Below are 224,698 nucleotides of genomic sequence, written 5' to 3'. Positions count from 1 at the left end.
CTGCGCGCGATGGCGGACGCGGCGACCGAGCTGGGCGCCGACGCCGACGCCGTCGGCTCGGTGGCGACCTCCGACGTCGCCGCCGTGCTCGGCAAGAAGCCGCAGTCGCTCTCGCCGGCGCGCGACGCGCTGCTCAAGAAGGGGCTGATCTACTCCGGCGAGCGCGGCCGGATCGCGTTCACCGTGCCGCACTTCGGGCGCTACCTGCGCCAGCAGGGCTGAGGCGCCCCGACGTCGGCAGCACGTCGAGCGCGACTGCGCGTGCCATTTCCGCGCGAGGCGGTGATCGGGCCACAATTGGTGCCATGAGGCCCCAGGTCGTCGCCCATCGCGGCGCCAGCCACGAGATCGCCGAGCACACGTTGGGGGCGTACGTCGCCGCACTGGACGCGGGTGCCGAGGCGCTCGAGTGCGACGTACGGCTGACGGCCGACGGCCACCTCGTCTGCGTGCACGACCGGACACTGAAGCGCACCGCGCAGACCCCCGGTGTGGTCTCGACCATGGAGCTCGCCGACCTCGCGGAGCTCGACTTCGCGAAGTGGAAGAACCCCTGGATCGACCTCGACGACGAGGCGCCCGACCGTGACGAGGCCTTCGACCGGGTGCTCACGCTGCGCACCCTGCTCGAGACCGTGCGTGACTACTCGACACGCACCGGGCGGCGCGTCGAGCTCGCCATCGAGACCAAGCACCCGACCCGCTACGGCGGGCTGGTCGAGAAGCGACTGGTCGAGCTGCTCAGCGAGTTCGGCTGGATCGGGCCCGACGCGCCGGTGCGGGTGATGAGCTTCAGCTACACGGCACTGCAGCGGGTGGAGCGGCTCGCTCCGGACCTGCGGCTGGTGCAGCTGATCGAGCACGCGCGCAACTGGGCCATGCTCAGCCGGGCCATCGGGCCCGACTGGATCCTCGGCCCCGGCATCCAGATGCTGCGCGATCACCCGAAGGTGCGTGCCCGGATCGCCCACTCCGGCCACGACCTGCACGTGTGGACCGTCAACAAGAAGTCCGACCTGGAGCTCTGCCTGGACCTGGGTGCGAAGGCGGTCATCAGCGACCGGCCGGCCCACATGCTGGAGCTCCTCGACGGGTAGGGTCCGCGGGTGGCCAAGAAGTCTCGCAACCGCCCCGAAGAGCCCCTCCCGCTGTACGACGGCAAGGTCGTCGGCCCGCGTGAGCCCTGCCCTTGCGGCAGCGGCAAGCGCTACAAGGTCTGCCACGGCGTGCCGGGCGCCACGACGTTCGTGAAGCGGCCCTTCGCGGGGCTGCCGCAGGAGTGCGACCTGGTCGCGATGCGTGAGCTGGTGCCCTCGGCGACCGCCCCGCTGACGATCAAGGGCCACGAGGACCGCACCGTGCTGCTCGCCTCGCTGCTGCCGCTCGCGGCGCCGGCGATGGCGCGCGACAGCGGCCAGGTCTGGGCCGGCCTGCAGGTGCAGCACAGCTTCGGCGACCCGTCGCGCGAGGTCGCCGCGGCGCTCCTCCTGGCCCTCCAGGCCGAGGAGTCGGGCATCGTCGGCATGCTCGAGGCGCCCGGCCCGGGCCCGCGTCTGCAGGACATCGTCGTCAACGAGACGATCGACGTGACGGTGCACGACGGCTTCGAGTTCTGGATCGGCGACGTCGAGGACCGCACCGGTCTCGAGGACGCCCTCCAGCAGGCCAACGAGGCGGCCACGCCGACGGCTCGGCTGACCGGCGTCGAGGCGGCGTACTGGACCAACGTCGGCAGCAAGGAGCACCTGCGCTGGGTGATGCCGGAGCCCGAGGACGAGCTGCTCACCGCGCTCGCCCGGCTGCACGTCACGCGGGCCGACGTGATCGTCCCGGGGGCGCGGTTCGTCGGGATGTTCCGCGCGCTGGGGCTGCTCGCACCGGTGTGGGACCTGCCGGTCGGCACCGGCGCCGAGGCGCTCGAGGAGCCCGCCGCCGCGTTCAAGGTGGCGCTCGACGCGGCGCTGGCCGACGGGTCCGACCTGACGCCCGAGGAGCGCTCCGCCCGCGCCGGGCTCGCCAACCGGCAGGTGACGATCCGGTAGGGCTTCCGCGGATCAGCGCACCCGGCGCAGCGCGAACGGCTGCAGCCGGGAGTAGCCCTTGACCGACGTACGCCGGAGCCGGACGAGCGAGTAGCCGCCGGTGAGCACGTCGGCGGCTCCCTCGTCGACCACCACCCTGCCCGGGCGGGCGACGGCGGTGAGTCGCGAGGCGATGTTGACGGTCGGCCCGAAGACGTCGCCGAGCCGGGCGACCACGTCGCCGTAGGCCAGCCCGGCGCGGACCGCGGGGAACGTGTCGTCCGGGTCGTCGCCGCGCTCGGTGACGGTGAGCGCGATCTCGGCGGCGCCCACGGGGTCGTCGCAGACGAACAGCACCGCGTCTCCGAGCGTCTTGATGACCCTGCCGCCGTGGTCGACGACGAGACCGGTGCAGGCGTCCTCGAACTCCTCGACCCACCCGACCAGCTCGGCCTCGGTGAGCGAACGGCTGCGCGAGGTGTAGCCGACGATGTCGACGAAGCAGACCGCCATCGGGGCGCTGCCGGTCTCGGCGGTCGTCAGCAGGCGCGTCGCGGCGCTGGCCGCGTGCCGGCGCCACACGTAGGACTGCAGCGCCTCGAGGTCGGGCACCACGCCGCCGGCGAGCGACATGAGCTCCTCGACGGTGTCGCCCGGCCGCTCGGCCGCCAGCTCGGCGAGCAGTGCCGTCTGCCACTCCGCGAGCCGGGCGAACGACCGGCCCCAGGTCCGCACGAGGGCGGCCTGACGGTCCGGGCTGAGGATGCCGAGGCTGACCAGGTTGGCCGTCAGCCGCAGCGCCTCCACGTCGGCACGCGTGAACGCGGCCTCGTCCTCCCCGGCCAGCGGGAAGCCGAGCAGGCGCCAGAGCTCGTTGGCGAGCTCGACCGGCACGCCGGCGGCGTCGGCGACCTCGTGCTGGGTGAGGGTCGGCGTCTCGCCGAGCAGCACGGAGTCGACCAGCTCGCTCAGCCCGGGGCCGTCGTACTCGCTCAGTGGGACCTGAACCTCTCCGCCGCCACGTCCTCGAGTGCGTCGCGGAAGCGCGGCATCTCCACGGAGAGCCTCATCAGGGAGTCCGCGGAGAGGTGGATGAGCTCGAGCGGCGTGAGCGCGACGATGCTCGCCGTGCGCAGCGACCGGTTGAGGATCGCGGCCTCGCCGACGATGTCGCCCTCCCCGAGCTGGGCGACCTCCTGGCCGTCGCGTCGCACGGAGACGACGCCGGACAGGATGATGTACGCCTTGTCGGCAGGGGTGTCCTCCCAGATCGGCGACCAGCCCTCCGGCAGCGTCACGCGGGTGCCCGAGGCGCTGATCTTCGCGATCTCCTCGGGTGTGAAGAGCGAGTAGAACGACCCCGATGATGTCGGCACGAGGACCCCTTCGGACGAGCGGCGGCAGTGACGAACAGTCAACGAGCGAGCGCCCGGAGAGGTACGGCGACCAGGGCCGTCAGGCGTTCCGGAACGGGTCGGCGGGGTAGACGCCGAGCACCTTCACGTCGGTCGTGAAGAACGCCAGCTCCTCCAGCGCACGCTTCAGTCCGGGCTCCTCGGGGTGTCCGTCGACCTCGGCGAGGAACTGCGTCGCGGTGAACTCCCCCGCGACCATGTAGGACTCGAGCTTGGTCATGTTGACGCCGTTGGTGGCGAAGCCGCCGAGGGCCTTGTAGAGCGCTGCCGGGATGTTGCGCACGTTGAAGATGAACGACGTGACGACCGGTCCGTTGCCCGCGGGCGCCTCCACGAGGTCGCGGGAGAGCACGACGAACCGGGTGGTGTTGTGCTCCTCGTCCTCGATGTCCTCGGCCAGCACCTCGAGGCCGTAGATCTCGGCGGCGAGCGGCGGGCTGATCGCCGCCATCGTCGGGTCGCCCGCCTCGAGGACCTCCCGCGCCGCGCCGGCCGTGTCGCCCGAGATGACCGGGGTGAAGCCGTGCTCGCGGATGATCTTGCGGCACTGTCCGAGGGCGTGGACGTGGCTGTGCACGGTCCGGATCTCCTCGATGCGCGCGCCCGGCAGGCCCATCAGGTGGAACCGGATCCGCAGGAAGTGCTCGGCGACGATGTGCAGCGACGAGGCCGGCAGGAAGTGGTGGATGTCGGCCACCCGGCCGGCGATCGAGTTGTCGATCGGGATCATCGCCAGGTCTGCGTCGCCCCCCTCGACGGCCGCGAAGACGTCCTCGAAGGAGGCGCAGGGCACCGGCTCGGCGTCGGGGTAGTGCTGCACGCACACCTGGTGGGAGTTGGCGCCGGCCTCGCCCTGGTAGGCGATCCTCTTCACGGTGTCGGACACCGGCTCAGTCTAGGGTTCCGGATGTGCTCGCCCTGACGCTTCTCAGTCTGCTGACAGCCGCCGTCGCCCTGGTGCTGGCGGTCCTCGGCTGGCGGCGTACGCCGTCCGGCGCCGGCGCCGACTCGCTGCCGGCGGACCTGCGGGCCGACCTGCTCGGCCTGCGGCAGGAGGTGGCCACGCTCTCCGCCGAGTCGAGGCAGACCTTCCGCCACCTCGCGGTCGTCCGCTACGACGCGTTCGGCGACATGGGCGGCCACCTGTCCTGGTCGCTCGCGTTGCTCGACGACGCCGGGGACGGGGTGGTGCTGACGAGCATCCACGGCCGCTCGGACGCACGCACCTACGCCAAGAGCGTGAGCGGCTGGGCGTCCGACGCGCAGCTCTCGCCCGAGGAGGAGGAGGCGATCGCCTCCGCCCGCCCGAAGCGCTGAGCCTCGAGTGCCTCGGCCACCCAGGGGTGGCCCTGGCACTCAAGTGTCGGTCAGCGCGGGACGCGCACGAGCAACCGCCCGTGCACGTTGGTCATCCGCAGCTCGCGCCCGGACCCGATGGTGTCGCCGTCGAGCTGGCGGGGGGTGTCGCGGTCGGCGCGGATGACGACGGTCCGGCCGGTCATCCGGTTGACCAGGTCGTCGGTGCGCGGTCGCTTGGCGAGCACCCGGAAGGCGAGCGGGAGCCACGACCAGAACCGCTGCGGGTAGAGCAGCACGACGTCGAGGAGCCCGTCGTCGATCTCGGCGTCGGGCAGCAGCGGCATCCCGGCCGTGAGCGACCCGACGTTGCCGACGACGATCGTGCGGGCGCGGTGCTTGGTGAACTCGGCGTCGTCGACGGAGATCTCGACCTTGACCGCGGGGAACATCAGCGCCTTCAGCCCCGACAGCACGTACGCGACCCAGCCGACCCTCGCCTTGATGTCCTCGTTGACGCCCTCCATGATCGCGGCGTCGAAGCCCATGCCGGCCATCACCAGGAAGTGCGTCCGCTCGATCCCGTCGCCGTCGACCTCGACCATGTCGATCGCGCGGTCCTGGCCGTTGAGCGCGACGTCGATCGCGGCCCGCAGGTAGAGCGGGATCGCGAGGTTGCGGGCGAGCAGGTTGCCCGTGCCGGCCGGGATGATGCCGATCGGGACGCCGGTGCCGGCGAGCTCGGCGCACACCTCCCGGACGGTGCCGTCGCCGCCACAGACGAGGACCAGCTCGGCGCCGTCGACGGCGGCCTGCTCGGCCTGCCCGGTGCCGGAGTCATCGACGGTCGTGAAGTACCACCGCGGCTCCCGCCAGCCCGACTCGACGGCCATCGTGTTGACGATCGACTGGAACTGGCCGACGCTCTCCACCTTGCTCGGGTTGAGCACGACGGCGCAGCGCTTGTCGCCCTGGAAGACCTCCGGCAGCGGCTCCGCCTTGATGGCGTGCGCGAGCGGGAGCGGTGAGTAGACCGCCAGGCCGACCAGGACGAGCCCGATCCCGAGGAGGAGGGCTCCGACGACGTCGGTGGCGTGGTGGCGTCCGAGCACGAGCCGGTCGGCGCACACGACGAGCGTGACGAGCACCGACGCGGTGACGATGAGCCGCCGCAGCGCGGTCTTGCGGATGAAGATCAGCGCCAGCACGGACGTGACGCCGAAGAACGCGGCCGCGTGCATGACGTGGCCGCTGGGGTAGGCGAGGCCCGTGTACGGCGACATGGGGTCCTGCCACGCGGGGCGCGGCCGGTCGACGACGTGCTTGACGACCTGGCTGACGACGACCGCCGCGACGTTGACGCCCAGGGCGTAGATCGCCGCTCGGCGGTAGCCCTTCACCCAGAGCCCGATCGCCAGAGCGAGGTTGTAGACGACGAACGGCCAGAACTCGAAGGCCGCCTCGACCCAGCGAGCGAGGGTGTGCACCGGCCCGTGCGTGACGACGAGGGGCTCGCCGACGGCCTTGTCGAACGCGTCGGCCCAGCCGAGACCGACCACGACGGCCAGCACCAACCCGAGGACCAGACATGAGATCCCGGCGGCGAGCGTTGAGGTACGGCGGTCGGGCACGGGCGACAGGATACGGTCCGCTCCCGCGAGAGCCTGCGCTGACGAGTCTCGCCTCGCCCGCGTCGTCACCCGTCAGCGCAGGCTCTAGGCTCGTGCCGTGATCGACCCGCGCATCCTCCGTGAAGACCCCGACCGCGTCCGAGCCTCGCAGGCCAAGCGCGGGCTGAGTGACGCGGTGGTCGACCAGGCACTGTCCGCCGACTCGACGCGCCGTGCGGCGATCGTCGCCTACGAGGCCAAGCGCGCCGAGCAGAAGCAGCTCGGCGGCCAGGTCGCCAAGGCGCAGGGCGAGGAGAAGCAGGCGCTGCTGGAGCGGACCCGTGCACTCTCGGCTGAGGTGAAGTCGCTCGAGGAGACGCAGCGCGCCGCCGAGGACGCATGGTTCACCGCCCTCAAGAGCATCCACAACGTCGCCGCGGACGAGACCCCGGCCGGCGGCGAGGACGACTTCGTCGTGCTGGAGAGGGTGGGCACCCCGCGCGACTTCGCGGCCGAGGGATTCGAGCCCCGCGACCACGTCGAGCTCGGGAAGCTGCTCGGTGCGATCGACCTCGAGCGCGGCGCGAAGGTCTCGGGTTCGCGCTTCTACTACCTGACGGGCGTCGGGGCAGAGCTCGAGTTCGCGCTCATCAACCTCGCGATGGAGCAGGCCCGCGAGGCGGGCTTCACGCAGGTGATCGCGCCCGCTCTGGTCCGCCCCGAGGCCATGGAGGGGACCGGCTTCCTCGAGCAGGCGGAGGAGAACGTCTACCGGATCGACGGCGAGGATCTCTACCTGGTCGGCACCAGCGAGGTGCCGATGGCGGCGTACCACTCCGACGAGATCCTCGACCCCGCCTCACTCCCGCTGCGCTATGCGGCGTTCTCGTCGTGCTTCCGCAAGGAGGCCGGCTCCGCGGGCAAGGACACCCGGGGCATCATCCGGGTCCACCAGTTCGAGAAGGTGGAGATGTTCGTCTACACCACGCTGGAGGAGTCGTACGCCGAGCATGAGCGCCTGCTCGCGTGGGAGAAGGAGTTCCTCGACAAGCTGGAGCTCGCCTACCAGGTCATCGACGTGGCGGCCGGCGACCTCGGCAACTCCGCCATCCGCAAGTTCGACTGCGAGGCGTGGATCCCGACCCAGGGCAAGTACCGCGAGCTCACCTCGACCTCGAACTGCCTCGACTTCCAGGCCCGCCGCCTCGACATCCGCGGTCGGTTCGAGAAGGGCACCGCTCCGGTCGCGACCCTCAACGGCACGCTGACCGCTGTCACCCGCGCGATCGTCGCGATCCTCGAGACCCACCAGCAGGCGGACGGCTCGGTCCGGGTCCCCAAGGCGCTGCAGAAGTGGCTCGGCCGCGAGGTGCTCGAGCCGGTGGCCCGCTGAGATGGCGGTCTCGCCCGAGACCTCGTGGAGCCCGAAGGTCGTCGCACTCGACATCGACGGCACCCTGCTGAAGTGGATCGCGGGCCAGGGCGCGACTCTCGAGGAGATCGCACCCGCGGTGTACGACGCCGTCAACCGCGCCTACGACTCCGGCGCGCAGGTCGTGCTGGCGTCCGGTCGCTCACCGCACGGCATGACGAGGGTCGCCGACCTGCTCGACCTGCCGCGGGAGGGCGACGACAGGCTGTGGATCGTCGCGTCCAACGGAGCGGTGGTCCTGCGCTACCCGCCCGTCGACGTGGTCCACGAGGAGACGTTCGACGCCCGTGAGGCCGTCTACGCGATCCTCGACCGGCACCCCTCCGCGCTGGTGGCCGTGGAGGAGCGCGGCGTGGGCTACCGGCTCAACGACCACTTCCCGCCGGGTGAGCTGACCGGCGACATGATCGTCACGCCCGTCGAGGAGCTGGTCTCCCAGCCGGTCTCCCGTGTCATCATCCGCGACCCCGCATCGACCGCGGAGGACTTCGTCTCCCTCGGCCGCGAGCTCGGCCTGCAAGGCACGTCGTACGTCGTCGGCTGGACCGCCTGGCTCGACCTGGCGGCGGTGGGCGTCTCGAAGGCGTCCGGGCTGTCCTACGTCGTCGACCAGCTCGGCCTCGAGCCGTCGGACGTGCTCGCGATCGGCGACGGCCGCAACGACATCGAGATGCTCACCTGGGCCGGCCGCGGCGTGGCCATGGGGCACGCGCCCGACGAGGTCAAGGAGATCGCCGACGACGTCACCGGCGGCGTCGACGAGGACGGCGCGGCCGCGGAGATCTCGCGGTGGTTCTGACCCTCGCCGCGGTCACGAGCGAGCGCCTGGTGCTGCCGCTGTGGGACGCCCGGACGGTCGCGGCGATCCGCACCGGGGACCGGCTGGACGGCTGGCACCGCGACTTCCCCCGGGAGGACGACCGCGATGCCGCGTCGCTGTGGCACGAGGGCGACCCGTGGGGGCCACGGTCGATCGTGCGGGGCGCGACCGCACTCGGGTCGATCGGGTTCTTCGGTCCGCCGACACCGGCCGGCGACGGAGTGCCGGAGACCGAGATCGGCTACGGGCTGGTCGCCGAGGCGTGGGGCTGGGGGTTCGCCACCGAGGCGCTGCGGGCCCTGCTGGCGCACACCGACGAGGCCGGCGTACGGATCAGGGCGTCGGTGGCGCCCGAGAACGCCCGCTCCCTGCGGGTGCTCGCGAAGTCCGGGTTCACCCAGCTGCGCGGGCCGAACGAGGAGGGCGAGCTCGTGCTGGCCCGCCCGCTGCCCGCTCCCCGCCCGGGGGCCTGACGCACCCCCGTCGGACGAGTGCGCGCCGTCGGATGAGCGGCCGGTCGGGGGAGTGGGACAGAATGCGACGCGTGGTGGCAACAGGCGAGACGTCCCGGGCGCTGCCCAGGCTGGTGGCGACCGACCTGGACGGCACGCTCGTCCGCTCCGACGGCACCGTGTCGGCGTACACCGCCGACGTGCTCGCCCAGCTCGACGACCGCGGGGTGCACGTCGTCTTCGTGACCGGGCGCCCGCTGCGGTGGGCGCGTGACGTCTTCTCGTACGTCGGCAGCCACGGCCTCGCGATCGTCTCCAACGGCGCGCTGGTGTGGGACGTCGCGGAGGAACGGCCCTGGCTGGAGCGGCCGATGGCGCCGCAGGTGTCCCTCGAGGTGGCACGCGCCCTGCGCGAGACGATCCCGGGGATCCGGTTCGCCGTCGAGACCGTCGAGGGCTGGTCGATGGAGCCCGACTACCTGCGTCACCACGCCGACGACGACCGTGGCTTCCGGCCGCAGCGCGAGCTGCCGCTCGACGAGCTCGTCGACGCTCCGGTGCTCAAGCTGCTCGCACGCGGCAGCGGCCTGGACGCGGACGACTTCATGGCGGCGGCCGTCGCGGTCGTCGGCGACCGCGTGAACGTCACCCACTCGTCGTTCCCGCTGCTGGAGATCAGCGCGCTGGAGGTGACCAAGGCGTCGACGCTCGCCCTGATCGCGGAGAAGCTGTCCGTGGACGCCGCCGACGTGGTCGCGTTCGGCGACATGCCGAACGACCTGCCGATGCTGACGTGGGCCGGCACCTCGTACGCGATGGCCGATGCGCACCCGACCGTTCTGGAGTGCGCTACCCACGTGGCGCCGGGGCACGACGAGGACGGTGTCGCGCGGGTGCTGGCTGGAGTGCTGGCTGGAGTGCTGGACGGATGATCTGGTCTGATGGGCCCGTGCTCCGTCGTGCCCTCGCCCTCACCGTCACGGTCTGCGCCGTGGCTGTCTGCGCCGTGGCTGTCTGCGCCGTGCTCGGGGTCGTCCTCGGGCCGCAGACGTCGTACGCCGCCCCGGGGTGCCCCCGGCCCGCACCCGCGGTCGCCGTGCAGCGTGCGACCGTCGTCTTCACCGGTGTGGTGACCTCCGCGACGCCCAGCGGCACCTCGTTCGTGCACAACGTCAAGGTCGACCGGGTCTACAAGGGTCAGGTGACCACCGCGGAGGTGCGCGTGCGCACCACCGGCGGCACGTGCGGTCTGGGGAGGCTCACCCCCGACGAGCGGTACGTGGTCATGGCCATGCCCGACGGCGACAGCTGGCTCGCCGGCCCGCGCTCGGGGACCGCCCCGGCGAGCGATGCCCTGCTGGCGCGGGTCCAGTCACTGCTCGGCCAGGGCACCGCGCCGACGAAGGCGCCGACGACCCCGAAGCAGGTGACCTACCAGCAGGTCGGCGCGGACCACCCGCGACCGTTCCTGCGGGTCGCGGCGCCCGGCTTCGCGCTGATCCTCGTCGGCCTGCTCGGCCTCGTCGTCGCCCGGCGCTGGGGCCGCGTGCCCGCGTAGAGCGTCGCGCGTCGGGCGCTGCGCCCGCGCGCCAAAGTGTCACCGTGATAGTTCCGAACTATCACCGTGATAGTTCGGGCGGTGGGTGACAGTTCGTATGTGTCACCGGTGCCTCGAACTATCACCGTGACACTTTGGAGAGGGCGCGCAACCGCCTAGAGGTACATCCCGCCCGACTGCCCCTGCTGCCCGGGCTGGCCCGGCTGCTCGGGCGGCTGCTCGCCGGGCGGCTGCTGCGGCATCATGCCCGGCGGCAGGCCACGCCGGATCTGCTCGAACTGTGCGCGGGCCGCGACCTGCTGGGCGTAGATCGCCGTCTGGATCCCGTGGAAGAGTCCCTCGAGCCAGCCGACCAGCTGGGCCTGGGCGATGCGGAGCTCGCTCTCGGACGGCACCCGGTCGTCGGTGAACGGCAGCGCGAGCCGGTCGAGCTCCTCGACGAGCTCGGGGGCGAGGCCCTGCTCGAGCTCCTTGATCGAGGACTCGTGGATCTCCTTGAGACGGGTGCGGGAGGCCTCGTCGAGCGGCGCGGCCTTCACCTCCTCGAGGAGCTGACGGATCATCGAGCCGATCCGCATCACCTTCGCAGGCTGCTCCACGAGCTCGGTGATGCTGCGCTCGCCGTCGTCGTCCGCCTGCTCCGGGGCGGGCGGCGTGACGGTGACCGGGCGGCCGTCGGGACCGATGACCACTACCTGCTCCTCGCTCATGCGTCCACCCTAGAGGCCTTCAGCAGCAGCTTGCCGGTGTGATCTCCCGACGTCATCCGCTCGTGGGCGGCCGCGGCCTGCTCCAGCGGGAAGACGCCGTCGATGATCGGCCTGACCTTGCCCGCCTCGACCAGCGGCCAGACGTGCTCGACGACCTCCGCGCAGATGGCGGACTTGCCCCGCGGCCCGTCGGTGGGCCGGCTCCGCAGCGTCGTACCGATGACCGAGGCACGCTTGCGCATCAGCGCGTTGATGTCGAGCTCCGCCTTCGCGCCGCCCTGGAGCCCGATGATGGTGAGCCGCCCGCCGTCGGCCAGGGCGTCGACGTTGCGGGAGAGGTACTTCGCGCCCATGTTGTCGAGGATGACGTCGGCGCCGCCGCGTTCGCGTGCGATCTCGACGAAGTCCTCGTCGTGGTAGTCGATCACCTCGTCCGCGCCCAGCGCGCGGCAGAACTCGCGCTTGTCCGCCGTCCCGGCCGTGGTGAGCACCGTGGCGCCGAGCGCCTTGCCGAGCTGGATGGCGAAGCTGCCGATCCCGCCGGCGCCGCCGTGCACCAGCAGGGTGTCGCCGGGCCGGAGGCCGGCCGTCATGACGATGTTGGACCAGACGGTGCAGGCCACCTCAGGGAGCGCCGCCGCCTGGACGAGAGGTACGCCGGCCGGCGCCCGCATCACCTGGCCGGCCGGGACGGCCACCTTCTCGGCGTACCCCCCGCCGGCGAGCAGCGCACAGACCTCGTCGCCCACCGCCCAGCCGCTGACACCGTCGCCCAGCGCGGCGATCGTGCCGCTGCACTCCATGCCGATGATGTCCGACGCCCCGGGCGGCGGCGGGTAGAACCCCTGCCGCTGCAGCAGGTCGGCCCGGTTGAGCCCTGCGGCCGCGACTGTGATGAGGACCTCGCCCGGTCCCGGCACCGGATCCGGCAGATCGGCGACGGTGAGGACCTCGGGGCCTCCGGGCTCGGCGGTGACGATCGCTCGCATGCCCCCAGGCTAGGCGCTGGTCCCCGACCGCCCGGACGTCATACGAGTTGGTCGCTCTGACCGCCATCTCGTATGACGTCCCCCCGACCGCCCGGACGTCATACGACTCGGTGGTCCGGGCCGCCAGCTCGTATGACGTCCCCCCGACCGCCCGGACGTCATACGACTCGGTCGCTCTGACCGCCATCTCGTATGACGTCCCGCCGACCGCCGGCCCCGACGTCATACGAGTCGGTTGCTCTGGCCGCCAGCTCGTAGGACGTCCCGCCAACAGGAACCGTCAGCCCAGATCTCGCAGGTCGTCCCACGTGTCGACGTCGCGGTGTTCGTCGCCGATCGACGCCACCTCGACGAGGTCAACCGGCGCCAGCAACCGCCACAACGCGAGGCCGTGCTGGCGCTCGTGGTCGGGACGGATCTCCTGCAGCCGGGCGCTTGAGACGACCAGCGCGAGCTGGCGCCGGCCGTCGGGACCGACCAGGACCGCGCCGTCGCGGTCGGCGGCGGCGTCGGTCAGGCGACGCAGCGTCGCCATGGTCAGCCGCGGCATGTCGACGGCGACGACGGCGACGTACGCCGGCACGTCCAGCAGCGCGTCGAGACCGGTCAGCAGGCCGGCCGCCGGGCCGCCGTACCGCGGACTCTCCCGGGTGAACGTCACCGGCCGCTCGGTCGGCACCGGATCGCCGACGACGACGACCTCACGCGCGTCGACGACCGCGTCGAGGGCCCGGGCGAGCAGCGTGCGGCCGCCGACCTCGATGCCGGCCTTGTCGGCGCCCTCGAGCCGCGCGCCGCGTCCGCCGGCTAGCACGACGGCGGACCACGGCAGCAGCATGACCGTGGATCCTAGAGTGGCCACATGACCACGTGGGACCACCTCGACGTCGCCCTGGTGCAGGCCGCAGCCGACATCGCGCCCGGCAAGAACCGCGTACGCCTCGACGAGCTCGCCCCGAGGGACGTCGACCTGGTCGTCTTCCCGGAGGCGTTCGCGCGCGACTTCGGCTCCGCGGACGACGACCTGGCGCCCGACGCGGAGACCCTCGACGGCCCGTTCGCCACCGAGCTCGCCCGGGTGGCCGCCGACCGGGGCAGCACGGTCGTCGCGGGCATGTTCGAGGCGGCTGACGGCCACCCGTTCAACACGCTCCTGACGACCGACGGGGCGAGGTCGCGCGGATATCGGAAGATCCACCTCTACGACTCCTTCGGCTACCGCGAGTCCGACCGGCTCTCCGCGGGCCCCGTCGAGCCCGTGCTCGTCGAGGTCGGCGGCGCGACCGTCGGCCTGATGACCTGCTACGACCTCCGCTTCCCCGAGCTGGCCCGGGCGCTCGTCGCCGCCGGCGCGGAGATCCTGGTCGTGCCGGCGGCGTGGGTCGCGGGCGAGCGCAAGGTCGACCACTGGCGGACGCTGGCGCGGGCGCGCGCGATCGAGAACACCGCGTACGTCGTCGCGGCCGGCCAGCCCGCGCCCCGCTACTGCGGCCACTCGATCGTCGTGGATCCGCTCGGCGACGTCCTGGTCGAGGCTGGCCCGGACGAGGAGGTCGTGACGGCCCGGCTCGAGCGCTCGGTGATCGAGCGTGCCCGCGAGGTCAACCCCAGCCTCGCCAACCGCCGCATGTGACGAGCCCGGGGTCGCCGCCGACAGCGATACCTGTGGGTGCGTCCTCTAACCTTTCCTGCCGTGAGCAGAGCCGTTCCCCGTCGACGAGCCGAGCCGGCTCGTGGAGCCGGTGGACGGCGCGCGACCCAGCGCCACGGCACCGGTGGGCGTGCCCCCGGGACCCGGCGGGCGGACGCTCCGGCGATCATCGAGCACCTCGACCCGCCGGTGCGCCGCACCGTCGCGCTCGAGGGTCCTGCGGCACCTGCCGCGGTCGAGCCGGCGGAGAGCACCCAGGCGCCCTGGTTCGAGATCGTCCTCTGGGCGGTCGTCGTCGCGGCCGGGCTCGGAGCGCTCGTCGCCGGCATGCTGCCGGTCGGGCCGAGCTGGCTGCCGGGTGCCGGGGCGGTGGCCGTCGCGACGGCGTACACCTGGGTCCTCGCTGCCCGCACCGGCGGACGCCCGGTGGTCTTCAGCGTGCTGACGGCGGTTGCCGGGGTGGTCACGCTCGCCCTCGACAACGACGAGCTGTGCACTGGCGCGGCGGTCGTCACGGCCGCCATCTCGGCGGTGCTCGGCGTGGTCATCACCGTGCCGGCGGTGCGGTTCATCGATGCCGTACGTGAGACCTGCATCGCCGTCGGCGTCGCCGCGATCGGTGCGGTGGCGGTGCTCGGCTTCCAGCCGCAGGTCGACGTCACGAGGTTCGAGTACGCCGTCCTCGTGCTCTCCCTCCTCTGCGCGTTCACGCTCGTCTACCGGCTCGGCGCGGGCTTGCACGGGCTCGGCACCCGCGGCCTGTTCATCGTGCTCTTCGGTGCCCTCGTCCTCGTCGTGACGCTGCTCTACGCCGAGATGCTGCGTCGCTACGGCACTCCCGACCTGGTCACCACGCTCCTCGACGGCGTGCACTGGAGCCGCGATACCCTCGGCGCGTTCCCGCGGCCGATCGAAGCGGTGCTCGGCGTGCCCGCGCTGGTGTGGGGCACCCACATGCGGGCGCGACGCCGACAGGGCTGGTGGGTGTGCGCCTTCGGCGTGGCCGGCACCGCCGCGGTCTCCGACGCCCTCGTGAACCCGGCGATCACGGTCGTCGAGTCCGCGCTCTCGGTGTTCTACGGCCTCGTGATCGGACTCGTCATCGGCTACGTCGTGGTCCGCATCGACCTCGCCGTGAGCGGCGCGCGTGGCGGCGGTCGGGCCGTCGGACGCCGCGGGCGCCGTGCCGAGGAGGCCGAGAGCGCCGTACGACCCGAGCCGAAGCGGACCGACGCGCTCCTCTGACCGTCGCCCCCATGCGGTCATACGCGCCGGTAACGGATAACGTCCGTGGTGTGCCGAGGGAGAGTGTGACCGCGATCGTCGCGGAGATGGTCGCGAACGTCATCGAGGTGACGGTCGAGGTCGGCGCGTCCGTGGACGCCGGCGACGCCGTGGCGCTGCTGGAGTCGATGAAGATGGAGATCCCCGTCATCGTCGAGCACGGCGGTGTGGTGCGCGCCATCAAGGTCGCTCCGGGCGACGTCGTCCAGGAGGGCGACGTGCTGATCGAGCTCACCACCTGAGGGTTGACTAGTCTTCCGTCCTAGCACCGGGGATGGTTGGCAGAGCGGACGATTGCACTCGCCTTGAAAGCGAGCGTGCCGAGAGGCACCGGGGGTTCGAATCCCTCACCATCCGCCAAGGACCGAGCGTGCTCAGTCCTCCCCGCCGAGCTCCAGCTCGACGTCGTCGTACACGAGGTCGTGGACCCGTTGGACGTGGTGCGCGATGTCCATCACGAGCCGCTTGAGGTCGCGCCGGACCGCCTCGGCGTCGGGCACCTCGAGCACCGCCGGCGTGAGGTGGCTGAGCCGGGCGAGCAGCGCGTTGCGCTCGCGGAAGGCGGCACCGCCGCGGGCGGCGAGCCAGCCGTCCTGCGAGCCCATCGTCTCCGCGACGAGCCGGTCGCGGACGATCACGAGGCGCTGCCGCACCGACCACCGCCAGTTCCCGAGCGGTACGCCGGCACCGCGGGGTGCGTCGAGGGCGTGATCGAGAGCGCGCAGTGCGTCGGACGTGTCGCCGGCGACAGCCATGCCCACAGTGTGAGCCAGCGCACTTCGCCCCACAACCCCGATGCCGGCCCTGGGCGGCCTCCGGGGGACAATCGCGCCATGTCAGCGCAGGACCCGCAGCAGCAGACCGTCGACTACCGCCTCGCCCCCCTCGTGACGGCCCGGTTCGTCGGGCTCTACCTGGTGATGCTGGCCGTCCTCGTCTTCGCCGCCACCGCGGTCGTCTTCGCGACCGGCTGGTCCGGCGACATCCTGCTCGTCCTGGCGCTCGTGGGTCTGGTCGGCCTCGGCGGCGCAGGGTGGTGGCTGCGGACCCACGCGTACGTCCTGCGCGCCACCCCCGACGGCTACACGGTCCGGATGATCCGTGGCGCCGGCGTGAAGGCCGCCCGCTGGACCCAGGTCGAGGACGCCGTCACGACGACGATCCACGACGAGCCGTGCGTCGTGCTGCGGCTCAAGGACGGCGGCACCACCACGATCCCCGTCTCGGTGCTGGCCGTCGACAACGACCAGTTCGTCGTCGAGCTGCAGCAGCACCTGCAGCGCGGCCACCGCCTGAAGTAGCCCGCCCGGGACGTCATACGAGCTGGCTGTCAGAGCAACCACCCCGTATGACGTCCGGGCAGCGCTTCGCTCAGCCGGCGTGCAGGTGCGGCCTGCGGCTGCGGTCCGGCTCGGCCCGTCGCAGCACCTCCCGGGTCACCGGGGCGACCTCGCCGGCGCCGAAAAGCAGGAACTTGAGCAGGTTCAGCGCCGGACTGCCCTCGGTCCACTCGAAGTAGATGTGCGGGCGGGCGTGCGTCTTGTCGCGCAGGTCGAGCAGCAGCGCGGCGAGCGCGTTCGGCACCGACGGCGCCTCGACGGTCAGCACCCGGTAGTGGTCGTGCAGCACCTCGCCGCGCACCATCAGCGCGCCCTCGAAGTCGCTGTAGTCCTTGACGGTCACCTCGACGAAGACGAGGTCCGAGGTGTCGGGCAGGTCGTGGTCGTCGGCGATCTGGCGCAGCTTCTCGCGATACTCCTCGATGTCGCGGGGGCCGGGCTCGTTCGCGACCAGCCGGAGGGCGCGGCGGGAGCAGTCGCGGATGAAGCGCTCCGCCTTGGCGTCGTACTCGATCTCGATGGTGCGCAGCTCCAACGCCCTCACCAGGCGGGAGAGCAGGGAGACGAGGATGATCGCGGCGATGAAGCAGGCGCCGATCTTCAGGCCGTCGGGGCGCTCGGCCACGTTGGTGATGGTCGTGTAGACGAAGACCAGCGAGACGACTCCGAAGGCGATCGTCTGGAACCGCTGCCGGGCCTTCCGCGCCGCCAGCGTCACCGCCACCGCGGCCGACGTGATCAGGACGAGTACGCCGGTGGCGTAGGCGCCGCCCTGGGCGTCGACGCTGGCGTCGAAGATCCACGTGATCAGGAAGCCGACGGCGGTCAGCACCATGACGAGCGGACGTACGGCGCCCGCCCACTCCGGCGACATGCCGTACCTCGGCAGGTAGCGCGGGATCAGGTTCAGCATGCCGGCCATCGCCGAGGCGCCGGCGAACCACAGGATCGCGATCGTCGAGACGTCGTAGACGGTGCCGAAGCCCTCGCCGACGTAGGTGTGGGCGAGGAAGGCGAGGGCGCGGCCGTTCGCCTTGCCGCCGGCCTCGAACTGGTCGGCCGGGATCAGCACGGTGGTCAGCAGGCTCGAGCAGAGCAGGTAGACGCTCATGATGATCGCGGCGGTCGTGAGCAGCTTCTTGGTGTTGCGGATCCGCCCGGCGGGCGACACCTCGCGGTCGCCGGCGTCCCCGCGCACGTGCGGCATCACGGCGACACCCGTCTCGAAGCCGGACAGGCCCAGCGCCAGCTTGGGGAAGAGCGTGAGGGCGATCGCGATCATCACGAAGACGTTGCCGTGCTCGGTGACGAGAGCCGCCCGCCAGTCGGTGACCAGGTGGCCGTGCTCGACCAGGTGGACGGCCGAGACCACGATCACGACGAGGTTGAGGGCGAGGTAGATCACGACGAGGACGAGCGCGATCCCGATGGCCTCCTTGAAGCCCTTGAGGAAGACGCCGCCCAGCATCGCCAGCAGGACGAGGGTGATCAGCATCTGGTGACCGTCGAGGAACGACGGCGTGTGCGGGTTCTCGATGAGGTGCACGCTGGCGTCGGCCGCCGACAGCGTCGTGGTGACGATGAAGTCCGTGAGCGCGAAGCCCAGAAGCGCGAGGACGAAGAGCTTGCCGCGCCAGAACGGCAGCAGTCGCTCCAGCATCGCGATCGAGCCCTGGCCGTGCGGGCTCTCCTCGGCCACGCGGCGGTAGACCGGGAGGGCGCCGAGCAGGGTCAGCAGCACGAGGATGACCGTCGCCAGCGGGCTGAGCAGCCCGGCGGCCAGGTAGGCGATGCCGGGCTGGTAGCCGAGGGTGGAGAAGTAGTCGAGGCCGGTGAGGCACATGACCTTCCACCACGGCTCCGGCTTGTCGCCGTGCGCCTGGGTCGCGTGCGGGCCGGCGTGGCTGGTGGCCGCCTCGGGGCGGTAGAACAACCACTCCTTGAAGCCGGAGCGCGCGGGCTCGCGCAGCGAGATGCTCATATCTCCATCCAACTGTGGAGCGGGCTCGGCGCACTGTGCCCTAACGCGCTCCTAACACCGGCCCCGGCGTTAGGGGCACGTTAGCCCTCGTTAGCGACGCGTTAGCACCCCACCGCTCGGGCCCGGAGCGGCCTTGACTGGTGTCGTGTCCACCAGACCTCATCCTCTCGACCAGGTCGAGATCCGCTTCGGGATCGGCGGCGGCGTCCTCGTGCTGACCACGCTCGCCAGCCGCCTCGCCGGTCTCGACGAGCAGTACGCCGCCCTGGCGCTCCTCAGCGTCACGGCCGTCCTCGGCGCCACTGTCGGCCGTGTCCGGGCCGCCGTGCTCGGCCTGACCGCCTGGGCCCTGCTCACCGGCTTCGTGACGCACCGCTACGGCGTCCTCACGTTCGCCCCCTCCGACCTCCTGCTGATGACCGCGCTCGTCGCGACGGCCGTCGGAGGCAGCTCCGTCGTCCAGCGCGCATCACACCCGACGCGCTCGGTCCCGGCCCCGCGGTCGTCGTACGGGAGGACCGCATGAGCGACGTCCTCTACCTCGTCCTGACGCTCGCGTTCTTCGTGCTCACCTTCCTCGTCCTCAAGGCGTTGGAGCGACTGTGAGCGCCGAGAACCTGATCGCGCTGATCGTGAGCATCGCCCTCCTCGGCTACCTGCTGGTGGCCCTCGTCCTGCCGGAGAGGTTCTAGAGATGAGCGACACCTCGGCCGGCCTGCTCCAGGTCGGCCTCCTCCTCCTCGCCCTCGCGCTGTGCTACCGACCGCTCGGTGGCTACATGACGCGCGTCTTCACCTCGGAGCGCGACCTGCGCGTGGAGCGGGTGATCTACCGCCTCGTCGGGGTCGACCCCCGCGCCGACCAGCGCTGGCCGGCGTACGCCGCCTCCGTGCTGGCGTTCTCCTTCGTCAGCCTGGTCCTCCTCTACGGACTGCTCCGGATGCAGGCGCACCTGCCGCTCTCGATCGGCATGGCCGGCGTCGACCCGGCGCTCGCCTTCAACACCGCGGCGTCGTTCGTGACCAACACCAACTGGCAGGCCTACTCCGGCGAGTCCGCGATGGGCCACCTCGCCCAGATGGCCGGACTGGCGGTGCAGAACTTCGTCTCCGCCGCCGTCGGCCTCTCGGTGGCCGTCGCGCTGATCCGCGGGTTCACCCGCTCGCGCACCGACCGGCTCGGCAACTTCTGGGTCGACCTGACGCGGGCCTGCATCCGGATCCTGCTGCCGCTCGCGGTGGTCGCGACGGTGGTCCTCATCATCGCGGGAGCGGTCCAGAACCTCTCCGCAGGCACCGACATCTCCACGCTGGCCGGCGGGCACCAGACGATCACCGGCGGCCCGGTCGCCTCCCAGGAGGCCATCAAGGAGCTCGGCACCAACGGCGGCGGCTACTACAACGCCAACTCCGCGCACCCGTTCGAGAACCCGAACCCGTTCACCAACTGGTTCGAGATCCTCCTCCTCCTGCTCGTCCCGGTCTGTCTCACGCGCACCTTCGGCGAGATGGTGGGGGACAAGCGACAGGGGTACGCCGTCCTCGGCGTCATGGCGACCATCTGGGGTGTCCTCGTCGCCGCGGTCACGGCGCTCGAGGTCCACCACTCCGGAAGCGCGCTGCGGGCCGCCGGCGCGGCGATGGAGGGCAAGGAGACCAGGTTCGGCGAATGGGCCTCGGCCCTGTTCGCCGTCTCGACCACCGGTACGTCGACCGGCGCGGTGGACTCGTTCCACTCGTCGTACACGGGCGTCGGCGGCGGCCTGCTCATCCTCAACATGGGCCTCGGCGAGATCGCCCCCGGCGGTGTCGGGACCGGCCTCTACAGCATGCTCGTGCTGGCGATCATGACGGTCTTCGTCGCGGGCCTGATGGTCGGCCGCACCCCGGAGTACCTCCGCAAGAAGGTCACCGCGCGGGAGATGAAGCTGGTCGCCCTCAACATCCTCACGATGCCGCTCCTGGTGCTGATCGGCACCGGCGTCGCGATGTCCTTCGCCGGTCCGCGCTCCTCGATGCTCAACGGCGGACCACACGGCCTGTCCGAGGTGCTCTACGCCTTCATGTCCGCCTCGAACAACAACGGCTCGGCGTTCGCCGGACTGTCGGCCAACACCGACTTCTACAACGTCGCGCTCGGCCTGTGCATGCTCGCAGGCCGGTTCCTCCCGATCGTGCTCGTCCTCGCCCTCGCGGGCTCGCTGGCACGTCAGACGGAGGTGCCCCGCACCGGCGGCACGCTCCCGACCCACGGACCACTCTTCGTCGGGATGCTCGCCGGGGTCGCGGTCATCGTGGCCGGTCTGACCTTCTTCCCCGCTCTCGCACTCGGTCCTCTCGCGGAAGGCCTCGCATGACCACCCTGACCACGCACCCCGCTCCCGCTCCTGCCCAGGGCGCCTCCGCGCACCGGGTCGCCGGCGGCCTGCTCGATCCCCGGATGCTGCTGACGTCCCTGCCGGACGCGCTGCGCAAGCTCGACCCACGGGTCATGGCGCGCAACCCGGTGATGTTCGTGGTCGAGGTCGGCGCCGCCTTCTCGACGGTCTCGGCGGTGCTCCGACCCAGCGTGTTCGCCTGGACCGTGGTGGTCTGGCTGTGGCTGACGGTGATCTTCGCCAACCTGTCCGAGGCGGTCGCCGAGGGCCGTGGCAAGGCGCAGGCCGCCACGCTGCGGCGCGCCAAGACGGAGACGACGGCCCGCCTGGTGGCGAGCGCCGGCGAGCGGATCGAGACCTCGGAGATCCCGGCGTCCCAGCTCCGGGTCGGCGACCGGGTCGTCGTCGAGGCCGGACAGGTGATCCCCGGTGACGGCGACGTCGTCGAGGGCGTGGCGAGCGTCGACGAGTCGGCCATCACCGGCGAGTCGGCGCCGGTGATCCGGGAGTCGGGCGGCGACCGCAGCTCGGTGACCGGCGGCACCCGGGTCCTCTCGGACCGGATCGTCGTGGAGATCACCGCGAAGCCCGGCGAGAGCTTCATCGACAAGATGATCGCCCTCGTCGAGGGCGCCAGCCGGCAGAAGACGCCGAACGAGATCGCCCTCAACATCCTGCTCGCCTCGCTGACCATCGTCTTCCTGGCGGCGACCGCGACGTTGCAGCCGTTCGCGATCTACTCCGGCGCCGAGCAGTCGATCGTCGTCCTCGTCGCGTTGCTCGTCTGCCTCATCCCGACCACGATCGGCGCGCTGCTGAGCGCGATCGGCATCGCCGGCATGGACCGCCTCGTGCAGCACAACGTGCTCGCCATGTCGGGCCGTGCGGTCGAGGCGGCCGGAGACGTCAACACACTGCTGCTCGACAAGACCGGGACGATCACGCTCGGCAACCGTCAGGCGAGCGAGCTCCTGCCGGTCGGCGACTGCAGCGCGGCGGTCCTGGCGGACGCCGCGCAGCTCTCCTCGCTGGCCGACGAGACCCCCGAGGGTCGCTCGATCGTCGTGCTGGCCAAGCGTGAGCACGGCCTGCGCGAGCGGTCGGCGGGTGAGCTGCCGAGCGCGCAGTTCGTCCCGTTCACCGCGCAGACCCGCATGTCGGGCGTCGACCTGCCCGGGCGGCGTGTCCGGAAGGGCGCGGCCGCGGCCGTGATGAAGTGGGTCCGCGAGAACGGCGGTCACCCGACCGAGGAGGTCGGCGGGATCGTCGACGCGGTCTCGACCGCGGGTGGCACCCCGCTGGTCGTCGCCGAGCACGTCGAGGGCCGGCCGGCGCGGGCGCTGGGCGTCGTACACCTCAAGGACATCGTCAAGGAGGGCATGCGCGAGCGCTTCGACGAGATGCGCCGGATGGGCATCCGCACGGTGATGATCACCGGCGACAACCCGCTCACCGCGCGTGCCATCGCCCAGGAGGCCGGCGTCGACGACTTCCTCGCCGAGGCGACCCCCGAGGACAAGATGGCGCTCATCAAGGCCGAGCAGGAGGGTGGACGGCTGGTCGCCATGACCGGCGACGGCACCAACGACGCGCCCGCGCTCGCGCAGGCCGACGTCGGAGTCGCGATGAACTCCGGCACCTCCAGCGCCAAGGAGGCCGGCAACATGGTCGACCTCGACTCCAACCCGACGAAGCTCATCGAGATCGTGGAGATCGGCAAGCAGCTGCTCATCACCCGCGGCTCGCTGACGACCTTCTCGATCGCGAACGACGTGGCGAAGTACTTCGCGATCATCCCGGCGATGTTCGCGGGCGTCTTCCCGGGCCTCGACAGGCTCAACGTCATGAAGCTGGCGACGCCGGAGTCGGCGATCCTGTCGGCGGTCATCTTCAACGCGCTGATCATCGTCGTCCTCATCCCGCTGGCCCTGCGCGGCGTCCGCTACACGCCGTCGTCGGCCGCGGCGATGCTGCGGCGCAACCTCGGGGTCTACGGCCTCGGGGGACTGGCCGCGCCGTTCGTCGGCATCAAGCTCATCGACCTCCTGGTGTCCCAGATCCCGGGCATCGGCTGACCCCCACGAGAGAGACGAACATGCCCACCTCAGTCCTCAGGACCGCCCTGCGTCACGGCTGGGCCGGCGCACGGATGATCCTCGTGATGACCGTGATCCTCGGGATCGCCTACCCGCTGCTGATGACCGGCTTCGCCCAGGTCGTCGTCCCGCACCGGGCCGACGGCTCCCCGGTGAGCCGCAGCGGCCGGGACGTCGGGTCCTCGCTCATCGGCCAGTCGTTCGCCGGCAGGCCGGACTACTTCCAGTCCCGCCCGTCGGCCGCGGGCGACGGCTACGACCCGCTGGCCTCCTCGGCGTCCAACCTCGGACCGACCAGCCCCGAGCTGGTCAAGGCCGTCGAGGAGCGCCGGGCAGCCGCGTCCCGGCTCGACGGGACCGACCCGGCGAAGGTCGCCCCCGACGCGCTCACCGCGAGCGGGTCGGGCCTCGACCCCGACATCAGTCCGGCGTACGCCGATCAGCAGGTCGGTCGCGTGGCCGCGGCGCGCCACCTCGACCCGGGCGTCGTACGCCGCCTGGTGGATGCGAGCACCACGCCGCGCACGCTCGGCTTCCTCGGCGAGCCACGCGTCAACGTGCTGATGCTCAACCTGGCCCTGGACCGCGAGTCCTCCGCGGGATGATGGCTGCATGACGAGAGGACGGCTGCGGGTCTATCTCGGCGCCGCTCCCGGCGTCGGGAAGACCTACGCGATGCTCGGCGAGGCCCGCCGCCGGGTCGACCGCGGCACCGACGTGGTCGTCGGGTTCGTCGAGACGCACGGTCGGCGGCACACCGCCGAGATGCTCGGCGGTCTCGAGGTGGTGCCGCGCCGGACGGTCCCCTACCGAGGCACGTCGCTGGAGGAGATGGACGTCGACGCGGTGCTCCGCCGCCGCCCGCAGGTCGCGCTGGTCGACGAGCTCGCGCACACGAACGCCCCCGGCACCCGCAACGAGAAGCGCTGGCAGGACGTCGAGGAGCTGCTCGAGGCCGGCATCGACGTCATCACGACCGTCAACGTCCAGCACCTCGAGTCCCTCAACGACGTCGTCGAGAAGATCACCGGCGTGGCCCAGCGCGAGACGGTCCCGGACGCCGTCGTCCGTGCCGCCGACCAGGTGGAGCTGGTCGACATGTCCGCGGAGGCGCTGCGGCGCCGGCTGGCGCACGGCAACGTCTACGCGCCGGACAAGGTCGACGCGGCCCTGTCGAACTACTTCCGTGCCGGCAACCTCACCGCGCTGCGCGAGCTGGCTCTGCTGTGGGTCGCGGACCGGGTCGACGACGCGCTCCAGCACTACCGCCAGCAGCACGACATCAGCGGCACCTGGGAGGCGCGTGAGCGGGTCGTGGTGGCGCTCAGCGGCGGCCCGGAGGGGGAGCACCTGATCCGGCGCGCGGCGCGCATCGCGGCGCGGTCGGGCGCGGGTGACCTGCTGGCGCTGCACATCAGCCGGTCGGACGGGCTGACGGGCGCCGACCCGGCGTACCTCAACGCGCAGCGGCAGCTCGTCGAGTCGCTGGGCGGCAGCTTCCACCAGGTGCTCGGCGACGACGTGTCGGAGGCGCTGCTCGTCTTCGCGCGCGCCGAGAACGCGACCCAGCTGGTGCTCGGCGACAGCCGCCGTCCGCGCTGGCAGACCGTGTTCAGCGGCACCGGCATCGGGAGCCAGACGATCCGGCGGTCCGGGGACATCGACGTCCACATCGTGACCCATGCGCACGTGGGGCGCGGCCGGCTGCTGCCGGAGTCGCGCGGCAGCCTCAGCGGCACGCGCCGGGCCCGCGGCTACCTGCTCGCCGTGGTGCTGCCGCTGGTGCTGACCGGCATCCTCACGCTCGTCGACGACGCCTTCCAGCTGAACTTCGCGAGCGACATGATGCTGTTCCTCATCATCGTGGTCGGCGTCGCGCTGGTCGGCGGCCTCGGTCCTGCCCTCGTGGCGGCGCTGCTCGGCTCGATGCTGCTCAACTACTTCTTCACGCCGCCGCTCTACACGCTGACCATCCAGAGCCGGAACAACGCGCTCGCGCTGTTCGTCTACGTGCTCGTGGGGCTGATGGTCTCCTCCGTGGTCGACGTCGCGGCCCGGCGTACCCGTGAGGCGGCGAGAGCCGTGGCGGAGTCGCACGTGCTCGCGAACCTCGCCGCCACGCCGGTCACCGGGCGACAGGCGCTGGACGACATGCTCGAGCGCTTCCGCGAGACGTTCAGCCTCGACTCGGTCGCGCTGCTCGAGGAGGACGACGACGGCGCCCGCAGGCTGGTGGGCTCTGCGGGCCCCTCCCCGGCGAGTACGCCGGAGCTGGCCGACCAGATCGTGCCGGCGACCGACACGGCGGTGCTCGCGCTCCGCGGGCAGCCGTTGACCGACTCCGACCAGCGCATCGCCCTGGTGTTCGCGGCCCGCACGGGGCAGGCCGTCGAGCAGATCCGGCTCGCCAAGGCCGCTGCCGAAGCCGCCCCGCTCGCCGAGGCGAACCGCGTCCGCACCGCGCTCCTGGCCGCGGTCGGCCACGACCTGCGCACCCCGCTCGCGACCGCCAAGGCGGTGGTCTCCGGGCTCCGGAGCCCCGATGTCGAGCTCGCGCCCGAGGACCGGGCCGAGCTGCTGGAGACCGCCGACGCAGCCCTCGACCGGCTCGCCGGGCTCGTCGACAACCTGCTGGACATGAGCCGGCTGCAGGTGGGTGCGATGCCGGTCCACCTGCGCCCGGTCGCCGTCGAGGAGGTGCTGACACGCGCGCTGGACGACCTGGGCGTCTCGCCCCGCTCCGTCATGCTGGAGCTCGCGGACGCGCTGCCGGCGGTCGTGGTCGACCCCGGCCTGCTCGAGCGGGTCATCGTCAACCTGGTGTCCAACGCCCAGCGCTACTCGCCGGCCGGCTCCCCGCCGCTGATCAGCGGCAGCAGCGTGCCCGGCCGCCTGGAGCTGCGCGTCGTCGACACCGGTCCGGGGATCCCGCCCCGGGAGCTCGAGAACGTCTTCCTGCCCTTCCAGCGTCTCGGTGACACCGACACGAGCACCGGGGTCGGCCTCGGGCTCGCCGTGTCACGCGGCCTCGTCGAGGCGATGGGTGGGACCCTCGAGCCGGAGGAGACTCCAGGAGGAGGTCTCACGATGGTCGTCTCGCTGCCGACGATCGACGAGCCGGCTCTCGAGGCCGTGCCCGACCCTGTCCTGGAGATGGTGCAGGTCGCGGAGGAGGGCGAGGCGTGACCCGGGTGCTGGTCGTCGACGACGAGCCGCAGATCCTGCGGACGCTCGCCATCAACCTGCGCGCACGCGGGTACGAGGTGGCGACCGCGGGCGACGGCGCGGAGGCCCTGGAGTCGGCCGTCGCGCACCCCCCGGACGTCGTCGTCCTCGACCTCGGCCTGCCCGACATGGACGGGTCGGCCGTCATCGAGGGCCTGCGCGGCTGGTCGTCCGTGCCGATCCTGGTGCTGTCCGGTCGCTCGGACAGCGCCGACAAGGTCGACGCGCTCGACGCCGGCGCGGACGACTACGTGACGAAGCCCTTCGGCATGGACGAGCTGCTGGCGCGGCTGCGGGCCATGGTGCGTCGTACGGCGCCGGCGAGCCCGGACGAGCCCGCGGTCTCCTTCGGCGACGTCGTCGTCGACCTCGCGGCGAAGCGGGTGACGGTCGCCGGCGCGGAGGTCAGGCTCACGCCGACCGAGTGGCACCTGCTGGAGGTGCTCGTGCGGCAGCCGGGCCGGCTGCTGGGGCAGCAGCAGCTCCTCACCGAGGTGTGGGGACCCGGCTACGAGACCGCGCAGGGCAACCTGCGCCTCTACATGGCCCAGCTGCGCCGCAAGCTCGAGCCCGACCCGTCACGACCACGCTACTTCCGCAACGAGCCGGGCATGGGCTACCGGTTCGAGCCCTGATTGGCCGCGCGCGGCTGGTGCCTTGTAACGTGTCCCACGCTGTCGGGGAGGCGTCGCCTAGTCAGGTCTATGGCGCCCGCCTGCTAAGCGGGTTTGGGGCTACAACCCCATCGAGGGTTCAAATCCCTCCGCCTCCGCCAGTGTGATGTCGCAGTCGACATCCAGAAGGTCCGGACCCACAATGAACGGGTCCGGACCTTCTGCGTTCCCGGCCATGTTGGCGACTGCGGAAGTTTGCAACTTTATGCAGTGCAGATTTTTGAGGGACCAAGGTCCTGCCTGGATCCCCGAGCACCCAGGGAGACTTGTGGCTACAAGGCGTCTCGGGCTGACCCCACGAGCATGACAAGGACACAAAATGAAGTTCGTTCGCAAGATTGGTGTCGTCGCGGCCGCATGCGCTGTCAGCTTCGGCCTTCTCGGGATCACCGCGCCCGCCCACGCCGACATGAGCTGGGGCATGGGTTCCATCCGTAAGTGACGCACGAGGACTTGGACGGGGCCTCACCACTCGAACCCCCCGAATGGGGCCGCCCGTTCGTAACGACGAAGGCAGTGACCACCCCCGGGTCACTGCCTTCGTCGTTGGTGCGATCCAGCCGCCGTCAGCCGTCGGTGTCATCCTCGGCGGTCAGGCCGAGCTGCCCGATCGTGTAGCCGAGCTGGAACCGGGTCTCAGCGTCGAACTCCTCCTTGAGGTCGGCGACGTAGCCGGCGTACGTGCGGGGGCTGACGCCCAGCCGCTTGGCCGAGACCGGGTCGGAGTGGCCCTCGATGAGCATCCGCATCGTCATCGCGCGCTGCTCCCTGGCGATGTGGCGCATCACCGTCGCGTCGCGCGCAGTGAAGGCGCGGGCGCGTTCCCACGACCGCATGAAGACGTCGACCAGATAGGCGACCACGGTCGGCTCCTTGATCGCGAGCGCGATGGTGTGGTCCTCGGTCGAGGGGATCAGGGCGATCCGGCGGTCGACCACGATCATCCGGTTGAAGAACTCGTCCAGGGTGCGCACCTCGCCGCCGATCTCGGTGATCGCGGCGACGTACTCCCTCGTCGCCGTGCTGCGCCGGGCGCTGTGCTGGTAGAGGGTGAGCAGCGAGACCCCGCGGGCCATCATCTGCTGCTCGCGCTCGAGGGTCCGCTCGAGACCGCCGCCGGTGTCACGACCGGTCTGCGGCTGAGCGGTGAGCACCTCTTCCTGGGCCTCGGCGCCGAGTCCTTCGATGAAGGCCACGATGTTCTGGCCGCGCAGGTAGGTGAACGGCCCGCGGTCGTCGGTGGCGGACGACTTGCGCCACGCCTGCGTCAGGGCCGTGAAGTTGCGGGTCCACTGGGAGGACTCCTGGAGCAGGCGCGCACCCTCCGCGCTGAGCGGCGCCACGACGCGCGACTGCGCGACGGTCGGGTCCTCCGGGATCCAGCGCCTGGTCTCGGGGTCCTGGTGGACGAGGCCCATCTCGACGAGCATGTCGAGCGCCCCGCGCTTCGGCGCGCCGGGGGCGATCCGTGCGTCGTCCGAGGCGAATCCGCCCTCGGTCGCGAGCTCCTCGTAGAGCGGGATCGACTCGCTCTCGAAGTGGGCACGTTCCTCAGCGCCGTAGCTCGTCAAGGCTTCGCCCCCTTCTCGATCAGGGGGATCCTTCCACAACGCGGGTGCGGTCCGGGCCGGCTCCCGGCGATTTCGAGATCGCCTGAGCGGTCCGCTATCCTCGACCAGTCTTGTGCAGCGCACGGGACATGCGCCTGTAGCTCAACGGATAGAGCATCTGACTACGGATCAGAAGGTTTGGGGTTCGAATCCCTACAGGCGCGCAGATCGATGAAGCCGGAGGTCAGCACGCTGACCTGCGGCTTCTGTCGTTTCAGAGGTACGCGGAGCGCACAGACCCTCCATCCAGCGACGCTTTCCCCTCCACTCGCTTCGAGTTGCTATCCAGCAGGTTGCCCTCGCCAACCGGCTCCTCACCCAAGCGGCGAAAGGCGCCCGCGGCCACATCCCACTCGCGACAGCGATCAACGCCGACCGCTGGACATCCGCATCCTCACCGGACTGCGGCGACGAAGCACCGAACCACTGCGACGAACGCGCACGCCGGCGCGTTGACGCAGCTCGAGGCTGCTCCCGTTCAGGTCCCTTGCCCCCGCGCCGCACGTGTGTCGCCCGGACCGAATGCGGCAGTGTGACGCACCTCCGCGATCCGCGCTGCCGGCAGATCAGCGGGCCTCCGGACGGTACGAGAGGAGTGCCCACCAGCGGTGCATTTCCCGCTGCTGGGCTGGCAACGGGGTGTGCGGGCGCGGCGGCTGCTGCTTCACTGGTGAGGTGCTGGCGCACACGCAACGTTTGGGGACAGCCCCGCTGGACGGGGGCGGAAGCGTGGCGTACGGGGTGACCGGGTCCGGGCCGATACTGCTGGTCGTGCCGGGCTGGCTCAGCCAGCTCGACCTCGGCTGGTCCATCCCGGCCGAACGCATGTTCCATGAGGCGCTTTCATCGGGACGGACCCTGGTCCGTTACGACCGTCCTGGCTGTGGACTGTCCGATCCGTACGTCGGACCGCGGACCATGGCACTCGAGCTGGAGACGATCAGCGCGGTGCTCGAGGCCGTCGGCGCAACAGGCGTCGAGCTGTTCGGATGGTCGCTGGGAGCGGCGGTCGCCGCCCAGTGGGCAGCCGAGCGACCCGAGGCAGTCAGGCGTCTCGTTCTCTACGGCGGATGGACGTCGGGTGCTGCCATCGGTGATGCCGACAGCCGGCAGCATGTGCTGGGGCTGATCGCGACGCACTGGGGTCTCGGCTCCGACCTCCTCACCGATCTGTTCGCTCCTGACGCGGACCCGGGGACTCGCCGGATACTGGCCCAGTACCAGCGGTCCGCCTCGACTGCCGACACGGCGGTCGCACTGCTCCGCCTCGCCTACGAGCTCGACATCCGTGCTGCCCTCCATCGAATCTCCGCGCCGACGCTCGTGCTCCACCGACGGGGAGACCGGGCGGCACCCGTCGACGAAGGCAGGGCCCTCGCCGCTGGCATCCCTGGCGCCGACCTGGTGGAGATGGAGGGTCGGTCGCACCTGCCGGCCATGGGTGATGCCAAGGCGGTGGTGGACCAGGTGCGAGGCTTCCTGGGCCTGCCCCCGCTTCGGCGCGTGGTCGCGACCGGCCTGACTCCTCGTCAGATGGAGGTTGCGGCACTCGTGGCCGACGGCCTCACCAACCGGGAGATCGCGGATCGCCTCGGGATCACCGAGAGGTCCGCGGAGTCCCACGTGGAACGCATCCGCCTCCGGCTCGGGTTCAGGTCCCGGGCCCAGGTGGCTGCCTGGTACGTCGCACGGGAGCCGAGCAAGTGAGGTAGTTCCACGGCTGTGGCGGCCGACCCGACGGCGGAGCATGAAGTGGTGTCCCGAAACCGCGTGCATCTCCTCCTCCCGACCGCCGCCTGGATCACTGGTGTCGGCCTGATGGAGATGGCGCGATCCCGGGTCAACCAGGAGCGCAACGACCACCGCAGGAGGCAGCGCCATGCCCACATGCATCACTGAAGCCGTTCCCACAGCCGTCGGCACCGGGGCCCCCACCCGTTCGGGCGTCGAAGGAGTGAAGCTGAGACCCCTACGCCCCGACGACTCGGCCGCTGTGCTCGCAGTCTTCGCCGGAATGGGGCCGCGCTCGCGCGAGCTCCGATTCCTGGCATCGAAGACCCGGCTCACGGGGGCGGACCTACGGCATCTGAGCGCTGTCGACGGATGGGGCCACGTGGGAGTGGTGGCGGTGGCTCGACGCGCCCGGCCCATCGGCATCGCCAGGTTCATCCGGGACCGCGCCGACCACGACTCGGCCGAGGTCGCTGTGGAAGTCGTGGACGAGTGGCAGCACAGAGGTGTCGGAACGGCGCTGTTGCTCGAGTTGCGCCAGCGCGCGATCGACGCCGGCGTACGCCGGTTGAAGGTGTTCGTCTCACCCGACAACGCAGCTGTCCTCCGGCTGCTGGCCCGAACGCCCGGCGCTGTCACGATGCTGTCCACCGATCGATGGATGACCGAGTACGTCGTGTCGCTCGCCCGCTGAGCACCGGCGGTGTACGTCCGCGGAACGTCGCGGCTAGGTTGAGAGCCGTGACGGCAGCAACCGTCGAGGAGGTCGCTCCGGGCGATTCCGAGGCCAATCTGCAGGGCGCAGCGCGGATCGCCGCGTTCGCGCTGATCGCGGGCGGGATGCTCCTCGCGGCTCTGGACAGCACGATCGTCTCGACGGCACTGCCGACGATCGTCGGCGACCTCGGTGGAGCGAGCCACCTCTCGTGGGTCGTCACCGCCTACATGCTCACCGAGACGGTCGCGACGGCGCTCGGCGGCAAGCTCGGCGACCTGTACGGGCGCAAGACGATCTTCATGGTCTCGATCGTCATCTTCGTCGGCGCCTCCGCGCTGGCGGGCGCGAGCGGGTCGATGACCTGGCTGATCGTGGCCCGCGCGATCCAGGGACTCGGTGGCGGCGGTCTGACGGTCACGGCGACGGCGATGATCGCCGACATCATCCCGCTCCGCGACCGCGGCAAGTACCAAGGCGCCCTCGGCGCCGTCTTCGGTGTCACGACGGTGATCGGCCCCTTCCTGGGCGGCGTCTTCACCGACAACCTCTCCTGGCGCTGGGTCTTCTACGTCAACGTCCCGATCGCGATCGTGATCCTGATCGGTGCCGTCAAACTGCTGCCCTCGGTCAAGGGCGACGGCCGGCCGGTGATCGACTACTGGGGCATCACGTGGATCACGGCCGCCTCCACGATGCTGGTGCTCGGCACGACGTGGGGCGGCAGCGAGTACGCCTGGGGCTCGGCCACGATCATCGGGCTGTTCGTGGGTGCCGCCGTGGCGCTGGTGCTCTTCGTCTGGGCGGAGTCGCGGGCGGCCAGCCCGATCCTGCCGTTGCGCCTGTTCCGCGCCAACGTCTTCACGGTCAGCTGCGTGCTCAGCTTCATCGTCGGCTTCGCGCTGATGGGGACGATGACCTACCTGCCGACGTTCATGCAGTACTGCCTCGGGGTGTCGGCGACCGCGTCGGGCGTGCGCACGTTCCCGATGGTGGTCGGCCTCCTGGTCGCCTCGATCGTCGCCGGCAACGTCGTCTCGACCACGGGCCGTTACAAGATCTTCCCGATCGTCGGCGGAGCGGTGATGGCCGTCGGCGCCTACCTCCTCTCGCGGCTCGACCAGCACTCCGGCGTCTGGGCGACGTCGGTCGCCATGCTGGTGCTCGGCGTCGGCATCGGACTCTCGATGCAGGTCCTGGTCCTCATCGTGCAGAACACCGTCGAGTACGCCGACCTCGGCGTCGCGACCTCCGCCGTCAGCTTCTTCCGGACGATGGGCAGCACCTTCGGGGCGGCCGTGCTCGGCAGCGTCTACACCAACGCGCTGGGTGACCGTCTCCCGGGCGCGCTCGCGGCGGCCGGCGTACCGCCGTCTGCGGTCTCGACGCCGGATGCCCTGAATGCTCTTCCCGCCGAGGTCGCCGACATCGTCCGGACGGCCTACGCCGACTCCTTCCAGGTCGTCTTCGCCGCCGCGATCCCGCTGGCGCTTCTCGCGATGGTGCTGGCGATGTTCCTCAAGCAGGTGCCACTGCGTGGCCTGGTCGCGCCGACCGCCGGTGAGGTCGGCCGCGGCTTCGGAATGCCCGACGACCGGAGCAACATCGAGCAGCTCGAGGCGCAGATCGTCAGCGTGGTCCGCAGTCGCCGCGCCGTCGCGATCCGCGACCGCATCCTGGCCCGCGACGACATCCCGAACGACGCGATGGTCTGGGCGGTCATGGAGACCGCCATCCACACCTATCGGCACGGTGAGGGGCCGACGATCGAGCAGATGGCCGAGCGGCACCTGCTCCCGCCGGGAGTGCTGCGGCCGAGCCTGGACACCGCCATCGCCGACGGGCTGCTGGTCGAAGTCGGCGATGGGACCGACGGCTTCGCCCTCACGGACGAGGGCACGGCGACGGTGCGACGGATCCTGGCCGCCCTGCACGACGGGCTCGTCCGCGAGATCGAGGCCGAGTACGGCCGCACCCTCGACGAGACCGAGCGACGCGACGTCGGGCGGGTGGCCTGGCGGCTCGCGAACGAGAGGATGGCGCTCGAGTACGAGGCTCGACACCGCCGTGACCTGGTCTGACAGCGGCGCCCCTGGTCGGTGCCTCAGCCGTGCCGGGTCCACTGCTCGAGCACGACGAGGGTCTTCGTGCTGGCGATCGCGCCACCGGAGCGCAGGGAGCTGACGACCCGGCGCAGGTCCTCGACACCCTCGACGCGGATGCGCACGAGCGCGTCCGGGTCGCCGGCGAGGGTGAGCACCTCCTCGACCTCGGGGATCTGCGCGACGAACTCCATGATCTGCGCCAGGTCGAGGTCGTCGGAGAACTGAAGCTCGGTCATCGCCTCGATGCCGGTCGCGATCCGGCCGTGGTTGACCTGCACGGTGTAGCGCTCGATCACGCCCAGGTGCTCCAGCCGCGCGATCCGGCGCTGCACCGGCGCGACCGTCAGGCCGACGGCTGTCGCGATCTCGCGCAGCGGGCGTCGGGCGTTCTCGCGCAGGAGGTCCAGGATCGCACGGTCGGTGTCGTCGATGGTCGCCAGTTCCGCCACGCAACAGACTCTAATCGACACGTCCACTCTGTTGCGTGGAGAGCCGGCCGAAGACCGCAGGAGTTGCGGATCGTCGCCAAACCCGACGTCAGGAGTTGTGACCGGGCCCACGTGGGCCGCATGCTCGTGTCGCCGCACCCCCCGCGCCAGGAGAGCCAGCCGATGACCGTCACCGCCGACCGGCCCACCGCCGAAGCAGCTCCCGAGAGCCGCACGCCCTACGACCTCGACGACCGTTTCCGCCACGCGGCCCCGCCCGTCCTGCTGACCGGCGTCCAGGCGATCGCGCGCCTGCTCGTCGAGCACCGTGCGCTCGACCGGCGCCGCGGCCTGCGTACGGCGTCGTTCGTCTCCGGCTACCAGGGCAGCCCGCTCGGGGGCCTCGACAAGATGCTCGGCGACATGCGCGACGTCCTCGACGAGAACGACATCCGTTTCGTCCCCGGTCTCAACGAGGAGCTCGCGGCGACGGCGGTCTGGGGCAGCCAGATCGAGCTGCCCCTGGGCACCGGCACCCACGACGGCGTCACCGGCTTCTGGTACGGCAAGGGACCCGGCGTGGACCGCGCCACCGACGCGCTGCGGCACGCCAACATGTACGGCGTCAACGCCCGCGGCGGCGCCGTGCTCCTCGTCGGCGACGACCCGGCGTCGAAGTCCTCGACCGTGCCGGCGGTCAGCGAGCGGTCGCTCGCCGCGCTCGGCATCCCCGTCCTCTTCCCCCGCAACGCGGCCGAGATCGTCACGCTCGGCCTGCACGCCATCGAGCTGTCCCGTACGTCGGGCTGCGTCGTCGCGCTCAAGATCGTCGCCGACGTCGCCGACGGCGCGTGGGTCGTCGACTCCTCCGCGGCCGACGTGGACCCGGTCGTCCCCCCCATCGAGTGGGAGGGTGCTCCGTACTCCTACCAGCAGCGCCCGATGGTCGTCCGGCCGGACGCCATCGTCAGCGCCGAGGCCGACCTCGTCGGTCCTCGGACCGAGCTCGTCCGGGCGTACGCCGCCGCGAACGCGCTCGACGTCGTCGAGGTCGACCCCCCGAACGCCACCGTCGGCTTCCTGGCCTCCGGCAGCTGCTTCGACTCCATGCGGCAGGCGATGGCCGACCTCGGCGTGACCGACGAGGCCCTGGCCGCCGCCGGGATCCGGGTCCTGCGGCTCGGTCTGATGAGCCCGGTCGCTCCCGACACCATCCGCCGCTTCGCCGAGGGTCTGGACCGGGTCGTCGTGATCGAGGACAAGACCTCGTTCGTCGAGACCCAGGTCCGCGAGATCCTGTACGGCACCGCGAACGCGCCGCAGATCCTCGGCAAGCGCGACGCCGACGGCCGCACCCTCGTCCCGGCCAACGGCGAGCTCACCTCCGGCCGACTGCTCGCTCCGATGCGGCACCTGCTGCAGGACGTCGTGACGATCACGCCGCCGGCGGCGAAGCGCACGCCGCTCCCGCTGCTGTCGACCAGCCGGGGGGCGTACTTCTGCAGCGGCTGCCCGCACAACCGGTCCACGGCGATCCCCGAGGGCTCGATGGGCGGCGGCGGCATCGGCTGCCACGTCATGGTGACCATCTCCGACCGCGAGGACAGCGCCGTCACCGGCGTCACCCAGATGGGCGGTGAGGGTGCGCAGTGGATCGGCCAGGCGTGGTTCACCGACGCCGGGCACATCTTCCAGAACGTCGGCGACGGCACCTTCTTCCACTCCGGGCAGCTCGCGGTCCAGGCCTGCATCGCCGCCGGCGTGAACATCACCTACAAGCTGCTCTACAACGAGGTCGTCGCCATGACCGGCGCCCAGGACGCCGAGGGCGCCCTCACGGTGCCGCAGCTGACCCACAAGCTGCGCACCGAGGGCGTCAAGCAGATCGTCGTCTGCGCCGAGGACCCGAGCCGGCACCGCCGTCGCGACCTCGCGCCGGGCACCCTGCTCTGGGACCGCGACCGCCTCGACGAGGCCCAGCGGATGCTGCGCGACGTCCCCGGTGTGACCGTGCTGATCTATGACCAGCACTGCGCCGCAGACGCCCGGCGCCAGCGCAAGCGCGGCGGCCTTCCCGCCCGCACCCAGCGCGTGCTCATCAACGAGGCGGTCTGCGAGGGCTGCGGCGACTGCGGTGCGAAGAGCAACTGCCTCTCGGTCCAGCCGGTCGAGACCGAGTACGGCCGCAAGACCCGCATCGAGCAGACCTCGTGCAACACCGACTACAGCTGCCTCGACGGCGACTGCCCGTCGTTCGTGACCGTGGAGACGGCGCCGCGCAAGCGTCCTACCCGTGCCAAGTCGCAGCGCCAGAAGGGCGGCAAGCGGGCGGGCTTCCCGACCCCGCCGTCCGTCGCGCCCAGCGCGGCCGACGAGACGGTGACCGACACCCAGAACGTCTTCATGGTCGGCATCGGCGGCACCGGCATCGTGACGGTCAACCAGGTGCTCGCGACCGCGGCGCTGCGGGCCGGGTACGCCGTCGAGTCGCTCGACCAGACCGGTCTCAGCCAGAAGGCGGGACCCGTCACCGGGCACCTGCGGTTCGCCGCCGGTGACCTCGAGCCCGCCAACCGGCTCACGCCGGGCTCTGCGGACTGCTTCCTCGGGTTCGACCTCCTCACCCTCGCCGAGGACCGCAACCTGTCCTACGGCAGCGCCGCCTCGACCCGGACGGTGCTGTCGACCAGCCGCACGCCCACCGGCGCGATGGTCTACGACCCGACGGTCGTCCACCCCGACGAGGCCGACCTGCTGGAGCGGGTCCGCACGGTGAGCGCCGAGATGTTCGACTTCGACGCGCTCGAGGCTGCTGACCGCATCTTCGGCAACACCGTCGCCGCGAACTTCCTGCTCGTCGGCGCGGCCCACCAGACCGGCGCCCTGCGCCTGCCGGCGGCCGCCATCGAGGAGGCCATCGGGATCAACGGCACCGCCGTCGCGGCCAACGTCGCCGCCTTCCGCTGGGGCCGCGTGGCGGTCGCGGACCCCGTGGCCTTCGCCGCGGCCGGGACGGCCTCCGCGCCGGCGTCCCCGGTCCGCGAGCTGCCCGTCCCCGCGTCCGTCGCGTCCTCCGGCCTCGAGGGGGAGGTGCTGCGCCTGGTCGCCAAGCGCGCCACCGACCTCGTCGGCTACCAGGACGAGAAGCTGGCCGACTCCTACGTCGAGCTCGTCTCGCGGGTCGCGGCCGCTGAGCGCGCCGTGACCAGCGAGACCCGGTTCAGCGAGGCCGTCGCCCGCCACCTGTTCAAGCTGACGGCCTACAAGGACGAGTACGAGGTCGCCCGACTCCTCACCGACCAGGAGTTCCTCTCCTCCGCCGGTGAGTCGTTCCCGGGCGGCACGGTCTCGTTCAAGCTCCACCCGCCGGTGCTGCGGGCGATGGGCCGCAAGAAGAAGATCTCCTTCGGGCCCCGCTCGCACGGATCGCTCCGGGCGCTGGCCCGGATGAAGGCCCTTCGCGGCACCCGCGCCGACGTCTTCGGCTACGCCCACCTCCGCAAGGTCGAGCGCGACCTGCGCGACCACTACCGCACGATGGTCGCCGACCTGGCCGCGTCCTTCGGCGCCGGCTTCGACCAGGCGTCGTACGACCGGGCCGTTCAGCTCGCCGAGCTCCCCGACATGGTGCGCGGCTACGAGTCGGTCAAGCTGGGCAACGTCGAGCGGTACGCGTCCTCCCTGCGCGAGCTGGGTGTCGAGCCGCCGGTATCGGCGCGAGGCTGACGTGACTCCTGACGTGGCTCCGGACGCGCGCTGAGCGTGCGTCCGGAGCCACGTCAGCGCGCAGACGAAAACTGCCAGAAACTCGTCGACAACCGGCCAATCTGCCGCAGGGGGCAATAGCCACGCGAGTGCCGGGCGTTCTGCCAGGGAGGATCGGCGACGAGGAGGAGGACGCTGTGGTGGCCATGCGGTCGAAGCTGGGACTGATCGTCGTCGCTCTCGCGATCGTGTACGTCGTCTGGGGCTCGACCTACCTCGCGATCCGGGTCGTCGTGAAGGAGATGCCGCCACTCGTCGGCATGGGCAGCCGCTTCCTGCTCGCCAGTGCCGTCCTCGCCGTCATCCTCAAGCTCCGCGGCGTCGACCTCCGGGTCACCCGCGCCGAGCTGGCGGGCTCGGCGCTGCTGGGTCTCATGCTGCCCTTCCTCGGCAACGGCCTGGTCGCGGTCGGTGAGGACCACGGTGCACCGAGTGGCGTCGCCGCACTGCTGGTCGCCGCCGTGCCGATCTGGGTCACCCTCTACCGGTTCCTCTCCGGAGACCGGCCGCGACGGTGGTCGGTGGTCGGCGTACTCCTCGGCTTCGTCGGCCTGGCGTGGCTCGTGCTCGGCGGGCGGGGCGCCGGCGACGTCCCTCTCCTCGGCGCCTCCCTCGTGCTGGTCGCGAGCTCCTTCTGGGCGTTCGGCTCGTGGGTGCAGCCGCGGCTGACGCTGCCCCGCAACTCCTTCGTGATCACCGTCCACGAGATGTGGACGGGCGGCGCGCTGATGATCAGCGCAGGCCTGCTGCGCGGCGAGACGGTCAGCCCGGGGTCGTACGGCGTCCACACGTGGATCGCCTGGGGCTACCTCGTCCTCGTCGGCTCGGTCGTCGCGTTCAGCGCCTACGTGTGGCTCCTCGGCAACGCGCCGATCGGCCTGGTCGCGACCTACGCCTACGTGAACCCGGTGGTCGCGGTCTTCCTCGGCTGGCTGATCCTGTCCGAGCCGGTGACGAGCGCCGTCGTGATCGGTGGTCTCGTCATCGTCGCCGCGGTGGCCATCGTGATCACCGTCGAACGTCCGCGGGACCGGGACGAGGCCCCGGCCCTCGAGCCCGAGGCGGCCTGACGCAACCAGGCGCGGGCAGCGAGCCGGCGCCGTCGCGAACGTATCTGCGTGTTCGCATCCTGGTCCCGCGCCTCGAGGGACCCTGGCGGCGACTACCGCAGCACTCGCCTCAGGAACGAGAGCGTCGACCCGTACGCATCGCGCGCCGCGGGGAGGTCGAGGTGGAACTGGTACTCGTGCGGCAACGCTGGCTCCACGTCGTCCGCGTAGAACACCGCGGTGCAGTCGACGCCGAGCCGTTCGAGCCGGGCTGCGAGCGCCTTCGACTGCCTGGTGGTGAGGGGATCGCCGTTGCCTCCCGAGATCCAGGTGGCCGGGAAGTCGGCCGTGACCTGTTCGAGCGTCGACATCTCGTGCGCGGCGAGCAGCTGGCCGCCCGGCGAGCCGCGCCCGACGCGACGGCCCAGGTAGGCCCACAGCGCGATGCGGAAGCCCCAGCCGCCCAGGCCGGGCGCCTCCGGAACGCTGCTCACGTCGTAGATCCCGCAGTTGAGCACGACGCCACGCAGCTGGGCAGGCGTGAGCGCCGGCTGCAGCCCGGTCTCCTCGGCATAGCCGCGATTCGTGACCGCGGTCGCGAGCTGGCTCGTGAGGTTCGCGCCCGCGGAGTCGCCGGCGACGACGATGCGTGACGGATCGACCCGAAGCTCGTCGGCGTGCTCGAGGACGTGGCCGAGGGCAGCGTTCAAGCTGGTCACCGACGCTGGGTAGGTGCGCTCGGGCGCGAGCGGGTAGGACACCGCGATCGTGGTGAAGCCCTCGTGCGCCAGCCTCCGGACGTAGGGGCGCACGTCGACCTTGTCGCCGGAGATCCAGGCGCCCCCGTGGATCCACACGACAGTCGGCAACGCCCCGTCCGCTGGCTCCGGCGAGAACACGTCGAGGCGGGTGCGGGCGCCCTCGTCGCCGTACGCGATGTCGAGCGTCTCGGCCAACCCGCCGGTGGGCACGTGCCTCGCCATCTCGGCGCACGTCCTCTTCGCATCGCGTTCGAACAGCGCACGGATCACCATCGCCGCCGGCCACGGTGACACCAGCGCGACCCCGACCATCCCGGCGGTGGCGGCCCCTGCCGTGAGCGACAGGAGCCGGGTCAGGTGTCGATGCCGCGGTCGACGGATCCTCACGTGCCGACGATAGTCACCTGCCGACTGCTCGGACATCGGGCGCGGTCACGCTCGGACGCTGACGATCGTCTTCCCCCTGACACGCTCCCTGGAGTTGGAGGTTGCGATGGCATCGTCGAGGGATGCCGTGGCTCCGATGGTGGGCCGCAGTCGCCCGTCACGCACGCGGCTCACGATCTCGACCAGCTGCCCGCGGTCGGCCTCGACGACGCCGCCCGCCTGCCTATCCCGCCAGCGCAGCGGGCTCGGCCGGGGCCAGGAACTGACGAGCGATCGTGGCGGCCCGGGCGTGTGCGTCGCGACGACCGGGCTCGGGGTCCGCGGTCGCCAGGTTGGGGCGGAACGTGATGCTGTGGATGTCGTCGATGCCGGCCCAGCGCAGCCAGTCCTCGAAGTACGGCTGCTGGAAGTCGTTGCCGAACCCCGGGCCACGGTCGGGGCCGTAAACGGCGCCGGTGTAGATGACAGCCACTCGCTTGTTCTGGAGCAGGCCGGTGTAGCCCGTGGCGGGGTCGAATCCGAAGATCATGCCGGGCTGGCTGATGACGTCGATGAGCTGCTTGAGGATGTAGGGCACCGAGGCGTTCCACATCGGCACGGTGAAGAGGTAGTAGTCCGCGGAGTCGAAGCGCTCGAACGCGTCGCGCGCGGCCCGCCATGCGACGGCCTCGTCGCCCTCGGGGTCGGCGCCACCGAAGATCGCCATCTTGGCCGCAGCGGCGGGCGGCCCGAACTCGGGGAGGGTGCCGTCCCAGAGGTCCCAGTGCTCGACGGTGACGTCGGGATGGGTCGCGCGCAGCTCGTCGAGGAACGTCGTCGCGATGGCGAGCGACTCGGAGCGCTGGCCGCGGGGCGAGGCGGAGATGTGCAGCAGGGTGGTCATGGTCGTGCCTTTCGGAAGTTGTGTGCGTAGGCACATAGTTCTATCAAGGTGTGTGCGCACGCACAAGTCTTGGTATCCTGCGGTCATGCCGACGGACCTGTCCGACACCTGGGGTGCGTTGCTCAAAGTCCACGCCGCGCTGGTGCCGCGCGTGGACCGCGAGCTGCAGGAGGCCCACGGTCTGCCGCTGACGTGGTACGACGTCCTGCTCGAACTGAACGGCGCGCCGGACGGGCGGCTCACCATGGGCCAGCTCGGCTCGGTCGCCGCCGTGAGCCGCACCCGGGTCAGCCGGGTCGTCGACGAGCTGACGCGGGCCGGGCTGGTGACGCGCGAGCCGAACCCGGAGGACGGTCGATCGGCGTTCGCCGCCCTAACTCCGCCGGCCGGACGGCGCTGCGAAAGGCAGCGCCCACGTACGTCGCCGTGGTGCGACGCGAGTTCGCCGACCATCTCAGCGCCCGCGAGGCCGAGGTCCTGGCGGGGGCACTGCGCAAGGTGCTTGCCGCCGGGGCGCAGGGGCGGTGAACGCTCGCCACCTGTCGTACGCCGACGTCCCGAGCGTTGAAGTCGCGACTCGGCGACCACGCGGCCCGTCCGGTCCGTCAGTCCCGTCGTGGCCCTGCGTGACCGGCGAGGCACGTCCAGTGGGTCGCCACCCGCACCCAGACCTGCGTCATCGGCATGCGGAACGACTCGGCCCGGCCGTCCGTTGAGAGCACCACGTCAACCACGTCGGCGAGCAGGACGGCTGTGTCGCCGACGACGACGACCTCGACGTCGCTCAGGTCCTGCGAGCGCCAGACCCGCCCCTCGGTGTTCCGGCGGACGTACTCCGCTCTGTCGTAGGTCTCGCCCGCGTGCGTGGTCCACCTGAACTGCTCGTGCAGGAGAGCTGCGAGTCGCTCGGCGTCGCCCGCCACGAGTGCAGATGCCCGCTGGCGGGCCGCCTCGATGACTTCCTCCTGAGCGCCCACGGACATCAGCCTGACACGCGGCAGGGGCAGCCGGGTCCAGCACGATCCGGGCGTCGTGCCGCGGTCAGGCGGGCTTGACCGCGCGCGTCGCGAAGTAGCCAGGCATGTACTGCGACGTCGGACTGGCTTGGTGACGCGCCTCGGCGAACCCGGTGATGACGAACCCTGCGGCGAGCTGACCACCGAGCTGGTCGGCCATCGAATGGCTGTATTCCAGCGGCGCATGGGGACCGAAGGCCCGCTCGCGCTCGGTCGCCGTGAGATGGGTCAGGTCGGAGTACGGAAGGGCGTGCCGGACGACGAACTCGCCCCGCGCATCCAACGCCTCGGCGTCGAAGATGTAGGTGTCGGGATTGATGAACCCCGCCAGCAGGGCACCACCGGGTCGCAGCACCCGGAAGCACTCCGTCCAGACCGGCGCGAGGTCGGGGCAGAACACGTTGGACACCGGATGCAGGATCAGGTCGAAGCTGGCGTCCTCGAACACGCTCAGATCCCGCATGTCGCCCAGCACCGTACGCAGCGTCAGCTTGTCGCGGGCGGCCACCTCCTCGTCGCGCTCCAGCTGCCGGGGTGAGTTGTCGAAGACGGTGACCACGGCGCCGGTCGCCGCCAGCACCGGACCCTGCTGCCCGCCCCCGGCCGCGAGAGCCAGGACGCGAACGCCTGTCATCTCAACGGGAAACCAGTGTCGGTCCACCGGCTCGTAACCGATCAGCACCACCGACCACTCGCCGTGGCGGGCGCGCTCGACCACGTCCGACGAGACGGGCACCGTCCACTCGTTGCCCTCGTCGGCCTGGGAGTCCCACGCGGATCGGTTGTGCAGCACAGGGTCGAGTTCAGCCGCCACGGATCGACACTATCCGGCCCGCGGCCCGTGGGAGCCCGACCTCGCCACACTCGCGAACATCGGCATGAGCGACTGCGTCCTCGCGGCAGATCCGCACGCCGACGGTCTGCGACGATGCAGGCATGGACTCGGGGACCTCGCTGTACGACGCCGTCGGTGGCACCGACGGGTTGCGCAGGCTCAGTCAGACCTTCTACGAGCATGTCCTGGCGGACGAGGTGCTGGCCCCGGTCTTCGCCACCTTCACGCCGAGCCACGTCGAGCTCGTCGCCGTGTGGCTGGCCGAGGTGTTCGGCGGCCCTCCGGAGTTCACCGAGCTCCACGGTGGTCACCAGCGGCTGCTGCGGAGCCATCTCGGCCTGGGCATCCGCGACGAGCACCGGACGCGTTGGCTCGAGCTGATGGCGCAGGCGATCGATGAGGTGTTGCCAGGCGAGCCGCAGACCCGGGATGCGCTGATGGCGTACTTCGAGTGGGGCACTGCGATCGCACAGGAGGTGTCGCAGAGCCCGGTCGGCTCCGACCTCGGTGATCCCGGACCGGTCCCGCGGTGGACGAGGTCCGGCCTGGCGGAGTAGCCCGCCTCGTCGTTCAGGCGCCGAGCTCGGGACTCGGTTGCGGTCGGGCCCCGGCCGATCAGCCGGGCAGCCAGCCCGGCCACCAGGACGGGTGTCCGCCCGCACACGCGACAACGCCGCCGTCCGGGTAGTCCGGTGAAGGGGCCGTCACCTGGAGCGTCACGGCGACCACGACGGCGTAGGAGGCGAGCACCGCGAGTAGCGCCGTACCGACCGGCAGCACGTGCCGCCAGACGCCGCCGACCACGACGCAGCCGAGGACGAGGAAGGGCGTCGCCAGGGTGAGACCCATCATCGCGGAGCCGGCGTTGACGCCGACGTCGCACGCGATGGTGGCCTCCGCGCGCAACCGCCACGCGAGGTAGACCGCGGCGAGCGCGAACGGCACCACGATCGACCACGGCAGGCGCCGGGTGCGCGAGGTCTCGGCGTCGGCGCCGGGCACGAGGTCGGTCACGGGCCGATCCAAGCACGACTGCCGCCGAACCGGCGCAGATCGCGTATCAGCGGGATAGTGGTTGCGAGGGATTTCATCCAGCACGCCGGTGGTCCAGCGAGGGTCGCCGGTCCGGGTGCCTGGTGGCGTCGTGGTCGCCAGATTTCGACGAACCGGATCGGCCCGTCACCGCGTTACAGGTATGAGGAGGCACAGGAGGTGGGCGATGGATACCGACGAGGACTTCCGAGAGTTCGTCACCGTCCGCTGGGCGTCGCTCTACCGGCTGGCTTACCTGCTCGCGGCGTCCCCGACCGGCGCGGAAGACCTGTTGCAGACCGCCCTGGAGAAGGCGTACGTGAACTGGTCGCGGATCGGTCGGATGGAACACGCCGAGGCCTACGTACGCCGGATGCTCGCCAACGCACTGGTCTCGAGCCGGCGACGCGCCTCGTTCGGTGAGCGGCCGACCGATGAGCTGCCCGAGGCGATCGGCGACTCCGTCGAGGAGCCCGTCCTCGACCGGCGACTGATGTGGCCGCTTGTCTGCGCGCTCCCGGCGCGGCAGCGCGCGGTGATCGTGCTGCGCTACTACGAGGACCTGACCGAGGCGCAGATCGCGGACGTCCTCCGGTGCGCGCCCGGGACGGTGAAGTCTCAGTCGTCGGCCGCGATCGGGGCCCTTCGGCGGGCCTTGACCGCGTCGGGCATCGGAGAGGCGGTGAGCGAGTCATGAACCTCGACCAGCATCTTCGGGCTGAGCTCGGACGCGAGGCCGACCGACAGCACGCACCCGCACCCGATGTCGAGTCGCTCATCAGGGGAGGCAGGGCCCGCCGTCGCCGGCGTACGGCGGCACGGGTCGGCGTCGCCGCCGCCGTGGCGGTGCTCGTCGGGCTGGGTGCGTACGGCGTCGCGAGGATCGGTTCCGGGGGCACGGCCGAGCCGACCACGCCATCCCGTGCGGCGACCCCGAAGACCTACGAGGACACCGGGGGCGGCACGCTCGCGCCGGGCACCTATCGGATGCTCGTCGGCGTCGACGGCACGGGCGCCGAGATCCACGCCGACGTCACGTTCGACGACGCGAGCTGGGGGGCCGACGACTATCCGGTGCTGTACGACACGCTCGGCGGGGCCGGCAGTGGCGGCGTAGCCGTCTACGTGCCGCAAGGGCTGTCGGCCGGGACCGGCTGCCTCCTGAGCGCGCTGAACACGAACCTGGCCGACACACCCGCGTTGCTCGGGGATCAGCTCACCGAGCTCCCGCAGAGCACGGTCCTCCAGTCGCCCGGCCCGGTGCAGATGCTGGGTCGTCCGGCCGTGCACGTGCAGCTGCGGATCAAGAACCGCTGCGCCGATGTGTACCGGGTGGCGCAGACGCCGTACGGCGGCCACGGCATCACGTACGAGCCGGTGCGACCGGTCGTCATCGACTTCTGGGTCATGGACGTGCGCGGGGCGTCGGTCATCGTCGAGACGTGGCACGAGGTGGACGTGTCGAGCCAGATGGTCGATCGGCTCGCCCGCACCCGGGACTCAATCACCTTCGTGACCGGTGGGTGACCGGCGGGTCGGTCGCGAGACGGTGCAGCGACGTCGCAAACCACGACCTACGTGCCGTGGCCGGACTCGAGGATTCCTTGGATGAGCACCTGAGACCCGGCCCCGGCGTGGCGAAGGCCGTCCACGACGTACTCCGCGCTGCGCAGGCTGAGGGTGGCCGGCAAGGTCACCGGAGCGCTCTCCATCAGATCAGCGATCCCGGCGCAGTCGTGCCCACGCCACCGAGACCCTTGACCTCCCCACGATCGCAATACTGGAGCACCGATGCCCGCGCGGAGGGCCGTTTCCGGATGGCGGTGGACGTCGAGCGTCCTCCATGTCGAAGGCCCGCCGAACGACGGTCGGCGGGCACACGGCTGGCCGGGGACGTTGGTCCTCTCTACATGCGAAGTGCGCGACGCGGTCGAAGGCGTCTGCGAGGGTCCGCAAGTAAAGAGCCGGCCGAAGCTCGTGCCGTGGCTCCCGGCATCCCTGGATGGTCGTCTGCTGAACCCGCCTCTGCGGGCATCGCCGACAGGGCCATCCTCGACAACAGTCAGAAAGGTTGAACATCCGTGACCACTACCGTCACCGTTCCGACCCGTCGGGTCAACAAGGTCGTCTTCGTCCTGCTGTGCTTCTTCTTCGGCAGCCTCGGCGTCGACCGCTTCATGCGCGGCCAGGTCGGGCTCGGCCTCTTCAAGCTCCTGATCGGGTGGTGGGCGACGTTCGGCATCTGGCCGCTCGTCGACTTCATCATCGCGCTCGTCAAGCTCGGCAAGTACCAGGACGACTTCATCTTCGACAACGCCGGACGGTGGGTTGAGCCGACCGCGCTCTGAGCCCCTTCACCCCTGCGCCCACGGCAGCATTGCTGCCGTGGGCGCTGTCGTTCCCGCGAGGATCGCACCTCGGCTGCGGCCGATCCGACAACTCGAACTCGCCAGCGAGCGCCGGACCGACGCGTCTGCCCGATCCCGATCCTCCTGGCGGGTTGGCGTGCGGAAATCTCGCGAGCGCGTGGACTGGTCGTGCGGTACTGTCCCCTTCGCCGCGACGACCGTAGGAGGTGAGCACCATTTTCGTTTCCGTCTGCTGGGTGCTCCAGTCCACGGTGGCGCGTCGTTCGACCTGAGCTCGACGCCTTCCTGGCAGCGCCCGACCTCCAGGAAGGCGTCATGCCATGCACCTCTTCGCTCCCGACGGCACCCGGCTGTCCTACCGTCGCGTAGGAACGGGCGCTCCGCTCGTCTGCGTCCCGGGCGGCCCCCTGCTGTCAGCCGACTACCTCGGTGACCTCGGCGGTCTCGATGCCCACGCCGAGCTGATCCTTCTCGACCACCGCGGAAGCGGTGCGTCGGACTCACCGGCGGACGCGACCTCCTTCCGCTGCGACCGCGTCGTCGAGGACATCGAGGCTCTCCGTGTCCACCTGGGCGCGGAACGACTCGCTCTCCTGGGCCACTCCGCGGGCGCGAACGTCGTCTACCGCTACGCCGAGCGGTATCCCGAACGAGTCGACCGGTTGATCCTGGTGACGCCGAGCACGCGAGCGCTCGCGATCGAGATCAGCGACGAGGCGCGGTCCGAGGTCGCGCGCTCACGGGAGGGCGAGCCCTGGTATCCGGCCGCCTCGGCAGCCCTCGCCCGCATCCAGGCCGGTGAAGCAGGCGCGGCCGACTGGGCGATGCTCGCGCCGTTCAGCTACGGACGCTGGGACGAGGAGGTCGCCGCGTACGACGCCCGGATGGAGGCCGAGCGCGATGTCGAGGCGGCCCGGATGTTCGAGAGCGAGGGCGCCTTCGATCCGCCCCGCACGAGAGCAGCGCTCGCGGAGCTCGACATCCCCGTGCTCGTCCTTGCCGGCAGCGTCGACGTCGGGAACCCGGTGGGTGCGATGGTGGCCGTCGCCGCCCTCTTCCGCTGCGGCGAGCTGGTCGTCCAGGAGCAGGCCGGTCACTTCCCCTGGATGGACGAGCCGGCGACCTTCCGGACGATCGTGGCCGCTCGCCTCGACCGTGTCGCGTCGCCGACGGCTCGGCTCTCGAGCGGTCTTGCCGACGGTGGATGCCCCTAGGCTTCCGCCGCGATCGATGTCGCGGGACGAGCCGGGGTCTCGACGGAACCGCCCGAGCCGGGCAGAAGCCCGTCCCGCATCCGCTCCTCCTCCAGCTCGGCGTAGAGGTGTCGGATCAGGTCGCGCTGTTCGAGCTCAGACGACAGCTGCCCCCGATTGAGCCGGTAGATGATGCTGGCGTACCTCGCCCTGCGCTGGAGGTGCCACCGCCAGCGCCCGTCGAACGACAAGACCCGCGTCGCCGCGATGAAGAAGGCGGCCAGTGCGGCGAGGACCGAGGCGATGAGCGGTTCCACGGTGGCGACGACACCGGCTGCCCCGGAGGCGAGCAGCGAGCAGATGGTGCCCCAGTTGTACATGAGCGAATCGATGCCACCCGAGTGGCCCCGGAACAGCCTGGCGAGCTCGTCGTACAACGGCTTCGCCTCGGCAGGGAGGCCATCGGCCAAGGGCATCGGGACTCCGACGTACCTGTCATCACGCAGCGACATGACAGGTCCGCCCATCCCTGACCTGCACGGAGCCGATCTCGTGCAGCGCAACGACCATTGACATGTTTCCTCCCGAGGTTCGACCTGTCACGTGCGCGCGGCTGCGGGTGTCGACGGGGCGACCTGCTCGCGGCCTCACCTCCCTGTGCCATCGACACCTGCGAGCGGTTCTGCCGACGCGCCCGCGACGAGCTGACCGCGGGCGTCCAGCAGGGGTTCGAAGCTGCTTCCGTCCGGGCTCAGCCAGCCGGTGGCCGTGTCGCCGTTGTGGATCGAATGGATCGTCAGCAGGCGGGTCCCGTACCGGTGGACGGTGTAGTACCGCTCCCCGGTCGCAGCGTGGGTGATCGATCGCTCGCGTCCCGTGCCGAGGTCGAGCGCGTACACGTCGCTGACCCGGAGGAGGTCGAGCGGGGAGTCGCCGTCCCACCTCGCGTACGGCTTCGCGTCGCTCGCCGTGTAGTAGATGGCCGTGCCGTCCGCGCTCCACGCCGGTGTCTGGATCGCGCGGTGGGGCGGGCTCACCGTGTGCAGCGACGACAGTCCCTGACCGATGTCCATCGTGGCGACCACCGGTCTGTGGCTTCCGACGACGACGAAGGCCAGACGGTCGTCGTCGGCGGAGAACGCGACGTCGCTCAGCACACCGCGCCTCTCGAACTCGAGCTCGGAGCCCGTCGCCAGGATGCGCACGCGGATCTGCCACGTCGGCTCACCGGGCCTGGAGGTCATGAACGCCAGTCGGGTGCCGTCGTGTGACCAGTCGAGACCCCATCCGGGGACGCAGCGACGGCACAGGGGCAACTGCCCGGCGTTGCTGCCGTCGGAGTCGGCGACCCACAGGCCTTCGTCTCCGCCCGCACCGATGCCGACGTAGGCGACCTTCCTCCCGTCCGGGGACAGGGCGATGGGCGCGGTCAGCTTCACGTTCGGCATCAGCCGGCGCCGTCCGTCCGCACCGACGAGGATCAGCGCGCCGGTCGGACCCACGACGGTGACGCTGGGTGCCGGCGCTGAGGCGGGCTGCGTCCGGTGGCCTCCGTGATGGGTCACGGTGAACGCGGTCGCGGCCAGGATCCCGGCTGCCGCCACGGTGAGCCAGGTCGTACGCCGGTGCCCGCGGCGAGGGACCTCGTTGGTGAGGACCTCGTACGCCGGGTCGAGGTCGCCGTCGGGACGCTGCTGCTCGAACATCGTCAGTCCTTCACGGATGCGTCAGGTGCGGCCTGCGCCTCCACTGAGTAACTGGCTCGTACCCAGCTCGACCTTTACACCTGAACGGGCGGCCACGCCACCTCGAAGCGCTCGAAGACGAGCTCGAGCTGCTCATCGACGGTGGTGCCCAGCAGCGCTGGTGAGCGCTTGAAGTACCGGAGATGGGCATCGACCCACCACTCCCGCGTCCGGTCCCCTTCGCCCTCGTCCCAGGCGAACTCGTCGTCCACGCTGCTCAGAGGGCCGATGCGCAGCTCCGTGCTGCGCAGGATCACTCGGGGTCGCCCTGCGCCGTCCGCCACGATCCAGTGGTCGCCGATGCGAGGTAGCGGCTGCCCTTCGGCTCGAAACTCAGCCACCGCAGCCACCGTCGCCCGCTTCGGTCCCCGAAGGACGAGTCCGAGCAGCTCATCGGCCATGTCCGCGGAGTCGCCGAACCGGTCGACCGGTGGCATCGCTTCGTCTGCGTGCTCCGGATGCTCGCCGACGTACTCGGCCCAGATGGTCGCGGCGGACTGGAGGTCGAGCTCATCCATCGTCACAGCATGCACCGAGCCTGACCGGCGCCTGGTCCCCGTACGGGTCCGGAACCGATCAGTGTCGCTTCTGGATGAGCACGACGTAGCCGAGGGCGACGCCCAGACCTGCCACGATCGGACCGAACGCCTGGGGGGTGCCCGAGGCTGTGAACGTCCAGATCGCACCGAGGGCGATCATGGCCAGCGCGACCAGTGACCACATGATCTTCATCGCGATGTTCGGGCTGCCGTAGCGGTTCCCGAGATCCGGCTTGTTCATCGCGGCAAGGCTAACTCAGGCAGCGACGAGCACCGCCGTGGCGGGTCGCGGTCACGGGCGGCGGTGCTGTCGGATTCAGAAGCGGCGGCTGTCGGCTACGCGCCTCAACGAAAGTGTCGGCACGCACGCCTACAGTTCGTCGGGTGATCACACGATGAGCAAAGAAGCAGCAGTGCGGGCGATGCGGGAGGCGCGGTTTCGCGAGAGGTCAGCTGCTTCGGCCGGCGCCTCGACGTCGGCAAAGCCAGTGGTCAGGCCGGCGGTCCGGCCGGCGAAGGCCGAGCCAGCCAGCACGGCTGCTCCGGCTTCGCCCACCGACGCGCTGTGCGGGCACCGTTCGATGAACGGGCGCACGTGCACGCGCGAGCACGGCCACGCGTCGAAGAGTCACCGCTACTCCTAGCCGAGGCGATGCCTGGTGTCGCATTTGAGGGATATCCGCTGGCGGGCCTTCCGCTTAGTCGAGCCCCGTGGTTATCGTCCCGGGACGACGGCGGTCTGAGACAGAAGGCACTGGCGCCGCGACCGTCGACAACGTCTCGGGAGACGATATGCGGACTCGGTCGGCTGCACTGATCGCACTCACCACGGTTGCCGCTGTCGCGGTGACGGCCGCCGCTTCCTCAGCGGCCCCTCCCAGCTTCACCTACAAGGACCGACAGGTCAGCGCGTCGCTCAACGGCCCGGAGGATCCGACGGCGGCCTTGCCCACGGTCGAGCTGATCGCCGCAACGGGCTTGGACATCAGTGGCTACGACATCCTGGCCTACCGGGCAGACGGGCTTCCGTCCCTCGACGCATCGGCCACCCTGACCGGCGGGTGGGTGGGCTGCGACACCGCCTCCGACGAGCTGGTCAATGTCACCTACAACGGATCGGAGCCCCTGCCGGAGGGCAGCGTCACCGTCGACTCGAAGCTCACCAGGGGCAGCCTCGCCGCGACCTGGCCGGTCGGGGTGACCGTGGAGCGCACCCCGGGCTGTGCAGACCCGAACTTCGACCTCTCCCACACCGTCGAGCTCACCGAGACCGTGCACGTCGAGCTCACGGTCGTCCGCGACGGTGGCCCAGCGGTCTCCTCCTCCGAGCGTGACCCCAGCACGGGTGATCGCATGTCGACGACCTACCAGTCGGGCAACGTGGTTCGCGTCGTGCTCGACGGCGAGCTGTACGTACCTGACTGGACCGCAGACAACCCGTACAGCGCAGCGGCCGGCTTGAGCGCCACGAGCACTGTCCAGCGGTCCTGAGGGCGACCGCAGCGGCGGCCATCACCATGAGCTCGCTCGAGTCCTGGACCCTCGGCACCCACACGTACGACGGCGTCTCTCACGCGACGTACCGCAAGGGGGGCGGGCCCGGGGTGATCGTGATCCACGAGATCCCTGGCATCACGCCGGCGGTGCTCGAGTTCGCCGAGGACGTCGTGGCCCGGGGATTCACGGTGGTGATGCCGTCGCTCTTCGGCCGACCCGGGGCCGAGGCCACGGCGCTCGAGATCGTGCGAAGCATCGCGGCCGTGTGCGTCAGCCGGGAGTTCACGATGTTCGCCCTGGGGCGCACCACCCCGGTCGCGACCTGGCTGCGGTCGCTGGCAGGTGAGCTGCACCGGGAGCTGGGAGGACCCGGCGTCGGTGCTGTCGGCATGTGCCTGACCGGCGGCTACGCGCTTGCGATGCTCGCCGATGCGCCGGTGGCGGCCCCGGTGCTCGCCCAGCCGGCCTCGCCCGCCCCCGTGGGCAGGGCCCGACGAGCAGACCTCGGCCTCAGCCGCCGCGACCTGGAGTCCGTGAAGGCCAAGGTCGACGCAGGCTGCCAGGTCCTCGGACTGCGCTACGAGAACGACCCGGCTGTCGGCACGAGGTTCGACACTCTGCGTCGCGAGCTCGGTGACGGCTTCATCGCGGTGGAGTTCCCCGGGCGCAAACACGCGACTCTGACCGAGCACCGCCAGCAAGCGGGTGTGGACCGGGTCCTGGCCTTCTTCGAGGAGAAGCTGCAACCGCCTGCGGAGACCGCACCCTGACCGGGTGACGGCCAGCCGAGTGACGGCCAGCCGTGACACGGGAGCGGTCAGCGGACACAGGCCTCGCTGTTGTAGCGGCAGGCGACGATCTGCGGTGTCTCCAGGTCGCGCCCGGCCGCCACGTTGGCCGCGAGCCGCAGGAACTGCGCGTGCGTCCATGCCAGCGGGGTGGCGGAGAAGGTGGGCTCGCCCGGTGTGAAACCCGGCTGCCCGGCGGGCGGGTTGAGGTCCCAGACCTGCTCGGCCATGAGGTGGCTGTCGTCGGCAGCGGCGCGACCCATCGTGTCGAGCAGCTCCTGCGCGGAGGGTCGATCTCCTGCGGTGAGTGCATACTCGCCGCGCTCTCCGCCGAGGAGCGGCCATCCGCGGCCCACCGTGATGTTCGAGCCCGGGTCGGTGACCTCCCACTGGGTGCCGTCGCGCTTCTCGCCGTAGCCGTCGAAGCTCGCCCGGTGCCAGAAGCGCCCGTTCGCCGTCGTGTAGGACAGCTGACGGTCCACGACCGACAGTGAGTTGGTGATGACCGGATCATCGGCTCTCTTCACACCCAGCCGCACCAGGTCGAGGAAGCTCGGGTCGACGACGTAGCGCTCGTCGATCAGCGGCCCGCCGTCCGAGACCTGCATCTTCGTGCCGGAGTCCGGCTGCCCGGTCGCCGTGATCCGCAGGTAGTACGGGCTCGGGCTGTACGGCCCGGTGCTGGTCGCCGTCCAGCCCTGGACCTTGCGTTGCCACTCGTCGGCCGTCGCCTCGTACGTCGCCGCCCGCCCGGGATCCCCGTTCGCCCGCGCGACGTCCGCCGCGCACACCAACCCGGCGATCTCAGCCGCGATCGTGGCCGGCGACCAGCCCTTGGCGTTCTCCCACCGCTCCTGCGGGGTCTGGGGGCCGTGCCCCACGATGAAGTCCGCTGAGAGCTTGATGTGGCCCCAGTCGCTGGCGCCGGTGCGACCCAGCTCGTGGGCCAGCACGATCGGGAAGGCGACCTCGTCCAGCTGGAGATCGCCGAACACAGGGGTGCCGTCCAGCCTGCTGTTCTGGGGGAACGAGCCGTCGGGACGCTGCTGGACGTTCCACAGGAAGTCCAGCGCCCGCCCCGCCGCAGGCTTGTCGCCGACCGCGAGCAGCCCGGTGGCGATCTGGTAGAGGTCTCGTGACCACACCGCGTGGTAGACGGCGAGACTCTGCAAGGAGTTCGCCCATGCCCACGGTCGGGCAGGAGCCGCCACGAAGCCGCCTCGGACCGTCTTGTCCTCGCTGGCCGCCAGCACCATCGCAGACACGTTCCACTCGGTCTGCCAGCCGGCGGCGCTGGCCGGCGTCTGTGTCAGGTGCGAGAGGTAGTCGGCCCAGCCCGCGGCGTACGCCGCCCTCGTGGCTGCGAAGCCCTGGGCGAGGCTCGTCTGGGCGGTCGACAGGGCCGTCGACTCATCGGACCCGAAGCCGATGGCCACCGTGAGGTCCTGGTGGTTCTGCAGTCCGTTGACGATGACCCGACCGGTCTGCACGACGTTGCCGGGGGTCGACGCCGTGTAGTGCCCGTCGAGGTCGTGGTCGGAGGCGAGGTCGGTCCATCCGTCGGAGGTCCCGAGATAGCCGCTGGAGGTCTTGCCGAGGGCGGGGCGTACGACGACCGCGCTGCTCGTCGTGCCGTCCGTCGAGAGGAGCGCGCCGTCCTTCGTGCTGCGACCGGTGTCGTCGTCTCCGGTCATCGACAGCGCCGGGTCGTGCAGGAGGTAGAGCTGGTAGGGCTTCCCGGTGAGCGACTCGAAGCGCACCTGCTCCATCACGGTCGAGCGTGCCGGGTCGGTCACGAACGTCTTGGTCAGCCGCCACGCTCCGGACCGGGCCGTGTTGACCAGCTGGTACGTCAGGCTGCGGTTGTCGAGCAGCACGACCCGGTGGGTCGAGTCCCGGTCCTCGCGGTCGGTGAACGTCGCGCCGTCCGTCACGACGAACTGACTGTCCCGGATGCTCGGTGTGTCGATACGTGGGTAGTAGACGTCGGTCAGCATGCCGTCGTTGAGCGTGTACCAGACCTTGCTCGCGGTGCCCCTGGCCGTCCCGAAGCCGTCCTTGTCGCCCTCGTTCCAGGTCGACGGTGTGCCCGGCGCCCCGGGGGCGACGGCGTCAGCGGCATGGACCGCCTCGACAGCCTGACCGACGAGCAGTGGGGCGGAGAGCGACACGGAGGCCGCGAGGGCGAGGCTCAGGGCGGCGCGACGGTGCCGCCGACTGGGAAAGATGTGGTCGATCAGCACGGCACGCTCCTTCGCGACACGACGACGAACCGAAAGTAAAGGTGTACCCACCCGCGTCCCGGGACATGCCGTGCCTGTGGCGGGGCGACCACGTCCCTGGGCTCGTGGGTGACCTCGAACCCCCGTCGTGGGCCGCATTCGGCTGCGGCCGGGGACGGCGCGACGCAACACTTCTCCGGTGGACCCGAGGCCCCCGATCATCGATCCCGACGTCGCTCCCCGCGACGCCATCCACGTTGCCCTGACCTGGCTGGCCGAGATCTACGAGGGCGCAACGGTGATCCGGTCCAAACAGGCTCTGCGATGGACTCGAGGGACCGCGCAGCTGGAGCTGCACTTCCAGTCATCGACCTATTCGCGACGCGAGATCGGGGCATGGGCGCACCTGCGTGTCCAGGTGCTCGACCCTGGCTTCGGTCGGTGGCGCGCACGCAACCCCAACCTGACGTGGCGGACCGGTCCGCTCGTCCACAGCTCGGGGACGCTGCCGCCGAGCGTCGTCCTGTACGGCGACGGGGCCGGCAGCCGGCGTCTCGACGACCTGCCTGCCTTCATCGGGACCGACGTGCTTCCGCTGCTCGAGACGTTCGCGTCGCCCGCTCGCCTGGCGAGCGACTACGACCTCGGCGCCATGTCGGTGTTCTCATGCATCGAGTGGTCGGCGTACAAGGACGACATCGACGCCGCACGGCTGCTCCTGACGCGTCACGTCGATGGTGCCCATCCGGCCCTGCGCGCCCGCCTCGACCAGGCGCGCGCTGCTGGTCTCCCGGCGCCGGGCACGCCGATCGCCAACGACATCGATTGGTGGGGCCCCACGCTGGAGAGGCTCGGCATCCTCGCCCCGGGGGAGCCGCTGCCGGGCACCGCGGGCCCGGACGTCGCCATTCGGAACGAGAGCTCTCGCATCGCTGCGATCCTCAGCGAGTTCGGGCACGTCGTCGACGTGCAGGCCGACTGAACGACTCCGTCCCGGCCCGGGGGCAGGGCAGTCCCACCTTCCTGCCGGCTGCGCTAGCTGCGCGGGTTGAGGCGGCGCGAGAATCGTGCCCGGCGGAGGGACATGCGGCTCCACACGGTTTGCTGGAAGGCGAGGGTGACCCAGCCGGCGACAGCCATGCCGACGACGTTGACCACCAGTTGAGCGAGGCTCCCCCAGATCTCGTGGCCGACGCCGAACGCGAGGCCGAGCGCGACGTTGCCAGGGGCCGGGACGGTCGTCACGGAGATGAAGACTCCGGACAGTCCGCCTACCTTGGCCGACGTCAGGGACAGCACACCCGCGGCCGCCGCGACCACCGCAACGATCAACGACCACTTGTCAGGTGAGTAGACGAACGCCGTCTGCGGGCGTGGAGCCGTCACCTGGGCGAGGGTCACCCAGCCGAGTGCGCGTCCCAGCAGGGCGAGCAGGGTGACGACGACGATGGCAGCGCCGAAACCCAGCACCAAGCTGCGCGTCGCGAACCACAGCAAGGAGTAGCGCCGCCGTTCGGCCACGAGCCCGGCGCGGGAGAGCCACGTCGCCACCGGCTGGATGTGGATCGTGCCGGCAAGGTGCACACCGGTGCCGTGCAGTCGCTCGACGTCGTCGTCAAGTCGGAAGGAGAGGCCGCGACGTCCGACGTCGGCGCGGGCGATGTCGACCAGCGGAATGACCTTCAGCTCGAAGCCGAACCACCGGAGGAGCTCGATCCTGTCACCGAAGAGATCGATGCGTCCGCCCATGAGAAGGGCGGTGCCGAGTGCGGGTTGCAGCTCACAGCGGTGTCGCGTGAATGCCGTCGATCCGCACCGGCTTGCCCTTGGAGACGATCCTGATGACGAGTGTCGCGGTGCGTGCGGTCGGCAGGACGCCGAGGAGCACGTTCCGATACTCGTTGGAGCTGGTGCTGCTGCGCAGCGTGACCCGCTTGAGCAGTCGCCCGCCGAACCAGACCTCGACCCGTCCGCCTCCGGGCGTCGCGTCGGCCAGAAGGGCGAACCTCCGCGCATGCACGCCCGGGAGTCGGAGCGTGGCGCCCTTCCGCGACGTCGTCAGGAAGGTGTGCTGCCAGTAGTCGTGACGTCCTTCCCGCCATCCGCGGCTGCGCCGCATCTGCCGGTCATCGATCGCCGCCGAGTAGCAGGTCTGATTGCTCGACCACTCCCCGACGTTGCCCCCGGAGTCGACCGCGCGCACGCGGGTGCAGTAAGTGCGACCGGGCTTCTCGCTCGAGTGCCAGATGCCGCTGATCCCGTCGGTGTGCACGGTGTCGGAGCCGATCGATGACCAGCCGGTCCACGGACCGCCGCTCCAGCTCACAGACCTCGAGGCGAACTCGAAGCTCGCCGCACCGACCCCGCCGACATGGTCGAGCCCGGTCGCGAACACGCTGGGGGCGTACGTCGGCAGCAGCGTGCTGCCGAGCATCCGCGCGGTCGGACCCTCGACATCGAGTCGACGTCCGACCACGGAGTCGGTGCACCCGCCGATGATGTCGAGGCTTCCTCGGGGAGCCGCGGCGACCGCGTCGGCGACGAAGCAGGTGCTCCCGGCGTACTCCTCGCGCCACGTTCCATCGACGCCACGAAGGGAGGTCCAGGTCCCCTCCTCCGCGCTGGAGTCGCTCGACTGATGCCAGCTGACGAGCCAGCGACCGTCGGTCAGGGAGTGGATCCGCATCCCGTAGACAGACGTCGAGCCGAGCGTGGCGCTGTGTGCACGCCGCGGACTACTCCAGCGGCCCGCGACGTACTCTGCCGTGTAGACGGTGCGATCCTCGTGCCACGCGGCCACGATCTCACCGGTCGGGGACATGTCCACGATGGTGGTGTCATTGCCGGGAAGCTCGAACAGGACGTTGTCGACGCCGTCCGGCCCGACTGTCACCAGCGTGCCAGCTTCGCCGGTGTTGTAGGCGCGCTCACCCCCAGCGATGATGCGCCCGGTGGGGTCGACGCCGACGCGTGCCCATGTCGAGCCTTCCACGAGTGAGGACTCGCCGAGTGTCGCCCAGCCGTTCGCGCCGAGGCGAGCCACCCGGACCGTTCCGCCGGATGTGTAGCCCTCTCGCCAGGAAGCGACCAGACCGCGACCAGAGTCGGGGTCGCCGGTCACCGACACCTCGCTGCTCAAGGGCGAGAGCGCGAGGGACGGGAAAGCGGTCCAGTTGCCGGTGACGGGGTCGAGACGCCGTACGACGAGGCTTTCGGAGGTCTCCCAGACGAGAACCGACTCGCCGCCTTCCGCTTGAGCGAAACGAGGCTCGCTGCCTGAGCCCAGATCGACCGGTGGAGCCCACCCGCCCGACCGATCGCGAACCGTCGCACGAATCCGGGATTCACCGGTCGTGTCCCTCCAGGCGAGCGCCGCGGTGCCCGAGTCATCGAGCGCGAGGTCGAAGCTCGCGGGCCCGGTTGGGAACGTCGCGACCTGCTCGGAAGCGATCCATGTGCCGGTGGAGGCACGACGCGCAGTCCAGAGCGACCGCCCGCCGTCCGCTGATGACGCCTCCCAGGCCGCTGTTGCCTGTCCTTGCCGGTCGACGACGATCCGCATGCGGTTGCCGCTGATGTCCGGCAGCTTCCCCGTCCAGATCGTCTGGTATCCGGGCCATCGTGAGGTCTCGGCGCCGGCTGACGGCATGGTGGCCAGCGCAGCCACGAGGACACCGATCACGGCTGCGATGGTGAACGGCTTCCCGAGACGAGCCGACACACGTTCTCCTACCCTCGAAAGACAAGCAGCCGCAGGCTAGCCACGGTGCGGGTCCCGGCTCAGGCGAATCGACAACTCCGCTGTGACCGGGTGACTTGCGCGGGTCGCATCACGCCCCCGGAGGTGCGTCATCGCCTCGGCGACGCGCTTCCGCGCAGGAACGAGCCCTTCGGTCGGGGTGGCCGGTCTGTCATGCTGCAGGTCATGACCGACGTGACTGCCAAGGCGAGTGAGCTCCTGCGACTTCACCACACCGGGCGGACCCTGGTGCTGCCGACCGTCTGGGACGCGTGGTCGGCGCGAGCCGTGGTCGAAGCCGGTTTCCCTGCACTCAGCGTCGGCAGCCACCCGCTGGCCGACTCCCGCGGGCAGGAGGACAACGAGGGGATGACCCTCGAGGACGCCCTCGACGGCATCCGTCGCATCACCGCCGCCGTCGACGTACCGGTGACGGCGGACGTCGAGTCCGGCTACGACACCCCGGCGGCCGAGCTCGTCGAGCGCGTGCTCGAGGCGGGCGCCGTGGGCATCAACGTCGAGGACACCGTGCACAGTCAGGGGCGGTTGCGCGACGTGCAGGAGCACGCCGACTACATCGGCGCCATCCGCAGCGCTGCCGACGCGGCGGGGGTCGAGCTGGTCATCAACGCTCGGACGGACGCGTTCCTGGGCAAGTACGTCACCTTCGACGACCCGGCGGCTGAGGCCGTACGTCGGCTCCGAGCCTGTGAGGAGGCTGGCGCCCGGTGCGTGTATCCGGTGCGGGTGCCGGACAACGCGACGCTCCGCACGCTGCTCGCGGAGCTCTCCGGGCCGGTCAACGTCACCGCGCACCCGGTGGACGGTTCGATGTCCGGCTCCTTCGAGGAGCTGAAGGCGGCCGGCGTCCAACGGATCACCTTCGGGCCCCTCTTGATGATGGCGCTGACGCCGAAGCTGACGGAGCTGGTCTCTCCCTGGCTGTGACTCCCTCGGGTTCCGGTGCCGCCCGCCGCGGGTCATCCGTGGGGTGATGCGGCTTCGGATGCCGGCGCACCCCTTGCGGACCGGGCGACTGGGGCGAATGCTGGTCGTGGAGGCGATGACATGGCTCGAAACAGCTCGCCCGGCGGCATTCCGGTGCTCTCTCGTGGCAAGCACCGCAACCCGCGCCGCGGCGCGTGCTTCATGGAGATGGCGTCGGTGCTGGCAGGGGAGCCCTGGAGCGACGAGCCGAAGTGCACTCACCCGCTGCTGGCTCATCTCGCACGAATGGTGAACGACTACACCAGCGATGCGGGCCGCAGCCGACTGGCGCCGCACGTCCCGTCCGTCATCGGCGTCCACGGCGGCGGGCTTTCCTGGGAGGTCGCGCTGAGCGCGGGGGTCGCGGTGGAGGTGGTCCCGGATGCGCCCGAGCCGTTGCAGCGTGTGCTCGCCGTGGGCCTGCTGCGCTGCGAGGAGATGACGACCATCCTCGGTCCGAGCGCGGTCAACAGCGTCGACGAGATTCGCCGGGCGATGGCCGACGTGCCGCAAGCAACCGCGTGGGCTCGCCGGTTCGTCAAGGGTGTGCCGGTGACCGCGAAGCAGTTCCATACGCGCACGGCGCCGCAGCTGATGACGTGCGCGGTGCGGGGGATCGCCGAGGCCGGGAGGCCCGACACCGACGACAGGCTCTACCACCTGCTCACAGCCGCCATCGCCACTGCCCGACGGCTCGAGTCGCCGAACCCTGCGACCTTCGACGGCCCGATCATCGTGGCCGAACCGCGGCCTCGTGAGCGTCGGTTCGCCGGGAACCTCAGGGGATAGGCGCCCCGGCCGCTCGCCGTCAGTGCTGCACCAGCATGGGGGGCGAGCCATGGCTCGTGGAGTGCCTGCGCTGGTGGCGCCGCACCACCCAGACCCCCAGTGCCATGACGGCCAGCACGTCAGCGAACCCGGCGATCGAGGCCCAGGGCAGGTCGATGTCCCCGGAGTCGACGGCGTTGAAGAAGGAGCCGACCGGGGTGAGCAGTGGCCAGAGGACCAGTGCGCTGCGGGTCTGGGCGAACGCCACGGCGTAGACGATGCCCAGTCCGGAGAGGAAGACGAGCTCGCTGCCGCCCATGCCGTAGCCGACGTGGTAGAGGCCGTACAGGACGGCCGCTCCGCCGATTCCCCCGACCGGGCCGAAAGCCGCCTCCAGCCTGGTCTGGATGAACCCACGGAAGAAGATCGTCTCGAAGACCCCCACGACCAGGGCCATGACCAGCAGCGGGACCCAGTCGACAGGCGCGGGCAGGTCGTATCCCCACAGGGTGAGGCTGAACTGGACGCCCGCGAAGAGCAGTGCCAGGAGCCCGGTCGCTCGCCAGTCGCCGAGTCGGAGACCCAGGTCGGCGAGCGGGGCACCTCGACGCCAGACGGTGACATAGATCGGCCCGAGCACGCCGATGAGCAAGGCCGCCGCGAAGCACAGGAACAACCCCGCCACGTGGTCCGTGGTGAACCCGACGAACGCCAAGCGCATCAGCGCGACGATCGCGACGTACAGCACGGCGATCGCCAGCAGATCTGCGCGGGAACCCGTCCGCGGGACCTTCGGAAGTGCGCGTGGAACCGCGCACAGCATCAACGCACTGGCCGCCACCGCGACGCCGTACCAGGGTCCAGACACAACATCCAGCATCAGCAGGGCGACAACGACCCAGGATGACCACAGCACTTGCCGCCGAGTGCGGTCCGACCAACGCGACCTCATCATGACCACCGCCTCGATCCCACCGAACCGCGACCAGATCCGTGCCGACAGAGGCGTCCGGCTCTGACCCGAAGGCACTTGTGCCAGCTGCCGGATCAACCCCTCTTCGACGGATCCACGTCCGCTCGGGCGCCGACCGGCCGGCCGGACCGCGGGCCACCCGTGGATGGGATCGTCAGGAACCGGCGCGGAGGTGCCATCCAACATCTACGTTGGCTTCGTGGACGAGGGTGTCGAGACGACGGCGGTCCTGCATGTCAGGTTCGGTCGGGCGATGTACGCGCCACTGGTCCCGTTGGTCGCGCTCCTCACGGCCGTCGCGACCGGCGCGGATGCCGGCGGGGTCGCGCTGCTGCTCCTCGCGCTGCTGGTGACCCTGGGCGTGGCCACGCTCACGGCGTTCTCCCATCCGGTGGAGGTCCGGGGACAGATCTTGAGCGTCTGCGGGAGGGAGCAGGTCGCGCGAGGTCCCGGCGGCACCGTGGACCTGGGTCGGCTGAGCCGGGCTCGTTCGGTCTCCTACCGCGGCGGACTGTTGTCGGGCCGAGGACTGGCGTTGTTCCGGACTCAGATCGAGCTCCAGGACGAGTTCGGGCAGCGTGCGATGTTCGGGGCTTGGGGCTGGACGCCGAAGCGGGAGTTCCAGGCCGTCCTCCGTCGCGCCGTCGCGGACAGCCACGCTCGGATGGATCCCATGACCTGGTGGCGCCTCGGGTTCCGCAATGACCAGGGTGTCCGGGTCAGTCCCTTGCGGCGGTTCATCTAGTCCGGCGGTGGTGACTGCTCATCGGCTGCACCGTGCCGCGCGCTCTCGGCCAAGTGGCGTGCCTTTCGCTACCGTCGCGCAGGATCGCCGACCCGGCGCGACGGCTTCCTGAACGACACTGATGGTGTGACGTCTTGGAACCAGCTCCTGCGCGACCAGTTCGAGTGGCATTGGGAGCACCAGGTCCGCTCCCGCCTGGCGGGTCTGTCCGACGAGGAGTACTTCTGGGAGCCGGTCGCGGGCGCTTGGAGCGTCCGCCCCCGCGGGACGGCCACGACCCCGATGGCGGCCGGCGCTGGTGACTTCACCATCGACTGGGCCTTCCCTGAGCCGGCGCCGGCGCCGTTCACCACGATCGCGTGGCGCCTGGGACACGTGATCGTCGGGGTGCTCGCGATACGCAACGCGGCCCACTTCGACCGCGCGGAGGTCAGCTACTCGTCGTTTCCGTGGGCTGGCACCGCGGCCGGGGCGCTGGCTCAGCTCGACGCTGAGCTCGGATGCTGGCTGGAGGGTGTCCGCGGCCTCGGTGAGGCCGGGCTCAGTCGCCCCTGCGGTCCAGCCGAGGGCGGGTTCGCCGACGCGCCGCTCGCTGCTCTGGTGCTGCACATCCACCGCGAGCTGATCCACCACCTTGCCGAGGTGTCCTTGCTCCGGGACCTGTACGCCAGCGACCTCGTTCGAAAGAGGGAGTCGACCGGTTGATTGCGAGGGGCCGCATGCAGCGAGTCCGCTGAAGAGGCGGTCGTTCGGGCCCGGGGAGGTCGGCGGCACCTGTCCGACGGCTCATCCGAGTCGGGGGATGTATTCCGGGGCCGACCCGGATGAGGCTGTCTCATCGGCTGGCGGATCCACCTCCGCCGCCCTCGAGAAAGGTTCCCCGATGTTCAACGACAATGGCTCGTTCCTCCTGGCCCTCTTTGAGTTCTTCCTGTTCTTCGCGTGGTTCATGTGCCTGTTCTGGGTCCTCGGTGACATCTTCCGCAGCAAGGACATGGGCGGCGGAGCCAAGACCCTCTGGGTCATCTTCGTGATCGTCATCCCGTGGCTCGGCATCCTCGTCTACGTCCTCGTCAGGGGGCGCGGAATGCACGAGCGTCAGATGGAGGAGATCCAGGCGGCGCAGGCGGCCCAGAACGCGTACATCAAGTCTGTCGCCTCGTCATCAGGCGACGCCGCCAGCCAGATCACCACCGCCAAGAGCCTCCTCGACAGCGGAGCGATCACCCAGGCCGAGTTCGACCAGATCAAGGCGAAGGCGCTCGCTTCCTGAGCACCCTGCTCCACAGGCGGGACGCTCGCGGCGTACGACGTCGGTGCCCGAAGGGGAGGACCGTGACGGCCCAGGACGGCTAGCCTGACGCGCATGGCAGCACCGAGCATGACCATGAACAAGGTGATCCACGGCGCCGTACGCCGCGACCTCGACCGCTTCCGCCGGGCGCTCGGGGCGTTCCCGGACGGGGATCGCGACCGGGCCGCTGCCCTGCACAGGGCGTGGACGAACTTCGACGCCCAGCTCACCGAGCACCACGAGGGCGAGCACGAGATCGCCTGGCCGGCGATGGAGGCGATCGGGATCGACACGTCGACGATCAGCTCCTTCGACAGCGAGCACGAGGCGATGGCTGCGGACCTGGCAGCGACCCGGGAGTCGATGGCGACGCTGCGCCGGACCGCGACCCGGGCGGACGCCGACGCAGCGGCTGCCGCGATGACGAAGCTCCAGGCGACGGCAGTCGGCCACCTGGACCACGAAGAGCGGGAGACCGAGTCGGCGCTGATCGAGCACGACGGTGATCCCGCGATCAAGGAGATGGGCAAGAAGTTCAGCCGACGCGTCGGTCCGGCGAGGGCGGGCGTGTTCTTCGCGTGGGTGCAGGACGGCGCCTCCGCCGAGGAGCTCTCAGCACTTCGGCAGAGCGTCCCCGGTCCGGTGCTCGCGATCATGGGCGGGCTCTTCGGGCGCAGCTACCGTCGACGGGTCGCGCCGGTCTGGCGGTGAGCTCCGGCGTCCGTGCGGGACGCCGGGTCAGGACAGGTGCGCCGCCAGGGCAGCCTGCGCAGATGCCAGCAGCGACGTCGCGCGTGGGAAGTCCCGCAGCTCGGCCGCGAGGAGGCTCAGCGCGGGCGTCAGCGAGGCGGCCGGCACGCCACGTGCGGCAAGGATGTCGGCTGTCCACCTCACGAACGAGTTGAGCAGCGAGCCCTCGCCCACATACAGCGCGGCGGCCAGGAAGTCCACGATGTCCGCCAGGTCCCGTGCCGTCTGCTGGCGCTGCACGTCGGTGTAGTCGCGCATCTCGGGGAGGCGCTCCTCGAGGCCGGCGAAGACGGTCCGCACCAGCTGGGTCGAGGTGCGGCTGACCAGCGTGTACTCCTGGTCGGCCAGGTGCGGGAGGTCGTCGATCGGCTGGTGCGACGACGTGCGGGGCAGCGGGCCCTGCGCCAGGCGGTCGGCGGCTGCCCGGGCGTCGGGTGCCCACGCCTGGGCGCCGAGCAGGCTCGCGTAGCGCCCGCCCGGGCCGAACGCCGCGCCACCGACCATGACGGGCACGCCGGCGCTCTGGCAGGCGGTGATGGTGGCGTGGGCGACCGGGAGACGGGTCGGGATCGACCCGGACAGCGCGACCACGTCGGGGCTGGTCCGGTGCAAGTGGGTGATGAGGTGCGGCGCCGGCACCTGGGCGCCGAGGTAGTCGACGTGGAAGCCGCGCAGCGAGAGAACCTCGGCGAGCAGGCGGGCAGGCAGCGCGTGCCACTCGCCGTCCACGCACGCGACCGTGACCCGTCCGCGGGTCTGCTGTGGCCGGGGCAGCTGCCCGCCGATGGTGACGACCACACGCTCGTTGATCGCGGTCGCGGCATGCTCCTGGGCCACGCTGATCTCGTTCGCAGCCCAGGCAGCGCCGATCCGGCGCTGCACCCCGCCCACCACGTCCAGCAGCACGGTCTCGGGGTCGACCCCCTCCTCCAGCGCCGCGAGCACGGTGTCGACGGCGCGTCGCTCGTCGATCGCGATGACGGCGTCCCAGAGACGGTCGTAGTAGGTCGAGGCCGTCGACTGGGCCGGGGAGGCGGTGTCGGTCATCGGGCTGGGGTCGCCCCGTCCGTGCCGGCACCGTGCGGCTGCGGACCGGTCGGCGCGGTGATCGCCAGGACCGCCATGTCGTCGTGCGCGGCGCCGCCGAGCCAGTCGGTCGCCAGCATCAGCACGTGCGCCACGAGCGCCTCGGCGGGCATGCCGGCGCACTCGGTCAGCGCACGTCGCAGCCGGTCCTCTCCGAACATCTCGCCGCCGAGCGGACCTCCGACGGCCTCGATGATGCCGTCGGTGTAGAGCAGGCACGTCTCGCCGGGGGCGAGGTCGATGGTGTGAGTGGAGGTCTCGATGGCAGGCAGCACGCCGATGAGTGAGCCCTTCCCGAGCACCTCCTCGACCCGGCCGTCACCACGCACCACCAGCGGCGGCAGGTGCCCGGCCCGGGTCAGCCGCACCCGCACGGTGTCGCCCACTCGTGCGGTGGAGGCCAGCACGAGGGTGGCGAACCGGGTCTCGTGCGCGCTGCGCAGCGATGAGTTGAGCAGCTCGAGCATGTGCCTGTGGTCGTCGGCCATCGGCAGCAGCGCCTGCAGCGTGTTGCGGATCTTGCCGGCCAGGACGGCCGCCTCGAGACCCTTGCCGCACACGTCGCCGAGCAGCGCGAGCGACTCGCCCCCGCCCAGGCGGTGCACGTCGTAGAAGTCTCCGCCGAGCCGGGAGGTGTCCTGAGCGGGCCGGTAGATGCCGGCGAAGTCCACACCGTCGGCACGCTCGAGGGCCGGTGGCAGGAGCTGCGCCGTCAAGATGTCGGTGATCGAGCTCTGCTCCTCGAAGAGCCGGGCCGCGGAGAGCGCGGCGCCGACGCGAGCGGCGAACAGGCGGGCGACCGCCTCCTCGGGCTCGGAGAAGACGCGCTGCTCGGTGGTGCGGAGCAGGATCAGGGCGCCCGCGGGTACGCCGTGCCCCGGCAGTGCGGTCACGACCACCGACCCCATCGACCCGAAGCCGTCGGGCACGACCCACGCCGGCGCCAATCGCGGGTCGATCCACCGGGACGGGACCGGGGGGAAGCCCTGCAGCGCCTCGACGAGACCCGGGAGCTCCTGCGCCCGGACGTCGAGCATGACCCTCCTCGGCCGCTCGCCGCGAACGCACACGACCGCCGTGTGGCGCCCCCTGACATCGGGCTCGATGATCCAGGCGGCGTCGGCCAGACGGCCGGCGGCGAGCTCGGTCGCCACCTCCATCGTCCGCGCCACGTTGAGCGAGGTGAGGAGCTCGTCGGAGGCGATGCGCAGGAAGTCGGCGCGTTCCCGTTCGGCCCGCAGGTCCTCGCGCAGCATCGACACGTCGGTGGTCTCGATGAGCCACCACATCACCCCGCCGTCGGGGAAGCCGACGGGCTGGGCCAGGAAGGTCCGGTCATCGACGCGGCCCGCGTGCTCAGCGCCGTCCGCCTTCTCGTCGGCCCGGTCGCGGTGCGCCTGCGCGAGCCAGTCGGGTGCGCAGTCGTCGACGTGCCGACCCGGTGCCGCCGAGTGGAGGATCGCTCGCGCCGCCGCGTTGACCGCCACCAGGACCCCATCGGCACCGACGTGCAGTGCCGGGCTCGGAGCGCTGTCCCAGCCGAGGTCCGGCGCGGGCGCGGCGGAGCGCCGCGCGGGATCTGTCAGCATGCGGGCACCAGACGGTTCTCCTCGGCGGGTCGGCGCGACGGGGTCATTCGAAGAAGTCTCGCAAACTGAAGGGTGAATGCAAGCCGGTGGTGCGCGCGCCCGCCCGATGCCGCACCCACTGTGGCCGCATCTGCCGCGAGGGCCGCACCTGCCGCGAGCCGCGCGTTCGGTCGATCACGACACGACGGTGGCCGTGCAGGTGCGGTTCTTGAACGTCGCATGGGCGCGGATCCTGTCCGGGCCGGGCAGGTTCGCGATCTTCTTCTCGATCGTGAACGAGCCACTCCGCCCGGCGGTCCGGGCGTGGCGTGACACGACGACGGCGCCGTTGTCCGTGATCCGCACCGCCCACCTCTGGCCGGCCCGGTTCGAGTCGACCTCGAGCTCGATCTGGATCCTGCCGTCGTCGTGCTTGGCCTTCAGCTTGAGATGACCGCCGTGCGCGCAGGCGACGCTGGTCATGACGGCGTCGTTCCCCTTGGCCGATGCAGGGCCGGCCGCCGTCAGGGGAGCGGCGAGGCCGAGGGCGATCGCCCCGGTCCCGATCAGAACCCGGCTACGCAGTTGACGTGACATGGTGCCTCCTCCTCGTTGGTGAATCGATGCCATCAGCGTCACGACGCGCAGGTCGTAGTCGCAATCGGACGATGGGACTAGACCCCCGTCCGGGAGGGTCCTAGGCGAGCTGGGCGCTGAAGAAGCGGACCGCGTCGGCGGCGACGCTCGCACGTACGTCCGCTCGGTCGGGGGAGAGCGGTTCGATGAAGTGCTCGTGGCGAACTCCGCCACCGACCTCGCTGCCGTGCGCGTGCGGGACGTGGTCGAGGTACGGGCGAACGTCCAGCTCGTACGGGTTCGTGGTGTCCGAGTCGCCCCAACGCACCTCCACCGGGATGCGTATCGCGTTCAGACTCTCCCGGGTCGTCAGGGACCCGAGCCCCGGCGCGACCAGGAACGCAGCGATCACCCGCGGGTCTCTCAGGTCACGGGCCGCGTCGTCCGCGGCGGCCGACCAAGCCTCCGGCGGAGTGCTCGACTGCAGCTGCTGCAGAGCATCGGGGAACTCCTCGATCGGAGGCAGGGGGACCTCGCCCGACAGGATCGCCCCGATGATGCATCGGTCCAGTCGTGCCCCCGCCAACGCCGCGGCCGTGTAACCGCCCAACGAGAAGCCCGCCACGCCGACCCGGTCGGCCCCTCCCATCGAGTCCAGGGCGAAGGTGATGTCGCGAGGACGCTCCCAACCGAACAGGAAGCCCTGGGGGTGGTAGCCGTCCACGTGGTTGTTGCCGTGGTGGTCGAGACTCACGACGCGGAAGTCGGCAGCGACCAATGGTCCGGCGAGCCACCCCATGTCGCGCCCCGAGCCGCCGGTGCCGTGCGAGATCACGACGAGCGGACGGTCGTCGCCCCGCAGGGCCGGGGTCCAGTCGTAGACGCGGATCGGACGTCCCGATCCACGCCCGAACAGGTCAGGTCGGGACGTGTCGATGAGCGTCCGGACGGTCGGCTCGGAGACCTCGCTGCCTGCCACGGCGCCGAACCTATCGCCGCCGCGGCGGTCTCCATCAGCCGAGCCCGGTCAGGCACCGCCCTCGGTCAGCGTGGTGGAGGGCAGCCAGTCGGCGCCGAGGAGCTGGGCGAGGTCGGCGAGGCCGGTGGTGTCGCTTCCGACCGTGTCGGAGGCCGCGGCGATCCGCTCCACCATCACCTTGCCGACCTGCTCCTCGACAGTGCCCTCGGCGTACGCGATGTGCCACGGGGAGACCTGGTGGTCGCGGTGGGTGCGGCCGGTCACCTGCCGTCCTGCGATGCCGGAGAAGCGGGCCTGGTGGAAGACGCCGACCCGCGGCTCGCTGCTCGCGCGCCGGCCGTCGGGAAGGGTCTCGCCGGCGTGCAGGCTGATCGAGGCGACCGTGGTGAAGACGCAGACCTTCGCCTGCCCGGTCTGGAACCGGAGCCGCTCGGCCTCTGGGTCGAACCGGTCGCGGCCGTAGATCGTGGCGACCTCGATGCCGGCGTCGCGCAGCCGGTCGGCGATCGGGTCGGCGGCGGTCGCGACGAACTCGACCGAGCACGCCACCTGTCGCTCGGCCTGGACCTGCTGGGCGATCCAGTCGACCGTCGAGTCGACCCGGATCAAGCCGGCCTTCTGCCGGAACCGCAGCAGCGCGGCCCGCCCTTTGGCGACGTTGCGGCCGCGCCGGGCGATGTCCATCTCGCGACAGAACTCCCCCCACTCGGCCTCGTACGCCGTCCGCTCCGCCGGCGTGAGGGCCACCGGCATGCCGGAGATCGGCACGGGACCCCACGGCGCGGCCCGGTGCAGCATCGCCGCGGGCCGCTCGTCGGCGAGCCAACCGCGCACCAGCTTGAGGTCCGCGGCGCGCCGTCCCGAGTCGGCGGTCCACGTCGCGCCGTACCGTCCCTGCTCCACCCCGACGCCGTGGCGCTCGAGCGCGGTGGCGAACGCGGCGCCCGGCTGGGTCGCCGAGGTCCACTCCTGCATGGGCTCGCCGAGGACCTGGGCGTAGGCCGGCGCGAGGTACGGCAGCTCGAGCGGCGTGTGTCCGGGCGTCGCGGTCGTCGCGATGACGAACGGTGCCTTGTCGTGCGGCCGCCCGTGCCCCGAGATCCGGGCCCAGAGCTTCCACCGCTTGGTCGTCGTACGCCGCAGTGCGTGGGCCTCGTCAGCGATGATCACGTCCCACGCGTGGTCCTTGACCTTCTCCAGGCGGTCCCACGTGATCACGACCCACTCGAGACCGCCGTCGCCCAGCGCCGTGATCGTGCGGCACCAGTGGCCGATCGTGATCGCGGCGGGCCGGTCGGCGACGACCAGCACCCGTCGCGCACCGCGCAGGTCGCCCACGGCCGTCGCCCCGAGGACCGCGGAGATCGTCTTGCCCACGCCCGGCTCGTCGGCCAGCAGGAACTGCCGTCCGCCCGCAGCTGCGCGCGCGGCGATCGCATCGGCCGCCTCGAACTGGATCCTCCGCGGCTCGAGCGCGTCGGTCGGCTCGGGGCTGGGCGTCGGATCGTCGGGGTTGAGGGTGTTCTCGATGAACCGACCGAGCGTGTACGGACCCGGGGCGTAGGGCGCGAGGTGCGCTGGCAGGGCGCGCCCGACGTACAGGTGGGTCTTGACCCCCGGGTGCCACGTGGCGCCGTCGACCTGCGTGCCGTAGGGGACGTCGAGCACCCACAGCCGCTCGCCCGGTCCGGCCGCCGGCAACGGACGCTGTGGCTGTCGCGTCCCGCTCCGCCGTGCGGATCGGCCGCGTCGACGAGCACTGGATCGACGGGGACTGGCCACCCCCGGACGCTACCGGGATCTCCTTCACGAACAGGGCCGGCTCGCCCACGTCGGCGGCGGCGGGCGAGCCGCCTCGCGCGACCGTCCGCCACGACGTCGGCGCTATATCGTGCGGGAGTGCTGCCCGCCCCCACGCCGCGGCTCCGCTTCCGCGAGATGACGGAGGCGGATCTGCCCGACATCGCCACGCTGGAACTCGGTGGTGCGCGTGGCCCGGAGGGCTGGGTCGAGTGGAACCGCCGCAACTACGCCGAGCATGGCTTCGGCCTGTGGGTGGTCGAGACCCTCGCCGGCGAGTTCGTCGGCGACTGCGGTCTGACCATGCAGGAGGTCGAGGGTGAGTGGCTGGTCGAGGCTGGTTGGCACGTGCGGTCGTCGCTGCGCCGTCAGGGTTACGCGGCCGAGGCGGCCGGAGCTGTCCGCGAGGCCGCGCGTGACATGGGTGTCGAGCACCTGATCGCGATCATCCGACCGGACAACGTGGCCTCCCAGGGTGTGGCGGCGAAGATCGGGTTGGTGCTCGAACGCGAGGTCGTCAAGCACGGTGGCCCCGCCCTGGTGTTCGGTGCCGACCTGCGGTCGTCGCATCGGTGAGTGCCGGTCTTCGAGGCATCGCGTCGGGATCTGTGCTCACTGAGCAGCGGCTGGCGCTCGCGCCGGGGGTGGGCCACGCTGCGAACATGGGATTCACGCGCATCCAGACCGGCGCCGCGCCAGTCAACCCGCTGTTCGCCCAGGGGGTCACGGCCGGCGGGTTCGTCTACGTGTCAGGCACGGTCGGTATCGATCCTGCGACCGGTGCGCTGGCCGGTGACACGATCGGCGAGCAGACCACGCAGGCGCTCGCGAACTGCACGGCGATCGTCGAGGCGGCCGGCGGCTCGAAGGAGGACATCGTCGAGGTCGGCATCCTGTTGCACGACCCGGATGACTTCGCGGGCATGAACGCGGCGTACTCGGATTGGCTCCCCGACACGCCTCCGGCGCGCTACGCCGCCAAGCTCGGCGCCGTCATCCCCGGCGTGCTCGTGTCGATCAGGATGACGGCGTACGTGGGCTGAGCTCGCCTGCTCATCGACCTCGACCACGTCCGTCCCGAGGAGGAGTTTCACCACTATCGGTGAAATCACCCGCCGGGCTCCAGCGGATACTGGGCTGCATCGGTCACTTCATCCGAGAGGAAAGTGCCATGGTGACTCGGGTTCGCCTCTTCTGCCTTGTCTTCGCGACGACGATGGCCCTTCTCGTCGGGCTTCCTTCACCGGGCGATGCGGCGGTTGCGAAGCCGAAGGTCGGCCAGTGTCACCAGCTCGGTGCTCCGCTGCGAGCGGTGCCATGTTCGACGAACCACAATCTGCAGACCGTCGCCGTGGCGTTCTCGTCGACGAGTCTGGCCGGCTTGAGCAACGACCAGGCGTACGAGCTCGGCTACCGCCTGTGCCTGCCGAAGTGGGCCAAGGCGCTGGGGAGGTCGGCAGTGGTACGGGAGCAGACCGCGTACGACCTCTACTGGCTCTTGCCGTCACGGGCGCAGGTCGCCGCCGGCGTCCGTTGGGTGAGGTGCGACGTCGCGCTTCGGGCTGGTAAGCGCCTGGCTCCGCTACCCAAGCACCGGCTCTTCAGGCCGGTCATCGGCGCCCGCATCGACAACTTCGAGCGACGCTGCCTGACCGGACGTTTCTCGGTCACGACCTGCACCAGGAAGCACGTCTTCCGCTCCATCAAGGCGTTCATCATCTCGACGGCGAGCTACCCGACGACCCAACAGGTGTTGGCGCTGGCCGACCGGAAGTGTCCGGGACGGACGAACCAGGTGGTGTGGCCCTCGGAGGATGAGTGGGCGCACGGCAACCACGTGGCGGTCTGCTACGACAGAACCGGGAAGTAGGCCCGGGCGCTCCCGCCTCCCTTCGTCGCCTCGCGGGCCACCCGCCCATCGCGCGGTGGGCGGCTCAGGTAAAGGCCCACCTGATGGTCTGTGGTTGACTTCGCGCCAGCGGCCACAGCCTGTGGCGCGCGAGTGGTCGAGGACCTCGGGTTCGAGGGATCCGGCTGGCAGGTAGGCGCAGGCGCGACCCGACTGCGGCACACAGCACGGAGGCGGCATGGGTGACAGTGCGGTGACGGCTGCGGACTCTGCTGAGGGCCGCGAGCTGCTCACGGTCACAGTCGAGGACCGGGGCGGAGTCCTCGTGGTCGCCCTGGTCGGCGAGCTCGACTTCTCCTCGAGCGGGCTGCTGCGCCGGACGTTGGACGAGCTGGCCATGGGCGATGAGCCGTTCGTGGTCGATCTCGGGCGTCTGGACTTCATCGACTCCTCAGGGTTGGGGTGCCTGGTGCGGGCACACAGGAAGGCGCGGGTGTTGCAGCGGTCGATGGCGGTGGCATGTCCGCCCGCAGGTGCCGGGGGGCGGTTGCTGCAGGTGACCGGCCTGGACCACGTGCTGCGGACCTACGGCTCGGTCGACCAGGCCGTCAGCCAGTTGCGCGGCTCTTCTACGTCCGAGTGACCCGCGAGCTGGGCGCACGAGACGACCTTGCAGGGAACGTGAGGCGTTGTGACGTGCGAAGTGAGCGCTCGACTCGCGGCAGATCCCGTCGGCTATGGGGCGAGCGTCGGGAAGCTCCAGGCGCCGGAGAGGATCTCGGGGCGCGGACGGTAGAGGCGGACGAGGTAGTTCCAGCCTTCCGTGATCGGGACCGAGTTGTCACCATCGCCGCCGAAGCGGACAGTCGCACTGCCGTCGTCGTTGCGGGCGGCTGTGATGCTGTTGACGCTGTAGGCGCCTTGATCGTTCGGCTCGAAGAGCCCGTCGGCGTTGTAGACCGAGATCGACCAGAACCCATCGACCGGCACATCGCCCGGGACGGTGAGCTCGTATTCACCCACGGGCAGATTCGGCGCCACCCCGACGTAGGTCGCCTCGGCGTCCGGCAGTCCACCCCACCCGGCAGCCGAGCCGATCAGGTGGTGCACCGGGTCGACGTCCTCCTGCCGGCCGAAGCTGCGCTCGAACGACCCCTGCTCTGCGGCCAGGGCCAACAGGGCGTTGCGGGTGCGGTCGAAGCTGCCGGTCTCGTAGTCCGGCATCTGGAATGACCGCTCGGACGCCGCACTGATGCCGAGCTGGTCCTGGACGACGGCGACGTCGACAAGGTCGTCGGGGTCTCGTGGGTCGACCAGCGTCCGCGCTGCGACGACGACGTACGGGCTGCCGAACTCCTCCGTGGTGAGGTCGTAGCTGCCCGCGTCGTGGAAGATGCGATTGATGTAGTGGCTCTCGTTGACGACCATCACCGACAGGTAGCGGTCCCCAGCGTCCGGCACGGTGAGGACGGCCCCGGCAGAGATGTCGACCACCGCGAAGCTGTAGAGCGTGTCCCGGTTCATCCGGATCACGGTCTGCTTGTCGATCGCGGCCGGCTCCCGGTTGTGCAACAACCGATTCACCCCACCTGCGTCTCGCTGCAAGTCGGCCATCATGCGGTGGGTCTCGGCCATGGCGAAGTTGTCTGCGTTGACCTTCATCTCAGGCATGTCCTCAGCGTCCTGAACGCCGAAGGGCCTGTGCTCACCCCAACTGGGGGAACGCGCTGCCAAGGGCGGGTTGGTCAGGCGACGTCATCGCGGCCGAGGCGTCCGCACTCGCCGAGTACCTGGGAGACCGTTGTCCACACCTCCCGCGCCATGGACTTCAGCAGCAGCTCGGCGGTCCCGTCCTCACCAGGTTGAGGGATGGCGGGTGCGTGGCAGGAGGAGGAGTCTGGAGCGGCGCGCCACCACACGTCGTGGCGGCCGCGATCTGGCGGGCGAAGAGGTCAGATATGGGCAAGCGGACGATCTCGGCGCTCTCGGTCATCGCAGTCATCATGGGCACCTGGGCGATGCTCACGCCGCCGACGTACGCCGCCGGCACGGCGTACGTCAGTGCCGGCCCGGACGTCGTGGTCGGCGAGGGTCAGGGAAGCGTGACGATCCCTGTGACCCTGTCGGCGGCGGCCGACGCGACCGTCACGGTCAACTTTGCGACCAACGTCGACACCGCCGGCAGCGGCGACTTCACCGCGGCGGTCGGCTCGCTGACCTTTCCGGCCGGGGTCACCGAGAGGGACGTGACCATCCCCGTCACCGACGACGCCACCGTCGAGCAGATGGAGGACTTCGACCTCACCCTGATCAGCCCCTCAGCCAACGCCACCATCGGCAAGCGCGACACGCTGGTCTCGATCGTCGACAACGACACCGTCACCACCACCCCCGCCATCTACGCCGCCCCCGACCTCACCGTCGACGAGTCCGACGGCACCGCCCACATCCCCATCACCCTCGGCAAGACCCACGGCCAAGCCTCCAACACCCCCGTCACCGTCCACTACGCCACCAGCGACACCACCGGACCCAACGCCACCGCCGGCACCGACTACACCCCCACCTCCGGCACCCTCACCTTCGCCCCCGGCGACAGCGCCCAGACCATCCCGATCGACATCACCAACGACACCACCACTGAAGGCCCCGAACGGTTCCAGCTCGACCTCACCTCCCCCACCGGAGCGACCCTGGCCGAGGCGACCACGACCATCACCATCGGACCCAGCGACGCCACCGCCAGCACCAACACCACCATCAACGCCGGACCCGACACCGTCGTCGGCGAGGGCGACGGCTACGTCGAACTCCCTGTCACCCTGACCGCACCCGCCCAGAGCGTGGTCACCGTCAACTACGCGACCAACAGCGACACCGCTGGCAGCGGCGACTTCCGCAACTTCTCCGCCACCGGGCTCCTCTTCCAGCCCGGCGAGACCACCAAGACCGTCCGGATCCCCGTCACCGACGACGCCACCGTCGAGCAGATGGAGGACTTCGACCTCACCCTGATCAGCCCCTCAGCCAACGCCACCATCGGCAAGCGCGACACGCTGGTCTCGATCGTCGACAACGACACCGTCACCACCACCCCCGCCATCTACGCCGCCCCCGACCTCACCGTCGACGAGTCCGACGGCACCGCCCACATCCCCATCACCCTCGGCAAGACCCACGGCCAAGCCTCCAACACCCCCGTCACCGTCCACTACGCCACCAGCGACACCACCGGACCCAACGCCACCGCCGGCACCGACTACACCCCCACCTCCGGCACCCTCACCTTCGCCCCCGGCGACAGCGCCCAGACCATCCCGATCGACATCAGCGACGACACCACCACCGAAGGACCCGAGAGCTTCCGCCTGCTCCTCACCGATCCGGCCGGCGGGCTCCTCATCGACCCGACGTCGGTGGTGACGATCGGCGGGAGCGACGCGACGCCGGCGTCGTCTCCCGGAATCAGTGCGGGCCCGGACATCAGCGTCGGCGAGGGCGACGGGTATGTCGACGTTCCCGTCAGCCTGACCGCGCCCAGCCAGAACGCCGTCACGGTCAACTACGCGACCAACAGCGCGACTGCCGGCAGCGCCGACTTCCGCAACTTCTCCGCCACCGGGCTCCTCTTCCGGCCCGGCGAGACCAGCAAGACCGTCCGGATCCCCCTCAGGGACGACATCCTCACTGAGTCGCCGGAGACCTTCGACCTGGTCCTGAGCAGCCCCACGAACGCCACGATCAGCGACAGCACACGCGTCGTCACCATCGCGGACAACGACAGCCCAGCGACGGTGGCCGACTCCAACGTGACGGTCAGCCCGTCGTCGGTAGTGGCCGACGGACTGACGCCGACCTATGTGACGGTGACGCTGAACGACGCCTCGCCCCACCCCGCCGCCAACAAGTACGTCGTGCTCACCCCCTCGGGAAGCGCCCAGGTCCGGACCTGGAGTGGCGATTCCGACGGGCACGGCGTCGTCACGTTCGAGGTCACCGACACGGTGCAGGAGACGGTCTCCCTGACCGCCGATGACGTGACAGACAACGTGACACTGTCCGCGCACCCGAGCGTCACCTTCACCGCGGCGCCGAACGTCCCCGGGCCCCCGACCGGGGTCGACGGCACGGCCGGCGACGCACAGGTCGCGCTGAGCTGGACGGCTCCGGCCGACGACGGCGGCTCGGCGATCACCGGCTACACCATCACGCCGTACGTGGGCGGCAGCGCCAAGGCGACCTTGGCGGTCGGCAACGTCACCAGCACCGTCGTCAGCGGACTCGTCAACGGCACCACCTACACGTTCACGGTGGCCGCCACGAACGCCGCCGGCACCGGCGCGCAGTCGGCCGCCAGCCCCGCCCTCACCCCAGCGACCGTCCCGGCGGCACCGACCGGCGTGTCGGGCGCCTCGGGCAACGGACAGGTGGACGTGCACTGGACAGCCCCGACCGCGGATGGCGGGTCGCCGATCACCGGGTACGTCGTCACGCCCTTCGTGGGAGCCACCGCTCAGAGCCCGGCCTCCGTCGGGAACGTCACGAGCACGACGATCAGGGGGCTCAGCAACGGCACGGCGTACACGTTCAAGGTGCACGCGGTCAACGCGAAGGGTGCGGGACCCGACTCGGCACCGTCGCCCAGTGTCGTCCCGCAAGCGGGTGTCCCAGGACCGCCCACTGGCGTCGCGGGCACGCCCGGCGACGGCCGAGTCGCACTGTCCTGGTCCGGACCCGGGGACAACGGTGGCAGCCCGATCACGCACTACGTCGTCACTCCCTATGTCGGAGCGACACCACGGCCGAGCGTCACCGTCGGCAACGTGCTCAGGGCGACCATCACCGGCCTGACGAACGGCACCAGCTACACCTTCACCGTCGCGGCCCAGAACACCATCGGCACGGGGGCGCCGTCCGCGCACAGCGCGCCCCTGAGGCCGGTCCGGCCGACACTCTCGATCACGGTCAGTGCCAGCAGGATCCGGCATGGCAGGCCCGTCACGGTCAGCGGCGCAGCCTCCCCACCCTTCGACGGCACCGTTCACCTCCAGCGGCGGCGCGTGGTCGGCGGGACGACCGTCTGGGTCACGGTCGGGTCGGGCACGCTGAGTGCCGGCAGATACTCCCTCAGGCTCCGGCTGACCCGTCAGGGCACCTACCGGTTCCGTGTGATGACGGTCCCTTCCACCGGTCATCCGGCTCTGACCAGCGCGACCGGGACGGTCAAGGTGGTCTGACCGGACTCCGGTCCTTCCCCGCCTGCGGACGAAGCCCCCAGCGCCCCAGTTTCGACAGATCAGCGGGACCTCACCTTTGGCGGACGAGGCGCACATTGGTCGGGGCTATCCCCAACCCTGACGAAGCGCGCATGTGGGCTGGTGCGGTAAGCCTCAATTGCATCCGTTTCGGCCCTGCAGGGGGTCGTCATAAGAAGGGATAGTGCTGATGCGGAAATCAGTGTGGCTCGCGATCCCGGGGTCTCTTGCCCTTGCGGGGGCGCTCGCCGTGTCGCCGGGCCCGGCGACCGCGGCTGGCTCCAGCACGGCGTACACATGCACCGGGGGTGACATCCCATCCGGGAGCTACTCCAGCATCACCGTGACCGGGATGTGCGACGTGGTGCCCGATGCGGTGATCAACGTCGCCGGCAACCTGAACGTGGCGACCGGCGCCTTCTTCGACGCGCAGAGCGCGCCTTCGACCATCACCGTGGGAAAGAACGTCACGGCGGCCGCGGGCTCGCTCATGGGTCTGGGCTGTCAGCCGGACGGCGTACACGCGGGGCACCCGTGCGCGATCGAGCCCGACGGGCACTCTGTCATCACGGTGGACGGGAACATCACGACCACCGACGCGGACACCGTTCTGCTCAACGGCATCACGGTCAAGGGGAACGTCACGCTGACCGGAGGCGGCGGCGTGTACCCGTGGCCCATCAAGAACAACACGATCGGTGGCAACGTCACCGCGAGCGGCATCACGCCGGAGTGGTTCGGCCTGTTGTTCAACCACATCGGTGGCAATGCGACTCTGACCAACATCACGTCGACCGACCCCGAGGACGAGGGGTTCGCCTCGGTGAACGTCGTGCTCAACACGATCGGGAGGAACCTGAACTGCAACGGACTCGGCCCGCGCCTGTCAGGTGGCTTCATCCCCGGTGCGGTCAACGTCGTCGGCGGCAAGGCGACCGGCCAGTGCGTCGGTCTGGTCGGCGGATAGCCATCTGGTCCGTTCACCACCCCGCTCGGGATCAGGGGTGGTGAACGGGCGCCAAGGCACGCCGGCTCATCGTCAGATCCGCTCGGATCGCGGCTAGATGACTGCTCCGCACCTCAGACGCCGTCGATGTCCACGCTCCCGCCCGAGCGCCAGTAGAACCCGTCTCGCCGAGTGAGGAAGTGTTCGTCGACGAGGTAGCGGCGAAGTGCGGCAACGTCCGGATGAAAACGACCGAGACGTACGTTCACCTCGTCCTCGGGATACACGATCCCGAGCTCGAATGACTGGGCCAAGTGGTCGAGAACCACGAGCCTCTTCGAGTGCTTTGACGGGATGGTGACGAGGCGCCCGTCCGCATCGAGGAATCGGGACAACGTCCGGGCATCGCTCGGTTCCACGATCTCGAACCTACGACCGTGGCTGCAGCCAAGCGAGCGACTTTCGGCTTGAGCGGACAGTGTCATCGCGGCTACTAAGAGACTTCCCGCAGGGTCGAGGTCTGGCCAGACTGCGATCCAGGTGATCGGCGGGACGCTCCCAACGCGGCTGCCCACCAGTTCGGTGTGGCTCACATCTGGTCTGCTGCCCGCCGGTCACCGTGACGAGGCGTGGCTCAAGAGGGGACTGCCCAGCTCGTAGTAGCGCTGCCCACCTCGCCGTCCACTTCGGTACGAGGTTGGGAGCAGCACATGGGACAGGTGATCATCGGGGTCGATCCCCACAAGCTGTCGGCGACGATCGAGGTCGTCGACCCCGAGGGCGGTCTGCTGGGTGGTGGCCGCTTCGGCACCGACCAGGCTGGCTATGCCGCGATGCAACGTTATGTGAAGCCGTGGCCGCGCCGGCTCTGGGCGATCGAGGGCGCCAACGGTGCCGGCCGCCCGCTGGCCCAGCGCCTGGTCGAGGCCGGCGAGCAGGTCCTGGACGTGCCGGCCAAGCTGGCTGCCCGGGTGCGGCTGTTCGACACCGGTCACAATCGCAAGACCGACGCCCGCGACGCGCACTCGATCGCCATGGTCGCGGTCCGCACCACGGGGCTGCGGGTCCTCGTCCCGGACGGGGAGCTGGAGGCGCTGCGGATGCTCACCGAGCGCCGTGACGAGCTCGCCCGGCAGCGGGTGCAGACCGTCAACCGGCTGCAACGTCTACTGAGCGAACTGCTGCCTGGCCAGCGCAAACGCGATCTGTCCGCGGTCCAGGCCAAGGCGCTGCTGGCAGGCGTCCGGCCACGCGACATCGCCGGCAAGACCCGTCGGCGGATGGCGGCCGAGGAGATCGCCGATCTGGTGGTGCTGGACCGGAAGCTGAAGAGTCTCAAGGCCGAGCTGGCCGCGGTGGTCACCGAGCGCGGCTCGAGTCTGATGGAGGTCACCGGCATCGGTCCGGCCGGGGCCGCTCGGATTCTGGCCGACGTCGGCGACGTGGCCCGGTTCGCCGACCGCAACCGGTTCGCGTCGTGGACCGGGACCGCACCCCTGGAGGCATCCTCCGGGGACCAGATCCGGCATCGGCAGTCGCGGGCCGGGAACCGCCGGATGAACCACGTCATCCACGTCGCCGCGATCGTCCAGCTGCGCCACGACACCGAGGGCCGCGCCTACTACCGGCGCAAGCTCGCCACTGGGAAGAGCCCGCTGGAGGCTCTGCGATGTCTGAAGCGGCGACTGTCCGACGTCATCTACCGCCGGCTCATCGCCGACGCCCCAGCCGTCGAAAGTGCGGGCCCGGGAGGGCACTGCGGGGCGTCACTTCAATCCAGCGCGGTCGACCCGCCCCCGCACATCGACACTTCGGATCAGCCACTTCCCGAACCCGCGACCACGACGCTACGCCCGCCCACACCCAGCCGAAAAGACCCTCAACGCAGCGCCTCTTGACACAGAGGGGAGCCAGATCCGGTCGGTAGCTGGGGCACCGGGAATGGCTCGAAACCCGGTCGGACGCATCGAGGCCTGAGAGGATGCCGGGCGTGTCACGCGATCTCCCCTTTCGAGGACGAAACGTCTGGCATCAGCCATCCGGGTTGATCGCGTTCTGTCTCCTCTTCTGCTTGTTCATGGCCTTCCTGTCGCTTGGGTTCGACGAACTCAACTGGGGAGTAATCGTCGCGACCTGGCTCCCGTGGCTCCCTGCTACGTGGGTGTTTGTCATCCGGCCCCGTCTCATCATGCTCGACGACGAACTCATCGTCGTGGGCGTCTTCGCCACGAAGCGCTACCCACTCCGAGAAGTCGTGCGTGCGGAACCGGACGGTTACGGGACCTACTTCTGGCTCGCCAGCGGCGAGATGTTCTGTGCCGCGACGCTGTGGCGTCCCAACTACGCCGCATGGTTTCGATGGCGGACCAGGGCGCACAAGGTGGCAACCAAGATTCTCGTTCGCGGGGCAGCGCTGCGAGGGGACCCCCAACCAAGCCAGGTCGACCAAGCCAGGGGGCTCGGAGACATGACAATCCAGTGGTGGTTCGTGTCGTAACTGACCTCCACGACGGTGTCGCGCGATCTTCGGCAGAACCGCTCGGGTCGCGGCAGATCCGTGCACCTCGCTCAGATCCCGAACTTCGCCCGGATCTCGGCCGAACCGGACTCGTCTCTCCATTCGACGGTCAACGCGACGTGGTTGAAGGTCCCCAGGCGGCCAGCGGCCCAGTCCTCGATCAGCGAGGGTAGGTCGCTGCTCGGCAGCACGTAGTCGTTGAACCAGGCGCCTTCCAGCGAGAGCCAGAGATGCGGGAGTTCTCTGGGGTCGACCCACCCGGGCCGCTTCCATGCGGGCTGCCTTGTCCACCACGTTTCGGTGGACACGAACACGACTCCACATCGGCCGGTCTCGTCCCGGACGTCCCCTCCACGGTCCCGGTACGGGTCGAGCCGAGGGTCGTGGCCGTCATCGGTTGGCGGTCTCGGTCTCACGACGAGAAGAATCCCACCTGCCTACGCACTCACCTCGACATGAGCGATCTGTCGTCATCGCGGCAGACCCGGTCATTCGGCCCAGGCGTCCAGAACAGGACTGGTATGAATGGCCCTGTGGCGGCGCCGACGGAGCCTGGACCGGTGGACCACGTCCTGATGGTCTGCTGGTTCGGCTTCGCTGTGTTCGCACGGTGGCGCTTCGTCAAACAGAAGGCCGAGTACGACAGGCGCTTGGTTCGCATCGTGGGTGAAGTGGTCACACTCACCCTCGTCGCCGTGGGAGCGCTCATGATGATCTCACTGGCGACAGGCCACGCCTGACGGACTTAGGCACCCGGCTTATCTGCGCCGTCGCGGGCACGGTCATCGGCATGAGCGGACGCTCGGGTCCGGCAGATCCGCTCGCCGCGAGCGTTTGCTCGGCGGAGCGGCGCGGATGTCCTGCTCACGGAACGGGACGCGGGGCGCCGGGTCGACAGTCGGTGTCAGGCTGCTCACGACAAGTCGAGAGAGGCGGGCAAGTGCCGAAGACAGTGGTTCACGTGTTCCACGATGACGACGACGCCATGGTCACGGGTACACGCGTGGCGCAGCGGATTCTCGAAGTTGCCTCCGAGCAGGATGTGCAGGTCGAGGTGTTCTGCTTCGGGCCGGCGCAGCGGCGCATCGGCCGAAGTGCTGATGAGGCCGACGCGACGTTCAACCGACAGCTCGATGAGTTGTTGGCCGCCGGTGTCGTCGTCGGCGCGTGCGTCAACTCCGCGCGAGCCGACGGAACCGACGGCGACTTGGCCGCTCGAGGCTTCAACCTGCGTGTTGCACGCGATGAGTTCCTGCGGTTCACGCTCGAAGGGGCGACCGTCATCTCGTTTTGAGTCCGGCGAACGGGTCTGCGGAGGCTCACGACACGACTACGCCCGGCGGGCGCGTCGTGGCTGTGACTGAGCTGGCGAAGGCAATGCCGAGACGGATGAACCTTCTGCATGGCACAGATCGTGAATCCTCTATGAACACGCGCACACTCCACCTCCCGCGGACCGCACTCCTCCTTGTCGGCACCGCACTGGCTGCCACCGCCTGCGGATCCGGCACCTACGGCTCCAGCTCGAGCAGCTCCACCGGTGCCTCGCCGACTCAAGGAGGCGGTGGGGCCATCGTGTCGATCGCTTCCGTCGACGGCACCAGCACCCTCGTCAGCTCCGACGGCCACACCCTGTACGACGCGAAGGCCGAGTCTCCCGACAACATCCTCTGCGTCGACTCCTGCACCAGCTTCTGGAAGCCCCTCATCGCTTCCGGGCAGCAGGCCAGTCAGGCCGCCTCCACGCTTCACCAGAGCTTCGCGGTAGTCAGCCGTCCGGACGGGAAGACGCAACTGGCGTATGCCGGGCACCCGCTCTACACCTTCACCCAGGAGGGCGCCCACCAATTGCGTGGCAACGGCTTCACCGATGAGTTCCAGGGAACCCACTTCGAGTGGGTAGCAGCCACCACCGGTGGTCCTGCGAGCGCGCCGCCGAGCACGGGGATGGCCACCCGAGGCGGCGGCTACGGGTACTGACCGGGTGTGCCCCCTTGACCTAGGGCTGACCGGGCCGTGCGCTCCGGCGCAGCTCGCCGAGCTGCTTGAGGTTCAGGAGCTGGCGTCGCGCCATGAGCAGGTCGCCGAGCGACACGACAGTGTTGAGTCCGCGGGCCAACTTGCCGGTGGCCTTCAGGGTGAGCCGGGTGGTGCTGGATCCGACGGGTTGCAGGCGGTAGGTCATGGTCACGCCGAGGATGCGGCCCGTCAGGTGCGCTTGGTGCTCGACCTCGAGGACGACCCCGGCCGGTCGACCTCCGGTGGCCATGAAGGGGTCGCCGGGGTGCGGGTCCGGCAGCTCATGACGTACGCGTGGCGACCGACGGCCGCGGTTGTCGAGCCAGTCGTAGGAGTACGGCGCAAGTCGCAGTTGCACCAACCACGGCCACACGTCGTGGATCGGCGCCTCGATGCTGACCGAGCGCCAGACGACCAGTGAGGGGTCCTGCACGTAGGAATCGCAGGGGAAGGGCTCGCGGGTCTCGGCCTCGGTCGTGCCCCATACGTCGCCTAGCACGGTGTTCCTTCCAGGGGGTTCGCGCCGATTCGACGCGGTTGCTCGGTGTCAGACATATCGGAGCTTGTCAGGAGCCAGCACCATGTCGATCCGGCTGATCCGGTCTCCGCGAACCGTCAGGGAGACGACGCTGTGAAGACCGTCGCCGTTCATGAGGGCGAGACCCGTCGCCCCGTTGACCTGCACGGGAAGGACGTAGCCCTCGTGCTTGGCGGCGATGCCGAGGATGAATCGGGCCACCCGGTCCGGTCCCAGCACCGGGCGGCGGGCTGCACTGATGACTCCACCGCCGTCGCTGGTGAGGACCACGTCCGCGTCGAGCGTGCCGACCAGCGAAGCGAGGTCGCCCCCGGCTGCAGCAACCATGAAGGCACCCACGACCTCGTCGTGCCGGCCCGGATCGACCTCGAAGCGCTGACCGGCCTCGGCGAGGTGGGCGCGCGCACGGCTGGCGAGCTGTCGTACGGCGGCCGGGGTGCGGCCGACCGCGGCGGCGACCTCGTCGAAGGGCATCTCGAACAGGTCGTGCAGCACCCACGCGGTTCGCTCGGCGGGACTCAGCCGCTCCAGGACGACGAGCAGCGCATAGCGGACCGAATCGTCCAGCGTGACCCGGTCGGCCGGGTCGATCAGGTCGCCGTCATGGGTGGTCAGCATCGGCTCGGGGAGCCACGGGCCGACGTACGCCTCACGGCGCACCCGGGCCGAGCGAAGCAGGTCGAGCGCCCCGCGGGCGGTCGCCACCGTCGCCCAGCCCGCGACGTCGCGGATGGGCTCGCGCTCGTCGGTCTGGACCAGCTTGAGCCACGTGTCCGCGACGACGTCTTCGGCGTCGGCGCAGCTGCCCAGGATGGCGTAAGCGACACGGGTCAACCGCGGCCGCGCGGCGTCGTAGGCATGAGCGAGCTCGGCCTGACGGCTCACCGACACAACCACTCCTCGAAGGTCAAGGTCCCACGCGGGCCGTCGCCCGCGGGGGTCAGCGCGCCCGAACGGATGCCGCGTCCCCAGGCTCCGGGAAGGCGTACGCCGACCAGGCGGCGCCCGAGCCGGCGCTCGCGGTTGACCGAGCGGGCCAACTCGAGCAGCTCGCGCTTCTCGGGCCCGGCGAGGTCGGGCACGCGGCTCTGCGGTCCGCGCTCGACGAGGTCGACCAGGGCCTCGGCCACCTCGAAGGCCGCGATCGGCTGCGTGGTCATCCGCGGGACCACCGAGAAAGGGCCGAGGGTGGCGAAGCCGAGCGCCTGCTCGGCGAACTCGTGGAACTGAGTCGCCCGAAGGATCGACCACGGCACCGTGCCCGCGGTCGTCAGCTCTTCCTGAAGCAGCTTGCCCGCGTAGTAGCCGGACGGCACCAGGTCGATCCCGACGATCGAGAGCACCACGTGATGACCGACGCCGGCGGCGGCCTCGGCGGCCAGCAGGTTCGTGGTGATGGTGCCGAAGAACGCTCTGGCAGCTGCCTTGTTCTGGGTGCGCGTGCTGACGACATCCACCACGGCGTCGACCCCGACGAGTGCGTCCGCGAGTCCCTCGCCACTGGTGAGGTCGGTCCCCGTGGACCTCGTCAGGACGACAACGTGATGGCCGCGGGCCTCCGCCCGGCGTACGACATGGCGTCCGACCACGCCGGTTCCGCCGGCCACTGCGACCTTCATCGTGTTGCCTCCGTCGGCGCGCTTGACGCGGTTGACGCTGTTGGGGCGAACACCAGGAGTGCCAGCGCCACACCGCCCCCGAGCGCGACCAGCTCGCCGACCCTATCGACAGCGAAGGCGAGTGAGTTGAGATGAGTCAGGTGGTAGCCGAGGTGCAGCACGCCGAAGACCAGCCACGCTCCGCCGAGCATCACTCGCGAACGGTGGTCACGCCAGGCGAGGGTGATCACGCCGACAGTGGCAAGCGCCAGGTACAAGCCGCCGACATCACGGACCAGATGTTCGTTGTAGGGCCCATCGGAGGCCACCCAGTATCTGTTCAGGCCCGGAAACGAGTCGTAGAAGGCGCGTGGGAAGAGTCCTGCCCACAATCCGACGTACATGGCTTGTGCGGTCAGCAACGCCGCCGCCACAAGCGAGATTCGTGTGCTCATGACCTCAGGACGAGACAGGCCTCCAGGATTGTGACATCGCGGAGCGCGGACAGGAGCTGGTCCAGACCATTCACGGGAAGACTGGATGCGGTGTGTTCAACCGAGGTCTGCTGCCGTGGCTTGGGCCAGTTGGACGGGCACTCGGAGTCCCACGAGACGGTCCACGCGGACCGCACGTGGCTGAGTCACCTGCCGTCGGCCGATACAGGAACCGACATCGAGCTCGTCAGGCTCAACGCCGAGAACACCACCGGCCACCAGATGCGTCGGGTGGACTTCATGGACCCGACGCAGCAGGTGGTCTCGCTTTGCTTCGCCGCGTCGAAAGAGGCAGTGCTCACCGCCTGCCCGGGCAGCACCTTTCTCGATCTCGGTTCGCGCGACGGCATGGACCTCAACGCCGTCTCCGAGGTCGGCGGGACCGCCGTCAACTGGCTCGGTGCGTTCGATGAGCCGTCCCCCGTCTCGTCGAGATCGACCAAGTTGCGAAGCGCGCAGAATGCGGCAGATCCGGTAGGTGGTTCGCTTTCGCGAGAGAGGGCATGTGTAGCCGGCGCGACGACTCTGTCTGGGACGATACGGCCGTGACGACCGCCGGAAGTGCGAGCGATCTGCTCGGAGACTCATTTGCCGACCTGAGTGACGTCGCCGAGTCTGAGCGCCAATGGATTGCGCCGTGGTGTGCCGAACGGGCGCGCGGTTGGCGGGACCGCACGGAGGCAAGAACGGTCGTCTCAGGGCGCACCGACCTCGAGCGGCGCGGGATGGTCCTGGCCTTGATCCAGCTCTACGCCGAGGTCGCCCAACTGATGTTGGAGGGCCGCTGGGCGGGCTCTGCGATTGGGTTCTTCGGATATGAGGATCCGGCGTCGCGGCTGTTGCGTGCCCTGGCTGGCATTCGAATGGGTTGGACCGCACCGCAAGCTCGAGCCCTGGCGGCGTATGCCAGCAAACCGGGAACGACGACTGGACAGGGAGGATGCTCGCTGTTTGCCGTCGCGGCCCGCGCGCTGGAGCAACTCAACGACTCCGATCTGGCGGACTCGGCCCAGGAACTCGTGTCGCTTCGCAACGCGGCGGACTCGACCTGGGGGTCGGCTGGCGAGACCGAGCGGATCGCTGCCGTGCAACGGTTGAAGCAACAGGTCTGGCGCGCGGGTGCAGGCAGCCGCAACAGGATCGGGAGACGGGCGCTGGACTGGCGCGACGAATTCGGTCCGGCGGCGCGCCTGGCCGTACTCCGCGTGGTTCCTGAGCCAGAGGCGGCGATCGCCCTCGAAGTCCTCGGCCTATTCGGGACCGGATCCGAGCCGACACGGTCGTGGCGAACCTGGGTCGGTGAGGTCGGAGCTGCTCAGGTCGCGGAGGTCGCGCGACCGCTCCTGTCAACCGTGCTGACCCTCGAGGACAACCCAGCCGTCATCAACCCTTCCCAGTATCCGATCCTGCTCGGCCCTGAATCCACGATCACGACTCGTGGCGCGGCATGGGCCTTGACGATGGCACCCGAACCGGACGATGTCCGGCTGCTTCACGATGTAGCTGTCAAGTGCGCGAGCAAGCCGACGCTCGGTGATCCGCGCCCGCAACGCGCTGCCGGCCTCGCCAGCTCCGCGATCGCAGCGCTCGGACGATTCCAATCCGCTCCAGCATCGGCCGTCGACGCACTTCAGAACATCCACGACAACATCCGCAATACGTCCGTGAAGAAGCAAGCCGCAGACGCCAAGGCGACGCTCACCAGGTAGCCGCCCACACTTCGCCGCGGCGCATCGGCAGGTTGATGTACGCCGTCTTCGCGGCAGATCCGGTATCCGTTCGTCACTGTTTCGGGCCCACCGTGCGACGGTGGCGCTCGTACGCGGGTCCACCGAAGTGCCCCGGGGACTAGGAGTTCACGCGCTCCGCGGCCGAAGAGGCCGACTTCGGTGTACCGGGGTACCGGCGCCGCGACGTCGGCGCTCGGGCCGGATCTCGGCTGATCCGATAACGCCCGGCCCCGTCAGTGCCACCGCGCTTGCCGCCGAGCTGTTCTCACGGCCTTCTCGCAGGCGCCCGCCGCGGCAAGATGGGCACCGCTGTTTCACCGGCCGGGGATACCGAACCTCCCCGTTCGCTGGCAGAGTCGCTTCTCGTGACGATGTACTCACCCATCGCACCCCCGCCGGTCCGGCCGCGAACGCTGCATACCTGGCAGTTCGTCGCGCTGTTGGCTGCTGTCGCGGCCGCGTTCACCGGCGTCTGCCTGTATGCCGCCTGGTCGTTGAACCACCCGCACGCCTTCACCCCCTACAGCGGACCGACCGCCGCAGGGGCTGACGGGATCGACGTCGGCCAAACGCTGTACGCCGGCGTCGACTTCGGCGACTCCGCCAGTGGCACGAACGTCACCAACTCCGTCGGACCAGTTGGCGTCACCGGAAGCGCCCGCTACACCGTCACGTACCTGATCTGCACCCTGCCCGCCCACGGAATCGGAGCGATCGGATCAGCCGACAGCCTCACCGGGCTGTGCTCGGACGTCACGCCGGCAGCCCATCAGACCTACAACACCGGCAGCGAGCGCCAGGAGCTCGTCGCGGCTGTCACTCTCCTCGAACCAGGCGCCGTCACCATCCGTGGCGCCGACGTCGACTACACCGCCGGCATCCAACATGGACACCAACGTGTCGGGATCGATGTCGCCGTGAGCACCGCATCAACGTACTGACGGACCCTTCACGGGTGCTCGTGAAGATCCGACGACCTCGGTTGTCCGGGGTCGGCTATGGCTGCTCCGGATCAGAGCTGAGGCTTCGGAGCCGCTCCCAACGCCCCTCGGAGACGAAGTCGACGCTGCCGTCGACCACCGTGATCGCCGTCTGGTCGTCGATGGCGTACGCCGTGTTCGGGATGCCGGCCGCCCACTGCTCCGCCTCGGCCATGGAGTTGCCTGGCAGGCCGTCGGCAGCGAGATGGGGGCAGATCGAGAAGTCGACGACGCCCAACGTGGTCACGTCGCCGGTGCTCGGTCGCCACTGGATGAAGTCCTCCCCGACACGGGGAGTCATCACCATGCTCCCCGCGCTGAGCCCGACCCAGACGGTCTCGCTCAACGACGGCAACAGGTCCGCGAGCCCGGACTCGCGCATCCAGTGGCACAGGTAGAGGACGTCCCCACCCGCAACGAGCAGGGCGTCCGCCTCCCGGACCAGCGGCACCCAACGTTCCTCGTCGATGCTCGGCAGCGCGGTCAGCTCCAGCACGCCGACGGACTTCCAGCCCAGGTCGACCATGGGGTTCTCGGAGTTGCCGCTGATGAACTGCCACGCCCTGACTCCCGGGCCGACCATCGGATGCCCGTACTGCGCAGTGGGGATGCACAGCGCGCTGGACTCGGCGATCGGCTTGCCGAGGAGCTTCACGAGTGCGTCGCGGATGCTGGTGTTCGTCACACCTGCGGAGGTCAGAAGGAGCTTCACGGTGTCTCCGGACCGGTGGTCTCGCTGATGAACTCGCGCAGCACGGTCGCGAAGCGGTCGGGGTCGTCGAGATGCGGGAAGTGGCCCGCCCCCTCGAAGAGCTCGACGCGGCAGTGGGGGATGGCGTGCTGTGCGTTCAGCGCGTGCCAAGCGGGGATCATCCGGTCCTTGGAGCCCCAGACGATGAGGGTCGGGATCGGGCGTACGCCTGCGAGGTGATCGTTCGCGCTGACGGTCTGGCCGCCGAAGTCGATCACCGAACGCGCGGTCGCGAGAAAGGCGTTGCGGCTCTCGCGGTCCGCGAGCGAGCTGAACCCCCGCCACATGGCGTCGATGTCGGCGGTGGGGCGCCAGCCGATGCGGAACGCACGCTGGCCCAGGGCTTCGACGCGGGACAGGACCGGCTCCGAGGCCACGAGGCTGAGCACCTGCCTGGCACCGGGCAACGTCGCCGAACGGAGGATCAGGTTGACCTCACGGCCCAGGCCGCCGCTGGAGACCAGGACGAGGCGATCCACCCGTTCGGGAAAGAGGTAGTAGAACTGCATCGCGATGCCGCCGCCGAGCGAATGTCCGACGAGCGTGACGCGCTCGATCCCGAGGTGGTCGAGGAGATCGCGCAGGGTCGCGGCGTGCGCGCTGAGCGAGTAGTCGCCCACCGGCTTGGCCGACTCGCCGTGACCGAACAGGTCGGGCACCAGCACCCGGTGGTCGGCGTCCATGTTGTCGACGAGGTGCGCCCACTGCCGCTGCGACCCGAGGATCCCGTGGATGAAGAGGATCACCGGGCCGGATCCACTCTCGACGTAGGACAGCCTCTGGTTGTGCAGCACGACCGTCTGCGGATCGATGCGCGACATGTGGTCATCCTCGGGTCGTCCGGACCGGGCGGTCCCAACCGTAGCCCGCCGCCGGCAACGGGCAGTCGCCTCAAGGGCCGCGTCCACATGGCGTCACTGCGAAAGGCCTCGCAAGCGACGGATCGTCTCGTCGTCACGGGACGGTCGTCGTCAGCGGTCCTCGCCCCAGTTGCCGATGATCACCGCGATCGGGGGGAGCAGGGCAGCCACGACCGACATGGCCACTGCTGCCGTGGATGACCACAGGCGGACGACGTTCCAGGCCAGAAGGATGAGTGCCAAGCAGGCACCCATCAGAGCGAAGTACCACCGCTTGCGCCGGCGAAGGCGCTCGCTCTGCGGCGCGCGCACCTCGGTGGCCGTGATGCGCTGGTGTCGTCTCACAGCCTCCACATTCCCACCAACTGCTCGCTGGGGGCGGGGCCACGACTGCGCTCATTCAGGAGGATCTCTGTGCCCATCGCGGCGCGACGACGCACTTCGGAACCGGCGGCGATCACCTCGCCCGGACTTCCGCTGTCAACGAGCCTGCATCTGCCACGCGAGGTCGATGGCCGCGCGTACGGCACGTGGGTCTGCGCGATCGAGATATGCCTCGACCTTGTGATGGGTCTCCATCCGAGGCGGCACGCCGAAGCTGTCCGGATAGGCCGCGAGCAGGGACTCCCGTTCGTCGAGAGGAACCCGGATCACCACGGTGTTCTCGTCGTGGAGGCGAGCGACCAAGCGGTTGTTGACGTACCAGCCCGGACGTGACTCGGTCCCCTTGCGCTTGACCAGCGGGAGGGACTCGGCGTAGCGCCCGACGTCTTCCGGACTCACCCAGGGAGAGTAGTCCCGCCTCGACATGGACAGGAGGGAGCCGGTCAGTCCTGGCGACGGGGCAGGGCACCTCGCCCGGGTGACCATTCCCAAGCAGGTCCACCCCGGTCATCCTGAGGGCATGGCAGATGCCACCGAGCAGAGGAGCATGGCCGTCCCGCTGACGGCGTTCGCCGCAGGGGCAGTCATCTCCTTGTTGGCCGGGGTGTTCGGGAAGGTCCACGACCCATCCCTCGACGCCACCACCACCCTGGGGTTCGCCACCGTCATCGACATGAAGGTCGTGCTGTCGGTGGTGGTCGGAGTGCTTGCGGCGCTTCAGATCGTCGGTGCGCTCTGGATCTACGGCAAGCTCGGGATCTCCGCACCGCCCTGGCTTGGCACGGCGCATCGCGTGACCGGGATCGCCGCCATCGTCTTGACCCTGATCGTCGCCTACCACTGCCTGTGGGCACTGGGCCTCGAGAGCGGGACCTTCGCGGGTGGCGGAAAGGTGCCGACACGGGTCGTGGTCCACGGTGTCCTTGGTTGTGCCGTGCTCGGTGCCGTGGTCGTGAAGGTCGTCGCGGTGCGATCGAGACGTGCGCCCGGGTGGTTCCTCCCGGTGGCCGGGGGGCTGCTCTTCACCTTGCTGGTGGTCGTCGTGCTGACCTCGGCGGGCTGGTACATCGACGCCCATGGTTGGCCGGGCTCGAGCGGCTACTGACCCCTTCAGTCCAGAGACCGGGGCGTGCCGTCCGGCAGACGGTCGTTCGCCGGGGCACGGACACCTGGGCTACGGCGTGCCCGGCGGATGGACGCCGACAGCGCAGGCGACGCTCCCGTCGACCACGCAGTAGGACCGCTCGTAGCCGGCGCCGCCGTTGCCCGTGTCGAGCGGGACAAGGGCGGCTGTGAGCCCGGCGGCCGCGAGGAGGACGGCAGCGAGCGCGAGGCGGTTCCGCTCCTTGAGCAGACGTGCCTGGCGGGGTGTCAGGTCCTCCACAGGGCGAGGCTACGCCGCCTGCACGCCCCGGGCGAGGATCCGCCGCGCGAGGGGAGCGGAACCATCGACACCGGAGCCTGGATCAGACTCGGGACGCAACGCCCTGGAGGTGGAGGGGTCCGGATCAACGCCCGTGCGCACTCCGCCGGTCAGCTCTGCTGGGGTGCCTGGCCGGTGCGCAACATGCTCCAGAGCGCGGTCGGCGTACGGCGCCAGCCGAGGCTTCGCGCGAGGCGGATGGTTTCGGCGCCGGCGAGGGCGATGCCGATGAAGCCGATGAGGAACTGGATGGTCCAGATGGTGAGGCGGAGCTTGCCGGCGTCGGGCTCGGTCATGGCGGTCGCCCAGATGATGAGCTGCGCGAACGGAAACCAGGACAGGATGAAGAGGGTGATGCCTGCGCGTAGCCGGAGCGCTCCGTGCGTCATGCTGGCCTCCCGCTGTCGGAGTGCCGCGTCGTGCGTGGTGCGGTGCTCGTTGAGATCCTCTCACTCGGCCGTGAGACGCACAGACCGGTCACGGAGCGGCCGCGGCGGGCGTGCTGACCGCCGCGTTCAAGGCGGTGGCGAAACCGCACCAGCCGAGATACGGGGTGAGGAGCGCGGCCGCCAGAGGATCGTCCCGGCCGAGCAGTGCAACCTCGACCGCGACCGTCGCGTCCAGAGCAGCGATCACTGCGAGGGAGGCCCGCTTCTCGCGAGCGCTGAAGAAGACGGCCGGCCAGACCGCGTTCAGCGCGAGTTGAGCCATGTGGAGGCGCCGGGCGCTCGGCGAGGAGGCGTAGGGCCGCCACCCGACGACGACGTTGGCGGCGTACAGCGCACTCCAGACGGGCCCGAACGCGGAGGCGGGTGGCGCCCACGTGGGCTTGTCGAGTCGGGCATAGGTGCTCGGGGCGCTGCGCGCTCCCAGACCACCGAGGCCGGCGGCGCCCACGACAGGCAGAACGGCGAAGGCAAGACGACGTAGGTTCATTCGTCATGCCTATCGCCTCGATGGTGGCGGCGGGAACCACCGCTGGAGCGGACTCAGATGCCGAAGCGGTCATTCAGCAGGGCGACGAGCGGCCAGCCACCGTCGGACCAGTTGGCGATCACGGTGTAGGTGAGCTGCGTGCCGGGGTCGTGCAGGCTGGTGAACGACACCCCGGCGTCGTACCCCTCGAGCCAGGCTGCGTCGCCTGTCGCGTGCAGGTGGAAGCCCAAGCCGTAGCGTCGAGACTCCTCGGGCCAGTCGCTCACCGGCGTCCTCATCTGGGCGAAGGTCTCGCGGGACACGATCCGCCCGGACTGCAATGCCTGCCACAGCCGGTGGCAGTCGGCTGCGGTCGAGTAGGCCCCGCCGTCACCCACGCCGACCACGGGCAGGTGCAGCACGTTGCTCCGCAGCCCATCACGGGCCAGGTAGCCGCGAGCGGCACCTGCGGGAAGCTCGTCCGAGCGCAGGAAGGCCGTGTCGGTCATGCCTGCGGGTTCGAGCACGCGTCGGCGTACCAGCTCGTGGTAGCCGACACCGCTGGCTCGCTCAACCAGCACGGCGAGGACGACGTAGCCGGCGTTGTTGTAGGCGAAGCGGTCCCCGGCGGGGTAGGCCGTCGGGTGGCCCGACAGGACCAGGAGGTAATCCTCAGGGGTCGCGAGCTGGTGGACCGGCACGCGCATCACGTACTGGGTGATGTCGTCGAGCTCGTCCTCGTCGAGGTAGTCACCGATGCCGGAGCGGTGCCCGAGCAGGTGCTCCACCGTGACGTCTGCGGCGATCTCGGGGAGATCGTCGCCGAGGAGCGAGCGAGCGGTCGTGGTGAGCTCCAGCCTGCCCTGCTCGACGAGCACCATCACCGCCAGGGCCGTGAGCCCCTTCGTCGCGCTGGCCGTCCCGAACTGGGTGGTGAGGGTGTTGGGGATCTCGTACGCACGATTGGCGAGCCCGTACGCCTTGGCGATCAGCGTCTCGCCCTGCAGGTCGACCCGGACCACGCCCGAGAACCCGACCGCCACCGCGGTGGCGTCGACGAGATCGCTCAGCGACTCCATGGCGGCCAACCTATCGATCTGACAGGCGACGGATCTGTGGTCGCGGCAACCGTTGATCGGCCGTGCCGGACGGGCCGCGAGCTCACCACACGGGGTCCAGTCGGTCCCGCAGGATCGCGGCGGAAGGACGCGGCGGTCACCACCTTCCGCGATGCACGACCTCGTCGAAGGGGCGTCGGTTCAGCCGCTCGATCACGGCCAGCGGCTTGTCCGAGGGATAGCCGACGGAGAGCACGTAGGCCAGGAAACGTCCCTCTGGGAGGCCGAGGACGGCCCTGGCTCGGTCCTGGTCGGAGGCCGCGGCGTGCCCGGTGCCGACGCCCAGGTCGGCCGCGGCCACAGTCATCGCGTACGTCGCCTGGCCGAGGTCGTACTGCAGCAGCGCCGCCTGCTGCTCGTCCTGCGGCTCTGGTGCGACGATCGCGATCGCGGCCGCCGCACCCGCGACATGCCGCGCGCCTTGCCAGACCTTCGCCAGCTCGACCAGCTGCTCCCTGTCCGTGACGACCACGAAGTCCCACGGCTGCCAGTTGCCCGCCGACGGGGCGCGTCGCCCAGCATCCAGAATTCGGTCGAGCGCCTCATCAGGGACTCGCTCCTGAGTGAACTGCCGAACGTTTCGTCGCGCCCGCAGGGCGTCCCAGGTCTCCACGATTCCATCTTGCGCCTGGAGCGCCGTTGTGGCGACCGTCTGCCGGGCCGCCTTCTCGTCGCGCGGTTTGCGGCGGAGCGACGCACTCTCCAAGGATGGGGTTGGCGACCGTCGGCCATGGCGCCGCGGCGATACCGAGTGAAGGAGACGCGCGACTGATGTCGGAGACCCGGCGAGAAGTGGTGATCACAGGTTCGCGACTGGAGCTCGCGAGGTTCGACGAGTCCGATGTCGAGGCCGTTCACGCCTTCGCGGCGGATCCGGTCGTGTGTCGCTTCACGGGCTGGGGCCCGAACACGCTCGCCGACACTCGGAAGTTCGTCGCTGACGCCACTCGCGTCCGGAGCGACCGATACGACCTTGCGGTCATACGTGGCCAGGAGCTGATCGGGTCGGCGTCGGTCTGGACCACGAGTCCGGAGCACCTGGTGGGCGAGCTGGGTTACACGATCCGGCGTGACTGTTGGGGTCATGGTTATGCGTCTGAAGTGGCGCATCTCCTGGTCGACCTCGGTTTCGAGAAGCTCGGGCTCGAGCGGCTGGCTGCCACGTGCGACCCGGCCAACACAGCCTCCGTGCGCGTCCTGGAGAAGGCGGGCCTCCAACGCGAAGGGCTCCTCCGCGGCCTCCTTCTCGTTCGCGGGCGACGTCGTGACCGCCTCATGTTCGGTCGCCTCAGGCCCGAGCCTGCCCAGGCGGGTTCTGTCTAGGACCGCGGCCGGCCGGCGACGCTGCGTTCGTCGTGACGGCCGTGTCTGGCCTCATCCACCGACGAACCGGATCGGCCCACCATCGCGTTGAAGGAGTATCAGGGCCGCGGGTGAGGAGGAGCCTTGAGCAGTGCAGATCGTCGGGCGAGAGGGATCCGTCTCGGGGTGAGGCCGGTTCGATGACGGAGGAGTACCTCGTCCTGGGTCGCCCGCCGCGCCCGCCTCGGCGAGGGCGCTGGGGCAGGCACGGCCCGCGCGCGGTTGTGGCCGTGACGCTGATCGGGCTGACGGGCTGGGCGGTCTGGCAGGGGATCCCCGATGGCGCCCCGACCGCGCCACGGCACCACGCCTCCGCGTCGCACCGGGCGAGGGTCGAGCCGCCGAGGATCGCCTACGTCCGCTCCGGGGTGCTGTACAGGCCCGGCTTCCCGCCGACCACCCTGCCCGCCGGGGCGTGGACCGACTTCGTCGAGCTCAGCGATGGAGAAGTGGTCCTGATCGGCAAGGGCAGCCTCGCCGTGCTCGACAGCGTCGGCGAGCTGCGCACCTACCCACGCACCGGAGGGGTCAACGTCCCGGCGGACCGCGCCGCAGTCGCCTGGACCGGGCCGCACGGCCGGGTCAGGGTGCTCCTCGCGGGCCGTGCGAAACCCGCCGTCGCCCCACGAAGCGTCCGTCTCGGGCATCCGGCATGCCTCGGACCGAGACTCGTCGGCCAGCAGGAGCCGGCCAACCCGAGCCTGTTCCAGTGGCGGTCCTGCGACCGGTACGGCAACGTCCTGAGCCCCGATCATCGCTACGTCGCCTGGCGGGGGGAGGACGGGTTGACGGTGGCGCCCCGAAGCAGCGTCACCCCGGCGCACCCGCATGGGGTCGGGAAGACCACCTACGGCGTCGGCCAGGCAGGCCCAGACGGCGACCTGGTCTGGGAGGACCCCTCGCACCTCCTTGTGCTCGATCGTGACGCCGTCTACCAGCCCTACGTGTTCCGGACCGGACTCAACGGAGACGCAGCTCCCCTGATCCCCCCGACACCCGGTGGTGATCGCCGGCATCCGGCGCTGATGCTCCCACTCATCGGCGACGCCGGTTGACAGGCTGCGGCCCAGGCCGAACGCCCGACACCGGACTGCCCGGCGTTCTGGCCCCAACCGAGAGGTTGGGGCCAGATGGCAACGGGCAGTCGGTGCTCACGGGAACTGCTTGGCGAGGTAGTTCACTCCGTCCGAGGGATGGTGGCTGCCCGGGTGTCGACCATGCGCATCGCTGATGCGGGCACCATCGCTCGGCTCCTTGGCGCCGGTGGTCCAGGCGTGTTCGGCACGTTGGAGCGAGAGCGCGGCCTTTCGACCCGCGACGTACTGGTCGGAGTCGAAGGTCGTGGTTGCTGACGCTGCACTGCAGACCTCTGCGACCGGTTGGGGCGAGGGACCGGGGAGAGTCGTGGGTGTCGGGGGCCCGATGAGGCTGGGACCGGCGAGTGCGGCGCCGGCGAGCAGAATCACGATGTTCATCACGGTCTCCTGCTCAGGGAAGGTGCGAGTTCCCGGCCGGAGTGCCGGCTGTGACGGGCTCGGGTGGTGAGCCGAAGACGCTCGACCTGCGTCTGGATGTCTGCCTGGTGCATCACCGCAGCCGTCTTCGCCGCGGCAGGGCTGATGGTCGGGTACATCGTTCCTCCCGGGTCCCTCGGCACTTGGTCCGAGGTGGTTGATGGATGGTTGGACCACCACCGTCGAACCCGACGGCACCCTCTTTCCGCCACCTGACAGAACTTTCCAGCGGGAGGATGCTGGAGCCCGTACAGGTCTCTGGCGGGAGGCGCGGTGGCGGGTTTGCAGCGGCCGGAGGTTCCGCCGGGTGCCCAGCGGGACCTGGTCGACGCGCTCCATGCCCTCCATCACCGGGCCGGCTGGCCGAGCTTGCGCACGTTGGCGCACCGGGCGGGCTGCTCGCACACCACGGTCGCGACGGTCTTCTCCTCACCCCGGCTGCCGTCGTGGGGAGTTCTGGAGGTTGTCGTCGACGCTTTGGGCGGCGACGTCGCAGAGTTCCATCGGCTGTGGCTGGCCGCGAGCAGCCCGGGCGCGGCGTCGGAGCCACGACTCGCCGGCCGAGCGACCGAGCTTGCACGTGTACGGCGTCATCTCGCGCGGGGCTCCGGCCTGTTGCTGGTGACTGGCGAGGCCGGCATCGGGAAGACCCGGCTGCTCGATGCGGCGGTCAGCGAGACGAGCGCTGTCCTTGTGGCCCGAGGCGCCGGTCTGCCGTTGTCAGCCCAAGTGCCGCTGCTGCCCGTCGCCGATGTGCTGCGGACGGTGCTCGCCGAAGAAGACGGACGATGGCTCGCGGAGGCCATTGACGCCGGCCCGCCGTACGTGTCGGGCGTGCTGCGTCGGCTCCTACCTGAGCTCGACGAAGAAGTCCGCGAACCGGTCGATCACCCCGTAGCGTCGGGGGATGGCTGGTGGCGCCAGCGCCTGTTCACGGGGGTCGCCACGACGTGGCGCGCTTTGGCGGCCATCCGACCGTTCGCGGTCGTCATCGAGGACCTCCACTGGGCCGATTCGACCACGCTCGACCTTGTCGAGCACCTGCTGACAGTCGGCCCAGGCATCCCGCTGGTCGGCACCTGGCGCAAGGACGACCCCACGGTGCCTGCCTCCGTTCGGGACTGGCTGACACGGGTGCGACGGATGTCCGACGTCGACGAGCTGACCCTGGCTCCACTCACGCGTGACGAGACCGCAGAGCAGCTCGCCCTGCTGGGTGGACAGCGGCCGACACCGTCGCAGGTCGATCGGATCTACCGGCGGTCGGTCGGTCAGCCGCTGTTCACCGAGCAGCTGGCTGCCCAAGCAGGCGACGACCAACCACTGCCTGACGTTCTCGCCGACCTGCTCGACCGGCGCCTTGACGGACTCGACACGGCGTCCTGGCGGCTCGCCCGCGCACTCGGTGTGGCAGACCGGCCCTTGAGTGGCGAGGTGCTCGCGGCCGTCACCGACCTGGCGCCGGCCGACCTGACGAGCGGGCTCCACGAGCTCGCCGACCGGTGTCTGCTGGCCGCCGCGACGAACCGCGCCGTCGAGCTGCGCCATCCGCTGCTTGCCGAGGCCATCCGACGCCGGCTCGTCGGCCCGGAGGCGGCCGAGGAACACCGTCGACTCGCCATCGCGCTGGCAGACCGGACCGAGCCTGAGCCGGCAGAGGTCGCCGAGCACTGGCGCCATGCCGACGACCCTGGCCAGGAGATCGTCTGGCGGATCCGTGCTGCGCGGACGGCGGCCCTGCGCTTTGCCGCAGCTTTGGAGAGTGAGCAGTGGTTGCGCGTGATCGAGCTTTGGCCCGACGATCTCCGGGAGGCCGGAACGCCGCCCGTCACCCTCGCCGCGGTGTACGTGGTCGCAATCGACGCACTCAAGGCCTCCATGCAGTTCGACCGAGCGATCGACGTGGTCGCCGAAGCAGAGGGCCGTCTGCCCGATGCCCGAATCGAGGACAAGGCCGCCATCCTGGTCCGCGCCGCCGACTTCCGCGGAGCGCGCGAATCGGCCGACGTCGGGCTTGCCCTGTTGGAGCAGGCCCTCGCCCTCTACGACGAGCTGCCGTTGAGCGAGGGACACGTGCACGCGCTCGACGCCCAGCACAACCAGCTGGTGCTGCTGGGCCGATTCAGCGAAGCCCGTCAGGTGGCGACCAGAGCTGCGCAAGTTGCCGAGGCGATCGGCCAAGCGTCCTTGCACCGTCAGATGCTCGCCATCCAGGCATGGCATGAGGCCGATGCCGGTGACGTGGACCGAGCGCTGCGGACCGCGACCCGCGCGCAGGCTCTCCTGCCCGCAGACGTCGACCCACGTGGCGACATCCGCATCGGCGTCTACGTCACCGACATGTTGTTCCGTGCGGGTGCGAGCGCCCAGAAGGTCGAAGCCGCCGGAGCGCGTGGCCTCGAGGCCGCAGCAACCGCCGGCATTGAGAGCTGGCAGGCGAACCTGATCCGGGACAACATCTCCCAAGCGCTCATCCGCGCCGGCCTCATCAGCCGCGCCGCCACCCTCATCGACCCGGTCACCGAAGGTCCATACGACGTCGGACACTGGCCACTCCACCTCGAGCGAGCACACCTCGACGCCCTCCGCGGACTTCACGCCGCCGCTCGGGCGCGCATGGCTCCGCTTCGCGACGACGACACCTCCATGCTCTACCAGACCGGCATGATGCTCGACCGGATCGACATCGTCGACCAAGTCGCCCTCATCGACCTGTGGAGCGGCGTACCCGCAAGCGCCCTGGTGCTGCTGCATCGCCTGCTGGATGACGTCCTCGGAACCACGCTCGCCAACGCACTCGGGAAGGCGTTCGTCCTGACGGCGAGGGCCGCCGCCGACCTGGCCGAACGGGAAGGTGCGAGCGCCGCCGAGCGCAGAACCCACCTTCGAGACCTCATGCTTCGACGTCGGCGCGGTCCAGAGGACCTCTTCGCGACCGGCAGGGCAGACGACCCGGCGCTCGGTGCAGCTTGGAAAGCAGAGACAGCGCGCCTGGCCGGCGAACCCTCGATTCCGTTGTGGGTCGCCGCTGCCGCTGAATGGGACAAGCTCGACCGGCCTTGTGATGCTGCCTACAGCCGCTGGCGCGGAGCACAAGCCGCACTGGAGGCCGGACAGGGAACGGTCGCTCAGCGGATGCTGCGCCACGCGGCGCGGCAAGCCCGCGAACACGTACCACTGACCACTGCCATCATCGAGACCGAAGCACGAGCGCGTCCGAAGGGGCCCGCGTGACGACCCCATCCAGTGACAACTGCCGCTCGTCCCAGCCGAGCATCTTGCGCGACGTAGGCAAGAGTCGCCGTCGATCGGCAGGCCGGTCGCGTTCGCGGCGGACAGCGCACCGTGGGAAGCGCATCGCACCACCCGGTGACACCGTGCAGCCGCTCCCCGTGCTCTTTGCCGAGGAGATCGGCGACAGGCCCGATCGCGGGTGCACGAGCTGAACCCCACCTAGCCGGCAGTCGGGCGGATGACGAGGGATCGGTCTGGCATCTGCAGGAAGCGCAAGACGTCGAGAGCCTCGCTTCTGAGGTCCTCCAGCACGGTGTGCGGTAGCGGCTCGAGGGGGCTCAAGGTCACCGTGCCGTTGCTCAAGCTCCAAGTTCCGGCGACGCGGCCGTTGACAAGTGCCGTGGCGCGGAACAGCCCGTTCGTCGTGACCACGGCACCGTGACCGGCGGTGACGAACTCCCGGTCGGCCCAGCCGTGCAGGATCGGATCGAACATGCCGAGCAGCCGTGGAGCCGGAAGCTCGGCGCTGTCCTCGACGCTTCCGAGCGCCGTGAGTCCGTCGCCGATCGGTGTGGTCTCGTCAGTGACGAGGTCGAAGGCACGGCGCGCAGCGGTCAGCGGGATCCCGGCGTACGCCGCGAGGTCAGGTGGCGACGCCGGTCCGTGCCCGGCCAGGTAACGCCGCGCCAGCGCGGCGAGGCAGGCACTGGGGTCGGGAGGATCCACGGCGCCGAGCCAGCGTCGGGCATCGACGAAGCAGTGCTCGTTGTCCTTGACCGGACCGCGCACCACGTACGCACGCAGGGACGCGGCTGCGAGCAGGTGGACCAGGATCTGTCCCGCCGTCGGCACGCCAGCGGCGTCGAGCGTGGCACGCAGCTGGTTCCGACTGCGCGGACCGTCGGCGAGGGTCTCGGAGATGACCGTCACGGCCCGGTCGGTCGTCGCCGAGTCCACCCCGAGCTGACCCAATCGTCGTGTCACGCCTGACGTGATCCGCGGGGCGGTCAACGCGTGCAACCACGCATAGTCGCTGGCCCGGACCAGGTGCAACGTGCCTCGGCACAGCCACGACACGACCAACGATCGCCGTTCCGTCAGGGCCGCTTCGACGTCGTCCACGGTGCAGCCGACGGTCCGGGACCGTACGGCCAATCGGAAGGCCCGGGCATCCTGGGCCTGCACTGCCAACAGCCGCTCGACGACCGCCTCGGGCGTAGGTGCGGGCTCGGTGAGCAGTTGAGCACGCAGACGCGCCGCTGCTACGGATCCGGTCGTGGCCATCGGCGCCTCCGTCGTTGCGGTCGGGTGCCGCGCAACGTCCAGTGCGGCAGCGTAGTCGGGCGGTGATCGCTTGTGACAGCGCCGAGGCGATCGCGGCGGATCGGCGCGGCCCGCGGGTCAGCGCGTATTGGCCATCTGGACGACGCCGCGCAGACCTGAGCAGTCACATGGGCCTTCCTTGGAGTGCCAGCTCAGCGTCGCCTCTCCCGACCACGTCGCGGAGCCGGTCTCGAACACGACTCGAATCGTCTCGCCCACCAGCGCGTGCTGTCGGACGTAGTCGGGAAGCGGCAGCGACTGGGATCCGAGGCTGTTGATGCGATCCGGGTCGGGTACGGGCGTGCACTGCAGGTCCGCCACGCACACCGTCACAGTGGCCGCTGTGACGTCCGCCGGTATCCCCGTCAGGGAGTAGGAAGACCCCAGGCAGGCTCCGCACACGTAGGTGTCGTCGTTGCTACAGGCGGTCAGGGCGAGCAGCACGAGTGTCACGACCAGACGGTTCATAGCCATCGGACGGGTCGGCGGGCGCGCCGGTTCCGTCACATCCCCTCAGTCACCCAGCGGGCGGTACGACGTCCCCGGACATCACCGTCTAGCGCCCGGCTCCGCCGGCCGGCTGCACGGTGAAGCGGCCGACCAGCTGTCCGAGGTCGTCGGACAGGCGGCCGAGCTCCGCGGCGGCCCGCTGCGTGCGCGCGACCCCCTCGGAGGTGGAGCCGGCGGCGAGGGCGACGCCGGAGATGTTCGAGGCGATCTCGCCGGAGCCGGTGGCGGCCTCGGTGACGTTGCGGTTCATCTCGTTGGTCGTCGCGGTCTGCTCCTCGACCGCCGAGGCGATGGTGGCCTGGAAGTCGTTGATCCGGCCGATCACCTCGGAGATCTGGCCGATCGCCTCGACCGCCCCGGTCGTGTCGACCTGGATCGCCGCGACCCGGTCGGAGATGTCCTCGGTCGCGCGGGCGGTCTCGTGGGCGAGCTCCTTGACCTCGTTGGCGACCACGGCGAAGCCCTTGCCGGCGTCGCCGGCGCGCGCGGCCTCGATGGTCGCGTTGAGCGCGAGGAGGTTGGTCTGCTTGGCGATCGAGGTGATCACCCTGATGACGTTGCCGATCTCGGTGGAGGACTCGCCGAGCTTGGCGACGGTGCCGTTGGTGCGCTCGGTGGTCACGACCGCCTCGGAGGCGACCCGGGCCGCCTCGGTGGCGTTGCGGGCGATCTCGCGGATCGAGGCGCCCATCTCCTCCGAGCCGGAGGCGACCGTGTGCACGTTGTGCGAGACCTGCTCAGCGGCTGCGGCCACCAGCTGGGCCTGGGCGCTGGTCTCCTCCGCCGCGGCGGACATCAGGGTCGAGGAGTCGGCGACCTCGGCCGCCGATGCGGCCAGTGTGTCCGAGGTGTGCCGGATGCCGCTCACCACGGTCGCCATGTTCTCCACCGCCGTGTTGAGCGCCCCGGCCATCTGGCCCGCCTCGTCGCGGTAGCGGACAGGGACGCGCACGGTCAGATCGCCGGCGGCGACCTCGAGCAGGCCGGTGCGGACGCGCAGGAGCCCGCTGATCAGCGTCTGCGAGACCCGCCAGGCGAGGAACGCGCCGAGCAGCAGGGCCAGCAGCGCGACGATGATCGTGGTGCGCTGGGTGGCGGCGCGGGTGTCCTCGATGGCGGCCTTGCTCGCGGCCGTCTCCTGGCCGACTGCCTCGCGCAGCTTGTCCAGGGAGGTCGCGATCGCGAAGAAGATGTTCCACTTCGGCCCGCCCGAGACATGGTCGCCCTGGTCGAGCTTGCCGGCGCGCCAGAGCTTGAAGATCTCCTCGTTGTAGCCGATGAACTGCTGCCACTGCGACTGGATGTCGGCCAGCGCAGCCTTGCCCCGGGTGTTCAGGTCGGTCGGCTTGAGGCCGAGGATCTCGTCCTGGAAGCCCTTGACGCCGTCGGTGTAGTTCTTGACGTTGTCGCCGTCGGAGGCCGCTGCCACGGCGCCGCCGTCGGTGCGCGCCTTCCACGCCGTGATGTTCTGCCAGTTGGCCAACCAGAGCAGCTGGTAGCGGCCGCGCTCCACCTGCTGCTGAATGGCCACCGCGTAGCTCCAGTCGTGCTCGCGCCTGTCCACCGTGCTCGACCCGTGCATGGCGGTCCCGGTGACGACGGCGATGCCGAGGAAGAGGACGGCCACGATGGTGAAGATGCGCACCCGCAGGCCGAGGTCGTGGAACGACCGCCGCCGGCTGCCGGTCCTGGAGTCTGACGTCGAACGCTGCATCGTGATCCTTCTTCTTCCCATCGGTGCCGACTCCGGTGATCGGACAACCGGGATCGCATCGGTCCCGCCGCCTGGGACCTGAGCCGCTGGGACCTGAAGTGGTGCCAAAAGAGGCCGGCGACGTTCGTCAGATGTGGTGCCTCAGCATCGCGCTCGTCCCCGCGCCGGCCGGAACCGAAGTCGCCGTCCCGCGTGATGCACCACGGCCGAGTCGTGTCATGCATGTGATGGGGACTTTCGTGACAGGGGGCGGATCCATGTTCGAACCAGAGCGACGGCGTGGGGCAGAGGACCGTGACGCCGTGGTCGAGCGGCTCGTCGACGGCATGGTGGCGGAGGCGGTGGCCGACATCGACAAGCCGCACGTGCTCGTCAGCTTCGAGCCCGTGAGCGGCACGACCTTCATCACCGGCCCGTACGTCAACGCGCTCGAGGCGCTCGGGGCGGCCGACAGGGAGCGGGTCAGCGACGAGGTCGAGTTCGCGGGGCAGGTGCCTCGTACCCATGTCGTGATGCGCCTGCTCGTCCCGCTCTGAAGGGGTCCGGGCAGGCGGGTGGTGCAAATTGTTCCGCCTTTCGACGTCATGACCCGACCCCCAGGTCTGTCTCTCCTGAGTACGGACACTGCTTTACGGGGGGACTCATGTTTCAAGCTCGCGTCGACCGGCGCGTGCGTCGCAGGTTCTTGCTGCTGCTGAACCTGCTCGTCGTCGTCGCCACGGCATCCGCCGTGGTGCTGGCGAACGCACCCATGGCCGAGAACGACGGGGCCGCGCAGGACGTGCTGCGACCGGTCGTCGCAGGGGTCCCGGCGCCGGGCGTCCCCGTCTACTCCGAGGACTTCTCCAACCAGAGCGCGACCTCGTCGGCGATCTCGATCCTGAACTACACCGGCGGCGCGGCGGCGGCGAACCAGACCTACACCGCCGACGCGCCGTACACGCCCGCGGGCAACCAGTGCAACGGCTGGATCGTCAACTCCGCCACGCCGCTCCCCGCGTCGGACGCCGGGTGTGCCAACAACCAGCCCAACGGCTTCGCCGAGATCCGGTCCATGGCCGTGCAGCTCGGCCTCGCGCAGGGCCAGAGCGCAGCGGCCGCGGCGAACAACCAGGCGTTGTCCGAGTACACGAACGCGCCGAACGGTGCGATCGCGGCCGGCACGGAGTTCAAGACGCTCCAGAACAACGCCATCCCCGCGATCCCCGGCCACTACTACGCGGTCTCGGCCTACTTCGCCGAGGTCAACTGCTTCGCGGCACACGCGAAGGAGACGTTCAGCCTCATCATCAACGGCACGCCCACCGTGCTCAGCACAGGTCTGGACCCGTGCACCACCAACCTGCCCGGCGTCCAGGTGACGAAGCTGCAGTCCGCGGCGATCCAGATCCCGGTCGGGACGACCGCGTCCCTCGGCCTGTCGCTCTACAACGCGACGACGACAGGCTCGGGCAACGACGTCGCCTTCGACCTGCCGCAGATCGTGGACGTGACGCCGATCGTGGACAAGTCGTTCTCGCCGACCCTGGTCGAGCCGGGTCAGACCTCGGTGCTCACGCTGACGATCACCAACACCTCCGACCTGATGGCGAAGACGGACTGGGGGTTCGTCGACAACCTGCCGGCGGGGCTGACGCTCGCGAACACGACGTTCGGCGGCACCTGCGCGCAGAAGGCGGGCGCGGCCTTCACCCGCACCGGCACGGCGGGCGGCTCGACGATCACCGTCACCGGCGGTGACCTCGCCCTCAACGACACCTCCTGCACCATCACGGCCAACGTCACCTCCGCCACCGAGGCGACGTACACCAACTCGCCGACGTCGAACATGACGCTCACGGGCCTCATCCCGGGTGCCCCGGGCACGGTCCAGTTCCTGGCCCCGCGCATCAAGCTGGTCAAGGCGCTCGGCTCGGCGCGGGCCAAGGCCACCGACCAGTTCACCGTCGCGATCCGGACGGGCTCCGGCACCGGCACGCAGGTCAGCAGCGCAACCAACGCGACCACGACAGGCACCGGCGCGACGGTCACTGCCGGGACGGGCACGACCGGCACGTACGTCGCGAGCTCGACCAAGTCCTACTTCCTGACCGAGTCGGGGGCGGGCGCGACGGACCTGTCGCTCTACAACACGACCTTGACGTGCGTGGACTCGACCGGCCGGACGACCGGCCTGCCGACGAACGTCGCCTACACGGGCAATGAGTCGATCACGCCGGCGGTCGGTGCGAACATCACCTGCACGCTGACCAACAGCGCTGCGTCGCCGACGATCAAGCTGACCAAGGCGCTGGGCAGCGCACGTGCGGCTGACACCGACCAGTTCACCGTCGCGATCCACACCGGCTCCGCGACCGGGCCCCTCGTCAACCCGACGACGAGCTCGACAACGGCCGGGACGGGCAACGCCGTCAGCGCCGGGTCCGGCACCACCGGGACGGTGACCGCGACGGCGGGCACGACGTACTACCTCACCGAGGCGGCGTCCGGCACGACGACGCTGGCCAACTACACGAAGACCGTCACGTGCACCGACGCGTCGGGGATCCAGACCGGCCTGCCGACCAACGCCGCCCTGGGTGCGTCGCTGCAGATCACGCCGGTCGCCGCCGCCCGGATCTCGTGTGTCATCACGAACACGGCGGTGCGCGCCGACGTCTACCTGCACAAGGTCGGGCTGACCCAGAGCGGGTCCACGGTCTCGCTCAGCGGCTCGCAGTGGCAGCTGCAGCTCGACGCCGGCGGCAGCGCCGGGGCTACGGTCGCGGGCGGCGTCCAGCCCGTCGCGGGGCAGACCGGGGAGTTCAAGCTCGCCGGGCTGCTGCCGGGCACCTACTGGCTGACCGAGACCACCGCGCCCAGCGGCTACCTGCTGCTGGCGCAGCCGATCCGCTTCACCGTGGCGGCCGACGGCAGCGTCAGCCTCGTGGGTGCCACCTCCGCCGCGGTCACGCTCGGGACGGCCACCGGTGGGGCGCCCGAGATCACCGTGCGTGACGCCCGACCGCTCACCCTGCCGCTGGCAGGCGGCAGCGGGTCCACGGGCCTCTTCGCACCGGCCGGCGTGCTGCTGCTCCTCCTGGCCGGACTGGTCCTCGTCGTCCTCAGGAGGCGCTCGCGGTAGCCCGCTGAGATCGTCCGGAGGTCACCCCGGAGATACGCGAAGACCCGGACCTCGAGAGAGGTCCGGGTCTTCTGCGTTCGGCCCTTGGCGTCTGGCGCGTGGCGTCCGGCCCGGTCAGCTCTTCCGCGTCGTGGAGAGGAGATGGCCGAACGCGATCATCCGGTCGTCGGTGTGGACGAGGCTGGCGCACGTCGTGAGCGTGATGAGCCGGTCACCGGCGGCGCGAGGCGGCTGTACGCCGCCCGACGGGTTGTGCGGGCGCGGCTGGATCGTCCACACGGCGCTCTTGTGGACCACCAGGTCGTCGCCGCCGGTGTCCAGGACATAGGTGTAGACCTCGGTCGCGGTCTCGACGACCACCGTGTCCCCGGGCCGGAGCTCGGGCATCGCCCGCAACGGCTCCCCGTGGGTCACCCGGTGGGCGGTGATCGCGTAGTTGCCCACCTGACCCGGCGCGGCGGCTCCGGGATAGTGCCCGAAGCCGTCGGCCAGCACGTCGGCGCCGACGCCCTCGCGGATCGGGACGGCGTACTGCTTGCCGAAGCGGGGGATGCGGATGATCGCGCGCTCCGAGGTGCGAACGCGGACGGGCGCGGTCGTGGGCGTGCTCGCGATCGCGCTGTCGGTCTGCCATCGCCGTTCGATGGCCGCGAGCTCGGTGCGCTGCTCGTGATGGGCGATGGCGTCCGTCGCGGCGTACTGCCACGCCAGGACGGAGCCCGAGCCGAGCACCACGAGAGCGCCGCCGCCGATGAGCACGCGGGACAGGGTGCGGGCCCGTCCCGGTGCTCGTCGGTGGGCGCGGGTCACGAGCGGGCTTCCGCCGGCTGACCGTGGGTGGCCATGTCGTCGGCGGCCAGGACCTCGACGTGGGTGCGGGTGCCCCACCGGGAGTTGCGCAGCGTGCTCAGCGCCCACACGCGGACGACGAGGAGCATCACGATCGAGAGCAGGGCGTAGAGCGGAGCGATGGCCAGGACGCCCCAACGCTCCCACCGTCCGACGTGCCGCCTCGTCACCTCCAGGTAGCGCACGGAGCGCGCGTAGGCCAGGAGGACGGAGTAGAGCAGGTAGGTCGTGAAGATGAACTCCGCGCTCAGCACCGGCCTGATGACCAGCGCGAGCCAGAGCGTCACCGTGAACATGATCCAGCTGGTCAGCTCCATCGCGCTGAACCAGAACGCCGGCCGTCGCGGACCGAGGTGCTGGACCGCCCAGATCGACTCACGGACGAACGAGCGGTTCCAGCGCACCTGCTGGCGCAGGAAGTGGGGAAGGCGCTCGGGAGCCAACGTCCACGCCACGGCGTTGTGCTGGGAGACGACCTTGCCGCGCCTCAGCGCGTAGTTGGTCAGCCGGCGATCGTCGCCGGCGACGGCGGGGCGCCCGAGGAAGGTCTGGTGGGCGAAGTCGTCCCGGTTGTCCTCGATCACGCCGCGGCGGTAGAACGCCAGCGAGCCGCAGACGCACAGGACACTGCCGAGCGTGGACTGCGCGCCACGGTCGACCAGGAAGGCGTTGGCGTAGCGCAGGTCCGTCAGCCTCGTCAGCAGGTTGCGACGGTGGTTGGCCACGAGCACGAGACCGGTGACCGCCTCGACCCGACGGTCCGCGAACGCCTGCAGCCCGTGGAGCAGGGCGTCGGGGTCGAGCACGGTGTCGGAGTCGACGCCGACGATGATCTTCGCGGCCGGGGAGGCGTCGACACCCGTGAGCAGGCCCTCGCGCTTCCCCCGGTTGACCGGCGACCGCAGCGCCACGAGGTCGATGCCGAGCTCACTCGCGCGGGCCTGCAGGCCGACCGCGACGTCGTACGCCGCGGGGTCGGGCGAGCCGTCATCGACGACCACCACCTGCTGCGGCCGACGGCTCTGCGCGAGCAGGGAGTCCAGGCAGGCTCGGAGGCTGCCGGGATCCTCGTTGTAGAACGGCACGACGACGCTGACCGTGAGGTGCCCCATCTCGGGCGCCCGCCCGCTGCCTCGTGATGCGGCCGTGATCGGCCTGTTCAGCATCGACAGCAGCGTGCGGCCGACGAGGTAGGCGAGGAGCACGACGCCGTACCACACCGGTCGTTCGACGTGCCTCGACCACAGCGTGAAGATGATGACCACGATCGCGACGAGGAGGCCGATCGCGAGCGCCCGAGATCTGGACACCCCGTGCCTCAGGCCGCGTCGACGCCGGCGCGTCGGGCGATGCCCGCCAGCGCCAGTCCGGCGACGAGCAGCATCGCGCCGATGGCGACGACCCACCACAGGTCGAGGACGGCAGCGCCCAGCGTGACGCCGCCCAGTCCCGCTGCGGCGAGCTCTTCTTCATACATCGTCCGGGTCCCCCTTGGTCGTGACGGATGAACGCTTCATCCGGGAGAGAGACCTCTCGGGCCCAGGGGCATGACGGGCGTTCGCGTCGGTGGCCACGTGTCCTGCACCACAGCACGACGGGATCGGACGGGGTCAGGTCCGCAGGAGGGCCCGCGCCCGCGCGTCGGCGATCGCGGCGGAGAGCGTCGCGAGGTTGTACGAGCCGTGGTGGCGCCGGCCGTTGATGAAGAACGTCGGCGTCCCCGCCACTCCCGAGAGGTCGGCCGAGTCCATGTCGCGGGCGATGCGGGCCGCGTGCCGGTGCTCGACGAGGTCCTCGCGGAAGCGCCGGAGGTCGAGGCCGAGCTCACGCGCGTGCTCGAGCAGGTCCTGCGGCTCCAGCCGGTCCTGGTGGTCCAGCAGCCGGTCGTGCATCTCCCAGAACATCCCCTGCGCCCCGGCCGCCTCGCTGGCCTCCGCGGCGAGCTGGGCATGCGGGTGGACGTCGCCGAGCGGCAGGTGACGCCAGACGTAGCGCAGGTCGGTCTCCTTGAGGAGCTCGCGTACAACCGCCTCGGCACGGCCGCAGTAGGGGCACTCGAGGTCGCCGTACTCGACCAGCGTCACCATGGCCCCGGCCGATCCGCGCACGTGGTCGTGCTCCGGGTCGACGTCGTTGTGGAGGTCCAGCAGCGGGGTGGCATCGCCGAGGAGGGCTCGTGCCCGTCGGACCTCCGTCCAGCGCGTGGTCCGGGCGAACACGACGACGGAGACCGCGGTCGACACGAGCGCACCCACGAGCACACCCAGCTTGGCCTCCGCGAGCTGCGTCCCCTCGAGCGCCATGTCGGCGACGATGAACGACAGCGTGAAGCCGATGCCCGCGAGGGTGCCGCTGCCGAGCACGCCCGTCCAGCCCACGGCCGGGCGGACCGAGCCGCCGGTCAGCCGCTCGACCAGCCACGACGCGCCGACGACGCCGATCGGCTTGCCCGCCACGTATCCGACGATGATCGCCCAGACCAGGCCGTGCGAGAACGCCGTGCGCAGGAAGTCGAGGTCGAGCGCGAGGCCCGCGTTGGCCAGCGCGAAGAGCGGGACGACGACGTAGCCGGTCCACGGCTGCAGCTTGCTCTGCAGCAGCGCGTTGGTCGACACGCTGCGGATCACTCCGGCCTTGGCCGCCCGCGCGAACTCCGCGGTGGGCTGCTCGCGGAAGCCGAGGAAGAGGCTGCTCGCCTGCTCGAGATCGTCGCGCGAGGGTGCGTACGCCGAGGTCGCCAGGCCGACGACGAGGCCGAGCACGATCGGGTCGACGCCGCTCTCGAGGAGGGCCACCCAGGCGACGCAGAGGAGCAGCAGCGGCACGAGGAAAGGTCGCGACGGGAGCTGTCGGACCAGGGTGACGGCCGCCAGCGCGACGACGGCGATTAGCAGCGGCCGCATCGACACGTGCTCGGTGTAGGCGATCGTCACCACGAGCAGCGCGACGACGTCGTCCACCACGAACACGGTGACGAGGAAGACCCGCAACCGGTCGGGGAGACCCCGGCCGACGACGCTCAGCAGCCCGAGCGCGAGCGCGGTGTCGGTCGACATCACCATGCCCCAGGAGCCCGAGCCGGCGTCGCCGTGGAGCACGAGGAGGTAGATCACGACCGGGACGAGCATGCCGGCCAGGCCGGCCGCGCAGGGGAGCAGGAAGCGGCGCCGCTCGCGCAGGTCGCCGAGGTCGAACTCGCGGCGGGCCTCGAGGCCGACGACGAGGAAGAAGAGCGTCATCAGGCCGCTGTTGACCCACACGCGCAACGGCTCGTCCAGCTCGTGCCCTCCCAGGGCCAGCGAGAACGGCGTCGCCCAGAACGACTCGTAGCCGTGCGCCGAGATCGTGCACCACACGATGGCGACGACCACCGCACCGACGAGCGCCGCGGCGCCGGAGGACTCCGCGGCGGCGAAGGACTTCAGGCCGTTGGCGACACGGTTGGCCCAGGGGGTCGAGGAGTCGTCGTCGTACGCCACGGGCCCATCGTGTCAGGCCCGACCGACGTCAGTGCGTGCTGATCGTCCCCTGGTCGCCGCCGTCCAGGCTGCGGGAGATGACCATCCGCTGGATCTGGTTGGTGCCCTCGAAGATCTGCATGACCTTCGCCTCGCGCATGTAGCGCTCGACCGGGAAGTCCTTGGTGTAGCCCGCGCCACCCAGCACCTGGACCGCGTCGGTGGTGACGCGCATCGCGTTGTCGGTGGCGACGAGCTTGGCGACGGACGCCTCGCGAGCGAACGGCAGGCCGATGTCGCGGAGGTACGCCGCGTGCTGCAGCGTCGCCCTGGCCGACTGGACGGCCGCCTCCATGTCGGCGAGCACGAAGGCGAGCCCCTGGTGGTCGATGATGCGCTTGCCGAACGTCTCGCGCTGCTGCGCGTAGGCGACCGCCTTGTCGAGCGCGCCCTGGGCGACGCCCGTCGCGACCGCCGCGATGCCGAGCCGGCCGGAGTCGAGCGCCGACAGCGCGATGCGCAGGCCCTCGCCCTCGCCGCCGATCAGCCGGTCGCCCGCGACGCGGACGCCGTCGAGCCGCATGGTCGCGGTCGTCGAGCCGGTGAGGCCCATCTTGCGCTCGGGGGTGTCGGCCGTGAGGCCCGGCGCGTCGGCCGGGACGAGGAAGCAGGAGATGTCGCCGCGGCCCTCGCCGGTGCGGGCCATCACGGTGTAGAAGTCCGCGTGCCCGCCGTGGGTGGTCCACGCCTTCGCGCCGGTGAGGACCCACTCGTCGCCGTCGCGCACCGCGCGGGTGCGCATCGCCGCGGGGTCGGAGCCGGCGTGCGGCTCGGACAGGCAGTAGGCGCCGAGCAGGTCGCCGCCGAGCATCTCGGGCAGCCAGCGCTGCCGCTGCTCGTCGGTGCCACGGGTCACCAGCGGGTAGCAGGAGAGCGCATGGACGCTCACGCCGACCCCGACGCTGGCCCAGACGGCGCCGATCTCCTCGAGGACGCGGAGGTAGTCGGCGTACGTGGTCCCGCCGCCGCCGTACTCCTCGCCGTAGGGGAGGCCGAGCAGCCCGGTGCGCCCGAGCAGCCGGAACACGTCGCGCGGGAACGCCTCCTCAGCCTCCGCCTCGGCGGCTCGTGGCGCGAGCTCGTCGCTCGCGATCTGCCGGACGAGGCGGAGCAGGTCGGCGGTCTCCTCGGTGGCGACGACGTGGCGTGCAGGCATGCTGCCACCGTAATACGTGGATGTCCTAGCAATCGAGTCCGCGGACGTCGTACGAGGTGGTTGCTCTGGCCACCGAGTCGTATGACGTCTCGGGCGCCGTCCGGTCGGACGTCATACGAGGTGGCCGTCGGAGCAGCCACCCCGTATGACGTCAGCGGGGTTCGGCGTCAGCGGAGGGCGTCCGGGGGTACGGCGTCAGCGGAGGGCGAACCAGAGGCCGACGAGGCCGGGGAGAAGCCCGAGCGCCAGCCACGGCGCGAAGCGCCTCGCGAACGGTCGGTTGCCGTGGATGAGGATGCCCGCCGCGACCCCGATGACGCCGAAGGCGCAGGAGATGACCGAGAGTCCGATCCGGGCGGCGAGGGCGTCGTCGGGCACGGTGTTCGCGGCGATCGCGATGCCGATCGCGAGGTGGGCGATCGTGAAGACGACGAGCACCGACATCACCCAGCGCTGCACGTTGGTGAGCGAGCGGTCGTTGACGGGCCGGACCGGGTTGTCGGGGTCCATCAGGTGCCGCGGGCGCTTCGGCGGCTGCTGCATGCTCACACTTAGTTTGTACACCAATTATTGGTACGCTCACAACGTGACGACCGAGACACCGAACCCCTTGGCGCTGGACCAGCAGGTCTGCTTCGCGCTCGCGATCGCCTCGCGCAGTGTCATCGCCTGCTACAAGCCGCTGCTCGAGCCGCTCGGCCTCACGCACCCGAAGTACCTCGTCATGCTCGCGCTCTGGGAGAGCGAGCCGCGCCGCGTCAAGGAGCTCGCCGAGACGCTGCAGCTCGACCCCGGCACGCTCTCACCGCTGCTCAAGCGGCTGGAGGCCAAGGGCTACGTACGCCGGGAACGCGACCCGCACGACGAGCGTGCCCTGGCCGTCGTGCTCACCGAGCGCGGCCGTGCGCTGCGCACCGACGCGGAGGCCATCCCGCCCGCGATCGTGGAGCGGCTCGGCATCGACGTCGACGAGCTGATGGAGCTGCACCGGCGGCTGACCGACCTCATCGCCGCCGCGTCGCGCTAGCCCGTCCCGTCCGTGACCCAGATGCGGCCACGGGCGCCGTCGTCGGACAGCAGTAGCACGCCGGCGGCGTCCGCCGCGACCGACAGGATGTGCTCCCCGCCGGTGTCCGGCGCGCGGGTCGGCGTCGCGACCTTCGTCCAGCTGTCGCCGTCGGCGCTGCGCCAGAGCGCGTAGCGGGCACCGTCACTGGTGGTGGCCCAGAAGTCGTCGGCGCCGGAGGTGACGCGCATCGAGAGGCTCGCGACGAACGGGCTCTTGCTCGCGTCCGACGGGAGGTGGCCGAACGTCTCGCCCTCCGTCCAGGTCGCGTGCCGGTGCCAGGAGCCGAACGAGCTGCCGCGCAGGCCCAGCGCCAGCACCCCGTCCGGGGTCGCCACCGCCCGCTCGACGTCGTCGAACTGCAGGCTGCCGGGCACCGTCTCGCGGCTCCAGGTCGCGCCGTCGGGCGACGTCCATGCCTCGGGCTGACGGTCGAGGCTGTCGCCGGGCGCGTTGCCGTTGCCGCCCCCGACCACCACCCACTGCCGACCGTCCCACGCCGCATCCTGCGCGAGGGCGGTGACGGTGGCGTCGTTCGCCAGGCCGGGCGCGCCCTCGTGGATCGTGAACGCGTGGCCGGTCGGCGACGTCCACACGGCCGGGCCGCTGACGCGGTTGCCGGTGATCAGCCAGCCGCCGGCCCCGCCGGCGATCGGTCCGACGTTGGTGGCCTGCTCGCCGCCGTACTGCGTGTAGGGGGCGTCGACGTCGTGCAGACCCGCCGCGTCCTCGTAGAACGTCGTGACGCGCGGGTTGCCGTGGGCGCCGCCCGAGCGCGCGCCGACGACCGCGACAGTGCCATGCGCACAGGCCACGGACGCCAGGATGGCGCGTTGCCCCCAGAACGTTCTCGCGTCGATCGCCAGCGGAGTCCAGGCGCGCCCGTCCGTCGACCGCCAGGCCGCGGGCCGGGAGTCCTGGTCCTGCGTCGGGTGGTCGAGGAAGACGCCGCCGACGACGTACCAGCTGTCGCCGCAGCGCGTCGCCTCTCGCACGGCGATCCGCCCCGACGGGCCGGGCGGCAGCGGCAGCGACACCGCGCGCCAGCGCCGGTCCGGTGCATCGTCGGCGTGTCCGGTGCACGCCGCGAGCGCCGGCGCCAGGCCCAAGGTCAGGGTGAGACCGAGGGCCGACGCCGGCGCGCGAGCGAGCAACCTCCGGAGTCGCACGTCAGTACGCGTAGAACCCGTGGCCGCTCTTCTTGCCCATCAGCCCGGCGTCGACCATCCGGTCGAGCAGCGGGGGCGGGGAGTAGAGCGGCTCCTTGAACTCCTCGTACATCGAGATGCCGATCGCGCGGATCGTGTCGAGGCCGATCAGGTCGGACAGCGCGAGCGGGCCCATCGGGTGGCCGCAGCCGAGCACCATGCCCTTGTCGATGTCGGCCGCGGAGGCGTAGCCGGCCTCGTACATCCGGATCGCGCTCATCAGGTAGGGCACCAGCAGGCTGTTGACCACGAAGCCGGCGCGGTCGGTGGCCTCGATCGGCTGCTTGCCCAGCGTCTCGCCCACGAACGTCTGCATCCGCTGCATCGTCTCCGGCGACGTCGTCAGGCTGGGGATCAGCTCGACCAGCTGCATCACCGGCGCCGGGTTGAAGAAGTGCACGCCCATCACGTGGCCGGCGCGGCCCGAGACGGCGCCGAGCTTCACGATCGGGATGGAGCTGGTGTTGGACGTCAGGATGGCGTCGTCCTTCTCCAGCAGCGCGCCGACCGTCCGGAACAGCTCGAGCTTGATGTCCTCGCGCTCGGAGGCGGCTTCGACGACGAGGTCGCGGTCCTTGAGCTGGCCGAGGTCGGTGGCGAACGTGATCCGCTCGAGCGTCTCGGCGAGGTCCTGCTCGGTGATCTTCCCGCGGCTCTGTGCCTTCTCCAGGCTGCCGCGGATCTTCTGCTCGGCCGCCTTCGCCGCCTCGTCGCTGACCTCGACGACCACGGCGTCGAGCCCTGCGCGCGCGCACACCTCGGCGATTCCCGACCCCATCAGGCCACCGCCGATGACGCCTACCTTCTCGATCATGTCTGCTCCTCTCCTGGCAGCATGATCCTCTCGCGCCTGCCGGACCGCGGGCAGGGGTGGTCTCAGAGTCCAGCGACCAGGTCCGCCAGGGTCTCGCCGACGGACCGCTCCCGGACCTCCCGGTAGCCGGTCCCGGCCCACAGGTTGACCCGCTCAGGGTCCCCCGCGGCGCCGGCCGCCCGGCGCATCGGCGCGGTCAGGTGGTGGATCGCCGGGTAGCCGGCCGGGGCCGCGACGTGGTGCTCCGCGAGGAAGCGGTTGGGGATCGCTCGCGCGGGTCGGCCGCTGAACGCCCGCGTCATCATCGTCGCGCCGCGGTCCGGGCCGAGCAGGGCTGCGCGGTGTGCGGGCGACGTACCCGCCTCGGGCGCCAGCAGCAGTGCGGTGCCGACCGCGACCGCCGCGGCACCGGCCCCGAGCACCGTGGTCGCGGCAGCGGTCGTCATGATCCCGCCCGCCGCCACGATCGGCTTGGTGGTCGTGGCGGCGATCTCGGCGACCAGGCTCGTGAGATCACGGTCGTGCGGGATGCGTTCGGGGGTGAGCGTGCCGGAGTGGCCGCCTGCGCCCGGACCCTGGACGACGAGTACGTCGACGCCGGCCGCCACGGCGGCGCGGGCCTCGTCGCTCGACGTGACCGTCTGCGCGGTGACGGTGCCGGCGGCTCGAAGGCGCTCGATCTCGGCGACGGTCGGGATCCCGAACGTGAACGACACGAGCGGGACCGGATCCCTCACGAGCAGGTCGAGCTTGTCGTCCCAGGCGTCCTCGTCCTCGCGCGGCACTGCTGGAAGGTCCGCGCCGAACCGCTCCGCGTCGCCGCGGATGCTCTCCCGGTAGGCGGCGTAGGCGTCCGGATCGACCGGCACGGGGTTGGGCGAGAACAGGTTGACGCCGAACGTGCCGGTCGCCTGCCGCACCTGCGCGATCTGGTCGGCCAGCGACTCCGCGGTCTTGTAGCCGGCGGCGAGGAGCCCGAGGCCGCCCGCGTCTGCGGCCGCGAGCACCAGCTCCGGGGTCGTGGGCCCGCCCGCCATCGGGGCGGCGAGGACGGGGATCGTGGCGCCGAGGTCGGTGAGCGCGGTCATGCCTGCCATGGTGCCTCGGGTGCCCCGCGACTAGTCTGCGGACGTGTCCGATGTCGAGGCCGTCCATCGACGCTTCTACGACACCGAGCTCCCCGAGCGTGCGACGCGTCCGCTCGGGGACCAGCGGGAGCGGCAGGTCAGGGAGTTCGCCGAGCAGTGCCTCGCCGAGCGGCTGCCGCGGGTCGTGGAGATCGGCTGCGGCGGCGGCCGGGACGCACGGGTCATCGCGGACGCCGGGCTGGACTACACGGGCGTCGACCTGTCCCCGGTGGGCGCGCGGGTCTGCCGCGACCTGGGGCTGCGGGCGTGCGCCGGGTCGGCCGTGGCGCTGCCGTTCGCGGACGACTCCTTCGACGCGGGCTGGACCATGAGCACGCTCATGCACCTGCCGGGCGCCGGGATGTCGCAGGCGCTGGCCGAGCTCCGGCGCGTCCTCAGGCCGGGCGCCCTGCTCGAGATCGGCGTCTGGGGGGCGGCGGCGGACGGTGAGTGGTTCGACGCGCACGGCCGCTACTTCCGGCACCGCACCGACGACGACCTCCGCCGCGCGCTGGGCCTCGTGGGCGACGTCGTGGCCTTCGCGGCGTGGGACCAGCTCGACGAGAGCGGGGCGCACTACCAGTGGGCGAGGGTGCGTGTCGGTGGACGGTCGTAGCGTCGTCGCATGGACCTGCTGACCTCCCTGACACCCCTCGACGGCGGCTGGTCCGGCGAGACGTTCCTCGCCGAGGTGGCCGGGGAGCGGTCGGTCGTCCGGATCTTCGCCGGCCCGCGGCACGCTGAGCACGCCGCGGAGATCCAGGAGGTGCTGCTCCGGCTCGTGCGCGGCCTCGTTCCCGTGCCCGCGGTCAAGGAGGTGCGCCGGGCCGATGCGGACGCCGAAGCGCCTGGCCTGCTGGTGACCGAGCTCCTGGACGGCGTACGGGGTGACGTGCTGCTGCCGGCCCTCGACGCACAGGGACAGGGCGTCGTCGGAGGACGCCTGGGCACGATCGCGGCGACGCTCGCGGGGATGCCGCACGTGGCGGCGGGGATGTTCGTGGACGCGACGCTGCGGGTGCGGCCGTTCGCGCCCGACCTGGAGGAGTGGGTCGCCCAGCACGAGGACCTGCTCGACTGGAGCGACGCCGACCTGGCCGGGCTGAGGGCCGTCGCCGCGCACGCCCAGGACCGGCTCGACGAGGTCGGCCGGGTCAGCCTCGTGCACGGCGACCTGAACCTGAAGAACGTGCTGGTCGACGCCGACACCCTGGAGATCACCGGCGTCGTCGACTGGGAGTTCGCCCACGCCGGGAGCCCGTACGCCGACCTCGGCAACCTGCTCCGGTTCGACCGCGAGCCGGCGTACGCCGACGCCGTGCTGCGCGGCTGGACGCAGCTGCGCGGCGACGACCCGGCGACCGCGCGGGAGCGAGCGCGCAGCGCCGACCTGGTCGCGCTGGTCGACCTCGCCGCACGCAAGGACGCCAACCCGGTCGCCGCCCGCGCCCACGACCGTCTCCTGGTGATCGCACGCAGCCGCGACCTCCACGCGACGGATCAGTCGCGGCTGTTGACCTCCGAGTAGGCGTCCGAGGCGAGCTTGCCGGTGAGGATCCCGCGGCCCGCGTCGAGCAGCGCGCCGACCTCGGGGGTGGCGAGCTCGTAGAGCACCGACGACCCGACCCGGGTCGAGCTGACCATGCCGGCCCGGCGCAGGACGGCCAGCTGCTGGGAGAGGTACGACGGCTCGACGCGGAGCTCGGCGAGGAGGTCGCGCACGTGCGTCGGACCGGCCTGGAGGAGCTCCAGGACACGGATCCGGACGGGGTGCCCGAGGAGGCGGAACAGCTCCGCCTTGGCGTCGTACAGCGGCTCGCTTTCCTTCATCGCTCACCCCTCCCGGTGACTTCGGTGCCGAAGCCGAAACAGGCCTCTGACGAGCAGAAATACCCGTTCCGAACAACAAACCCCGGTGTTGGATCGATCCATTCGCCCCAACGTGATCAAGGCCTCAGGATCGGGGACAGTACACCACTTGAAGGATTCTTCAATTCGGGTAGCGTGCCGGGCACACCGGCGTATCTGAAGGGCTCATTTGATGGTTGACGTGGACAAGGTTCTCGACGAAGCGGGGCTCAAGAATCCCCTCGTGCGCGACTACGTGGCGCACTGGGCGGAGGTGACGGGAGCCGCCGCGATCGAGGTCGTGAACGCCTCCGACGACGCCCGCCTTCTGGCCGAGGCCGTGGCTGCCGGCGAGCTGCAGGAGGCGGGTGAGGGGCGCTACTACTCGCGCTCCTACTACAAGGACACCGCCCGCTCCGAGGAGCGGACGATCGTCGCCACCAGCAACCCCGACGACGCCGGCGCCTACAACAACTGGCGCCCCGCGTCGGAGATGAAGCCGCTGCTCGAGGAGAAGATGCGCGGCGCCTCCCAGGGCAAGACGATGTACGTCGTCCCCTACCTGATGGCTCCTCCCGGATCGCCCCTCGAGCCGTACGCCGCCGGCGTCGAGCTGACCGACGCCCGGACCGTGGTCCTGCACATGATCCGGATGGCGCGTGTCGGCGTCGACCACATCAACAACCTCGCCGACCAGAACTCCTTCGTCCGCGCGGTCCACGTGACCGGCGACCTGGAGAACCTGGGGCACGGCACCGACCGCGACCAGCGCTACTTCGTCACCTGCGCCGACGAGCGCACGATCCTGCACTTCGGGTCGTCGTACGGCGGCAACGCGCTGCTCGGCAAGATCGCCCACGGCCTGCGCCAGGCGGCGTACGACGGCTTCGCGTCGGGCAAGTTCCTGGCCGAGCAGTTCATGCTCCTGGGCATCGTCGACAAGGAGACCGGCAAGAAGCACCACATCGCCGGCGGCTTCCCGAGCGCCTCGGGCAAGACGAACCTCGCGATGACGCTCGCCCCCGACGCCCTCGGCGACCGCTACTACGTCGAGTTCTACGGCGACGACATCGCCTGGATCTGGGTCGACGAGACCGACGGCCGGGCCTACGCGTTCAACCCGGAGAACGGCGTCTTCGGCGTCGCCAAGGACACCAACGAGAAGACCAACCCGACCGCGCTCGACTCGATCGGTGCCAACTCGGGCGCGATCTTCACCAACGTCGCCTACAACGAGAAGACCGGCGAGGTCTGGTGGGAGGGTCGCACCAAGAACCCGCCGGAGGACCTCGACGGCTGGCTGGACTGGAAGGGCGAGCCGATCGCCAAGCGCGGCCTCGGCGAGCAGGGCGAGCCGTGGGCGCACCCGAACTCCCGCTTCACCACCTCCCTCGACAACGTCCCGAACGTCGCCAAGGACTACGACGACCCGCGCGGCGTGCCGCTGGACGCGATCATCTTCGGCGGCCGCACGCGCGACCGCGAGCCGCTGGTCCGCGCGTTCACCGACCTCGCCGAGGGCGTGTACGACGGCATGACGCTCGGTGCCGAGGCCACGTTCGCGGCCGAGGGCGTCGAGGGCCAGCTGCGCTACGACCCGATGTCGATGCGGCCGTTCATGTCCTACAACGAGGGCGACTACGCCAAGCACTGGCTCGACGTGCTCGGCAAGGCCACCGACGCGCCGATCTTCGCGCACGTCAACTGGTTCCAGCGCGACCCGCAGGACGGTCACTTCCTGTGGCCCGGCTACCGCGACAACCTGCGCGCGCTGCTCTGGCTGGTCGACTTCAAGAACGGCGTCGCGAAGGGCACCTCGACCCCGGTCGGCTTCATCCCGACCAAGGAGGAGCTGCTCCTCGAGGGCTGCGAGGTCACCCCCGAGGACCTCGAGACGATCCTCTCGATCGACGTCGACCGCTGGAAGCAGGAGATGGGCTTCCGTGAGGAGCACCTCCAGCAGTTCGACCGGCTGCCCGAGGCCATCTGGGAGGCCCACCGCCGAGTCGCGAAGGCCCTCGAGGACACCGACAGCTGAGTCGGTCCCCGGCAACGCCATACGCCCTGGTCGCTTCGGCGGCCAGGGCGTATGACGTCTCGGGGTGCATGTCAGGTCGTCAGGTCGGAGTCAGGAAGGCTTGCCTAACGTCCGGAGCATGACAGCCACTCAAGAGCTGACCCGCCCTCGGGCGAGGGTGTTCGCCGGCCCCAAAGTGCCGGAGGTCTTCCTCGTCTTCTGGGTCGTCAAGCTGCTGACCACCGGCATCGGCGAGACCGCCGCCGACTTCATGGGTACGTCGAGCCTCGTGCTCGCCGGCGTGGTCGGCGTCGGAGGCTTCTTCCTCGCGCTGTGGCTGCAGCTGCGCGCCGAGACCTACCACCCGATCCGCTACTGGGTGACCGTCCTGATGGTCGCGGTCTTCGGCACCATGATCGCCGACGGCCCCCACGTCGCCCTCGGGACGCCGTACTACGTCGACTCTGCGATCTACCTCGTCCTCCTCGTCGCGCTCCTGCGCTGGTGGAAGCGGTCGGAGGGCACGCTCTCCGTGCACTCGATCACGACCGCCCGGCGCGAGCGGTTCTACTGGGGCACCGTGCTGCTGACCTTCGGTCTCGGCACCGCGCTCGGCGACACGACCGCGCAGAACCTGCACCTCGGGTTCGCCTGGTCGATCGTGGTGTTCGCCGTGCTGATGCTGATCCCGCTGGGCATCTGGGCCGCGCTCGGCCGCCCGAGCACGGGCAGCGCCGGATCGGCCGCCGTCAGCGTCGCCACGTTCTGGGGGGCGTACTCCCTCACCCGTCCGCTCGGCGCCAGCATCGCCGACTGGATGGCCACCAAGCAGGGTCTCGGGTGGGGGACCGGTCCGGTCACCTTGGTCGGACTCATCCTCTTCGCCCTGCTCGTCGGCTACGTGGCCGTCACCCACAGCGACGTCGAGGGTGCACACGCCGCCCACGACCGTGACACCGACCCTGAAAGGAAGGAGGTGGCCGCATGAGCGCCACCATCGAGCGCCGGGACCTGCGCATGATGCTCAACAAGGTCCCCGAGGTCACCATCTGGTTCTGGATCATCAAGATCCTCTGCACCAGCGTCGGCGAGAGCTTCGCCGACTACATCAACGAGACGCTGGGCTTCGGCCTGGTGAACACGACCGTGCTGTTCGGGGTCCTCCTCGTCGGCGCCCTCGTCGTACAGTTCCGGACCCGTGCCTACACCCCGTGGATCTACTGGCTCACGGTCGTCCTGGTCAGCGTCGAGGGCACCCTGCTCACCGACAACCTGACCGACGGCATGGGCGTTCCGCTGTGGATCAGCTCCACCGCCTTCGCCGCACTCCTGGTCGCCGTCTTCGGCGCCTGGTACGCCCGCGAGCGGACCCTGTCGATCCACGCGATCAACACCCGGTCCCGTGAGGGCTGGTACTGGCTCACCGTCCTGGTCACGTTCGCCCTCGGCACCGCGACCGGCGACTGGACGCTCGAGCTGACCGGCTGGGCCCCCGGGACCGCCGTACTGCTGCCCCTCGGCCTGATCCTGGCGACGATCGTCGCCTGGCGTGCAGGGGTGAACCCGGTCCTCACGTTCTGGATCGCGTACATCCTCACGCGACCGCTGGGCGCCAACATCGGCGACTTCCTCGCCTCGGACAAGTCCGAGGGAGGCCTCGGCCTGGGCACGCTGGTGCCGAGCGTCGGCTTCCTGGCCGCCATCCTCGCGGTGGTCGTCTACCTGAGCGTCAGCAAGGTGGACCGCACCGAGGAGGCCGCGCCGCTCGAGCCGGACGAGCCCGACGAGATGGCGGCCTGAGGCCGACCGCCCGAGACTGCCTGCCGCGGGGTCGAGCCCGACCTCAGCCCCGCGGCAGGCGCAGCACGAAGGCGGTCGACGTCCCGTCGGCATCGTCCGACCCGAGCACGACGTCGCCGCCCAGAGACCGAGCAACCCGGCGGGAGATCCCCAGCCCCAAACCCGTCCCGCCCGAGTTGCTCGTGCCCGGATCGAAGATGCCTTCGCGCATCGCGGCCGGGATCCCCTCGCCGTCGTCGCGGACCGTGATCTCGATCCGGTCCGCGACGACGGTCGCGGACAGTGAGACGACCGACGTGGCGTGCCGGGCGGCGTTCTCGACCAGAGGCGTGAGGGCTCGCGTGACGAGCCCGCCGGGAGCCGCCACCGGCGGCAGGCCCGCAGCCACGTCGGTGGTCAGGTGCAGCGGGGGGTGGACGAGATGGGTCACCGTCCCGATCACCTCGCGGACCGAGCAGCGGGCGGCGCCACGGGCGGTCTCCGGGGAGCGCGCCACCGCGAGCAGCGTGTTGATCACCTGCGCCATCCGTCGCGCGCCGGCGGAGATCTCGGCCAGGTCCTCGCGGAGCGCCGGGTCGCCGTCGGGACGCAGCTGAGCGATCTCGGCGGACGCGGCGACAGCCGTCAACGGCGTACGCAGCTCGTGGGCCAGCTCGGAGGTCAGCCGCTGCTCCGACACGATCGCCTGGGCGACACGGTCGAGCAGGTGGTCGAGGGTGGCGCCCAGTGCCGCGAGCTCGTTCACCGGCGGCCCGAGGTCGAAGCGGTGCGCGAGGTCGTGCTCGCTCCAATCCGTGGCGCGCTCCGCCATCTGCTGCACCGGCGCCAGGGCCCGGCGCGTCAGCGACCAGGCCAGCGCGCCCACGAGCGCCACCACGATGACCGCGATCGTGCAGGTCGCGAGGAGCGCGTAGTGCTCGGACCGGTCGTAGGCGGCGGCGGCCCGGGCGGGGCTCACGTCGATCGCCTCGCGGACGGTCCGGCGCGCCGTCAGCTCGAGCACGGCCTGGGTGCCGACGACCAGCACGACCATGACGGCCGCGGTGAGGAGCACCGTCGAGACGACGAGCTTGCTGCGGAGGGTCCTCACCGGAGCTGGTAGCCCACTCCGCGCACGCTGCGCAGCTGCAGGGGCGACTCGATCTGCTCGAGCTTGCGGCGGATCCGCGTCGCGTAGGAGTCGAGCGTGTTGTCGCTGACGTGTGCGCCGTCGGGCCACGCCGCCGCGATGACCGCGCGCCGACGCACGACCTCGCCCGGACGGGAGGTGACGGCCGCGAGCAGCCGGAACTCCGTCGGCGTCAGCAGCACCTCGTTGTCGCCGCAGACGACGGCGTGGCGGGCAGGGTCGAGGATCAGGTCGGACGGGTCGCTCGGCGCGACCACCCGGCCGCGGCGTGCGAGCGCCTCGACGCGCATGGCGAGCTCGGCCACCGAGAACGGCTTGGCCAGGTAGTCGTCGGCGCCCGCCGCGAAGCCCGAGAGCCGCTCGTGCAGCTCACCGAGCGCCGTCAGGAAGAGCACCGGCGCGACCTGGCCGGAGCTGCGCAGGGCCACGCAGACGTCGCGGCCGTCGGCGTCGGGCAGGCCGATGTCGAGGATCAGCACGTCGAGCGTCGTGTCGTCGGCGAAGCGGCGGAGGGCCTCCCCGCCGTCGTACGCGACGACCGTCTCGTGGCCGTGCAGTCGCAGCCCCTCGCTCACGACCCGGCGGATCGCCGGGTCGTCCTCACACAGTCCGACCTTCGCCATGGCATGAGTGTGGCCCCTCAACCTGACGACTACCTGACGACGGCGTCGCCCCGCTGGGACCTTCGTCCATATTTGACCAACAAATCCGGTCGAAACGGTGACAGCGGGATGGTTGATGAGGCAATCTTTTCCCCGGAACCCCTGGTGACCCGAGACGCCAGGGGTTCCCTCCATTTCCCGGTCGACGTCCCGCTGTCTACTCGACCCCGGACTCGCGCGCTCCGCGCCACAGGTCGATGCCACCGTCGACGGCGTGCTCGTCGATCGCTGCGAGCTCCTCGTCGGTGAAGGCCAGGTTGGCGACCGCGCCCACGTTCGCGCGGATCTGGTCGCCGCTGGAGGCGCCCACCAGCACCGACGTCAGCCGCTTGTCGCGCAGCGCCCACGCCAGCGCCAGCTGGGCGAGCGACTGGCCGCGCGACGCGGCGATGTCGTTGAGCGCCCGGATGTGCCCGAGCGCCTCGTCACTGAGGAGGTCGGGGTCGAGCGACTTGCCCTGGCTGGCCCGGGAGCCCTCGGGGATACCGCGGAGGTACTTGTCCGTGAGCATGCCCTGCGCCAGCGGCGAGAAGGCGATCGCGCCGGCGCCGACCTCCTCGAGCGTGTCGAGCAGCCCGTCGGTCTCGATCCAGCGGTTGAGCATCGAGTACGACGGCTGGTGGATGAGCAGCGGCGTGCCGAGATCGCTCAGGATCGCCGCCGCCTGCCGGGTCAGGTCGGCACTGTAGGAGCTGATGCCGACGTACAGCGCCTTGCCGCTGCGCACGATGGCGTCGAGCGCTCCCATCGTCTCCTCGAGCGGCGTCTCCGGGTCCGGCCGGTGGTGGTAGAAGATGTCGACGTAGTCCAGGCCCATCCGCTGCAGCGACTGGTCGAGCGAGGCGACGAGGTACTTCCGTGACCCGCCGACCTGGCCGTAGGGGCCGGGCCACATGTCCCAGCCCGCCTTGCTGGAGATGACGAGCTCGTCACGCAGCCCTTTGAGGTCACCCCGCAGGTGGCGGCCGAAGTTCTCCTCCGCGGAGCCGTACGGCGGGCCGTAGTTGTTCGCCAGGTCGAAGTGGGTCACGCCGAGGTCGAAGGCGGTCGTGAGGATCTCGCGCTGGCGGTCGAACGGCATGTCGTCGCCGAAGTTGTGCCAGAGGCCGAGGCTGACCGCCGGCAGCGACAGGCCGCTGCGTCCGGTCCGGCGGTAGGGCATGGCGTCGGGACGCCCGCCCTCCAGGGAGTCGTAACGGGTGGGGTCCGGCACGTAGGTCATGGTGACCATCCTGCCGTGGTCGGCACGGCTCGGCACCGGGGCACCGTGCACAACCGTCGGCTCAGTCGACGAGAAGGGACGCCAGGGCCACCGCGAGCGCCTCCGCGCCCGCCTCGGCATCGGCGTCCTCGACGTCCTCCGCGGGGGAGTGGGACACCCCGGTGGGGTTGCGGACGAACAGCATCGCCGTGCGCACGTGGTCCTTGAGCACACCGGCATCGTGCCCGGCGCCGGTGCTCAGGACGGGGGCGTCCAGGGCCGCTGCCAGGTCGTCGCGCAGCCGGGCGTCGAAGTCGACCGTCGGGCTCAGCGACTCCTCGGTCATCCGTGCCGTGCAGCCCTCCTCGGCCGCACACAGCAGCGCCGCCTGCCGGATCTCCTCGACCAGGCCGTTCGTGGTGGCGTCGTCGGGGTGGCGTACGTCGAGCCACAGGTCGACCCGCGACGCGATCACGTTCGTGCCGCCCGGCGTCGGCAGCAGCCGCCCGACGGTCGCGCGTGCGTCCGGGACCCGGGAGGCCAGCTCCCTCACGCGAACCACGAGGCGGGCCGCCGCGACCATCGGGTCGCGTCGGTCGGCCATCAGCGTCGAGCCGGCGTGGTTGCCCTCGCCCTCGACGCTCACCCGCCAGCGGCCGTGGCCGAGGATCGAGGACGCCACGGCGATCGGCCTGTCGAGGTCGACGAGCCCGCGGCCCTGCTCGACGTGCAGCTCGACGAAGGTGTCGATCCGGGCCAGCGCGTCGGGGTCGGGTCCGAGGCCGGCCGGGTCGAGGCCCGCGCGGGCGGTCACGTCGGCGAACGTCTCGCCGTCCGCGTCGGTCAGGGCGCGGGCGCGGTCGGGATCGATCGCACCGGCCAGCAGGCGCGACCCGAGGCAGGCCACGCCGAACCGCGAGCCCTCCTCCTCCGGGAAGACGGCGATCGCGCGAGGGCGGTCGGCGGCCCCGTGGAGGTCGGCCCGCTCGGCCAGCCGGTCGAACGCCACCAGCGCGGACGCCACGCCGAGCGGGCCGTCGTACGCGCCGCCGCCGGGCACCGAGTCGAGGTGGCTTCCGGTGACGATCGCGCCGTCGCGCCGGCCACCCGGGGCGTGCCAGGCCCAGACGATGCCGTTGCGGTCGGTCTCGACGTCGAGGCCGCGGCGGCTCGCCTGCGCGACGAACCACTCCCGCAGCTCGGTCTCCGCCGAGGAGTGCACGGGGCGGGAGTAGCCGCCACGGACGGGGTCGGTGCCGACGTCGGCGATCTCGCGCAGCAGGCCGGAGACGGTGTCAGGGGAGGCAGCGGTCACGGGACGATCATCCGCCTCGGCCCGGCGGAGCGCGACGATTGGTCCCGTCTGACACCCTCGGGAGGGTGAAGCGTCTGGTTCTGGAGACGATCGGCTGGCTGCTCATCGTGGCGGGGATCGCCGCGCTGGTGCTGCCCGGTCCCGGGCTGCTCATGCTGTTCGCGGGGCTGCTGCTGCTCTCGCAGCAGTACGAGTGGGCGGAACGCCGGGTCGATCCGGTGCGGCTCCGCGCGCTGCGCGGTGCGGCGGACAGCGTCCAGACCTGGCCCCGGATCGCCCTCTCGACGCTGGGGGCCCTGGTGATCCTCGGGTTCGGCGTGCTGTGGGTGTTCCGTCCGCCGGCCCCCGAGTGGTGGCCGCTCGAGGCGTCGTACTGGCTGCTCGGCGGTGCCTGGACCGGAGTCACGCTCATCCTCTCCGGGCTGCTCGCGCTGGCGCTCCTGGTCTACAGCTACCGGCGCTTCCACGACCGGCCGGGGGCCCTCGCGGAGCTCGACCACGAGATCGAGGAGGCTGACGAGGACCGTTGACCAACAGATTGGTAACGAGAGTTCAAGCGCGACCAACAGTTGGCGACTCGCGCGTCGCTCCGAATCGGCCTCTGACCTGCGCTAACAGGCATCTTTTTACCATTCTGTGGGAGGTGGCGGGACCCCAGGTCCAGCCATAGTCTCGCCGTGGCGGTCGGCCGGAGGGGGTCCGGACGGCGCCGACTCAATGGGGAGACCGCACATGGGGCAACAGAGAACTCTCGGGCCTCGGGTGAGCATCGTCGTTCCCGCGCTGGACGCGGCGACGAACGTCTACTTCGTCCTTCGTCAGCTCCCGGACGCCGACGAGGTCATCCTCGTCGACGGCGGCAGCTCCGACGGCACGCCTGACGCGGCGCGTCAGGCCCGGCCCGACGCCACGGTGCTCGTCCGTCCCGGCGTCTCCCGGGCGGCGGCCCTCGCGGCCGGCATCGAGAGCGCCACGGGCGACGTCATCATCACGCTGCCGCTCGACGGGTCCGCCGACCCGGAGGAGATCCCGGCCTTCGTCGCCGCGCTGGTCGACGGCGCGGACGTCGTCAAGGGCTCGCGGTACGCCGGCTCGACGCGCGGCCGCTCCGCCGGCGACCGGGCGCTGGCGTGGCTCGGCAAGCGGCTGCACCACGCCGACCTCACCGACCCGGGCTGCGGCTTCTACGGGTTCTGGGCCGACCAGCGCGACCTGCTCGCGCTGGCCTCCGAGGAGCAGGGCTCCTGGGCCGAGCACGTCGACGTGACGGTCGTCTGCCAGCTGGCCAGGGGCGGCGCGCGGATCGTCGAGGTGCCGAGCCGACGCATGGCCCCGCTCTTCGGCAGCGACGACATGCGTGGGACGTCGTCGTTCGTGCTCAGCGCTCGGGCGATGCTCGACGAGCGTCGGCGGGCCCGATCCGTGTCGGCATCGGCTCCGACGACTCCTGCTCCTCCGGCTGCTCCTGCTGCTCCGGCTGCCCCGACCGGCGTCGTCGACATGGGTCGCACCTCCGCCTGACCCTGCCCCACTCCGCCGAGACGTCAATCCGTACGGTCCGAGACGTCAATCCGTACGGTCCGAGACGTCAATCCGTACGGTCCGAGACGTCAATGCCCTTCGTTCCGCGCGAGCCGATTGGCATCTCGGACCGTACGGATTGACGTCTCGGACCGTTTGGATCGACGTCTCGGGGTGGTTGTCGGCGGGTGTCGGTAGGTTGCGACCCGATGCCGCTCCATCTCCACCGCGCTCCGCGCACCGACCAGCTCGCCGACGCACTCGGCGAGCTGCTCCTCGTGCCGCCGGCGGACCCGTTCGAGACCGACGTCGTGGTGGTGCCGGCCAAGGGCGTCGAGCGGTGGCTCAGCCAGCGGCTCTCGCACCGGCTGGGGGCCGCACCCGGCCGCGGCGACGGGGTCTGCGCGGCCGTGGACTTCCGCTCGCCGTGGTCGCTCTTCGCCGAGGTCAGCGGCACCCGTGACGAGGATCCGTGGGCCCCGGACGTGCTCGTGTGGCCGCTGCTGGGTGCCCTCGACGACGCCCTCGACGAGCCCTGGGCGGCGACCCTCGCGCGCCACGTCGGGCATGGGCTGCCCAGCGAGGAGGGTGACCTGCGCCGCGGGCGCCGGTTCTCGGTGGCGCGTCGGCTCGCCCGTCTCTTCGCGTCGTACGCCGTCCAGCGCCCCCGCCTCGTCGCGGACTGGGCGGCCGGCCGCGACACCGACGGCTGCGGGGAATCCGTGCCCGACGACCTCTCCTGGCAGCCAGAGCTGTGGCGACGCCTCGCGGCCCGCGTCGACGCGCCCGCCCCGCACGTGCGGCAGGCGGAGACGCTCGAGCGGCTGCGCACCGATCCGGGCGGGTTCGACCTGCCGGGGCGGCTCTCGCTCTTCGGGCACACGCGGCTGCCACGGACGGAGGTCGAGCTGCTCGGCGCCCTCGGTGAGCAGCGCGAGGTGCACCTGTGGCTGCCGCATCCCTCCGACGCGCTGTGGGACGCGCTGAGGCCCGTCGCGGCCGATGGCACCGTGCCCCGCGCCGACGACCGCTCCCACGATGCGGTCGGGCACCCGCTGCTGGCGACCCTCGGCCGCGACGTACGCGAGCTGCAGCGGACCCTCGCCGAGATCTCCCCGGCCTCCGACGAGCTGCGTGCGCCCGGTCCGCCGCGCCGGGACGGGGACGACGGACTGCTCGCCTGGCTCCAGGCCGACCTGCGCGCGAACGCAGTCGGGCCGGCCGCCACACGCTCCCTGAGCCGGACCGACAGGACCGTCCAGCTCCATGCGTGCCACGGGCCGGCGCGTCAGGTCGAGGTGCTGCGCGAGGTGCTGCTCGGGCTGCTCGCGGACGACCCGACACTCGAGCCGCGGGACGTGCTCGTCATGTGTCCCGACATCGAGACCTACGCACCGCTCATCGCCGCCGGGTTCGGCCTGGCGGAGGTCGTCGGCGACGACGGGCACCCGGCCCACCGGCTGCGGGTCAAGCTGGCCGACCGCGCCCTGGACAGCACCAACCCGCTGCTCGCCGTCGCGGCCCGGCTGCTCGACCTCGCGGGCGGGCGGGCCGGGGTCGGCGAGGTGCTGGACCTCGCCCACAGTGAGCCGGTACGACGCCGCTTCGGCTTCCGTGACGACGACCTCGACCAGCTCGCCGACTGGGCGCGCGAGGCCGGCATCAGGTGGGCGTTCGACGCGGCCCATCGGGCCGACTTCGGACTCGGCGGCTATGTCGCCAACACCTGGGAGTTCGGGATCGACCGGTTGCTGTCCGGTGTCGCGATGTCCGACGACGCCGCGACCTGGCTCGACCGGACCCTTCCGCTCGACGACGTCGGCAGCGGCGACGTGGACCTCGTCGGCCGTCTTGCCGAGTTCGTGCACCGGTTGCGCGACGTCACCGACCGGCTGGTCGGGGCGCGGCCGCTCGACGAGTGGCTCGACGCGCTCGAGGACGGTGTCGCGTCGCTGACGAGCGTGCCGTTGACCGAGGCCTGGCAGACCGGTCAGGTCTCCCGCGAGCTCGGCCGCGTGCGCCAGGCGGCGACCGGCACGTCGGTGAGCGAGCTGCGCCTCCCCGACGTGCGGGCGATGCTCGCCGACCGGCTGGCGGGGCGGCCGACGCGCGCCAACTTCCGCACCGGCACGCTCACCGTGTGCACGATGGTGCCGATGCGCTCGGTCCCGCACCGGGTGGTCGCGCTCCTCGGCCTCGACGACGGTGTGTTCCCGCGGATCGGCACCGTCGACGGCGACGACCTGCTGGCCCGCACCCCGCTCACCGGCGAGCGTGACACCCGCACCGAGGACCGGCAGCTCTTCCTCGACGCGATCATGGCCGCCTCCGAGACGCTCGTCGTGACCTACACGGGAGCCAACGAGTTCTCCGGACAGCGCCGGCCGCCCGCCGTCCCGCTCGGGGAGCTGCTCGACACCCTCGACCTGACGGCGACCACCGCCGACGGCACGCCGGTCTCCGACACGGTGACCCTGCACCACCCGCTGCAGCCGTTCGACACGCGCAACCTGGTGCCGGGAGACCTGGTCCCCGGCGTGCCGTTCAGCTTCGACCGCGCCGCGCTGTCGGGCGCGCGGGCGGCGCTCGGCGAGCGCACGCCCGTCCCGCCGCTGCTGGCCGGTCCGCTCCCGCCGGCGCCGGTCGACGACATCTCGCTCGAGGAGCTGCTGGACTTCTTCAAGAGCCCGGTGAGGGGCTTCTTCCGGCAGCGGCTCGACCTCGCCCTCCCGCGCGACGAGGAGCCGCTGGACGACGGGCTGCCGGTGGAGATCGACAGCCTGGCGCAGTGGTCGGTCGGCGATCGCGTGCTCGGCGACCTGCTCCGCGGCCTCCCGCTCGAGCAGGCCCGGCAGCAGGAGTGGCGGCGCGCGCAGCTGCCGCCCGGTCAGCTCGGCTGGCGGCTGCTCTCCGGCATCATCGGGAAGGCCCAACCCCTCGCCCGCGAGGGCCTCGCCCTGCGCACCCGGCCGCCGACGTCCGTCGACGTCGACGTGGACCTCGGCGACGGGCGGCGACTGCGCGGCACCGTCCCGGAGGTGTACGGCGACCGGCTCGTTCCGGTCTCCTACAGCCGGCTTGGCGCGACCCACCGGCTGCAGTCCTGGATCCGGCTGCTGGCCCTGGCGGCGTACGACGAGGACCGGGCCTGGACCGCCCACACGCTCGGCCGGCCCACCAACAGCCGGTCGCGGACGCCGTACTCCCTCTCCCAGCTGGGCCCGCTCGACCACACCGCGCTCGACGCCCTGCGCGACCTGGTCGCCCTGCGGGACCACGGTCTGACCGCGCCGTTGCCGCTGCCTCTCAAGGCGTCGTTCGCCTACGCGCGACAGCGTCGCACGCATGCGACGACCGACGCCGCGCTTCAGAAGGCCGGCTGGGACTGGGACGACGGGCGCTTCCCGGGTGAGCAGTCCGACCCGGAGCAGGTGCGCGCCTGGGGTCCGGGCGCGGGCATCCCGGGGCTGGACGAGCCGCCGGGCGACGGCGAGGGCCATCCGGGCGAGAGCACGCGGTTCGGTGCGCTCGCGCTCCGGCTGTGGTCGCCGCTGCTGGTCGCCGAGCAGGGGAGCTTCTGATGGCGGGGCCCGCGACCAGGGCGGAGATCGGCTCCTTCGACGTCTGCGGTCCGCTGCCGACGGGCACGACCCTGCTCGAGGCCAGTGCCGGCACCGGCAAGACGTTCACCGTCGGCGCGTTGGTGACGCGGTACGTCGCGGAGGGTGTCGCGCAGCTCCACGAGCTGCTCGTGATCACGTTCGGCCGCGCCGCGAGCCAGGAGCTGCGCGAGCGGGTGCGCGCGCAGCTGGTGGCGGCGGAGCGTGCTCTGGCCGACCCGGCGACGGCGGACCGTGACAACACGCTCATCGACTTCCTGCTGCGGGACGGGGCCGACCACGAGGCGATGCGGCACCGCCTCACCGACGCGCTCGCGACCTTCGACTCCGCGACGATCGCGACGACGCACCAGTTCTGCCAGATCGTGCTCCGCTCCCTCGGGGTCGCCGGCGACACGGACGCCGGCGCCACGCTCGTGGAGTCCCTCGACGAGCTGGTGGTGGAGGTCGTCGACGACGTCTACCTCGCGACGTACGGCGCCGAACGGACCCCGCCGCCGTTCGACCGGGACACCGCGCTGGCGCTCGCACGCACCGCGGTCGAGGATCCTCAGTCGGCGCTGGCCCCGGCCGACCCCGACGACGTGGGCGGCAGCGCGCGTGTCGCGTTCGCCGAGGCCGTGCGGGCCGAGGTCGACCGCCGCAAGCGACGGCTCGGCATCCTCTCGTACGACGACCTGCTCAGCCGCCTCGCGACCGCCCTCGAGCCGCTGCCGAACGGTGACGACGCGCCGGCCCGGGCACGGATGCGGCGGCGCTGGCGGATCGTCCTGGTCGACGAGTTCCAGGACACCGACCCGGTGCAGTGGGACGTGCTCGACCGCGCGTTCACCGGCCACGCGACGATGGTGCTGATCGGCGACCCGAAGCAGGCGATCTACGGCTTCCGCGGCGGCGACGTCGTCACCTACCTCGACGCGGCCCGGACCGCCGCGACCCAGGCCACGCTCGGCACCAACCGACGCAGCGACGACGCGCTCGTCCGACGGCTGCAGGTCGTGCTCGAGGGCGCCGCGCTCGGCCACCCCGACATCGTCGTGCGCAGTGTGACCGCGCATCACCGGGGCGCACGACTGACCGGCGCTCCGCGCCCTTCCCCGCTGCGGCTGCGGCAGGTCAGGCGCGACGGGTTCAGACTGACCCGGGCGGGACTGATCCCTGCTCGCGACGCGCGCGCCTTCATCGCCGAGGACTGCGCCGCCGACATCGCGACGCTGCTCGACGCCGGCGCGACGTGGTGCGGCGAGGACGTCCGTGCCGGCCAGGTCGCGGCGATCGTGGCGACGCGCGCCGAGGGCCAGCTCGTCCAGCGGGCGCTGGCGGCACGCGGGATCCCCGCCGTGATGTCCGGGGGCGGTGACGTCTTCCTGACGCCGGCCGGCGACGCGTGGCTCGCCCTGCTCCAGGCGCTCGAGTCACCCCACCGGTCCGGCCTGGTCCGGGCGGCGGCGTTGACCTGCTTCCTCGGCCTCACCGCCGCCGAGCTCGACGCCGGCGGCGAGGAGCTGACCGGTCGGATCGCCGACACGCTCCGGGGCTGGGCGCTGCTGGTGCGCGGACGCGGGGTCGCGGCGCTGGTCGAGGCGGCCGAGGAGCGCGGCCTGACCAGCCGGGTGCTCGGCGAGGTCGAGGGCGAACGGCTGCTGACCGACGTACGACACCTCGGGCAGCTGCTGCACGAGGTCTCCCTGCGCGAGGGCCTGGGGCTGACGGCGCTGCTCGGCTGGTTCCGCGACGAGCGCCGCCGCACGGGCGCCACGGAGCGTCCGCGCAGGCTGGACTCCGACGCCGCGGCGGTCCAGATCGTCACGGTCCACGGCAGCAAGGGCCTGGAGTACCCGATCGTCTACCTGCCCTTCGCCTACCAGTACTTCCCCTTCCCGAGCGATGTCGCCCGCTTCCACGACGACTCCTCCGGCCGGGCTCGACGCACGCTCGACGTCACCGGCAGCGGCGCCGCGTGGCCCGAGCACGTCGCGCGGCACCAGGCGGAGGAGCTGGGAGAGGAGATGCGCGAGCTGTACGTCGCCCTCACCCGCGCCCAGTCGCAGGTGGTCGCCTGGTGGGCGCCGACCACCAACACGCCGACCGGCCCGCTGCACCGCCTGCTCTTCGGCCGTCGACCGGGCGACCCGGTGGTGCCCGACCAGATGGACGTCCGTGACGACGAGTACGTCGCCCGCGTGCTCGACGCCATCGCCGAGCTCGGCGGCCCGACGCACGAGCTCGCCGAGGTCGCGCCGCCGGTGCCCGCGCCCGCGGTCGAGCCGGTCGGGGCGCTGGCCGCGCGCAGCTTCGACCGAGCGGTCGACACGGCCTGGCGCCGCACGTCGTACTCCGGGTTGATCCGCGTCGAGGAGGCCGCGCCCGGCCCGGCCGACCACGTCGGCTCCGAGCCTGAGGTGGGTGCGAAGGACGACGACGAGACGGGTGACCCCGGCGGTCGAGTGGCGAGTGCCAGCAGTGTCGAGACCCCCCTCGAGAGCCTGCTCTCCCCGATGGCAGGGCTTCCGGCGGGTGCGACGTTCGGCTCGCTGGTCCACGCCGTCCTCGAGCACACCGACCCGGACGCGCCCGACCTCCGCGACGAGCTGCTGCGCCACGTCACCGAGCAGCTCCGCTGGTGGCCGGTGGACGCGAGCCCCGAGGAGTTGGCGGACGGGCTGCTGCCGCTCAACCACACGCCCCTCGGCCCGCTCGCGGACGGCCTCACGCTGGCGCGGATCCCGCTGCGCGATCGGCTGCGCGAGCTGGACTTCGAGTTCCCGCTGGCCGGCGGCGACACCCGGACCGCCACCGCCGAGATCCGGCTGCGCGACATCGCCGGCGTGCTCCGCGAGCACCTTCCCCACGACGACCCGCTGAGGCCCTACGTCGACCGGCTCGACGGTGCTGGATCGTCGGGCCGACTGCTCGGCGACCAGGCCTTGCGCGGCTACCTGTCCGGGTCGGTCGACGTGGTGCTGCGACTCCCGTCGGGTCGCTTCGTGGTCGTCGACTACAAGACCAACCTGCTCGGCGACCAGACGGCGGCCGACTACGCCCCCGACCGGCTCGCCGAGGCGATGCTGCACTCCCACTACCCGCTGCAGGCGCTGCTCTACTCGGTCGTGACGCACCGTTTCCTGCGCTGGCGCCTGCCCGGCTACGACCCGGCGACGCACCTCGGTGGTGTGCTCTACCTCTACGTCCGCGGCATGCTCGGGCCCGACACACCGCTCGTGGACGGTCACCCCACCGGCGTCTTCTCCTGGCAGCCGTCGGCGGCGCTCGTCGTCGCCCTCTCCGACCTCCTGGACGGCGGTGACGGCCCGTGATCGAGCGCTGGACGCACGACGACCCGCGCGACGCACGGCTGGCGCTCGGCGCGAGCGGGCTGCTGCGGGAGTTCAACGAGGCCGGAGTGCTGACCGCGGCCGACGTGCACGTCGCGACCCGGACGGCGGAGTTGGTGGGCGAGCCCGCGGACGACGTACGTCTCGCGGTCGCGCTCGCCGTGCGCGCCGCCCGGCTCGGCTCGGTCTGCGTCGACCTCGGCGCCCTGCCCGGCGAGGACGAGACGCTGCCCTGGCCGCCGGCCGAGGGATGGCTGGAACGTGTCGTGGCGAGCCCGCTGTCGAGCAGCTCGGTCGTCCAGGTCGACGGCGGGCTGCTCTACCTCGACCGCTACCACCGGGAGGAGGGGCAGGTCCGCGACGACCTGCTCGCCCGGCTCACGACCCCGCCGCCGGCCGTGCAGGAGGCGGCGCTGCAGTCGGGCGCCGAGCGACTCTTCCCGGGTGAGGGGTACGCCGAGCAGCGGGTCGCCGCCCTGGCCGCGGCGCGCCAGTGGACGACCGTCCTGACCGGCGGGCCCGGCACGGGCAAGACGACGACGGTCGCCGGGCTGCTGGCGCTGGTCGGCGACCAGGCGGCGCGGACGCAGCACCGGCCGCTGCGGATCGCGCTCACCGCGCCGACCGGCAAGGCGGCGGCGAGGCTGCAGGAGGCGGTCGAGGAGGCACAGCGGGCTGACCGGTTCACCGACGACGACCGTGCCCGCCTGGACCGGCTCCACGCGAGCACGCTGCACCGGCTGCTCGGCTGGCGCCCCGGCTCCTCGACGCGCTTCAAGCACCATCGCGGCAACAAGCTGCCGCACGACCTGATCGTCGTCGACGAGACCTCGATGGTGTCGCTGACCATGATGGCCCGGCTGATCGAGGCCGTCAGGCCCGACGCCCGGCTGGTCCTGGTCGGTGACCCCGACCAGCTCGCGTCCGTCGAGGCCGGCGCTCTGCTCTCCGACCTGGTCACGGGTCTCGCGCAGCGTGCGCCCGACACGGTCGCGGCCCTGAGGACGACCCACCGGTTCGGCGAGGCGATCGGCGGGTTGGCCGCCGCGCTGCGCGACGGCGATGCCGACCGTGCCCTCGCGCTGCTCGCCTCCGGCGGCCCGGCCCTCGAGCTCGTGGACCCGGGCGACACCGCGGCGATGGCGTCCCTGCAGTCGGACCTGACCCGGCACGCGGTCACCGTCCGGGAGGAGGCGCTCACCGGCGACGCCGCCGGTTCGATCGCGGCCGCGGACGCCCACCGCCTCCTGTGCGCCCACCGCGAGGGACCGTGGGGGGCCGCGCACTGGAACCGTCAGATCGAGCGCTGGCTCGGTGAGGCGACGGGTGCGCCTGTGGGCGCCGCCTGGGGCCACGAGTGGTATGCCGGACGGCCGATCCTCGTCACCGCCAACGACTACGGCCTCGGCCTGTTCAACGGCGACACCGGCGTCACCGTGCAGTCGGGTGACGGCCTCGCCGCCGTCATCGCCGGCGCCGGCCTCGCGACGTACGCCCCCTCCCGGCTCGGGGACATCGAGACCCTGCACGCGATGACCGTGCACAAGAGCCAGGGCAGCCAGGCGCGGGCCGTCACGGTGCTGCTGCCGCCGGAGGACTCGCCGCTGCTGACGAGGGAGCTCTTCTACACCGCGGTCACCCGGGCCCAGGAGCGGGTCCGCGTCGTCGGCACGCCCGAGGCGGTGCACGCTGCGGCGACCCGCCGGGCACTGCGCGCCACCGGGCTGCAGCGGCGGTTGGCGAGCGACTGACCCTTGTCGTGTCCGCCCAGCCGGAGGATGGTGGAGGGACCTAGCGAGGAGGACGCCGATGCACGCGAACGTGGGGGACCACCTGATGGTCGAGGGCCACACCGTCGGTGAGGGCCGGCGCGAGGGCGAGGTGATGGAGGTGCGCGGCGACGACGGCGGGCCGCCGTACGTCGTCCGCTGGGCCGACGGCCACGAGGGCCTGGTCTATCCAGGTCCGGACGCGCACGTCGTGCCGACGCACGGCTGACCACGTCATCAGAGTCGGGTCCATGACCCGGAGACGAAGTGCCGTGGCAACAAACGCCCGCTAGGGTCATCGGGTGCCTTACCTGCTGCGTGTCGAGCTGCCCGACGTCCCCGGTTCGCTGGGGCGGCTGGCGAGCGCGATCGGTGAGGCGGGCGGTGACATCGAGGCGATCGAGATCGTCGAGAAGGGTCACCGGGGCACCGCCGTCGACGACGTCATCCTCGAGACGGCGCCGGGCTCGATGCCCGACTCGATCGTCTCGGCGTGCAACGCCCTGGACGGCGTACACGTGATCTGGATCAGCCGTTACGCCGGCGGCGGCAACCTCTTCCTCGACCTCGAGGCCGTCGAAGCGCTCACCGAGGACCCCGAGGGAGCCCTCGCCCAGCTCGTCGACGTGCTCCCGCACACCTTCCGGGCCGACTGGGCCGTGCGCATCCACCGCGTCAACGGCCTCATCGGTGTGACCGAGTCAGCGCCCACCGACCTGCCGTTCACCGACATCGAGCACGCCTGCCGCCTCGACGTCGACGGCGACCCCGACGACGAGAGCCTGTACGCCGGCGCCCGCATCGACGGCAACGAGATCGTCGTCATCGGCCGCCGCGGCGGGCCTGAGTTCCTCGACTCCGAGCTCGCCCGGCTCGGTCACCTGGTCAGCCTCGCGGCCTCGATCGCCCGCCCCTGACCCGTCGCCAAAGTGTCACCGTGGCACTCGCCAAAGTGTCACCGTGGCACTCGCCAAAGTGTCACCGTGGCACTCGCCAAAGTGTCACCGTGGCACTCGCCAAAGTGTCACCGTGGCACTCGCCAAAGTGTCACCGTGACAGTTTGCGGCACCGGTGACACTTCGCAACTGTCACCGACCGCGCAAAGTGTCACGGTGACAGTTTGGCGGCGGCGGCGGCGGCGGCGGCGGCGGCGGCGGCGGGGCGGCGACGCGGTCAGTCGACCGGCTCGAGGACGAACAGCGGGATCGTCCGGCCGGCGGCCTCGGCGCGGGGCTTGTACTCGGCGTACGGCTCGTAGACGCCCACAGCGCGGTCCCACCACTCGTCGTACTCGGGGCCGTCGATGAGCCTGGCCTTGTAGAGCCCGGGCTCGGGGCCGTCCTGGACCTGGACGACCGGGTTGGCGAGGAAGTTGTGATACCAGACGGGGTGCTGCGGCGCTCCGCCCATGGACGCCACCGCGAGGTAGGCGCCGTCGTGCTCGACGCGCATGACGGGGTTCTTGCGCAGGGCGCCGGACTTGGCGCCGACGGACGTGATCACGACGATCGGCCAGTCCTCGCGGTCGCGGAGGTGCCACCCCTCCTTGCCGCCGGTCGACTCGTAGAGGTCGACCTGGTCGCGGACCCACTGCTGCGTGCTGGGCTCGTACTTGCCTTCGAGGAGATCGGTCATGCTTTCCAGAAGACCAGGCGAGCGGTGCGTATTCCAGCGACCGCTAGCGTGACGCCCCATGAGCGCCATCGAGGGAGTGTCCGAGATCTTCGACCCGGAGGACTGGGACGTCGTGCCCGGCTTCGACGACCTCACGGACCTCACCTATCACCGGGCGAAGGCCCACGGCACGGTGCGGATCGCGTTCGACCGGCCCGACGTCCTCAACGCCTTCCGCCCCCACACCGTCGACGAGCTGCTCCGCACCCTCGAGCACGCGCGGACCTCCGCCGACGTCGGCTGCGTCATCCTCACCGGCAACGGGCCGAGCGTGAAGCACGGCAAGTGGGCGTTCTGCACCGGCGGTGACCAGCGCATCCGTGGCAGGGCGGGCTACCAGTACGAGGAGGACGGCCACGACGACGCCGGCGCGCCGCCGAACCCCATCGACAGGGCCAAGCTCGCCCGGCTGCACATCCTGGAGTGCCAGCGGCTCATCCGCTTCATGCCGAAGGTCGTCATCTGCGTCGTACCCGGCTGGGCGGCCGGCGGCGGCCACAGCCTCCACGTCGTCTGCGACCTGACGCTGGCGAGCCGCGAGCACGCCCGCTTCAAGCAGACCGACGCGGACGTCGGCTCGTTCGACGGTGGCTACGGGTCGGCGTACCTGGCGAAGCAGGTGGGGCAGAAGTTCGCCCGCGAGATCTTCTTCCTCGCCGAGGAGTACGACGCCGAGACGATGCACCGCATGGGCGCGGTCAACCGCGTGGTCGACCACGCGCAGCTCGAGAAGGTCGCGCTGGAGTGGGGCCGCGCGATCAACGGCAAGAGCCCGACCGCGCAGCGGATGCTGAAGTACTCCTTCAACCTGCTCGACGACGGTCTCGTCGGCCAGCAGCTCTTCGCCGGCGAGACGACCAGGCTGGCGTACATGACCGACGAGGCGCAGGAGGGCCGCGACCAGTTCCTGGAGAAGCGCGAGCCCGACTGGTCGCCGTATCCCTGGTACTACTGACTCGGACTGTTTTCGCAGGTCAATCCAAGATTGAGGTCATCCAGTCCGCATACAGTCCGCATTCTCTGGCCGACGTGCCGCGAGCCGACACGCGTCGTTTGCGTTGGCGATCAGATGCGGGCGGCCCCGGCCACGTCGGGTTGAGCGCTGGACGATGACCTCGCCAGAGACGGAGTCACGACGTGGATGTCTCGTGTCGAGGTTGATGCCGAAGCGCCTGGAGCTGAGCCAATACGCTGAGGCCATGGCCAACCAAGCGCCCTGCACGGTAGGGGCTGTTGGCTGTGACCTATGAGATCTGGGATATCTCGACCTGGCCTGTCGTGAGCCAGGAGGCCCGTGGTCTCGACGCCAAGGACTGGGTAGTGCCGCCTGACGGCGTCACTGCGCGAAGCCAAACTCACTGGTGGCTCTTCAAGCCGATCAAGACTGCCAGCTATCGACGGTATGACGATTGGTCGGAGAAGCTCGCGGCCGAACTCGCGACCCTCATTGACCTGCCGTCCGCGCGCGTCGAACTTGCGCGGGGCGAAGTCGACGAGGGGATCATCTCGCTTAACGTCACCCCCGACGGGTGGTCGATGGAGTCCGGCGACACAATGCTCTCGGAGTTCGACGGCTACCTGACTTGTGCGAACGAGGACCGTCCGCCGAATCGGATCGGCCACAATCTCGACAACATCGCGAAGGTGCTGGCAGAAGCGTCTGGCCCGCCAGGCACCAGTTGCGAAGAGTGGCCCGCGATCGAGGTCTTCGCCGGGTATCTGATTTTCGACGCGTGGATCGCGAACACAGATCGGCATGCGATCAATTGGGGTGTCCTGACCTGCGAGCAAGACGGACGGCAAGCCCTGGCTGCGTCCTTTGACCACGGCAGCGCGCTTGCCTCCGGAACGCAAGATCCGAGACTGGACGCGACGTCGCCGGAGGCCTACGCGATGCGGGGATTCGCCGGTCGCTTCGAGAACGGAGCCAAGGTCCCGCTTGTGGATCTTGCGCTCGAGGCGGCTGCCCGCGCAGGTGGTCGGGCAACTGACTGGCAGGAGCGACTAGCCTCGGTTCCAGCAGCAAGGGTTGAAGAGTTGATCGGCGGCATCCCAGGAATGTCGGCGGAGCGCCGTACCTTCCTATGTACGTTGCTAGACATCAATCGAAGGAGGCTGACGTCATGAGTTCCTCGGTCATGGAGACGGCGGCCGCGACTTCAACGGAGACAGTTAGCCGCCTGATGGTCACAGTCCGTGACTCTGAGGCCCGGCGCTACCGGCCGGTGGGTTTCCTGACCTACTCGGGGGACGGGTTCTCGTTTGCGTACCTCCGGCGCGAGATCGAACGCGAAGGGTTCCGCCCACTCCCCGGCCTCGCTCGCGCCACCGAAGGGCCGATGCATTCAGCGACCCTGTTCCCGCTCTTTGCTGAGCGGGTGATCTCGTCCCGCAGGCCCGACCGCCAAACTTCGCTGGACGCGTTGGGGCTACCCGCAGATGCCGCGCCCTTCGAAGTTCTGGTCCGTTCGCACGGGCAGCGCGTTGGCGACACCATCGAGTTGCTTCCTGCTCCCGTGGCCTCACCAGGCGATGTCGTGTCCTTCACGTTCCTGGCACACGGTGTTCGGCATCTACCCGAGGCGCATCAAGCGCGCATCACGGAACTGGGAGTCGGTGAGCCCCTACTCTTGCGCGCGGAGATGGACAACCCGGTGAACCCTCGCGCTCAGTTGGTGACGGACACTGATGCAATCACCCTCGGCTGGTTGCCCGATCCGCTGATCGATGTCGTGCAAGCGCTCAGCGGATGTGAACTCGCCGTCGAGCGTGCCAACGGTCCCGAGGTCGGTTTCCACTTTCGGCTTCTCGCCCGTATTCGTGGCCAGCTTTCAACGGGGCAGCCTCTGTTCGCCGGTTCGGACTGGGAGACTGTCGAGCGGGCTGCAGACTAGAAGGCGGCGACCGAGACGCCGTGTGCTCGCTCTGTGCCTAGTGCGGGACAGCAGATCGTGGGGTCTCACCATCGGCTCGACCATTCGCTTTCAGTGCCTGATGAATGAGGTCGGCGGCAGCGGCTCGCGTTCGGTCTTCAGCTGTCGGCCAGAGATGGCTGTAGGTGTTAAGGGTGGTCGTCGCTGAAGCGTGACCGAGCGCCCGTTGCACGGTGACGACGTCGCATCCTGCGGCGATGAGCCCGGACGCGTAGAAGTGCCGCAGATCGTGGAGGCGGACATGGCTGAGGCCTGCAGCCGCTCGAGTCGCGCGCCATCGCCAGGTGATCGCGTTGTCGTACATCGGGTCGTCGCCCACGGTGAAGAGCCAGCGGTCTGGCTCGCTGTCGGGGAGATGCACAGCGACGTGCTCACTGAGGATCGTCACTAGGTCGTCGGGCAGGAAGACGACGCGCTCGGAGCCGTACTTCGGCGGCCGGACAACGTACGTCGATCCATCCCGTTGCAACTGCCGGGACACGGTGAGCTGGCGGCGGAGGAAGTCGATGTCGCCGACCTGAACGGCGGCCGCCTCGCCCTTCCGTAGGCCCGCGAAGGCGCAGAGAGCGACGTACGCACGGAAGCCCTTCCGGCTTGAGACACGTGAGCTATCGGCATGGGACAGCAGCTCACCGACCTCTTCGACGCCGGGGAACCGCATCGCCGCCTCCGTCTTGCGGCGCCGTGGCAGGACAACGCCGATCGACGGATCGGTGGCGATGACCCGATCCGCGACCGCCGCTCGGAACACTGAGCGGACGATCACGAACCGGGTCTTGATAGTCGTCGGCGCCCACTCGGCCGCCCTGCCTTTGATCCAGGTCTCGACGTGAGACCGGCGAATCGACTTCATCGGGAGGTCAGCGAACGGCACGGAGCCGGTAGCCAGGTCGGCGTTCGCGCGGGTTGCTGGCACCCAGAGCTGGCGCTCCGACCAATCGTCGTAGAACTGCCTGAAGGTGAGCTTGCCGGCGCCAGGGTCGACGTACGTGCCCGTCAGGACGGTCGACGCGATCTGGTCGAGCCAGCGCTGGGCGTCGATCTTGCGATCGAAGTGCCGGGCGCGTTCGTGCCCGGCCTCGTTGCGATAGCGCGCCCGCCACTTGCCGTTCGGGCGCTTGGCGATGTTTCCGGCCATGGTGATGCTCCTTCCGAGATGACGATGCTCCCGCGCCGGTAGACAAATGCCGAGACGTCAGCGGCGATCCTGTGAGTGGTTGGTCTGCTCGGTAAGCCAGAGGATCACGTCGGTCCTCCAGTAGCGGACGTGGCGGCCGACCTTGAAGCTTCGGGGTCCGCAGCCGAGGTGGCGCCAGTAGCGGAGCGTGCCTTCGGGGACGCGGAGGAGTGCGCACGTCTCTTGAAGTGTGAGCATCTCGTCCCCGGGGTTGCGGTTGGCGGGAGTGTGAGGCTCTGCGGTCATGGTGTCCTCCTGTGGGTGGATGGCGCCGGGTGTCGGCGGTGGAGATTGGTCTCGTGCGGGAGGTGCGCATGGCTCCCCAATCGATCTTCAGTGATAATCGATGAATGCCGATAACGGGTTCGATCATCGAGTTCGCGCGGCGCGCAGCGGGGATGTCGCAACAGCAGCTGGCGCATGCTGCTCGGACCGCGCAGTCGTCGATCTCGGAGTACGAGAGTGGCCGGAAGTCGCCGACGCTGGCGGTCGTGGAGCGTCTCGTCTCGGCTGCGGGAGCGGATCTGGCGGTCGTGCCGCGGGTGCAGTTCTTCTACGAGATGCTCTCGGAGGACCGAGTGTTCTTCGTGCCGGACCGGTTGTGGTCGATTCCGCCACCGATGTGCTTCGCGAGGATGCGGCTGAGGGACTTTCCCGGTGTGGGTGGGAAGCCCGTGTGGGACATGTCGAAGCGTGAGGACCGGATCGGGTTCTACTCGCTCCTGCTGACCTACGGGATGCCGGAGATGATCGAGCAGGCAGTCGATGGGGCACTGCTCGTCGACGCCTGGCGCCAGCTGAAGCTGCCCAAACCGATCCGGGAAGCGTGGGCGCCGCTCATCGAGAGCGTGAACGGTCGAGGCGATCCGGTCCGCGACATCGCGGTGGAACCGGACGACGGTTAGACCCGGGGGCTCAGGCCCGGGCTCGGGCTCGGAGGTTCGCGGGCGACGGCTTCGGTGATTCACTGCATCGGGCCTCATTCCCAGTGTCGAGACAGGACGTTGGCCCTGTCCTTCCATTGGGCGGAGGAGGCCGCGACGTCGCAACTACGGGGCGGGGACGATTCGGACGTTCGTGGCCGCCGATGAACGTCCTTGGCTGCGACTGGATGTCTTGGACGGTCGCTGCCCGGATGGTGCGGCGTGGTTCAGAGACCGAGCGTGGGGACGGAGGGGCCCATCTCGTGTCGGCGCGGGGTGGGCAGCGGTGGTGGGGCGTGGCGGCGACGGGCATCAGGTCCGTATCTGTCGATGGCATCGACTGCTAGGCCGCGGGCGTGGGTGGGGCCGAGGTCGGCACGATCGCGACTGAAGACTCCGACCCACTGTTCCTTGGCCTCCGGGACGTTCTCGGCGACCAGGTGCGCGACGTTGACGTGCCGGCCACGTGTCATGGCGACGTAGGTGGTCGCGGCTCCGGTGGTCTCTTCAATGGCGACGTGGGCCTCGTCGACGGTCTCACCCTGTGCGCCGTGCACCGTGGTGGCGTAGGCGAGCTCCACGTGAGCCTGGACATAGTCGGCCGGCACGACTCGATCACCGCCGTGACCAATGTCGGGTCGGTGGAGGAGGAGGGAGCCGTCCGCGCCAATCGCGGTGACGGTCCAGGTCTGCCGGTTCGCCACGCCATGATCGGGATCGTTGCGCCTGGTCGCGACTCGGTCGCCGAGCCCGATCTGCTCGCCTCGCTCTGTGGTGACCGCCCAGTCGCCCTCCGCTGTCTGCCTGTTGCGGCGGTCGCGGATGGCCGCGTTCACCTCGCGGACCTGCTCTCGACTGTGGGCGAGAACGAGCGGGGCCCTGCTCCTCGAGGAGGCGGCAGCGATCTCGGCTAGAGCCTCGGTGCGCTCGACCTCGGAGGGGTGGAGGACGATCTGTCCGCGGCGGACCAGTTCGTCGAAGACCTCGCCGGCGTCCTGGCCGGTTCGCATCTTCAGGCTCAGGGCGGCGTAGTCGGGGTCACCGAACCGGTGAACTCGGTTGAGGTCGAGCCGGGCGGTGGGGTGGGCCCAGGCGGCAGCCAGATCGAGCACGCCGCCGCGGCCGACGGCGGGGAGCTGGTGGCGGTCCCCGACCAGCGCGATGCGGGCTCCGGCCTCGTCGGCGATGATGAGGAGTGCGCGGGCGGTGTCTTGGTCGAGCATGCCGGCCTCATCGACTAACAGCAGGTCTCCTGGCCGCAGGCGACCCTCCGGGCCTGGTGTTGGCTCGGGTTGCCGGGTCCAGTGGCCGTTGTCGTCCCACCGCCAACCGTGCTGGTGGATCAGCCAGGCCGCGGAGTGCCCGGCGGCGCCGGTCTCGTCGGCGGCGACCTGCGCGGCCTTCAGTGTCGGTGTGACCACCATCAACCGGTGTCGGCGTCGTGCGAGCAGGGCCCGTGCCGCTCGCAGGGTGGTTGTCTTCCCAGCTCCGGCCGCTCCCTCGATCACCAGCAGACCTCCGTCGCCGGCCAGCGCACCGGCGACGCGGGCCTGGGTGGGGTCGAGACCGGTCAGCGATCCGGGGCGAGAGCGAAGGCTCCGGGCGGGGTGCTGGGCTCGGCGGCTGAGGCGGTGGATGATCTCGGTCTCGACCTCCAGCACCCGGCCCGAGGTCAGCGCCCGGACATGCTCGGGTACATCGGCGCGGGGGAGCAGGCGGGTGCAGCGGCTGACGGCGCGGGCGGTGATGTCCTCGGCCAGCTCGATTCGAACAGCAGCATCGGTGACCACGCCGAGCTGGGTGATGAGGACTTCGACGTGGCCGCGGAGGTCGGCGGCGTTCCAGGCCGAGCGCTTCGCCTCGAGCTGGCCGATGACCCAGTCCGCGGCGGCGTCGCGGTCGATCCGACCGATCGGCACCGGATCCACCCTCGCGGGCCGGACGGGGTCGCGATAACCCAAGGTGCGCAGCTCGTCGTTCCACCGGGCCACGAGCTCGGCACCGTCGGTCGGGACGATCTTGTCGGGGCGTGCTTCGGCCCACGCCCGTCGTCCCCAGACCGCCCGCAGCCGTGGCCCGGGCTCCTCTCCGGGGTGCTCGCGGCGCCAGGCGGCTTCGTAGCGGTCGAGGTTGCGACCGATCTGGACGGCCCGGGCGCTGAACGCCCCGACGAAGGGCGCCAGCTGCTCGATGTCGCCGGAGACCGCGTCGAGGGTGTAGCCGTGCGCGGCGAGAACGGCCCGGAACCGAGGGTCGGCCATGACGGCGGCGTGACCGATGCCATTGATGGCTTCGATGCTGTCGCGCACCCCGACCGAATGCAGGCCCCGCCAGGCGCCGGCGGCCCGGACCCGGGCGTTGATCTGGAGATGGAGGTGGCGGTGCGGGTCACCGGCACGCGAGGTGTAGTGCCGGATGACCGCGGCCTCGATCTGCTCGACGGGCACCTGGACCTGCCGGCCACGTGGCCCGACCCGGGTCGTGGCGTGGGCGGCCACCCACCCGATGATCTGCTCCGCAGCCCGATCCTGAGCGGCATCCAGCGCGGTCGAGATCTCGGGGTGCAGCGCCGCCGCGAGGGACCAGGTCTTCGGGCCGTTGACGACGACCTCGACGAACCTCAACGCCTTCGCATCATCGCGCAGCCGCCCCTTCGGCTTGCCGGTCGCGACATCGATCCCGGCCACCCACGATTCGTAGGCATCGCCCGTCAGGCTGCCCGCCTGGGCGACATGATCGGCGCCCGCGATGTAGCGGGTCGCGACCCCGGTGCCTTCGGCCAGGTAGTAGTCGTCCGCACGGGACCGGTCGCGCTCCACATACGCACGCGCAGCTCTCGCTGCGCCTCGGTAGAACTTCACCCCGCCATGCACGCCGACCACCCCGAAACCCGAGTTCTAACGCGTCCGTCGACAACCAACGGATGCCCCAGAAATGCCGCGTGGGCCGCCCGATCAAGGGCGGCCCATCTACGTCATTCGTAGCATGCGTCCCGGCTTGATGGGGGTGTTGGGAGCAGAAGTCTGAGGCGAGATTCCCGTCGTCGAAAGGAACCAATCGTCTTCGGTGCTTGGAGCGGTCGACCGGGTGACGGTTGGGGTGTCCTGGTGGGCGCAGAGGGCGGCGTGGGTTGGCTGTGCGAGCCTCTACCGCCCGCCATGAGTGGTCCGGTGCCGAACGCGTCGGGTCTTCGCCACTCAGAGGATGGTTCATCGCCTGACGACGGCCGTCGTGAGCGGCGTCACGGCCCGCGGGCGCAGCGTCTTCCCGTCGCAACATTCACGTATCGGGAGCGACATATCCGCGCGGCAATGTGCACGTTCGAACTTGAACTCGGGTGAGAGTGCTGACTCCTTCGCCTCCATCTCGGGTAAGAACAGGAGATCGCCGTGGCTCGCCACACCCATAGCTGTGCCGTGCGCTGGTTCGACATGGACGCATACGGTCACGTCAACAACGTGACCTTCCTGCGCTATCTGGAAGAGGCGCGGATGGACTTCGCGCAGAAGCAAGCGGAAACGACCGAGGGTGGCATCCCGGTGTCAGTCGTCGCTCAGCATGACATCACCTACTTGCGGCCGCTCCGCTACCGATCGGAACCCGTGATCGTCGAGATGTGGGTGACCGAACTCGGTGCTCGGTCGTTCAAACTGGCGTACGAGGTGAAGGACCGGCCCGGGATGCCAGCGGACGCCAACGATGTCTATGTCCGCGCGGCGACGGTGATGGTGCCGTACGACCTGTCCCACTCGCGACCGCGCCCGCTGAGTGTCCAGGAGCGCGGCGTGCTTGCCGGCTTCCTCGAGGGACCAGTCCTCGCCCAGGGTTGATCGCGCCCCCATCCGGACCACCCAACTGGGCGTGATTCGGGCTGGGGCCCGAGCGCCGCGTCTTCGTCCTCCTAACTTGGGTCGCTCGATCCCAGGAAAGGAGTGGCCAATGAGCCCCGAGACCGAGAACGCCGGGCCGCAAGACACCGTCCTCGTCGAGGACCTCATCGAAGAGGTCTCGATCGATGGCATGTGCGGCGTCTACTGACCTTTCGAGGAGATGGACTCGATGAAGGTCACGCTGGAGGGCGCGTGGTCGCTCTCGTCGTCGGTGGCGCTGCGGCCGGAGCCGTTCGGCGCGCTGGCCTACCACTTCGGCAACCGGAAGCTGACCTTCCTCAAGACGCCGGCCCTGGTGCGGGTGGTGCGTGCGCTGGGCGGAGGGCCGGACGTGCGCGCTGCCTTGGCCGCGGCCGGTGTCGCCGAGGCGGAGTACGCCGCCTACCTCGCCGCCCTTGACGGATTGGCAGCAACGGACATGATCGTGGAGCGTGTGGCATGAAGCTGATCGAGCACTTCGAGCAGGGCCTGGACGCCCCGATCTGCCTGACGTGGGAGCTGACCTACGCCTGCAACCTGGAGTGCGCGCACTGCCTGTCATCCAGCGGCCGGCGTGACCCGCGGGAGCTGAGCACCGAGCAGTGCGAGGCGGTCATCGACGAGCTGCAGCGGATGCAGGTCTTCTACGTCAACATCGGCGGCGGGGAGCCCACGATCCGCCCGGACTTCTGGCACCTGGTCGAGTACTCCGTGAACCACCAGGTCGGGGTGAAGTTCTCCACCAACGGCGTTCGGCTCACGCCCGAGAGGGCCGCCTGGCTGGCATCGCCGGCCTGCGGTGGCTATGTCGATGTCCAGATCTCGCTGGACGGTGCGACCGCCGACGTCAACGACCGGGTCCGTGGGCCGGGGTCCTACGACACCGCGATCGCGGCGCTGCGCAACCTGCACGAGGCCGGCTTCTCCGACGCGAAGCTGTCGGTGGTCTGCACCCGGGAGAACATCGGCCAGCTGGACGACTTCAAGGCGATCGCCGACTCCTACAGCGCCACGCTGCGACTGACTCGGCTGCGCCCGTCGGGTCGTGGCGCGGACGTGTGGGACGAGCTGCACCCGCTGCCGCATCAGCAGCGCGAGCTCTACGACTGGCTCGTCGCCCATGGCGACGGCGTCCTGACGGGGGATTCGTTCTTCCACCTCGCTGCCTTCGGCCCGACTGATGGCAGTGGGGCCCTGCCCGGTCTGAACCTGTGCGGCGCCGGCCGGGTGGTGTGCCTGATCGACCCGATCGGGGATGTCTACGCGTGCCCGTTCGCGATCCACGACAACTTCCTGGCCGGCAACCTGCTGCGCGATGGTGGCTTCCAGAGCGTGTGGCAGACCTCGGAGCTGTTCGCCGACCTGCGCTCTCCACAGACCGGCGGCGCCTGCTCCTCGTGTGCCCACTTCGACGGCTGCCGGGGTGGCTGCATGGCGGCGAAGTTCTTCACCGGACTGGCGCTGGACGGTCCCGATCCGGAGTGCGTGCAGGGGTACGGCGAGCTGGCGTTGGCTGGTACCCGAACTCTGCCGGCGCCGAGCCAGGACCACTCCCGCACCGCACCGACCCGCAACGCACCCGTTCTGCTCACCCTGTCGCGGCGCCGGCCCGACGCTGAGGTCGGCTCGGGCGCCGATGCGCCGCCGATCAGTGCCTGTGCCGAGAGCCCGCTCGCGGGCTTCAGCCCGAACTGACCCACCACAGAACTCCGCGTCGGCGGGCCAGGCCCCCGAACCGCCCGCCGACGCGGATTCAAACCGAAGGAAGATCTCCCATGACCCGCCCTGCCTGGCTCGAGAACCCGTGGAAGCAGAACCCGTGGTTCGAGTCCGTCGCCGTCGCCCAGGAGCGTGCCCGCAAGCGGCTGCCCAAGCCTGTCTACGGTGCGCTGGTCGCCGGGTCGGAGCGCGGCCAGACGATCGCCGAGAACGAGGCCGCGTTCCGTGAGCTCGGGGTGGCCCCGCACGTGGCGGGCCAGCACTCGAAGCGGTCGATGGAGACCACCGTGCTGGGCGAGCAGGTCAGTCTGCCGGTGATCATCAGCCCCACCGGCGTCCAGGCCGTCCACCCCGACGGCGAGGTCGCGGTCGCCCGCGCAGCGGCTGCGCGGGGCACGATCATGGGCCTGTCGAACTTCGCCTCCAAGCCGGTCGAGGAGGTCGTCGCCGCCAATCCGGCGACGCTGTTCCAGATGTACTGGACCGGTGACCGCGACGTGATGGTGCACCGCATGGAGCGGGCCCACGCGGTCGGCGTGAAGGGCCTGATCGCCACCCTGGACTGGTCGTTCTCGATCGGTCGGGACTGGGGCAGCCCGGAGATCCCCGAGAAGGTCGATCTCAAGACCGCTGTGCGCATGGCCCCGAAGGTCGGCACCAAGTTGCGCTGGATGAAGCAGTTCGCGAAGGCTGGCGTCATCCCTGACCTCACTGCCCCCAACCTCGCACCTGCTGACGGGGGCGCGGCGCCGACGTTCTTCGGCGCCTACTACGAGTGGATGAACACCCCGCCCCCGAGCTGGGAGGACGTCGCCTGGATCCGGCAGACCTGGGCGGAGCTGTCCGGGACCCCGTTCATGCTTAAGGGCGTGTGCCGCGTCGACGACGCGAAGCGTGCCGTTGACGCGGGTGTGGACGCGATCTCGGTGTCCAACCACGGCGGGAACAACCTCGACGGCACGCCCGCCTCGATCCGGTGCCTGCACCCGATCGCCACCGCGGTCGGTGACGAGATCGAGGTGCTGCTCGACGGCGGCGTACGTCGGGGCTCGGACGTCGTCAAGGCGGTCGCGCTGGGTGCCCGGGCGGTGATGATCGGCCGCGCGTACCTGTGGGGCCTGGCCGCCAACGGCCAGACCGGCGTGGAGAACGTCCTCGACGTGCTGCGCATGGGCATCGACTCCGCCCTCCTCGGCCTCGGCGTCTCCTCCACCGACGAGCTCACCCCCGAGCACCTCCTAGTGCCGGACGGCTTCCACCGCGCGCTCGGCGTCCGACCGAACTGACCATGTGAGCATCCGATGAGCCTGTCCAACGCCGTGTGGCCCGACCTGACCCGCGGCGGCACCGTCCTGGTCCCGGTCGGGTCCACCGAGCAGCACGGACCTCACCTGCCACTCGACACCGACACCACCATCGCCCGCGCGGTCGCCGACGAGCTCGGGCCCCTGCTCGGGGCACGGGTCGCGCCGGCCGTTCCGTACGGCGCGAGCGGCGAGCACCAGGCCTTCGCCGGCACGATCTCGATCGGCACCGAGGCGCTGACCTCGGTGCTGGTCGAGCTGGCCCGATCCCTGACCGTGTGGGCGGCCCAGGTCGTCTTCGTCAACGGCCACGGCGGCAACCTCGACGCTCTCGAGGCCGCGGTGACGCTGCTGCGCGCGGAGGGCCGGCACGTGTCGTGGCTTCCATGCGCCACCCCAGGAGGTGACCTGCATGCCGGCCGCAGCGAGACCTCGCTCATGCTCCGCCTTGACCCCACCCGCGTTCGCCTGAACCTCGCCGAGGCCGGGAACACCGGGTCGCTACGTGAGCTCCTGCCGCGGCTGCGAGCCGGCGGCGTCGCAGCGGTGTCGGCGAACGGAGTCCTCGGCGACCCCGTCGGCGCCAGCGCAGCCGAGGGCGAGCAGCTGCTGCGCCGCATGGTGAGCGACGCTTACGACCGGGTCCGCACGCAGGTCGTGGTGGTGTGATCACGCCTTCTCGGGTCGCCCTGGTCACCGGTGCGGCGCGGGGCATCGGCGCCGCCGCCGTACGCCGCCTCGTCGCAGACGGCGCCCACGTCGTCGCCCTCGACTGGTGCGCCGGGGTGCAGAGCCCCGCCGGCTACCCACAAGCGACGGTCGCCGACCTCGATGCCCTGGTCACCAATCTTCCGCCCGGCACGGTCGATCCCGTCGTCGGGGACGTCCGTGATCCGGGTGTGCTGGCCTCGGCAGTCGAGCGGGCCGTCGATCGCTGGGGGCGGCTCGATGTCGCCGTCGCTGCCGCTGCCGTCATCGCGGGCGGCGTACCGCTGTGGAAGGACACCTCCCTCGACCTGCAGTGGGACATCGACCTGCGTGGTGTCTGGAACACTGCGGCCGCCGCGGTCCCCGCGATGCTGGCCGGACCCGATCCGTCGGGCTGCCGATTCGTGGCGATCGCCTCGAGCGCGGGGGAGCGGGGCCTGTTCCACCTGGCGGCGTACACCACCGTCAAGCACGCCGTCGTCGGGCTCGTGCGTGGCCTCGCCGCCGACCTGGTGGGGACCGGCGTCACCGCCGTCGCCGTCTCGCCCGGCTCGACCGACTCACCGATGCTCGCGGCCACCGCCGACCTCTATGGTGTGAGCGCCGCCGAGCTCGCCCACCACCAGCTCTTGCAGCGGACTCTCACGAGCGAGGAGCTCGCCGCCACGATCGCCTTCGCGTGCTCACGCGAGGGCGCCGCGCTCAACGGCTCGGTGATCAACGCCGACGGAGGGTTCCTCGGATGAGCGTCCCGGTCGCCGTCGACAGGCTGCCGAACGGATTCGCGGTCCGGATTCGTGACGACGTGCGGCAGAACCAGGGCAAGGAAGGCTCCGTCGTCCTCGTCGGAGGGTCACCGCTGCGTGCGATGGCTCTCGCCCCGGCTGCTCGCCGACTCGTCGAAGGCGGCACGGTCGAGGTGACCGACGAGACCTCAGCGACCGTCGCTCGGCGCCTCCTCGATGCCAACCTGGCCGATCCCGTCCTGGCCGCTGGCGTGGAGCCCGAGGAGATCACCGTTGTGGTCCCGGTGCGTGACCGCCCCGAGCAGCTCGACCGCTGCCTGCGCGTCTTGGCCGGGATCGCGGTCATCGTCGTCGACGACGCCTCGCTCGACCCCGACACCGTCGCGGGGGTGGCGGCACGACACGGGGCCGCGTTCGTGCTGCTCCCGGTCAACCTCGGGCCGGCCGGCGCCCGGAACGCCGGCCTGTGCGAGGTGGGCACCCCGTATGTCGCGTTCGTCGACTCCGACGTCACCGTCGAGGCCAAGACGCTCCTGACCCTGGCCGGGCATCTGCACGACCCACTGGTGGCGCTCGCAGGACCGCTGGTGCGGGGGATGGTCCGATCGGCACGACCGAAGTGGTTCGAACGCTTTGACGCCGCCTCCTCCTCCCTCGCCCTCGGCGACCGCGCTTGCTCGGTCAAGCCGGGCGCGGCCGTCGGGTGGCTGCCCAGCGCCTGCCTCGTGGGGCGGACCAGCACGCTGCTGGACGCCGGTGGTTTCGCGGAGCAGATGCGCGTCGGTGAGGACGTCGACCTGGTCTGGCGCCTCGTCGCCGCCGGCCGGAGGGTCCGCTACGAACCCGCGCTCGAGGCCTGCCATGACGTACGCGACTCGATCGCCGGATGGCTCGGCCGCAAGGTCGCCTACGGAAGCGGCGGCGCAGCTCTTGCTGAGCGGCACGGCGACGCCGTCGCCGTCGCTCGGCTGACGCCCCTGATGGCCGCAGCCGGTGCCGGGCTCCTCATGCGCAAAAGATGGTCACTGCTCGGCGCCGCAGTGGCGACCGGTTGGGCTGCCCGGACAGTGCACAGAGCACTGCCCGAGTTCGAAGGCCGCAGAGCGTCCGCCGCGGCGCTCGCCGCTCGCGGGCTCGGGTGGGCAGCGCGCCAGGAGTCGGCTCTCCTCCTGCGCCACTGGTGGCCGGCCGCCGCCGTGCTCGCCACCGTGTCGCCGACCGCACGACGGGCGATGGCCAGCGCGGTCGTGGTCGACGCGATCGTCGCCGCAACCGTCGACCGTCCGCTGAGGCGAGACGACAGCCCCCGCCTCGGCCTGGCCGAGGTAGCGCTGGGCCGACGACTCGACGACCTCGCCTACGGCCTCGGTCTCTGGTCCGGCGCGCTTCGACGGAGGTCGTGGCGCGCGCTCGCCATCGCCATCACGCGAACTGGTACGAACAAGCGCGGCCTGCCGAGGTCCTAGGGTCCGCGGGACAGGCAGCCGGTGTGACGCCGCTCGGCGTCACGCTCGGCGCTGGCTCAGTCGATGGCCTCCGTGACGACCTCGTACACGGGCACGCCGTCGGCCGGCGGCACGTCGGCGTACTGCGCGAGGTCGTGGAAGAAGGTCTTCGGGTCGATCGCGCCCTCGGGGCCGTGCACGCCCGGCTGGTGGACTTCGCCGCGCGCCGCCATCAGCGCGGCGACCGCGAGCGGGATCCCGGTCATCTCGCCCATGTTGCGCTCAGGCTGGACGAGTGCCTGGGCACCGACGCGGACGCGCTGTCCGTCCTTGGTGCCCTCGGCGATGGCGAAGATGTTGCTCGGCAGCGCCGGCGATGGCCCGGCGTCCCTGCCGCTGAGGTTGGGCTGGCGCAGCAGCTCGTCGGAGGCCTGTCGGACGTCGAGCTCACCGCTCCGTACACGTCCCGCGATGCGGGTGATGGCGTCCATCAGGCCGCGACGGGCACTCATCACGTTGAGCGACTCGCGCACCTCGGGACGGAAGCGTGGAAGCGTCAGGGGCTCGGGGTGCCCGCACACCCAGACCGGATCGGTGCCGATGCCGGGGTAGGTGAGGGTGGTCTCCTCCAGGCCGTAGGCGTCGACGAGCCCGCCGTCGCGCCAGAGCTTGATCGGCTCGGTGCAGTTGTGCACCCAGTGCTCGATGGCGGCGGTGGCGTCCGGGAACTCCTGACCCTCACCGGCCCGGGGGAAGTGGGCGGCGGATGCCCGCCACGACGTGTAGACGCGGTCGACGGTGTCGCACTCGTCCATGGCAAGCACGGCGAGCAGGTTGCTGGTGCCGGGGCTGGCGCCCATGCCGATGACGGCAGTGACGCCGGCCGCTCGGGCGGCGTCGTCCAGCTCGAGCATCTCCAGCGTGGGCTCCCAGTCGTCGCAGATGTCGAGGTAGTCGGTGCCGGCGGCGATGGCCGCGCTGAGCACCTCACGACCGAACCGGTAGAACGGACCGGCGCAGTTGAGCACGATGTCGACCTCGGTGAGGGCGGCGGACAGCGCGTCCGAGTCGGCGATGTCCAGCGCGAGCGACGTGGCCTTCGGCCCGAGGTCGATGGCCAGCTTGGCCGCCTTCTCGTCGTCGCGGTCCGCAACCACGACCTGCGCGACGGTGTCGGCCTGCGCCAGGACGCGGCACGCGTAGGCACCCATCTCGCCGGCCCCGCCTGTGACGAGCACCCGCTTGGATGCGGTGTGGTTCGTGTTCATGCACGAATCGTCACCCGGACGTCGGGACGCCGGACCGCCGGCAGGTGCTCTCTGCCCACCTGGGGGAGTGGCTCAGTGGTGGTCGGCGGACTGCTGCGCCAGCCAGGTCGCGATCTGCGTGCGCGTCGTGAAGCCGAGCTTGGTCAAGATGCCCTCGACGTGCCCCTCTGCGGTGCGCAACGAGATGACCAGACGAGCCGCGATCTCCTTGTTGGTCATTCCGGCCGCGATCATCTCCGCGACCTCCTGCTGTCGCCGGGTCAGGGCCACCTCCGCGCGCGCGACGTCGTGGCTGCTCATGGGCGTGGATTCCTGGCGCAGCCCCAGCCTGACCACCTCGTCGGTCGACATCGACCTTCCGCGGCCCAGCGCCAGCTCGAACTCCGCGTCGCCGATCTGCCGGCGAGCCATCGCTTCGAACTGCTCGCGCTGGCCCGCGAGATGGGGGGTCCCGAGAACGCTCTCCCACAACCAGTCGGCAGCACCGAACAGGATGGCCGATCGCGTCGTCTCCCGCTGAGCCGCTGCGGTCCACGCCAACAGCTCCAGGGTGAAGGCCAGGCCGACGCCGTCGTGCATCTCCTGCTTGATCGCGAGGGCCTCGAGGAGGTGCGTCTCAGCCCGCCCGAGCTCGCCCCGGACCAGTGCGACGTATCCCTGCCCCCACAGAGCGTAGGAGAGGTTCCAGCGGTCGCCGTTCGTCTGGCACTGCTCGTACAGCGCGTCGACGATGGTCGCCGCCTCGTCCACTTCACCTTGGAAGAGGTACGCCGCCGCAAGCTCGACCCGCAGGCTGTCCGGATACTGCACCTGCACCCCTGTCCGGACGTAGCCCTCGAGCGCCTCCGTGAGCAGCGGGATCGCGCTGGCGGGGTCCGCGCTGACGGTCTGGCGCATGCCGAGCACGTGGAGGGAGTAGGCGATCGCTGCAGGATCGTCCAGCTCACGCGCGAGACCGAGGGCATCCTCCGGGAGCGTCGACGTCGCCACGTCGTCCCCCTGGAAGGTCGCGATGTAGGCCGCGGTGGCCAGCGCCCACGCGCGCTCGTGCGACGGCTCGGAGTCCAGTGCGAGCGCGCGATCCAGCCAGAGCCTGCCCTCGTTCAGATGACTCGTCCCGCCCCACAGCCAGGGAACGGCCGCCATCCGCAGTGCGGTGCGGGCCTCGCCGACCTCGGACGTGCCGAACTCGAGCGCTCGGCGCAGGTTGGCGTGCTCGGTCTCGAGCCGAGCAGCCCACTCGCTCTGGTGCGGCCCGACCCACTCATCACCCGCCGTCTCCACGAGCGAGAGGCACCAGCGGACGTGTCGTCGCCCGAACTCCTCCAAGATGCCGGCTGCGGCGAGCTGGGCCTGGCCGTACGCGCGCAGTGTCTCCAGCATCCGGAAGCGCACGTGACCCGCGTGCTCGTCGCGCAGGAAGATCGACTTGTCCACCAGCCCGGAGACCGTGTCCAGGACGGCCGTGGCGTGCAGGTCCGTGTCGGTGCACACCGCCTCCATGGCGTCGAGGGTGAACCCGCCCGCGAAGACGGAGGCGCGCGCCCAGAGCGCCTGCTCGGCAGGGGTGCACAGGTCGTGGCTCCAGTCGATGAGCGCCTGCAGCGTCTGGTGCCGTTGCGGCAGGTTGCGGCTGCCCTCACGGAGCAGGCCGAACCGGTCGTCCAGCCGGTCGACCAGCTCCGCAGGAGTCAGCACGCGGAGTCGAACTGCGGCCAGCTCGATCGCCAGGGGGATGCCCTCGAGCCGCTGGCACAGGCGGACCACGGCGTCCTCGTTCTCGGGGGTCAGCTCGAAGCCGGGTACGACGGCTGCGGAGCGTTCCGCGAAGAGCATCACCGCCGGGTACTGCAGGGCGGTTCCGGGGCGGATCGCCGTCTCCGGGTGGGGTGCCGGCAGCGGCGCGACCGGGTAGACGTACTCGCCGTCGATCCTGAGCGCTTGGCGGCTCGTCGCGAGGATGCGGACCTCGGGCGCCGAGCGCAGGACCTGGTCGGCGAGCTCGGCGACCGCGTCGACGAGGTGCTCGCAGTTGTCGAGGATCAGCAGCAGGTGGCGGGCTCGGAGGTACTCCTCGAGCACTGTCACCGGTGTTCGCGACGACTGGTCCTGGATGCCCATCGCGTCGATGACGGTGTGGGGCAGGAGCGCGGGATCCGTGAGTGACGCCAGCTCGACGAGGTAGACGCCGTCCGGAAAGGCGCGGCGCAGGTCGGTGGCCACCCGGAGGGCCAGGCGGGTCTTCCCGACCCCACCGAAACCGGTCAGCGTCACCAGCCGGGCGGTCGAACACAGCTGTCGCACCGCTGCGAGATCCTGTCGCCGGCCGACGAAGCTGGTCAGCTCGACCGGGATCTGCGACGGCGCCTTCGCCGACCGTGAAGCCATCAGGTCCTCGGTGATGTCGCAGGGGTAACTGCCGAGATGTTACCGCCGGCAGGGAGCATCAGGTCAGTGGAATCGCTCGACCGCACTCACGCCAGGAGTCCTAGCTCCTGCGCCCGGCTGGCCGCCTGCGCCCGGTTGCGGACACCCAGCTTGCGGTAGACCGCGCTGGTGTGCTGCTTGACCGTGTGTCGGGAGAGATTGAGCAGATCGGCGACCTCGGGGTTGCTCAGGCCGCGCGCCAGGTGCTGCAGGACGTCCAGCTCGCGCGGCGAGAGCTGCGCCCCCGTGACGCCGCTGTCCTTGGGGAAGATCTTCGCGCCCTCAGCAACCCGCTGCAGAGCGCCGGCGATCACTTGGCGCGGCATCTGCTTCGACAACGATCCGACCGCGCCGTGGCTGAGCGCCATCGCGGCCGAGACCCGACCCTCGCCGGACATGAGGACGACCCGCACGTGCGGCATCCGGTCGCGGAAGGCACGGCACAGCTCCAGCGCCGAGCGCGAGGCAAGCGAGGTGCTCACCAGCACCAGCTGAGGGTGGTGCCGCTGGGCGACATGCCAGGCGACGTCGGCGGAGCTCGCCACCAGACAGGATGCCACCCACGGCTGCTCGGAGAGGATCGAACGGAGACCCGCTTGGACGAGTTCGTTCTCCTCGACGACGAGCACGCGCTGGAGCTGACAGCGATCCTCGGCGTCCGGTCCTCCAAGGACGGGCTCCGGCGCCGCGACCAGGCTCGGTGCGAGGACGGGTTCGAGGGCGAGGACGGCGCTCATGCTCGCGCCGCCTTGCTCGTGTCGGGCTGGTGTCGAGGTGCACCCATCGTTCCTCCTCTGGTCAGCTCCGCGTCATGGAGCGTGAGCCAGAAGAGTCGCCCGGGGAACTACCTGGAACACCCGGGGAACTACCTGGGTCGCTACCCGTTCGGTGAGCGACGTCACACGCGAGTCGCCTCTACTCGAACCGGATGACGCCGCGGATCAGCTCGCCGGCGACCAGGTCCTCGTAGCCCTGGTTGACCTCCTCGAGCTTGTACTCACGGGTGACCAGCTCGTCGAGCTTGAGCAGGCCGCTCTGGTACAGGCCGAGCAGCTTCGGGACGTCGTACTGCGGGTTGAACTGGCCGAAGATGCAGCCCTTGACCGTCTTCTGGAACATCGCGAGCTGCGCCGCGGGTAGCTGGATGCTGAGGTCCTCCCACGGACCCATCGCCGTGATGGCGACGGTGCCGGCCTTCCCGACGACGTTGAAGGCGTGGGTCACCACCTCGGGATTCACGTCGCCCACGATGACCATCGCCTTCTCGGCGCCCTGGCCGCTGGTCATCTCCCAGACGGCCTCGAGGGCGGTCTCGGCGTCGGCGAAGGCGTGGGTCGCGCCGAGCTTGAGGGCTGTGTCCCGCTTGAACGCGACCGGGTCGATGACCACCACGTTCTTCGCGCCGGCGGCCGCGGCGCCCTGCACGGCGTTGATGCCGACGCCGCCCGAGCCGTAGACGACCGCGGTGTCGCCGACCGTGACGCCCGCCGCGTTGACGGCGGTGCCCCAACCGGTCGGCACGCCGCAGGAGGCCAGGACGGCCTTCTCCAGCGGGTGCGACGCGTCGACCTTGATCACCGAGTGCTGCGACAGTGTGCCGAACTGCGAGAACGAGCCGACCGAGCACATGCCGCCCGCATCCTCGCCGTCCAGGCGGAACCTGAAGGTCCCGTCTGGCAGCTGGCCGTCGAGCAGGAACTCGCCGAGGTCGCACAGGTTCTGGTGCCCGGTGCGGCACCAACGGCACTCGCCACAGCTCGGGATGAAGCTGACCAGGACGTGGTCGCCGGCCTTGACCTTGGTGACGCCCGGGCCTACCTCCTCGACGACGCCGGCACCCTCGTGGCCGCCGACGATCGGCAGACGCGACGGGAAGTCGCCCTTCATGAGGTGGAGGTCGGAGTGACAGAGGCCCGCTGCGACATACCGGACGAGGACCTCGCCCTCCCGGGGGCCGTCCAGGTCGAGCTCGACGATCTCGAACGGCTTGCCGACCTCGGTCAGCACGGCGGCGGTGGTCTTCATGGCGCGGTCCTTGTCTGGTTCGTGGGAAGGCAATACGCCGACGCTAGGTTTCATGCGCACCGCCGTCGCCCTTCGCAGACAGCCGACACCCGAGTGGGGGACGTGCCGAGTCAGCCGTCGATGTCCCACTCCTTCGCCGCAGCGAGCAGGGACGCCGTGTGGAACACGATGAGCTCCCGGTAGCCGCCGGTCATCTCCCATGTGCCGGACCAACCTTTGGGTGCGACGAACCAGTCGCCGGGGCCGTAGGTGTCGACCCGCCCGTCCGCCGACGTCAGGACCGCCTGGCCGTGGAGCACGTGCACGTGCTCGTCGTAGGGCAGGTCGTCGAACGCCACCGAGCCCTCGTCGGACTCGTAGACGCACGTGGTGATGTCCTCCCCGGAGTACCACACGACGTTGCGGTTGGTCGCGATCGGGCGCGGCATCATCTCGGCCGGCCACATCGGCATCGGGGGGAGGTTCCTGCCGTCGAGGTGGTCGCGTCGCGCGGGGACGGGGTGGATCGTGGTCACTGGAAGTACTCCTTGTGGGCTGTGATGTAGTCGGCGAGCGTCTCAGCGGGCCGGCCGAGCATCCGGGCGAGGGTGTCGACGTGCTGCACTCCGGCGTACGACCCGGTCTCGTGGCTCAGGTAGGTCATGAGCTGGTCGAACGAGCCACCCATCGCCTCCCGCAGCGGCCGGTCGTCGTCGACGTAGGTCACGGCTTCGCCGAGGACCTCGGTGAAGACCCCCGCCAAGCCCGAGTAGTCGTGGCGCGTCGGCGAGGTGAGCACGTGCTCCTGCCCGACATGGTCCGCAGGATCACCGGACAGGACCTGCGCAAGGATCTCGGCGACGTCGCCCTCCGAGACCCACATGCGGGGGCAGTCGGTGCTGGCCGGCATGGCGACGCGGCGGTTCGCCTTGACGTCCGTGGCCACGAACGACGGCAGGTTGAACATCAGCCACGCTGGGGCGTTGACGTAGCAGACCGGGAGGCCGCTTGTGTCGAGCAGCGGCTTGGCGACAACGTGCAGCCCCGCTCCGCAGCGCGCGGCGACGTACGCCGGGTCGGCCTGCTCCAGGGTGAAACCAGGCGGCATTCCGAGCAGGCGCACGAGCAGCTCGACGGTGCCTGCCTTCCGAGCGGCCCGGATGATGTTCGGAGTCACCACCGACTCGTCGGTGACGATGTCCGGGGTGACCACGAGGACCCGGCTGACGCCCTTGATGGCCTCGACGACGCTGGCCTCCTCGTTCCAGTCGCAGAGCACGGCCTCGGCCCCGGGGAACCGTCGCTCCAGTCGATGGAGACCCGCCTCGCGGCTCGTCGCGAGCCGGAGGGTGAGGGGGTCGCTGCGATGCAGGTGGCCAGCGGTGAGGCCACCGAGGTTGCCGGTCGCGCCGAGGATCAATGTCTTTCCCATGGGACGAGTAGAGCCCCGGACCGCCGTCGTGCTGCGCCACAGGGCGAGCGACACCCCCAGGTGGGCAGGTCTGCGGGTCCGGGGCTCTCTCGAGACCCTCGCGGAGGATCAGGCGTTCGTGCGGGTGACCTTCGTGAGCGCCGAGAAGCCGAGCCCTCCGAGACCGGCTTCCTCGGCCTCGCCCAGGTTCTTCACCGCAGCCTCGAGAAGGCGGGCCTTGAAGCCAGCCTCCTGCATGACGCCGAGGGTGGCACGGCAGCCCTCGGCGTACACGCCGAGGTAGGCGCTGTCGGTCTCGTGCTGATCGTTCACGATCGCCGCCACGCACTCCTTGCCGGTCGCGGCGATGACCTGGAACGTCATCTCGCTGATCGCGTTGAGCGTCTCGGCATCGATGCCCTGGGAGAACGCGTAGGTCACGGCCTCGACGTAGGCGTTGAGCGCGGCGGAGTAGAAGCCGCCGACGACCGCGGCGTCGAGCACGCTCGCTGCCTTGATGTTGTCCGACACGAGCGCCGAGTAGGGGCCGGGGGTCATCAGGGCCTGCTCGTGCTCGGCCCATGCCTCCGGGGACCCCGAATAGAGGATCATGCCCTCCTCGGTCCCCACCTGCTGCGGGTAGCAGAGGATCGCACCGTCGAGGTAGCGGGCGCCGCGCTCGGTGGCCCAGGCCTGCATCTCCTCGGCCTGGCTCGGAGTGCCGGTCCCGATGTTGACCAGCGTGGTGCCGCCCCATTCGGTGACGCCCGCGAGTGACTCCCGGGTGGTGTCGTACGTGGAGGTGCAGGCGACCACGAGCCTGGCGTCGCGCACGGCGTCGGCGATGTCGCGCACCGGAGTGACGCCGTTCGACGCCAGTGCCTCGGCCTTCTCCGGCGACCGGTTCCAAGCGGCGGTGGTGAGGCCCTGAGCGGCGAAGTTGCGGGCCAGGGCGGCGCCCATCAGGCCGCAGCCGAGGACGGCCACGTCGTACGTCTTGGTGCTCTCAGTCATGTGTTCGCTTTCTGCTCGCAGTGGATGGGTCAGGACGCACGGGGACCGAGACGGACCGGGAGCGTGATGCGCTGGTTGGCGAAGTAGGACTCGGCGAAGGGCGCGTCGCCGATGATCTCCATCTGCGGGTAGCGCGACAGCGTCTCGCGGAGCATGGTCTGCAGCTCGAGCCGGGCCAGGGCGTTGCCGAGGCAGAAGTGGCGGCCGCCGGCACCGAACGCCTGGTGCTCGGGGTTGCGGGTGACGTCGAAGGTGTCGGGGTTCTCGTACTTGTCCTCGTCGCGATTGGCCGAGGGGTACCAGAGGACGACCGAGTCGCCCTCCTTGATCTCGGCGCCGTTGAGCTCGGTGTCCTTGGTCGCGGTACGACGCATCAGCGTGAAGGCCGGGAACATCCGCAGCGCCTCCTCGACCGCGCTGGGCACCAGCGACAGGTCGTCGAGCACCTTCTGGCGCTGGTCCGGGTTCTGCATCAGCGCGATCATGGCGCTGGTGAAGGTGGCCATGGTCGAGTCGTTGCCGGCCGCGAAGAGCAGCAGCATGCCGGCGATGATCTCCTCGTCAGTGAGCTTGTCGCCCTCGACCTCGGCCTTGATCAGGATGCTGATCAGGTCGTCCCCCAGGTTCGCCTTGCGCTGCTCGATGAGCTCGAAGCACTGCCCGATCAGGTCGGGGAGGAAGACGTTGATCCATTCCTCGAGGCCGCCCGGGTTGTAGTGCGGGTCGTCGATCGCGACGTAGCGGCTCATGTTGTGGATCCAGCGCGCGTCGTCCTCCTCGGGGATGCCCATGAAGCCGTGGATGACGCGAGCGACGATCGGCTTGGAGATGTCGTTGACCAGGTCGCAGGTCTCCTTGCCGTCGAGCCGGTCGAGCACGTTGGTGACCGCCGAGAGGACCTTCGCCTCCTCGGCCGCGACCCGCTCCTGCGTGAAGCCAGCGAGGAACAGCTGCTTGAGCCGGTCGTGCCGCGGCGGATCGAGGTTGATCATGTCGAGCTTCTGCGCCTCTTTGAGGTCCTCCGGCATGCCGTCCCAGGTAAGGTCGACCGCGCCGTCGCGGTTCGACGAGAACGTCTTCCAGTCCCGGCTGACCTTCGCAATGTCCTCGGCCTTGGTGATCGACCAGAAGCCCCTGGCCTCCGGAACGCCGACGACGCCGGACGAGTGGTGCACAGGACACTTGCCGCGCAGCTCCTTGAACACCTCGTGCGGGGGGCCGTCGACCCACAGCTCGGGGTTGGCGATGGTGAAGCTGTCGTCGTCGATGGCAGTCATGGGTTCCTCCCACGTCGGGGTCGTTTCGGGTATCGCGAACGTAGGTCGCGTGTCTGCACCGGATGTGACCCCGGCAACAGGTACGCCCGGTTGGGGGAGTGTCGAACGTCGACCGGCGACGCGGGCTCAGGCGCTCTCGGCATCCCAGGCGGCGGCCGTGATGCCGCGGGTGCGCACCTGGTCCTTGTTGACCCGCTCCGTCGGAGTCTTCGGCAGCTCGGCGACGATCTCGATGAAGCGCGGGAGCGCATGCTTGGGGAGGTCGACCGCTAGGAAGCCGCGTAGCGCGACGGGGTCGACGGTCGCGTCTTCGCGCAGCACCAGGAGAGCCGCGACGTCCTCCTCGCCGAGATCCGACGGCACGCCGATGACGGCCGCCTCGCGGACGTCCACGTGCTTGGTGAGCGCGAGCTCGACCTCCCAGGCCGACACGTTCTCGCCGCGGCGCCGGATCGAGTCCTTCAACCGCCCGACGTAGTACAGGTAGCCGTCCTCGTCCGAGCGCATCCGGTCACCCGTGTGGAACCAGAGGTTGCGCCAGGCCGCAACGGTCGCCTCCGGCTTGTTCCAGTAGCCCGCCATGATGATGTGCGGCGAACGAGGGCGCACGATCAGCTCACCGACCGCGCCGACCGGCACGGGCTTGTCCTCCGCGTCGACCAGCTGCGTCTCGAGCTCGGGGGTGGGCAGACCGACGGACCCGAGGCGGTTGCGCTCCGGTGTGTTGTGCGTGATGCACAGCGCCTCGGTCATGCCGTACATCTCGATCAGCTTGACGCCGTAGCGCTCCTCGAAGTTGCGCTGGAGTGCCGCCGGGACGCCACCGCCGGCTCCGATGACGGCCGGGTGGTCGCGGTCGGTGTCGGCGGGCTCTGCGGAGTACAGCATCGACAGCATCGTGCCGAGGTACGCGAAGTACGACGCATCGGCGTCTCGCACGTCGTCCCAGAACCTACTCACGCTGAACCGCTGGCCAAGGGCCATTCGACCACCGGTGAGCAGGGCAGCGAGGACGTAGGAGCGAGCGTCGGAGTGGAACAGTGGCTCGGGCGTGTAGCCGGTCTGGCCCGGCTGCAGACCCAGGGCGGCCGCGCCTCGGCGGGCCCAGACGACCTGGTACGCGTGAGGAAGCAGCACTCCCTTGGACGGCCCCGTGGTGCCCGACGTGTAGATCATCGTCGCGATATCGCTCTCGAGCGGCGGCTCGACGGTGCCGTCGCGCCCCAGCTCCACCAGTTCGCTGAACGTCAGGTGGCGGGTGGTGCTCCCGAACGGAAGACGGCCCTCGTCGGGGTCGATCAGCACGGCGAACTCGGGGGGCTCGGAGACCACCTCGGCGACCGAGCGCAGATACTCCGGGAGCCCGATCATCACTCGCGGGGTGCAGTCGCTGATCAGGTATTCGAGGAAGGCGCCGCGCGCCTCGGGGTTGATCGGGACGTCGATCATCCTGGCGGAGTCGATGCCCAACCAGGCGACCACGGTCTCGAGGCGGTTGTCCGACACGATCAGACCCCGGTCTCCGGGATCGAGACCCAGGGCTCGCAAGCCCGCCGCGACGGCGTGCACAGACTCGTACAGCTGCGCGCGTGAGCACTCCTTGCCGTCGATCAGGAGCACAGGAGCATCAGGTGCTCGCTCGGCCTGCTCCTGGAGCACGGCGAAGACGGTGGCGTCACCCATGATGGAGAGTCCCTTTCATAGGGCCGGCGGGCCGGCCCCGATCGAAGCAGTGCGCGCGGCGGTGGCTGAGAGGGCAGCCAACCCTCTCGGTGCCGATCGACGCCGTGCCGCTCGCCAACGGCACCCGGCTGGGGGAGAAGACGGGACGGCGTGGCTGCCATCCCCCGGCCGGGCGCCGTGACTCGGCAACGGAGCCGTCACTGACGGGGGTCGGCGACCATCGCCTCATGCCGAGTGATGTGAGGACGCGTGAGCAGCAGTGTGAAGTCGTTGTCGTCGGGGCGGGTGCCGCAGGCCTGGTCGCAGGTTCGACGCTGGCCGGGTCGGCCGACGTCGTCGTCCTCGAAGCCGCGACGAGACCGGGTGGCCGCGTCGAGTCGGTCCGACACGGTGACTACTGGCTCAACGTCGGCACCCAGTTCACCGAGGGTGAGGGTCCGCTCTTCGACGTAATGGACCGCTACGGGATCGAACGCGGGACTCTGGCCGGCCGGAAGGCGGCGCTGTACCTCGGGGGCCGGCTGGTGACCACCGACAACCCGCCGCTGCTTCTGCTGCGGTCCCGCATGCCGTTCGCCGCCAAGCTCGAGCTCGCGCGGGTCGGGCTGCGCATCAAGTACGCATGCCGCCGCCTGTTCGGGACTGACGCCGAGGCAGCGCGAGCGATCCAGACTCGCTTGGACTCCCAGTCCGGCACCGAAGCGCTGATGGTGGGCGTCCGGTCCCCTGAGATGGTCGCCCTCTTCGCCACCTGGGCCGGCCAGTGGATCGGCTGCGACCCCCACGAGACCGCCGCCACCCAGCTGGCGATCTCGATCGGCACCGCGCTGGAGAAGGCGGCCAAGGTCCCCAACTTCGCTCTGCCGGTCGGAGGCAATCAGACGTTCACCGACGCGCTCGCCTACGAGCTCGGCGACCGCTTGCGCCTGGGCGCCGAGGTCCAGCGGATCACCTGGACTGACGACAACGTGACCGTGGAGTACGTCGACGCGGACGGGCCGGTGCGCTTGAGGGCGAAGCGCGCCGTCGTCGCCACCCCGGCCGACTGCGCCCTCGGGATCATGCCTGACCTGCCGGAGGCCCAGCGCACGGCGCTGGCCGACATCAAGTACGGCCGCTACATCCTGGTCGGGCTCTTCACGAACGAGCAGGGCCCGCAGCGCTGGGACGACTACTACGGCATCTCGACACCCGAGCTGTCCTTCCAGATGTTGTTCAACCATGCGGCCCCGCTACGGGCCCAGGGCCCCCGAAAGCCGGGCGGCGCTCTGACGCTCTTCAGCGGCGGGTCCGCGGCCGACAAGCTCGCCCAGCTCCCTGATGAGGAGATCGAGGCCGGTTTCCTGCGCGACCTGATCACGATGTTCCCGGAGCTCGACGGTCAGATCGACAACGTGGTCGTGAAGCGGCAGCCGCGCGTGGTCTCCTTCTGGGAGCCGGGCAAGCGCGACGCATCGCAGACGACGCTGCGTAGGCCGCTCGGCCCGATCCGGTTCGCCGGCGACTACCTTGGCGACCCGTCCCTGGCGGCGGCCGCCGCCGCCGGCCAGCGCGCAGCGGTGAAGACGCTGGAGAGCCTGTCGTAGCTGGAGACGAGACGAGGGCGCGGCCAGCAGGTGCTGGCCGCGCCTCTCGTCTCGTTCAGAGGCTCAGAGGCCCATGTCGTGGGCGATGATCAGCTTCATCACCTCGGAGGTGCCGCCGTACAGCCGGTTGACCCGGTTGTCGGCGTAGAGGCGCGCGATCGGGTACTCGTTGATGAAGCCGTAGCCGCCGTGCAGCTGCAGACAGCGGTCGATGACGCGGTGGGCGACCTCGCTGCAGAAGAGCTTGGCGGACGCGGCCTCAGCAGCGGTGAGCTCGCCCGCGTCCAGTGCTTCGAGGGCGCGGTCGGTGACGGCCTCGGCCGCGTCGACCTCGGCCTGGCAGGCAGCAAGCTCGAACTTGGTGTTCTGGAAGCTGGACACGGCCTGGCCGAACACCTTGCGATCCGTCGCGTATGCCTTCGCGAGCTCGACCGCGGCCTTGGCCTGGGCGTAGGCGCCGTGGGCGATGCCCCACCGCTCGGAGGCGAGGTTCTTGCCGAGGTAGGAGAAGCCCTGGTTCTCATCGCCGAGGAGGTCCTCGGCGGGGACCGACACGTCGACGAACGCCAGCTCGGCGGTATCGGAGGTCCGCAGGCCGAGCTTGTCGAGCTTGCGCCCGACCGAGTAGCCGGGCAGCGATGTGTCGACCGCGAACAGGGAGATCCCGAAGCGACGGTCGTCCTCCTTGGCCGGGCTGGTGCGGGTCGCGACGATCACACGGTCGGCCAGAGCGCCCCCGGTGATGAAGGTCTTCGCACCGTTGAGCACGTAGTGGCTGCCGTCGGCCGAGAGCTTCGCCGTTGTCCGCATCCCGGCCAGGTCCGAGCCGGCGCCGGGCTCGGTCATGGCGAGCGCCCACATCTCCTCACCGGTGACGAAGCTGGGCAGGTAGCGGGCCTTCTGCTCGTCGGTGGCCAGCATCTGCAGGTAGGGGAGTGCGAGAAGGACGTGTGCGCTGGAGCCGCCCAGGAGGACGCCGACGCGGGCGATCTCCTCGTACTCGACGGCCGTGAACTTGTGCGTGGCCAGTCCCGCGCCGCCGTACTCCTCGGCCACCGAGATCCCGAACAGACCGAGCTCGCCGAGCTTGAGGTACAGGTCCTTGGGGACGACCCCTGCCGCGAACCACTCGTCGTAGTGGGGCAGCACCTCGGCCTCGAGGAACGCGCGCAGGGTCTTGCGGAAGGACTCGTGGTCGTCGTCGAAGACGGTGCGTTGCATGGGGACCTCAGCTCGTTCGGATACGTGGTTCGGCCGTCGAATGTAGGCATCCGCGCGACGGGTACTTGGTTTCCGACCACGCCCGTGCCCGGGTGGGGGATGGCCCGGCCGGTCGCCTGACCGTCGTGGCATCGAGCACCCCCCGGATGGGCAGTCTTCGGCGCTCCCGCCGCCGAGGTCCGTGACGCCGAAGGACAGTGGGCGCCGTACCTGCCTGAACGCAAGGAGAGGCCTCACCATGGCACTGAAGCTGACGCTGGATCTCGACGGATGCACCGGATGTGCCTGCTGCATGATGGAGTGCCCGGACCTGTTCGACATCGACGACGAGTCGGGCATGGCGATCCTCCTGGAGCCCACGCCGGCCGACGACCGTCTCGACGAGGCCGAGCGCGCCGTGCGCTCGTGCCCGGAGAACGCGATCTCCCTGGAGCGGGTCTGAGCATGGATCGCGTCGTGGTGGTCGGTGGGTCCGTCGCAGCGGTGAATGCCGTCGACGGTTTGCGGCACGCGGGGTTCGAGGGCGAGGTGACGCTGGTTAGCGCCGAGGAGGTGCTGCCCTACGACCGCCCGCCGCTGTCCAAGGAGGCGCTGCGCGAGGGGCATGAGCACCACACGCTCCTGCTCAAGGAGCCCGGTTGGTACGACGAGCAGGGCGTCCGCTTGTCCCTGGGCACGCGCGCCGTCGGTCTCGACGCGGTCAACCGGAGGGTGGCGTTGGAGGACGGACGCGAGCTCGGTTACGACGGCCTCGTCATCGCGACCGGGTCGCGGACCCGTGATCTTCCGCCGCTAGCGGGCGTGCCTGGCGTCTTCGAGGTCCGTACCCTGTCCGACTCCCTCGCCCTGCACGCCGAGCTGGTGCCGGGCCGCCACCTCGTCGTGATCGGTGCCGGGTTCATCGGTCTCGAGGTCGCGGCGACCGCCCGGAAGATGGGCCTGGACGTCTCCGTCGTCGAGATCGCCCACCTTCCGCTGACGCGCGTCCTCGGCACCGAGATCGGACGATGGTTCCTCGACCACCACACGGATCAGGGCGTGCGGGTGCACGTCGGCGCGGGCGTCGAACGTGTCGAGGTCACGACCGGCGGCACCAAGCTCCACCTGACCGACGGCATGGTGCTGTCGGCGGACCTCATCGTCGCGGGCGTCGGCGTCGTGCCCGACACGGGGTGGCTCGAGAGCAGTGGCCTCGAGCTCTCCGACGGCGTGGTGTGCGACGAGACGCTGCGGACCTCGGCTCCCGGCGTCGTCGCTGCCGGCGACATCGCCCGGTGGCCGAACGGCCTCTTCGGCGAGACCATGCGCGTCGAGCAGTGGCTCAACGCGGTCGAGCAGGGCACGCACGCCGCCCGGACCCTGATGGGGGAGACCAATGCGTTCGCCCCGGTTCCCTACTTCTGGTCTGACCAGTTCGACGCCAAGGTCAAGTTCGTCGGGCACGTGAACGGCGACGACTCGGTGCACGTGACCCAGCCCAGTGACTCCTCGCTCGTGGCGCTGTTCGGCCGGGGCGACCGACTGCGTGGCGCACTGTGCATCAACTCCCCGCGCCAGCTCGCGCTCTCCAAGCGCGACATCCTCAACGGCGTTCCGTTCGCCGACGCGGCGGCGGCGCTCGGCTGAGTGACCGACCCCGACTCCAGAAGGAAACCGATGACCGCGGACGGACTGCCCGAAGACCTGACCCTCGCCGACTTCCCCCTATGGGTGGACGGCCCGCCGCACGAGCTCTTCGCCGAGCTCCGCGCCAAGTGCCCGGTGCACTGGTCGCCGAACATCCCCGTGCTGCCGGAGGAGGAGGGCTTCTGGTCGATCACGAAGGCCGACGACGTCGTGAAGGTGAGCCGCGACTGGAAGACGTTCTCCTCCGAGCGCATGGGCATCGACATCACCAACCACCAGATCCCGATCGAGTTCGCCCGCTCGGAGTTCATCGGCATGGACCCGCCCAAGCACGACCGGATCAAGCAACTCTTCCTCAAGGGCTTCACCGTCGAGAGGATCGCGGAGCACGAAGGGTGGATCCGCGAGATCGTCACCACGGTGCTCGACCGCCTCGACGGCGAGGAGACCTGCGACCTGGTCAGTGCGGTCTCCCAGCCGATCGTCGCGCGGGTGATCCACCGACTCCTCGGCATCCCGCAGGAGGAGGACGTCAAGTGGGCCAACTACATGAAGCGCTACATGGGGCGTGACGACCCGGACCTCAACCCGGGCGGGATCCCGGCCTATGTGAACGAGCTTCTGCCCGAGCTGATGGCCGAGGTCACCCAGATGGTGGAGGCTCGTCGGGCGAACCCGACCGACGACCTGATCACGGTCCTCGTGAATGCCGAGATCGACGGGCTCACGCTCTCGGCCGAGGAGATCATGTACGGCACGCTCCTGCTCATTGGCGCCGGCAACGACAGCACCATGGCGACGTACGTCAGCGCGATGAAGGCACTGATGGAGAACCCCGAGGAGCGGCAGAAGGTGCTCGCCGACATGTCGCTCGTGCCGAGCGTCGTCGAGGAGGCGCTGCGGATGTTCCCTGCGTTCTCGATGATGCGGCGTACGGCGACCAGGGACCTCGAGCTCGGCGGCCAACTGATCAAGGAGAACGACAAGGTCGTCCTGTGGTATCCGTCGTCGAACCGCGACGAGGGCAAGTACGAGGACCCGGACCGGTTCGACGTCACGCGCAACCCCGAGCACCAGGCCTTCGGCGCAGGGGGCCGCCACTTCTGCCTCGGCAACGCGCTGGCGCGGCTCGAGCTGCGCCTGATGATCGAGGAGACGCTCAAGCGCTACCCGCAGATGCAGATCGTCGGCGAGGCGCCGTACGCCGAGTCGCTCTTCATCAACCAAGTCAAAGCGCTGCCCGTGAGGCTCGGCCCGCGGGCCTGAATCACGCGCTCAGGACAGCTCGAACCCGTAGTAGCCCGCGGCCGCGACGCCGTCAGCGATCTGCTTGTACATCCCGACCCCGCCGACGAACGGCATGAAGACGCGCTGCTTGCCGGGGATGTTCGCTCCCATGTACCAGGAGGCGGCCTGTGGCATCAGGGTCAGGTCGGCGAGGTCGTTGTTCGCCTGCACCCAGTTGTCCTCGTTCTCGGTCAGTGGCTCGATCCGGCTCAGACCGCGATCGCGCAGGCTGGTGAGGGCATCCGTGATCCACACGACGTGGTACTCCAGCGAGGTGATCACGTTGGAGAGCACCGAGGGGCTCTGCGGGCCGCAGATCGTGAACAGGTTGGGGAAGCCGGCCGACATCAGGCCGAGATAGGTACGCGGGCCGTGCTCCCACTTCGCGCGCAGCGTCCGGTCCGCGTTGCGGACCTCCATGGCGTCGAGCGCTCCGGTCATGGCGTCGAACCCGGTCGCCATGATGATCAGGTCGAGCTCATGCTCCGCGCCGCCGGCGCGGATGCCCCGTGCGGTCACCCGCTCGATCGGCTCCTCGGTGATGTCGACGAGCGTCACGTTGTCCTGGTTGTAGACCTCGTAGTAGCCGGTGTCGACGCACAGCCGCTTGGTCGCGATCGGGAACGTGGGAAGCAGCTTCTCCGCGACCGCAGGGTCCTCGACCTTCGCGCGGATCCGCTCGCGGACGTACGCCGACACGCGCTCGTTCGCAGCAGGGTCGATCAGCACGTCGTCGAAGGTGTCGGTGAAGCACAGGCCGCCGACGTCCCAGCGCTTGTCGAGCGCGGCGGAGGTCTCGGAGGCCGGGATCTCGGACAACGACGTGGTCTCGACCGGACACTGGTAGCCGCTCGGGGTCATCCGGCTCACCGCCCGGCGCGCCGGGTAGTCGGCCTTGACGGTCGGCAGGAGGTCGGCGACAGGACCGTTGTGCGCCGGGACCGCGTAGCAGGCGGTCCGCTGGAAGACGGTCAACGAACCGACGGCCGGCGCGATGGCAGTGATGGTCTGCAGCCCGGAGGAGCCGGTGCCGATGACGCCGACCCTCTTTCCGGCCAGGTCGACGCCGTCGGGCCAGCTCGAGGTCCAGTAGAGCTCGCCTCCGAAGTCGTCGAGGCCCACGATGCCCGGCCGCGAGGGGACGGACAGGCAGCCGGTCGCAGCGACGACGTACGACGCCGTGCGTGTCGTCCCGTCGGACGTCGACACCGTCCAGTGGCGGGCGACCTCGTCCCAGTCGAGCGCCTCCACCCGGGTGCCGAAGACGATGTCGCGGCGCAGGTCGAAGCGGTCGGCGACGTGACGGGCGTAGCGAAGGAGCTCCGGCTGGGCGGCGTAACGCTCGGTCCAGGTCCATTCCTGCTCCAGGTCGACGTCGAAGGAGTAGGAGTACTCGATCGACTCGATGTCGCAGCGCGCACCCGGGTAGCGATTCCAGAACCAGGTCCCACCGACGTCGTCGCCGGCCTCGATCACGACCACGTCGAAGCCGCGCTGGCGCAGCAGGTGCAGCTGGTACATGCCGGCGAAGCCGGCGCCGATGACCAGGACGTCGTGATCAGCCATGGAGGGACTCCTCGATCGAGGTAGAAGGAGCGGCGCAGGTGGTCAGGTGATCGCTCAGCAGTCGGATGCCCTCGTCGTAGCCGGGGAGGATTCCGGCCATCTGCATGAACCCGTGCATCTGGGTCTCGGCAACCTCGAGCTGCACCGGCACTCCGGCTTCGCGCAGTGCCTGGGCATAGGCGACGCCGTCGTCGTGCAGAGGGTCGTACGCCGCGAGGTAGATCAGAGCGGGTGGGAGGCCTGCCAACGACGGGGCGTGGATCGGTGAGGCCTCCGGGTCCGTGCGGGCGTCGGCGTCCGGGAGGTACTGGTCCCAGAACCAGATCATCGTCTCGCGGTCGAGGAAGAGCTGGTTCTCTTCAGCGACGTAGGAGGCGGTGTCCACGCGGCAGTCGGTGACCGGGTAGATCAGGATCTGGTGGTCGATGCGTGGCCCGTTCCGGTCCCGCGCGCGGAGCGCCAGGACGGCAGCGATGTTGCCACCGGCACTGTCGCCGGCGACGACCAGGGGGACGCCCGCCGGGGCGAGGTCGGAGGCCTTGTCCGCAACCCACTCGAGCGCGGTCCAGGCATCGTCGATCGCCGTGGGGAACGGGTGCTCGGGGGCTTTGCGGTAGTTCACCAGGACCACCGTGACCTGGGCGCCGTTGACCAGGTCACGGGCGACGTGGTCGTACTGCAGGTCGATGTCGCCGAGCACCCACCCACCGCCGTGGAAGTAGACGACGACGGCCCGCGGGCTCTGCGTAGGATGCAGCACGCGCACGCGGAAGGTGCCGCCGTCGGCGGCGGTCAGGCGAAGGTCCGAGACCGAGCCGACCGCGGGACCCGGCCCGCTGTGACCCGCAAGGATCATGTCACCCAGTCGGATGATGGCCGGCGTGAGCTCGCTGACGGGCGGCGTCCCGGCAGCCTCCAGCTCGTCCATGAAAGCGCGAGAGGCGCTGTCCAACGGCATGGTCATTGTGCGGTCAGACCGCCGTCGGTCACGAGGACCTGGCCGGTCATGTAGTCCGACGCCGAGGACGCCAGGAAGATCGCCGGGCCGGCGTACTCCTCGGGCTGCGACCAGCGCCCCGCAGGCACCTGCCTGCGGATGTAGTCCGCGACGCCCTCCTGGCCGAGCTGGGGCAGCATCGCCGTCTCGACGAAACCGGGGGCGAGCGCGTTCACCTGCACGTTCTTGCGCGCCCACTCCAGCGCGACCGCCTTGGTGAGACCCACGAGTCCGTGCTTGGCGGCGATGTAGGCGCTGTCGTCGCGCATCCCGACCAGGCCGAGGACCGAGGCGACGTTGATGACCTTGCCGCCGCCGTCCTTCAGGTACGGCGAGGCGGCCTTGGTCATCACCCAGCACGACTGGAGGTTGAGGTCGACCACGCGCTGGAACACGGCGAGGTCGGTCTTCTCGATCGGGGAGTCGTGGTCGTCGGCGGCGTTGTTCACGAGGATGTCGATGCCGCCGAGGGTCTCGGCCGCCCCGAGGATCGCGGCCTCGGCCGACTCCGGCGCGAGCAGGTCGGCGGCCAGGATGTCGATCGTGCCGTTGAACTCAGCCCCCAGCGCGGCGGTCTCCTTCAGGCCCTCCTCCGATCGGGCCGTGATCAGCACGTGTGCCCCCGCCTCGGCGTAGGCGAGTGCGATCGCGCGACCGATGCCGCGGCTGGCTCCGGTGACGATGGCTCGCTTGCCGGCGATGGAGAAGATGTCGGTGGTCGAAGTCATGAGGCGAGGATGCGTGTGCCGACCGCCCCGCAGTCGGCCTCGAGAGGCGGGGACCGCCCGGTTGGGTGATGTCTGCGGGCCCCCGCGTCGAACGGCCTCCCCCGGGTGGGCGTGTTTCCCGGGGATGGTCCTCCGCCCGGAGTCGGCGGCGGCAGCGTGGCCAGAAGATCTGTCCAGCTACCAGGAAGGACGTCGTGAGCACCTACGCCGTCGTCGACCCCTACACGGGTCAGACCGTCCAAGAGTTCGCCGCACTGACCGATGACCAGCTCGAGGCGAAGGTCGCTCGTGCCGACGAGACCTACCGCACCTGGGGCCGGACCACCTCTCCCGCCGAGCGCGGTGCCCTGCTGGGCCGGGTTGCCGCACTGTACGCCGAGCGCCGCGAAGAGCTCGCCCGCATCATCAGCCGCGAGATGGGCAAGCCCGTCGAGCAGGCCGGCCTCGAGGTCGACTTCGCCAGCGCGATCTACGACTACTACAGCCGCAACGCCGAGACGTTCTTGTCAGACGAGCCGGTAGCGCTCGAGTGGGGCGAGGGCACGGCCGTCGTCCGGCGTACGCCGGTCGGCGTGCTCCTCGGCGTGATGCCGTGGAACTACCCCTACTACCAGGTCGCCCGGTTCGCCGCGCCCAACCTGATGGCCGGCAACACCATCGTGCTCAAGCACGCCGCGCAGTGCCCGGAGTCGTCCGCGGCGATGGAGCAGATCTTCCTGGACGCGGGCCTGCCGGCCGGCGCCTACGAGAACCTGTACGCGACCTATGCACAGGTCGACCGGCTGATCGCCGACCCACGGATCCAGGGTGTCTCGGTCACTGGCTCGGAGGGCGTCGGCGCGCACGTGGCCGAGATCGCCGGACGCAACCTGAAGAAGGTCGTGCTCGAGCTCGGCGGGAACGACCCTTTCATCGTGCTCAGCACCGACGACCTCGACGCGACGGTGGAGGCCGCGCTCGGTGTGCGCTTCTACGACAACGCAGGCCAGATGTGCTGTGGCGCGAAGCGGTTCGTGGTGATCGACAGCCTGTACGACGAGTTCGTCGAGAAGATGACCGGGGCCCTGGCCGAGCTGACGCCGGGTGATCCGTCGAAGGCGGAGACCGCCCTCGGCCCGCTGTCCTCGGTCGGCGCGGCCGAGTTTCTCGAGGACCAGGTCAACCGGGTCGTCGCCGGCGGCGCCAAGGTGCTCGCTGGCGGCTCGCGGGACGGGGCGGCGTACGCGCCCACCGTGCTCGCGGACATCGATCGCGCCAATGACGCGGCCCGCGAGGAGCTGTTCGGCCCCGTCGCCAGCCTCTACCGTGTCTCCTCCGAGGCAGAGGCCGTCAGTGTCGCGAACGACTCCCCGTTCGGTCTGGGCTCCTACGTCTTCACCACGGACCAGGCCCAGGCGCAACGGGTGGCTGCGGCCCTCGACGCCGGCATGGTCTTCGTGAACATCGTGGGCGCGGAGGAGCCCGGCCTGCCGTTCGGCGGGACGAAGCGCTCCGGCTTCGGGCGCGAGCTCGGTCCGTTCGCCGTGGACGAGTTCGTCAACCGCAAGCTCATCCGCATCGGCGGCTGAGCGCCACAAGACTCTCCGACGAGCGGCCCTTGGGGCCCGTGCGCCAGAACACGCGCACGGGCCCCAAGGTGTCTCCTGGTCCACCACGGAGCAACAGGGCCGCCGCGCATCGTCTGGCTGCAGACTCCCCCACCCGGGCGGTCCTGCTCGGTGTGATCCACGACTCTTCGCGGGTCTGTGGCGTAGTTCCTCGAAACGACCATTCGCGGTCGCTCGTGGTCCGGACTTTCGTCGACGGGCCAGAGGATGAGGAGGAGCACGTGAAGCACATCAGGTGGCGGCACACAGCCGCCGTCGTGGTCGCCATGACGCTGAGCTTCGGGCTCGCGGCGTGCGGCGGCGACAACCCCACGGCAAGCGGCACGACGAGTACCGCCGACCAGCACACCTACCAGACACGCCTGGACGAGCTGTACAAGGGCACGTACAAGACGCCGGCCGGGCCGAAGGTGACACCGCCGAAAGGGAAGTCGATCTGGCTGATCGAGGCCAGCCTCGGCAGCGACTACGCCACCCGCGGCGTCGCCGCGGCGAAGGAGGCCGCTGGCAAGCTGGGCTGGACCGTGCACGTGTTCGACGCGAAGTACGACCCCAACCAGATGCTCACGGGCATCCAGCAGGCCGTGGTCGCCAAGGCGGACGGTGTCATCCTGTCGGCCATCGACTGCCCGACGGTGAAGAACGCACTCGAACAGGCGAAGGCCGCGAACATCCCGGTCGTCGGCGTCGAGACCAAGGAGTGCACGCCGCCGCTGCTGTCCCACGTCGTCACGTACGCCAGCCACGAGTCGTTCGCGGACACCACGCAGGACTGGGGATCCGCTCAGGCCGCGTGGGTGATCGCGAAGACGAAGGGCAACGCGAAGGTCGTCATGAACACCGAGACCGACCAGTGGACCACCCTGCTGTCCAGCAAGGGCATCAAGCGGGAGATCGCGAAGTGTCCGGGTTGCTCCGTGGTCGGTGATGCGACGTTCGTGGGCACGGACCTCGGGCCGGCTCTGCAGCAGAAGATCCAGCAGGCACTGGTCCAGCACCCTGACGCGAACGCGTTCATCCCTGCCTACGACGTCGTGATGACCCAGAGCGGTGGCGCCCAGGCCATCCAGGCGTCCGGACGCTCGGGGTCGCTGACGGTCGGAGGCGGCGAAGGCACGGCGGCCGCCATCGACCAGGTCCGCAAGGGCACCGGTGAGCAGGCGTGCGCGGGCCAGTCGGTCGAGTGGGAGATCTACAGCGCTATCGACTCGATGATCCGGATCTTCGACAAGCAGGACCCGAACACCGTGGACACCGGCAACGGGATCCAGGTCTGCGACAAGGACCACAACATGCCGCCGGAGGGCCAGCCGTACACGCCACCCGTCGACTTCCGCTCGGCCTTCCGGTCCATGTGGGGCCTGAGCTGAGCGAGCGTTTTCCGGTGATCAGAGGTGGGCCGCGGCCCCTGGCGTGCGGCCCACCTCGGATCAAGACGCTCGACGTGAGACGCCTTGACCCAACCGGGGGAGCGTCGCTTCGCAGGACCGCAGCTGGCCATCACGTGCGCCGCATCGTGGTGTCGACCGACCATGACGTCTACCCGAGGGGATCATCGTGAGCGCAGACCTGAGTGCCCACGCGTTGGTGCTGACCGACGCGCACAAGTCCTTCGGGTCCAACAAGGCCGTCGACGGGGTGTCGTTCTCGCTCGCTGCCGGCCAAGTGCATGCACTGCTGGGCGGCAACGGGTCCGGGAAGTCGACGTTGATCAAGATGCTCGCGGGTGTCGAGCGAGCCGATGACGGGCGGCTGACGATCGGCGACCAGACCATCGCGCTGAGCGACATGACGCCCGCGCGTGCGGCAGCGGCCGGTCTCAGGTTCGTTCACCAGCAGCGTTCCACCTTTCCCGAGCTCACGGTGGCCGAGAACCTCGCGATCGGTGGCTACGGCTTCCCGCTCGCTCCCGGAGGTCGCGTGCGCTGGCGAGCAGCGCGCCGCAGGGCTGCTGAGGTGCTGGAGAAGTACGACATCGAAGCCTTCCCCGACCAGCTCCTCGGCGAGCTCGGTCCGGCACGCCAGGCGATGGTCGCGATCGCGCGCGCCCTGCAGGTCGGCGGAGCCGGCGGCATCCTCGTGCTGGACGAGCCCACCGTGTCGCTGCCCGACACGGAGGTGCGACTCCTGCTCGACGCCGTGCGCAAGCACGCGGACCATGGCCAGACCGTCATCTTCGTCACCCACCGCCTCGAAGAGGTCTTCGCCGTCGCCGACAACGCCATCCTGCTTCGCAACGGGCAGCTGGTCAGCGAGGTCGCGCCGCGCTCGATCACACGTGGCGACCTGGTCGAGCTCATCGTGGGAAGTGCCGTCGATGAGATCACGCCGAATGACGACGCCGAGCTCGGACCAGCCGTCCTGGAGGCGGAGGCGCTTTGCGCCGGGCCGGTCGGACCGGTCGACCTGACGCTGCACGCCGGAGAAGTGGTCGGCGTCGCAGGACTGGTGGGCTCGGGCCGCTCGAGCCTGCTCAAGGCCCTGTTCGGCGTGCTGCCGGTCGAGTCCGGGTCCGTGCGTCTCGCCGGTCAGCCGCTCTCGCTCGCGAGTCCGCGCGACGGCATGCGCGCCGGCATCGCCTACGTCCCGGAGAACCGTGCTGAGGACGCCGCGTTCCCCGAGCTCAGCCTGACCGACAACGTGTCGGTGGCCGTGCTCTCCGACTACTGGAGGAAGGGCCGGTTGCGTGCCGGCCTCCAGCGTCGCGATGCGCGCGGGCTCCTGTCACGGTTCCGGATCAAGGCACAGTCGGTCGAAGACCCCCTGTCCGCGCTCTCCGGAGGCAACCAGCAGAAGGTGATGGTCGCCCGCTGGCTGCGGCGCTCGCCGCGGGTGGTCCTCCTCGACGAGCCCACCCAGGGCGTCGACGTCGGCGCCCGCCACGAGATCTACCTGCTGATCCGAGAGGCCGTCGAGGCCGGTGCCGTGGCGCTCATCGCGTCCTCGGACAGCGAGGAGCTCGCCGCGATCTGCGACCGCGTGATCGTCCTGCGAGGAGGACGGATCGTCGGCGAGGTGCCACGGACCGAGCTCACCAGCAACCGCGTCGAGCGCCTCGCCCACGGCCAATCCAAGGAAGTGACGGTATGAGTTCAGTGACAGACAACATCGCAGTCGGTGAGCCGGCCCGGTCCGAGCCCGCCGAGGCGGTCCGTCGGCCCCGGCGCAGCGTGCGATCGTTCCTCGAGGCCTACGCGTTCCTCGGCCTCCTCGTGGGTGCGTTCGTCTTCTTCAGCCTCTGGCCCCGAACCTCCGCGACCTTCCCGACGAGCGCCAACCTGCAGGTGCTGCTCGGCTCGAACACGGTCGTCGCCATCACGGCACTCGCCGCGCTGATCCCCCTGATCTGCAACGAGTGGGACCTGTCGATCGGCGGATCGGCGGCGCTGAGCTCGGTCTTCGTCGCGCAGTTCATGACCAACGGGATGAACCCGTTGCTCGCCCTCGCCATCGGCATCGGCATCGGTGTCTGCGTCGGCGTCGTCAACGCACTTCTCGTCACCAGGATGGGTGTCAACGCCGTCATCACGACGCTGGGCATCTCGATCATCATCACCGGCATCATTAGCCTGAAGACCGGAGGAGTGACGGTCGCAGGCAACATCTCGCAGGGGGTGACCGACTTCGGCACCCTGAGCTGGCTGGGGATCCCGCGCACCGTGTACGCGCTCGTCCTGGTCGCGGTGGTCGTGTACTACCTCATCGACCACACCCCGTACGGCCGTTACCTCTACGCGCTCGGCTCGAACCGGTCGGCCGGGCGACTCGCCGGCATCCGCGTGAAGCTCGTCGTGGGGTTGACGTTCGTCATCGCCGGCGCCGTCTGCGGGGCGGCGGGCGTCCTTCAGGTGGCACGATCCGGAGGGGCGAATCCGCACCTGGCCGACGCGCTGCTGCTCCCGGCCCTCGCTGCCGCGTTCCTGAGCGCGGCGGCGATCCGGCCCGGCAAGTACAACGTGGGGGGCGTGCTCGTCGCGGTCTACTTCCTCGCGGTGCTGAACAGCGGTCTGAACCTCGCCGGTGCCCAGCCCTACGTGGCGAACTTCGTCAACGGTGGCGCCCTGATCATCGGCGTCGGTCTCGCCGCACGCCTGGGTGAACGACGCGAGCCCTGATCCCTCACCACCCTCGATGAAAGGCAGTCACATGCACCACCGTCACAAGACCGCGTCCGCCGCGTCCGCCGCGGTCGCGCTGCTCGCACTCGGTGCCGTCACGTCGGGTGTGGTCGCAACGACGCCCGCCGGGGGCGCGACCGCGCGTCGTGCCGGCATCGGCTGCCACCGGCCGCTGAACATCCTGCTCACGAACGACGACGGCTATGCCGCTGATGGCATCAACGCCGTCTACCAGGCGCTGGTGGGGGAGGGGGAGCACGTCAAGGTGGTGGCTCCGGCGACGAACCAGACGGGCCAAGGTGGCGCGCTGGCGTACGGCGGCACGCTCACGGTGACGCAGCCTGTCGCTGGTGACCCGAACGTCTACGCAGTGTCCGGCTCGCCCTCGGACTCCGTAGCTCTGGCGCTCGGCGTCCTCTACCCGAACGGTGGTCCGGACCTGGTCATCTCCGGAGCGAACGCCGGTACCAACCTCTCACGGACGATCAACCACTCGGGCACGGTCGGCGCCGCGGTGACCGCGATGGACCTCGGCGTACCCGCTATCGCGGTCAGCTCTGCCCACCCCGCCGAGTTCGACCCGCACTGGGACGGCACGGGTTCGATGAACTACTCCGGCACCGGCACGCTCCTACGCCGGATCGTGCGCACCCTTCAACGCACTGCGGACGGTTGCCGGAAGCTGATGCCGGGCCGGCTCGGACTCAACGTGAACTACCCGGCCGGGACCTTCAAGGGCACTCGGGTGACCACCCTGGGCACACGTGAGCCCATTCCGACCACCTACACGCCGACGGGCGCCGGCCAGTACAAGGTCGGCTACAGCCTCGACCCGTTGTACGCCGCCACCGATGACCAGCAGGGGAGGACCACCATCGACTACCGCCTGGTCGCCCGAGGCTTCGCCTCCATCACGCCGCTCGACGGCTCTCTCGGCGTACAGCCGCCAGGGCACGCGACGATGGCCTTCGTCGACCGGTTGGTCGCCCGTCTCAACCGCACGGAGCGGTGACGGTCGAGCCGGCGGACGTCGGCACCACCGATCGTGCCGCCGGCCGGAGGCGTCGGGCCCCCAGCGGATACGCGGACTGGTGGTCGATGGATCTGCGGCTGTGGTGGCGCGACTTCGACGGGTACGGCCATCTGACGGCCACCGCGTACCCCGTCATCTGTGCCGAGGCGATCGGCCAGTTCATGGCCGACGTCTGGGGCGTGCCCGATCCGCACTTCGTGGTCGCGGATCTCGGTGTGACCTACCTGCGTGAGGTGCGTCGCGCGGAGAGCACCGTCCGCGTGTACGTGGGGATCGCCCGGGTCGGTCGTTCCAGCTTCGAAGCCGAGATCGTGCTGTGCACCGCCGACGGTGAGGTGGCCAGCGTTGCCGAGACCCGTTACTCCGCGTGGGATCCGGACGGGCGCCGCTCGCGCCCGTTGACCTCGGCCGAGCGCTCGGCTCTGCTGAGCTGCTGACCCGTCGCGGCGCTCCTCCGGAGGGGTGGGGTGGTCGAAACAGGTAATTCCACGCGTGCCCTCCGCACTGCGATTGACGAAGGTGCCTCTCACAGGGAAACACCGGAAGAACGGGGTGCTCGATGACCGTGGTCGTCACGCAACAGGCTGAGCCCGACCAGTGCAGACCGGAGGTCGAGCATCAATGGCTCGACGAGGTCCGGCCCCAGAGAGTCCTGGTCGTCGACGAGCACGAGCTCCTTCTCGCCGGGCTGCGTGCGGTGCTCGCGGAGGCGCCGTGGGTCGAGAGCTGTCTGATGGCGGGCTCGGCCGAGGTGGCACTGCAGGTAGCCCGACGCCACTACCCACAGGTGGTGCTCGTCAGCGCTTCGCTGGGCGGGCGCTCCGGGCCGGAGCTCTGCCGGACGCTGCGCGAGCGGATGCCCCACGTGAAGGTGGTGCTCACGTTCGGTGACGGGCGGATGCCGGCGGCCCTGGCGTCGTCGCTCGGCGCGGTCGCGGCCCTGTCGAAGAACATGGCGCCCGGCGCCCTCCTGATGGCGATCAAGCATGTCGCGGAGGGCGGACGGGTCTTTCCCAAGGGAAGGGTGAACCCCGCCGTCAAGCTCTCGCGGCGCGAGCTCGATGTGCTGCACCTGCTGGCTGAGGGGCTGAGCAACCCCGAGACAGCGGCATCTCTGAAGCTGTCGCGGCACACCATCAAGCAGCACACCAGCTCGGTCTACCGCAAGCTCGGCGTACGCAACCGCGCCGAGGCAGCCAGCCGCGCCCAGGAGCTCGGCCTGCTGGGTCGGCTCGGGGCGGACTTCCTCGGTGGACACCTCCATGCCGGCTGACGCTGGCGAATCGGCTGACGCTGGCGAGTCGGCCGCGGAGCGTGAAGGCCAGTCCGCCCCACCGCGCTCGTGACACAGGCCCTTCCCGGCAGACGACTGGGCGCCCGGTCAGCCATCGCCGTCGAGGTCGTCGCTGCGGTCTCCTCCAGCGCGAGCGGCCCGTTCGGCAAGGCGCTCATCCTCAGCGGCTGGTCGGCGGGCGGGGTGCTGCTCGTGCGCACCTGCCTGGCCGCGCTCCTGCTGCTCCCGCCGGCGTGGTGGGCCGCACGACGCCATGGCACCGATCTGCGTCGCAGCCTGGGCGGGGTCACGGTGCTCGGGGTCCTCGGGATCACGGGCACCGTGGTCTGCTACTACAACGCCCTGGCAAGACTTCCCGTCGGCGTCGCGATGATGCTGCTCTACCTGTCTCCGGTGCTGGTCCTCGGCTGGGTCTGGATCCGGCACGGCGAGCGTCCGGCCGCCACGACCTGCCTGGGCGCGGTGGTCGCGATCGGCGGTCTGGTGCTCGTCGTGGCCGCGATGGGGGTGCAGCGGCCGAGTCTGAGTGGGATCGGCTGGGCGCTCGGCGGGGCGGGTTGTGTGGCGACGTACTTCCTGACCTCGGACCGCATGACCGCGTCGGTCCCGCCGGTGGTCCTCGCCTGCGCGGGTCTGTCGGTCGCGTCCGTCTCGATCGGACTGCTGGTCGCCGTCGGGTTGTTGCCGTTTCAGGCAGTGGGTGCGGCGGTCGACCTGGGCGGCTGGATCGTCTCCCCCGTGCTGCCGCTCGTCCTCGTGGTGCTGCTCTCGACCGTGTTCGTGTACGTCGCCGGGTTCGCCGCCGTCCGGGTCCTCGGCGCCCGCATGACCTCGTTCGTCGCTCTCGCCGAGCCGATCGCCGCGCTCGGCTCGGCCTGGCTGTTGCTCGGTGAGGTCCCGCGCCCGCTGCAGCTCACCGGCGCGGCGTTCGTCGTCGCGGGCGTCGTGCTGATCCGGTCCGACCGCCCTATCGAGCGGTCCAGCCGCCGTCGACCACCAGCACCTGACCGGTCATGAACGAGGCCGCCGAGGACGCCAGGAAGACCGTGGGACCCACCATCTCCTCGGGCTGGGCCCAGCGGTGCATCGGTGTGTTGCGGAGCACCCAGGCGGCGTATGCCTCCTCCTTCAGGCCGGGTGACGTCATCGCCGTCTCGACGTATCCAGGGGCGAGCGCATTGACCCGGATCCCGCGTCGGCCCCACTCCAGCGCCAGCGCCCGCGTCACGCCGACGAGGGCGTGCTTCGCCGCCACGTAGGCGGTCTCGTGGCGGGAGCCGATCGTTCCCAGCATCGACGCCACATTGATGACGCTCGCGCCCTCGGACAGGGCGGCGGAGGCCGCGCGGCACAGGAGCCAGCACGACTGGAGATCCAGCTGCATGACCTCCTGGTAGGTCCCCAGCTCGGTGTCCTCGATGAGCGACCAGTGCGTTGACGCCGCGTTGTTGACGAGGATGTCCAGGCCGCCGAAGCGACCTAGGGCGTGCACGACCAAGCCGTCGATGCTCTCAGGCCTGCTCAGGTCGGCGGGGTACGGCGTCAGCGAGCCCGGACCGATCGCCAGCGCGGCGGTCTCTGCGAGCCCGTCGGCGGAGCGGGCCACGGCGATGACGTCGGCGCCATTGCGTGCCAGCCCGACGGCGATCGCACGGCCGATGCCTCTGCTCGCCCCGGTGACGACGGCACGGCGGCCGAGCAGGGGAGGGGCGTCTGGATCGACGAGCACGGGGGACTCAGACACCGGGGAATCAGACATGTCGCGATCATCTGTCGGTGTTCGCGCTCGGCCCTGCGGGATGCAGAGTGGGTCACCCCCACTCGGGGGAGGTTCGACGGGCGGCGAGGATATCTGGGCCGGCGGTGCCGCAGAGTCTCGTCGACGACCTGAGGAGAGGGCAGAACGGGTGAGGAGTCCCTGGCAGACGGAGATCGCCCTGCGAGCGGAGTACGTCGACTACCTCGGTCACGTGACGGCCGCTGCGCACCTCACGTTGGTCGAGGAGGCACACGGACGCTGGCTGGCCGAGGTCACGGATGACCCGATGCCGTCGTTCGTGCTGGTCCGACTCGAGCTCGACTACCGGCGCGAGCTGCTGCTCGACGACGGTCCGGTGCAGGCGACGGTCGCGCCGCTGGTCGTCACCCGCAGCACGGTGACGGTGGAGGAAGCCCTGACGTCGTCACGAGCTGTTCACACCCAGGCCCGCGCCATCCTCGTGCGCTGGGACAGGGACCGGCGCCGCTCGATGCCGTTCCCTCCCGGTGAGCGGGAACGGATCAGGGCGCAGATCGGCGGCTGATCCCCCAGCCGGGTGGCTCCGCGCACGACCGACCCGCCCTACGGGCTTGAGCGTCGGGAGGATCACACCATGCCCGAGCGAGACAGCCTGATCAGCGCCTTCCGGACCGCCGCAGCCGACGTGCCGGACCACGAGTTCCTGCGGATCGCAGGCGAGTCCTTCACCTACCGCTCCGGACTCGAGCTGGTCGAGGCGACGGCCCGCGGCCTGCTCGCTCTGGGCGTCGAGGCCGGGGACCGCGTCGGTCTCATGTGCGACAACCGCGCGGAGGTGGCGTGGGCCTGGTTCGGCATCAATGCGGCGCGAGCCATCGACGTCCCGTTCAACGCCGACGCGCGTGGCCGCATGCTGGCCTACTTCGTCGAGGACGCCCAGCCGCGGGTGCTGATCGGGACCGCCGACTACCTCGCCATCCTCGCCGAGGCGATCACGATGGACCCCGAGGTCGTTGTCTGCGTGGGCGAGAGCCCCGCGCGGCCGTTCGGGGACCGCGCCCGGCAGATCTCGTTCGACGAGCTCGTCGAGCTGGGCAGGTCGCACCCTGTCGACCTCGCCGAGCCGCAGCCGGGCGAGATCGCCACGATCATGTACACCTCCGGCACGACCGGCCCGTCCAAGGGCGTGATGCTGCCGCAGCGGTACTACACCGCGCAGGCCGCGCACGTCACGAACACCTACGGCCTCACGCACGAGGACGTCATCTACTGCGTCCAGCCGCTGTTCCACATCGACGCGCGCGCGTTCATGTCGACCGTGGTGGACCTGCGGGCGACCGCCGTGCTCGGGCGCCGCTTCAGCGCGTCGCGGTTCTGGGACGAGGTCCGGGCAGAAGGCGCGACGGCGTTCGGCACGATCGGGACGATGCTGTGGCTGCTCTACAAGCAGCCGGCCCGCCCCGACGACAGCGACCACCCGGCCAGGCTGGCGATGTGCTCGTCCACGCCGGGCGACATCATGCGCGCGTTCGAGGAGCGCTTCGACGTCCGGATCATCGAGGCCTACGGGATGACCGAGTGCGTGCTCATCACCACGGCTCCTCCCGGCGAGTCCCAGCCCCGGCGGATCGGCCGGCAGCTGCCCGAGGTCGAGCTGCAGGTGGTCGACGACGACGACGTGCCGCTCGAGCCGGGCACGGTGGGGGAGCTCGTCTTCCGACCGCTCGAGCCGTTCGCCATGATGCAGGGCTACTGGAACAAGCCCGAGGCGACGGTCGAGGCCTGGCGCAACCTGTGGTTCCACACCGGTGACCTGGTCCGCCAGTACCCGGACGGGTTCCTGGAGTACATCGGCCGCAAGAAGGACTCCATCCGCCGGCGCGGTGAGAACGTCTCCTGCTGGGAGGTCGAGACCGCCGTGGTCGCCCATCCCCGCGTCCTCGAGGTCGCCGCGATCGGCGTCCCGTCCGATGTCGGGGAGGAGGACGTCGCCGTGCTCGTCGTGCCCGTAGCGGGAGCCGACCTGGACCCGGTCGAGCTGGTCGAGTTCGTCGCCGCGGACCTGCCCCGCTTCGCGGTTCCCCGGTACGTCGAGCTGGTGGACAGCCTCCCCAAGACTCCGTCGGAGCGGATCGAGAAGGGCAAGGTGCGCGAGCGCGGCATCACGACCGCGGCGTGGGACTCCAACGCCGCCCTCAGGCGTCGGTGAGAGCGGCCGAGCCGGGGGAGGTCAGCCCCGAGCCACCTGCGCTTGCTCGGTGACCCAGATCGCGACCTGCGAGCGGGACTTGAAGCCCAGCTTGGTCAGGATCCGCTCGACGTGGCCCTCGGCGGTGCGCAGCGAGATGACGAGCTGGGCCGCGATCTCCTTGTTCGACATGCCCTCGGCGACCAGCTGGGCGACCTCGCGCTCGCGACGGGTCAGCCCGACCGCGGTCTCGGTCACAGCCCGCGTGGTCTCCGGCTCAGGCTCGCGCAGGGCGAGGGCCAGCAGCTCCTCCATGCTGAGCCGCCCGCCGCGCGCGTACGCCGTCGCGAAGGTGGCCTCGTCGAGCTGGCGGCGCACCAGCGACTCGTAGTGCTGACGGAAGCCGCGGAGCTGGCGTGCTCCGAGCATCCCCCAGATCGCGTCCGTGCCCCCGAACAAGACCGCGGCCCGCTCCGCCTCGCGGTTGACCGCGGCCGTCCACGCGACCACCTCGAGGGTCAGTCCGTGGCCGAGGGTGTCGTGGAAGGGCCGCTTGATCCGGAGCGCCTCGAAGAGGTCGCGCTCGGCCCCGTCGTTGTCGCCGCGTATCAGGGCCAGCAGGCCAAGCAGCCACAGTGAGTAGGAGTAGTTCCAGTGCTCGCGCTTCGCCGCGCACCGGTCGTGCAGCGCGTTGGCGACCTGCAGGGCCGCGTCGTGCTCGCGCAGTGCGATGAGGGTGGCGGCGAGCTCGACCTGCAGGCTCTCGGCGTACTGGCTGACGAGATCGGTGGCGGCGTACTGCGCGAGGGCCTTCTCGAACATGGGGATCGCGGCGCCGATCTCGGAGGCGGCCCCGAGCGAGCGTTCGAAGCCGAGCACGTGGTTGGCGAACGCGAGGGCGCGCAGGTCGTCGAGCTCGACCGCGAGGTCGTGGGCCTGGTCGGCACACGTCCTCGTCGTCATCACGTCGCCCTGGAAGGCGGCGATGTACGCCGTCGTGGCGAGCGCCCACGCCCGCTCGAAGGAGGGTTCCGGGTCGAGTGCCAGCGCGCGGTCCAGCCAGCGCCTCGCCTCCGTCAGGTGGTCCATGGCGCCCCAGAACCACGGCACCGCGGCCATCTCCAGGCCGGCCCTCGCCTCGCCGGGCACCGTCACGCAGTACTCCAGCGCCGCGCGGATGTTCGCGTGCTCGAGGTGGAGGTGGGTCGCCCAGTCGGACTGGAGCGGCCCGGACCACTCCTCGCCGGCGGTCTGGATCAGCCGGGCGTACCAGTCGCGGTGCCGGCGTAGCGTTGTGGCCCTGTCGTCCGGCGAGGCAGCGAGCCGCGCGAGACCGTACTCGCGCAGCGTCTCCAGCATCCGGAACCGGGTGTGGCCCAGGTGCTCCTCGCGGACGAGGATCGACTTGTCCACCAGACGGGCGACCGTGTCGATGACGTCATCCTCGGGAAGGCGTTCGTCGGTGCCGACCGCCTTCAGTGCGTCGATGCCGAACCCGCCCACGAAGACCGCGGACCGGGCCCACAGCAGCTGCTCGATCGGCGTGCAGAGGTCGTAGCTCCAGTCGATGAGCGACTGCAGCGTCTGGTGGCGCTCGGGCAGGTTCCGGTTGCCCTCGTGGAGGAGCTCGAAGCGGTCGTCGAGGCGGCTCGCCAGCTCGTCCACGGTGAGGACGCGCAGCCGCACGCAGGCGAGCTCGATGGCGAGAGGGATGCCCTCCAACCGGTGGCACAGGCGCACCACCGCGGCCTCGTTCTCGGGGGTGACCATGAACCCGGGGACGACGGCCGCCGATCGGTCCGCGAACAGGGCGACCGCGGGGTAGTGGACGGCGGCGCCCGGCTCCCGGTGGTCCTCCGGATCCGGGGCGAGGAGGGGGGAGACGGGGTAGAGGTGCTCGCCGGCGATCCGCAGCGCCTGACGGCTCGTGGCCAGGATCTTCACCTCGGGCGCCATCCGCAGGATGTGGTCCGCGAAGGCCGCCGCCGCCTCGACCAGGTGCTCGCAGTTGTCGAGGACGATCAGCACCGATCGCTCAGGGAGGAGATCCTCGAGGACGGTCAGCGGGTCCAGCGCCGGTTGCTCCCGCAGCCCCATCGCATCCATCACGGCCTGCGGCAGCAGGTCGGGGTCCTTGAGCGTGGAGAGCTCCACCAGGTAGGCGCCGTCGGTGAACACGCGGCGCATCTCGTGCGCGGCCTGGATCGCCAGCCTCGTCTTGCCGACTCCACCGATGCCGGTCAGGGTCACGAGGCGGGCCACGGAGAACAGCTGGCGCACGGCTACCAGGTCGTGGCGCCGACCCACGAAGCTGGTGAGGGCGGAGGGCAGCGCTCGGCCCGGCTTCACTGGCAGAGCAGCCAACTGGACGTCCTTCGAGGTGCCTTGTGCACGTGCGTCACGATCCTAGCGACGACGGGGGTGCCCGAGCACCGGGGCTTCAGCGCGGCCCGCACCGCGCTAGCCGACCGCGAGGGGCTCCGGCTGTCGGGTGCTGCGCCGCTGGAGCACCTCGGCGGCAGCCCGCTCCCCGGAACGCAGGGCACCGTCCATGCCGGTGGCCCACATCTCGGCGGTGTGCTCGCCGGCGAAGTGGATCGGGCCCACGGACTGGGCCAGCAGGCTGGGCAGCCGCGGAAAGTCACCCATGAGCATCGAGACGACGCCGCCGGCGTACCGCTCCTGGGTCCAGTCCTGGACGACCCCGGCCAGCCGGCGGGGGGATGTGCCGGTCGCCGCGGCGACCAGGTCGTCGAGGACGGTGAGGCAGCGTTCCTCGTCGCGGAGCACCCCGTCGGCGCGGTCGGCCAGCAGGCCCAGCACCACGACGGTGTCCTCGGGCCCGGTCGGGCGCGCCCAGATCAGGGAGATCGGACCGTCGCTCATCGCCGACAGGCCGAGGGCTCTGGAGATGACCTCGCCGTCGGCGTACTGCCCGATGACCTTGCCGCCCTGGGTCATCGGAGTGGCCAGGAGGGCGTTGACCTTCCAGTCCGGCAGCACCGGGTCGAAGCCGATCGCCAGCGTGGGGGTCACCGGCGTGGCGACCACGACGTCGCGTGCGGAGAACCGGTCGGTGTCGGTCTCGACCACCAGCTGCCCGCGACGCCGGCGCGTGGCACGCACCGGCTGCTCCAGACGGATGTCGAGGCCCTCGGCCAACGCCTGCGCGAGGGCGTCGGTGCCGTCGGCCATCATCCAGCAGACGCTGCCGACGTGGGGCGGGTGGAACATCGACATCGGGACCTGCGAGGCCTCGTGCACGGGGTTGTAGCCCGTCTGCCAGCAGAACAGGTTGCGAGCCGCCGGGGTCAGGCCGGCGCGCGCGGTCCAGGCGAGGACGGGCTCGGTGGGCTCGGGCGGCGTCGTGTCCAGGGCCGTCCTGACCTCGTCGGCCAGCCGGTCGCGCTCGCAGACCGAGAGCCGCCGCCCGCCGATGACGAGCGTCGTGCGCAGAGGCGATGCCGCGGTCAGCCGGCCGTCGGGGTCCGACGGGAAGAGGGCGACCTGAGGCGTGAGGGCGACCCCGAGCTCGTCGCAGTACTGGAGCAGCTTGTCCTGGCCGATGTCGATGAAGGACGCGCCGAGGTCCGCCGGCTGACCGTGCCGGAGACGGTCGCGCAGCGTGCGCGTGCGTCCGCCAACGAACGGCTGGGCCTCGAGCACCACGACGTCCTCACCGGCCCGGGTCAGACTCCGGGCGGCGGCCAGGCCGGCCAGGCCGGCTCCGATGACGACCGTGCTCATTTGCGCACCATCCTCGTGTTGATCTCGGTCAGGGGGATCCGGGTCGGCTCGCGCAGGATCTCGTCGGCCACCCGGTGGCCGGACCGGACCGCGCCCTCCATCGTGCCGCTCAGCTCGAGGTCGGTGAAGTCGCCGGCGAAGTGCACCCTGCGCTCGGGTGTCGCGAGCTGCGCGACGAGCGAGTCCCGGGTCGCCTGGTTGTACATCACGCCCATCGCGAAGGCGTAGCGGTCCGCGGTCCAGTTCTTGGAGTGCTGGGCGATCCGGGTGACGGGTCCGCCGACTGCCACACCGACCAGCTCGTCGAGGAAGGCGAGTGCGGTCTCCTCGGACTCCAGGACGGCGCGGTCCGCGCCGGAGAAGAAGCCGCTGACGACGGCCGGCCCGGACGTCACGTAGGGGTTGCTGACCCAGGCGGTGTTGAGCGGACCGTCGCTGAAGACGGCGTGGCTCAGTGCGGCACGGACGGCATCGCCCTCGGCGTACTGGGCGATCACCTTGCCTCCCCGCGAACGCTGCATCGAGGTGAGCGCTCCGATCAGGGAAGCCGGGAGCGGCGGGTCGAAGCCGATCGTCGGGAGGACGAACGGTGGGATCGCCACCACGACGCGGTCCGCGGTGAGCTGTTCTCCGTTCTCCAGCTCAACGCGGACGTGTCCGCCCGACTGCCGGACGCAGAGCACCGGCGCCTCCAGCCGGACGCGGAGGTCGCGTGCGAGGGCGTTCGCCAGCTGCTGGCTGCCCCCGACGATGCGGCGGACGTTCCCGACGTGGGCGTCCGTCAGGTAGTGGGCGTCGATGTGCACGAGGTCGTACTGGACGGGCATCCGGGCGATGCCCGCCAACGCTCGCCGCGCCACACCTGAGAGACCGGCCCGCCGGGTCCACTGCTCGATGACCTCGTGGCCGGCGGGAGGCGTGTCACGCAGCGCAACCCGGATCTCGTCGTCGACCGCCGCGAAGCGGCCCCCGGTCAGCACCTGCCCGTCGACGATGATCCTCCCGTCGGACAGGTAGCCCTCCAGCGGCGTCTCGCCGGGCCGGGCCTGCGGGCGCTCGTACCAGACCTCGTCGGACACCTCGACCCCGACCGCGGCGCACAACGCCGTCAGTGCCCGGTAGTCGATCGTGACCAGCTCGCCGCCCAGATCGCCGTGCTGTCCGTCGGCGAACCCCTCACGGACGGTGTAGGTGCGGCCGCCCACCCGGTCCCGGGCCTCGAGCACCGTCACGTCGAGACCGGCCGCGGTCAGCGCGTGTGCCGCGGTGAGGCCGGCGAGTCCTGCGCCGACGACGAGCACCCGAGGCGACTCGTTGCTGCTGGCATCCATGTTCCCAGCATTGGTACGGCGCGAGCGCGCGTCGGTGGTCCGAGGGATCGATGCCCCCCGGTCGGGGGATGAGCATGGCGGCCGCCACGGCGCTCGCGGGCCCGCGGCGCGAACCTGCCGAGGTGACCACCAAGACGAGCACCCGTGTCGGCATCTACGGAAGCGGCAGGACCGCGACCGAGCTGGTCCGAGCCCTACGACCGAGCCCGCACCGGATCACCGCCGGCATCGTCCACTCCGAGAGACGTGCCGGTGCCGATCTCGGCGAGCTGACGTGCGGTGAGCCGAACGGCATCCCCACCACGAGCGACCTGGCGGCAGCCGTCGGGTCCGGCGACTTCGACCTCCTCCTGTACGCCGGCCTCTCGGGGGAGCGTCACGAGGAGGCGATGCGGCTCTGCGTCGATGCCGGGATCGACCTGGTCCACGCCTGCTTCGTGCATCCGCGGACCGCGCTCGAGCCGGCCGTGCACGACCGGCTGGCGGCACGTGCGGCCGTCACCGGGTCCCGGGTCGTGGGCACCGGCATGATCCCGGGTCTCTGGCTCGACGTGCTGCCCGCCCTGCTGTCCAGCGGGCTCCCCGCTCCGGTGTCCGTCCGGGCCGCGCGCGCCTCGGATATCAGTTCGTGGGGAGCCGACGTGCTGCGCACCGAGCTCGGGGTCGGCACGGTGCGGTCCGGCACGGCCGACCACGTCGACGGCGCGCTGCGTCAGTCGGCGCAGATGATCGCCGAGGCGCTCGGGCTCGTGGGCGTGACGCCCGCGTCGCGCGGGGGGCTGGTGCTCGCCGACGAGGACACCACGGTGGGCGAGATCGCGGTCGCCCGTGGGCAGGTCGAGGGGTTCCGCCAGGAGGTCGTCGTCGCGTGCGACGGTGTCGAGAGGGTGGTCCTCGCCTGGTCAGGTCTCGCCGGCAGGCCGACGGCGTCGTCCGAAGAGAAGAGCGTGGTGCTCAGCCTCGTCGGCGTCGACAGGACGGCGATCGAGGTCAGGATCGCCACCCCGCTCGACCCTTACCCGGGCACCGCGGCGCGGATGGTGCAGGCGGTGGGTGGCCTGGCGGGTCTCGCGCCCGGTCTCCACCCGACCAGCGCGTTGCCGGCGTCGTCCTGACGTGCCGGTGGGCTCGGGCGGTCACCGCCCGAGCCCACAGGAGTCGTCGGTTCAGGCGACCGGGCCCTCGGCGATCAGCAGCAGGTCCTCGACGGAGGCGACCGGCGGCTGGACGAAGGCGCGGAACACCTCGAAGAAGTCCTCGGGCTCGATCGCACCCTCGGGCGCGTGGACTCCCGGCTCGGTGATCAGGCCCTGGCGCAGCAGCTCGAGGCCGACCGCGAGCGCGGCACCCGTGCCGCCGCCCATCTTGCCCGGGGGCATGGAGGTGGGCTCGACTGAGATCGCGAGCGGCTCGCCGTCGCGCTCACCTCGGGCCATGGCCCAGACCTGGTGCAGCGGGTCGCGCGTGCGCGGCGCGTCGGCCGGCGGCTCCGGGAACTCCTCGAGTTTCTTGGCGCCCTCCTTCAGGGTCAGCTCGCCGGCGTCGTACTCCGCGGCGACGGAGCGCGCGTGGTCGAAGACCCAGGCCGGGCCGGAGGTGAGGTTGGTGCAGCTCACCAGGGTCGGGAGGTACTTCGGCAGGGTGAGCGCCTCGGGGTGGCCGACGGTGTACGCCGTGACCTGGCCCTTGCCGGGGTAGAGGATCTCGGTGGGGAGCAGCGGCTCGATGTCCTTCGGGGCACCGTCGCGGAAGGCGCGGATCGACCCGCTGATCTGGATCAGCCAGTGCTCGACGGCAGCGCCCGCCCCGTCGGCGTGGGGGTAGGCCGGCTCGTCCTCGAGGACGGCGCCGCGCATCGACCAGCCGGTGAAGATCTCGGTGACCTTGTCGAGCCGCTTGGCGACGAGCAGGGCGGCGAGGTTTGAGATGCCCGGGCTGCCACCGATGCCCTTGACGACGACCAGTCCCTTCTCGCGGGCGCGGGCGTCCAGCTCGTCGGCCTCGACCGTGGACTCCCAGTCGTCGTCGATGTCGAGGTAGTGGCAGTCGGCGTCGATCGCGGCCTCGAGGATCGGGCGGGCGAACTTCGAGAACGGGCCCATCGTGTTGAGGATGACGTCACACTCGGCGAACGCGGTCCTCATGGCCTCGGTGTCGGTCGCGTCGAGGCGGATCGCGACGCACGGGCCGCCCACCTCGGTGGCGACCTGCTCCGCGCGGGCCAGGTCGATGTCGGCGACCAGCAGCTTCTCGGCCGAGCCCAGCTTGGCGATGCCGCGGACTGCCCAGCGGCCCATGGCCCCGGCTCCGCCGACGATGAGGACGGTGCCCAGCGGGGGGTGGGTGTCAGACATGGTGAAGTTCTCCGATCGGGATGAGGGATGTTCAGCGAAGAGCGCCGCTGAGGCGGTCGGTGATCCGGTCGGCGAGCCACCCGAGCCGCAGGGTCACCGGATTCACCACACCGGGGGCGAAGCGCTGCGACTCCCGCCAGACGGCGGACAGGTCGTCGTGCATGCGGTTGCCGGCGAGGTGGTCGGCCAGCAGCGTGCCGAGGTACGGCGCCTGAGGGAGGCCGTGACCGTTGCAGGCCATCGAGTAGGCGATGTGGGGCGTCAGCTGCCCGACGGTCGCCATGTTGGAGGGAGTCAGACCGATCCAGCCGCCCCACGCGCGCGTGGCGCCGACGCCCTCGAGGGTCGGGAAGCGCTCGTGCAGGCCGCGCATGATGTCGCGCACCACCGACTGATCGGGCATCCGGTCCAGTCGCGGCCGACGGGCACTCTGCAGGCTGCGGGTGGTGGTCACCAGGGTGCCACGAGCGGTGGTCCGGAAGCTCTGCATCACGAAGTGGTTCGTGGTGATCGGGGCGCGACTCGTCCAGCCCGTCGCATCGAGCTGCTCCTCGGAGACAGGCTCGGTCTCGACGGCGGTCACCCAGACGGGCGTGCTGAGGTTGCGCGGCGCGATGCTGAGCTCGTTCGTGAACGCGTTGGTCGTCAGGATTGCCCGACGTGCGCGGATCTGGCCGGCGGGCGTCTCGACGGTCACGCCGCTGCCGGTGTCCTGGACGTTCGTGACGATCGTCTGCTCGTGGACCCGGACCGACGATGCCCTGACGACGCCGCGCAGCCCGAGCGCGAGCTTGCCGGGGTTGAGGATGCCGCCGAGCTTGATGTGGATGCCGCCGATGAAGGTCTCGGGGATCCCCAAGGTGTCGGCATCTCCCACGATCACGCGCGGGCTCGGCTTGATGTGCCTCTGCATCCGGCGGAACGCTCGGAGGCTGGTCGCTGTGGCGACGTTGCCGGTCTGCTCATAGTCGCAGGCGATGCCGTGCCGGGCGATCAGCGACTCGGTGAAGTCGACGGAGTTGTTCGCGAACCGGTGGAGCGCCCGGACCCGGTCCGCGTAGAACCGCTTGAGGATGCGCGGGTCGCTGCCGAGGGTCTGCGTGACGTAGCCGGCGTTGCGGCCGCTGGCGCCCCAGCCGCAGATCTCGGCCTCCACCAGCACCACGTCCTGGCCGAGCTCAGCGAGCCGCAAGGCCGCGGCCATCCCACCCATCCCGCCGCCCACCACGACGACGTCACACGAGACGCTGCCGGCCAGGGCCGGGGCGATGTCAGCGGGAAGGTCGACCCAGCCGCTCCCCGGGAGGTAGGTCACCGGGGCGGTGCCTGTCTCGTACATCTGGCGAACTCCTCATGTCGTCCCTGGATCTCTGGGGCCAGAGCCTCGCCGCAATTCCGCGCGATGGGAGCCCCTCGGCCGCGGACGCCGCCCGGGTGGGCTACTGCGCTGTGTAGCCGCCGTCCACGACGTACGAGGCTCCGGTCACGAAGCTGGCGTCGTCGCTGGCCAGGAAGGCGACGACCGCCGCGATCTCCTCCGGATCCGCGAGGCGGCCCAGGGGATGGCGGCCGGGAAGGGACGGGTCGGACTCGATGTCGAGGCGCACCATCGGTGTGTTGACCCATCCCGGACACACGGCGTTCACCCGGATCCCTTGGGGAGCGCACTCCAGGGCAAGGGCCTTGGTCAGGCCCTCGACGGCATGCTTGCTGACGACGTACGACGCAGCACCGGGAATGGCCACGAGGCCGTAGACGGAGGCTGTGTTGACGATGGCGCCGCCACCGCTCGCCACCAGGTGGGGCACCGCCATGCGCGCCATCAGGAACGCTCCGTCGAGGTTGACGTCCAGCACTCGGCGCCACTCCACGAGTGGGGTGCTCGCGATGAAGCTCTCGTCGACGACCCCGGCGTTGTTGAAGAGGACGTCGAGTCGCCCGTAGTCGTCGGCCAGCACCCGCGACACAGCCGCCACGTCGTCCTCGTCGGTCACCGACGCGCGGTGGAAGGCGACGTCGAGGCCGGCGTTGCGCAGCTCTGTCTCGGCGAGCTTCCCCGTCTCGGCGTCGCGGTCGACGACGAGCACGCGCGCGCCCTCCTCGGCGAAGCGTCGCGCCGCCGCCTTGCCGATCCCGGACGCGCCGCCGGTGACGAGGACGACTCGGCTCCGGAACCGCTCCATCGCGGTCACCGTGCTTCCTCGACCTGACGGCGCTGGCGTCGCTCGCCGGCATCCTGGGCAGCGGACGCGAGACGCAGCCCGAGTCGAGGTGCCAAGCCGGTCGCTCGCGCCGCGAGGGCGTTGAGCCGGGGCAGTGAGCGCACGGGGTTGCTGCTGGACAGCAGGTCCACACCCGCCTGTGCGACCTGCTCGGCGCTCAGCTGGCGGGCGGCCGCGAAGAGGATCGCCGCCCCCGCGTCAGACGCGTGCGATCCGACCATGTCGGTCGCGACGACGTCCGGACACAGGGCATGCGCGCGGATCGGCAGTCCCGCACGATCGAGATCTCCCTGGAGCGAGGTGGTGAAGGAGAGCACGGCCGCCTTGCTCGCCGCGTACACGGCCAGGCCGGGAACCGGTCCGTGGGCCGCCATCGAGGCGATGTTGAGGATCCTGCCGCCCTCGTCCGCCATCGCCAGCGTGGCAGCACGCGAACCGAGCATCATCCCGAGGACGTTGATCTCGAGGGTCGAGGCGATCTCGTCCGATCCATGGGACCACGCCGGTCCCGCGATCAGGACGCCCGCGTTGTTCACCCACACGCGCAGCGAGCCCAGTGCGGAGGCGGCGTCCGCGATCCGCTCGTGACTGCCAGGATCACGGACGTCGTGGGCGGCCCACTCGCAGCGGGAGCCGAGTCGGTTCGCGGTGTCGCGCGCGCGTGTCTCGTCGCGATCGGTGATGAGGACGCGATGGCCGGTCGCGGCGAGGCGTCGGGCGATGGCAGCGCCGATCCCACGGCCGCCGCCGGTGACGACGGCGACAGCCGGCTCGGAAAGGTCGTTCGACATGGTCTGCTCCGATCCAGGGAAGTCAGAGGGCTTCGGAGACGACCTCGACGACCTCGCCGTCCGGCCGGTCCTCCACGAGGAGCGAGAGCTCGTGGAAGTAGGTCTCCGGGTCGATGGCCCCCTCGGGACCGTGCACCCCGGGCACCGTGACCTGGCCGCGCGCCAGCATCAGCGTGGCGATCGCGAGCGGATAGCCGGTCATCTCGCCCATGTTGGCGTTCGGGAGCACGATCGGCTGGGCGCCGACGCGGATGCGTGTGCCGTCCTTCATGCCTTCGGCGACGGCGAACAGGTTCGGCAGGGTCGGTGCCGGCCCGGCGGCCGCCCCGCCGGTGCCGGGCTCCAGAAGGATCTGCTTCGAAGCCCCGGTGACGTCGAGATCGCCGCTGCGAACCCGCGCCGCCACTCGCTGCATGCCCTCCATCAGGCCGCGGCGCGACACCATGAGGTTGAGCGACTCCTGCACCTCAGGCCGCACGCGCGGGAGAGTCAGCGGCTCGGGGTGCCCGCAGACCCAGACAGGCGCCTCCGCGCGGCCCGGGTAGGTGACGGTCACCTCCTCGAGGGCGAGCGCGTCGACGAGCCGGCCACCGCGCCAGATCTTGATCGGCTCGGTGCAGTTGTGCACCCAGTGCTCGAGCGCGGCGTTGGTCTGCGGCTCCTCGCCCTCGGCGGGGTAGGGCAGCGCACCGGCGCGCCAGGCCGTGACGACGCGGTCGACGGTGTCGCACCGGTTCATAGCGAGCAGCGCGAGCAGGTTGCTGGTGCCGGGGCTGGCGCCCATGCCGATGACGGCCGTCACGCCGGCCGCGCGGGCGGCGTCGTCCAGCTCGAGCATCTCCAGCGTCGGCTCCCAGTCGTCGCAGATGTCGAGATAGTCCGTGCCGGCGGCGATGGCCGCACTGAGCACCTCACGACCGAACCGGTAGAACGGGCCGGCGGTGTTGAGCACGATGTCGACGTGCGAGAGCGCCTCACCGAGCGCGTCCGCGTCGGAGATGTCGAGCGCGAAGGCGACGGCCTTGGGCCCGAGCTCGGACGCGACGGCCTCGGCGCGCGCCACGTCCCGGTCGGCGACGAGGACCTGCTCGACCTCGTCGGCCTTCGCGAGCACACGGCAGGCGTAGGCGCCCATCTCGCCGGCGCCGCCGGTCACCAGCACCCGCTTGCGGGTCGTCGTCGAAGTAGAAGTGGTCGTCATGGCTGCATCCTTCGCGCGGGCCTCGACCCGGCCCCCGGCGTACGCCGCACGCCTAGCCCGCCTGGGGGAGCGTGGTGAGTCCGCCAGGGCCGGACGGCTGAGCCCAGGGGTCGGGTCAGTCGAGCACGGCAGTCATGTCGATCTCGACGACGTGGTCGGGGTCGGACAGACCGCTCACGCCGATCAGCGTCATCGTGCTCGGCCTGGCGCCCACCTCGGCGAGCGCCTTGCCGAAGCCCGCGTAGACCTGCTCGAGGTTGGCCGGCGTCGGGTCGACGACGTAGATCATCAGCCTGACCACGTCCGCGGGGCCGCCTCCTGCGGCGGCGATGCCGGCATACCCGTTGAGCATGGACTGCAGCATCTGCCCCTCGTAGTCGTCGCGGCCGGCGACCATCCGCTCGGCGGCGTCCTGGGCGACCTGGCCCGAGGTGAACACGATCCGGCTCCCGGTGGCGACGGTGACCTGAGGCCAACCGTGGGTGGGGGGCATGGTCTCCGGCTTGAGCTTCTCAGTCGTCATGAGTCGCCACGCTGATGCCGGATGTCACGACACGACGTCGGATCGGGCCCTGCTCCACCCGCCTGGGGGAGGTGGACGGCCGGAGTGGCGAGCGGTGGAGGCCGAGACGCGGGATACTCCCCCAACCGGGTGAGGCCTGCGTCACAGGCCGTCGCCGGGGCGGATCTTCCCTACGGTCCCACCGGAAGGGCTGGACCCCAGCCGCGTCGACGGTGCCGCCGAGCATCGGCACGTGACCCCTTGGAGAGGAACATGGATCAATACGAAACCGTAGTCGGGTTGGCCGATGAGTCGCCGACCCGCACTCCCGCCTCCAGCCCGGGCGCGCTGATCGCAGTCGCAGCATTGCTAGCGACCGTCACGAACGCGGTGGCCTTCATGCTGCCGCCGCTGCTCCCCGTGATCACCACCAGCTACGCGCACAACTCGGTCAGCGCGGCGACCTGGGTCTTCACCGCGCTCACGCTGGGTGGGGGTGCGGGATTCGTGCTCATCCCGCGGTTGACCGACATCCTCAGCGACCGCGCCACCAGCCTGATGTCGGGCGCGTTCCTGACCGGGGGAGCGCTGGTCGCCGCTGTGGGCGACAACTACGCCTCGCTCGTCGTCGGCTCGGTGCTGCTCGGGTTCGGTGGCGCCGCCCAGCTCGTCCCCTTGAGCTTCCTGCGCCGGCATCTGCCCAGCAACGGTGTCTCCACGGCCGTGATGGTGTTGATCATGGCGACCGGAAGCGGCGTCGTGCTGGGGATGGTCGGCGGTGGCATCTCGGTGCGCCTGTGGCCGCTCCCGGACCACCTCAACGCCGACGGGTCCCTGCCGACCCTGTCGATCGCGCCCTTCTACTATGTCCTCGCGGTGCTCTTCGTGCTCACGACGATCGCCCTGCTCGTCGTGGTGCCGAACTCTCCTCCGGAGTCCGCAGGTCGGATCGGTCTGCTCGGCACGGTCTGGTTGATCGGCTGGGTCACGCTCATCCTGCTCGCGTTCAGCGCGCCGACGGACTCCACGATCGGCAAGAACGCGACGCTCATCCTCGTCGTCGGAGTCGTCGCAGCGGTCGGATGGGTGTTCGCCGAGCGCCGGTCGGATCGACCCGTCTTCGACCTCGCGGTCCTGCGCAAGCCCTTCGTCACGACGGCCTGCGTCTCGGCCGGACTCTTCGGTTGCGTCGACGCGGCGTTCCTCGTGCTCGCCAACTACTACATCCAGAACCCGACCGGGCTGCCGACGTCCACGGACGGCGGCCAGACCGGCTGGCCGGCTCATGTCGCCCAGTACGGACTGAGCTATGACCCGCTGCAGACCAGCATGATCTTGCTGCCGTTCGCGCTGACGATGTTCATCAGCGGCAAGTACTCCGAGCGGATCATCAGTCGCGGACGCCCCGGCCTCGTCCTGGTCGGTGGCGCGGTGATCTGCCTGGTCGGTCTGCTCTTCCTGGCAGTCGCGCACGACCAGGCCTGGCAGTACATCGTCGGCTCCGCCATCGTCGGCCTCGGCAGCCGGGCCGGCTACAGCGGCGCCTTCGCGGTCCCGCAGTTCGTGGTCCCGCCGACTCAAGCAGGCATGGCCGCCGGCATGCCGGGCACGATCATGGCGATCGGCTTCGCGGTCGGCGCTGCGGTGGTGACCATCCTGCAGAACGGGTCCGGCTTCGTGTACCACTCGGTCGACGTCGCCAGCATGGTCGCAGGCAAGCTCGACCCTGCCGCGGTCGACCTGAAGATGTCGGACTACCTGCTCGAGGGCACCCACATCCCGAGCGCGGACGTCTACACGAACGGGTACGTCGTGGCGATGATCTTCCCCGCACTCGTGATCGTCGCCGCGGTGATCTCGCGGCTCCGGAACCCGAAGGGCTTCGAGGAGGTGCTCCAGGAGCACGGCTCCTGACCCAGCAGCTCCACACCCCCTCCTCGACAGTGGGCCCGCCTCCGTGAGGCGGGCCCACTGCGCTGCCCCGGCAGGTCCTCCGTGGTCGACGTCACACATCCCCCACCCGGGCGCGAGCGGTGGTCGCAGACCCGCGCAGGCCGGTCGTCGCGGGCACGGTGGGCGCACCAACCATCTGAGAAGACGCAAGGAGCGCTCCATGCCTGAAGCGGTCATCGTGGCCACTGCCCGTTCGCCGATCGGTCGAGCCGGCAAGGGCTCACTCAAGGACGTGCGGCCCGATGAGCTGACCGCCCAGATGGTCCAGGCGGTCCTCGGCAAGGTGCCGGAGCTCGACCCGCGGGACATCACCGATCTCATCCTGGGTTGTGGCCAGCCGGCCGGCGAGGCCGGCAACAACCTGGGCCGAGCGGTCGCCGTACTGTCCGGGATGGACCACCTGCCCGGTGTCACGGTGAACCGCTACTGCTCGAGCAGCCTGCAGACCACCCGGATGGCGTTCCACGCGATCAAGGCGGGTGAAGGTCATGCCTACATCTCGGCCGGGGTCGAGACCGTGAGCCGGTTCGTCAACGGGTTCGCCGACAACCCCGAGGCTCAGAACCCCCGCTTCGACGGCGCCCAGGCCGTCACGACCAAGCGCGCCGAAGGCTCCGCCGAGAAGTGGCAGGACCCCCGCGAGGCCGGGGAGCTGCCCGACCTCTACATCTCCATGGGCCAGACCGCCGAGAACGTCGCGCAGGTGCTCGGCATGTCCCGCCAGGAGCAGGACGAGTTCGGTGTCCGCAGCCAGAACCTCGCCTGTCAGCGGATCGAGGAGGGCTTCTGGGCGCGCGAGATCACGCCGGTCACGCTGCCTGACGGCACAGTGGTCTCCACCGACGACGGTCCGCGGCCGGGCACGACGATCGAGGCAGTGAGCCAGCTCAAGCCGGTGTTCCGTCCGGACGGCACCGTCACGGCGGGGAACGCCTGCCCGCTCAACGATGGGGCGGCCGCGCTGGTGATCATGAGCGACACCCGGGCGAAGAGCCTCGGCCTGACGCCGCTGGCGCGGATCCTGTCGACGGCGGTCACCGGGCTGTCTCCCGAGATCATGGGCCTGGGCCCGGTCGACGCCATCCCGGCCGCCCTGCGCAACCTCGGGATGAGCGTGAGCGACATCGACCTGTTCGAGATCAACGAGGCCTTCGCCGTACAGTCCCTCGGCTCGGCCCAGCAGCTCGGCATCCCCGTGGACAAGCTCAACGTCAACGGCGGTGCGATCGCGGTCGGCCACCCGTTCGGCATGACCGGCGCCCGGATCACCGCGACGCTGATCAACTCGCTGCAGTGGCACGACAAGCAGTTCGGCGTGGAGTCGATGTGTGTCGGCGGAGGCCAGGGGATGGCCATGGTCATCGAGCGACTGAGCTGATGTCTGCCGACACCGCCAGGCGGTTCGAGGGCCATACGGCGATCGTCACCGGGGCGAGTCGCGGCATCGGACTCGGCATCGCCGAGCGGCTGGTCGCCGACGGTGCGAGGGTCGTCATCACGGCACGCAAGAAGGAGGCGCTGGACGCGGCCGTCACCCACCTCATCGAGCTGGCAGGCGGCGAGCGCGTCGCCATCGCGGTCGCCGGGAAGGCGGACGACACCGACCATCAGGCGGAGACGGTCCGTACGGCGATCGAGACCTTCGGCAGCATCGACCTCCTGGTGAACAACACCGGCATCAACCCGGTGTACGGCCCGCTGGTGGACCTCGACCTGGATGCGGCACGCAAGGTCGTCGAGGTCAACTGCGTCGCAGCCGTGTCGTGGGTCCAGCAGGTGCACCGCGCCTGGATGGCCGAGCACGGCGGTGCGATCGTCAACGTCTCCTCGCTGTCCAGCGTCCGGACCGCGCCGAACATCGGCTTCTACGGCGCCTCCAAGGCGATGCTCAACTCGCTCACCGAGCTGCTCGCCGTCGAGCTGGGCCCGAAGGTCCGGGTCAACGGCGTCGCTCCGGCAGTGGTCAAGACGCGGTTCGCCGCCGCTCTCTACGAAGGTCACGAGGAGCAGGCCGCGCAGGCATACCCGCTCAAGAGGCTCGGCGACCCGGACGACGTCGCCGGTGTCGTCGCCTTCCTGCTGTCCCCGGACGCCGCATGGCTCACCGGTCAGACGGTGCTCATCGACGGTGGAGTCAGCCTGACCGCCGGCGACTGACCTCCCCGATCCTCACTCCCGAACCTCCCCGACAGGAAGATCAGATGACCCACTCCCGCATTGCCATCGTCACCGGCGCCGCACGCGGCATCGGAGCCGGCGTGGCCGAGCGCCTCGCCGCCGACGGGTTCGCCGTCGCGGTCCTCGACCTCGATGAGACCGCCTGCAAGGACGTCGTCGCACGGATCGAGGAAGCGGGCGGACGCGCCCTGGCAGTCGGCGTCGACGTCGCCGACGAGGCCGCGGTGCAGGCCGCGGTCGACCGGATCGCCACGGAGCTCGGCGACCCGACCGTCCTGGTCAACAACGCTGGCATCATCCGCGACAACCTGCTCTTCAAGATGTCGGCCGACGAGTGGGATGCGGTCATCAACGTGCATCTTCGGGGTGCCTTCCTCATGACGAAGGCGGTCCAGGGCTACATGACGAAGGCCGGCTGGGGACGGATCGTGAACCTGTCCAGCACCTCGGCGCTCGGCAACCGCGGGCAGGCCAACTACTCCGCCGCCAAGGCGGGCGTGCAGGGGTTCACCAAGACGCTCGCGATCGAGCTCGGCAAGTACGGCGTCACGGCGAACGCCATCGCCCCAGGCTTCATCGAGACCGAGATGACCATGGCCACCGCAGAGCGCATGGGTGTCCCGTTCGAGGACTTCAAGGCGTTCGTCGTCAAGGAGATCCCGGTCGGCCGTGGCGGCCTGCCCGCCGACATCGCCCATGCGGCCTCGTTCTTCGCGAGCGAGGGCGCGGGCTTCGTGTCGGGTCAGGTGCTCTACGTCGCGGGCGGACCGAAGGCATGAGGACGTTCGACGGCATCCCTGCACTCGAGGCCGCGGTCGGCGAGCACCTCGGCTACTCCGACTGGCACACCATCACCCAGGAGCAGATCGACACCTTCGCCAAGGGCACCGGGGACTTCCAGTGGATCCACATCGACCCGGCCGAGGCGGCGAAAGGCCCGTTCGGAACGACGATCGCCCACGGCTACCTCACCCTGGCCCTGGTGCCCATGCTCGTCTGGCAGGTGTACGACGTGCAGGGCATCAAGATGGGCGTCAACTACGGTGCCGACAAGCTGCGCTTCCCGTCGCCGGTCCCCGTGAACTCCCGAGTCCGGGCCGGTGTCGAGCTCCTCGAGGTGGCAGCCGGAGGCCATGGCTACCAGGTCATCACGCGGGTGACCATCGAGCGCGAAGGTGGCGACAAGCCCGCCTGTGTCGTCGACACCGTCAGCATCCTGGTGCCGTGAGGCCTGCTGTGGAGCCGTCCTTGCCGGGGCTCGACCTTGACCGGCTCAGCCCATGGCTGGCCGCCGCCCTCCCGGGGGGCGGGACGGAGCTCTCGGCCGAGCTGCTGGCCGGCGGCAAGTCCAACCTCACCTACGCCGTCACGGACGGGACGAGCACCTGGATCCTGAGGCGGCCGCCGTTGGGGCACGTGCTCGCGACGGCCCACGACATGGCTCGCGAGTATCGCGTCATGGCCGCTCTGCAGGACACCGACGTGCCTGTGCCGGCGACCCTTGCGTTCTGCGACGACAGTGACGTCCTCGGAGCCCCGTTCTACGTCATGGAGCGGGTGGAGGGTCGCCCGTACCGACACTCGGCCGAGCTCGAGCCTCTCGGCGCGGAGCGGACCCGCCGGATCTCCGAGGCGCTGGTCGACACCCTGGCCGCACTGCATGCGGTCGACCCGGTCACGGTCGGCCTCGCCGACTTCGGCCGCCCTGAGGGCTTCCTCGGACGTCAGGTCCGGCTGTGGAAGAAGCAGATGGACGCGTCGTACACCCGCGACCTCCCCGCCGCCGAGGAGCTGCACCGATTGCTCGCGGCCGATGTCCCGGCGGAGTCCGCGACCGGCATCGTCCACGGCGACTTCCGGCTCGACAACATCCTCACCGACGAGCAGGACCGACCCGCCGCCGTCATCGACTGGGAGATGGCGACGCTGGGAGACCCGCTCACCGACCTCGCGCTGATGTGTGTCTACGGGCGACTCGGCGAGCAGGTCAAGGGGAGCTCGGTCGTCGACGTCGCTTCCGCGCCCGGCTTCCTCAGCGAGGACGAGATCATCAGTCGCTACGCCTCCAGGAGCGATCGCGAGCTGTCTCGGTTCGGCTTCTACCTCGGGCTCGCGTCGTACAAGCTCGCCGCGATCCTCGAGGGGATCCACTACCGCCACCTCCACGGACAGACCGTAGGAGCAGGCTTCGAAGGGGTCGGCGAGGTCATCCACCCGCTCCTCGATGCAGGGCTGACCGCACTCAAGGAGAGCTACTGATGGACTTCGGCTTCGACCAGAGGACCGAGGAGCTGCGCGAGACGCTCCTCGACTTCATGGAGACGCACGTCTACCCGGCCGAGCCGGTCTTCCACCATCAGCTCGCCAGCCTCCCCGACCCGTGGGCCTGGGACTCGGCGCCGGTGGTTCAAGAGCTCCGTGACGCAGCGCGCGGACGTGGCCTGTGGAACCTCTTCCTTCCCGGTGAGGAGGGTGCTGGTCTCACGAACCTGCAGTACGCCCCGCTTGCAGAGATCTCCGGACGCAGCCTCCACCTCGCGCCGCCGGCGATGAACTGCGCCGCACCCGACACGGGCAACATCGAGGTGCTGCACATGTTCGGCACCGAGGCGCAGAAGAAGGAGTGGCTCGAGCCGCTGCTCGAGGGCGAGATCCGGTCGGCGTTCGCGATGACCGAGCCCGACGTGGCCTCCTCCGATGCGACGAACATCCAGCTCAGCATCGTCCGAGACGGTGACGACTACGTCCTCAACGGCCGCAAGTGGTGGATCACCGGTGCGATGAACCCCAACTGCCAGATCTTCATCGTGATGGGGAAGACCGACCCCGCGGCCGAGCGGCACCGGCAGCAGTCGATGATCCTCGTCCCGCGCGACACCCCCGGCCTCGAGGTCGTTCGCGGCATGCACGTCCTGGGCTACGACGACCACGAGCACGGCGGCCACGCCGAGCTGCGCTTCAGCGACGTCCGCGTGCCCGCGTCGAGCCTCATCGGCGAGGAGGGTGGCGGCTTCGCCATGGCCCAGGCGCGGTTGGGTCCGGGCCGGATCCACCACTGCATGCGTGCGATCGGCACCGCCGAGCGGGCGATCGAGCTGATGTGCGCCCGCGTCGACGAGCGAGTCGCCTTCGGGAGGCAGCTCTCCGAGCAGGGCGTGATCCGCGACTGGATCGCGGAGTCCCGGGTCAGGCTCGAGCAGCTGAGACTCCTCGTCCTGAAGACCGCGTGGCTCATGGACACCGTGGGCAACAAAGGCGCCCACACCGAGATCCAGGCGATCAAGATCTCCACGCCATCGACGGTCCAGTGGATCCTCGACAAGGCGGTCCAAGCGCACGGGGCAGGTGGGTTGTCGCAGGACTTCCCACTTGCGAGCATGTTCGCCGGCGTCCGGACCCTCAGGCTGGTCGATGGTCCCGACGAGGTCCACAAGAACGCGTTGGCGAAGGCGGAGATCGCTCGCCAGCGCAGCACCAGGGAGGCGCGATGACCATCGACGAGATCCGGGGGAGGGTGGCCGACTTCCTGGCGACCCACGATCCGAGCACGACAGGCAGGCTGGAGTTCCTCCGTGCCCGGTACGACGCCGGCCTGGCCTGGGTGCGCTTCCCGGTCGGGCACGGCGGCCTCGGCGTCGACCAGACGTTGCAGCCTGAGGTCGACCGGCTGTTCGCCGAGGCAGGCGCGCCGGACAACGACCCCTCCTCGAACGGCATCGGCCTCGGCATGGCCGCGCCGACGATCCTGACCTACGGGACCGAGGAGCAGAAGGAACGTTTCCTCAAGCCGCTGTGGACCGGGGAGGAGAAGTGGTGCCAGCTCTTCAGCGAGCCCGGCGCCGGCTCCGACCTCGCCAACGTCAGCACGCGTGCCGTGCGCGACGGCGACGAATGGGTCGTCAACGGGCAGAAGGTGTGGACCTCGATCGCGCACCTGGCCCGCTTCGCCATTCTCGTCGCGCGCACCGACCCGGACGCGGTCAAGCACGGTGGGCTCACCTACTTCCTCTGCGACATGGCCGACCCCGGGGTCGAGGTGCGGCCGCTGCGCCAGATCACGGGGGAGGCCGAGTTCAACGAGGTCTTCCTCACCAACGTGCGCATCCCCGACAGCCAGCGGCTCGGTGCCGTGGGCGAGGGATGGCGGGTCGCCAACACCACGCTCAACAACGAGCGCGTCTCGATCGGCAGGGGCGGCCAGCGCGAGGCGGGGATGATCGGCCGCGTCGCCCGGACGTGGCGCGAGAACCCGAGCCGCCGTACGCCCGAGCTGGCCGATCGCCTGTTGCGGCTGTGGGTCGAGTCGGAGGCCGCCCGAGTGACCGGCGTCCGGCTCGCGCAGAAGCTGGCGTCGGGTCAGCCCGGGCCCGAGGGCTCGGTGATGAAGCTCCTGTTCGCGCGCAACGCCCAGCGGCTCTCCGGCCTGGAGCTCGAGCTCCTCGCCGAGGACGGCCTCCGCTTCTCGGACTGGACCATGGTCAGGCCCGAGAGCGTGACGTTCACTGGCCGCGACGCGGGCTACCGCTACCTGCGCGCGAAGGGGAACTCCATCGAGGGTGGCACCGACGAGATCATCCGCAACATCGTCTCCGAGCGTGTCCTCGGACTGCCCGCAGAGCCGCGCACCGACAAGGACCGCCCCTGGAAGGAGATCGCCAAGTGAGCACCGCACCCGACCTCGACCTGCTTCCCACCGACATCGAGGACGACCTCAGGACGACGGTCCGCGACCTCCTCGCCGACCGATGCCCCGTCGGTGCAGTCACCGCGATGTACGACGGCGATCGCTCGGTCGTCGCGCCACTCTGGAAGGCGTTCGCCGTCGAGCTCGGCCTGTCGGGACTGCTCGTGCCCGAGGCGCTCGGCGGTGCCGGCGCATCGGCGATCGAGGCGGCCGCGGTGTTGGAGGAGCTCGGCCGGACGTGCGCGCCCGTGCCCTTCCTGACCAGCTCGGTCATCGCCACGACCACCCTCCTCGGTTCCGACCACGACGCGGCACGCGCGGCACTCGGCGACCTGGCATCCGGCGAGCGGACCGCTGCCCTCGTCGTACCGCTCTCCACAGGGCCGGACGGGGACCTTCCATGCGTGACCGCAACGGACGACGGCCGGCTGACCGGCACCGCCCGCAGCGTCGGCGGAGCCCTCGAGGCCGACCTGCTCGTCGTGCCTGCCGCCACGCAGGACGGCCTGGGGCTGTACCTCGTCGAGCAGAACGCCGCCTGGGTCGAGCCGGTCACCTCGCTCGACATGGCCCGCCAGGTCGCAGACGTGAGTCTCGACGGGGCCGCGGGCCAACTGATCAATGGCGACGCCGAAGCCGTCGTACGCGCAGCGCTTCTGACAGGTGCGGGGCTGCTCGCCTCAGAGCAGGTCGGCGTCGCGCGCTGGTGCCTCGAGGAGACCGTCGCCTACCTCAAGGTCCGCCGGCAGTTCGGTCGGGTGGTGGGCGGCTTCCAGGCGATCAAGCACCGCCTCGCGGACTTGTACGCGGAAGTGGAGTGCGCGTCCGCGACAGCCCGGTACGCGGCCGCTGCGCTCGCGGCGCGCGAGGATGTGCCGATCGCGACCCGAGTCGCCGCCGCCTATTGCAGCGACGTGGCGGTGCATGCCGCCGAAGAGGCCGTGCAGTTGCACGGCGGCATCGGGATGACGTGGGAGCACCCGACGCACCTCTATCTCAAGAAGGCCAAGGCCGACCAGATCGCTCTGGGCACCCCCGGAGCACACCGAGCTGCTCTTGCCTCGCTGGTCGATCTCACCGTCGATGCGGCGGATGTCCGGGTCGTCTGACCACGACTCTCGACAAAGAGGCCCGGGCCAACGGCCCGGGCCTCTTCGCGTCATCTCCTGGACGCCATGCGCGGCTCAGACCTCGAGGCCGGCGATCCGAGCGCACTCCGGGCAAGCGAGCTTGCGGTTGGTCCGCTGGAAGTCGAGCGTCCAGAAGTAGGTCCACGTCATCGCAAGTCGTCCGCACAGTGTCTGGTGGCTTCCGACCGTGCGACCGTGCCAGGTGCCGAACGGTTGGCGCGCGTACTGGCTTCCTCTCGGCGCGGGCACGCTGTGAGGGGCGGTGACGACGAACGTCGGCCAGTGCAGGGTCTCGGGCGGCAGCTGCGGTCGCGTCCGTCGCCGGTACGGCTTGGTGTTGCCTGGTGTGCTCATGGTGACTCGGTTCCTTCTGCGGAGTGGAGATCCTTGGTGCGCGACGCGGTGCGCCGCGCGGCATGTTCGGGTGACGGCGCTCCGTGGCGGGGCGCCGACAGCTGGACGGACGTGCGTCGCTTGAAGCGTCGGTAGAGCCGACGACTGCTGGGGTCGATCGTGCGTGCCATCTCGAGCGCCCATCGACGCCAGGGCCGGTCGCCAGCGATGTCCTCAGGGACGTCGATCGACACGGTGGCGGGCATGCCCTGCTGGCCGATGTCGATGCGGGCGGTCAGGCCGGCCGCTCGAAGCAGATGGGCCAGGACACCGGCGTGGGCGAGCGTGCTCACTCCCACGGTCAGGCAGTCGTCGGGCGGTCCGTACAGCTCGCGGCGACCGACGACGGGACGGGCCGTGTCGCTGGACGCCCTGTCTGCCACGGAACGGGAATCTGCCAGGCAATGGGGGAAGGACGGGTCTGGCCCGGTGGACGGCACCCGCGTGGGGGATTCCCGGCCGACGAGCGCGGGATCCAGCGCGTTCCTCATCGTGACGCCAGAAGGAGATCCGCTTCGGCGCGCAGGACGTTGGCGGCGTTTCGGTGGCCGAGGGCGGACAGAGGGCAGGAGGCCCAGTACGGCGCGCCGGCGCGTTCGTCGGCTGCGAGCTCGTCCTCCCTGCGGGCAAGGTCTAGAAGCACCGCGCGAAGCCTGCCGCTGATGATGGTGTCAGAAGAAGTGGTCGTCATGGTCGTGTCGCTTTCGGGGAGTGCCGTGGTGAACCATGGGCACGAGTCAAGATCGATCAGACCCGTGCGGCGACCGCAGAACTACGCGTGTGCGTACCTGTTGAGGTGTGACACGTACTACCCAGTCGGGTGTTTCGCGTCCCCTCAGACCGCCCGCGTGGGATGTTCGGACCTAGCGTCCGGGACATGCAGCATGCGGCAGCGACAGACAGTCGAGCGGGACACGGTCAGGGTGCGGCCGACCGACGGGAAGGCGAGCCTGGCGCGGCTCGCTCGCTGGGCGACGCCGTCGCCCGATGGGGCCTGCTCCTCTTCAAGCAGCCGGACCTGGTGTGCGTGGGTGATCTGATCGGCCGACGGTGAGCGATCGTCCTCGGCGGTCCGCAAATAGTCCGCAAAAAGTCCGCGCTACCCCGGCGGCGTCCAACGCAACCGCCACCGATCGTTGAAGCGTTGGTGCAGGTCAGGGTCGGTTTTCGTAAGAATCCAACGACAACCGTCAACGACCGGAACGCCGCCCCCGACTTCCCCTGGTACTACTAGATCCTCCTATCTGCCCAGGTCAGATGACTGTTCGGACGTCGGGGTGACCACCACCATCCGGTGTCGATGTCGTGCGAGCAAGTGCTACCCGACCTTCACACCGATCGGACCCGCGCTCGTGCTCCTGGACGCCGACGAGCTCAAACGGCTCGGCGACCTGCATCTGCGCACCTGGGTCAACGGCGAGCTCCGGCAGGACGCGACGGTCGACGACGACATGATCTACTGCCCACGCGAAGCCCTGCAGGCGCTGAGCAGGTTCCAGCCGCTTGAACCAGGGCGGTGCCATTCGGGGTGCCGGTCAACAGCAGGTCGCCACGAAGAGTGCGAGGCCGAGCGTCGAGCAGCCCTGCCTGAGTGGGCCAGCACCGCGCCCACGCCGGCCATCGGAGATCGGCCGCCGATCAGCAGGCTGAGCAGTCTGAAGCTCGGACGCCCACCCCGAACGCACCGCAGACCCGGGGCCGGGCGCCGGTCAGACCGACGCTCGGGCACCCGGGCCTGCGGGGAGCTGGTGCTGCGTGATCAGCTCTTCGGCAGCGGGATGCTCCAGATCCCTCGGCCGTGCGTAGCCGCGTAGACGTTGCCGTCAGCGGCGAGCTCGACGTCCATCACGGTCGTGTACGGCAGGTTGCCGCCGAGCCGCGACCAGGTCGTCGCCCCGGCAGCCCGGTAGAAGACGCCGAGGTCCGAGCCGACCACCAGCGCGCCGTCCTTGGTCTCCTTGACCGAATTGGTCGGCACGTCCGGCAGGTTCGCAGAGACGTCGGTCCACGTGACCCCGCCGTCCGTCGTCTCGAAGACGTGGCCGATCCCGGCGCCCGGGCCCTCGGTGAAGCGGCGGCTGAAGCCGTTCATCGCGAGGAACGCGTGCTTGGGGTTGGCCGGGTCGATGCCGATGCCGCCGATGTACCGGTTCGGCACCGACGCCGGGAGCGTCACCGCCTGCCAGCTGCCGGAGGCGTTGGTGGCCAGTCCGCGCGCGAAGCCGTTGTTGTTGCACGGCCCGCACCAGCCGACGTACCCGACGCCCTTGTCCATCGCCACCGCGGTGGCCGAGTGGCCCGCGCCGAGGTCGAAGGACTTCGCCCACTCCGAGCGGGAGCGGATCTTGAACCCGTTGCCCTGGGTCCAGACGTACTGACCTGCTGCGATCCACTTCGACGCATCGGAGCGGTCGATGTCGAACGGTGCGATGAACCGCGGCAGCGGGTCGGCCGGGCCGACCCGCCATGAGGTCGCCGTGTCCGTGGTGACCGCACCGGGGTTCTGGGCGCAGTTCTCGGTCACCGACATCGCCAGGCCGGTGTACTCCTGGACCTGGCGGCAGCCGTCGGCCGGGTCGGCCGCTGCGTCGCCACCGTCGCCACCGAAGGGCGAGCCCATCTCGGTGTCCTTGTTGGTGCCGTTCGGCTGGACGCCGCGCAGGTTCGTGGTGCCGTTGTCCTGTGCGCCGCCCGAGACGATGAGTCCGCCCTTGTCCTTGTCCGCACCCCAGGCCACGGAGTAGTACTGCAGCGAGTCCATGCTCCCGTCGCGGGTCAGCGACTTCCAGTCCGTCGCGTGGCCCTCGCCGTCGGCCTTCCCGTCGACGGGCCGGCTGTAGATGCCGCCGTCGTTGCCGGCGAAGAACGTCGGAACGCCGTTCACGGTGCCGATCGCCGATGCGTGCTGGTCGGAGTGCGTCGTGGTCGAGCAGGTGTTCTTCGCGTTGCTGATGTCCCAGCAGCCGAAGTAGAAGTTCCAGTACGGACCGGGGGTCGTCCAGCTGGCGCCGCCGTTCTTGGTCTCGTAGACCTCCTCGAGCCCTGCGTAGAGGTGCTGCGGGTTCGTCGGGTCGACGGTGAGGAACTGGTTGTACCAGGCCTGGATGCCGGGACCGTAGCCCTTGCCGCCGACCGACTGCTTGAGCGCCGAGCCGGAGGACGCGAGCTTCGTCGAGGTGGCGACCTTCGTCCACGGTCCGTTCACCGAGCCGCTGTTCGAGACGTAGATGCCGTCGAGGTAGCTGTTCACCGTGCCGGATGCCTTGTTCAGCAGCTTGGGCGACTGGTTGATGGCGTACAGCTTCGAGGAGTCGGCCGCCCAGGCGAACGTCACGTAGCCGATGTCGTCGGCCGGCATCGCACCCGTCGGGTTGATCTTCGTCCACGACGCGCCGGCGTCCTTGGACTCGTAGAACCCGTTGTAGGTGTCACCGCTGCGCCAGCCGATCGCCGCGATCACGTGCTTGCTGTTCGTCGGGTCGACCGCGATGTCGTTGACGATGTTCTTGTAGGCCGCGTTGGTCGCGCCGCACGTCGTGTTGCCGGTGCAGGCCGAGCCGCGCGGGACGATGACGTTGCCGGCGTCGTCCTTGATGAGCGGCATGTAGGCCATGTTCGGCGCGTAGTGGAAGGTCCAGGCGCCCGACGCGGTGTTGTCCGCGTGCGACCAGACGCCGCGGTTCGTGGCGGCCCAGACACGCCCGCCGCCGAACCGGATCCGACCGATGGTGGTGGAGTCGAGCTCCTGGCCGCCGACCCGGTCGGCCGGCGTGAACTCGCCCGTCCGCGGGTTCGTGAGGCGGTAGACGCCTGCACCGGCGTACGCCGTGCCGCCGGTGTTGGCCTCGCCGGTGGCGTACCAGAGCGAGCCGTCCTTGGCCAGCGTCAGGTCACCGGACGAGATGCTCGGCAGCTGGTCACTGATCGGCACCCAGTGACCGCCGCCGCTGGTCGAGCGCCACACGCCGCCGTCCGCCGAGGCCGCGTAGACGGCACCGTTGTTGTCGGCCGCGATGCCGGTGATCCGGCCCGAGACGAAGCCGGAGCCGCCGCTGGAGTTGGAGTAGTAGTCGCGGTAGCGCGGGTCGTCGCTGTTGTAGGGCACCTTCGTGACATCGGCCCAGCTGCCGCCTGAGATCGGCAGGTTCTTGATCTGGTTGAACGCGGCCGTGTAGGCGCCGGAGTCGACGACGCCCGGCGCGGTGCGCGCCTCGGCGAACTGCTCGCCGATCGTGGCCGACTCCTTGGACTCCTTGGCTGCCTCGTCCGGGTCGGTGCCAGCGATCATCATGTACTTCTCGAGGGCGTTCTGGGGCATGGCCTTCAGGCCGGCCGCAGCCGCTGCCTCGCGCTCGCGCTCCGCGTCGGAGTCGGACTTGTGGCCGACTCCGGAGCAGGCGGCCGTGAGCGTGAGGCTGGTGACGGCGAGGACACCGATCAACCCTCGGCGCAGTGAAGCAGGATGCATGGGGACTCCCATCCCGGTAAAGGATATTTCTGGAGGGAACCTACGTGAGTAAAGTCTCCTGCGCCATCACCCTTCGAGCGCAGAATCTTGACTGTGGACGGGCCAGTTGGCCCGTTCTTGCGCGCGCCGGATCAAACGACAGCGCCAGCAACTGTCAGAGACGTGTCGCGGGCCGGTCAGCGGTGATCGCGGAAGAAGTCCCGCATGTCGATGGCGACGAGGTTGGGGACCTCCCACTCCAGGAAGTGTCCGCCGACGGGGATCTCGGTCCAGTGCGTCACGTTGTAGGACCTCTCGGCCCATGAGCGCGGTGTCGGGAACATGTCGCGAGCGGACATCGCCATCCCGGTGGGCACCTCGACCCGACCGTAGGCTGCGGTCGTCGAGTTCGCCGCCTCGTAGTAGAGCCGCATCGACGATCCGATCGTCTCCGTCACCCAGTAGAGGGTCAGGTTGGTGAGCAGGTCGTCGCGGGAGTAGACGCTCTCCAGGTCACCGCGGCAGTCGCTCCAGGCGTTGAACTTCTCCAGGATCCACGCGGCGAGGCCGGCCGGCGAGTCGTTGAGGGCGAAGGCCAGGGTCTGCGGCTTCGTGGACTGTTCCATCGCGTACGCCATCTCGCGGACGTTCCAGTCCTGGGCCTGGGCCACGAACTCACGCTCGTCGTCGGTGAGGTCGGCGGGGATCGGGCCGAGGTACGGATTGGTCCCGGAGAGATGGAGTGCTCGCAGACGATCCGGATGCCCGAGTGCGAGCTGCTGCAGGACGCCGGCGCCCAGGTCGCTGCCGCGGGCCGCGAACGTGTCGTAGCCGAGCGCCGTCATCACCTCCAGCACCGCCTCGGCGATCCGCCGCAGGTCCCACCCAGGTGCGGTGGGTCGAGAGGAGAAGCCGTAGCCGGGCAGCGAGAGCGCCACCACGTCGAAGGCGTCCTCTGCGTCGGCGCCGTGTCGGGACGGGTGGGTGAGGAGGGGCAGGAGCGGGAGCATCTGGACGAACGAGCTGGGCCATCCGTGCAGCAGCGCGACCGGTAGGGCGCCGTCGATCTCGCCCTTCTCGTGCACCACGTGGACGACCGCGCCCTCGGGGTCGCCGACGTCGACGAGGAGGTGGCGGAACGCGTTGAGCCGGTTCTGCGCGGCCGGCCAGTCGTAGTCCGTCGCCCAGTGGTCGACGACGTCGCGCAGGTAGTCCGCATCGGTGCCTCGGCTCCACCCGCTGCCCGGGATCTGGTCCGGCCATCTGGTCAGACGAAGCCGCTGGCGGAGGTCGTCGACGACCGCTGCCGGTACGTCGACCGTGAAGTCGTGGACAGGCATCGATGCTCCTTCCCGCTCGCGGATGTCGTCACGTTCGCGAGGTCTCGTTGAGGGTGCCCCTCACGTGTTCGGAGCCGGCGGGGTTCTTGGATGGGTGGCTGGGCCACCAGAACCGCTCACCGATGACGGTGACGAGCGCGGGCACGAGGAGGCTGCGCACGACGAGGGTGTCGAGGAGGACGCCGATACCGACCACGACGCCGATCTGGGTCAGGGTCACGACGGGAAGGACGCCGAGGACGGTGAAGACGGCGGCGAGCAGGATGCCGGCACTGGTGATGACGCCTCCGGTGACGGCCAGGGCGACGGCGATCGCGCGCGGCGTCGGCACGTGCCGTGCCTCCTCCCGGGCGCGGGTGCTCAGGAAGATGTTGTAGTCGACCCCGAGCGCGACCAGGAACAAGAAGGTCAGGAGCGGGACGCCGCGGTCGAAGGCGGGGAATCCGAGCAGGTCGTGCGAGACCCACCAGCCGGCGCCGAGCGCGGCGGCGTAGGTGGCGACGACGGTGGCGACGAGCACCACCGCAGCCACGACCGAGCGCAACAGGAGCAGGAGCACGAGGAGTACGACGGCCAGGATGGCGGGGATCACGAGCCGCTGGTCATGCCTCGCCGTGGCGCGCGCATCCACGTCCTCGGCGTCAGGCCCGCCGACCAGGGCATCGGCCGGGAGCCGTTCGCGGAGTCGTTCGACGGTGGCAGCGGCGTCGTCGGAGCCGCGGGGTGCCGTCAGGACCACGTCCAGCTGTGTCATCCCGCCGGACGCCGGGCCAGGCCTGACTGACGCGACGCCTTCGACGTCGGCTGCAGCGGCCGTCACCTCGTCGGCGCGATCGCTCGGGGTGACCACGACGGTGGGCTCGGCGGCGCCGGCGGGGAACGCGCGCGCGAGGGCCTGCTGACCGGTCACCGCCTCAGGGGTCTCGCGGAACTGCTCGTCCTGGCTCAGCCCGACGTGGAAGCCGGGTAGCAGCAGGACGAGTCCGCCGATGACGATCCCGCTGGCGATCAGCACGCGCCAGGGCCGCCGGCCGACCTCGCGGGCGATGCGCGCCCACAGGCCGTCGCCGGAGGGGTCCGGCTGACCGACCTTGGGCACGAAGGGCCAGAACAGCCCACGGCCGCCGATGACGAGGGCGACAGGCAGGAGCGTCAGTGCCGCGACGACGGCCGTCGCGATCCCCAGAGCGCCGGCGTAGCCGAGGGCGCGGTTGAAGGGGTCATCGGCCAGCGACAACGTCAGCAGCGCCAGGACGACCGTGGAGGAGCTGGCGATGATCGCCGGACCAGCCCGGTGCAGAGCAGCCGACATCGCTCGTCGACGACTGTCGTGGCGGCGGAGCTCCTCCCGGTAGCGAGCGATGAGGAGGAGGGCGTAGTTGGTCCCGGCACCGAACACCAGGACCGAGGTGATGCCGGTGATCGCATCGTCCACCTGGAAGCCGAACGCCTCGGTCGCCCAGCCGAGCAATCGGACCGACACCTGGTCGGCCAGCCCGACCACGAGCAGCGGCACGAGCCACAGGGCCGGGCTGCGGTAGGTCAGGAGCAGCAGCGCGGCGACGACGCCTGCCGTCGTGAGCAGCAGGGTCGCGTTGGCGCCGTTGAAGACAGCCGACAGATCCACCTCGTACGCCGGGGCACCGGTGACCTGGGCGCGCAGCCCGTCGGGGAGGTCGGCTCTGGCGACCTTCCTGAGCTCGGTGACGGAGTCGGAGAGGTCGTCTGCTCCCAGTCGAAGGGGCACCGAGACCAGCGCTGCGCTGCCGTCCGGTGCGGTGACCGCGGGGCTGCCGCCGGGCAGGCCGATGGCTTGGAGTGCTGCCGTCCGCTCGTCGATGAGCTGGCGATCGGCCGGTGTCAGGGCCTGGCCACCGCGGTCAAAGACCACGACGGCCGGCGCGACGTCGCTGTCGGCCGCACGTGCCTGCGCCAGGGCGACCTGTGTGGACTCGGCTCCGGTCGGCAACGAGCTCGCCGGTGTGTCGGCCACGCGGGGCGCCGGGGCGAGCGCGAGGGAGAGCGATGCGAGCACAGCGCCCAGGATGAGCACGAGCGCCGCTCCCCGAGGTGAGACGATGGCGGACCACAGGCGGTACCCGGAAGTATTACTATCGTCGAACAGTTCCACCGTCGAAAGAGTAGGTGTCCTACGTCCGAGCGACAAGACCAGCCCCCAGGCGAGGTGGCAGGTCGGCCCGGGCAGCAGTCGCTGTCCACCGAGGCGCAGGTCATCAGGGCCTTGCGCTCGTACACGCGCGCGATGGACAGCTACGTGCAAGCCATGGGCCGTGGGCACGAGCTGCATCGCACCGACCTGTCCGCCTTGGCCGTGGTCATGGACGCGACGAGCCGGGGCGAGCAGGTCACGCCCCGCAATCTCGCCCGCGCTGTACGGATCAGCCCGTCCGCGATGAGCGCCCTCCTCGACCGCCTCGAGCAGGCCGGGCACCTGACCCGACGACCTCACCCGGACGACCGGCGCTCGATCGTCGTCGACATCACCGACTCCGCCCTGGCGACCGGCGGCGCGATCTTCGGCCCGGTCGGCCGTGCGACCGCGGCCGTGATGGGCCAGTACTCCGAGGAGCAGCTTCAGCTCGTCGCCCGGTTCCTCGACCAGGTCGCCGAGGTGACCGAGCAGCTGGCCGCCGATCCGTCGGCGCCGCCTTCGCGCTGAGCCCGGCGAGCCCGCCGCCAAGCGCTTCCGCACGAGGGACGGCCGTGGTCGGCGTACTCCTCGCGACGAGACACCAGGGGCAACAGCGCCGCTGCTCGACGTTCAACGGCTCGGCGACCCATCCGATGTCCTGCACCGCTCCGAACACACGACGTACTCCGAGCACGTGGCAGGAGGGCTGCGCGCTCGTCACCGTCAAGTGGAGGGGCAACACGATGAACCACCGTCACACCCACGCTCACAAGGCCAGGCTCGGCATGGTCGCCGCCGTCACGGCCACCCTCGTCGGCGCCGGCCTCGGAGCCTCGCTGGAGGCGAACCCTGCTCAGGCCGCGGGGGCCTCGGGCCACGGGCTCGGTCACCGCAGCCTCGCGCAGGTGCTCGCGGCGGACAAGGGCTTCGACCGCAACTGGAGCGACTTCGACATCCTGGACAAGGCCGTCACCACCGTCCTGGCGGCCAAACCCGACAGCCCCGTCAAGGTGCTCACGCAGGGTCGCACCAGGCTGACAGCGTTCATCCCCACCGATCGCGCCTTCCGCCGGCTGGTGCACGACCTGACGGGCCGCGCGCCCCACACCGAGCGTGGCACGTTCCGGGCGATCACCCGTGTCGCCGACGTCGACACGATCGAGGCGATCCTGCTCTACCACGTCGTGCCCGGGCAGACGCTTCCCGCGAGCAAGGTGGTCAAGCTCGACGGCGCATCCGTCACCACTGCCGGCGGAGGCCAGATCACCGTGCGGATCCACGGCGCGAACGTCAGGCTCGTGGACCAGGATCCCAACGCCCGCAACGCCCGGGTCGTGGCCGTCGACATCAACAAGGGCAACCGCCAGATCGCGCACGCGATCAACCGGGTGCTCCGGCCGATCGACCTCTGAGTCCGTCTCGGATCGCGCCGTCTGCGACCACGGTCCACCACGCGCGTGGACCGTGGTCGCACTGCGTGAGGCAGCAGGAGCTGCGCGAGCGGCGGCGCCGAAGAGCCGTGTTCCACCAGCCGTACGTTCGGGCTGACGGGACGAAGATCGCCCTGCTCTAGGGCCAAAGGACTCTGGGCCCGCGGTGTGACCACGGTCACGCTGGGATGCATCCGGACGCCGCCAGGCGCCCCTCGGATCGGGGGTCGGGATGCCAGTCATCGCTGCATTCCCCGCGTGGGCGATCGCCGCGTCGGGGCACTATCTCCACTCGGGCGTGATCAGCGTCAGCGTCACGAACCTGCTCATCGTCGTCGCCATGCTCGTGCTGTTCGGCCTCGCCCTGGTCCTGCCGTTCCCCCGGCCCCGCACGACGGTGCACCCGACCGTCGGACCGACCGAGGACGACGCACCATGACCGCCGTGCCGCGCGTGGTCGCGACACCCGACGACGCCAGCTGGACCGTCCGCCTCCGCAGGCGGATCGGAGGGCTGGTGCCCGCGGGCGAGGCCCTTCCCGACAGCCAGCCGTCGTACGTCTCGTCGTGGATCTACGTGTTCGGCGTGCTCACGCTGGCGGCCCTCACGGTGGTGGTCGGATCCGGCATCGTGCTCACCATCGGCGGCTCGGCCTGGTGGCACGTGTCGTCGGTGGGCCACTTCGTGAACTCGCTCCACCTGTGGAGCGTGGAGCTGTTCTTCATGTTCATGGTGATCCACCTGTGGGGGAAGTTCTGGATGGCCGCCTGGCGCGGCCGGCGCACGATGACCTGGGTCACCGGCGTCGTCGCGTTCGTCACCTCGATCGGCACGGCGTTCACGGGCTACCTGTCGCAGTCCAACTTCGACTCCCAGTGGATCGGCGCCGAGGGCAAGGACGGCGTCAACGCGATCGGCGTCGGAGCCTTCTTCAACGTGCTCAACCCCGGACAGATGCTGCTCTGGCACGTGGTGCTGCTGCCCCTCGTGGTCGGCGCCCTGACCGTCATCCACATCGTGCTGGTCCGGCGCCACGGCGTCGTACCGCCCATCGACGCCACTGGGGGTGACTGACGTGACCACGACCCAGCGTCCGCGCACCCCCGACTCGCACGCCTTCTCCAAGCGGCCGTACGACCTGGTCAAGGAGTTCGTCATCGCGCTCGGCGTCGTCAGTCTCCTGACCGTCGGGCTGGCCGTGATCTTCTCCTCGCCTGACGAGCCCGCGATCACCATGTCCGGCTGGGCCAAGGCGGACCCGGCCGACGTGGTCGCCACGGCCACGGGCGAGCTGGCGGGCACCACGACCAGCGCGACGTACGGGCCGCCGTACAACCACAACGCCGACGGTCAGAGCGTCCTGGGGATCCCCCTGCAGAAGCTCGGCGGTGTCCGGATCCCGGTCGACAGCGCCGCGCTCGTCCTGCAGCCGCTCGCCGACCAGGTCGGCAGCCCGGCCGTGACCGGTGCCCTCGCGCGGTGGCGGGCGGCGGCATCGAGCCAGCGCACGGCCTGGGCGACCGCGTACGCCGACGCCCTGGCCAAGGCTCCCGGCGGGGACCCCGCCCAGGTGCCCGCCGGCGACTACGGACCCGTGCCGAACCTGACGGCCGCGTTCCTCGACGTGGCTCGGTCGGGCTACCTCGAAGGATCACTGACCTCGTCCGGCAACTTCTACGGCGGCGACCAGACCAGGAGCCTGCTCCTGCTCTCCGATGGCGCCTACCTCGAGGACCGCGCCGTCGCCCAGCAGCTCGGCGGCGACCAGTGGGGCATGATGAACGAGACCGGCAACTACCCCGGCCAGCCCTGGATGTGGCTGTACACGTTCTGGTACCAGGTCAAGCCGTTCTCCACGTCCGAGAACGCCGACGCCCAGGTCTGGGCGCTGATGATGCTGCTGACGCTCGCGCTGATGCTCCTGCCGCTCATCCCCGGCCTGCGCGACATCCCACGCTGGATCCCGCTGCACAGGCTGATCTGGCGCGACTACTACCGGACCCACCCACGGCTGTAGCCCGGCCGATCGCCGAGCACAGCCGCGGTCGGCGGCCCCTTCGTCAGCTCGCGTCGGCCAGGAGTGCGACGAGGCGGGTCGCCAGGTCCCCCGACGAGCCGGGGTTCTGGCCGGTGATCAGGTTGCCGTCGACGACGACGTGGGAGGCCCACGGCTCGCCCACGGTGACCTCGATGCCGAGGTCCCGGAGCCGGTCCTCGAGCAGCCAGGCGGCCTTGTCGGCGAGGCCGCCCTGGGCCTCCTCCGCGTTGGAGAAGGCGGTGATGCGGCGGCCGGCGAAGGTGGGCTTGCCGTCCTCGCGCACGGCGGCGAGCAGGGCGGCGGGTGCGTGGCACACGACGCCGAGTGGCTTGCCGGAGTCGAGCGCCTCGGTCAGGAGCCTGCCGGAGACCGGATCGACCGCGAGGTCCTCCATGGGTCCGTGGCCGCCGGGGTAGAACACGGCGTCGTACTCCGACAACCGCACGTCCTCGAGCTTCTGCGGGCTCTTCAGGCCCGCGATCGCGTCCAGGGCAGGGCGGACGTCGACACCGTCGTTGTTCTCCGGCGCGAGGCTCCCGCCGTCCGCGACGGGCACCACACCACCCGGCGTCGCGAACTGCACCTCGTGGCCGGCGCCCGTGATGGTGCGGTACGGCGTCAGCAGCTCCTCGGCCCAGTAGCCGGTCGGGTGCTGGGTGCCGTCCTTGAGGGTCCAGTGGGTTGCCCCGGTGACGACGAACAGGATCTTCGACATGGTTGCTCCTTCGTGTCTTGAACGCGTGTCTTGAACGGTGCCCGCAGCCGGGCACCTTGGGCCAACAGCGATCCGACCCGCGTGCTTCCCCGTGGCGCTCCGCTACCCGATGACCAGCCGATCGACACGGTCTACGGTCACCCACGACGCGTGCCACGGGGACGTTGCTCGCGTGATCGGGGCGCCGCGCACCGCGATCTGCAGCGCATACCCCCTGAGGGTCTGTGTCATTCGCCCGGCTCCAGGGGTCTTTGGGCCCTGTGGACCTTGAACCCTCGACGCCTAGCGTTGAAGTTGCCGGCGAGCCAAGAGAGGTGAGTCCCGTGCGGAAGCTGGTCATCCTCGGTGCCGGAACGGCGGGAACGATGATCGCCAACAAGCTGCGACGCCGCCTGGACCGCCACGACTGGGCCGTGACCGTCGTCGACCGCGACGACCAGCACCACTATCAGCCGGGCTACCTGTTCGTGCCGTTCGGCGGGTACTCCCGCGAGCAGGTGGTCAGGTCGCGGCACGCCTTCCTGCCCGATGGCGTGGACTTCGTCGTCGGCTCGATCGACAGGATCGAACCGGCGGAGAACGTCGTGCACCTCGAGGGCGGTCGCCGCCTTCCCTACGACCAGCTGGTCATCGCCACGGGGACGACGCCGCGGCCCGACCAGACGCCGGGCATGCTCGGCTCGGAGTGGCGGCGCAGCATCTTCGACTTCTACACCCTCGAGGGTGCCGAGGCACTCGCGGAGGCGCTGAGGCGGTTCGAGGGCGGCAGGTTGGTCGTGCACATCACCGAGATGCCGATCAAGTGCCCTGTGGCGCCCCTGGAGTTCACCTTCCTCGCCGAGGCGTGGCTGCGTGAGCGCGGGCTGCGGGATCGGGTCGAGCTGGTCTACGTGACACCGCTGGACGGGGCGTTCACCAAGCCGGTGGCCTCCGCCCACCTCGGTGGGATGCTCGAGGAGCGCAAGGTGCACGTGGAGACCGACTTCATGGTCGAGCGGATCGACGACGATCGGAAGACCCTCGTCTCGTATGACGAGCGCGAGGTCCCGTTCGACCTGCTGGTCACGGTCCCGTTGAACATGGGCGGCGACTTCGTCGCCCGGTCGGGTCTGGGGGACGAGCTCAACTACGTGCCCGTGGACATGCACACGCAGCTCTCGACGGCGTACGACAACATCTTCGCCATCGGTGACGCCAGCGACATCCCCGCGTCCAAGGCGGGCTCGGTCGCGCACTTCTCGGTGGAGATCTTCGTCGACAACTTCCTGCAGCATGTCGCCGGCCGCCCGATGACCCGGGCCTTCGACGGGCACGCCAACTGCTTCGTGGAGTCCGGTGACGACAAGGCGCTGCTGATCGACTTCAACTACGACACCGAGCCCCTGACGGGCAAGTACCCGCTCCCCGTGGTCGGCCCGATGGACCTGTTGAAGGAGACCCGGGCGAACCATCTCGGGAAGCTCGCGTTCCGTTGGATCTACTGGAACGTCCTGCTCCCTGGTCGCCCCGTCCCTCTGCCGGCCCTGATGTCGATGGCCGGCAAGCACGTTGCCCCGACCGAATCCGACAAGGAGGCCTGAGATGCCCACCACCGTGATCGACAGCCACGAGGTCCACGTCGACGACGAGGGGTTCATGACGCAGTACGACGAGTGGACCGAGGGCCTGGGCGGGGCGCTCGCAGCCCAGATCGGCATCGAGATGACCGATGAGCACTGGGAGGCGATCCGCTTCCTCCGGAGCGACTTCGCCGCGCACGGTGAGACCGCGACGCTGCGCCGAGTGGCGACGGTCGGGGGCATCCCGACCAAGCAGCTGTTCACGCTCTTCCCGAAGAAGCCGGCCAAGAAGATGGCCTACATCGCCGGGCTTCCCAAGCCCCGCGGTTGCGTGTGAGACAGGAGACCGACATGACCACCGACACCGCACCCATCGTCCCCTCGTTCGACGACGACGGCGAGACCGGGCGCAAGCTCGCGATCATCTGCTCCAAGGGCAACCTGGACATGGCCTATCCCGGGCTGATCCTGGCCAACGCCGCCCTCGGTGAAGGCGTGGAGACCCACCTGTTCTTCACCTTCTGGGGCTTCGACATGATCAACAAGAAGACCATGGACGACCTGAAGTTCACGATGCTCGGCAACACCGCCACGCACATGCCCCAAGGGCTCGGCGGTGTCCCCGGGATGACGGCGATGGCGACCCACCAGATGAAGAAGTCGATCGCCGAGGCCGGGGTGCCCGAGGTGCCGGAGTTCCTCCAGCAGATCGTCGACTCCGGCGGCCACCTCTGGGCCTGCCGGATGTCGGCCGACATGCAGCATCTCGAGGAGGACGATCTCTTCGACGAGGTCGAGGCGATCATCAGTGCCTCGGACTTCATCGAGAAGACCGAGGGTGCCCAGCTGCTCTTCATCTAGTCACGCGTGCGTGACGATCGGGGCCTCAGGGTCCGTCGTCGGCGGAATCGGATCACGTGAGCGTCCGCCCAGGACGTCTACACTTCCCGGAGGCAGCGGAGTAGTGGCTCCCGGGCGTGCGCGGCTCGCCGCCGGTGCCGACGTGTCGAGGTTGCCGCGGCCGGGTCCCTTGGTGGCCACTCGACCGAAGTAGTGCCGAGGGGGCCGATGTGACGTGAGCGCCGCAGGCGGTAGCACTCCGCGCCCCCGACAGCCCGCCGGCCGGACCCAGCTGGTCGTCGACGTGCTGCTCGTCATCGCACTCGGATGGGTGCAGGGTCACCGCGCGGGCGGAGCTCGCGCAAGCGGTCGCGGCCACCGGTCACGGACGATCCGGCGTCATGGTCATCGACGGCCTGCGCCCCGCCCGTGGAGCTGACATCCCCGTCGGCACGTTCACCGAGCCCGACGGCACGGTCACCTCCGGCGTCGCCTGGCAGGACCGTCCCGCCGCCGTGGGCGATCGGAAGGACGGCGTACGCGTCGGCCATCGGGCCTGGGATCGTGACGTGCGCGTGGGGGCCTGGGACGTCCTCGTCTTCGGAGCGGTCGTCGGGCTGTTCGTGTGGCGGGTGGGTGCGCTGCGGCGTACGTGGCGATCGCGGGTCCCTGCCGGCTCCTGACCTGTGGACCGGCCCGACCGACGGATCGAGCACGTCGCGACGATGGAGAGCTCCGCGGTCAGCGTGCTCCTCCTCGGTCGCGGGATTCGGCCTGCAACGCTTTCGTGGTGGCCGGACATGTGGGCGGAGAAGAGTTCCTACTGGAAGGTGCACCATGAAGATCAAGACCCGTGCAGGGGCGGCGTTCCTGGCGCTCGTGCTGGCCGCCGTCGTGGCTCCGCTGACCGCGGCCGGCGCCCCGGCAGCGGAGACGCCGTCGAGGACTCGCCTGGTGATTCGCGTGGACGGCTGTTCCTCCTGCACGCTCAACCTCGCCCGGGCCTTCTCCGGAACGAACATCTACTGGCGATCGCGTGGCAAGAAGGTCGGCTCGGACGGCAAGGTGGTGTTCTACGTGCCCACCAAGCGGACGCGTGGTCTGTCGTTCGAGCTCGCCGTCCCGTGGCAGGACTTCACCGACGCCGTGCTCAACGTGGTCACCAGGGATGTGGGCCAGGCCGCCGGTGAGTCGTGGAGCGCGGGCCAGGCGAAGGCGGCCACCCATGCATTCGGCTGCTGGGCAGGCACCAACCGGGAGACGGCGCGGTTGCACTTCCACGTCGCCGAGTTCGCCTTCAACGACGGGAAGTCGACGGGAGCGGTGGCGTGGGCGTCGCCCGGCCTGAAGAGCCTGAAGCCCGAGGTGCGGACCTGGCACGGCAGCCTGGGCAATCAGGAGATCTTCTACTGCTCCTGACCGGATCCCTTTACTCTGCGCGTGTGGGGGACAGATGACTCTCGGCCGTGAGGAGACCTTCCGCGGGGTGTACGCCGATCACTTCGATGCCGTGCTCGGCTACGCCCTGCGGCGCACCGACCGTCCGGAGGATGCCGCCGACGTCACCGCAGAGACCTTCCTCGTGGTGTGGCGCCGGCTGGCGCACATGCCCGGGGGAGACGAGACGAGGCCGTGGCTGTACGGCGTGGCACGGCGGGTGCTGGCCAACCATCGGCGAGGCAACCTGCGACGTACCAACCTCGCCCAGCGGCTGCGCCAGGAGCTGGCGACGGTGGTGCCGGACACGAGCGACGACCTGGTGCAGCGCGCGGACGTGACCGCGGCGATGCAGCGCCTCAGCGGCCGGGACCAGGAGGTGCTCGAGCTGCACCTGTGGGAGGGGCTCGAGCCACGGGAGATCGCCGAGGTCCTCGGCCTGACGACGCTGGTCGTGCGCCCACGCCTGTCCCGCGCTCGCGCGCGGCTGCGCGACCTGCTCGGCACCGAACCTCCATCACCCGCACATCAGCACGCCAGACCGACTCACCTCAGTCGGGAGGTCCGCCCATGAATCTCCTTCTCACCGACGACGCCGTCGCGGCGCTACCTCTCCACGGCGGACGCGCCGCGCTCCTCGAGGAGATCGTCGGCACTCCGGTGAGTGCCGGCGACCCAGGACCCGTGCGCCCGGGCGGCACCCGCCCGCGCGACTCTCGTCGTTGGCTGGCCCCGCTGGCCGCGGCCGCGGCCGTGGGCGCCCTCGTCATGGGGTCGGCACTGCGGGTCGCGACGCTCCGCGACGACCCCCACCCCCGGCCGCCGGCGGCCGCGACCCCCCGGGCCGGCGGCTTCCACGCCGTCCTGGACGCCGACGGCTGGACGCTCACCGGTGCCTACCAGGACTCGCGGAGCGGGATGGGCGAGGTCGGCTATCGCAACGGCAGCGCGACACTGTCGATCGACTGGTATCCCGCTTCGGACTACGCCCAGCGGTATGACAGCCGTCGCCGGATGACCCACCCACCATCCGACGGCCGTCCTGTCGAGGTCCTCGGTCTTCCCGGCCGCATGTGGTCCTACACCGCGGACGACCACACCGTGCTGCGCCCGGTGCAGGACGGCCACTTCCTCGAGATCCGCGGCAGCGGGACAAGCACGCAGGCGTTCATCGACGTCCTGTCCCGGCTGCGGCTGGTCGACGCGGCCGGCTTCGACGCCTCACTGCCGAAGAGCTTCGTGACCGACGCCGAGCGCAACTCCAAGGTCGACGCTCTGCTCGACGGCATCGGCAGGTATGCGCAGCCCCTCCTTCCGGCCGGAGTGAGCCGAGATTCGATCACCTCCGAGCAGTCCGACCCCGTGCACGTCGGCTCCGATGTGATCAACCAGGTGACGTGCGCGTGGCTGGCCCAGTACGCCGACGCGCGCCGGACCGGTGACCAGTCGCGTGCCGAGGAGGCCGTCGCGGTCATGAAGACATCCCGGCAGTGGCCGGTGCTCACGCAGCTGAAGGACGCCAGCGACGTGCCGGAGTGGGTGTGGGCGGTCACCGACGAGATGTCGGCCGGTCAGATCCCTCAAGGCTGGCGGCCGACCTGCAGCGGGTATCTGCCCTAGCCCCACGGCTTCAGCTGCTCGGTGATCCGGCCGGTCCTCCGAGCTCCTCGGCGCGCTCGGGGATCACCCAAGTCGGGGGAGCCACGGCGCCGGCAGCGCCACGAGCGTCGTGACCGACGGATCGAGCACGTCACGACCCCCGGGAGTCATCAGCATGAACGACGAGATCCTGCCCTCCTGGCGCGCGGGCGCCGCGCGCGACGCGGTGCTGGCCTTCCTCGATGCGGCCGCCTCCGTGCCCGCCGAGCGACGGGTCGCGTGCTTCGACAACGACGGGACGCTGTGGTGCGAGCGACCGACGTACGTCCAGTTCGACTTCTTCGTCGACGCACTCAAGGGGGCCGTGCGGGCCGACCCGGCGCTCGCGGCGAAGCCGGAGTTCGCGGCGCTGATCTCCCACGACGAGGCGGCCATCGGCGAGATCGGGCTCGAACGGATCGTCACCGCGCTGTCCGGGCTCTTCGAGGGCCGGTCGCCCGAGGAGTTCACCGCGCAGGCCCGGGAGTTCATGGCCAGGTCCGACCACGCGACGCTCGGCCGGCCGACGCGGACCGTCACCTACCTCCCGATGCTCGAGCTGATGGCCGAGCTGCGGCGACGCGACTTCACGGTCTGCCTGGTCACCGGCGGCGGGACCGAGTTCGTCCGGGCGATCAGCGAGGACCTGTACGGCGTACCGCCCCAGTGCGTCGTCGGGAGCCTGATCGCCTACGAGTTCGTCCCGGCGTCCGACGGGGTCGGCCCGCACCTGCGGCGCACGAACGAGCTCGCCGGTGACGCCAACGAGGGCGCGGTCAAGGTCTCCAACATCCAGGCCCAGCTGGGCCGGCGGCCGATCCTGGCCGCCGGCAACTCGGGCGGTGACCGCGAGATGCTCGAGTGGGTGGCGGGCGGCGACGGTCCGACCCTGGCGCTGCTCGTCGACCACGACGACGCGGACCGGGAGTTCGCGTACGTCGGCACGGCCGTCACCTTCTCCGAGCCCGAGCCCATCGCCGACGTCGCCGCGCGGTCGGGCTGGACCGTGGTCAGCATGGCGCGGGACTGGGAGAGCGTCTTCCCCTCCCTGCCCTGATTTCCACC

Annotated in this window: 221 protein-coding genes, 3 tRNA genes and 2 pseudogenes (1 of these 226 running past the window's edge); 128 read left to right on the top strand and 98 right to left on the bottom strand. The window is 70.4% G+C overall.

The window, feature by feature from the left end; genetic code table 11:
* The 3 genes from ABD205_RS03570 to ABD205_RS03560 all read left to right on the top strand — a co-directional run.
* Positions 1-222: the 3' portion of an AAA family ATPase gene (locus tag ABD205_RS03570; RefSeq protein WP_344042476.1), read on the top strand. Its footprint begins 981 nt before the window's first position; 222 of the gene's 1,203 nt are visible here — the last part of the coding sequence; its start codon lies beyond the left edge, outside the window; its stop codon occupies positions 220-222.
* A gap of 83 nt (positions 223-305) precedes the next feature.
* Positions 306-1,097, top strand: coding sequence for a glycerophosphodiester phosphodiesterase (locus ABD205_RS03565; protein WP_344042474.1), 792 nt, complete (start codon positions 306-308; stop codon positions 1,095-1,097).
* Between the two features lie 9 nt (positions 1,098-1,106).
* A complete protein-coding gene (locus ABD205_RS03560; protein ID WP_344042471.1) occupies positions 1,107-2,042 on the top strand; it encodes a DUF5926 family protein in 936 nt (311 codons plus the stop codon).
* 12 nt (positions 2,043-2,054) lie between these two features.
* Here the strand turns inward: ABD205_RS03560 and ABD205_RS03555 are convergent, their stop codons facing one another.
* The 3 genes from ABD205_RS03555 to ABD205_RS03545 form a co-directional block, all read right to left on the bottom strand.
* Entirely contained in the window at positions 2,055-2,972 is a 918-nt protein-coding gene (locus ABD205_RS03555; protein WP_344042469.1) for an adenylate/guanylate cyclase domain-containing protein, read from the bottom strand.
* Between the two features lie 41 nt (positions 2,973-3,013).
* Positions 3,014-3,397 (bottom strand): Crp/Fnr family transcriptional regulator, encoded by a 384-nt coding sequence (locus tag ABD205_RS03550; RefSeq protein WP_344042467.1) that lies wholly within the window; start codon positions 3,395-3,397, stop codon positions 3,014-3,016.
* 79 nt (positions 3,398-3,476) lie between these two features.
* Positions 3,477-4,322 (bottom strand): prephenate dehydratase, encoded by an 846-nt coding sequence (locus tag ABD205_RS03545; RefSeq protein ID WP_344042465.1) that lies wholly within the window; start codon positions 4,320-4,322, stop codon positions 3,477-3,479.
* 23 nt (positions 4,323-4,345) lie between these two features.
* On the opposite strand from ABD205_RS03545, the gene ABD205_RS03540 reads away from it, so the two are divergent.
* Positions 4,346-4,753, top strand: coding sequence for a DUF4446 family protein (locus ABD205_RS03540; protein ID WP_344042463.1), 408 nt, complete (start codon positions 4,346-4,348; stop codon positions 4,751-4,753).
* A 50-nt stretch (positions 4,754-4,803) separates the two neighbouring features.
* On the opposite strand, the gene ABD205_RS03535 is transcribed toward ABD205_RS03540, so the two are convergent.
* Positions 4,804-6,363, bottom strand: coding sequence for a bifunctional phosphatase PAP2/diacylglycerol kinase family protein (locus tag ABD205_RS03535; protein WP_344042461.1), 1,560 nt, complete (start codon positions 6,361-6,363; stop codon positions 4,804-4,806).
* A 97-nt stretch (positions 6,364-6,460) separates the two neighbouring features.
* On the opposite strand from ABD205_RS03535, the gene serS reads away from it, so the two are divergent.
* From serS to ABD205_RS03510, 5 genes are all read left to right on the top strand, one after another.
* A complete protein-coding gene (gene serS, locus ABD205_RS03530) occupies positions 6,461-7,735 on the top strand; it encodes a serine--tRNA ligase (RefSeq protein WP_344042459.1) in 1,275 nt (424 codons plus the stop codon).
* 1 nt (position 7,736) lies between these two features.
* Positions 7,737-8,573: an HAD family hydrolase gene (locus tag ABD205_RS03525; RefSeq protein ID WP_344042457.1), complete on the top strand. Its 837-nt coding sequence runs from the start codon at positions 7,737-7,739 to the stop codon at positions 8,571-8,573.
* Positions 8,564-9,067, top strand: coding sequence for a GNAT family N-acetyltransferase (locus tag ABD205_RS03520; RefSeq protein WP_344042455.1), 504 nt, complete (start codon positions 8,564-8,566; stop codon positions 9,065-9,067). Before ABD205_RS03525 ends, ABD205_RS03520 begins: the two co-directional genes overlap by 10 nt.
* Before the next feature lie 71 nt (positions 9,068-9,138).
* Complete coding sequence (locus ABD205_RS03515; protein WP_344042453.1) at positions 9,139-9,978, top strand: Cof-type HAD-IIB family hydrolase; 840 nt, start codon at positions 9,139-9,141, stop codon at positions 9,976-9,978.
* A gap of 17 nt (positions 9,979-9,995) precedes the next feature.
* On the top strand, positions 9,996-10,604 hold the full coding sequence (locus ABD205_RS03510; protein WP_344042452.1) for a hypothetical protein: 609 nt from the start codon (positions 9,996-9,998) through the stop codon (positions 10,602-10,604).
* A gap of 155 nt (positions 10,605-10,759) precedes the next feature.
* Here ABD205_RS03510 and ABD205_RS03505 read toward each other — a convergent pair whose 3' ends face one another.
* The 3 genes from ABD205_RS03505 to mobA all read right to left on the bottom strand — a co-directional run bounded on the left by ABD205_RS03505 (position 10,760) and on the right by mobA (position 13,141).
* Entirely contained in the window at positions 10,760-11,314 is a 555-nt protein-coding gene (locus ABD205_RS03505) for a bacterial proteasome activator family protein (protein WP_344042450.1), read from the bottom strand.
* Positions 11,311-12,303 (bottom strand): NAD(P)H-quinone oxidoreductase, encoded by a 993-nt coding sequence (locus ABD205_RS03500; protein WP_344042448.1) that lies wholly within the window; start codon positions 12,301-12,303, stop codon positions 11,311-11,313. Before ABD205_RS03500 ends, ABD205_RS03505 begins: the two co-directional genes overlap by 4 nt.
* Positions 12,304-12,583: 280 nt before the next feature.
* Positions 12,584-13,141, bottom strand: a complete 558-nt coding sequence (gene mobA, locus ABD205_RS03495) for a molybdenum cofactor guanylyltransferase (RefSeq protein ID WP_344042446.1) — start codon at positions 13,139-13,141, stop codon at positions 12,584-12,586.
* Between the two features lie 24 nt (positions 13,142-13,165).
* Between mobA and ABD205_RS03490 the strand changes: the two genes are divergently transcribed.
* The 4 genes from ABD205_RS03490 to ABD205_RS03475 all read left to right on the top strand — a co-directional run bounded on the left by ABD205_RS03490 (position 13,166) and on the right by ABD205_RS03475 (position 15,598).
* Complete coding sequence (locus ABD205_RS03490; protein ID WP_344042444.1) at positions 13,166-13,936, top strand: carbon-nitrogen hydrolase family protein; 771 nt, start codon at positions 13,166-13,168, stop codon at positions 13,934-13,936.
* 60 nt (positions 13,937-13,996) lie between these two features.
* On the top strand, positions 13,997-15,199 hold the full coding sequence (locus tag ABD205_RS03485) for a hypothetical protein (RefSeq protein ID WP_344042442.1): 1,203 nt from the start codon (positions 13,997-13,999) through the stop codon (positions 15,197-15,199).
* A 50-nt stretch (positions 15,200-15,249) separates the two neighbouring features.
* On the top strand, positions 15,250-15,480 hold the full coding sequence (locus tag ABD205_RS03480) for a biotin/lipoyl-binding carrier protein (RefSeq protein WP_344042441.1): 231 nt from the start codon (positions 15,250-15,252) through the stop codon (positions 15,478-15,480).
* Between the two features lie 30 nt (positions 15,481-15,510).
* Positions 15,511-15,598, top strand: a tRNA-Ser gene (locus ABD205_RS03475).
* A gap of 14 nt (positions 15,599-15,612) precedes the next feature.
* On the opposite strand, the gene ABD205_RS03470 is transcribed toward ABD205_RS03475, so the two are convergent.
* Positions 15,613-15,993 (bottom strand): hypothetical protein, encoded by a 381-nt coding sequence (locus ABD205_RS03470; protein WP_344042439.1) that lies wholly within the window; start codon positions 15,991-15,993, stop codon positions 15,613-15,615.
* 78 nt (positions 15,994-16,071) lie between these two features.
* Between ABD205_RS03470 and ABD205_RS03465 the strand changes: the two genes are divergently transcribed.
* The gene (locus ABD205_RS03465; RefSeq protein ID WP_344042437.1) at positions 16,072-16,539 is read left to right on the top strand and encodes a hypothetical protein; all 468 of its coding nucleotides are present in this window, start codon (positions 16,072-16,074) and stop codon (positions 16,537-16,539) included.
* A gap of 70 nt (positions 16,540-16,609) precedes the next feature.
* Here the strand turns inward: ABD205_RS03465 and ABD205_RS03460 are convergent, their stop codons facing one another.
* The gene (locus ABD205_RS03460; protein ID WP_344042435.1) at positions 16,610-18,559 is read right to left on the bottom strand and encodes an APC family permease; all 1,950 of its coding nucleotides are present in this window, start codon (positions 18,557-18,559) and stop codon (positions 16,610-16,612) included.
* A gap of 145 nt (positions 18,560-18,704) precedes the next feature.
* On the opposite strand from ABD205_RS03460, the gene ABD205_RS03455 reads away from it, so the two are divergent.
* The 9 genes from ABD205_RS03455 to ABD205_RS03415 all read left to right on the top strand — a co-directional run bounded on the left by ABD205_RS03455 (position 18,705) and on the right by ABD205_RS03415 (position 27,373).
* Complete coding sequence (locus ABD205_RS03455; RefSeq protein ID WP_344042433.1) at positions 18,705-19,085, top strand: hypothetical protein; 381 nt, start codon at positions 18,705-18,707, stop codon at positions 19,083-19,085.
* A 76-nt stretch (positions 19,086-19,161) separates the two neighbouring features.
* Entirely contained in the window at positions 19,162-19,251 is a 90-nt protein-coding gene (kdpF, locus tag ABD205_RS03450) for a K(+)-transporting ATPase subunit F (RefSeq protein WP_344042431.1), read from the top strand.
* 2 nt (positions 19,252-19,253) lie between these two features.
* Entirely contained in the window at positions 19,254-20,915 is a 1,662-nt protein-coding gene (gene kdpA, locus ABD205_RS03445; RefSeq protein ID WP_344042429.1) for a potassium-transporting ATPase subunit KdpA, read from the top strand.
* A 5-nt stretch (positions 20,916-20,920) separates the two neighbouring features.
* Positions 20,921-23,011: a potassium-transporting ATPase subunit KdpB gene (kdpB, locus tag ABD205_RS03440; protein WP_425572784.1), complete on the top strand. Its 2,091-nt coding sequence runs from the start codon at positions 20,921-20,923 to the stop codon at positions 23,009-23,011.
* A 20-nt stretch (positions 23,012-23,031) separates the two neighbouring features.
* Positions 23,032-23,637 (top strand): potassium-transporting ATPase subunit KdpC, encoded by a 606-nt coding sequence (gene kdpC / locus ABD205_RS03435; protein WP_344042425.1) that lies wholly within the window; start codon positions 23,032-23,034, stop codon positions 23,635-23,637.
* A 7-nt stretch (positions 23,638-23,644) separates the two neighbouring features.
* Positions 23,645-26,218 carry a DUF4118 domain-containing protein gene (locus ABD205_RS03430; RefSeq protein ID WP_344042423.1) on the top strand — a complete coding sequence of 858 codons (2,574 nt, stop codon included), beginning with the start codon at positions 23,645-23,647 and terminating at the stop codon, positions 26,216-26,218.
* Positions 26,215-26,892 (top strand): response regulator, encoded by a 678-nt coding sequence (locus ABD205_RS03425; RefSeq protein WP_344042421.1) that lies wholly within the window; start codon positions 26,215-26,217, stop codon positions 26,890-26,892. Before ABD205_RS03430 ends, ABD205_RS03425 begins: the two co-directional genes overlap by 4 nt.
* A gap of 46 nt (positions 26,893-26,938) precedes the next feature.
* Positions 26,939-27,032 (top strand) — tRNA-Ser (locus ABD205_RS03420).
* Positions 27,033-27,250: 218 nt separating this feature from the next.
* Positions 27,251-27,373 (top strand): hypothetical protein, encoded by a 123-nt coding sequence (locus tag ABD205_RS03415; protein ID WP_344042419.1) that lies wholly within the window; start codon positions 27,251-27,253, stop codon positions 27,371-27,373.
* 124 nt (positions 27,374-27,497) lie between these two features.
* On the opposite strand, the gene ABD205_RS03410 is transcribed toward ABD205_RS03415, so the two are convergent.
* Positions 27,498-28,502 carry a LuxR family transcriptional regulator gene (locus ABD205_RS03410; protein ID WP_344042417.1) on the bottom strand — a complete coding sequence of 335 codons (1,005 nt, stop codon included), beginning with the start codon at positions 28,500-28,502 and terminating at the stop codon, positions 27,498-27,500.
* A 130-nt stretch (positions 28,503-28,632) separates the two neighbouring features.
* On the opposite strand from ABD205_RS03410, the gene ABD205_RS03405 reads away from it, so the two are divergent.
* From ABD205_RS03405 to ABD205_RS03390, 4 genes are all read left to right on the top strand, one after another.
* Positions 28,633-28,705 (top strand) — tRNA-Arg (locus tag ABD205_RS03405).
* A 511-nt stretch (positions 28,706-29,216) separates the two neighbouring features.
* Positions 29,217-30,248: an alpha/beta fold hydrolase gene (locus ABD205_RS03400; protein WP_344042415.1), complete on the top strand. Its 1,032-nt coding sequence runs from the start codon at positions 29,217-29,219 to the stop codon at positions 30,246-30,248.
* 172 nt (positions 30,249-30,420) lie between these two features.
* Positions 30,421-30,966, top strand: a complete 546-nt coding sequence (locus tag ABD205_RS03395) for a GNAT family N-acetyltransferase (RefSeq protein WP_344042413.1) — start codon at positions 30,421-30,423, stop codon at positions 30,964-30,966.
* The gene (locus tag ABD205_RS03390; RefSeq protein WP_344042411.1) at positions 30,930-33,068 is read left to right on the top strand and encodes an MDR family MFS transporter; all 2,139 of its coding nucleotides are present in this window, start codon (positions 30,930-30,932) and stop codon (positions 33,066-33,068) included. Before ABD205_RS03395 ends, ABD205_RS03390 begins: the two co-directional genes overlap by 37 nt.
* A gap of 23 nt (positions 33,069-33,091) precedes the next feature.
* Here the strand turns inward: ABD205_RS03390 and ABD205_RS03385 are convergent, their stop codons facing one another.
* Complete coding sequence (locus ABD205_RS03385; protein WP_344042409.1) at positions 33,092-33,541, bottom strand: Lrp/AsnC family transcriptional regulator; 450 nt, start codon at positions 33,539-33,541, stop codon at positions 33,092-33,094.
* A 162-nt stretch (positions 33,542-33,703) separates the two neighbouring features.
* Between ABD205_RS03385 and ABD205_RS03380 the strand changes: the two genes are divergently transcribed.
* Both ABD205_RS03380 and ABD205_RS03375 read left to right on the top strand, forming a co-directional pair.
* Positions 33,704-37,246 carry an indolepyruvate ferredoxin oxidoreductase family protein gene (locus ABD205_RS03380; RefSeq protein WP_344042407.1) on the top strand — a complete coding sequence of 1,181 codons (3,543 nt, stop codon included), beginning with the start codon at positions 33,704-33,706 and terminating at the stop codon, positions 37,244-37,246.
* 185 nt (positions 37,247-37,431) lie between these two features.
* Positions 37,432-38,355: an EamA family transporter gene (locus ABD205_RS03375; RefSeq protein WP_344044448.1), complete on the top strand. Its 924-nt coding sequence runs from the start codon at positions 37,432-37,434 to the stop codon at positions 38,353-38,355.
* Positions 38,356-38,447: 92 nt separating this feature from the next.
* Here ABD205_RS03375 and ABD205_RS03370 read toward each other — a convergent pair whose 3' ends face one another.
* Together ABD205_RS03370 and ABD205_RS03365 are read right to left on the bottom strand one after the other, a co-directional pair.
* Positions 38,448-39,482 (bottom strand): alpha/beta hydrolase, encoded by a 1,035-nt coding sequence (locus ABD205_RS03370; RefSeq protein ID WP_344042405.1) that lies wholly within the window; start codon positions 39,480-39,482, stop codon positions 38,448-38,450.
* A 223-nt stretch (positions 39,483-39,705) separates the two neighbouring features.
* Complete coding sequence (locus tag ABD205_RS03365) at positions 39,706-40,365, bottom strand: FMN-dependent NADH-azoreductase (protein ID WP_344042403.1); 660 nt, start codon at positions 40,363-40,365, stop codon at positions 39,706-39,708.
* Between ABD205_RS03365 and ABD205_RS22610 the strand changes: the two are divergent.
* Positions 40,304-40,687 (top strand): annotated as a pseudogene (locus ABD205_RS22610) (MarR family winged helix-turn-helix transcriptional regulator); the annotation flags it as partial. The gene ABD205_RS03365 and the pseudogene ABD205_RS22610 sit on opposite strands and share 62 nt — an antisense overlap.
* A gap of 283 nt (positions 40,688-40,970) precedes the next feature.
* On the opposite strand, the gene ABD205_RS03360 reads toward ABD205_RS22610, so the two are convergent.
* Positions 40,971-41,342 carry a nuclear transport factor 2 family protein gene (locus ABD205_RS03360; protein WP_344042401.1) on the bottom strand — a complete coding sequence of 124 codons (372 nt, stop codon included), beginning with the start codon at positions 41,340-41,342 and terminating at the stop codon, positions 40,971-40,973.
* Between the two features lie 64 nt (positions 41,343-41,406).
* Positions 41,407-42,195 (bottom strand): class I SAM-dependent methyltransferase, encoded by a 789-nt coding sequence (locus ABD205_RS03355; RefSeq protein WP_344042399.1) that lies wholly within the window; start codon positions 42,193-42,195, stop codon positions 41,407-41,409.
* A gap of 122 nt (positions 42,196-42,317) precedes the next feature.
* Between ABD205_RS03355 and ABD205_RS03350 the strand changes: the two genes are divergently transcribed.
* Positions 42,318-42,773 (top strand): group II truncated hemoglobin, encoded by a 456-nt coding sequence (locus ABD205_RS03350; RefSeq protein WP_344042398.1) that lies wholly within the window; start codon positions 42,318-42,320, stop codon positions 42,771-42,773.
* 58 nt (positions 42,774-42,831) lie between these two features.
* Here the strand turns inward: ABD205_RS03350 and ABD205_RS03345 are convergent, their stop codons facing one another.
* A complete protein-coding gene (locus tag ABD205_RS03345) occupies positions 42,832-43,230 on the bottom strand; it encodes a hypothetical protein (RefSeq protein ID WP_344042396.1) in 399 nt (132 codons plus the stop codon).
* 205 nt (positions 43,231-43,435) lie between these two features.
* Here ABD205_RS03345 and ABD205_RS03340 point away from each other — a divergent pair, with 205 nt between their 5' ends.
* Both ABD205_RS03340 and ABD205_RS03335 read left to right on the top strand, forming a co-directional pair.
* Positions 43,436-43,945 carry a SigE family RNA polymerase sigma factor gene (locus tag ABD205_RS03340; protein WP_344042394.1) on the top strand — a complete coding sequence of 170 codons (510 nt, stop codon included), beginning with the start codon at positions 43,436-43,438 and terminating at the stop codon, positions 43,943-43,945.
* On the top strand, positions 43,942-44,775 hold the full coding sequence (locus ABD205_RS03335) for a hypothetical protein (RefSeq protein WP_344042392.1): 834 nt from the start codon (positions 43,942-43,944) through the stop codon (positions 44,773-44,775). Before ABD205_RS03340 ends, ABD205_RS03335 begins: the two co-directional genes overlap by 4 nt.
* A gap of 47 nt (positions 44,776-44,822) precedes the next feature.
* On the opposite strand, the gene ABD205_RS03330 is transcribed toward ABD205_RS03335, so the two are convergent.
* Entirely contained in the window at positions 44,823-44,960 is a 138-nt protein-coding gene (locus tag ABD205_RS03330; RefSeq protein WP_344042390.1) for a hypothetical protein, read from the bottom strand.
* Between the two features lie 369 nt (positions 44,961-45,329).
* Here ABD205_RS03330 and ABD205_RS03325 point away from each other — a divergent pair, with 369 nt between their 5' ends.
* Positions 45,330-45,596, top strand: coding sequence for a TM2 domain-containing protein (locus ABD205_RS03325; protein ID WP_344042388.1), 267 nt, complete (start codon positions 45,330-45,332; stop codon positions 45,594-45,596).
* A gap of 341 nt (positions 45,597-45,937) precedes the next feature.
* A complete protein-coding gene (locus ABD205_RS03320) occupies positions 45,938-46,831 on the top strand; it encodes an alpha/beta fold hydrolase (protein WP_344042386.1) in 894 nt (297 codons plus the stop codon).
* Here the strand turns inward: ABD205_RS03320 and ABD205_RS03315 are convergent.
* The 5 genes from ABD205_RS03315 to ABD205_RS03295 form a co-directional block, all read right to left on the bottom strand.
* Positions 46,828-47,286 carry a hypothetical protein gene (locus ABD205_RS03315; protein WP_344042384.1) on the bottom strand — a complete coding sequence of 153 codons (459 nt, stop codon included), beginning with the start codon at positions 47,284-47,286 and terminating at the stop codon, positions 46,828-46,830. The genes ABD205_RS03320 and ABD205_RS03315 overlap by 4 nt on opposite strands.
* A 171-nt stretch (positions 47,287-47,457) precedes the next feature.
* Entirely contained in the window at positions 47,458-48,516 is a 1,059-nt protein-coding gene (locus ABD205_RS03310; protein ID WP_344042382.1) for a TolB family protein, read from the bottom strand.
* A 74-nt stretch (positions 48,517-48,590) separates the two neighbouring features.
* Positions 48,591-49,073 carry an ASCH domain-containing protein gene (locus ABD205_RS03305; RefSeq protein ID WP_344042380.1) on the bottom strand — a complete coding sequence of 161 codons (483 nt, stop codon included), beginning with the start codon at positions 49,071-49,073 and terminating at the stop codon, positions 48,591-48,593.
* 58 nt (positions 49,074-49,131) lie between these two features.
* A complete protein-coding gene (locus ABD205_RS03300; protein ID WP_344042378.1) occupies positions 49,132-49,335 on the bottom strand; it encodes a hypothetical protein in 204 nt (67 codons plus the stop codon).
* A 147-nt stretch (positions 49,336-49,482) separates the two neighbouring features.
* Positions 49,483-49,689 carry a hypothetical protein gene (locus tag ABD205_RS03295; protein WP_344042376.1) on the bottom strand — a complete coding sequence of 69 codons (207 nt, stop codon included), beginning with the start codon at positions 49,687-49,689 and terminating at the stop codon, positions 49,483-49,485.
* 251 nt (positions 49,690-49,940) lie between these two features.
* Here ABD205_RS03295 and ABD205_RS03290 point away from each other — a divergent pair, with 251 nt between their 5' ends.
* Both ABD205_RS03290 and ABD205_RS03285 read left to right on the top strand, forming a co-directional pair.
* Positions 49,941-50,585, top strand: coding sequence for a hypothetical protein (locus ABD205_RS03290; RefSeq protein ID WP_344042374.1), 645 nt, complete (start codon positions 49,941-49,943; stop codon positions 50,583-50,585).
* 26 nt (positions 50,586-50,611) lie between these two features.
* Positions 50,612-51,361: a dienelactone hydrolase family protein gene (locus ABD205_RS03285; RefSeq protein ID WP_344042372.1), complete on the top strand. Its 750-nt coding sequence runs from the start codon at positions 50,612-50,614 to the stop codon at positions 51,359-51,361.
* Positions 51,362-51,408: 47 nt separating this feature from the next.
* Here ABD205_RS03285 and ABD205_RS03280 read toward each other — a convergent pair whose 3' ends face one another.
* Entirely contained in the window at positions 51,409-53,622 is a 2,214-nt protein-coding gene (locus tag ABD205_RS03280; RefSeq protein ID WP_344042370.1) for a glycoside hydrolase family 15 protein, read from the bottom strand.
* A gap of 178 nt (positions 53,623-53,800) precedes the next feature.
* Here ABD205_RS03280 and ABD205_RS03275 point away from each other — a divergent pair, with 178 nt between their 5' ends.
* Positions 53,801-54,583: a hypothetical protein gene (locus tag ABD205_RS03275; RefSeq protein ID WP_344042368.1), complete on the top strand. Its 783-nt coding sequence runs from the start codon at positions 53,801-53,803 to the stop codon at positions 54,581-54,583.
* A 53-nt stretch (positions 54,584-54,636) separates the two neighbouring features.
* On the opposite strand, the gene ABD205_RS03270 is transcribed toward ABD205_RS03275, so the two are convergent.
* Both ABD205_RS03270 and ABD205_RS03265 read right to left on the bottom strand, forming a co-directional pair.
* Positions 54,637-55,350 (bottom strand): DUF389 domain-containing protein, encoded by a 714-nt coding sequence (locus ABD205_RS03270; protein WP_344042366.1) that lies wholly within the window; start codon positions 55,348-55,350, stop codon positions 54,637-54,639.
* A gap of 31 nt (positions 55,351-55,381) precedes the next feature.
* Entirely contained in the window at positions 55,382-56,644 is a 1,263-nt protein-coding gene (locus ABD205_RS03265; protein WP_344042364.1) for a hypothetical protein, read from the bottom strand.
* Positions 56,645-57,526: 882 nt separating this feature from the next.
* On the opposite strand from ABD205_RS03265, the gene ABD205_RS03260 reads away from it, so the two are divergent.
* Together ABD205_RS03260 and ABD205_RS03255 are read left to right on the top strand one after the other, a co-directional pair.
* Positions 57,527-58,288: an isocitrate lyase/PEP mutase family protein gene (locus ABD205_RS03260; RefSeq protein ID WP_344042362.1), complete on the top strand. Its 762-nt coding sequence runs from the start codon at positions 57,527-57,529 to the stop codon at positions 58,286-58,288.
* A 120-nt stretch (positions 58,289-58,408) separates the two neighbouring features.
* Positions 58,409-59,116 carry a hypothetical protein gene (locus tag ABD205_RS03255; RefSeq protein WP_344042360.1) on the top strand — a complete coding sequence of 236 codons (708 nt, stop codon included), beginning with the start codon at positions 58,409-58,411 and terminating at the stop codon, positions 59,114-59,116.
* A 19-nt stretch (positions 59,117-59,135) separates the two neighbouring features.
* On the opposite strand, the gene ABD205_RS03250 is transcribed toward ABD205_RS03255, so the two are convergent.
* A complete protein-coding gene (locus tag ABD205_RS03250) occupies positions 59,136-59,963 on the bottom strand; it encodes a CPBP family intramembrane glutamic endopeptidase (RefSeq protein WP_344042358.1) in 828 nt (275 codons plus the stop codon).
* A gap of 304 nt (positions 59,964-60,267) precedes the next feature.
* Here ABD205_RS03250 and ABD205_RS03245 point away from each other — a divergent pair, with 304 nt between their 5' ends.
* The 4 genes from ABD205_RS03245 to ABD205_RS03230 all read left to right on the top strand — a co-directional run bounded on the left by ABD205_RS03245 (position 60,268) and on the right by ABD205_RS03230 (position 62,818).
* Entirely contained in the window at positions 60,268-60,813 is a 546-nt protein-coding gene (locus ABD205_RS03245; protein ID WP_344042356.1) for a hypothetical protein, read from the top strand.
* Positions 60,814-60,939: 126 nt separating this feature from the next.
* The gene (locus ABD205_RS03240) at positions 60,940-61,518 is read left to right on the top strand and encodes a DinB family protein (protein WP_344042354.1); all 579 of its coding nucleotides are present in this window, start codon (positions 60,940-60,942) and stop codon (positions 61,516-61,518) included.
* 178 nt (positions 61,519-61,696) lie between these two features.
* Entirely contained in the window at positions 61,697-62,086 is a 390-nt protein-coding gene (locus tag ABD205_RS03235) for an SHOCT domain-containing protein (protein ID WP_344042352.1), read from the top strand.
* Between the two features lie 93 nt (positions 62,087-62,179).
* Positions 62,180-62,818: a hemerythrin domain-containing protein gene (locus ABD205_RS03230; protein WP_344042350.1), complete on the top strand. Its 639-nt coding sequence runs from the start codon at positions 62,180-62,182 to the stop codon at positions 62,816-62,818.
* A gap of 27 nt (positions 62,819-62,845) precedes the next feature.
* Here ABD205_RS03230 and ABD205_RS03225 read toward each other — a convergent pair whose 3' ends face one another.
* The 5 genes from ABD205_RS03225 to ABD205_RS03205 form a co-directional block, all read right to left on the bottom strand.
* Complete coding sequence (locus ABD205_RS03225; protein ID WP_344042348.1) at positions 62,846-63,904, bottom strand: cobalamin B12-binding domain-containing protein; 1,059 nt, start codon at positions 63,902-63,904, stop codon at positions 62,846-62,848.
* Complete coding sequence (locus tag ABD205_RS03220; protein WP_344042346.1) at positions 63,901-65,532, bottom strand: SpoIIE family protein phosphatase; 1,632 nt, start codon at positions 65,530-65,532, stop codon at positions 63,901-63,903. The genes ABD205_RS03225 and ABD205_RS03220 overlap by 4 nt, the downstream gene beginning before the upstream one ends.
* 174 nt (positions 65,533-65,706) lie before the next feature.
* Positions 65,707-66,108: a hypothetical protein gene (locus ABD205_RS03215; RefSeq protein ID WP_344042344.1), complete on the bottom strand. Its 402-nt coding sequence runs from the start codon at positions 66,106-66,108 to the stop codon at positions 65,707-65,709.
* 100 nt (positions 66,109-66,208) lie between these two features.
* Positions 66,209-67,066, bottom strand: coding sequence for an alpha/beta hydrolase family protein (locus tag ABD205_RS03210; RefSeq protein ID WP_344042342.1), 858 nt, complete (start codon positions 67,064-67,066; stop codon positions 66,209-66,211).
* A gap of 48 nt (positions 67,067-67,114) precedes the next feature.
* A complete protein-coding gene (locus ABD205_RS03205) occupies positions 67,115-68,734 on the bottom strand; it encodes a DEAD/DEAH box helicase (RefSeq protein ID WP_344042340.1) in 1,620 nt (539 codons plus the stop codon).
* Positions 68,735-68,965: 231 nt separating this feature from the next.
* On the opposite strand from ABD205_RS03205, the gene ABD205_RS03200 reads away from it, so the two are divergent.
* The 4 genes from ABD205_RS03200 to ABD205_RS03185 all read left to right on the top strand — a co-directional run bounded on the left by ABD205_RS03200 (position 68,966) and on the right by ABD205_RS03185 (position 71,358).
* The gene (locus ABD205_RS03200; protein WP_344042338.1) at positions 68,966-69,442 is read left to right on the top strand and encodes a GNAT family N-acetyltransferase; all 477 of its coding nucleotides are present in this window, start codon (positions 68,966-68,968) and stop codon (positions 69,440-69,442) included.
* 86 nt (positions 69,443-69,528) lie between these two features.
* Positions 69,529-69,909 (top strand): RidA family protein, encoded by a 381-nt coding sequence (locus ABD205_RS03195; protein ID WP_344042336.1) that lies wholly within the window; start codon positions 69,529-69,531, stop codon positions 69,907-69,909.
* A gap of 128 nt (positions 69,910-70,037) precedes the next feature.
* Positions 70,038-70,736, top strand: coding sequence for a septum formation family protein (locus ABD205_RS03190; RefSeq protein WP_344042334.1), 699 nt, complete (start codon positions 70,038-70,040; stop codon positions 70,734-70,736).
* 217 nt (positions 70,737-70,953) lie between these two features.
* Positions 70,954-71,358: an STAS domain-containing protein gene (locus tag ABD205_RS03185; protein WP_344042332.1), complete on the top strand. Its 405-nt coding sequence runs from the start codon at positions 70,954-70,956 to the stop codon at positions 71,356-71,358.
* Between the two features lie 92 nt (positions 71,359-71,450).
* Here ABD205_RS03185 and ABD205_RS03180 read toward each other — a convergent pair whose 3' ends face one another.
* Positions 71,451-72,386: a DUF1214 domain-containing protein gene (locus tag ABD205_RS03180; protein WP_344042330.1), complete on the bottom strand. Its 936-nt coding sequence runs from the start codon at positions 72,384-72,386 to the stop codon at positions 71,451-71,453.
* Positions 72,387-72,673: 287 nt separating this feature from the next.
* Here ABD205_RS03180 and ABD205_RS03175 point away from each other — a divergent pair, with 287 nt between their 5' ends.
* Together ABD205_RS03175 and ABD205_RS03170 are read left to right on the top strand one after the other, a co-directional pair.
* Positions 72,674-75,952 (top strand): Calx-beta domain-containing protein, encoded by a 3,279-nt coding sequence (locus ABD205_RS03175; protein ID WP_344042328.1) that lies wholly within the window; start codon positions 72,674-72,676, stop codon positions 75,950-75,952.
* 208 nt (positions 75,953-76,160) lie between these two features.
* Complete coding sequence (locus tag ABD205_RS03170) at positions 76,161-76,937, top strand: hypothetical protein (protein WP_344042326.1); 777 nt, start codon at positions 76,161-76,163, stop codon at positions 76,935-76,937.
* Between the two features lie 113 nt (positions 76,938-77,050).
* Here ABD205_RS03170 and ABD205_RS03165 read toward each other — a convergent pair whose 3' ends face one another.
* Positions 77,051-77,509 carry a DUF2087 domain-containing protein gene (locus ABD205_RS03165; protein WP_344042324.1) on the bottom strand — a complete coding sequence of 153 codons (459 nt, stop codon included), beginning with the start codon at positions 77,507-77,509 and terminating at the stop codon, positions 77,051-77,053.
* 117 nt (positions 77,510-77,626) lie between these two features.
* On the opposite strand from ABD205_RS03165, the gene ABD205_RS03160 reads away from it, so the two are divergent.
* Together ABD205_RS03160 and ABD205_RS03155 are read left to right on the top strand one after the other, a co-directional pair.
* Positions 77,627-78,814, top strand: coding sequence for an IS110 family RNA-guided transposase (locus tag ABD205_RS03160; RefSeq protein ID WP_344042322.1), 1,188 nt, complete (start codon positions 77,627-77,629; stop codon positions 78,812-78,814).
* A gap of 92 nt (positions 78,815-78,906) precedes the next feature.
* Positions 78,907-79,413 carry a hypothetical protein gene (locus ABD205_RS03155; RefSeq protein ID WP_344042320.1) on the top strand — a complete coding sequence of 169 codons (507 nt, stop codon included), beginning with the start codon at positions 78,907-78,909 and terminating at the stop codon, positions 79,411-79,413.
* A gap of 71 nt (positions 79,414-79,484) precedes the next feature.
* Here ABD205_RS03155 and ABD205_RS03150 read toward each other — a convergent pair whose 3' ends face one another.
* Positions 79,485-79,742, bottom strand: coding sequence for a hypothetical protein (locus ABD205_RS03150; RefSeq protein WP_344042318.1), 258 nt, complete (start codon positions 79,740-79,742; stop codon positions 79,485-79,487).
* A gap of 252 nt (positions 79,743-79,994) precedes the next feature.
* On the opposite strand from ABD205_RS03150, the gene ABD205_RS03145 reads away from it, so the two are divergent.
* From ABD205_RS03145 to ABD205_RS03135, 3 genes are all read left to right on the top strand, one after another.
* Entirely contained in the window at positions 79,995-80,174 is a 180-nt protein-coding gene (locus tag ABD205_RS03145) for a hypothetical protein (RefSeq protein ID WP_344042316.1), read from the top strand.
* 221 nt (positions 80,175-80,395) lie between these two features.
* On the top strand, positions 80,396-80,728 hold the full coding sequence (locus ABD205_RS03140; RefSeq protein ID WP_344042314.1) for a hypothetical protein: 333 nt from the start codon (positions 80,396-80,398) through the stop codon (positions 80,726-80,728).
* A 131-nt stretch (positions 80,729-80,859) separates the two neighbouring features.
* Positions 80,860-81,414 (top strand): COG4315 family predicted lipoprotein, encoded by a 555-nt coding sequence (locus ABD205_RS03135; RefSeq protein WP_344042312.1) that lies wholly within the window; start codon positions 80,860-80,862, stop codon positions 81,412-81,414.
* 19 nt (positions 81,415-81,433) lie between these two features.
* On the opposite strand, the gene ABD205_RS03130 is transcribed toward ABD205_RS03135, so the two are convergent.
* From ABD205_RS03130 to ABD205_RS03115, 4 genes are read right to left on the bottom strand one after another with little or no spacing between them, the layout of a single operon-like run.
* Positions 81,434-81,952, bottom strand: coding sequence for a hypothetical protein (locus ABD205_RS03130; RefSeq protein WP_344042310.1), 519 nt, complete (start codon positions 81,950-81,952; stop codon positions 81,434-81,436).
* Positions 81,953-82,000: 48 nt separating this feature from the next.
* Positions 82,001-82,876 (bottom strand): RNA polymerase sigma factor SigJ, encoded by an 876-nt coding sequence (gene sigJ, locus ABD205_RS03125; protein WP_344042308.1) that lies wholly within the window; start codon positions 82,874-82,876, stop codon positions 82,001-82,003.
* The gene (locus ABD205_RS03120) at positions 82,873-83,610 is read right to left on the bottom strand and encodes an SDR family oxidoreductase (RefSeq protein ID WP_344042306.1); all 738 of its coding nucleotides are present in this window, start codon (positions 83,608-83,610) and stop codon (positions 82,873-82,875) included. The genes sigJ and ABD205_RS03120 overlap by 4 nt, the downstream gene beginning before the upstream one ends.
* Complete coding sequence (locus tag ABD205_RS03115) at positions 83,607-84,044, bottom strand: hypothetical protein (protein ID WP_344042304.1); 438 nt, start codon at positions 84,042-84,044, stop codon at positions 83,607-83,609. Before ABD205_RS03115 ends, ABD205_RS03120 begins: the two co-directional genes overlap by 4 nt.
* 120 nt (positions 84,045-84,164) lie before the next feature.
* Between ABD205_RS03115 and ABD205_RS03110 the strand changes: the two genes are divergently transcribed.
* The 3 genes from ABD205_RS03110 (at position 84,165) to ABD205_RS03100 (ending at position 86,754) form a co-directional block, all read left to right on the top strand.
* A complete protein-coding gene (locus ABD205_RS03110) occupies positions 84,165-84,632 on the top strand; it encodes a hypothetical protein (protein WP_344042302.1) in 468 nt (155 codons plus the stop codon).
* Complete coding sequence (locus ABD205_RS03105; protein WP_344042300.1) at positions 84,629-85,792, top strand: hypothetical protein; 1,164 nt, start codon at positions 84,629-84,631, stop codon at positions 85,790-85,792. The genes ABD205_RS03110 and ABD205_RS03105 overlap by 4 nt, the downstream gene beginning before the upstream one ends.
* Positions 85,793-86,178: 386 nt before the next feature.
* Entirely contained in the window at positions 86,179-86,754 is a 576-nt protein-coding gene (locus tag ABD205_RS03100; RefSeq protein WP_344042298.1) for a hypothetical protein, read from the top strand.
* A gap of 55 nt (positions 86,755-86,809) precedes the next feature.
* On the opposite strand, the gene ABD205_RS03095 is transcribed toward ABD205_RS03100, so the two are convergent.
* The 4 genes from ABD205_RS03095 to ABD205_RS03080 form a co-directional block, all read right to left on the bottom strand.
* Positions 86,810-87,505 carry a Type 1 glutamine amidotransferase-like domain-containing protein gene (locus ABD205_RS03095; RefSeq protein ID WP_344042296.1) on the bottom strand — a complete coding sequence of 232 codons (696 nt, stop codon included), beginning with the start codon at positions 87,503-87,505 and terminating at the stop codon, positions 86,810-86,812.
* The gene (locus ABD205_RS03090; protein ID WP_344042294.1) at positions 87,502-88,365 is read right to left on the bottom strand and encodes an alpha/beta fold hydrolase; all 864 of its coding nucleotides are present in this window, start codon (positions 88,363-88,365) and stop codon (positions 87,502-87,504) included. Before ABD205_RS03090 ends, ABD205_RS03095 begins: the two co-directional genes overlap by 4 nt.
* Before the next feature lie 150 nt (positions 88,366-88,515).
* Positions 88,516-88,749, bottom strand: coding sequence for a DUF3099 domain-containing protein (locus ABD205_RS03085; RefSeq protein ID WP_344042292.1), 234 nt, complete (start codon positions 88,747-88,749; stop codon positions 88,516-88,518).
* A gap of 135 nt (positions 88,750-88,884) precedes the next feature.
* Positions 88,885-89,187, bottom strand: a complete 303-nt coding sequence (locus ABD205_RS03080) for an MmcQ/YjbR family DNA-binding protein (protein ID WP_344042290.1) — start codon at positions 89,185-89,187, stop codon at positions 88,885-88,887.
* A 121-nt stretch (positions 89,188-89,308) separates the two neighbouring features.
* Here ABD205_RS03080 and ABD205_RS03075 point away from each other — a divergent pair, with 121 nt between their 5' ends.
* Positions 89,309-89,893 carry a DUF6529 family protein gene (locus tag ABD205_RS03075; RefSeq protein WP_344042288.1) on the top strand — a complete coding sequence of 195 codons (585 nt, stop codon included), beginning with the start codon at positions 89,309-89,311 and terminating at the stop codon, positions 89,891-89,893.
* A 69-nt stretch (positions 89,894-89,962) separates the two neighbouring features.
* On the opposite strand, the gene ABD205_RS03070 is transcribed toward ABD205_RS03075, so the two are convergent.
* The 5 genes from ABD205_RS03070 to ABD205_RS03050 form a co-directional block, all read right to left on the bottom strand.
* A complete protein-coding gene (locus ABD205_RS03070) occupies positions 89,963-90,172 on the bottom strand; it encodes a hypothetical protein (protein ID WP_344042286.1) in 210 nt (69 codons plus the stop codon).
* A 149-nt stretch (positions 90,173-90,321) separates the two neighbouring features.
* Positions 90,322-90,600 (bottom strand): hypothetical protein, encoded by a 279-nt coding sequence (locus ABD205_RS03065; protein ID WP_344042284.1) that lies wholly within the window; start codon positions 90,598-90,600, stop codon positions 90,322-90,324.
* 88 nt (positions 90,601-90,688) lie between these two features.
* Positions 90,689-91,147: a TspO/MBR family protein gene (locus ABD205_RS03060; protein WP_344042282.1), complete on the bottom strand. Its 459-nt coding sequence runs from the start codon at positions 91,145-91,147 to the stop codon at positions 90,689-90,691.
* Positions 91,148-91,200: 53 nt separating this feature from the next.
* A complete protein-coding gene (locus ABD205_RS03055; RefSeq protein WP_344042280.1) occupies positions 91,201-92,205 on the bottom strand; it encodes a serine hydrolase domain-containing protein in 1,005 nt (334 codons plus the stop codon).
* 136 nt (positions 92,206-92,341) lie between these two features.
* Positions 92,342-92,857 carry a nitroreductase family protein gene (locus tag ABD205_RS03050; protein WP_344042278.1) on the bottom strand — a complete coding sequence of 172 codons (516 nt, stop codon included), beginning with the start codon at positions 92,855-92,857 and terminating at the stop codon, positions 92,342-92,344.
* A 95-nt stretch (positions 92,858-92,952) separates the two neighbouring features.
* Here ABD205_RS03050 and ABD205_RS03045 point away from each other — a divergent pair, with 95 nt between their 5' ends.
* Together ABD205_RS03045 and ABD205_RS03040 are read left to right on the top strand one after the other, a co-directional pair.
* Complete coding sequence (locus ABD205_RS03045) at positions 92,953-93,567, top strand: GNAT family N-acetyltransferase (RefSeq protein WP_344042276.1); 615 nt, start codon at positions 92,953-92,955, stop codon at positions 93,565-93,567.
* A gap of 269 nt (positions 93,568-93,836) precedes the next feature.
* Entirely contained in the window at positions 93,837-94,661 is an 825-nt protein-coding gene (locus ABD205_RS03040; RefSeq protein ID WP_344042274.1) for a hypothetical protein, read from the top strand.
* A 96-nt stretch (positions 94,662-94,757) separates the two neighbouring features.
* On the opposite strand, the gene ABD205_RS03035 is transcribed toward ABD205_RS03040, so the two are convergent.
* A complete protein-coding gene (locus ABD205_RS03035; RefSeq protein WP_344042272.1) occupies positions 94,758-95,081 on the bottom strand; it encodes a hypothetical protein in 324 nt (107 codons plus the stop codon).
* Positions 95,082-95,393: 312 nt separating this feature from the next.
* Between ABD205_RS03035 and ABD205_RS22605 the strand changes: the two are divergent.
* Positions 95,394-96,119, top strand: a pseudogene (locus tag ABD205_RS22605) (AAA family ATPase); the annotation flags it as partial.
* A gap of 435 nt (positions 96,120-96,554) precedes the next feature.
* The gene (locus tag ABD205_RS03025) at positions 96,555-98,354 is read left to right on the top strand and encodes an ATP-binding protein (protein ID WP_344042268.1); all 1,800 of its coding nucleotides are present in this window, start codon (positions 96,555-96,557) and stop codon (positions 98,352-98,354) included.
* Positions 98,355-98,573: 219 nt separating this feature from the next.
* On the opposite strand, the gene ABD205_RS03020 is transcribed toward ABD205_RS03025, so the two are convergent.
* The 3 genes from ABD205_RS03020 to ABD205_RS03010 form a co-directional block, all read right to left on the bottom strand.
* Entirely contained in the window at positions 98,574-99,638 is a 1,065-nt protein-coding gene (locus ABD205_RS03020) for a winged helix DNA-binding domain-containing protein (RefSeq protein ID WP_344042266.1), read from the bottom strand.
* A 117-nt stretch (positions 99,639-99,755) separates the two neighbouring features.
* On the bottom strand, positions 99,756-100,130 hold the full coding sequence (locus ABD205_RS03015) for a hypothetical protein (protein ID WP_344042264.1): 375 nt from the start codon (positions 100,128-100,130) through the stop codon (positions 99,756-99,758).
* 103 nt (positions 100,131-100,233) lie between these two features.
* Positions 100,234-101,901 (bottom strand): methyl-accepting chemotaxis protein, encoded by a 1,668-nt coding sequence (locus ABD205_RS03010; RefSeq protein ID WP_344042262.1) that lies wholly within the window; start codon positions 101,899-101,901, stop codon positions 100,234-100,236.
* Between the two features lie 257 nt (positions 101,902-102,158).
* Between ABD205_RS03010 and ABD205_RS03005 the strand changes: the two genes are divergently transcribed.
* Positions 102,159-102,437 (top strand): hypothetical protein, encoded by a 279-nt coding sequence (locus ABD205_RS03005; protein WP_344042260.1) that lies wholly within the window; start codon positions 102,159-102,161, stop codon positions 102,435-102,437.
* A gap of 107 nt (positions 102,438-102,544) precedes the next feature.
* A complete protein-coding gene (locus tag ABD205_RS03000; RefSeq protein WP_344042258.1) occupies positions 102,545-105,025 on the top strand; it encodes a DUF7933 domain-containing protein in 2,481 nt (826 codons plus the stop codon).
* A gap of 114 nt (positions 105,026-105,139) precedes the next feature.
* Here ABD205_RS03000 and ABD205_RS02995 read toward each other — a convergent pair whose 3' ends face one another.
* The 6 genes from ABD205_RS02995 to ABD205_RS02970 form a co-directional block, all read right to left on the bottom strand.
* Positions 105,140-105,835: a class E sortase gene (locus ABD205_RS02995; protein WP_344042256.1), complete on the bottom strand. Its 696-nt coding sequence runs from the start codon at positions 105,833-105,835 to the stop codon at positions 105,140-105,142.
* Positions 105,832-107,184 carry a glycosyltransferase gene (locus tag ABD205_RS02990; protein ID WP_344042255.1) on the bottom strand — a complete coding sequence of 451 codons (1,353 nt, stop codon included), beginning with the start codon at positions 107,182-107,184 and terminating at the stop codon, positions 105,832-105,834. The genes ABD205_RS02995 and ABD205_RS02990 overlap by 4 nt, the downstream gene beginning before the upstream one ends.
* Before the next feature lie 8 nt (positions 107,185-107,192).
* Complete coding sequence (locus ABD205_RS02985; protein ID WP_344042253.1) at positions 107,193-107,351, bottom strand: hypothetical protein; 159 nt, start codon at positions 107,349-107,351, stop codon at positions 107,193-107,195.
* A gap of 133 nt (positions 107,352-107,484) precedes the next feature.
* Complete coding sequence (locus tag ABD205_RS02980) at positions 107,485-109,353, bottom strand: Na+/H+ antiporter NhaA (protein ID WP_344042251.1); 1,869 nt, start codon at positions 109,351-109,353, stop codon at positions 107,485-107,487.
* A gap of 28 nt (positions 109,354-109,381) precedes the next feature.
* Positions 109,382-110,548: an acyl-CoA dehydrogenase family protein gene (locus ABD205_RS02975; protein ID WP_344042249.1), complete on the bottom strand. Its 1,167-nt coding sequence runs from the start codon at positions 110,546-110,548 to the stop codon at positions 109,382-109,384.
* Between the two features lie 195 nt (positions 110,549-110,743).
* Complete coding sequence (locus ABD205_RS02970) at positions 110,744-111,091, bottom strand: hypothetical protein (protein WP_344044447.1); 348 nt, start codon at positions 111,089-111,091, stop codon at positions 110,744-110,746.
* A gap of 43 nt (positions 111,092-111,134) precedes the next feature.
* Between ABD205_RS02970 and ABD205_RS02965 the strand changes: the two genes are divergently transcribed.
* Positions 111,135-111,575 carry a MarR family winged helix-turn-helix transcriptional regulator gene (locus ABD205_RS02965; protein WP_344042247.1) on the top strand — a complete coding sequence of 147 codons (441 nt, stop codon included), beginning with the start codon at positions 111,135-111,137 and terminating at the stop codon, positions 111,573-111,575.
* Here the strand turns inward: ABD205_RS02965 and ABD205_RS02960 are convergent.
* From ABD205_RS02960 to ABD205_RS02950, 3 genes are all read right to left on the bottom strand, one after another.
* Positions 111,572-112,783, bottom strand: coding sequence for a hypothetical protein (locus tag ABD205_RS02960; protein ID WP_344042245.1), 1,212 nt, complete (start codon positions 112,781-112,783; stop codon positions 111,572-111,574). The two genes, ABD205_RS02965 and ABD205_RS02960, sit on opposite strands and share 4 nt — an antisense overlap.
* Before the next feature lies 1 nt (position 112,784).
* On the bottom strand, positions 112,785-113,633 hold the full coding sequence (locus tag ABD205_RS02955) for a 3-hydroxybutyryl-CoA dehydrogenase (RefSeq protein WP_344044446.1): 849 nt from the start codon (positions 113,631-113,633) through the stop codon (positions 112,785-112,787).
* A gap of 65 nt (positions 113,634-113,698) precedes the next feature.
* Positions 113,699-114,724, bottom strand: coding sequence for a nitronate monooxygenase (locus ABD205_RS02950; RefSeq protein ID WP_344042243.1), 1,026 nt, complete (start codon positions 114,722-114,724; stop codon positions 113,699-113,701).
* 43 nt (positions 114,725-114,767) lie between these two features.
* Here ABD205_RS02950 and ABD205_RS02945 point away from each other — a divergent pair, with 43 nt between their 5' ends.
* Both ABD205_RS02945 and ABD205_RS02940 read left to right on the top strand, forming a co-directional pair.
* Positions 114,768-115,379 (top strand): class I SAM-dependent methyltransferase, encoded by a 612-nt coding sequence (locus ABD205_RS02945; protein ID WP_344042241.1) that lies wholly within the window; start codon positions 114,768-114,770, stop codon positions 115,377-115,379.
* A gap of 9 nt (positions 115,380-115,388) precedes the next feature.
* Complete coding sequence (locus tag ABD205_RS02940) at positions 115,389-116,291, top strand: phosphotransferase family protein (protein WP_344042239.1); 903 nt, start codon at positions 115,389-115,391, stop codon at positions 116,289-116,291.
* On the opposite strand, the gene ABD205_RS02935 is transcribed toward ABD205_RS02940, so the two are convergent.
* Positions 116,264-116,593, bottom strand: a complete 330-nt coding sequence (locus ABD205_RS02935) for an ArsR/SmtB family transcription factor (RefSeq protein ID WP_344042237.1) — start codon at positions 116,591-116,593, stop codon at positions 116,264-116,266. The genes ABD205_RS02940 and ABD205_RS02935 overlap by 28 nt on opposite strands.
* Positions 116,594-116,804: 211 nt before the next feature.
* On the opposite strand from ABD205_RS02935, the gene ABD205_RS02930 reads away from it, so the two are divergent.
* From ABD205_RS02930 to ABD205_RS02920, 3 genes are all read left to right on the top strand, one after another.
* Positions 116,805-118,649 carry a phosphoenolpyruvate carboxykinase (GTP) gene (locus tag ABD205_RS02930; protein WP_344042235.1) on the top strand — a complete coding sequence of 615 codons (1,845 nt, stop codon included), beginning with the start codon at positions 116,805-116,807 and terminating at the stop codon, positions 118,647-118,649.
* Between the two features lie 118 nt (positions 118,650-118,767).
* Entirely contained in the window at positions 118,768-119,616 is an 849-nt protein-coding gene (locus ABD205_RS02925) for a COG4705 family protein (protein ID WP_344042233.1), read from the top strand.
* Positions 119,613-120,428, top strand: a complete 816-nt coding sequence (locus ABD205_RS02920) for a COG4705 family protein (protein ID WP_344042231.1) — start codon at positions 119,613-119,615, stop codon at positions 120,426-120,428. The genes ABD205_RS02925 and ABD205_RS02920 overlap by 4 nt, the downstream gene beginning before the upstream one ends.
* 43 nt (positions 120,429-120,471) lie before the next feature.
* Here ABD205_RS02920 and ABD205_RS02915 read toward each other — a convergent pair whose 3' ends face one another.
* The 4 genes from ABD205_RS02915 to ABD205_RS02900 form a co-directional block, all read right to left on the bottom strand.
* Positions 120,472-121,518 carry a HAMP domain-containing sensor histidine kinase gene (locus ABD205_RS02915; protein ID WP_344042229.1) on the bottom strand — a complete coding sequence of 349 codons (1,047 nt, stop codon included), beginning with the start codon at positions 121,516-121,518 and terminating at the stop codon, positions 120,472-120,474.
* On the bottom strand, positions 121,515-122,180 hold the full coding sequence (locus tag ABD205_RS02910; protein WP_344042226.1) for a response regulator transcription factor: 666 nt from the start codon (positions 122,178-122,180) through the stop codon (positions 121,515-121,517). The genes ABD205_RS02915 and ABD205_RS02910 overlap by 4 nt, the downstream gene beginning before the upstream one ends.
* A gap of 196 nt (positions 122,181-122,376) precedes the next feature.
* Positions 122,377-123,441: an L-glyceraldehyde 3-phosphate reductase gene (mgrA, locus tag ABD205_RS02905; protein ID WP_344042224.1), complete on the bottom strand. Its 1,065-nt coding sequence runs from the start codon at positions 123,439-123,441 to the stop codon at positions 122,377-122,379.
* Positions 123,442-123,502: 61 nt separating this feature from the next.
* Complete coding sequence (locus tag ABD205_RS02900; protein WP_344042222.1) at positions 123,503-124,735, bottom strand: allantoate amidohydrolase; 1,233 nt, start codon at positions 124,733-124,735, stop codon at positions 123,503-123,505.
* 65 nt (positions 124,736-124,800) lie between these two features.
* On the opposite strand from ABD205_RS02900, the gene ABD205_RS02895 reads away from it, so the two are divergent.
* The 7 genes from ABD205_RS02895 to ABD205_RS02865 all read left to right on the top strand — a co-directional run bounded on the left by ABD205_RS02895 (position 124,801) and on the right by ABD205_RS02865 (position 135,897).
* Positions 124,801-125,265 carry a PGPGW domain-containing protein gene (locus tag ABD205_RS02895; protein ID WP_344042220.1) on the top strand — a complete coding sequence of 155 codons (465 nt, stop codon included), beginning with the start codon at positions 124,801-124,803 and terminating at the stop codon, positions 125,263-125,265.
* Between the two features lie 232 nt (positions 125,266-125,497).
* The gene (locus ABD205_RS02890; RefSeq protein WP_344042218.1) at positions 125,498-126,256 is read left to right on the top strand and encodes a glycosyltransferase family 2 protein; all 759 of its coding nucleotides are present in this window, start codon (positions 125,498-125,500) and stop codon (positions 126,254-126,256) included.
* Positions 126,257-126,465: 209 nt separating this feature from the next.
* Positions 126,466-129,837 carry an exodeoxyribonuclease V subunit gamma gene (gene recC / locus ABD205_RS02885; RefSeq protein ID WP_344042216.1) on the top strand — a complete coding sequence of 1,124 codons (3,372 nt, stop codon included), beginning with the start codon at positions 126,466-126,468 and terminating at the stop codon, positions 129,835-129,837.
* Positions 129,837-133,193, top strand: coding sequence for a UvrD-helicase domain-containing protein (locus ABD205_RS02880; RefSeq protein ID WP_344042214.1), 3,357 nt, complete (start codon positions 129,837-129,839; stop codon positions 133,191-133,193). The genes recC and ABD205_RS02880 overlap by 1 nt, the downstream gene beginning before the upstream one ends.
* A complete protein-coding gene (gene recD / locus ABD205_RS02875) occupies positions 133,190-134,962 on the top strand; it encodes an exodeoxyribonuclease V subunit alpha (protein ID WP_344042212.1) in 1,773 nt (590 codons plus the stop codon). Before ABD205_RS02880 ends, recD begins: the two co-directional genes overlap by 4 nt.
* Before the next feature lie 58 nt (positions 134,963-135,020).
* Positions 135,021-135,209, top strand: a complete 189-nt coding sequence (locus ABD205_RS02870; RefSeq protein WP_344042210.1) for a DUF1918 domain-containing protein — start codon at positions 135,021-135,023, stop codon at positions 135,207-135,209.
* Positions 135,210-135,282: 73 nt separating this feature from the next.
* Positions 135,283-135,897 (top strand): ACT domain-containing protein, encoded by a 615-nt coding sequence (locus ABD205_RS02865; RefSeq protein ID WP_344042208.1) that lies wholly within the window; start codon positions 135,283-135,285, stop codon positions 135,895-135,897.
* A 256-nt stretch (positions 135,898-136,153) separates the two neighbouring features.
* Here the strand turns inward: ABD205_RS02865 and ABD205_RS02860 are convergent, their stop codons facing one another.
* On the bottom strand, positions 136,154-136,615 hold the full coding sequence (locus ABD205_RS02860) for a nitroreductase family deazaflavin-dependent oxidoreductase (protein ID WP_344042206.1): 462 nt from the start codon (positions 136,613-136,615) through the stop codon (positions 136,154-136,156).
* Between the two features lie 58 nt (positions 136,616-136,673).
* Between ABD205_RS02860 and ABD205_RS02855 the strand changes: the two genes are divergently transcribed.
* From ABD205_RS02855 to ABD205_RS02845, 3 genes are all read left to right on the top strand, one after another.
* Entirely contained in the window at positions 136,674-137,609 is a 936-nt protein-coding gene (locus ABD205_RS02855) for a 1,4-dihydroxy-2-naphthoyl-CoA synthase (RefSeq protein ID WP_344042204.1), read from the top strand.
* A gap of 284 nt (positions 137,610-137,893) precedes the next feature.
* Positions 137,894-138,781 carry a HipA domain-containing protein gene (locus tag ABD205_RS02850; protein ID WP_344042202.1) on the top strand — a complete coding sequence of 296 codons (888 nt, stop codon included), beginning with the start codon at positions 137,894-137,896 and terminating at the stop codon, positions 138,779-138,781.
* Entirely contained in the window at positions 138,778-139,548 is a 771-nt protein-coding gene (locus tag ABD205_RS02845) for a hypothetical protein (protein WP_344042201.1), read from the top strand. Before ABD205_RS02850 ends, ABD205_RS02845 begins: the two co-directional genes overlap by 4 nt.
* A 37-nt stretch (positions 139,549-139,585) precedes the next feature.
* On the opposite strand, the gene ABD205_RS02840 is transcribed toward ABD205_RS02845, so the two are convergent.
* Together ABD205_RS02840 and ABD205_RS02835 are read right to left on the bottom strand one after the other, a co-directional pair.
* Positions 139,586-140,725 (bottom strand): tyrosine-type recombinase/integrase, encoded by a 1,140-nt coding sequence (locus tag ABD205_RS02840; RefSeq protein WP_344042199.1) that lies wholly within the window; start codon positions 140,723-140,725, stop codon positions 139,586-139,588.
* A 57-nt stretch (positions 140,726-140,782) separates the two neighbouring features.
* Complete coding sequence (locus ABD205_RS02835) at positions 140,783-141,010, bottom strand: helix-turn-helix transcriptional regulator (protein ID WP_344042197.1); 228 nt, start codon at positions 141,008-141,010, stop codon at positions 140,783-140,785.
* A 104-nt stretch (positions 141,011-141,114) separates the two neighbouring features.
* Here ABD205_RS02835 and ABD205_RS02830 point away from each other — a divergent pair, with 104 nt between their 5' ends.
* Complete coding sequence (locus ABD205_RS02830; protein WP_344042195.1) at positions 141,115-141,669, top strand: helix-turn-helix domain-containing protein; 555 nt, start codon at positions 141,115-141,117, stop codon at positions 141,667-141,669.
* A 245-nt stretch (positions 141,670-141,914) separates the two neighbouring features.
* Here the strand turns inward: ABD205_RS02830 and mobF are convergent, their stop codons facing one another.
* Positions 141,915-144,548 carry a MobF family relaxase gene (gene mobF, locus ABD205_RS02825; protein ID WP_344042193.1) on the bottom strand — a complete coding sequence of 878 codons (2,634 nt, stop codon included), beginning with the start codon at positions 144,546-144,548 and terminating at the stop codon, positions 141,915-141,917.
* Between the two features lie 528 nt (positions 144,549-145,076).
* Between mobF and ABD205_RS02820 the strand changes: the two genes are divergently transcribed.
* The 8 genes from ABD205_RS02820 to mftF all read left to right on the top strand — a co-directional run bounded on the left by ABD205_RS02820 (position 145,077) and on the right by mftF (position 151,499).
* Entirely contained in the window at positions 145,077-145,517 is a 441-nt protein-coding gene (locus ABD205_RS02820) for an acyl-CoA thioesterase (protein ID WP_344042191.1), read from the top strand.
* Between the two features lie 109 nt (positions 145,518-145,626).
* Positions 145,627-145,725 (top strand): mycofactocin precursor MftA, encoded by a 99-nt coding sequence (gene mftA, locus ABD205_RS02815; protein ID WP_344042189.1) that lies wholly within the window; start codon positions 145,627-145,629, stop codon positions 145,723-145,725.
* A 21-nt stretch (positions 145,726-145,746) separates the two neighbouring features.
* Positions 145,747-146,019 carry a mycofactocin biosynthesis chaperone MftB gene (gene mftB / locus ABD205_RS02810; protein WP_344042187.1) on the top strand — a complete coding sequence of 91 codons (273 nt, stop codon included), beginning with the start codon at positions 145,747-145,749 and terminating at the stop codon, positions 146,017-146,019.
* Positions 146,016-147,251: a mycofactocin radical SAM maturase gene (gene mftC, locus ABD205_RS02805; protein ID WP_344042185.1), complete on the top strand. Its 1,236-nt coding sequence runs from the start codon at positions 146,016-146,018 to the stop codon at positions 147,249-147,251. Before mftB ends, mftC begins: the two co-directional genes overlap by 4 nt.
* 80 nt (positions 147,252-147,331) lie before the next feature.
* Positions 147,332-148,561, top strand: a complete 1,230-nt coding sequence (gene mftD, locus ABD205_RS02800) for a pre-mycofactocin synthase MftD (RefSeq protein WP_344042183.1) — start codon at positions 147,332-147,334, stop codon at positions 148,559-148,561.
* A gap of 15 nt (positions 148,562-148,576) precedes the next feature.
* The gene (mftE, locus tag ABD205_RS02795; RefSeq protein WP_344042181.1) at positions 148,577-149,248 is read left to right on the top strand and encodes a mycofactocin biosynthesis peptidyl-dipeptidase MftE; all 672 of its coding nucleotides are present in this window, start codon (positions 148,577-148,579) and stop codon (positions 149,246-149,248) included.
* Positions 149,245-150,033: a mycofactocin-coupled SDR family oxidoreductase gene (locus tag ABD205_RS02790; protein ID WP_344042179.1), complete on the top strand. Its 789-nt coding sequence runs from the start codon at positions 149,245-149,247 to the stop codon at positions 150,031-150,033. Before mftE ends, ABD205_RS02790 begins: the two co-directional genes overlap by 4 nt.
* Positions 150,030-151,499: a mycofactocin biosynthesis glycosyltransferase MftF gene (gene mftF, locus ABD205_RS02785; RefSeq protein ID WP_344042177.1), complete on the top strand. Its 1,470-nt coding sequence runs from the start codon at positions 150,030-150,032 to the stop codon at positions 151,497-151,499. The genes ABD205_RS02790 and mftF overlap by 4 nt, the downstream gene beginning before the upstream one ends.
* A 56-nt stretch (positions 151,500-151,555) precedes the next feature.
* Here the strand turns inward: mftF and ABD205_RS02780 are convergent, their stop codons facing one another.
* The 9 genes from ABD205_RS02780 to ABD205_RS02740 form a co-directional block, all read right to left on the bottom strand.
* Entirely contained in the window at positions 151,556-152,746 is a 1,191-nt protein-coding gene (locus ABD205_RS02780) for a saccharopine dehydrogenase family protein (protein WP_344042175.1), read from the bottom strand.
* A gap of 72 nt (positions 152,747-152,818) precedes the next feature.
* Entirely contained in the window at positions 152,819-155,134 is a 2,316-nt protein-coding gene (locus tag ABD205_RS02775; protein ID WP_344042173.1) for a LuxR C-terminal-related transcriptional regulator, read from the bottom strand.
* An 86-nt stretch (positions 155,135-155,220) separates the two neighbouring features.
* Entirely contained in the window at positions 155,221-155,910 is a 690-nt protein-coding gene (locus ABD205_RS02770; protein WP_344042171.1) for a LuxR C-terminal-related transcriptional regulator, read from the bottom strand.
* A gap of 178 nt (positions 155,911-156,088) precedes the next feature.
* Positions 156,089-157,198: an NDMA-dependent alcohol dehydrogenase gene (locus tag ABD205_RS02765; protein WP_344042169.1), complete on the bottom strand. Its 1,110-nt coding sequence runs from the start codon at positions 157,196-157,198 to the stop codon at positions 156,089-156,091.
* A gap of 110 nt (positions 157,199-157,308) precedes the next feature.
* Entirely contained in the window at positions 157,309-157,713 is a 405-nt protein-coding gene (locus tag ABD205_RS02760; protein WP_344042167.1) for a cupin domain-containing protein, read from the bottom strand.
* Positions 157,710-158,609, bottom strand: a complete 900-nt coding sequence (locus tag ABD205_RS02755; RefSeq protein ID WP_344042165.1) for an NmrA family NAD(P)-binding protein — start codon at positions 158,607-158,609, stop codon at positions 157,710-157,712. Before ABD205_RS02755 ends, ABD205_RS02760 begins: the two co-directional genes overlap by 4 nt.
* Before the next feature lie 108 nt (positions 158,610-158,717).
* Positions 158,718-159,602, bottom strand: a complete 885-nt coding sequence (locus ABD205_RS02750) for an NAD(P)-dependent oxidoreductase (protein WP_344042163.1) — start codon at positions 159,600-159,602, stop codon at positions 158,718-158,720.
* A 29-nt stretch (positions 159,603-159,631) separates the two neighbouring features.
* Positions 159,632-160,879, bottom strand: a complete 1,248-nt coding sequence (locus ABD205_RS02745; protein ID WP_344042161.1) for a cytochrome P450 — start codon at positions 160,877-160,879, stop codon at positions 159,632-159,634.
* A 126-nt stretch (positions 160,880-161,005) separates the two neighbouring features.
* Positions 161,006-162,562: an AMP-binding protein gene (locus ABD205_RS02740; protein ID WP_344042159.1), complete on the bottom strand. Its 1,557-nt coding sequence runs from the start codon at positions 162,560-162,562 to the stop codon at positions 161,006-161,008.
* Positions 162,563-162,789: 227 nt separating this feature from the next.
* Between ABD205_RS02740 and ABD205_RS02735 the strand changes: the two genes are divergently transcribed.
* The gene (locus ABD205_RS02735) at positions 162,790-164,148 is read left to right on the top strand and encodes a flavin monoamine oxidase family protein (RefSeq protein ID WP_344042157.1); all 1,359 of its coding nucleotides are present in this window, start codon (positions 162,790-162,792) and stop codon (positions 164,146-164,148) included.
* Positions 164,149-164,211: 63 nt separating this feature from the next.
* Here the strand turns inward: ABD205_RS02735 and ABD205_RS02730 are convergent, their stop codons facing one another.
* Positions 164,212-165,369, bottom strand: a complete 1,158-nt coding sequence (locus ABD205_RS02730) for an acyl-CoA dehydrogenase family protein (RefSeq protein WP_344042155.1) — start codon at positions 165,367-165,369, stop codon at positions 164,212-164,214.
* A 238-nt stretch (positions 165,370-165,607) separates the two neighbouring features.
* Between ABD205_RS02730 and ABD205_RS02725 the strand changes: the two genes are divergently transcribed.
* From ABD205_RS02725 to ABD205_RS02715, 3 genes are read left to right on the top strand one after another with little or no spacing between them, the layout of a single operon-like run.
* On the top strand, positions 165,608-165,811 hold the full coding sequence (locus ABD205_RS02725; RefSeq protein WP_344042153.1) for a ferredoxin: 204 nt from the start codon (positions 165,608-165,610) through the stop codon (positions 165,809-165,811).
* 2 nt (positions 165,812-165,813) lie between these two features.
* Positions 165,814-166,995: an NAD(P)/FAD-dependent oxidoreductase gene (locus tag ABD205_RS02720; protein WP_344042151.1), complete on the top strand. Its 1,182-nt coding sequence runs from the start codon at positions 165,814-165,816 to the stop codon at positions 166,993-166,995.
* Between the two features lie 30 nt (positions 166,996-167,025).
* Entirely contained in the window at positions 167,026-168,261 is a 1,236-nt protein-coding gene (locus ABD205_RS02715; protein ID WP_344042149.1) for a cytochrome P450, read from the top strand.
* Between the two features lie 9 nt (positions 168,262-168,270).
* Here the strand turns inward: ABD205_RS02715 and ABD205_RS02710 are convergent, their stop codons facing one another.
* The 3 genes from ABD205_RS02710 to ABD205_RS02700 are packed head-to-tail and all read right to left on the bottom strand — an operon-like array spanning position 168,271 to position 171,573.
* On the bottom strand, positions 168,271-169,848 hold the full coding sequence (locus tag ABD205_RS02710; protein ID WP_344042147.1) for a flavin-containing monooxygenase: 1,578 nt from the start codon (positions 169,846-169,848) through the stop codon (positions 168,271-168,273).
* Entirely contained in the window at positions 169,841-170,776 is a 936-nt protein-coding gene (locus ABD205_RS02705) for an alpha/beta hydrolase (protein WP_344042145.1), read from the bottom strand. Before ABD205_RS02705 ends, ABD205_RS02710 begins: the two co-directional genes overlap by 8 nt.
* 32 nt (positions 170,777-170,808) lie before the next feature.
* Positions 170,809-171,573, bottom strand: coding sequence for an SDR family NAD(P)-dependent oxidoreductase (locus ABD205_RS02700; RefSeq protein WP_344042143.1), 765 nt, complete (start codon positions 171,571-171,573; stop codon positions 170,809-170,811).
* 194 nt (positions 171,574-171,767) lie between these two features.
* On the opposite strand from ABD205_RS02700, the gene ABD205_RS02695 reads away from it, so the two are divergent.
* The 8 genes from ABD205_RS02695 (at position 171,768) to ABD205_RS02660 (ending at position 180,642) form a co-directional block, all read left to right on the top strand.
* Positions 171,768-173,141 carry an NAD-dependent succinate-semialdehyde dehydrogenase gene (locus ABD205_RS02695; protein ID WP_344042141.1) on the top strand — a complete coding sequence of 458 codons (1,374 nt, stop codon included), beginning with the start codon at positions 171,768-171,770 and terminating at the stop codon, positions 173,139-173,141.
* A gap of 260 nt (positions 173,142-173,401) precedes the next feature.
* A complete protein-coding gene (locus tag ABD205_RS02690) occupies positions 173,402-174,550 on the top strand; it encodes a sugar ABC transporter substrate-binding protein (protein ID WP_344042139.1) in 1,149 nt (382 codons plus the stop codon).
* A 187-nt stretch (positions 174,551-174,737) separates the two neighbouring features.
* Entirely contained in the window at positions 174,738-176,270 is a 1,533-nt protein-coding gene (locus ABD205_RS02685; protein WP_344042137.1) for a sugar ABC transporter ATP-binding protein, read from the top strand.
* Positions 176,267-177,295 carry an ABC transporter permease gene (locus ABD205_RS02680; RefSeq protein ID WP_344042135.1) on the top strand — a complete coding sequence of 343 codons (1,029 nt, stop codon included), beginning with the start codon at positions 176,267-176,269 and terminating at the stop codon, positions 177,293-177,295. The genes ABD205_RS02685 and ABD205_RS02680 overlap by 4 nt, the downstream gene beginning before the upstream one ends.
* Before the next feature lie 31 nt (positions 177,296-177,326).
* Entirely contained in the window at positions 177,327-178,310 is a 984-nt protein-coding gene (surE, locus tag ABD205_RS02675; protein WP_344042133.1) for a 5'/3'-nucleotidase SurE, read from the top strand.
* On the top strand, positions 178,307-178,768 hold the full coding sequence (locus tag ABD205_RS02670) for an acyl-CoA thioesterase (protein WP_344042131.1): 462 nt from the start codon (positions 178,307-178,309) through the stop codon (positions 178,766-178,768). Before surE ends, ABD205_RS02670 begins: the two co-directional genes overlap by 4 nt.
* 122 nt (positions 178,769-178,890) lie before the next feature.
* Entirely contained in the window at positions 178,891-179,604 is a 714-nt protein-coding gene (locus ABD205_RS02665) for a response regulator transcription factor (RefSeq protein WP_344042129.1), read from the top strand.
* Between the two features lie 69 nt (positions 179,605-179,673).
* Positions 179,674-180,642: a DMT family transporter gene (locus ABD205_RS02660; protein ID WP_344042127.1), complete on the top strand. Its 969-nt coding sequence runs from the start codon at positions 179,674-179,676 to the stop codon at positions 180,640-180,642.
* Here the strand turns inward: ABD205_RS02660 and ABD205_RS02655 are convergent.
* Complete coding sequence (locus ABD205_RS02655; protein ID WP_344042125.1) at positions 180,593-181,369, bottom strand: SDR family NAD(P)-dependent oxidoreductase; 777 nt, start codon at positions 181,367-181,369, stop codon at positions 180,593-180,595. The genes ABD205_RS02660 and ABD205_RS02655 overlap by 50 nt on opposite strands.
* 163 nt (positions 181,370-181,532) lie before the next feature.
* Here ABD205_RS02655 and ABD205_RS02650 point away from each other — a divergent pair, with 163 nt between their 5' ends.
* Both ABD205_RS02650 and ABD205_RS02645 read left to right on the top strand, forming a co-directional pair.
* Positions 181,533-181,928: an acyl-CoA thioesterase gene (locus tag ABD205_RS02650; protein WP_344042123.1), complete on the top strand. Its 396-nt coding sequence runs from the start codon at positions 181,533-181,535 to the stop codon at positions 181,926-181,928.
* 69 nt (positions 181,929-181,997) lie between these two features.
* The gene (locus ABD205_RS02645) at positions 181,998-183,572 is read left to right on the top strand and encodes an AMP-binding protein (protein ID WP_344042120.1); all 1,575 of its coding nucleotides are present in this window, start codon (positions 181,998-182,000) and stop codon (positions 183,570-183,572) included.
* 21 nt (positions 183,573-183,593) lie between these two features.
* Here ABD205_RS02645 and ABD205_RS02640 read toward each other — a convergent pair whose 3' ends face one another.
* The 3 genes from ABD205_RS02640 to ABD205_RS02630 all read right to left on the bottom strand — a co-directional run bounded on the left by ABD205_RS02640 (position 183,594) and on the right by ABD205_RS02630 (position 188,629).
* Positions 183,594-185,915, bottom strand: a complete 2,322-nt coding sequence (locus tag ABD205_RS02640) for an ATP-binding protein (RefSeq protein ID WP_344042118.1) — start codon at positions 185,913-185,915, stop codon at positions 183,594-183,596.
* A 96-nt stretch (positions 185,916-186,011) separates the two neighbouring features.
* On the bottom strand, positions 186,012-187,298 hold the full coding sequence (locus ABD205_RS02635; RefSeq protein WP_344042116.1) for a flavin monoamine oxidase family protein: 1,287 nt from the start codon (positions 187,296-187,298) through the stop codon (positions 186,012-186,014).
* On the bottom strand, positions 187,295-188,629 hold the full coding sequence (locus tag ABD205_RS02630) for a flavin monoamine oxidase family protein (RefSeq protein WP_344042114.1): 1,335 nt from the start codon (positions 188,627-188,629) through the stop codon (positions 187,295-187,297). The genes ABD205_RS02635 and ABD205_RS02630 overlap by 4 nt, the downstream gene beginning before the upstream one ends.
* 122 nt (positions 188,630-188,751) lie before the next feature.
* On the opposite strand from ABD205_RS02630, the gene ABD205_RS02625 reads away from it, so the two are divergent.
* The gene (locus tag ABD205_RS02625) at positions 188,752-189,744 is read left to right on the top strand and encodes a hypothetical protein (RefSeq protein WP_344042112.1); all 993 of its coding nucleotides are present in this window, start codon (positions 188,752-188,754) and stop codon (positions 189,742-189,744) included.
* A gap of 51 nt (positions 189,745-189,795) precedes the next feature.
* Here the strand turns inward: ABD205_RS02625 and ABD205_RS02620 are convergent, their stop codons facing one another.
* The 6 genes from ABD205_RS02620 to ABD205_RS02595 all read right to left on the bottom strand — a co-directional run bounded on the left by ABD205_RS02620 (position 189,796) and on the right by ABD205_RS02595 (position 195,720).
* Positions 189,796-190,983 (bottom strand): saccharopine dehydrogenase family protein, encoded by a 1,188-nt coding sequence (locus ABD205_RS02620; protein ID WP_344042110.1) that lies wholly within the window; start codon positions 190,981-190,983, stop codon positions 189,796-189,798.
* 31 nt (positions 190,984-191,014) lie between these two features.
* Positions 191,015-192,322 carry an NAD(P)/FAD-dependent oxidoreductase gene (locus tag ABD205_RS02615; RefSeq protein ID WP_344042108.1) on the bottom strand — a complete coding sequence of 436 codons (1,308 nt, stop codon included), beginning with the start codon at positions 192,320-192,322 and terminating at the stop codon, positions 191,015-191,017.
* 100 nt (positions 192,323-192,422) lie between these two features.
* The gene (locus ABD205_RS02610; RefSeq protein ID WP_344044445.1) at positions 192,423-193,166 is read right to left on the bottom strand and encodes an SDR family NAD(P)-dependent oxidoreductase; all 744 of its coding nucleotides are present in this window, start codon (positions 193,164-193,166) and stop codon (positions 192,423-192,425) included.
* A 5-nt stretch (positions 193,167-193,171) separates the two neighbouring features.
* On the bottom strand, positions 193,172-193,996 hold the full coding sequence (locus ABD205_RS02605) for an SDR family NAD(P)-dependent oxidoreductase (protein WP_344042105.1): 825 nt from the start codon (positions 193,994-193,996) through the stop codon (positions 193,172-193,174).
* A gap of 22 nt (positions 193,997-194,018) precedes the next feature.
* Positions 194,019-195,197, bottom strand: coding sequence for a saccharopine dehydrogenase family protein (locus ABD205_RS02600; RefSeq protein WP_344042103.1), 1,179 nt, complete (start codon positions 195,195-195,197; stop codon positions 194,019-194,021).
* Between the two features lie 115 nt (positions 195,198-195,312).
* Positions 195,313-195,720 carry a RidA family protein gene (locus ABD205_RS02595; protein WP_344042101.1) on the bottom strand — a complete coding sequence of 136 codons (408 nt, stop codon included), beginning with the start codon at positions 195,718-195,720 and terminating at the stop codon, positions 195,313-195,315.
* Between the two features lie 252 nt (positions 195,721-195,972).
* On the opposite strand from ABD205_RS02595, the gene ABD205_RS02590 reads away from it, so the two are divergent.
* The 9 genes from ABD205_RS02590 to ABD205_RS02550 all read left to right on the top strand — a co-directional run bounded on the left by ABD205_RS02590 (position 195,973) and on the right by ABD205_RS02550 (position 205,623).
* Positions 195,973-197,613 (top strand): MFS transporter, encoded by a 1,641-nt coding sequence (locus ABD205_RS02590; protein ID WP_344042099.1) that lies wholly within the window; start codon positions 195,973-195,975, stop codon positions 197,611-197,613.
* Between the two features lie 199 nt (positions 197,614-197,812).
* On the top strand, positions 197,813-199,030 hold the full coding sequence (locus tag ABD205_RS02585; protein WP_344042097.1) for an acetyl-CoA C-acetyltransferase: 1,218 nt from the start codon (positions 197,813-197,815) through the stop codon (positions 199,028-199,030).
* Entirely contained in the window at positions 199,030-199,809 is a 780-nt protein-coding gene (locus tag ABD205_RS02580) for an SDR family oxidoreductase (RefSeq protein WP_344042095.1), read from the top strand. Before ABD205_RS02585 ends, ABD205_RS02580 begins: the two co-directional genes overlap by 1 nt.
* A 44-nt stretch (positions 199,810-199,853) precedes the next feature.
* A complete protein-coding gene (gene fabG / locus ABD205_RS02575) occupies positions 199,854-200,609 on the top strand; it encodes a 3-oxoacyl-ACP reductase FabG (RefSeq protein WP_344042093.1) in 756 nt (251 codons plus the stop codon).
* Positions 200,606-201,058, top strand: coding sequence for a MaoC family dehydratase (locus ABD205_RS02570; RefSeq protein ID WP_344042091.1), 453 nt, complete (start codon positions 200,606-200,608; stop codon positions 201,056-201,058). The genes fabG and ABD205_RS02570 overlap by 4 nt, the downstream gene beginning before the upstream one ends.
* Positions 201,055-202,089: a phosphotransferase family protein gene (locus ABD205_RS02565; RefSeq protein ID WP_344042089.1), complete on the top strand. Its 1,035-nt coding sequence runs from the start codon at positions 201,055-201,057 to the stop codon at positions 202,087-202,089. Before ABD205_RS02570 ends, ABD205_RS02565 begins: the two co-directional genes overlap by 4 nt.
* The gene (locus ABD205_RS02560) at positions 202,089-203,321 is read left to right on the top strand and encodes an acyl-CoA dehydrogenase family protein (RefSeq protein WP_344042087.1); all 1,233 of its coding nucleotides are present in this window, start codon (positions 202,089-202,091) and stop codon (positions 203,319-203,321) included. Before ABD205_RS02565 ends, ABD205_RS02560 begins: the two co-directional genes overlap by 1 nt.
* Entirely contained in the window at positions 203,318-204,493 is a 1,176-nt protein-coding gene (locus ABD205_RS02555) for an acyl-CoA dehydrogenase family protein (RefSeq protein ID WP_344042085.1), read from the top strand. The genes ABD205_RS02560 and ABD205_RS02555 overlap by 4 nt, the downstream gene beginning before the upstream one ends.
* Positions 204,490-205,623, top strand: coding sequence for an acyl-CoA dehydrogenase family protein (locus tag ABD205_RS02550; RefSeq protein ID WP_344042083.1), 1,134 nt, complete (start codon positions 204,490-204,492; stop codon positions 205,621-205,623). The genes ABD205_RS02555 and ABD205_RS02550 overlap by 4 nt, the downstream gene beginning before the upstream one ends.
* A 75-nt stretch (positions 205,624-205,698) precedes the next feature.
* Here ABD205_RS02550 and ABD205_RS02545 read toward each other — a convergent pair whose 3' ends face one another.
* Positions 205,699-205,998, bottom strand: coding sequence for a hypothetical protein (locus tag ABD205_RS02545; protein WP_344042081.1), 300 nt, complete (start codon positions 205,996-205,998; stop codon positions 205,699-205,701).
* On the bottom strand, positions 205,995-206,420 hold the full coding sequence (locus ABD205_RS02540) for a hypothetical protein (protein ID WP_344042079.1): 426 nt from the start codon (positions 206,418-206,420) through the stop codon (positions 205,995-205,997). Before ABD205_RS02540 ends, ABD205_RS02545 begins: the two co-directional genes overlap by 4 nt.
* A gap of 894 nt (positions 206,421-207,314) precedes the next feature.
* Here ABD205_RS02540 and ABD205_RS02535 point away from each other — a divergent pair.
* Positions 207,315-207,851, top strand: coding sequence for a fumarylacetoacetate hydrolase family protein (locus tag ABD205_RS02535; protein ID WP_344042076.1), 537 nt, complete (start codon positions 207,315-207,317; stop codon positions 207,849-207,851).
* On the opposite strand, the gene ABD205_RS02530 is transcribed toward ABD205_RS02535, so the two are convergent.
* The 3 genes from ABD205_RS02530 to ABD205_RS02520 form a co-directional block, all read right to left on the bottom strand.
* Positions 207,797-210,505 carry a sialidase family protein gene (locus ABD205_RS02530; protein ID WP_344042074.1) on the bottom strand — a complete coding sequence of 903 codons (2,709 nt, stop codon included), beginning with the start codon at positions 210,503-210,505 and terminating at the stop codon, positions 207,797-207,799. The genes ABD205_RS02535 and ABD205_RS02530 overlap by 55 nt on opposite strands.
* A 176-nt stretch (positions 210,506-210,681) precedes the next feature.
* On the bottom strand, positions 210,682-211,824 hold the full coding sequence (locus ABD205_RS02525) for an epoxide hydrolase family protein (RefSeq protein ID WP_344042072.1): 1,143 nt from the start codon (positions 211,822-211,824) through the stop codon (positions 210,682-210,684).
* 28 nt (positions 211,825-211,852) lie between these two features.
* Positions 211,853-213,955 (bottom strand): MMPL family transporter, encoded by a 2,103-nt coding sequence (locus tag ABD205_RS02520; protein ID WP_344042070.1) that lies wholly within the window; start codon positions 213,953-213,955, stop codon positions 211,853-211,855.
* A 132-nt stretch (positions 213,956-214,087) separates the two neighbouring features.
* Between ABD205_RS02520 and ABD205_RS02515 the strand changes: the two genes are divergently transcribed.
* From ABD205_RS02515 to ABD205_RS02495, 5 genes are all read left to right on the top strand, one after another.
* Positions 214,088-214,504, top strand: coding sequence for a MarR family winged helix-turn-helix transcriptional regulator (locus ABD205_RS02515; RefSeq protein ID WP_344042068.1), 417 nt, complete (start codon positions 214,088-214,090; stop codon positions 214,502-214,504).
* A gap of 215 nt (positions 214,505-214,719) precedes the next feature.
* A complete protein-coding gene (locus ABD205_RS02510; protein WP_344042066.1) occupies positions 214,720-215,388 on the top strand; it encodes a fasciclin domain-containing protein in 669 nt (222 codons plus the stop codon).
* A 250-nt stretch (positions 215,389-215,638) separates the two neighbouring features.
* A complete protein-coding gene (locus ABD205_RS02505) occupies positions 215,639-215,845 on the top strand; it encodes a hypothetical protein (protein ID WP_344042064.1) in 207 nt (68 codons plus the stop codon).
* Positions 215,842-216,480, top strand: coding sequence for a cytochrome b N-terminal domain-containing protein (locus ABD205_RS02500; RefSeq protein WP_344042062.1), 639 nt, complete (start codon positions 215,842-215,844; stop codon positions 216,478-216,480). The genes ABD205_RS02505 and ABD205_RS02500 overlap by 4 nt, the downstream gene beginning before the upstream one ends.
* Position 216,481: 1 nt before the next feature.
* The gene (locus ABD205_RS02495) at positions 216,482-217,423 is read left to right on the top strand and encodes a hypothetical protein (protein ID WP_344042060.1); all 942 of its coding nucleotides are present in this window, start codon (positions 216,482-216,484) and stop codon (positions 217,421-217,423) included.
* A 43-nt stretch (positions 217,424-217,466) separates the two neighbouring features.
* Here the strand turns inward: ABD205_RS02495 and ABD205_RS02490 are convergent, their stop codons facing one another.
* The gene (locus tag ABD205_RS02490) at positions 217,467-218,159 is read right to left on the bottom strand and encodes a type 1 glutamine amidotransferase domain-containing protein (protein WP_344042058.1); all 693 of its coding nucleotides are present in this window, start codon (positions 218,157-218,159) and stop codon (positions 217,467-217,469) included.
* A gap of 323 nt (positions 218,160-218,482) precedes the next feature.
* Here ABD205_RS02490 and sqr point away from each other — a divergent pair, with 323 nt between their 5' ends.
* The 8 genes from sqr to ABD205_RS02450 all read left to right on the top strand — a co-directional run bounded on the left by sqr (position 218,483) and on the right by ABD205_RS02450 (position 224,690).
* Positions 218,483-219,739: a type III sulfide quinone reductase, selenoprotein subtype gene (gene sqr, locus ABD205_RS02485; protein ID WP_344042056.1), complete on the top strand. Its 1,257-nt coding sequence runs from the start codon at positions 218,483-218,485 to the stop codon at positions 219,737-219,739.
* Between the two features lies 1 nt (position 219,740).
* Entirely contained in the window at positions 219,741-220,055 is a 315-nt protein-coding gene (locus ABD205_RS02480) for a TusE/DsrC/DsvC family sulfur relay protein (protein ID WP_344042054.1), read from the top strand.
* Between the two features lie 14 nt (positions 220,056-220,069).
* Positions 220,070-220,579 (top strand): DsrE/DsrF/DrsH-like family protein, encoded by a 510-nt coding sequence (locus ABD205_RS02475; RefSeq protein ID WP_344042053.1) that lies wholly within the window; start codon positions 220,070-220,072, stop codon positions 220,577-220,579.
* A gap of 380 nt (positions 220,580-220,959) precedes the next feature.
* Positions 220,960-221,241, top strand: coding sequence for a hypothetical protein (locus ABD205_RS02470; protein ID WP_344042051.1), 282 nt, complete (start codon positions 220,960-220,962; stop codon positions 221,239-221,241).
* Positions 221,242-221,395: 154 nt separating this feature from the next.
* Positions 221,396-221,977, top strand: a complete 582-nt coding sequence (locus ABD205_RS02465) for a hypothetical protein (protein WP_344042049.1) — start codon at positions 221,396-221,398, stop codon at positions 221,975-221,977.
* Positions 221,978-222,011: 34 nt separating this feature from the next.
* Complete coding sequence (locus ABD205_RS02460) at positions 222,012-222,569, top strand: RNA polymerase sigma factor (RefSeq protein ID WP_344042047.1); 558 nt, start codon at positions 222,012-222,014, stop codon at positions 222,567-222,569.
* Entirely contained in the window at positions 222,566-223,615 is a 1,050-nt protein-coding gene (locus ABD205_RS02455) for a hypothetical protein (protein WP_344042045.1), read from the top strand. The genes ABD205_RS02460 and ABD205_RS02455 overlap by 4 nt, the downstream gene beginning before the upstream one ends.
* Before the next feature lie 154 nt (positions 223,616-223,769).
* Entirely contained in the window at positions 223,770-224,690 is a 921-nt protein-coding gene (locus ABD205_RS02450) for an HAD family hydrolase (protein WP_344042043.1), read from the top strand.
* The last annotated feature ends 8 nt before the right edge of the window (positions 224,691-224,698 follow it).

Origin of the sequence: Nocardioides panacihumi, from assembly GCF_039530925.1 — a bacterium.
In the GTDB taxonomy this organism is placed as follows: Bacteria; Actinomycetota; Actinomycetes; order Propionibacteriales; family Nocardioidaceae; genus Nocardioides; species Nocardioides panacihumi.
This window is presented reverse-complemented; position numbering and strand designations above follow the sequence as displayed.

Excerpts from the sequence above, each read along its gene's own strand:
- ABD205_RS03060 (WP_344042282.1), bottom strand. The coding sequence starts at position 91,147 with ATGAACCTACGTCGTCTTGCCTTCGCCGTTCTGCCTGTCGTGGGCGCC.
- ABD205_RS02925 (WP_344042233.1), top strand. The coding sequence starts at position 118,768 with ATGACAGCCACTCAAGAGCTGACCCGCCCTCGGGCGAGGGTGTTCGCC.
- ABD205_RS02970 (WP_344044447.1), bottom strand. The coding sequence starts at position 111,091 with ATGCAGCAGCCGCCGAAGCGCCCGCGGCACCTGATGGACCCCGACAAC.
- fabG (WP_344042093.1), top strand. The coding sequence starts at position 199,854 with ATGACCCACTCCCGCATTGCCATCGTCACCGGCGCCGCACGCGGCATC.
- ABD205_RS02530 (WP_344042074.1), bottom strand. The coding sequence starts at position 210,505 with ATGCATCCTGCTTCACTGCGCCGAGGGTTGATCGGTGTCCTCGCCGTC.
- mftB (WP_344042187.1), top strand. The coding sequence starts at position 145,747 with ATGAAGGTCACGCTGGAGGGCGCGTGGTCGCTCTCGTCGTCGGTGGCG.
- mgrA (WP_344042224.1), bottom strand. The coding sequence starts at position 123,441 with ATGACCTACGTGCCGGACCCCACCCGTTACGACTCCCTGGAGGGCGGG.
- ABD205_RS03460 (WP_344042435.1), bottom strand. The coding sequence starts at position 18,559 with ATGAGCATCTCGCTGCGCGAGCCCGCGCGCTCCGGCTTCAAGGAGTGG.
- ABD205_RS02500 (WP_344042062.1), top strand. The coding sequence starts at position 215,842 with ATGACCGCCGTGCCGCGCGTGGTCGCGACACCCGACGACGCCAGCTGG.
- kdpA (WP_344042429.1), top strand. The coding sequence starts at position 19,254 with ATGAGCGACACCTCGGCCGGCCTGCTCCAGGTCGGCCTCCTCCTCCTC.
- ABD205_RS03270 (WP_344042366.1), bottom strand. The coding sequence starts at position 55,350 with ATGGGCGGACGCATCGATCTCTTCGGTGACAGGATCGAGCTCCTCCGG.
- ABD205_RS02720 (WP_344042151.1), top strand. The coding sequence starts at position 165,814 with ATGGATCGCGTCGTGGTGGTCGGTGGGTCCGTCGCAGCGGTGAATGCC.
- ABD205_RS03320 (WP_344042386.1), top strand. The coding sequence starts at position 45,938 with ATGCACCTCTTCGCTCCCGACGGCACCCGGCTGTCCTACCGTCGCGTA.
- ABD205_RS02465 (WP_344042049.1), top strand. The coding sequence starts at position 221,396 with ATGAAGATCAAGACCCGTGCAGGGGCGGCGTTCCTGGCGCTCGTGCTG.
- ABD205_RS03285 (WP_344042372.1), top strand. The coding sequence starts at position 50,612 with ATGAGCTCGCTCGAGTCCTGGACCCTCGGCACCCACACGTACGACGGC.
- ABD205_RS03365 (WP_344042403.1), bottom strand. The coding sequence starts at position 40,365 with ATGACCACCCTGCTGCACATCTCCGCCTCGCCCCGCGGCCAGCGCTCC.
- ABD205_RS02610 (WP_344044445.1), bottom strand. The coding sequence starts at position 193,166 with ATGGAGCGGTTCCGGAGCCGAGTCGTCCTCGTCACCGGCGGCGCGTCC.
- ABD205_RS03305 (WP_344042380.1), bottom strand. The coding sequence starts at position 49,073 with ATGGATGAGCTCGACCTCCAGTCCGCCGCGACCATCTGGGCCGAGTAC.
- ABD205_RS03075 (WP_344042288.1), top strand. The coding sequence starts at position 89,309 with ATGGCAGATGCCACCGAGCAGAGGAGCATGGCCGTCCCGCTGACGGCG.
- ABD205_RS02450 (WP_344042043.1), top strand. The coding sequence starts at position 223,770 with ATGAACGACGAGATCCTGCCCTCCTGGCGCGCGGGCGCCGCGCGCGAC.
- ABD205_RS02780 (WP_344042175.1), bottom strand. The coding sequence starts at position 152,746 with ATGAACACGAACCACACCGCATCCAAGCGGGTGCTCGTCACAGGCGGG.
- ABD205_RS03350 (WP_344042398.1), top strand. The coding sequence starts at position 42,318 with ATGGACTCGGGGACCTCGCTGTACGACGCCGTCGGTGGCACCGACGGG.
- ABD205_RS02705 (WP_344042145.1), bottom strand. The coding sequence starts at position 170,776 with ATGGACGAGCTGGAGGCTGCCGGGACGCCGCCCGTCAGCGAGCTCACG.
- ABD205_RS03180 (WP_344042330.1), bottom strand. The coding sequence starts at position 72,386 with ATGCCTGAGATGAAGGTCAACGCAGACAACTTCGCCATGGCCGAGACC.
- ABD205_RS03525 (WP_344042457.1), top strand. The coding sequence starts at position 7,737 with ATGGCGGTCTCGCCCGAGACCTCGTGGAGCCCGAAGGTCGTCGCACTC.
- recC (WP_344042216.1), top strand. The coding sequence starts at position 126,466 with ATGCCGCTCCATCTCCACCGCGCTCCGCGCACCGACCAGCTCGCCGAC.
- ABD205_RS02590 (WP_344042099.1), top strand. The coding sequence starts at position 195,973 with ATGGATCAATACGAAACCGTAGTCGGGTTGGCCGATGAGTCGCCGACC.
- ABD205_RS02745 (WP_344042161.1), bottom strand. The coding sequence starts at position 160,879 with ATGACTGCCATCGACGACGACAGCTTCACCATCGCCAACCCCGAGCTG.
- ABD205_RS02765 (WP_344042169.1), bottom strand. The coding sequence starts at position 157,198 with ATGAAGACCACCGCCGCCGTGCTGACCGAGGTCGGCAAGCCGTTCGAG.
- ABD205_RS02580 (WP_344042095.1), top strand. The coding sequence starts at position 199,030 with ATGTCTGCCGACACCGCCAGGCGGTTCGAGGGCCATACGGCGATCGTC.
- ABD205_RS02755 (WP_344042165.1), bottom strand. The coding sequence starts at position 158,609 with ATGGGAAAGACATTGATCCTCGGCGCGACCGGCAACCTCGGTGGCCTC.
- ABD205_RS03170 (WP_344042326.1), top strand. The coding sequence starts at position 76,161 with ATGCGGAAATCAGTGTGGCTCGCGATCCCGGGGTCTCTTGCCCTTGCG.
- ABD205_RS03260 (WP_344042362.1), top strand. The coding sequence starts at position 57,527 with ATGACCGACGTGACTGCCAAGGCGAGTGAGCTCCTGCGACTTCACCAC.
- ABD205_RS02585 (WP_344042097.1), top strand. The coding sequence starts at position 197,813 with ATGCCTGAAGCGGTCATCGTGGCCACTGCCCGTTCGCCGATCGGTCGA.
- ABD205_RS02830 (WP_344042195.1), top strand. The coding sequence starts at position 141,115 with ATGCCGATAACGGGTTCGATCATCGAGTTCGCGCGGCGCGCAGCGGGG.
- ABD205_RS03035 (WP_344042272.1), bottom strand. The coding sequence starts at position 95,081 with ATGAACATCGTGATTCTGCTCGCCGGCGCCGCACTCGCCGGTCCCAGC.
- ABD205_RS02710 (WP_344042147.1), bottom strand. The coding sequence starts at position 169,848 with ATGGCTGATCACGACGTCCTGGTCATCGGCGCCGGCTTCGCCGGCATG.
- ABD205_RS02515 (WP_344042068.1), top strand. The coding sequence starts at position 214,088 with ATGGACAGCTACGTGCAAGCCATGGGCCGTGGGCACGAGCTGCATCGC.
- ABD205_RS02470 (WP_344042051.1), top strand. The coding sequence starts at position 220,960 with ATGGTCATCGACGGCCTGCGCCCCGCCCGTGGAGCTGACATCCCCGTC.
- ABD205_RS02730 (WP_344042155.1), bottom strand. The coding sequence starts at position 165,369 with ATGCAACGCACCGTCTTCGACGACGACCACGAGTCCTTCCGCAAGACC.
- ABD205_RS03225 (WP_344042348.1), bottom strand. The coding sequence starts at position 63,904 with ATGACCGACACCGCCTCCCCGGCCCAGTCGACGGCCTCGACCTACTAC.
- ABD205_RS02620 (WP_344042110.1), bottom strand. The coding sequence starts at position 190,983 with ATGTCTGACACCCACCCCCCGCTGGGCACCGTCCTCATCGTCGGCGGA.
- ABD205_RS02455 (WP_344042045.1), top strand. The coding sequence starts at position 222,566 with ATGAATCTCCTTCTCACCGACGACGCCGTCGCGGCGCTACCTCTCCAC.
- ABD205_RS03175 (WP_344042328.1), top strand. The coding sequence starts at position 72,674 with ATGGGCAAGCGGACGATCTCGGCGCTCTCGGTCATCGCAGTCATCATG.
- ABD205_RS02835 (WP_344042197.1), bottom strand. The coding sequence starts at position 141,010 with ATGACCGCAGAGCCTCACACTCCCGCCAACCGCAACCCCGGGGACGAG.
- ABD205_RS03220 (WP_344042346.1), bottom strand. The coding sequence starts at position 65,532 with ATGCTGACAGATCCCGCGCGGCGCTCCGCCGCGCCCGCGCCGGACCTC.
- ABD205_RS02725 (WP_344042153.1), top strand. The coding sequence starts at position 165,608 with ATGGCACTGAAGCTGACGCTGGATCTCGACGGATGCACCGGATGTGCC.
- ABD205_RS02880 (WP_344042214.1), top strand. The coding sequence starts at position 129,837 with ATGGCGGGGCCCGCGACCAGGGCGGAGATCGGCTCCTTCGACGTCTGC.
- ABD205_RS02665 (WP_344042129.1), top strand. The coding sequence starts at position 178,891 with ATGACCGTGGTCGTCACGCAACAGGCTGAGCCCGACCAGTGCAGACCG.
- ABD205_RS02775 (WP_344042173.1), bottom strand. The coding sequence starts at position 155,134 with ATGGCTTCACGGTCGGCGAAGGCGCCGTCGCAGATCCCGGTCGAGCTG.
- ABD205_RS03160 (WP_344042322.1), top strand. The coding sequence starts at position 77,627 with ATGGGACAGGTGATCATCGGGGTCGATCCCCACAAGCTGTCGGCGACG.
- ABD205_RS03230 (WP_344042350.1), top strand. The coding sequence starts at position 62,180 with ATGGCAGCACCGAGCATGACCATGAACAAGGTGATCCACGGCGCCGTA.
- ABD205_RS03010 (WP_344042262.1), bottom strand. The coding sequence starts at position 101,901 with ATGCAGCGTTCGACGTCAGACTCCAGGACCGGCAGCCGGCGGCGGTCG.
- ABD205_RS03045 (WP_344042276.1), top strand. The coding sequence starts at position 92,953 with ATGGGGTTGGCGACCGTCGGCCATGGCGCCGCGGCGATACCGAGTGAA.
- ABD205_RS03135 (WP_344042312.1), top strand. The coding sequence starts at position 80,860 with ATGAACACGCGCACACTCCACCTCCCGCGGACCGCACTCCTCCTTGTC.
- ABD205_RS03490 (WP_344042444.1), top strand. The coding sequence starts at position 13,166 with ATGACCACGTGGGACCACCTCGACGTCGCCCTGGTGCAGGCCGCAGCC.
- mftF (WP_344042177.1), top strand. The coding sequence starts at position 150,030 with ATGAGCGTCCCGGTCGCCGTCGACAGGCTGCCGAACGGATTCGCGGTC.
- ABD205_RS03000 (WP_344042258.1), top strand. The coding sequence starts at position 102,545 with ATGTTTCAAGCTCGCGTCGACCGGCGCGTGCGTCGCAGGTTCTTGCTG.
- ABD205_RS02750 (WP_344042163.1), bottom strand. The coding sequence starts at position 159,602 with ATGACTGAGAGCACCAAGACGTACGACGTGGCCGTCCTCGGCTGCGGC.
- ABD205_RS03215 (WP_344042344.1), bottom strand. The coding sequence starts at position 66,108 with ATGTCACGTCAACTGCGTAGCCGGGTTCTGATCGGGACCGGGGCGATC.
- ABD205_RS03465 (WP_344042437.1), top strand. The coding sequence starts at position 16,072 with ATGTCAGCGCAGGACCCGCAGCAGCAGACCGTCGACTACCGCCTCGCC.
- ABD205_RS03235 (WP_344042352.1), top strand. The coding sequence starts at position 61,697 with ATGTTCAACGACAATGGCTCGTTCCTCCTGGCCCTCTTTGAGTTCTTC.
- kdpC (WP_344042425.1), top strand. The coding sequence starts at position 23,032 with ATGCCCACCTCAGTCCTCAGGACCGCCCTGCGTCACGGCTGGGCCGGC.
- ABD205_RS02560 (WP_344042087.1), top strand. The coding sequence starts at position 202,089 with ATGGACTTCGGCTTCGACCAGAGGACCGAGGAGCTGCGCGAGACGCTC.
- ABD205_RS02735 (WP_344042157.1), top strand. The coding sequence starts at position 162,790 with ATGCCGAGTGATGTGAGGACGCGTGAGCAGCAGTGTGAAGTCGTTGTC.
- ABD205_RS02860 (WP_344042206.1), bottom strand. The coding sequence starts at position 136,615 with ATGACCGATCTCCTCGAAGGCAAGTACGAGCCCAGCACGCAGCAGTGG.
- ABD205_RS02740 (WP_344042159.1), bottom strand. The coding sequence starts at position 162,562 with ATGGGTGACGCCACCGTCTTCGCCGTGCTCCAGGAGCAGGCCGAGCGA.
- ABD205_RS03310 (WP_344042382.1), bottom strand. The coding sequence starts at position 48,516 with ATGTTCGAGCAGCAGCGTCCCGACGGCGACCTCGACCCGGCGTACGAG.
- ABD205_RS02855 (WP_344042204.1), top strand. The coding sequence starts at position 136,674 with ATGAGCGCCATCGAGGGAGTGTCCGAGATCTTCGACCCGGAGGACTGG.
- ABD205_RS03005 (WP_344042260.1), top strand. The coding sequence starts at position 102,159 with ATGTTCGAACCAGAGCGACGGCGTGGGGCAGAGGACCGTGACGCCGTG.
- surE (WP_344042133.1), top strand. The coding sequence starts at position 177,327 with ATGCACCACCGTCACAAGACCGCGTCCGCCGCGTCCGCCGCGGTCGCG.
- ABD205_RS03195 (WP_344042336.1), top strand. The coding sequence starts at position 69,529 with ATGGGATTCACGCGCATCCAGACCGGCGCCGCGCCAGTCAACCCGCTG.
- ABD205_RS03375 (WP_344044448.1), top strand. The coding sequence starts at position 37,432 with ATGCGGTCGAAGCTGGGACTGATCGTCGTCGCTCTCGCGATCGTGTAC.
- ABD205_RS03565 (WP_344042474.1), top strand. The coding sequence starts at position 306 with ATGAGGCCCCAGGTCGTCGCCCATCGCGGCGCCAGCCACGAGATCGCC.
- ABD205_RS03415 (WP_344042419.1), top strand. The coding sequence starts at position 27,251 with ATGAAGTTCGTTCGCAAGATTGGTGTCGTCGCGGCCGCATGCGCTGTC.
- ABD205_RS02600 (WP_344042103.1), bottom strand. The coding sequence starts at position 195,197 with ATGACGACCACTTCTACTTCGACGACGACCCGCAAGCGGGTGCTGGTG.
- ABD205_RS02770 (WP_344042171.1), bottom strand. The coding sequence starts at position 155,910 with ATGAGCGCCGTCCTCGCCCTCGAACCCGTCCTCGCACCGAGCCTGGTC.
- ABD205_RS02935 (WP_344042237.1), bottom strand. The coding sequence starts at position 116,593 with ATGAAGGAAAGCGAGCCGCTGTACGACGCCAAGGCGGAGCTGTTCCGC.
- ABD205_RS02985 (WP_344042253.1), bottom strand. The coding sequence starts at position 107,351 with ATGTATGAAGAAGAGCTCGCCGCAGCGGGACTGGGCGGCGTCACGCTG.
- ABD205_RS03300 (WP_344042378.1), bottom strand. The coding sequence starts at position 49,335 with ATGAACAAGCCGGATCTCGGGAACCGCTACGGCAGCCCGAACATCGCG.
- ABD205_RS02605 (WP_344042105.1), bottom strand. The coding sequence starts at position 193,996 with ATGTCGAACGACCTTTCCGAGCCGGCTGTCGCCGTCGTCACCGGCGGC.
- mobA (WP_344042446.1), bottom strand. The coding sequence starts at position 13,141 with ATGCTGCTGCCGTGGTCCGCCGTCGTGCTAGCCGGCGGACGCGGCGCG.
- ABD205_RS02840 (WP_344042199.1), bottom strand. The coding sequence starts at position 140,725 with ATGGCCGGAAACATCGCCAAGCGCCCGAACGGCAAGTGGCGGGCGCGC.
- ABD205_RS03020 (WP_344042266.1), bottom strand. The coding sequence starts at position 99,638 with ATGGCCACGACCGGATCCGTAGCAGCGGCGCGTCTGCGTGCTCAACTG.
- ABD205_RS02680 (WP_344042135.1), top strand. The coding sequence starts at position 176,267 with ATGAGTTCAGTGACAGACAACATCGCAGTCGGTGAGCCGGCCCGGTCC.
- ABD205_RS03185 (WP_344042332.1), top strand. The coding sequence starts at position 70,954 with ATGGGTGACAGTGCGGTGACGGCTGCGGACTCTGCTGAGGGCCGCGAG.
- ABD205_RS03500 (WP_344042448.1), bottom strand. The coding sequence starts at position 12,303 with ATGCGAGCGATCGTCACCGCCGAGCCCGGAGGCCCCGAGGTCCTCACC.
- mftE (WP_344042181.1), top strand. The coding sequence starts at position 148,577 with ATGAGCCTGTCCAACGCCGTGTGGCCCGACCTGACCCGCGGCGGCACC.
- ABD205_RS03470 (WP_344042439.1), bottom strand. The coding sequence starts at position 15,993 with ATGGCTGTCGCCGGCGACACGTCCGACGCACTGCGCGCTCTCGATCAC.
- ABD205_RS02950 (WP_344042243.1), bottom strand. The coding sequence starts at position 114,724 with ATGACCGCGCTCACCGACCTCGGCGCCACGATCCCCGTCCTCGCCGCC.
- ABD205_RS02930 (WP_344042235.1), top strand. The coding sequence starts at position 116,805 with ATGGTTGACGTGGACAAGGTTCTCGACGAAGCGGGGCTCAAGAATCCC.
- ABD205_RS02635 (WP_344042116.1), bottom strand. The coding sequence starts at position 187,298 with ATGAGCACGGTCGTCATCGGAGCCGGCCTGGCCGGCCTGGCCGCCGCC.
- ABD205_RS03255 (WP_344042360.1), top strand. The coding sequence starts at position 58,409 with ATGGCTCGAAACAGCTCGCCCGGCGGCATTCCGGTGCTCTCTCGTGGC.
- ABD205_RS02940 (WP_344042239.1), top strand. The coding sequence starts at position 115,389 with ATGGACCTGCTGACCTCCCTGACACCCCTCGACGGCGGCTGGTCCGGC.
- ABD205_RS03330 (WP_344042390.1), bottom strand. The coding sequence starts at position 44,960 with ATGGAGAGCGCTCCGGTGACCTTGCCGGCCACCCTCAGCCTGCGCAGC.
- ABD205_RS03055 (WP_344042280.1), bottom strand. The coding sequence starts at position 92,205 with ATGGAGTCGCTGAGCGATCTCGTCGACGCCACCGCGGTGGCGGTCGGG.
- mftA (WP_344042189.1), top strand. The coding sequence starts at position 145,627 with ATGAGCCCCGAGACCGAGAACGCCGGGCCGCAAGACACCGTCCTCGTC.
- ABD205_RS02555 (WP_344042085.1), top strand. The coding sequence starts at position 203,318 with ATGACCATCGACGAGATCCGGGGGAGGGTGGCCGACTTCCTGGCGACC.
- ABD205_RS02870 (WP_344042210.1), top strand. The coding sequence starts at position 135,021 with ATGCACGCGAACGTGGGGGACCACCTGATGGTCGAGGGCCACACCGTC.
- mftD (WP_344042183.1), top strand. The coding sequence starts at position 147,332 with ATGACCCGCCCTGCCTGGCTCGAGAACCCGTGGAAGCAGAACCCGTGG.
- ABD205_RS02595 (WP_344042101.1), bottom strand. The coding sequence starts at position 195,720 with ATGACGACTGAGAAGCTCAAGCCGGAGACCATGCCCCCCACCCACGGT.
- ABD205_RS03380 (WP_344042407.1), top strand. The coding sequence starts at position 33,704 with ATGACCGTCACCGCCGACCGGCCCACCGCCGAAGCAGCTCCCGAGAGC.
- ABD205_RS03190 (WP_344042334.1), top strand. The coding sequence starts at position 70,038 with ATGGTGACTCGGGTTCGCCTCTTCTGCCTTGTCTTCGCGACGACGATG.
- ABD205_RS02975 (WP_344042249.1), bottom strand. The coding sequence starts at position 110,548 with ATGCCTGCACGCCACGTCGTCGCCACCGAGGAGACCGCCGACCTGCTC.
- ABD205_RS02505 (WP_344042064.1), top strand. The coding sequence starts at position 215,639 with ATGCCAGTCATCGCTGCATTCCCCGCGTGGGCGATCGCCGCGTCGGGG.
- ABD205_RS02700 (WP_344042143.1), bottom strand. The coding sequence starts at position 171,573 with ATGACTTCGACCACCGACATCTTCTCCATCGCCGGCAAGCGAGCCATC.
- ABD205_RS02630 (WP_344042114.1), bottom strand. The coding sequence starts at position 188,629 with ATGGATGCCAGCAGCAACGAGTCGCCTCGGGTGCTCGTCGTCGGCGCA.
- ABD205_RS02480 (WP_344042054.1), top strand. The coding sequence starts at position 219,741 with ATGCCCACCACCGTGATCGACAGCCACGAGGTCCACGTCGACGACGAG.
- ABD205_RS02645 (WP_344042120.1), top strand. The coding sequence starts at position 181,998 with ATGCCCGAGCGAGACAGCCTGATCAGCGCCTTCCGGACCGCCGCAGCC.
- ABD205_RS02615 (WP_344042108.1), bottom strand. The coding sequence starts at position 192,322 with ATGTACGAGACAGGCACCGCCCCGGTGACCTACCTCCCGGGGAGCGGC.
- ABD205_RS02715 (WP_344042149.1), top strand. The coding sequence starts at position 167,026 with ATGACCGCGGACGGACTGCCCGAAGACCTGACCCTCGCCGACTTCCCC.
- ABD205_RS02460 (WP_344042047.1), top strand. The coding sequence starts at position 222,012 with ATGACTCTCGGCCGTGAGGAGACCTTCCGCGGGGTGTACGCCGATCAC.
- ABD205_RS02920 (WP_344042231.1), top strand. The coding sequence starts at position 119,613 with ATGAGCGCCACCATCGAGCGCCGGGACCTGCGCATGATGCTCAACAAG.
- ABD205_RS02510 (WP_344042066.1), top strand. The coding sequence starts at position 214,720 with ATGAACCACCGTCACACCCACGCTCACAAGGCCAGGCTCGGCATGGTC.
- ABD205_RS03390 (WP_344042411.1), top strand. The coding sequence starts at position 30,930 with ATGGATGACCGAGTACGTCGTGTCGCTCGCCCGCTGAGCACCGGCGGT.
- ABD205_RS03505 (WP_344042450.1), bottom strand. The coding sequence starts at position 11,314 with ATGAGCGAGGAGCAGGTAGTGGTCATCGGTCCCGACGGCCGCCCGGTC.
- ABD205_RS03430 (WP_344042423.1), top strand. The coding sequence starts at position 23,645 with ATGACGAGAGGACGGCTGCGGGTCTATCTCGGCGCCGCTCCCGGCGTC.
- ABD205_RS02545 (WP_344042081.1), bottom strand. The coding sequence starts at position 205,998 with ATGAGCACACCAGGCAACACCAAGCCGTACCGGCGACGGACGCGACCG.
- ABD205_RS03120 (WP_344042306.1), bottom strand. The coding sequence starts at position 83,610 with ATGAAGGTCGCAGTGGCCGGCGGAACCGGCGTGGTCGGACGCCATGTC.
- ABD205_RS03090 (WP_344042294.1), bottom strand. The coding sequence starts at position 88,365 with ATGTCGCGCATCGATCCGCAGACGGTCGTGCTGCACAACCAGAGGCTG.
- ABD205_RS03115 (WP_344042304.1), bottom strand. The coding sequence starts at position 84,044 with ATGAGCACACGAATCTCGCTTGTGGCGGCGGCGTTGCTGACCGCACAA.
- ABD205_RS02475 (WP_344042053.1), top strand. The coding sequence starts at position 220,070 with ATGACCACCGACACCGCACCCATCGTCCCCTCGTTCGACGACGACGGC.
- ABD205_RS02525 (WP_344042072.1), bottom strand. The coding sequence starts at position 211,824 with ATGCCTGTCCACGACTTCACGGTCGACGTACCGGCAGCGGTCGTCGAC.
- ABD205_RS03335 (WP_344042392.1), top strand. The coding sequence starts at position 43,942 with ATGAACCTCGACCAGCATCTTCGGGCTGAGCTCGGACGCGAGGCCGAC.
- ABD205_RS02490 (WP_344042058.1), bottom strand. The coding sequence starts at position 218,159 with ATGTCGAAGATCCTGTTCGTCGTCACCGGGGCAACCCACTGGACCCTC.
- ABD205_RS02910 (WP_344042226.1), bottom strand. The coding sequence starts at position 122,180 with ATGGCGAAGGTCGGACTGTGTGAGGACGACCCGGCGATCCGCCGGGTC.
- ABD205_RS03315 (WP_344042384.1), bottom strand. The coding sequence starts at position 47,286 with ATGCCCTTGGCCGATGGCCTCCCTGCCGAGGCGAAGCCGTTGTACGAC.
- ABD205_RS03065 (WP_344042284.1), bottom strand. The coding sequence starts at position 90,600 with ATGACGCACGGAGCGCTCCGGCTACGCGCAGGCATCACCCTCTTCATC.
- ABD205_RS02570 (WP_344042091.1), top strand. The coding sequence starts at position 200,606 with ATGAGGACGTTCGACGGCATCCCTGCACTCGAGGCCGCGGTCGGCGAG.
- ABD205_RS03340 (WP_344042394.1), top strand. The coding sequence starts at position 43,436 with ATGGATACCGACGAGGACTTCCGAGAGTTCGTCACCGTCCGCTGGGCG.
- mftC (WP_344042185.1), top strand. The coding sequence starts at position 146,016 with ATGAAGCTGATCGAGCACTTCGAGCAGGGCCTGGACGCCCCGATCTGC.
- ABD205_RS03395 (WP_344042413.1), top strand. The coding sequence starts at position 30,421 with ATGCCCACATGCATCACTGAAGCCGTTCCCACAGCCGTCGGCACCGGG.
- ABD205_RS02845 (WP_344042201.1), top strand. The coding sequence starts at position 138,778 with ATGAGTTCCTCGGTCATGGAGACGGCGGCCGCGACTTCAACGGAGACA.